General features: G+C 38.0%; 225 protein-coding genes, 1 pseudogene, 1 riboswitch and 2 other annotated features (2 of these 229 running past the window's edge). Of the genes and pseudogenes, 60 read left to right on the top strand and 166 right to left on the bottom strand.

Going from position 1 to position 230,686, the window contains the following annotated elements:
• The 3 genes in view from A5889_RS11635 to A5889_RS11625 are tightly spaced (at most 19 nt apart) and all read right to left on the bottom strand, a layout consistent with a single transcriptional unit that may run on beyond the window.
• Window positions 1-345, bottom strand: partial view of a transcription repressor NadR gene (locus tag A5889_RS11635; protein WP_087642033.1) — the 5' portion only. 174 nt of this gene lie to the left of the window's left edge; 345 of the gene's 519 nt are visible here — the first part of the coding sequence; its start codon is at window positions 343-345; its stop codon lies beyond the left edge, outside the window.
• A 19-nt stretch (window positions 346-364) separates the two neighbouring features.
• Window positions 365-1,204 carry a chorismate mutase gene (locus A5889_RS11630; protein WP_087642032.1) on the bottom strand — a complete coding sequence of 280 codons (840 nt, stop codon included), beginning with the start codon at window positions 1,202-1,204 and terminating at the stop codon, window positions 365-367.
• Window positions 1,205-1,221: 17 nt separating this feature from the next.
• Complete coding sequence (locus A5889_RS11625; protein WP_087642031.1) at window positions 1,222-1,923, bottom strand: NAD-dependent protein deacylase; 702 nt, start codon at window positions 1,921-1,923, stop codon at window positions 1,222-1,224.
• 207 nt (window positions 1,924-2,130) lie between these two features.
• Here A5889_RS11625 and A5889_RS11620 point away from each other — a divergent pair, with 207 nt between their 5' ends.
• The 4 genes from A5889_RS11620 (at window position 2,131) to A5889_RS11605 (ending at window position 8,575) form a co-directional block, all read left to right on the top strand.
• The gene (locus A5889_RS11620; protein WP_087642030.1) at window positions 2,131-2,430 is read left to right on the top strand and encodes a hypothetical protein; all 300 of its coding nucleotides are present in this window, start codon (window positions 2,131-2,133) and stop codon (window positions 2,428-2,430) included.
• A gap of 248 nt (window positions 2,431-2,678) precedes the next feature.
• A riboswitch (Lysine riboswitch) is annotated at window positions 2,679-2,850 on the top strand.
• Between the two features lie 170 nt (window positions 2,851-3,020).
• Complete coding sequence (locus A5889_RS11615; protein WP_087642029.1) at window positions 3,021-4,610, top strand: ABC transporter permease subunit; 1,590 nt, start codon at window positions 3,021-3,023, stop codon at window positions 4,608-4,610.
• A gap of 322 nt (window positions 4,611-4,932) precedes the next feature.
• Window positions 4,933-5,676 carry an amino acid ABC transporter ATP-binding protein gene (locus tag A5889_RS11610; RefSeq protein ID WP_087642028.1) on the top strand — a complete coding sequence of 248 codons (744 nt, stop codon included), beginning with the start codon at window positions 4,933-4,935 and terminating at the stop codon, window positions 5,674-5,676.
• 202 nt (window positions 5,677-5,878) lie between these two features.
• Window positions 5,879-8,575, top strand: a complete 2,697-nt coding sequence (locus tag A5889_RS11605; RefSeq protein ID WP_087642027.1) for a SpaA isopeptide-forming pilin-related protein — start codon at window positions 5,879-5,881, stop codon at window positions 8,573-8,575.
• 57 nt (window positions 8,576-8,632) lie between these two features.
• Here the strand turns inward: A5889_RS11605 and A5889_RS11600 are convergent, their stop codons facing one another.
• From A5889_RS11600 to A5889_RS11585, 4 genes are all read right to left on the bottom strand, one after another.
• Entirely contained in the window at window positions 8,633-9,199 is a 567-nt protein-coding gene (locus A5889_RS11600) for a TIGR00730 family Rossman fold protein (protein WP_087642026.1), read from the bottom strand.
• Window positions 9,200-9,256: 57 nt separating this feature from the next.
• On the bottom strand, window positions 9,257-9,886 hold the full coding sequence (locus tag A5889_RS11595) for a histidine phosphatase family protein (RefSeq protein ID WP_087642025.1): 630 nt from the start codon (window positions 9,884-9,886) through the stop codon (window positions 9,257-9,259).
• A gap of 84 nt (window positions 9,887-9,970) precedes the next feature.
• Entirely contained in the window at window positions 9,971-11,005 is a 1,035-nt protein-coding gene (locus A5889_RS11590; protein WP_087642024.1) for a HAMP domain-containing sensor histidine kinase, read from the bottom strand.
• On the bottom strand, window positions 10,992-11,672 hold the full coding sequence (locus A5889_RS11585; protein WP_087642023.1) for a response regulator transcription factor: 681 nt from the start codon (window positions 11,670-11,672) through the stop codon (window positions 10,992-10,994). The genes A5889_RS11590 and A5889_RS11585 overlap by 14 nt, the downstream gene beginning before the upstream one ends.
• A gap of 132 nt (window positions 11,673-11,804) precedes the next feature.
• On the opposite strand from A5889_RS11585, the gene A5889_RS11580 reads away from it, so the two are divergent.
• From A5889_RS11580 to A5889_RS11560, 5 genes are all read left to right on the top strand, one after another.
• On the top strand, window positions 11,805-14,168 hold the full coding sequence (locus A5889_RS11580) for an ATP-binding cassette domain-containing protein (RefSeq protein WP_087642022.1): 2,364 nt from the start codon (window positions 11,805-11,807) through the stop codon (window positions 14,166-14,168).
• Window positions 14,169-14,343: 175 nt separating this feature from the next.
• Entirely contained in the window at window positions 14,344-14,670 is a 327-nt protein-coding gene (locus A5889_RS11575; protein ID WP_087642021.1) for a MazG nucleotide pyrophosphohydrolase domain-containing protein, read from the top strand.
• A gap of 13 nt (window positions 14,671-14,683) precedes the next feature.
• Window positions 14,684-15,172, top strand: coding sequence for a GNAT family N-acetyltransferase (locus A5889_RS11570; RefSeq protein WP_087642020.1), 489 nt, complete (start codon window positions 14,684-14,686; stop codon window positions 15,170-15,172).
• Window positions 15,173-15,288: 116 nt separating this feature from the next.
• Window positions 15,289-16,641 (top strand): branched-chain amino acid transport system II carrier protein, encoded by a 1,353-nt coding sequence (brnQ, locus tag A5889_RS11565; protein ID WP_087642019.1) that lies wholly within the window; start codon window positions 15,289-15,291, stop codon window positions 16,639-16,641.
• 384 nt (window positions 16,642-17,025) lie between these two features.
• A complete protein-coding gene (locus tag A5889_RS11560) occupies window positions 17,026-18,534 on the top strand; it encodes a helix-turn-helix domain-containing protein (protein ID WP_087642018.1) in 1,509 nt (502 codons plus the stop codon).
• Between the two features lie 101 nt (window positions 18,535-18,635).
• On the opposite strand, the gene truA is transcribed toward A5889_RS11560, so the two are convergent.
• From truA to rpsL, 41 genes are all read right to left on the bottom strand, one after another.
• Window positions 18,636-19,382: a tRNA pseudouridine(38-40) synthase TruA gene (gene truA, locus A5889_RS11555; RefSeq protein WP_087642017.1), complete on the bottom strand. Its 747-nt coding sequence runs from the start codon at window positions 19,380-19,382 to the stop codon at window positions 18,636-18,638.
• Window positions 19,383-19,401: 19 nt separating this feature from the next.
• Window positions 19,402-20,199, bottom strand: coding sequence for an energy-coupling factor transporter transmembrane component T family protein (locus A5889_RS11550; protein WP_087642016.1), 798 nt, complete (start codon window positions 20,197-20,199; stop codon window positions 19,402-19,404).
• Entirely contained in the window at window positions 20,196-21,062 is an 867-nt protein-coding gene (locus A5889_RS11545) for an energy-coupling factor ABC transporter ATP-binding protein (protein WP_176372893.1), read from the bottom strand. Before A5889_RS11545 ends, A5889_RS11550 begins: the two co-directional genes overlap by 4 nt.
• The gene (locus tag A5889_RS11540; protein ID WP_087642014.1) at window positions 21,038-21,877 is read right to left on the bottom strand and encodes an energy-coupling factor ABC transporter ATP-binding protein; all 840 of its coding nucleotides are present in this window, start codon (window positions 21,875-21,877) and stop codon (window positions 21,038-21,040) included. Before A5889_RS11540 ends, A5889_RS11545 begins: the two co-directional genes overlap by 25 nt.
• Window positions 21,878-22,103: 226 nt before the next feature.
• Window positions 22,104-23,279, bottom strand: coding sequence for a M20 family metallopeptidase (locus A5889_RS11535; protein WP_176372892.1), 1,176 nt, complete (start codon window positions 23,277-23,279; stop codon window positions 22,104-22,106).
• Between the two features lie 14 nt (window positions 23,280-23,293).
• Window positions 23,294-24,505 (bottom strand): hypothetical protein, encoded by a 1,212-nt coding sequence (locus A5889_RS11530; RefSeq protein WP_087642013.1) that lies wholly within the window; start codon window positions 24,503-24,505, stop codon window positions 23,294-23,296.
• 284 nt (window positions 24,506-24,789) lie between these two features.
• The gene (gene rplQ / locus A5889_RS11525; protein ID WP_069662435.1) at window positions 24,790-25,173 is read right to left on the bottom strand and encodes a 50S ribosomal protein L17; all 384 of its coding nucleotides are present in this window, start codon (window positions 25,171-25,173) and stop codon (window positions 24,790-24,792) included.
• A gap of 27 nt (window positions 25,174-25,200) precedes the next feature.
• A complete protein-coding gene (locus A5889_RS11520) occupies window positions 25,201-26,139 on the bottom strand; it encodes a DNA-directed RNA polymerase subunit alpha (protein WP_069662434.1) in 939 nt (312 codons plus the stop codon).
• A gap of 80 nt (window positions 26,140-26,219) precedes the next feature.
• Window positions 26,220-26,609: a 30S ribosomal protein S11 gene (gene rpsK, locus A5889_RS11515; RefSeq protein ID WP_087642012.1), complete on the bottom strand. Its 390-nt coding sequence runs from the start codon at window positions 26,607-26,609 to the stop codon at window positions 26,220-26,222.
• Window positions 26,610-26,636: 27 nt separating this feature from the next.
• Window positions 26,637-27,002: a 30S ribosomal protein S13 gene (rpsM, locus tag A5889_RS11510; protein WP_069662432.1), complete on the bottom strand. Its 366-nt coding sequence runs from the start codon at window positions 27,000-27,002 to the stop codon at window positions 26,637-26,639.
• Between the two features lie 18 nt (window positions 27,003-27,020).
• On the bottom strand, window positions 27,021-27,137 hold the full coding sequence (rpmJ, locus tag A5889_RS11505; RefSeq protein WP_002288710.1) for a 50S ribosomal protein L36: 117 nt from the start codon (window positions 27,135-27,137) through the stop codon (window positions 27,021-27,023).
• Between the two features lie 32 nt (window positions 27,138-27,169).
• Window positions 27,170-27,388, bottom strand: a complete 219-nt coding sequence (gene infA / locus A5889_RS11500) for a translation initiation factor IF-1 (RefSeq protein WP_002356224.1) — start codon at window positions 27,386-27,388, stop codon at window positions 27,170-27,172.
• A gap of 193 nt (window positions 27,389-27,581) precedes the next feature.
• Window positions 27,582-28,232, bottom strand: coding sequence for an adenylate kinase (locus A5889_RS11495; protein WP_087642011.1), 651 nt, complete (start codon window positions 28,230-28,232; stop codon window positions 27,582-27,584).
• A 172-nt stretch (window positions 28,233-28,404) separates the two neighbouring features.
• Entirely contained in the window at window positions 28,405-29,703 is a 1,299-nt protein-coding gene (secY, locus tag A5889_RS11490; RefSeq protein WP_087642010.1) for a preprotein translocase subunit SecY, read from the bottom strand.
• Entirely contained in the window at window positions 29,703-30,143 is a 441-nt protein-coding gene (gene rplO / locus A5889_RS11485) for a 50S ribosomal protein L15 (RefSeq protein WP_069662429.1), read from the bottom strand. The genes secY and rplO overlap by 1 nt, the downstream gene beginning before the upstream one ends.
• A 37-nt stretch (window positions 30,144-30,180) precedes the next feature.
• Window positions 30,181-30,360, bottom strand: a complete 180-nt coding sequence (gene rpmD, locus A5889_RS11480; RefSeq protein WP_069635453.1) for a 50S ribosomal protein L30 — start codon at window positions 30,358-30,360, stop codon at window positions 30,181-30,183.
• A 13-nt stretch (window positions 30,361-30,373) separates the two neighbouring features.
• Window positions 30,374-30,874, bottom strand: a complete 501-nt coding sequence (gene rpsE, locus A5889_RS11475) for a 30S ribosomal protein S5 (RefSeq protein WP_069635454.1) — start codon at window positions 30,872-30,874, stop codon at window positions 30,374-30,376.
• Between the two features lie 20 nt (window positions 30,875-30,894).
• Window positions 30,895-31,251 (bottom strand): 50S ribosomal protein L18, encoded by a 357-nt coding sequence (gene rplR, locus A5889_RS11470; RefSeq protein ID WP_087642009.1) that lies wholly within the window; start codon window positions 31,249-31,251, stop codon window positions 30,895-30,897.
• A gap of 165 nt (window positions 31,252-31,416) precedes the next feature.
• The gene (gene rplF / locus A5889_RS11465) at window positions 31,417-31,953 is read right to left on the bottom strand and encodes a 50S ribosomal protein L6 (RefSeq protein WP_087642008.1); all 537 of its coding nucleotides are present in this window, start codon (window positions 31,951-31,953) and stop codon (window positions 31,417-31,419) included.
• 31 nt (window positions 31,954-31,984) lie between these two features.
• A complete protein-coding gene (rpsH, locus tag A5889_RS11460; RefSeq protein ID WP_010770626.1) occupies window positions 31,985-32,383 on the bottom strand; it encodes a 30S ribosomal protein S8 in 399 nt (132 codons plus the stop codon).
• Window positions 32,384-32,418: 35 nt separating this feature from the next.
• Window positions 32,419-32,604, bottom strand: a complete 186-nt coding sequence (locus A5889_RS11455; RefSeq protein WP_002356214.1) for a type Z 30S ribosomal protein S14 — start codon at window positions 32,602-32,604, stop codon at window positions 32,419-32,421.
• Between the two features lie 18 nt (window positions 32,605-32,622).
• Complete coding sequence (gene rplE / locus A5889_RS11450; protein WP_069635456.1) at window positions 32,623-33,162, bottom strand: 50S ribosomal protein L5; 540 nt, start codon at window positions 33,160-33,162, stop codon at window positions 32,623-32,625.
• Between the two features lie 26 nt (window positions 33,163-33,188).
• On the bottom strand, window positions 33,189-33,497 hold the full coding sequence (gene rplX / locus A5889_RS11445) for a 50S ribosomal protein L24 (protein WP_069635457.1): 309 nt from the start codon (window positions 33,495-33,497) through the stop codon (window positions 33,189-33,191).
• A 34-nt stretch (window positions 33,498-33,531) separates the two neighbouring features.
• Complete coding sequence (gene rplN / locus A5889_RS11440; protein WP_010766218.1) at window positions 33,532-33,900, bottom strand: 50S ribosomal protein L14; 369 nt, start codon at window positions 33,898-33,900, stop codon at window positions 33,532-33,534.
• 58 nt (window positions 33,901-33,958) lie between these two features.
• Complete coding sequence (gene rpsQ / locus A5889_RS11435; RefSeq protein ID WP_010761681.1) at window positions 33,959-34,225, bottom strand: 30S ribosomal protein S17; 267 nt, start codon at window positions 34,223-34,225, stop codon at window positions 33,959-33,961.
• A 23-nt stretch (window positions 34,226-34,248) separates the two neighbouring features.
• Window positions 34,249-34,437 (bottom strand): 50S ribosomal protein L29, encoded by a 189-nt coding sequence (rpmC, locus tag A5889_RS11430; RefSeq protein WP_010766220.1) that lies wholly within the window; start codon window positions 34,435-34,437, stop codon window positions 34,249-34,251.
• On the bottom strand, window positions 34,427-34,861 hold the full coding sequence (gene rplP / locus A5889_RS11425) for a 50S ribosomal protein L16 (RefSeq protein ID WP_002356208.1): 435 nt from the start codon (window positions 34,859-34,861) through the stop codon (window positions 34,427-34,429). The genes rpmC and rplP overlap by 11 nt, the downstream gene beginning before the upstream one ends.
• Window positions 34,862-34,863: 2 nt before the next feature.
• Window positions 34,864-35,520, bottom strand: a complete 657-nt coding sequence (gene rpsC, locus A5889_RS11420; RefSeq protein WP_087642007.1) for a 30S ribosomal protein S3 — start codon at window positions 35,518-35,520, stop codon at window positions 34,864-34,866.
• Window positions 35,521-35,729: 209 nt separating this feature from the next.
• Window positions 35,730-36,077: a 50S ribosomal protein L22 gene (gene rplV / locus A5889_RS11415; RefSeq protein WP_069662425.1), complete on the bottom strand. Its 348-nt coding sequence runs from the start codon at window positions 36,075-36,077 to the stop codon at window positions 35,730-35,732.
• Window positions 36,078-36,097: 20 nt separating this feature from the next.
• Window positions 36,098-36,376, bottom strand: a complete 279-nt coding sequence (gene rpsS, locus A5889_RS11410) for a 30S ribosomal protein S19 (protein WP_087642006.1) — start codon at window positions 36,374-36,376, stop codon at window positions 36,098-36,100.
• Window positions 36,377-36,418: 42 nt separating this feature from the next.
• A complete protein-coding gene (gene rplB / locus A5889_RS11405) occupies window positions 36,419-37,249 on the bottom strand; it encodes a 50S ribosomal protein L2 (RefSeq protein WP_087642005.1) in 831 nt (276 codons plus the stop codon).
• Window positions 37,250-37,288: 39 nt separating this feature from the next.
• On the bottom strand, window positions 37,289-37,582 hold the full coding sequence (locus A5889_RS11400; protein WP_087642004.1) for a 50S ribosomal protein L23: 294 nt from the start codon (window positions 37,580-37,582) through the stop codon (window positions 37,289-37,291).
• A complete protein-coding gene (gene rplD, locus A5889_RS11395; RefSeq protein ID WP_069662421.1) occupies window positions 37,582-38,205 on the bottom strand; it encodes a 50S ribosomal protein L4 in 624 nt (207 codons plus the stop codon). Before rplD ends, A5889_RS11400 begins: the two co-directional genes overlap by 1 nt.
• 25 nt (window positions 38,206-38,230) lie before the next feature.
• Window positions 38,231-38,860 carry a 50S ribosomal protein L3 gene (gene rplC / locus A5889_RS11390; RefSeq protein ID WP_069662420.1) on the bottom strand — a complete coding sequence of 210 codons (630 nt, stop codon included), beginning with the start codon at window positions 38,858-38,860 and terminating at the stop codon, window positions 38,231-38,233.
• Between the two features lie 24 nt (window positions 38,861-38,884).
• Window positions 38,885-39,193, bottom strand: a complete 309-nt coding sequence (gene rpsJ / locus A5889_RS11385; protein WP_002389727.1) for a 30S ribosomal protein S10 — start codon at window positions 39,191-39,193, stop codon at window positions 38,885-38,887.
• 316 nt (window positions 39,194-39,509) lie between these two features.
• Window positions 39,510-40,064: a DUF2812 domain-containing protein gene (locus A5889_RS11380; RefSeq protein ID WP_087642003.1), complete on the bottom strand. Its 555-nt coding sequence runs from the start codon at window positions 40,062-40,064 to the stop codon at window positions 39,510-39,512.
• On the bottom strand, window positions 40,054-40,380 hold the full coding sequence (locus A5889_RS11375) for a PadR family transcriptional regulator (protein WP_087642002.1): 327 nt from the start codon (window positions 40,378-40,380) through the stop codon (window positions 40,054-40,056). Before A5889_RS11375 ends, A5889_RS11380 begins: the two co-directional genes overlap by 11 nt.
• Before the next feature lie 172 nt (window positions 40,381-40,552).
• Window positions 40,553-41,740, bottom strand: a complete 1,188-nt coding sequence (gene tuf, locus A5889_RS11370; protein WP_087642001.1) for an elongation factor Tu — start codon at window positions 41,738-41,740, stop codon at window positions 40,553-40,555.
• A gap of 138 nt (window positions 41,741-41,878) precedes the next feature.
• Complete coding sequence (gene fusA, locus A5889_RS11365) at window positions 41,879-43,963, bottom strand: elongation factor G (protein WP_087642000.1); 2,085 nt, start codon at window positions 43,961-43,963, stop codon at window positions 41,879-41,881.
• Window positions 43,964-44,044: 81 nt separating this feature from the next.
• Window positions 44,045-44,515, bottom strand: coding sequence for a 30S ribosomal protein S7 (rpsG, locus tag A5889_RS11360; protein ID WP_069662405.1), 471 nt, complete (start codon window positions 44,513-44,515; stop codon window positions 44,045-44,047).
• Between the two features lie 59 nt (window positions 44,516-44,574).
• Window positions 44,575-44,994 (bottom strand): 30S ribosomal protein S12, encoded by a 420-nt coding sequence (rpsL, locus tag A5889_RS11355; RefSeq protein ID WP_010761696.1) that lies wholly within the window; start codon window positions 44,992-44,994, stop codon window positions 44,575-44,577.
• A gap of 343 nt (window positions 44,995-45,337) precedes the next feature.
• Here rpsL and rpiA point away from each other — a divergent pair, with 343 nt between their 5' ends.
• The 3 genes from rpiA to A5889_RS11340 all read left to right on the top strand — a co-directional run bounded on the left by rpiA (window position 45,338) and on the right by A5889_RS11340 (window position 47,611).
• Entirely contained in the window at window positions 45,338-46,015 is a 678-nt protein-coding gene (rpiA, locus tag A5889_RS11350; protein ID WP_087641999.1) for a ribose-5-phosphate isomerase RpiA, read from the top strand.
• A 133-nt stretch (window positions 46,016-46,148) separates the two neighbouring features.
• Window positions 46,149-46,733: a recombinase family protein gene (locus A5889_RS11345; RefSeq protein WP_087641998.1), complete on the top strand. Its 585-nt coding sequence runs from the start codon at window positions 46,149-46,151 to the stop codon at window positions 46,731-46,733.
• A gap of 191 nt (window positions 46,734-46,924) precedes the next feature.
• Window positions 46,925-47,611 carry a 2,3-diphosphoglycerate-dependent phosphoglycerate mutase gene (locus tag A5889_RS11340; RefSeq protein WP_069662399.1) on the top strand — a complete coding sequence of 229 codons (687 nt, stop codon included), beginning with the start codon at window positions 46,925-46,927 and terminating at the stop codon, window positions 47,609-47,611.
• Between the two features lie 135 nt (window positions 47,612-47,746).
• Here A5889_RS11340 and A5889_RS11335 read toward each other — a convergent pair whose 3' ends face one another.
• The 13 genes from A5889_RS11335 to A5889_RS11275 all read right to left on the bottom strand — a co-directional run bounded on the left by A5889_RS11335 (window position 47,747) and on the right by A5889_RS11275 (window position 61,105).
• Complete coding sequence (locus A5889_RS11335) at window positions 47,747-48,079, bottom strand: hypothetical protein (RefSeq protein WP_087641997.1); 333 nt, start codon at window positions 48,077-48,079, stop codon at window positions 47,747-47,749.
• Between the two features lie 25 nt (window positions 48,080-48,104).
• Window positions 48,105-49,295 carry an iron-containing alcohol dehydrogenase gene (locus A5889_RS11330; RefSeq protein WP_087641996.1) on the bottom strand — a complete coding sequence of 397 codons (1,191 nt, stop codon included), beginning with the start codon at window positions 49,293-49,295 and terminating at the stop codon, window positions 48,105-48,107.
• Between the two features lie 86 nt (window positions 49,296-49,381).
• Window positions 49,382-50,089 carry a purine-nucleoside phosphorylase gene (gene deoD / locus A5889_RS11325; RefSeq protein ID WP_087641995.1) on the bottom strand — a complete coding sequence of 236 codons (708 nt, stop codon included), beginning with the start codon at window positions 50,087-50,089 and terminating at the stop codon, window positions 49,382-49,384.
• A gap of 21 nt (window positions 50,090-50,110) precedes the next feature.
• Window positions 50,111-50,929 carry a purine-nucleoside phosphorylase gene (locus tag A5889_RS11320; RefSeq protein WP_087641994.1) on the bottom strand — a complete coding sequence of 273 codons (819 nt, stop codon included), beginning with the start codon at window positions 50,927-50,929 and terminating at the stop codon, window positions 50,111-50,113.
• 10 nt (window positions 50,930-50,939) lie between these two features.
• Complete coding sequence (deoB, locus tag A5889_RS11315; RefSeq protein ID WP_087641993.1) at window positions 50,940-52,106, bottom strand: phosphopentomutase; 1,167 nt, start codon at window positions 52,104-52,106, stop codon at window positions 50,940-50,942.
• A 133-nt stretch (window positions 52,107-52,239) separates the two neighbouring features.
• Complete coding sequence (locus A5889_RS11310; RefSeq protein WP_087641992.1) at window positions 52,240-53,202, bottom strand: ABC transporter permease; 963 nt, start codon at window positions 53,200-53,202, stop codon at window positions 52,240-52,242.
• Window positions 53,202-54,335 (bottom strand): ABC transporter permease, encoded by a 1,134-nt coding sequence (locus A5889_RS11305; protein ID WP_176372891.1) that lies wholly within the window; start codon window positions 54,333-54,335, stop codon window positions 53,202-53,204. The genes A5889_RS11310 and A5889_RS11305 overlap by 1 nt, the downstream gene beginning before the upstream one ends.
• A complete protein-coding gene (locus A5889_RS11300; RefSeq protein ID WP_087641990.1) occupies window positions 54,328-55,893 on the bottom strand; it encodes an ABC transporter ATP-binding protein in 1,566 nt (521 codons plus the stop codon). The genes A5889_RS11305 and A5889_RS11300 overlap by 8 nt, the downstream gene beginning before the upstream one ends.
• 185 nt (window positions 55,894-56,078) lie before the next feature.
• On the bottom strand, window positions 56,079-57,185 hold the full coding sequence (locus A5889_RS11295; RefSeq protein ID WP_087642076.1) for a BMP family lipoprotein: 1,107 nt from the start codon (window positions 57,183-57,185) through the stop codon (window positions 56,079-56,081).
• 364 nt (window positions 57,186-57,549) lie between these two features.
• Complete coding sequence (locus A5889_RS11290; RefSeq protein WP_087641989.1) at window positions 57,550-57,945, bottom strand: cytidine deaminase; 396 nt, start codon at window positions 57,943-57,945, stop codon at window positions 57,550-57,552.
• Between the two features lie 24 nt (window positions 57,946-57,969).
• The gene (deoC, locus tag A5889_RS11285) at window positions 57,970-58,632 is read right to left on the bottom strand and encodes a deoxyribose-phosphate aldolase (RefSeq protein WP_087641988.1); all 663 of its coding nucleotides are present in this window, start codon (window positions 58,630-58,632) and stop codon (window positions 57,970-57,972) included.
• An 18-nt stretch (window positions 58,633-58,650) separates the two neighbouring features.
• Window positions 58,651-59,952, bottom strand: coding sequence for a pyrimidine-nucleoside phosphorylase (locus tag A5889_RS11280; protein WP_087641987.1), 1,302 nt, complete (start codon window positions 59,950-59,952; stop codon window positions 58,651-58,653).
• A 124-nt stretch (window positions 59,953-60,076) separates the two neighbouring features.
• Window positions 60,077-61,105, bottom strand: coding sequence for a LacI family DNA-binding transcriptional regulator (locus A5889_RS11275; protein WP_087641986.1), 1,029 nt, complete (start codon window positions 61,103-61,105; stop codon window positions 60,077-60,079).
• Between the two features lie 330 nt (window positions 61,106-61,435).
• Here A5889_RS11275 and add point away from each other — a divergent pair, with 330 nt between their 5' ends.
• Window positions 61,436-62,458 carry an adenosine deaminase gene (add, locus tag A5889_RS11270; RefSeq protein ID WP_087641985.1) on the top strand — a complete coding sequence of 341 codons (1,023 nt, stop codon included), beginning with the start codon at window positions 61,436-61,438 and terminating at the stop codon, window positions 62,456-62,458.
• Window positions 62,459-62,502: 44 nt separating this feature from the next.
• On the opposite strand, the gene A5889_RS11265 is transcribed toward add, so the two are convergent.
• The 5 genes from A5889_RS11265 to A5889_RS11245 form a co-directional block, all read right to left on the bottom strand.
• Window positions 62,503-65,238, bottom strand: a complete 2,736-nt coding sequence (locus tag A5889_RS11265) for an endo-beta-N-acetylglucosaminidase (RefSeq protein WP_254909575.1) — start codon at window positions 65,236-65,238, stop codon at window positions 62,503-62,505.
• Window positions 65,239-65,558: 320 nt separating this feature from the next.
• Complete coding sequence (locus A5889_RS11260) at window positions 65,559-66,818, bottom strand: family 20 glycosylhydrolase (protein WP_087641983.1); 1,260 nt, start codon at window positions 66,816-66,818, stop codon at window positions 65,559-65,561.
• 2 nt (window positions 66,819-66,820) lie between these two features.
• A complete protein-coding gene (locus A5889_RS11255) occupies window positions 66,821-67,675 on the bottom strand; it encodes an ROK family protein (RefSeq protein ID WP_087641982.1) in 855 nt (284 codons plus the stop codon).
• A 17-nt stretch (window positions 67,676-67,692) separates the two neighbouring features.
• A complete protein-coding gene (locus A5889_RS11250; protein ID WP_087641981.1) occupies window positions 67,693-70,380 on the bottom strand; it encodes an alpha-mannosidase in 2,688 nt (895 codons plus the stop codon).
• Window positions 70,381-70,407: 27 nt separating this feature from the next.
• Entirely contained in the window at window positions 70,408-71,697 is a 1,290-nt protein-coding gene (locus tag A5889_RS11245) for a glycoside hydrolase family 125 protein (RefSeq protein ID WP_087642075.1), read from the bottom strand.
• 159 nt (window positions 71,698-71,856) lie between these two features.
• Here A5889_RS11245 and A5889_RS11240 point away from each other — a divergent pair, with 159 nt between their 5' ends.
• Together A5889_RS11240 and A5889_RS11235 are read left to right on the top strand one after the other, a co-directional pair.
• Entirely contained in the window at window positions 71,857-72,891 is a 1,035-nt protein-coding gene (locus A5889_RS11240; protein ID WP_087641980.1) for a GntR family transcriptional regulator, read from the top strand.
• A gap of 3 nt (window positions 72,892-72,894) precedes the next feature.
• Window positions 72,895-75,036: a GH92 family glycosyl hydrolase gene (locus tag A5889_RS11235; protein WP_087641979.1), complete on the top strand. Its 2,142-nt coding sequence runs from the start codon at window positions 72,895-72,897 to the stop codon at window positions 75,034-75,036.
• 49 nt (window positions 75,037-75,085) lie between these two features.
• On the opposite strand, the gene A5889_RS11230 is transcribed toward A5889_RS11235, so the two are convergent.
• The 6 genes from A5889_RS11230 to A5889_RS11205 all read right to left on the bottom strand — a co-directional run bounded on the left by A5889_RS11230 (window position 75,086) and on the right by A5889_RS11205 (window position 82,593).
• The gene (locus tag A5889_RS11230; RefSeq protein ID WP_087641978.1) at window positions 75,086-76,582 is read right to left on the bottom strand and encodes a response regulator transcription factor; all 1,497 of its coding nucleotides are present in this window, start codon (window positions 76,580-76,582) and stop codon (window positions 75,086-75,088) included.
• Window positions 76,572-78,305: a sensor histidine kinase gene (locus A5889_RS11225; RefSeq protein ID WP_087641977.1), complete on the bottom strand. Its 1,734-nt coding sequence runs from the start codon at window positions 78,303-78,305 to the stop codon at window positions 76,572-76,574. The genes A5889_RS11230 and A5889_RS11225 overlap by 11 nt, the downstream gene beginning before the upstream one ends.
• A complete protein-coding gene (locus A5889_RS11220) occupies window positions 78,298-78,912 on the bottom strand; it encodes a YesL family protein (RefSeq protein WP_087641976.1) in 615 nt (204 codons plus the stop codon). The genes A5889_RS11225 and A5889_RS11220 overlap by 8 nt, the downstream gene beginning before the upstream one ends.
• A 167-nt stretch (window positions 78,913-79,079) precedes the next feature.
• Window positions 79,080-80,546, bottom strand: coding sequence for an ABC transporter substrate-binding protein (locus tag A5889_RS11215; protein WP_087641975.1), 1,467 nt, complete (start codon window positions 80,544-80,546; stop codon window positions 79,080-79,082).
• Window positions 80,547-80,709: 163 nt separating this feature from the next.
• A complete protein-coding gene (locus A5889_RS11210) occupies window positions 80,710-81,630 on the bottom strand; it encodes a carbohydrate ABC transporter permease (RefSeq protein ID WP_087641974.1) in 921 nt (306 codons plus the stop codon).
• A 15-nt stretch (window positions 81,631-81,645) separates the two neighbouring features.
• Window positions 81,646-82,593, bottom strand: a complete 948-nt coding sequence (locus A5889_RS11205) for an ABC transporter permease (protein WP_087641973.1) — start codon at window positions 82,591-82,593, stop codon at window positions 81,646-81,648.
• Window positions 82,594-82,764: 171 nt separating this feature from the next.
• Between A5889_RS11205 and A5889_RS11200 the strand changes: the two genes are divergently transcribed.
• On the top strand, window positions 82,765-83,100 hold the full coding sequence (locus A5889_RS11200; protein ID WP_087641972.1) for a RidA family protein: 336 nt from the start codon (window positions 82,765-82,767) through the stop codon (window positions 83,098-83,100).
• 186 nt (window positions 83,101-83,286) lie between these two features.
• On the opposite strand, the gene A5889_RS11195 is transcribed toward A5889_RS11200, so the two are convergent.
• From A5889_RS11195 to A5889_RS11160, 8 genes are all read right to left on the bottom strand, one after another.
• The gene (locus A5889_RS11195) at window positions 83,287-84,219 is read right to left on the bottom strand and encodes a D-ribose ABC transporter substrate-binding protein (RefSeq protein ID WP_087641971.1); all 933 of its coding nucleotides are present in this window, start codon (window positions 84,217-84,219) and stop codon (window positions 83,287-83,289) included.
• A 22-nt stretch (window positions 84,220-84,241) separates the two neighbouring features.
• Window positions 84,242-85,186 carry an ABC transporter permease gene (locus A5889_RS11190; RefSeq protein ID WP_087641970.1) on the bottom strand — a complete coding sequence of 315 codons (945 nt, stop codon included), beginning with the start codon at window positions 85,184-85,186 and terminating at the stop codon, window positions 84,242-84,244.
• Window positions 85,187-85,188: 2 nt separating this feature from the next.
• Window positions 85,189-86,670 carry a sugar ABC transporter ATP-binding protein gene (locus tag A5889_RS11185; RefSeq protein ID WP_087641969.1) on the bottom strand — a complete coding sequence of 494 codons (1,482 nt, stop codon included), beginning with the start codon at window positions 86,668-86,670 and terminating at the stop codon, window positions 85,189-85,191.
• Window positions 86,671-86,690: 20 nt separating this feature from the next.
• Window positions 86,691-87,080, bottom strand: coding sequence for a D-ribose pyranase (gene rbsD / locus A5889_RS11180; RefSeq protein ID WP_087641968.1), 390 nt, complete (start codon window positions 87,078-87,080; stop codon window positions 86,691-86,693).
• Window positions 87,077-87,958 carry a ribokinase gene (gene rbsK, locus A5889_RS11175; RefSeq protein ID WP_207114604.1) on the bottom strand — a complete coding sequence of 294 codons (882 nt, stop codon included), beginning with the start codon at window positions 87,956-87,958 and terminating at the stop codon, window positions 87,077-87,079. The genes rbsD and rbsK overlap by 4 nt, the downstream gene beginning before the upstream one ends.
• 79 nt (window positions 87,959-88,037) lie before the next feature.
• The gene (locus A5889_RS11170; protein WP_087641966.1) at window positions 88,038-88,997 is read right to left on the bottom strand and encodes a LacI family DNA-binding transcriptional regulator; all 960 of its coding nucleotides are present in this window, start codon (window positions 88,995-88,997) and stop codon (window positions 88,038-88,040) included.
• Window positions 88,998-89,135: 138 nt separating this feature from the next.
• Window positions 89,136-89,738 carry a class I SAM-dependent methyltransferase gene (locus A5889_RS11165; RefSeq protein WP_087641965.1) on the bottom strand — a complete coding sequence of 201 codons (603 nt, stop codon included), beginning with the start codon at window positions 89,736-89,738 and terminating at the stop codon, window positions 89,136-89,138.
• Window positions 89,739-89,748: 10 nt separating this feature from the next.
• Window positions 89,749-90,339, bottom strand: a complete 591-nt coding sequence (locus tag A5889_RS11160; protein ID WP_087641964.1) for an SGNH/GDSL hydrolase family protein — start codon at window positions 90,337-90,339, stop codon at window positions 89,749-89,751.
• Window positions 90,340-90,537: 198 nt separating this feature from the next.
• Here A5889_RS11160 and coaA point away from each other — a divergent pair, with 198 nt between their 5' ends.
• On the top strand, window positions 90,538-91,461 hold the full coding sequence (gene coaA / locus A5889_RS11155) for a type I pantothenate kinase (protein ID WP_087641963.1): 924 nt from the start codon (window positions 90,538-90,540) through the stop codon (window positions 91,459-91,461).
• A 349-nt stretch (window positions 91,462-91,810) separates the two neighbouring features.
• The gene (gene guaA / locus A5889_RS11150; protein WP_087641962.1) at window positions 91,811-93,367 is read left to right on the top strand and encodes a glutamine-hydrolyzing GMP synthase; all 1,557 of its coding nucleotides are present in this window, start codon (window positions 91,811-91,813) and stop codon (window positions 93,365-93,367) included.
• Window positions 93,368-93,453: 86 nt separating this feature from the next.
• Here the strand turns inward: guaA and A5889_RS11145 are convergent, their stop codons facing one another.
• Window positions 93,454-94,710, bottom strand: coding sequence for a hypothetical protein (locus A5889_RS11145; protein WP_087641961.1), 1,257 nt, complete (start codon window positions 94,708-94,710; stop codon window positions 93,454-93,456).
• The gene (locus A5889_RS11140) at window positions 94,694-95,110 is read right to left on the bottom strand and encodes a hypothetical protein (protein WP_087641960.1); all 417 of its coding nucleotides are present in this window, start codon (window positions 95,108-95,110) and stop codon (window positions 94,694-94,696) included. The genes A5889_RS11145 and A5889_RS11140 overlap by 17 nt, the downstream gene beginning before the upstream one ends.
• A gap of 147 nt (window positions 95,111-95,257) precedes the next feature.
• Here A5889_RS11140 and A5889_RS11135 point away from each other — a divergent pair.
• Window positions 95,258-95,590, top strand: a pseudogene (locus A5889_RS11135) (GMP synthase (glutamine-hydrolyzing)); the annotation flags it as partial.
• 78 nt (window positions 95,591-95,668) lie between these two features.
• Here A5889_RS11135 and A5889_RS11130 read toward each other — a convergent pair.
• From A5889_RS11130 to A5889_RS11115, 4 genes are read right to left on the bottom strand one after another with little or no spacing between them, the layout of a single operon-like run.
• On the bottom strand, window positions 95,669-95,944 hold the full coding sequence (locus tag A5889_RS11130; protein ID WP_242585417.1) for a hypothetical protein: 276 nt from the start codon (window positions 95,942-95,944) through the stop codon (window positions 95,669-95,671).
• Window positions 95,937-96,302 carry a hypothetical protein gene (locus A5889_RS11125; protein WP_087641959.1) on the bottom strand — a complete coding sequence of 122 codons (366 nt, stop codon included), beginning with the start codon at window positions 96,300-96,302 and terminating at the stop codon, window positions 95,937-95,939. Before A5889_RS11125 ends, A5889_RS11130 begins: the two co-directional genes overlap by 8 nt.
• Window positions 96,295-97,563 (bottom strand): lipase family protein, encoded by a 1,269-nt coding sequence (locus A5889_RS11120; protein WP_087641958.1) that lies wholly within the window; start codon window positions 97,561-97,563, stop codon window positions 96,295-96,297. The genes A5889_RS11125 and A5889_RS11120 overlap by 8 nt, the downstream gene beginning before the upstream one ends.
• On the bottom strand, window positions 97,564-97,953 hold the full coding sequence (locus tag A5889_RS11115; RefSeq protein WP_087641957.1) for a DUF1310 family protein: 390 nt from the start codon (window positions 97,951-97,953) through the stop codon (window positions 97,564-97,566).
• A gap of 828 nt (window positions 97,954-98,781) precedes the next feature.
• Here A5889_RS11115 and A5889_RS11110 point away from each other — a divergent pair.
• Window positions 98,782-98,988 (top strand): hypothetical protein, encoded by a 207-nt coding sequence (locus tag A5889_RS11110; protein ID WP_176372890.1) that lies wholly within the window; start codon window positions 98,782-98,784, stop codon window positions 98,986-98,988.
• 1,206 nt (window positions 98,989-100,194) lie between these two features.
• On the opposite strand, the gene A5889_RS11105 is transcribed toward A5889_RS11110, so the two are convergent.
• Window positions 100,195-100,503, bottom strand: coding sequence for a hypothetical protein (locus A5889_RS11105; protein ID WP_087641955.1), 309 nt, complete (start codon window positions 100,501-100,503; stop codon window positions 100,195-100,197).
• 40 nt (window positions 100,504-100,543) lie between these two features.
• Entirely contained in the window at window positions 100,544-100,939 is a 396-nt protein-coding gene (locus tag A5889_RS11100) for a hypothetical protein (RefSeq protein WP_087641954.1), read from the bottom strand.
• Window positions 100,940-101,255: 316 nt separating this feature from the next.
• On the opposite strand from A5889_RS11100, the gene A5889_RS11095 reads away from it, so the two are divergent.
• The 6 genes from A5889_RS11095 to A5889_RS11070 all read left to right on the top strand — a co-directional run bounded on the left by A5889_RS11095 (window position 101,256) and on the right by A5889_RS11070 (window position 104,877).
• The gene (locus A5889_RS11095; protein ID WP_088270133.1) at window positions 101,256-101,558 is read left to right on the top strand and encodes a WXG100 family type VII secretion target; all 303 of its coding nucleotides are present in this window, start codon (window positions 101,256-101,258) and stop codon (window positions 101,556-101,558) included.
• 130 nt (window positions 101,559-101,688) lie between these two features.
• Entirely contained in the window at window positions 101,689-102,228 is a 540-nt protein-coding gene (locus tag A5889_RS11090; protein ID WP_207114603.1) for a hypothetical protein, read from the top strand.
• A 157-nt stretch (window positions 102,229-102,385) separates the two neighbouring features.
• Entirely contained in the window at window positions 102,386-102,955 is a 570-nt protein-coding gene (locus A5889_RS11085) for a hypothetical protein (protein WP_207114602.1), read from the top strand.
• A 13-nt stretch (window positions 102,956-102,968) separates the two neighbouring features.
• Window positions 102,969-104,264 (top strand): hypothetical protein, encoded by a 1,296-nt coding sequence (locus A5889_RS11080; RefSeq protein WP_242585415.1) that lies wholly within the window; start codon window positions 102,969-102,971, stop codon window positions 104,262-104,264.
• Window positions 104,265-104,278: 14 nt separating this feature from the next.
• Window positions 104,279-104,617 carry a hypothetical protein gene (locus tag A5889_RS11075; protein WP_087641953.1) on the top strand — a complete coding sequence of 113 codons (339 nt, stop codon included), beginning with the start codon at window positions 104,279-104,281 and terminating at the stop codon, window positions 104,615-104,617.
• Window positions 104,617-104,877 (top strand): hypothetical protein, encoded by a 261-nt coding sequence (locus A5889_RS11070; protein WP_087641952.1) that lies wholly within the window; start codon window positions 104,617-104,619, stop codon window positions 104,875-104,877. Before A5889_RS11075 ends, A5889_RS11070 begins: the two co-directional genes overlap by 1 nt.
• A 110-nt stretch (window positions 104,878-104,987) precedes the next feature.
• On the opposite strand, the gene nfsA is transcribed toward A5889_RS11070, so the two are convergent.
• The 17 genes from nfsA to A5889_RS10985 form a co-directional block, all read right to left on the bottom strand.
• The gene (gene nfsA, locus A5889_RS11065) at window positions 104,988-105,725 is read right to left on the bottom strand and encodes an oxygen-insensitive NADPH nitroreductase (RefSeq protein ID WP_087641951.1); all 738 of its coding nucleotides are present in this window, start codon (window positions 105,723-105,725) and stop codon (window positions 104,988-104,990) included.
• 141 nt (window positions 105,726-105,866) lie between these two features.
• Window positions 105,867-106,622, bottom strand: a complete 756-nt coding sequence (locus tag A5889_RS11060) for a tRNA(His) guanylyltransferase Thg1 family protein (protein ID WP_087641950.1) — start codon at window positions 106,620-106,622, stop codon at window positions 105,867-105,869.
• Entirely contained in the window at window positions 106,612-107,061 is a 450-nt protein-coding gene (locus A5889_RS11055; protein ID WP_087641949.1) for an ATP-binding protein, read from the bottom strand. The genes A5889_RS11060 and A5889_RS11055 overlap by 11 nt, the downstream gene beginning before the upstream one ends.
• 172 nt (window positions 107,062-107,233) lie before the next feature.
• On the bottom strand, window positions 107,234-108,676 hold the full coding sequence (gtfA, locus tag A5889_RS11050) for a sucrose phosphorylase (protein ID WP_087641948.1): 1,443 nt from the start codon (window positions 108,674-108,676) through the stop codon (window positions 107,234-107,236).
• Between the two features lie 22 nt (window positions 108,677-108,698).
• On the bottom strand, window positions 108,699-110,681 hold the full coding sequence (locus A5889_RS11045; RefSeq protein ID WP_087641947.1) for a glycoside hydrolase family 65 protein: 1,983 nt from the start codon (window positions 110,679-110,681) through the stop codon (window positions 108,699-108,701).
• A 16-nt stretch (window positions 110,682-110,697) separates the two neighbouring features.
• Entirely contained in the window at window positions 110,698-111,534 is an 837-nt protein-coding gene (locus tag A5889_RS11040; RefSeq protein WP_087641946.1) for a carbohydrate ABC transporter permease, read from the bottom strand.
• On the bottom strand, window positions 111,531-112,436 hold the full coding sequence (locus A5889_RS11035) for a carbohydrate ABC transporter permease (protein WP_087641945.1): 906 nt from the start codon (window positions 112,434-112,436) through the stop codon (window positions 111,531-111,533). Before A5889_RS11035 ends, A5889_RS11040 begins: the two co-directional genes overlap by 4 nt.
• Window positions 112,437-112,583: 147 nt before the next feature.
• Complete coding sequence (locus tag A5889_RS11030) at window positions 112,584-113,855, bottom strand: extracellular solute-binding protein (protein WP_087641944.1); 1,272 nt, start codon at window positions 113,853-113,855, stop codon at window positions 112,584-112,586.
• On the bottom strand, window positions 113,856-116,168 hold the full coding sequence (locus A5889_RS11025) for a glycoside hydrolase family 65 protein (protein ID WP_087642072.1): 2,313 nt from the start codon (window positions 116,166-116,168) through the stop codon (window positions 113,856-113,858).
• 24 nt (window positions 116,169-116,192) lie between these two features.
• Window positions 116,193-116,855, bottom strand: coding sequence for a beta-phosphoglucomutase (pgmB, locus tag A5889_RS11020; protein WP_087641943.1), 663 nt, complete (start codon window positions 116,853-116,855; stop codon window positions 116,193-116,195).
• A 53-nt stretch (window positions 116,856-116,908) separates the two neighbouring features.
• Window positions 116,909-117,157, bottom strand: coding sequence for a hypothetical protein (locus tag A5889_RS11015; protein WP_087641942.1), 249 nt, complete (start codon window positions 117,155-117,157; stop codon window positions 116,909-116,911).
• On the bottom strand, window positions 117,150-117,536 hold the full coding sequence (locus A5889_RS11010) for an RDD family protein (protein ID WP_176372889.1): 387 nt from the start codon (window positions 117,534-117,536) through the stop codon (window positions 117,150-117,152). Before A5889_RS11010 ends, A5889_RS11015 begins: the two co-directional genes overlap by 8 nt.
• A gap of 70 nt (window positions 117,537-117,606) precedes the next feature.
• Window positions 117,607-118,599 carry a LacI family DNA-binding transcriptional regulator gene (locus A5889_RS11005; RefSeq protein WP_087641940.1) on the bottom strand — a complete coding sequence of 331 codons (993 nt, stop codon included), beginning with the start codon at window positions 118,597-118,599 and terminating at the stop codon, window positions 117,607-117,609.
• A gap of 663 nt (window positions 118,600-119,262) precedes the next feature.
• Complete coding sequence (locus A5889_RS11000; RefSeq protein WP_087641939.1) at window positions 119,263-120,771, bottom strand: DUF1846 domain-containing protein; 1,509 nt, start codon at window positions 120,769-120,771, stop codon at window positions 119,263-119,265.
• A 206-nt stretch (window positions 120,772-120,977) separates the two neighbouring features.
• Complete coding sequence (locus A5889_RS10995; RefSeq protein ID WP_087641938.1) at window positions 120,978-121,607, bottom strand: helix-turn-helix domain-containing protein; 630 nt, start codon at window positions 121,605-121,607, stop codon at window positions 120,978-120,980.
• Window positions 121,608-121,865: 258 nt separating this feature from the next.
• The gene (locus A5889_RS10990; protein ID WP_087641937.1) at window positions 121,866-123,134 is read right to left on the bottom strand and encodes a RidA family protein; all 1,269 of its coding nucleotides are present in this window, start codon (window positions 123,132-123,134) and stop codon (window positions 121,866-121,868) included.
• 188 nt (window positions 123,135-123,322) lie between these two features.
• Window positions 123,323-123,619 (bottom strand): helix-turn-helix domain-containing protein, encoded by a 297-nt coding sequence (locus A5889_RS10985; protein WP_087641936.1) that lies wholly within the window; start codon window positions 123,617-123,619, stop codon window positions 123,323-123,325.
• A gap of 696 nt (window positions 123,620-124,315) precedes the next feature.
• Here A5889_RS10985 and licT point away from each other — a divergent pair.
• The 4 genes from licT to A5889_RS10965 all read left to right on the top strand — a co-directional run bounded on the left by licT (window position 124,316) and on the right by A5889_RS10965 (window position 129,891).
• The gene (gene licT, locus A5889_RS10980) at window positions 124,316-125,167 is read left to right on the top strand and encodes a BglG family transcription antiterminator LicT (protein WP_087641934.1); all 852 of its coding nucleotides are present in this window, start codon (window positions 124,316-124,318) and stop codon (window positions 125,165-125,167) included.
• Window positions 125,168-125,302: 135 nt separating this feature from the next.
• Window positions 125,303-127,201 carry a beta-glucoside-specific PTS transporter subunit IIABC gene (locus tag A5889_RS10975; protein ID WP_087641933.1) on the top strand — a complete coding sequence of 633 codons (1,899 nt, stop codon included), beginning with the start codon at window positions 125,303-125,305 and terminating at the stop codon, window positions 127,199-127,201.
• 99 nt (window positions 127,202-127,300) lie between these two features.
• Window positions 127,301-128,728: a glycoside hydrolase family 1 protein gene (locus tag A5889_RS10970; RefSeq protein WP_087641932.1), complete on the top strand. Its 1,428-nt coding sequence runs from the start codon at window positions 127,301-127,303 to the stop codon at window positions 128,726-128,728.
• A 170-nt stretch (window positions 128,729-128,898) separates the two neighbouring features.
• On the top strand, window positions 128,899-129,891 hold the full coding sequence (locus A5889_RS10965; protein WP_087641931.1) for a linear amide C-N hydrolase: 993 nt from the start codon (window positions 128,899-128,901) through the stop codon (window positions 129,889-129,891).
• Window positions 129,892-130,191: 300 nt separating this feature from the next.
• On the opposite strand, the gene A5889_RS10960 is transcribed toward A5889_RS10965, so the two are convergent.
• Entirely contained in the window at window positions 130,192-130,980 is a 789-nt protein-coding gene (locus A5889_RS10960) for a LysR family transcriptional regulator (RefSeq protein WP_176372888.1), read from the bottom strand.
• 117 nt (window positions 130,981-131,097) lie between these two features.
• Here A5889_RS10960 and A5889_RS10955 point away from each other — a divergent pair, with 117 nt between their 5' ends.
• Window positions 131,098-131,613 (top strand): DUF4865 family protein, encoded by a 516-nt coding sequence (locus A5889_RS10955; RefSeq protein ID WP_087641929.1) that lies wholly within the window; start codon window positions 131,098-131,100, stop codon window positions 131,611-131,613.
• Window positions 131,614-131,698: 85 nt separating this feature from the next.
• Here the strand turns inward: A5889_RS10955 and A5889_RS10950 are convergent, their stop codons facing one another.
• From A5889_RS10950 to A5889_RS10940, 3 genes are all read right to left on the bottom strand, one after another.
• Window positions 131,699-132,268, bottom strand: a complete 570-nt coding sequence (locus tag A5889_RS10950) for a YdeI/OmpD-associated family protein (protein WP_087641928.1) — start codon at window positions 132,266-132,268, stop codon at window positions 131,699-131,701.
• Window positions 132,269-132,288: 20 nt separating this feature from the next.
• A complete protein-coding gene (locus A5889_RS10945) occupies window positions 132,289-133,209 on the bottom strand; it encodes a helix-turn-helix transcriptional regulator (RefSeq protein WP_087641927.1) in 921 nt (306 codons plus the stop codon).
• A 79-nt stretch (window positions 133,210-133,288) separates the two neighbouring features.
• Window positions 133,289-133,786: a DUF1456 family protein gene (locus A5889_RS10940; protein WP_087641926.1), complete on the bottom strand. Its 498-nt coding sequence runs from the start codon at window positions 133,784-133,786 to the stop codon at window positions 133,289-133,291.
• 258 nt (window positions 133,787-134,044) lie between these two features.
• Between A5889_RS10940 and A5889_RS10935 the strand changes: the two genes are divergently transcribed.
• The 3 genes from A5889_RS10935 to A5889_RS10925 all read left to right on the top strand — a co-directional run bounded on the left by A5889_RS10935 (window position 134,045) and on the right by A5889_RS10925 (window position 138,259).
• Window positions 134,045-135,016 (top strand): hypothetical protein, encoded by a 972-nt coding sequence (locus tag A5889_RS10935; RefSeq protein WP_207114601.1) that lies wholly within the window; start codon window positions 134,045-134,047, stop codon window positions 135,014-135,016.
• Between the two features lie 588 nt (window positions 135,017-135,604).
• Window positions 135,605-136,753: an immunoglobulin-like domain-containing protein gene (locus A5889_RS10930; protein ID WP_176372887.1), complete on the top strand. Its 1,149-nt coding sequence runs from the start codon at window positions 135,605-135,607 to the stop codon at window positions 136,751-136,753.
• A 69-nt stretch (window positions 136,754-136,822) separates the two neighbouring features.
• A complete protein-coding gene (locus A5889_RS10925) occupies window positions 136,823-138,259 on the top strand; it encodes a helix-turn-helix domain-containing protein (protein ID WP_207114600.1) in 1,437 nt (478 codons plus the stop codon).
• A gap of 757 nt (window positions 138,260-139,016) precedes the next feature.
• Here the strand turns inward: A5889_RS10925 and A5889_RS10920 are convergent.
• The 5 genes from A5889_RS10920 to lacD all read right to left on the bottom strand — a co-directional run bounded on the left by A5889_RS10920 (window position 139,017) and on the right by lacD (window position 144,659).
• Complete coding sequence (locus tag A5889_RS10920; protein ID WP_176372885.1) at window positions 139,017-139,475, bottom strand: GNAT family N-acetyltransferase; 459 nt, start codon at window positions 139,473-139,475, stop codon at window positions 139,017-139,019.
• A gap of 127 nt (window positions 139,476-139,602) precedes the next feature.
• Window positions 139,603-141,234, bottom strand: coding sequence for an ABC transporter substrate-binding protein (locus A5889_RS10915; protein ID WP_087642070.1), 1,632 nt, complete (start codon window positions 141,232-141,234; stop codon window positions 139,603-139,605).
• Between the two features lie 30 nt (window positions 141,235-141,264).
• Window positions 141,265-142,341: a M42 family metallopeptidase gene (locus A5889_RS10910; protein ID WP_087641922.1), complete on the bottom strand. Its 1,077-nt coding sequence runs from the start codon at window positions 142,339-142,341 to the stop codon at window positions 141,265-141,267.
• Between the two features lie 33 nt (window positions 142,342-142,374).
• Complete coding sequence (gene ald, locus A5889_RS10905) at window positions 142,375-143,487, bottom strand: alanine dehydrogenase (RefSeq protein ID WP_087641921.1); 1,113 nt, start codon at window positions 143,485-143,487, stop codon at window positions 142,375-142,377.
• A gap of 182 nt (window positions 143,488-143,669) precedes the next feature.
• A complete protein-coding gene (lacD, locus tag A5889_RS10900) occupies window positions 143,670-144,659 on the bottom strand; it encodes a tagatose-bisphosphate aldolase (RefSeq protein ID WP_087641920.1) in 990 nt (329 codons plus the stop codon).
• A gap of 190 nt (window positions 144,660-144,849) precedes the next feature.
• Between lacD and A5889_RS10895 the strand changes: the two genes are divergently transcribed.
• Window positions 144,850-145,140 (top strand): hypothetical protein, encoded by a 291-nt coding sequence (locus tag A5889_RS10895; RefSeq protein ID WP_087641919.1) that lies wholly within the window; start codon window positions 144,850-144,852, stop codon window positions 145,138-145,140.
• Between the two features lie 18 nt (window positions 145,141-145,158).
• Complete coding sequence (locus A5889_RS10890; protein WP_087641918.1) at window positions 145,159-146,091, top strand: LacI family DNA-binding transcriptional regulator; 933 nt, start codon at window positions 145,159-145,161, stop codon at window positions 146,089-146,091.
• A gap of 269 nt (window positions 146,092-146,360) precedes the next feature.
• Here A5889_RS10890 and A5889_RS10885 read toward each other — a convergent pair whose 3' ends face one another.
• The 13 genes from A5889_RS10885 to A5889_RS10825 form a co-directional block, all read right to left on the bottom strand.
• On the bottom strand, window positions 146,361-147,095 hold the full coding sequence (locus A5889_RS10885; RefSeq protein WP_087641917.1) for a hypothetical protein: 735 nt from the start codon (window positions 147,093-147,095) through the stop codon (window positions 146,361-146,363).
• A 13-nt stretch (window positions 147,096-147,108) separates the two neighbouring features.
• On the bottom strand, window positions 147,109-148,053 hold the full coding sequence (locus A5889_RS10880; protein ID WP_087641916.1) for a DUF5067 domain-containing protein: 945 nt from the start codon (window positions 148,051-148,053) through the stop codon (window positions 147,109-147,111).
• Window positions 148,046-150,667: a YfhO family protein gene (locus A5889_RS10875; RefSeq protein WP_176372902.1), complete on the bottom strand. Its 2,622-nt coding sequence runs from the start codon at window positions 150,665-150,667 to the stop codon at window positions 148,046-148,048. The genes A5889_RS10880 and A5889_RS10875 overlap by 8 nt, the downstream gene beginning before the upstream one ends.
• A 30-nt stretch (window positions 150,668-150,697) precedes the next feature.
• Window positions 150,698-151,381 carry a signal peptidase I gene (gene lepB / locus A5889_RS10870; RefSeq protein WP_087641914.1) on the bottom strand — a complete coding sequence of 228 codons (684 nt, stop codon included), beginning with the start codon at window positions 151,379-151,381 and terminating at the stop codon, window positions 150,698-150,700.
• A gap of 19 nt (window positions 151,382-151,400) precedes the next feature.
• Window positions 151,401-152,087: a signal peptidase I gene (lepB, locus tag A5889_RS10865; RefSeq protein WP_087641913.1), complete on the bottom strand. Its 687-nt coding sequence runs from the start codon at window positions 152,085-152,087 to the stop codon at window positions 151,401-151,403.
• A gap of 19 nt (window positions 152,088-152,106) precedes the next feature.
• The gene (locus tag A5889_RS10860) at window positions 152,107-152,775 is read right to left on the bottom strand and encodes a hypothetical protein (RefSeq protein ID WP_087641912.1); all 669 of its coding nucleotides are present in this window, start codon (window positions 152,773-152,775) and stop codon (window positions 152,107-152,109) included.
• A gap of 21 nt (window positions 152,776-152,796) precedes the next feature.
• The gene (locus tag A5889_RS10855; protein ID WP_087641911.1) at window positions 152,797-153,840 is read right to left on the bottom strand and encodes a DUF916 and DUF3324 domain-containing protein; all 1,044 of its coding nucleotides are present in this window, start codon (window positions 153,838-153,840) and stop codon (window positions 152,797-152,799) included.
• A gap of 96 nt (window positions 153,841-153,936) precedes the next feature.
• Window positions 153,937-154,692, bottom strand: a complete 756-nt coding sequence (locus A5889_RS10850) for a WxL domain-containing protein (protein ID WP_087641910.1) — start codon at window positions 154,690-154,692, stop codon at window positions 153,937-153,939.
• 32 nt (window positions 154,693-154,724) lie between these two features.
• Window positions 154,725-155,534, bottom strand: a complete 810-nt coding sequence (locus A5889_RS10845; protein WP_087641909.1) for a WxL domain-containing protein — start codon at window positions 155,532-155,534, stop codon at window positions 154,725-154,727.
• A 3-nt stretch (window positions 155,535-155,537) separates the two neighbouring features.
• Window positions 155,538-155,903 carry an LPXTG cell wall anchor domain-containing protein gene (locus tag A5889_RS10840; RefSeq protein WP_087641908.1) on the bottom strand — a complete coding sequence of 122 codons (366 nt, stop codon included), beginning with the start codon at window positions 155,901-155,903 and terminating at the stop codon, window positions 155,538-155,540.
• A gap of 16 nt (window positions 155,904-155,919) precedes the next feature.
• A complete protein-coding gene (locus A5889_RS10835; RefSeq protein WP_087641907.1) occupies window positions 155,920-159,498 on the bottom strand; it encodes a MucBP domain-containing protein in 3,579 nt (1,192 codons plus the stop codon).
• A 53-nt stretch (window positions 159,499-159,551) separates the two neighbouring features.
• A complete protein-coding gene (locus tag A5889_RS10830; RefSeq protein WP_176372884.1) occupies window positions 159,552-160,202 on the bottom strand; it encodes a response regulator transcription factor in 651 nt (216 codons plus the stop codon).
• A 311-nt stretch (window positions 160,203-160,513) separates the two neighbouring features.
• Window positions 160,514-161,632 (bottom strand): tyrosine-type recombinase/integrase, encoded by a 1,119-nt coding sequence (locus tag A5889_RS10825; protein WP_087642069.1) that lies wholly within the window; start codon window positions 161,630-161,632, stop codon window positions 160,514-160,516.
• 464 nt (window positions 161,633-162,096) lie between these two features.
• On the opposite strand from A5889_RS10825, the gene A5889_RS10820 reads away from it, so the two are divergent.
• Complete coding sequence (locus A5889_RS10820; RefSeq protein WP_087641905.1) at window positions 162,097-163,611, top strand: helix-turn-helix domain-containing protein; 1,515 nt, start codon at window positions 162,097-162,099, stop codon at window positions 163,609-163,611.
• A gap of 155 nt (window positions 163,612-163,766) precedes the next feature.
• Here A5889_RS10820 and A5889_RS10815 read toward each other — a convergent pair whose 3' ends face one another.
• Entirely contained in the window at window positions 163,767-164,492 is a 726-nt protein-coding gene (locus A5889_RS10815; protein WP_087641904.1) for a YebC/PmpR family DNA-binding transcriptional regulator, read from the bottom strand.
• 151 nt (window positions 164,493-164,643) lie between these two features.
• Between A5889_RS10815 and A5889_RS10810 the strand changes: the two genes are divergently transcribed.
• The 3 genes from A5889_RS10810 to A5889_RS10800 all read left to right on the top strand — a co-directional run bounded on the left by A5889_RS10810 (window position 164,644) and on the right by A5889_RS10800 (window position 168,299).
• Complete coding sequence (locus tag A5889_RS10810; protein ID WP_087641903.1) at window positions 164,644-165,414, top strand: MurR/RpiR family transcriptional regulator; 771 nt, start codon at window positions 164,644-164,646, stop codon at window positions 165,412-165,414.
• 129 nt (window positions 165,415-165,543) lie between these two features.
• Window positions 165,544-167,097 (top strand): maltose/glucose-specific PTS transporter subunit IIBC, encoded by a 1,554-nt coding sequence (malX, locus tag A5889_RS10805; protein ID WP_087641902.1) that lies wholly within the window; start codon window positions 165,544-165,546, stop codon window positions 167,095-167,097.
• Between the two features lie 11 nt (window positions 167,098-167,108).
• Window positions 167,109-168,299: a MalY/PatB family protein gene (locus A5889_RS10800; RefSeq protein WP_087641901.1), complete on the top strand. Its 1,191-nt coding sequence runs from the start codon at window positions 167,109-167,111 to the stop codon at window positions 168,297-168,299.
• A gap of 198 nt (window positions 168,300-168,497) precedes the next feature.
• On the opposite strand, the gene A5889_RS10795 is transcribed toward A5889_RS10800, so the two are convergent.
• The 6 genes from A5889_RS10795 to A5889_RS10770 all read right to left on the bottom strand — a co-directional run bounded on the left by A5889_RS10795 (window position 168,498) and on the right by A5889_RS10770 (window position 177,782).
• The gene (locus A5889_RS10795; RefSeq protein ID WP_087641900.1) at window positions 168,498-168,704 is read right to left on the bottom strand and encodes a hypothetical protein; all 207 of its coding nucleotides are present in this window, start codon (window positions 168,702-168,704) and stop codon (window positions 168,498-168,500) included.
• A 32-nt stretch (window positions 168,705-168,736) separates the two neighbouring features.
• Window positions 168,737-169,132 (bottom strand): YxeA family protein, encoded by a 396-nt coding sequence (locus A5889_RS10790; protein ID WP_087641899.1) that lies wholly within the window; start codon window positions 169,130-169,132, stop codon window positions 168,737-168,739.
• Window positions 169,133-169,341: 209 nt separating this feature from the next.
• The gene (locus tag A5889_RS10785) at window positions 169,342-173,481 is read right to left on the bottom strand and encodes a SpaA isopeptide-forming pilin-related protein (RefSeq protein WP_087641898.1); all 4,140 of its coding nucleotides are present in this window, start codon (window positions 173,479-173,481) and stop codon (window positions 169,342-169,344) included.
• 3 nt (window positions 173,482-173,484) lie between these two features.
• On the bottom strand, window positions 173,485-175,455 hold the full coding sequence (locus tag A5889_RS10780; protein ID WP_087641897.1) for a collagen binding domain-containing protein: 1,971 nt from the start codon (window positions 175,453-175,455) through the stop codon (window positions 173,485-173,487).
• A 162-nt stretch (window positions 175,456-175,617) separates the two neighbouring features.
• Window positions 175,618-177,021, bottom strand: a complete 1,404-nt coding sequence (locus A5889_RS10775; RefSeq protein WP_087641896.1) for a helix-turn-helix domain-containing protein — start codon at window positions 177,019-177,021, stop codon at window positions 175,618-175,620.
• Window positions 177,022-177,275: 254 nt separating this feature from the next.
• Window positions 177,276-177,782 (bottom strand): VanZ family protein, encoded by a 507-nt coding sequence (locus A5889_RS10770; RefSeq protein ID WP_087641895.1) that lies wholly within the window; start codon window positions 177,780-177,782, stop codon window positions 177,276-177,278.
• A 112-nt stretch (window positions 177,783-177,894) separates the two neighbouring features.
• On the opposite strand from A5889_RS10770, the gene A5889_RS10765 reads away from it, so the two are divergent.
• Window positions 177,895-179,691, top strand: coding sequence for a M3 family oligoendopeptidase (locus tag A5889_RS10765; protein WP_087641894.1), 1,797 nt, complete (start codon window positions 177,895-177,897; stop codon window positions 179,689-179,691).
• Window positions 179,692-179,951: 260 nt separating this feature from the next.
• Here A5889_RS10765 and A5889_RS10760 read toward each other — a convergent pair whose 3' ends face one another.
• The 6 genes from A5889_RS10760 to rpsO form a co-directional block, all read right to left on the bottom strand.
• Window positions 179,952-181,253 (bottom strand): coiled-coil domain-containing protein, encoded by a 1,302-nt coding sequence (locus A5889_RS10760; RefSeq protein ID WP_087641893.1) that lies wholly within the window; start codon window positions 181,251-181,253, stop codon window positions 179,952-179,954.
• A 398-nt stretch (window positions 181,254-181,651) separates the two neighbouring features.
• The gene (locus A5889_RS10755; protein ID WP_087641892.1) at window positions 181,652-182,962 is read right to left on the bottom strand and encodes a coiled-coil domain-containing protein; all 1,311 of its coding nucleotides are present in this window, start codon (window positions 182,960-182,962) and stop codon (window positions 181,652-181,654) included.
• A gap of 178 nt (window positions 182,963-183,140) precedes the next feature.
• Window positions 183,141-183,650 carry a rod shape-determining protein MreD gene (gene mreD / locus A5889_RS10750; protein WP_087642068.1) on the bottom strand — a complete coding sequence of 170 codons (510 nt, stop codon included), beginning with the start codon at window positions 183,648-183,650 and terminating at the stop codon, window positions 183,141-183,143.
• A gap of 7 nt (window positions 183,651-183,657) precedes the next feature.
• On the bottom strand, window positions 183,658-184,518 hold the full coding sequence (gene mreC / locus A5889_RS10745; RefSeq protein ID WP_176372883.1) for a rod shape-determining protein MreC: 861 nt from the start codon (window positions 184,516-184,518) through the stop codon (window positions 183,658-183,660).
• A gap of 182 nt (window positions 184,519-184,700) precedes the next feature.
• Window positions 184,701-186,815 (bottom strand): polyribonucleotide nucleotidyltransferase, encoded by a 2,115-nt coding sequence (gene pnp / locus A5889_RS10740; RefSeq protein ID WP_087641890.1) that lies wholly within the window; start codon window positions 186,813-186,815, stop codon window positions 184,701-184,703.
• Window positions 186,816-187,111: 296 nt separating this feature from the next.
• Window positions 187,112-187,381 (bottom strand): 30S ribosomal protein S15, encoded by a 270-nt coding sequence (gene rpsO / locus A5889_RS10735; RefSeq protein ID WP_069663025.1) that lies wholly within the window; start codon window positions 187,379-187,381, stop codon window positions 187,112-187,114.
• A gap of 296 nt (window positions 187,382-187,677) precedes the next feature.
• On the opposite strand from rpsO, the gene def reads away from it, so the two are divergent.
• Window positions 187,678-188,241, top strand: coding sequence for a peptide deformylase (def, locus tag A5889_RS10730; protein WP_087641889.1), 564 nt, complete (start codon window positions 187,678-187,680; stop codon window positions 188,239-188,241).
• Window positions 188,242-188,383: 142 nt separating this feature from the next.
• Here the strand turns inward: def and A5889_RS16495 are convergent, their stop codons facing one another.
• Window positions 188,384-188,989, bottom strand: a complete 606-nt coding sequence (locus A5889_RS16495) for a VanZ family protein (RefSeq protein WP_422389717.1) — start codon at window positions 188,987-188,989, stop codon at window positions 188,384-188,386.
• A gap of 100 nt (window positions 188,990-189,089) precedes the next feature.
• On the bottom strand, window positions 189,090-189,515 hold the full coding sequence (locus A5889_RS10725) for a hypothetical protein (protein ID WP_087641885.1): 426 nt from the start codon (window positions 189,513-189,515) through the stop codon (window positions 189,090-189,092).
• A gap of 105 nt (window positions 189,516-189,620) precedes the next feature.
• Here A5889_RS10725 and A5889_RS10720 point away from each other — a divergent pair, with 105 nt between their 5' ends.
• Entirely contained in the window at window positions 189,621-191,051 is a 1,431-nt protein-coding gene (locus tag A5889_RS10720; RefSeq protein WP_087641887.1) for an ABC transporter permease, read from the top strand.
• A 212-nt stretch (window positions 191,052-191,263) separates the two neighbouring features.
• Here the strand turns inward: A5889_RS10720 and A5889_RS10715 are convergent, their stop codons facing one another.
• From A5889_RS10715 to A5889_RS10705, 3 genes are all read right to left on the bottom strand, one after another.
• The gene (locus tag A5889_RS10715) at window positions 191,264-192,040 is read right to left on the bottom strand and encodes a Cof-type HAD-IIB family hydrolase (protein WP_087641884.1); all 777 of its coding nucleotides are present in this window, start codon (window positions 192,038-192,040) and stop codon (window positions 191,264-191,266) included.
• Between the two features lie 23 nt (window positions 192,041-192,063).
• Window positions 192,064-192,711, bottom strand: a complete 648-nt coding sequence (locus A5889_RS10710) for a DNA alkylation repair protein (RefSeq protein ID WP_087641883.1) — start codon at window positions 192,709-192,711, stop codon at window positions 192,064-192,066.
• An 89-nt stretch (window positions 192,712-192,800) separates the two neighbouring features.
• Window positions 192,801-193,598 (bottom strand): formate/nitrite transporter family protein, encoded by a 798-nt coding sequence (locus tag A5889_RS10705; protein WP_087641882.1) that lies wholly within the window; start codon window positions 193,596-193,598, stop codon window positions 192,801-192,803.
• A 364-nt stretch (window positions 193,599-193,962) separates the two neighbouring features.
• Here A5889_RS10705 and A5889_RS10700 point away from each other — a divergent pair, with 364 nt between their 5' ends.
• The 9 genes from A5889_RS10700 (at window position 193,963) to A5889_RS10660 (ending at window position 201,119) form a co-directional block, all read left to right on the top strand.
• Entirely contained in the window at window positions 193,963-195,288 is a 1,326-nt protein-coding gene (locus A5889_RS10700; RefSeq protein ID WP_254909576.1) for a TPM domain-containing protein, read from the top strand.
• A gap of 273 nt (window positions 195,289-195,561) precedes the next feature.
• Window positions 195,562-196,173 carry a 30S ribosomal protein S4 gene (rpsD, locus tag A5889_RS10695; protein ID WP_087641881.1) on the top strand — a complete coding sequence of 204 codons (612 nt, stop codon included), beginning with the start codon at window positions 195,562-195,564 and terminating at the stop codon, window positions 196,171-196,173.
• 950 nt (window positions 196,174-197,123) lie between these two features.
• Entirely contained in the window at window positions 197,124-197,396 is a 273-nt protein-coding gene (locus A5889_RS10690) for a TIGR04197 family type VII secretion effector (protein ID WP_087641880.1), read from the top strand.
• A 15-nt stretch (window positions 197,397-197,411) separates the two neighbouring features.
• A complete protein-coding gene (locus tag A5889_RS10685; RefSeq protein ID WP_087641879.1) occupies window positions 197,412-197,777 on the top strand; it encodes a DUF3958 family protein in 366 nt (121 codons plus the stop codon).
• Window positions 197,755-199,188 carry a DUF6883 domain-containing protein gene (locus tag A5889_RS10680; RefSeq protein WP_087641878.1) on the top strand — a complete coding sequence of 478 codons (1,434 nt, stop codon included), beginning with the start codon at window positions 197,755-197,757 and terminating at the stop codon, window positions 199,186-199,188. Before A5889_RS10685 ends, A5889_RS10680 begins: the two co-directional genes overlap by 23 nt.
• A 10-nt stretch (window positions 199,189-199,198) precedes the next feature.
• The gene (locus tag A5889_RS10675; RefSeq protein WP_087641877.1) at window positions 199,199-199,405 is read left to right on the top strand and encodes a DUF4926 domain-containing protein; all 207 of its coding nucleotides are present in this window, start codon (window positions 199,199-199,201) and stop codon (window positions 199,403-199,405) included.
• Between the two features lie 233 nt (window positions 199,406-199,638).
• Window positions 199,639-200,298, top strand: a complete 660-nt coding sequence (locus tag A5889_RS10670; protein ID WP_087641876.1) for a hypothetical protein — start codon at window positions 199,639-199,641, stop codon at window positions 200,296-200,298.
• 12 nt (window positions 200,299-200,310) lie between these two features.
• Window positions 200,311-200,796, top strand: coding sequence for a DUF2247 family protein (locus tag A5889_RS10665; protein WP_087641875.1), 486 nt, complete (start codon window positions 200,311-200,313; stop codon window positions 200,794-200,796).
• An 86-nt stretch (window positions 200,797-200,882) separates the two neighbouring features.
• The gene (locus A5889_RS10660) at window positions 200,883-201,119 is read left to right on the top strand and encodes a hypothetical protein (RefSeq protein WP_087641874.1); all 237 of its coding nucleotides are present in this window, start codon (window positions 200,883-200,885) and stop codon (window positions 201,117-201,119) included.
• Window positions 201,120-201,578: 459 nt separating this feature from the next.
• Here the strand turns inward: A5889_RS10660 and A5889_RS10655 are convergent, their stop codons facing one another.
• Together A5889_RS10655 and A5889_RS10650 are read right to left on the bottom strand one after the other, a co-directional pair.
• On the bottom strand, window positions 201,579-202,247 hold the full coding sequence (locus A5889_RS10655; protein ID WP_087641873.1) for an ABC transporter ATP-binding protein: 669 nt from the start codon (window positions 202,245-202,247) through the stop codon (window positions 201,579-201,581).
• 26 nt (window positions 202,248-202,273) lie between these two features.
• Window positions 202,274-203,359 carry an ABC transporter permease gene (locus A5889_RS10650; RefSeq protein WP_087641872.1) on the bottom strand — a complete coding sequence of 362 codons (1,086 nt, stop codon included), beginning with the start codon at window positions 203,357-203,359 and terminating at the stop codon, window positions 202,274-202,276.
• A 192-nt stretch (window positions 203,360-203,551) separates the two neighbouring features.
• On the opposite strand from A5889_RS10650, the gene lepB (A5889_RS10645) reads away from it, so the two are divergent.
• Window positions 203,552-204,097, top strand: coding sequence for a signal peptidase I (gene lepB / locus A5889_RS10645; RefSeq protein ID WP_087641871.1), 546 nt, complete (start codon window positions 203,552-203,554; stop codon window positions 204,095-204,097).
• Window positions 204,098-204,151: 54 nt separating this feature from the next.
• Here lepB (A5889_RS10645) and A5889_RS10640 read toward each other — a convergent pair whose 3' ends face one another.
• From A5889_RS10640 to A5889_RS10585, 12 genes are all read right to left on the bottom strand, one after another.
• Window positions 204,152-204,766 carry a YktB family protein gene (locus tag A5889_RS10640; RefSeq protein ID WP_087641870.1) on the bottom strand — a complete coding sequence of 205 codons (615 nt, stop codon included), beginning with the start codon at window positions 204,764-204,766 and terminating at the stop codon, window positions 204,152-204,154.
• A gap of 20 nt (window positions 204,767-204,786) precedes the next feature.
• Window positions 204,787-205,368: a GNAT family N-acetyltransferase gene (locus A5889_RS10635; RefSeq protein WP_087641869.1), complete on the bottom strand. Its 582-nt coding sequence runs from the start codon at window positions 205,366-205,368 to the stop codon at window positions 204,787-204,789.
• 91 nt (window positions 205,369-205,459) lie between these two features.
• Complete coding sequence (locus A5889_RS10630) at window positions 205,460-205,972, bottom strand: isoprenylcysteine carboxylmethyltransferase family protein (RefSeq protein ID WP_087641868.1); 513 nt, start codon at window positions 205,970-205,972, stop codon at window positions 205,460-205,462.
• Between the two features lie 90 nt (window positions 205,973-206,062).
• Window positions 206,063-206,824 (bottom strand): tryptophan synthase subunit alpha, encoded by a 762-nt coding sequence (gene trpA, locus A5889_RS10625; RefSeq protein WP_087641867.1) that lies wholly within the window; start codon window positions 206,822-206,824, stop codon window positions 206,063-206,065.
• Window positions 206,821-208,014 carry a tryptophan synthase subunit beta gene (gene trpB, locus A5889_RS10620; RefSeq protein ID WP_087641866.1) on the bottom strand — a complete coding sequence of 398 codons (1,194 nt, stop codon included), beginning with the start codon at window positions 208,012-208,014 and terminating at the stop codon, window positions 206,821-206,823. Before trpB ends, trpA begins: the two co-directional genes overlap by 4 nt.
• Window positions 208,007-208,612: a phosphoribosylanthranilate isomerase gene (locus tag A5889_RS10615; RefSeq protein ID WP_087641865.1), complete on the bottom strand. Its 606-nt coding sequence runs from the start codon at window positions 208,610-208,612 to the stop codon at window positions 208,007-208,009. The genes trpB and A5889_RS10615 overlap by 8 nt, the downstream gene beginning before the upstream one ends.
• Window positions 208,609-209,367, bottom strand: coding sequence for an indole-3-glycerol phosphate synthase TrpC (gene trpC / locus A5889_RS10610; RefSeq protein ID WP_087641864.1), 759 nt, complete (start codon window positions 209,365-209,367; stop codon window positions 208,609-208,611). Before trpC ends, A5889_RS10615 begins: the two co-directional genes overlap by 4 nt.
• Window positions 209,368-210,381 carry an anthranilate phosphoribosyltransferase gene (gene trpD / locus A5889_RS10605; RefSeq protein WP_087641863.1) on the bottom strand — a complete coding sequence of 338 codons (1,014 nt, stop codon included), beginning with the start codon at window positions 210,379-210,381 and terminating at the stop codon, window positions 209,368-209,370.
• Complete coding sequence (locus tag A5889_RS10600; RefSeq protein ID WP_087641862.1) at window positions 210,378-210,959, bottom strand: anthranilate synthase component II; 582 nt, start codon at window positions 210,957-210,959, stop codon at window positions 210,378-210,380. The genes trpD and A5889_RS10600 overlap by 4 nt, the downstream gene beginning before the upstream one ends.
• Window positions 210,956-212,320, bottom strand: a complete 1,365-nt coding sequence (gene trpE, locus A5889_RS10595; RefSeq protein WP_087641861.1) for an anthranilate synthase component I — start codon at window positions 212,318-212,320, stop codon at window positions 210,956-210,958. The genes A5889_RS10600 and trpE overlap by 4 nt, the downstream gene beginning before the upstream one ends.
• A 396-nt stretch (window positions 212,321-212,716) precedes the next feature.
• Window positions 212,717-212,944: a binding site (T-box leader), on the bottom strand.
• 51 nt (window positions 212,945-212,995) lie between these two features.
• A complete protein-coding gene (gene pepT / locus A5889_RS10590) occupies window positions 212,996-214,237 on the bottom strand; it encodes a peptidase T (RefSeq protein ID WP_087641859.1) in 1,242 nt (413 codons plus the stop codon).
• A gap of 10 nt (window positions 214,238-214,247) precedes the next feature.
• The gene (locus A5889_RS10585) at window positions 214,248-215,894 is read right to left on the bottom strand and encodes a peptide ABC transporter substrate-binding protein (protein ID WP_242585405.1); all 1,647 of its coding nucleotides are present in this window, start codon (window positions 215,892-215,894) and stop codon (window positions 214,248-214,250) included.
• Between the two features lie 648 nt (window positions 215,895-216,542).
• Window positions 216,543-216,777 (bottom strand) — a binding site (T-box leader).
• Between the two features lie 246 nt (window positions 216,778-217,023).
• Between A5889_RS10585 and A5889_RS10580 the strand changes: the two genes are divergently transcribed.
• A complete protein-coding gene (locus A5889_RS10580) occupies window positions 217,024-218,325 on the top strand; it encodes a MucBP domain-containing protein (protein ID WP_087641857.1) in 1,302 nt (433 codons plus the stop codon).
• Window positions 218,326-218,372: 47 nt separating this feature from the next.
• Here the strand turns inward: A5889_RS10580 and A5889_RS10575 are convergent, their stop codons facing one another.
• The 4 genes from A5889_RS10575 to A5889_RS10560 form a co-directional block, all read right to left on the bottom strand.
• Window positions 218,373-219,335 (bottom strand): siderophore ABC transporter substrate-binding protein, encoded by a 963-nt coding sequence (locus tag A5889_RS10575; RefSeq protein WP_087641856.1) that lies wholly within the window; start codon window positions 219,333-219,335, stop codon window positions 218,373-218,375.
• Window positions 219,336-219,655: 320 nt separating this feature from the next.
• Window positions 219,656-220,414, bottom strand: coding sequence for an ABC transporter ATP-binding protein (locus A5889_RS10570; protein ID WP_087641855.1), 759 nt, complete (start codon window positions 220,412-220,414; stop codon window positions 219,656-219,658).
• Window positions 220,411-221,379 (bottom strand): iron chelate uptake ABC transporter family permease subunit, encoded by a 969-nt coding sequence (locus A5889_RS10565; protein ID WP_087641854.1) that lies wholly within the window; start codon window positions 221,377-221,379, stop codon window positions 220,411-220,413. Before A5889_RS10565 ends, A5889_RS10570 begins: the two co-directional genes overlap by 4 nt.
• Complete coding sequence (locus tag A5889_RS10560; protein WP_087641853.1) at window positions 221,376-222,323, bottom strand: ABC transporter permease; 948 nt, start codon at window positions 222,321-222,323, stop codon at window positions 221,376-221,378. Before A5889_RS10560 ends, A5889_RS10565 begins: the two co-directional genes overlap by 4 nt.
• Window positions 222,324-222,671: 348 nt before the next feature.
• Here A5889_RS10560 and A5889_RS10555 point away from each other — a divergent pair, with 348 nt between their 5' ends.
• On the top strand, window positions 222,672-223,118 hold the full coding sequence (locus A5889_RS10555) for a YueI family protein (RefSeq protein WP_087641852.1): 447 nt from the start codon (window positions 222,672-222,674) through the stop codon (window positions 223,116-223,118).
• Between the two features lie 18 nt (window positions 223,119-223,136).
• The gene (locus A5889_RS10550; protein ID WP_087641851.1) at window positions 223,137-223,544 is read left to right on the top strand and encodes a hypothetical protein; all 408 of its coding nucleotides are present in this window, start codon (window positions 223,137-223,139) and stop codon (window positions 223,542-223,544) included.
• Window positions 223,545-223,752: 208 nt separating this feature from the next.
• Here the strand turns inward: A5889_RS10550 and gshAB are convergent, their stop codons facing one another.
• Window positions 223,753-226,020, bottom strand: a complete 2,268-nt coding sequence (gene gshAB / locus A5889_RS10545) for a bifunctional glutamate--cysteine ligase GshA/glutathione synthetase GshB (protein WP_087641850.1) — start codon at window positions 226,018-226,020, stop codon at window positions 223,753-223,755.
• Between the two features lie 190 nt (window positions 226,021-226,210).
• On the opposite strand from gshAB, the gene A5889_RS10540 reads away from it, so the two are divergent.
• Together A5889_RS10540 and A5889_RS10535 are read left to right on the top strand one after the other, a co-directional pair.
• Window positions 226,211-226,705 (top strand): cysteine hydrolase family protein, encoded by a 495-nt coding sequence (locus A5889_RS10540; protein ID WP_087641849.1) that lies wholly within the window; start codon window positions 226,211-226,213, stop codon window positions 226,703-226,705.
• A 187-nt stretch (window positions 226,706-226,892) separates the two neighbouring features.
• Entirely contained in the window at window positions 226,893-227,771 is an 879-nt protein-coding gene (locus A5889_RS10535) for a YitT family protein (RefSeq protein WP_087641848.1), read from the top strand.
• 43 nt (window positions 227,772-227,814) lie between these two features.
• Here the strand turns inward: A5889_RS10535 and A5889_RS10530 are convergent, their stop codons facing one another.
• On the bottom strand, window positions 227,815-228,195 hold the full coding sequence (locus A5889_RS10530) for a winged helix-turn-helix transcriptional regulator (RefSeq protein WP_087641847.1): 381 nt from the start codon (window positions 228,193-228,195) through the stop codon (window positions 227,815-227,817).
• A gap of 155 nt (window positions 228,196-228,350) precedes the next feature.
• Here A5889_RS10530 and A5889_RS10525 point away from each other — a divergent pair, with 155 nt between their 5' ends.
• Together A5889_RS10525 and A5889_RS10520 are read left to right on the top strand one after the other, a co-directional pair.
• Entirely contained in the window at window positions 228,351-229,193 is an 843-nt protein-coding gene (locus A5889_RS10525; RefSeq protein WP_087641846.1) for an aldo/keto reductase, read from the top strand.
• A gap of 29 nt (window positions 229,194-229,222) precedes the next feature.
• A complete protein-coding gene (locus tag A5889_RS10520) occupies window positions 229,223-230,017 on the top strand; it encodes an SDR family NAD(P)-dependent oxidoreductase (protein ID WP_087641845.1) in 795 nt (264 codons plus the stop codon).
• A gap of 56 nt (window positions 230,018-230,073) precedes the next feature.
• On the opposite strand, the gene ftsY is transcribed toward A5889_RS10520, so the two are convergent.
• Window positions 230,074-230,686 carry the final stretch of a signal recognition particle-docking protein FtsY gene (gene ftsY / locus A5889_RS10515; RefSeq protein WP_087641844.1) on the bottom strand. The gene runs 632 nt beyond the window's last position, so only the last 613 of its 1,245 coding nucleotides appear in the window; its start codon lies beyond the right edge, outside the window — the gene reads right to left on this strand; its stop codon occupies window positions 230,074-230,076.

The following is a 230,686-nucleotide window of genomic DNA, read 5'->3' as shown; positions in this document are numbered from 1 at the left end:
AATATGCAATCCGCCAGTCAGCTCACCATAAATAGGATGCTCAACCACTACATCAACGATTTCTCCACCGCATGCGACAATGATCGATAATTCTTCTGCCGTTTTTTCCGGGGCATGCTGGCAAGCGATTTTACGCCATATTCCTTTTTTATCTTGGGTCGTTTCCAGTAAATAGCCGCGCGCAGTTGCAATGATCTCTTGTCCTGCAGCTCTCAAAAGGGCAACATCTCCAACAATGATTTGACGACTGACATTAAAATCTTTTGCAAAACGGCTGGCGCTTACTGGTTTTTCAGCTGTCGTTAGCGTCTGTAAAATCAGTTCCCGCCTTTTGATCCCATCCATTTATTTTCCTCCTGCCACATTAGTCCAACTGTTGTTGTTGAAAATGCTTCGATGCATCCATGATTCCCTGATAAGTTTCTATCAACACTTCTTTATAGCTGTCGTTTGTCACATAACCGGCTATTTTTTCTAGTACTTCTTTTTCTCTAGAAGGATCAAGAATTTCTTTGTCCGTAGTCTTTTTGATTTCAGCGATCGATGTCACAGCATCCATTCGCTCTTCCAGCAGCGCAACGATCTTTTTATCAAGCGCGTCGATCTTATTTCGTTGACTAGCTAACGATGTATTCTTTTCTTCTAAATCGATTTCTTTGATGATTTTTGCCGGATTGCCGCCAATCACACAATTTGCCGGGAATGATTTTGTCACGACCGAACCAGCAGCAACAACCACATTATCCCCTAAGGTTACGCCCGGTGTGATTACAACACCTCCACCCAACCAAACATTATTACCCAAAGTAATCGGTTTGCCAAATTCCAATCCGCTATTTCTCTTTACTGGATGCAGTGGATGAGTCGCAGTATATAGTTGTGCATTTGGTCCAAACATGCAATTATCACCAATCGTGATCGGGCAAACATCTAAGAAAATACTATTGAAATTGGCATAGAAATTTTTCCCTACGTGAATATTGAAACCATAATCAAAATTGATCGTAGGCTCAATATAACTGCCTGTGCCCGTTGATCCAAATGTTTCCTCCACTAACTGGCGACGAATCAAACGATCTTCTTCATTATTGATCAGTTTCATTTGTTCTCTAGCGAATTTTCTGGCCGTGATCAATTCTGGATCTGCAGAAAAATAAAGCTCACCATCAATCATTTTTTGACGTTCTGTTTTGATTTCTTCCATTTTAAAACTCCTTTATTTTATATATTTTCAAAAATAATTTCTGCTTTTTCCTTTAAAAAATAAGCATGTCTATTCAACTGAATCGTTGTTTGATTAATAACTAAAATAACTGCTTCTTCTGATGCATAATGAATCAAATCGCAAAAGGGATGCACTTGAAAACTTGTTCCGACGATCACAACTAAATCTGCCTGCTCAACAGCTTTGATCGCTGCTGTGATCGCTTGTTGATCTAAGCCCTCTTCATATAAAACGATTCCTGGCCGAAGCTGCCCGCCGCACGCTAAATGCTTATCAGAAGTTAAATATTCTCCAGATGAAACTTTTTGTCCGCACGTTTGACAATAGCAGTCGTATAAGCTGCCATGAAAATCGACAAGATTATGACTACCTGCCGCTTTATGCAAGCCGTCTATATTTTGAGAAATGACCCAAGTCTCTTTTGTCTTTTCTAAAGCTGCGATTTTTGAATGGATCATGTTCGGTCGTGCATTTGGATGATACAAGGTTTGGATAAAGTCATAAAATTTTTGTGGTTCTTCTTCTAAGCAAGTAACACTCAATAAATATTCAGGCTGTTCAATTCCTTGATAAACGCCTGCCAAAGAACGATAATCCGGTATGCCCGATGGTGTAGAAATACCTGCTCCTGTCAAAAAAGTAATCTTTTTCCCTTCTTTGATCAAATGCAATGCTTGCTTTTGGTCGATCGTTTCCATTCCCTCATCTCCTAATGAGTTTATTATAACGTAAACGAACGGAAAATAGAAAATAATCAAAAAAACAATTGCTTTTCATTTTCTACCACATATTCATTCATACCTTGAAAATAAGCAATGAAAATGTTTGGTTTTTCACCATCTTTTCATGACAAACAAAATAGAACGTGATAGAATACTCTATGTATAAAAGTGAGGTGAAACTTCGTGGTAGCATTTATTATTTATTGGGCAGCTATTTTAGTTTGCATCGCCTGGGGCGTTTTAAGTTTATGGTTCTCTATCTTCTATCTTTCTCGTAAAGAAAATGGAAACCTATGGGCTTTCGCATTCTTTAATGTTCTTGCTGGTATTGTTTTAGCTATTGTTTTAGTCATTTACAAAACGTGGGATTTCGATATTACAACTTATTCAAGCTTGATTTACACAATTTTAGCTTCATATGGTGTCTTAACAGTCCTACAAGCTATTTTAGGCCGCGAACCGAAAGAAGCAGTAAAAGCTTAATTTTATTCATGGAATAACAAAAAGATGTGGGAATGTTTTCGATTCTAGCATCTTTTTTTGTTGTTTTCATTTGAGTGTTTCCTTTTTATTCTCGCTTTCTATAGAATCCAAAGTGCGGGAATCTTCTGATTCTTTCATCATTCGCTTATGATATGGACTACTTTATTAATCCTTTCGGTTAAACATTGACTTTTTTGAGTAAATAACATACACTATATACTCGAATCTAATAATTAAATAGTACCTCAGTTTGAGGTAGAGGTTGCGGTTTTTATTAAGCTTTCTGAGTGAGAGGACACGTTGAAGGAAGTCTAGGAAAAATCGCCGAAATGTATAACAGCCTCCCTGTTATATGTTGGGACGTAAGTCAATAACTTGCGGACTGTCTTAGTAGTGATGCTAAGTTGCGCTATGTTTTTGTTGAGAGTACCTGACGATACTAGGCAGCCGTGCATTTGCGCGGCTGTCTTTTTTGTTTTGAGCAGGAGCATTTTTTACTTGACCAAAGTGGAATTACTGTTCTTCTGTCACTTTTCAACTTAAAATGAAGACAAAAGAAATACAACGAGATACAAGAAAGGAAGACACACATGAACAAAAAATCATTTTCACTGGGGCTGTTATTCGCACTTATCTTAAGTTTTTTCTTTGCACCAGTAATTACTCAAGCACAAGGAGAAGCTAACGGAGAATTCCGCGTTGGGATGGAAGCAGGCTACGCTCCTTTTAACTGGTCGCAAAAAACAGATGCCAATGGCGCCGTTCCGATTCAAGGAAATTCTTCTTATGCTGGCGGTTATGATGTCCAGATCGCCAAAAAAATCGCTGATGGACTTGGCAAAAAATTAGTCATTGTTCAAACAAAATGGGACGGCTTAGCTCCTGCTCTGCAATCTGGAAAAATCGATGCGATCGTTGCCGGAATGAGTCCGACTGCTGAACGCCGAAAAGAAATCGACTTTACGGATCCCTATTATGAATCTCAATTAGTTGTCGTTGTTCAGAAAAAAGGCAATTACGCTGATGCCAAAAACTTAAAAGATTTAACGGGTGCTAAGATCACTGCCCAATTGAACACTTTCCACTATAGTGTCATCGATCAAATTCCTGGTGTAAATAAACAGCAGGCGATGGATAACTTCTCTGCTATGAGAACGGCACTAGCTTCCGGCATGATCGACGGTTATGTCAGCGAACGGCCTGAAGGTGTGACTGCTACAAGTGTCAACAAAGACTTGAAAATGCTGGAATTCTCAAAAGAGAACGGCTTCCAAACAAATCCTGAGGATGTTCAAATCGCTGTTGGTATGCGTAAACAAGATCCTGAAATCGCAAAAGTCAATCAAATTTTATCAGATATTTCATCAGACGAACGGACAAAAATCATGGATCAAGCTGTTAAGGATCAACCTGCTGCGGCATCAAGTGATAGTGAAAAAGCAGGCATTTTAACAGATTTCAAAACGATTTGGAGCCAATATGGCGGAATGTTTTTACGTGGTGCCGGCTTGACGTTGTTTATCGCTTTGATCGGTACAGTCATCGGTACAGCTTTAGGTTTATTGATCGGTGTTGTGCGGACGATTCCAGAATCAGAAAATAAAGTTGCCCGCCTTTTCCAAAAGATCGGCAACGCACTGCTTTCGATCTATATTGAAGTATTCCGTGGTACACCTATGATGGTACAAGCAATGGTCATTTTCTATGGTTTAGCTTTAGCCTTTGGTATTTCTTTAGATCGAACAATCGCAGCATTGTTCATCGTTTCGATCAATACAGGTGCTTATATGTCAGAAATCGTTCGTGGCGGTATTTTCGCTGTCGATCAAGGACAGTTCGAAGCTGCTCAAGCTATCGGTATGACACATGGGCAAACCATGCGTAAAGTAGTTGTTCCTCAAGTATTACGAAATATCTTACCTGCTACAGGGAATGAATTTGTGATCAACATCAAAGATACAGCTGTGTTAAGTGTCATTGGAGTAGCTGACTTATTCTTCCAAGGAAATTCGGCTTCAGGCGCAAACTTCCAATTTTTCCAAACATTTACGATCGTCGGGATCATGTATTTGATCATGACTTATGCGATCACGCGTGTACTACGCTTTGTTGAGAAAAAAATGGATGGACCGTCTGCTTATGTCAAACTTGAAGATGTAGAAAATGTAAAAGAAAGCTAGATAGCTGCTCAAGCCAGCTTTTCGGAAAAAGATAAAAATAGTGTGAGGCAAAAGTGCCTCAACCCATTTTTCCTACTTTCTGGCAAGACTAAACAGCTTGTTCCGCTCTTGCTGTGAAACACAGAGAATGAAATGATCTGATGTAGAACAGTACAAGACTTTCGTAAGAAAGTGTTGAGCATTCGTATTATCCAGCTATACAAGCCAGCCTTTCGGAAAAAAGATAAAAAGAAAACGTGGTAAAGGGCACCACATTTTCTTTTTCCTATTTTTCTGTCAAGGCTAAACGGCTTGTTCCGCTCTTATTTTAAGGAGGAATATCATGAGTACAATTATTGAAGTTGAACATTTACGAAAAAGCTTCGGCGAAAATGAAGTGTTAAAAGATATCAATGTAACAGTCAACAAAGGAGAAGTCGTAACGATCATCGGGTCTTCTGGTTCGGGAAAATCAACCTTATTGCGTTGCATCAATCTATTAGAAAAGCCTACTGGCGGAAAAATCATTTATAACAATGAAAACGTGCTTGAACGTGGGTATAATTTACCAAAATATCGAACACATTTAGGTATGGTTTTTCAATCATTCAATTTATTCAACAACATGAATGTATTAGAAAACTGTACATCTGGGCAGATCACTGTCTTAAAACGGGAGAAAGAAGAGGCTCGCAAAATTGCGATGGAAAACCTTGAAAAAGTTGGTATGGGTCGTTTCATCGATGCCAAACCATCACAGCTTTCCGGTGGTCAAAAGCAGCGTGTTGCAATTGCCCGTGCCTTATCGATGAATCCTGATGTGATGCTATTCGATGAGCCGACCTCTGCATTGGATCCTGAAATGGTCGGAGAAGTTTTAAAAACAATGAAGGATCTTGCTCATACTGGTTTGACAATGATCATCGTGACGCACGAAATGGCCTTTGCCAAAGAAGTTTCTGACCGTGTTATTTTTATGGATAAAGGTGTCATCGCAGAAGAAGGAACTGCTGAAGATATTTTTGTCCATCCAAAAGAGGAACGAACAAAAGAATTTTTACACCGTATCTTATCACAAAATCAATGATCTACTATTTGTGAATAATCAAGACATTGCCTCAGCTGAAGAACGATAGCTGAGGCAATGTTTTTTTATTTTTTAGATAATTATGCATTTTTGTCTAATAAAATTAGATTTACGACCCTTATTTTTTTACAACTTTTGTAATTGCCTATACTATGGATGTGAGATGAAACAATCTACAGATCAGTGAAATGAGGCATCTATTATGAAAAAGACACAGTTAAGATCCGCAACTATTTTTAGTATGTTTTTACTTATGATCATGCAGCTAATCCTTCCAATTCAAGGGATTGCTCAAGAAATCGACAATCAAGAAACAAAGATCGAGCTAAATGATGTCCAGATCGATCCAGATAACGAAACAAATCAAGTATCTGCACATATCTATTTAGCGAAACAAGTTGGGGATGTCTCCGATCAAGTCATCTCATTTTCAAACGATTTAGTATTTCCAGATAATGAGGCGATCCCTCTAACAGACAAACAGAATCAAATGATCGGTTCTGCCGTTCTTAAAAGCAATGTGCTTCAATTGACTATTGCCTCTACCTATCAAGGAGAATTTCAACTTACAGTAAATGCCCCTGCTGAAAATATCTTACCAGACACGTATCTATCTATAAGTAGTCCTGATTTTTCAAAAAAAGTGCTCTTACCGACAACGACCGCACTTGAAAATGAACAATTGCCAGTAGAACCGCAAGCTGATCTACCACTTCCCTATGCACTCTTTCCACAGCCAGAAACGATTGATTTCAGTTATAATACAGACGCTTCCGGCAACTATCTAACCAATAACGACCAGGGACATAGTGGTACTAATACATTAAATTATGCCTATGGGCAGACCAGTGAAGCTGTTTTTGATGACGAAAACTATGTAAATTACAATAATGAAGCCTACGTGAAAAAAACAGTGAAAGAGGTAGCTGGAAAACAAGGATTATTTGATGTCACATTGGATGTCAAAGGAAATGAATATCCAAACCCGATCGATTTAGTCTTAGCGATCGACTATTCCTCAACCATGAAAGGACAGAAACTAGAAAATACGATCGATGGAGTAGAAGAATTTTTAGAGCAAATCGATCATGCATTAGTAGCCGATAAAGTTCACGTGGGCATCGTTGCTTACAACAGAGATGCTTATGTCCAGCCTTTAACAAATAATACAGAAGAACTGATCGATTTTTTAGAAGATACAAGCAAAAGCCATTCTGGTACATTTATTCAAAAAGGGCTGATTGCTGCTAAAGATCTACTTGATAACTCGACAACACCTAATGTGCAGAAAAAAATTATTGTCCACATCGGTGACGGCAGTTCAAATCGAGCCTATTTCCCTGCTGAAAATGCGACTGAGTATACAAATGATGGACAGATCACTCCTTACAATGGATTTAAAGCTGAAACTTATTATCGTGATTTCGCTACTGATTCACCTTTGTATTATACAAGCAACACCTCTACCGTTGAAGCTGATCCCGATAATGCCACTTTAACCTCAGCGAAAGAAATTGCTAATTTAACGTTAGGTACTGCTGTCGACTTGAAACTAAATAATTATGATCTTTACTCCATTGGTGTAGCACCTAGTGAACGTGGAGAATATATCGATAAAAATATTGCCAGCAGTGAAGCCAAATATGTCCCCATAGATGAAGATCTAGCTGAGTTAGGTGATGCCTTAGGAACGGTTGCTACCAAAGTAGACCGAACCATCATGAACGGAACGATCCAGGACCCGATGGGTGAACAAATCATTCTACAAAAGAGTGGACCTGAATTTTCCTCTGCTGATTATTCATTGAAGAGCTATAGAAAAGTTAGTACTGGCGTTTGGGTGGATGCACCAAATTTATTGGATAAGGTGGCTGTCAGTGAAAACAATGGTCAGCTGACGCTTTCAGGGCTCTACCTGGGTACAGATGAACGCTTGACGTTCGCTTATCAAATCAGGATCGATACAGAATCCTCTGCCTTTATTCCAGAACATTGGTATTTAGCAAATGGGCGAACTACATTAGATCCGATCAGTACAAATAACTTATTGGACTTCCCTATCCCTTCTGTTAAAGCACCAGGAACAAAAGTGCTGATCGAAAAAAACTGGCTAGACAATAATGATTCTTTAGGGCTACGGCCAAATGCTATTTCATTTGTTTTAAAACGAACGACCGTAACAGGTAACGCCTGGCAGGAAAGTCAGCCTATTCTATTGAGCCCTTCTAAACAAGATGTTGATCAATGGCAAACTGAGCTTGACTCGATCATACCTAAAAATGAGACGAGCGCTGTCGCTTTAGCTGCATTCAATAATCGTGGTGAAGACTTCAACTATTCTGCAACTGAAGTTGCTGTCGATCCAAACTATACAGGAACATCTGAAATAAAAGACGGTAAAATCGTCTTGACCAATACGCTAAACAACACTATGGATCTCACTTTTAAAAAGGTCGATGAGCAAGATCAGCCATTAGAAGGCGTCCGATTCAAACTTCTAGATAATCAAGGGCAACAAATCGGTGATATTCAAACATCTGATGAAAATGGTCAAGTGTCATTTACTCAACTAAGAGAAGGTAACTATCAATTAGTAGAAATCGAACCGTTAGCAGGATATCAGCCGATCGAGCCTATCCAGTTGACGATCGAGCCAAATTCACATGGTGAACTTATTGTGACAAGTCCTGAGAATTGGATCTATAAAGTAGTCAATAAAAAAATAACCGATACGACGAGTTCAAGTGAGAATAAACCAACAACTGAAAATAAACCAACATCAACTGGACAAATTCCTAAAGCCGGTGAACACGTACAGTCTTGGCTGTTGATTATTGGAGTTATTCTTATCAGCATTACGGGCATCTTATATTATAAAAATAAACGTAGACAACTATAATAACTAAAAGGCTTCTCACACCAATACGGACAGTATTTGGAATGAGAAGCCTTTTAATTACTTGTATGAGCGAACAACGGGCGGCGTATAATTCTCAATAAACTGCCCAATCTCCGCTAAATCATCTGAAAAGAAGATTTTTTCTCGATCTGCTTTTGTTAAAAAATCTTCCTCGACCATCTTATCAAAGAAAGCAGCCAGTAGATCATAATAGCCATTTACATTGAAAAAAATGCAGGGATTCTGATGTTCCCCAACTCTTCCCCATGAAACAACTTCAGATATTTCTTCTAATGTCCCTGGTCCTCCTGGCAATGCTAGATAGCAATCAGCTAAATCGATCATCTGTCGTTTTCTCTCATGCATATCTTGCACAATATGCATTTCACTAAGCTGTTGATGGGCCAGCTCACGATCCAATAAAAATGTTGGCATAACACCCACGGCTTCCCCACCAACAGAAAGTACTTCATCTGCCAATATTCCCATCAAACCGACATTTCCGCCTCCGTACACAAGACCATACCCTTGCTGGCCCATCCATTGACCCAATTCTTTTGTTTGTTCTTCATAAATCGATTTGTTCCCTACACTAGCTCCACAATACACAGCCATCTTTTTCATAAAATCTTCACCTGCTCCAATTGACTTTTTATTTCATCTTTTTTACACGCATTCTATCTATGCTTCTTCGATTTTCGTTTGATAGGAAATATCATTGAATGTCCTTAAACGGTATTGATCTGTTTTTTCAACAATTGTAATGCTTGTGTTTGCTAACGGACCGCCTTCGCGCCAATTCGCTTTCGGTTTACCAATCAATGAATTGATCAATGTGATCAGTAAAACGCCATGAGCCACGATCAAAATCGTTCCATCAGGAAATTCTTCACTTAATTTTTCAATCGTCTCAGTCGATCGTGACACTAATGAGTCGATCGTTTCACCGCCAAAGTTTGATGGATCATATAAATCAGGACGTTGACGTAAATATGACGTCTGCTCATCTGTATGATCGATCTCTGCTCCTTCACGTTTGCCAAATTTGATTTCTCTTAATTTATCATGATAGCGGAGGGTCAAACCATCCAAATACTTATTTTCCTTTAAGATATAATTTGCTGTATCCATCGCTCGTTTTTGTGTACTGACTGCTGCCAAATCAAAACGAACATCACTCAAATAACGTCCTGCTTGAATTGCCTGCTCGATGCCGATCGGTAATAACGGTGAATCAATTTCTCCACCTTGAAACCGTAAACTCAAATTAAGTTCTGTTTTTCCATGTCTGACAAAATAAAAGGTTGTCATTATTCTTCCCTCCATTTATTTTTCACTGCTCATTTATCATACTACAAAAAGTAGCTAGTGCGCTTATGTTTATAAATGATTATTCTACTTAGTTGGTAAAATCGTTATAAATGTAGCACCTTCATATTCTTTAGATTTTACATTGATTTTCCCGCTATGCAATTGAACGATTCGAGCTGCGATGGTTAGACCTAAGCCATTTCCCATCGTATGATGAGAGGCATCACCTTGATAAAACTTATCAAATACATGCCTGCGCTCATAATCACTCATACCCACTCCGTTATCCTTTACGATTACCTTGATATCACTGCCAAAGGCATAACAGCTAATAGAGATCACTCCATTTTGTTTGGAATACTTGATTGCATTTTTGATCAAGTTCAGCCAAAGTTGTGTCAGTAGTTCCTCATCAGCAACAATAGACATATGAGTCAATTCTAAAGACCAGTCGATATTTTTTTCTTCCCAAAGCTCTTGCAAGAGTAATATACACATGCGCAGCTGCTCATCCAGATAAAACGCTGTTTTTTTCAGTGTCAACTGTTGCTGATTTTCTATTTTTGACAGCAATAGGATATTCATCGATAGATTACTTAAACGTTCAGTTTCTTCTAAAATAACAGCGACACTTTCTTGTCTTTCTATCTCTGATAAATCAGGGTTATTCAGCTGTTTAGCAAATCCGCGGATCGAAACCATTGGTGTCTTGAACTCATGAGAAAAATTAGTGATGAAATCATTATGAACCGTATCAACATTTTTCAATTCTGAAGCCATCGAATTAAAACTATCGATCAAGGCACTCAACTCGTTATTTACCGTTGTATTTTCCACATAGATATCAAAATTTCCCTTAGCAATTTCCTCTGTCCCTTTTACTAAATCATTGATCGGCTTTAAAATGCGTTTACTAACGATCATCGAAATAATCGTCCCGATAATGACACAGGAAAACAAAGTGATCCCTAAACGCAGCATTGGATAGCCCGAAAATGACTTGATTATGCCGATTTTCATGAATAGTAAAAAAATCAACCCAGAGATCAAGCTTGTCGAAACCAAAATCAGAAAGATCGTCCAAACAAACTGAATATTTAGCGATTTACGTCTCCTCATGTTTCACCGCCTTATAGCCTAATCCTCGAATAGTCACAAGAGTAAAATCAGGATTATCGGCTGTTTTTTCCCGCAACCGCTTGATATGAACATCGATCGTCCTCTCATCAGCCATGCTATCGATTCCCCAAATATCGTCTAATAATTGTTGTCGTGTAAAAATTTTGTTTGGATAAGACAATAACTTATATAGCAACTGAAATTCTTTTTTCGGTAATTCTTGATAGTGCTGACCTGATCGGATCGATAAGCTATTTTTATCGATCGTCGTATTACCTAAATGAATTTTTGCTTCTACTTCGCCATTACTCCTTCTCAACAAAGCTTTGATCCGCAGCAAAAATTCCTCTTCATCGATCGGCTTTACCAAATAATCATCTGTGCCAGAAATAAACCCTTGACGACGATCGATCGGCAGCCCTTTAGCAGTGACCATCATGATTGGCAATTGCGTATCTATTGTTCTAATTTTTTCCGCCGTTTGATATCCATCGAGCTGAGGCATCATTATATCTAAAACTAATAAATCGATTGGCTGTTTCTTTAAAAGCGCTAATGCTTCAACCCCATTTTGAGCTTGAAGTGTCTGATAACCACTTTGATTTAAGATCGTCACCAATAATTTACGAATATTCTTATCATCTTCTACAACTAAAATCGTAATCATACTTTAGCTTCCTTCATCTCTTTTGTCACTAACTATAGCATAGATTGGAAAGGTATTGGAAATTTTTCATTTGTTCATACTGAGTACATAATTCTTTGATAAACTGAATAAGAATAGGAAGGAGCAGACACGATGTTACAAGTAAAAAATGTGAAAAAAAGCTATACGACCGGCGAATTTACCCAAGTCGCTTTAAATGGGGTAGATATCAATTTTAGAGAAAATGAATTTGTCGCAATCCTTGGACAAAGCGGATCAGGAAAAACCACGCTATTGAATATCATTGGCGGGTTGGATCAATACGACAGCGGTGATTTGATCATCAATGGTAAGTCTACTAAAAATTTTAAAGACGGAGATTGGGATGCTTACCGTAATAATAGCGTTGGCTTTGTTTTTCAAAGCTATAATCTAATCACTCATCTAAGTATTTTAGATAATGTCGAGATGGGGATGACTCTTAGCGGTGTGTCAGCAGATGAGAAAAAGAAACGTGCTGTAGAAGTATTAGAACGTGTTGGATTGAAAGACCACCTGCATAAAAAGCCCAATCAATTATCCGGTGGTCAAATGCAGCGTGTGGCGATCGCTCGTGCGTTAGCCAACGATCCGGATATCATCTTAGCAGATGAGCCTACAGGAGCCTTAGATACAACGACCAGCGAACAGATCATGGATTTGATCAAAGAGATCGCAGATGACAAATTGGTGATCATGGTTACCCATAATCCTGAGTTAGCTGAACAATATGCAGATAGGATCGTCAATTTCAGAGATGGGCATGTACTGCATGACTCAAATCCTTATTTGGAAGCAGAAGACAGTAGTCATTATGAATTGAAAAAAACAAGCATGAGCTTTTTGACTGCCTTAAAGCTTTCAGGAAAAAATATCGCTACTAAAAAATGGCGAACAGGACTGACTGCTTTTGCAGCAAGTATCGGAATCATTGGTATTGCCTTGATCTTAAGCCTGTCCAACGGTTTTCAAAAGCAAATCGATGCTTTTCAAAGCGATGCTCTAGCAGAATTTCCAATCATTGTTTCTCAGCAAGCCGTCAATATGGATGAAGAATCTTTAAGCGAGATGCGGGCAGAAGGTCCTCTGACTAAAAAAGATTTTGTCAAATCGAATGAAGTTTATCTGTATAACCCAGAAGAGAATAGTGTGACACATAAAAATAATATCAATCAAGAATACTTGGATTATTTGAATAAAATCGATGCTGATTCAGTCCGTAGTATCGGCTATACTCGGGTCGTAGGGATGAACTTGCTTCGAAAAGTCGATGATACTGTCTCACCTGTTTCTTTTTCGACTAGCTCATCAGGAACTAGCGGAAGTCAAAGTAGCAGCAGTACTGGTGCAGGAATGACCAGTATGAATGGCGTTGGGCTTTCATCTTATCCAGCACCATTCAAAAAAGGAGAAGAGTCCTATCTTGAAAAAAACTATGATGTTTTAGCAGGTGCTTATCCTAAATCAGATACTGAAATGGTTCTTGTTGTCGATAATAAAAACCGAATCGATGAAAACTCAATGAAAAATCTTGGCTTTGATATAGAAAATATCGACTCGATCAAATTCGATGATATTGTAGGAACTGAACTAAAACTAATCGATAATGATCAATACTATGAAAAAACCAACTTAGGAAATTTCGTTCCTAAAAATAATTATGCAGAAATGTATGATAACGCTGGAATGACACTGAAAATTTCAGCAGTCGTCCGTCAAAAAGAAGATGTGCAAGTAGCAATGTTAGGTCAAGGAATCGCCTACAGTGACACACTTGTTGAAGAGATCATCAATAGAGAAAAAGATTCTGACATCGTCAAAGCACAAAAAGAGACAGATATGAATGTCATGACGATGGAAAAATTTGATTCAGATGGCAAGCAAAACTTCATTGCCTATCTTGGCGGAGATGCTTCACCAATGATGGTTTATATTTATCCAAAAGACTTTGACACAAAAGACCAAATAGTTGATTACTTGGATAAATACAATGATGGCAAAGACAATAAAGATAAAGTTGTTTATACCGACTTAGCCAGCACGGTAACTGAAATGACTGGCGGGATCATGAATGGAATCACTCTTGTCTTAGTTGCTTTTGCTTCTATCTCACTGATCGTTTCGTTGATCATGGTAGGGATCATCACTTACATTTCGGTTCTAGAACGTACAAAAGAAATTGGGGTATTAAGAGCTTTAGGTGCTAGAAAGAAAGACATCACTCGTGTCTTCAACGCTGAAACCTTGATCATCGGTGCATGCTCTGGTTTATTAGGTATCTTCATCGCTTATGCGTTGACATTCCCTGTAAATCAAGTTATTGAAAATATGACCAGTCTAACTAATGTGGCACAATTAAATCCGATCCATGCCTTATTATTAGTCGCAATCAGTATTATCTTGACCTTGATCGGCGGAGCTATCCCTGCTAGAATGGCAGCGAAAAAAGATCCTGTAGAAGCATTAAGATCAGAATAAAAGAGAACGAGGTCGGGACAGGAGCATTCAGCTTATTTCCGCAGGAATTACTTCTGTTCTCTCCGTTTATTCGTTTTTAAAGAGACTTGGTTATAATTCGTAGAATTATGGCCTAGCCTCTTTTTATTTTTTATGTATGATATGCTACTATGGTAAAAAAGAATGGAGGTTGAAAATGGAACTTAAAGAGTATCAACAATGGATCAGTGATTTTTACAAGCAACGCGGCTGGTATGATCTTGAGCCATTTATTCGCGTCGGCTTTTTAGCAGAGGAAACAGGAGAAGTTGCTCGTGCTGTCCGCGTATTAGAGATCGGACGGGATCGTCCTGACGAACCAGATAAAGCAACGGAAGAATGTATTCAAGAATTGACTGAAGAATTAGGGGATGTGCTTGATAACATTTTTATTTTAGCGGATAAATATGATATTCGCTTAGAAAACATTTTAACGTCACACAGAAAAAAATTAGAGGCACGTTTCAATACTATCAATCAATGAAAGAAGGTCGCTTATGTCAGAAGAAATCATTGTTCGCCCAGTTGAAGAAGCTGACTTTCCTCTGCTGCTTGAAATAGAAAATAGAATTTGGACAAATGAAAATTCGCCCGTACTTCATTATTATGCAACTGTAGAAGAATACAAAGAAAAGGTCTCTGATCGTAGGATTTTTGTTGCAGCTGATGCTCAGAAGGTTCATGGCTTCATTGATGTTCATCATCCTACGCCATTACTTGCACATAAAAAACAGTGGATGCTGGGAATCGGCGTTCATCCTCAAAGTCAATCTTTAGGCATCGGCAAAAAATTATTAGATCATGTAAAAGAAGCTGGAAAAAAAGAGCACATCCATAAACTTTCGCTGCGCGTCATGGGTGCCAATTCTAGAGCGATTCAATTCTATCGAAAAAATGGCTTTATTCAGGAAGGTCTATTCAAAGATGAATTTTTCATTGATGGTCAATTTTGTGATGACTATCAATTTGCCTTCTTTATCGACTAATCTCATTATTCCCTAATTTTAAAACCGCTATCTTAGCGGTTTTCTTTATATTAGCTTGCTGTACTTCAGGTATTCTGTTATTTTTATTAAGGACAAAATATTAGGAGTGTGAAAGTGTGACAAAGAAATTATCGTGGCGTGAATACCTTTATGTAGGGTCTATGCTATTTGGTTTGTTTTTCGGAGCAGGAAATCTGATTTTCCCTGTTCATATGGGGCAAGAAGCAGGGGCAAATATTTTTCTTGCCAATCTTGGCTTTTTGATCACAGGTATTGGTTTGCCTTTTCTAGGTGTCATTGCAATAGGTATTTCTAAAAGCAATGGTGTTTTTGATTTGGCCACTCGAGTAAATAGACGATATGCCGTGGGATTTACTGTACTGCTCTATCTGACGATCGGACCTTTTTTTGCTTTACCTCGTTTAGCAACAACTTCATTTGAAATTGGACTGGCTCCTTTTGTTTCTACCAACCAACAAAAAATATTTTTAGCGATTTTTTCAGCGATTTTCTTTTTGATTGCTTGGGCTTTCTCGCGTAAACCATCAAAACTATTAGATTATGTAGGCAAATTTTTAAATCCCTTATTTCTATTTTTATTAGCTATTTTACTTTTATTTGCCTTTTTGAATCCTTTAGGTAGTATTTCATCTGCTGAAATCGGCAGTGCCTATACAGAAAATCCTTTTTTTAAAGGCTTCACTGAGGGCTACAATACACTGGATGCACTCGCTTCTTTAGCCTTTGGGATCATTATTGTTTCAACGATCAAAGGAATGGGTGTTGAAAAGCCGAATGATATAGCAAAAGACACGATCAAATCTGGTGCTGTCAGTATTATTTTGATGGGGGTTATCTATACTCTATTATCTTACATGGGAACGATGAGCTTAGGTGGATTTCCGCTTAGTGAAAATGGCGGCATCGCATTAGCTCAAATCGCCAACCATTATTTGGGGAACTTAGGAAGTATTCTACTTGCCTTTATCGTTATATTAGCTTGCTTAAAGACAGCGATCGGCCTGATCACTGCCTTCTCTGAAACGTTTGCTGAGCTTTTTCCAAAAAGATCGTATGCATTCTATATTGCAGCTGCTAGTATTTTACCTTGCTTATTCGCAAATGTCGGCTTAACAAATATCATTCAGTTTTCAATTCCTGTCTTGATGTTTATCTATCCTTTAGCTATGACCTTGATGCTTTTGGTCATTCTCAGCCCTTTGTTCCGCCATCGTCAAGAGGTGTATCAGACAACGACTTACGTTACTTTATTGGCTGCTTTATTAGATGCTTTAAATAGTGCTCCTGATTCCTTTAAAAACCTTGGTTTCGTGACTGCGATTTTAGATGCAGCAAATGCTTATCTTCCATTATTTACGATCGGAATGGGCTGGGTAGTTCCCGCAATCCTTGGGTTTATTATCGGTATTTTCTGGACGATGATCAAGAAAACACCGTTAGCTGAATAAAAACATAAGTCTAAAGTATAGCTCTTTGAGTTATATTTTAGACTTTTTCATTTTGGATAAAAATAGGACAAAACCATACTTGTACTCTCATTCCTTATTTAAAGAGCGACAATATCTACTTGGATTAAGGTTAGTAGAATACTGAAATCGTTTCACAACAAAAAATGCTTTTCCGGTTTTTTTCCATTTTTTGATAAGTTAGCTTTTTGACTTCTTAATGCTTTATTTTCCAGAAATATCGTTCATTTGTTTTTATCTTTTGTTCATATTTCCGCTAAAGCTCAGCTTTTTGTTAAGGATGCATCACTAAGTGTTTCAGCTCCATCGTCTTAGCTGACAAGTCTACCCTAAATACAGTAGAATAAGGGCAAGGAAGTGATAAACATGCTTTATGAAGAATTGATGATGGATTCAGGTGTATTGACAAAGTTTGAGCTTTTCAAACGAATCACACAAATCAATCAGCCTGATATCTCAATTACTCAATTATCGGAAGAAAAATCATTGAATTATCAACAAACTTTTATCATCTTAAATGAAATCAATAATGATTTATTGAAAATAATGAAAACACACCCTTCTATTTTAAAAAAAGCTGGTAAAATCGATAGTACAAAATTGCTCGTCACGATTGACGAATATCGCTACTTTTTATTAAAAAAGTCCGTACCATTTCAATTCATCCTGTATTTTTTAAATCATGAAGAACCTAGTATAGATGACTTTTGTCAACGTTATTTCGTCAGCCGTTCTACCGTTTCCAGAAAGATGCTGCCGTTAAAGAAGCATGTAAAACAATTCAACTTACGCTTTGGTTATACTGAAGCAAATTTGATTGGCGATGAACGTGCTGTTCGAGTGGCTCTTTTTAATGCGCTTTGGTTAGGAACGAGAGGTACAGCCTGGCCCTTTGAGAGTGTGGCTTTTGAGGATGCTGAGCGTTTAGCTGGCGCTTACGCTGAATACTTTCCTTTGTCTAGAACATATCTCGGTGCCAAAGAACTGACCTATTTTGCCGCAATTTTTCTGTGCCGGACACGGAAAAAGTTTTTTGTTCCTTATGATAGTCGCTATGACTTTTTGATGATGGACAATCCTTATTATGATTTTGAGCGTTTAAATAAAGAACTTGGTGCAGAGCAAACTCTTTCACCTGAACAAAGTAAAGGGGAGAGCAGTTTCATTTTCTTTCTGGCCCACTATGCTCCTTTTTATACGCTAGATGATGATCCTTCATTATTTCAAACACTCCATGATTTTTCAACTCGACCGAATCTCGTGTACGATATCGTCTCTGAATTTCTAGACTACGCGAAACGCAACATCTTTAAAAATGAACCTGAAGCACTGGATAATTCCATCATCATTGGTAATTTATTGAATGTGATGTTTGCCTTTTATGCCCTACGTCAACCTTTCCCTAATCTGGAAAAACTTGTTGAAGCTCCTAAAACACGTAGTAAAGCGGATCAATTCCTGGAAACAAATATTCACTTATTTTTTGAAGAAAAGTCTCAGGAAAAAGGGAGCAAATTCATTTACACGATCAAAAAACCGCTTGTTAATGCCTTTAAAAACATTTTACTGCCGATCTATGATAAACCAAAACACGCTGAACATTTAAAAGTGGGTGTGGCATTTGAGCATAATTTTCTTTTGGTCAGTAAGATCTATCAGTTCCTGAATGATCTAGGTTTTGTTGATGCAGCTCCTTACAAAGAAGAATTGAACGACGAGTATGATCTAGTTATCAGCTCTTCTCTATTACCTAGAAAAAAGACACCTGATTTACCTCTTTATTTCTGGGATCTTTCATATAAGGAAGAAGAGTTAGCTGATTTGTATCGTGTTTTACAGCAGTTGTTTGAGCAAAAAAATATTGTAGAAGATTGATCTTTCTTTTATTCTGAAGAAAAGAGCCTGATTTTTGGCCATCCTTTATAACAATAAAAGTCCCGAACAAAACTAGAAAACTGTTTTGTTCGGGACTTTTATTATTCATATTTTACTTCCATTAAATATAAGCCTTCCGGATTTGCTGTTGGTCCAGCAAAATTTCGATCCTTTGCAGCCAATATTTGCGGAATCGTTGTTTCATCAATGCGTCCTGATCCCATCTTAAGCAGTGTACCAACTAAAATACGGATCATTTTATATAAGAAACCATCTCCGCGAAATGTAAAAATCAATTCTTTTTCTGCTTCATTTACTTCAAGCTTCGCCTCATAAATCGTTCGAACTTTATCTTCGATTGCCGTACCTGAGGCACAAAATGAGGTAAAATCATGAGTTCCTAATAAATCAGGTAACGCTCGACGTATTTTATTTACATCGACCGGATACATAAAATGAGTTGCATAAAATCGCTTAAACGGACTTCTTGGTTTGCCAATATCTACACGGAAGCAATAGGTTTTTTCTACGACATGATAACGTGCATGAAAATCCTCCGGCACGATTTCTACGCTTTTCACCGCAATATCTTTCGGTGTTTGTGTATCCAATGCATAACGCATTTTTTCTAAATCACGTGTTTGGTCAAAATCAAAATGAATGACTTGACCTTCAGCATGGACTCCAGCGTCTGTCCGACCTGAACCAAAAATCGTGATCGTTTTGCCATTGTTTATTCTTCGCAATGTGTTTTCAAATTCCCCTTGGACGGTTCGTTTATCCGGTTGAATCTGAAATCCATTAAAATTTGTTCCATCATAAGCAATCACTGCTTTGTAACGCGGCATTTCTTTTCCACCTTTACTTCTAACTTCTGATAAAAATCAAGACTGCTGTTAAGACCCCAAAAGCCAGCATTACAATGGTATCATTCAAATGCCAATGTAAAATCCGATATTTTGTCCGTCCTTCTCCACCTTGATAGCCTCTTGCTTCCATTGCCGTAGCTAGATCTTCTGCTCGATTAAAGCTGCTGACAAATAATGGAATCAATAAAGGTACGATTGCCTTCATCTTTTGAATCAAGCTTCCTTCACCGAAGTCGACTCCTCTGGCACGTTGGGCGTTCATGATTTTTTCTGTTTCATCCATCAATGTCGGTACAAATCGCAAAGCAATCGACAACATCAATGATACTTCATGAACAGGAAAACGAACTACTTTTAACGGACGCAGTAGATATTCGATCGCGTCTGATAAATCAAGCGGCGGTGTCGTCAATGTCAATAAGGTCGACATGAAAATGATCAGCACAAAGCGGCAAAAAATGAATAAGCCATTGATCACACCAAACTCAGTGACGGTGAAAATTCCCCATTTGAAGTAAACTTCTCCTCCCTGGGTAAACAACATCTGCAATGCTACAGTAAAGAGAATCAGCCAAATCAGTGGTTTGATACCACGAATAAAGAAGCGAATATTGACTTTCGATAAAAAGATCGCAAACAGCGTAAATACAGCTAATACTGCGTACGTCTGCCAATTATTCGCCAAAAAGATGATGCCAATAAAATAAAAGCTGGCAATCAGTTTCGCCCTTGGGTCCATTGTGTGTATAAATGAATCCCCAGGAATGTAGCGTCCAAAAATCAATTTATTCATCACAGGTCAACACCTGCCTTCAACTCTTTTAACAAATCATCTGCTAGTGCCTCTGCTGTTAAAGGTAACGTGTCAAATGACATTCCTTTAGCTATCAGCTTTTCTGCGAAACTAGCAGCTGTAGGTACACCTAATTGTTTTTCCTTCAGCCAATCGATATCTTCAAATACACTTTGCGGAGTCCCATCTTTAACGACTTTCCCCTTTTCAAGAACGAGCACATGGTCTGCATAATTAGCTACATCATCCATTAAATGAGTGACTAAAACGATCGTCATCCCACGTTCTTCATGTAGCTTTTTGAACATTCCCATCATTTCTTTACGCCCTTGAGGATCTAAACCAGCTGTGGGTTCATCTAGAACCAGAATTTCAGGCTCCATCGCTAAAACCCCGGCAATTGCGACACGACGCATTTGACCGCCAGAAAGCTCAAATGGTGAACGCTCTAAATAGCTTTCGTCCAGACCAACAAGCGTCAGCATTTCTTTTGCTAATCGTTTTCCTTCTTCGTCACTCACACCAAAATTTTTAGGGCCAAAAGCGATATCCCTTTCAACAGTTTCTTCAAACAATTGTGCTTCTGGAAATTGAAAAACAATGCCGACTTTTTTACGGATAGGTTTTAAATTTTTATTATTCGTTTCAGGTAATATCGTCCGATCACCGATCATCACTTTCCCTTTTGTCGGCTTAACAAGTGCATTTAAATGCTGAAGCAATGTCGATTTTCCACTACCTGTATGCCCAACGATCGCTGTATATGAGCCTTCTTTTATCGTAAGATTCAAATCAAATAAAGCACGTTGTTCAAATGGTGTATTTGGCTGGTACGTAAAATCTACTTGTTCAAAACGGATGTCCATAGCCAGTCCACCATCCTTTCTTCAGTCAAATATTCATCAGGTACAGCAACGCCGCGATCTTTTAAAGCAATTTTCAATTTTTCCGGAAATGGTAAGTCAAGACCCATTTGGACTAACTCCGTTCCTGCAGAAAAAATATCAGCAGGAGTTCCTTCTTTGACTAGCTTCCCTTGCTTCATGACCAAGATTCTATTCGCATTAGCGGCTTCATCAATATCATGAGTAATCGAAATAACAGTTAGATTGCTTGCTTCTTTGATTTTTTTGATCGTCGAGATCACTTCTTCCCGACCTTCCGGATCAAGCATACTAGTTGCCTCATCCAAGATAATAATATCTGGACGCAAAGCAACAACGCCCGCAATTGCTACACGTTGTTTTTGACCGCCAGATAAACGAGCTGGCTCACGAGTGGCGAAGGAGTCCATCCGCACCTTCTCAAGAGCATCCTTCACTCTGATCACCATTTCATCACGTGGAATCCCTTGATTTTCCAAACCAAAGGCTACATCATCTTCTACTGTCGAGCCAACAAACTGGTTGTCAGGATTTTGGAAAACCATGCCCACCATTCGTCTGATTTCCCATACATTGTCCTCGTTCAATTCTTTACCACCAACCGAAATACTGCCCGCTTCCGGCAATAACAGTCCATTGATCGTTTTGGCCAACGTAGATTTTCCTGAACCATTATGCCCAATAATTGCTATCCACTCACCTTGTTGGATGGAAAAAGATACATCATTCAAAGCGGGAGAAGCCTCTTCTGGTTGATAGCTAAATTCAATATTTTTTAATTCAATTATCGGTTGCATCGCGTACTCCCTCAATTATTTAGTCTTACTAACACTAACAAAAAATCAGTGCTTTTTCAATCAAATCTTCTTTTATTTACGCTATTTTCTATTATAACAAAAGAAGCTGCAATATGGGAATTCTAATCTGTCAAGACAGGAATATTTATGTATTTTTTTGTCTCGTAAGCAAAAAAGATTGAAACATCTAGCAAAATGGTTTCAATCTTTTTGATTCATTATATTCTCAAGAATTCTGCTGCAAATATTCAAATGCATATTGCGCATAAAGCTCAGCACCGATCGCCATTGCATCCTCATCTACATTGAAACGCCCATGATGATGTGCCCATTGCGTATCCTTTTCGGGATTTCCACAGCCTACCAGAGCAAAACAACCGGGTGTATGCTCCGTGAAATAACTAAAGTCTTCACCACCAGTAGTTGGCGGCTCTTGGATCAGTGCTTGCTCGCCAAAGTTTTCTTTGATCACGGATTGAGCAAAAAGAGCGTCTTTTTCATCATTGATCACCGGCAGTGTGCCATGATCATAAACGAGGTCGGCAGTACCGCCATACATCGCTGCTGTCTGCTCTGCAAAGCGTTTTAACGCATTCTCTACACGATCACGAGTCTCAATGCTAAAACAGCGTACAGTTCCTTCTAAGCGTGCATTTTCAGCAATCACATTAAAGCGAGTTCCGACATCCATTTTTCCTACCGTCACAACAACAGGATCTAGCGGATTTGTCTCTCTTGAAACGACTGACTGCACATTCATCACAAAGGAAGACGCAATCAACGCTGCATCTACACATGCATCCGGCATAGCACCATGACCACCCCGACCTTTAAAATCGACAGAAAAAATATCAGCCGAAGCAAACGACGAACCCACCACACAAGAGGCTGTTCCTGAACGCATCTGTGACCAGATATGGATACCGAATACATTATCTACATTATCAACAGCCCTTTGTTCAACCATTGCTTTCGCTCCCTGAGCATTTTCCTCTGATGGTTGAAAAATAAAGCGAACAGTCCCCTTTATCTCTGACTGAACTTCTTTCAATGCTTTTGCTGCTGTTAAGAGCATTGCAGTATGCGCATCATGTCCACAGGCATGCATTTTTCCATCTTCTAATGATTTATACGGCAATTCATCATTCAGCTCCTGAACTGGTAATGCATCCATATCAGCTCTTAAGGCAACCGTTTTACCAGCTTTCCTACCAACAAGCTCTGCAATGATCCCTGTTGGTTCGGTTTTACGATAAGGAATACCAAGTTGATCGAGTACTTCAGCAACCTTATCAGTCGTTCTAAATTCTTCAAATTGCAATTCTGGATGTTGATGGAGATCTCTTCTAAACTCAATCATTGTAGGTGTATATTTTTCAATCAACGCTTTTAACTGTTCCATATTATCATTCACTCCTATAAGCTTAATAAAATACTTGAAAAAATTCCTGCTAAAATTACAGAAACAATCGTCACTGTGATGAAACCTGCTACTAACATCGGCGGCATCATATGATGCGTCAACGCTTCTATTTCCTTTTCATCTTCTGTTAGCGACTGGATGACTTCGTTAGTAATGATATAGTCTGCCGGAAATCCGTAAAGTGCTGTTAAAGACACTGCAAAGGCCATTTCTTTACTAACACCTAATATCCTACCCACAATTGCAGAAAAAAGATACATACCCGCTACACCAATAATGATGATTCCTACCATCGGTAAAAGCAGCTCTTCCAACATTTCAGGTGTTGCCTTTTTTAAGCCATCAAAAATAAAGAGCATCAATCCTAAAATAGCAAAACCAAAGCTATTTGCTTGTTTCAAAGGCTGCTTTTCTAAAAAGCCTAAAGTAGAAGCGATAACACCAAAAAATAGACAGAGAACAAAAGGGCTGATCGAAACAAAGGAACTGCACCAAACAGATACATAGTATGCTGCCAAAGCCACACAAGCCAAGCGGAAAATACGTGAAAAATCTGTATGATATTTTTTAGGGACTTTTTTGAATAATTTAGGAATCGTTTCATCCTCTATAATAGAGTCTTCTAAAGAACTTTTCTTTTGCTCATTTACCGGCTGCCATTGTCCATTACGATATTTTTCGAGCATTCGCTTTCCTTCCTTCTTTAACATGATGGAGGTTAAAGGATAGCCAGCGAAGCCCTGCATCACATAAATCAGAATAGCTAATACTGATAATGAGGTCAATCCAGCGGTCTGCGCTGCCTCAGACATAATCAAAGATGAAACTACTCCTCCTACTAATGGCGGAACTGCTACTAAAACTGTTTCTAAATCAAATATAAAAGAACCGACAGTCAATAACAAGACAACGATTCCCGTGATTCCTGATAAGGTGATCACGATCGTTTTCCATTGATTGCCCAGTTCCTTGATCGATAATAGTGTGCCCATATTCGTAATCAATAAATACATCAACAATGTTGCTACTACAGGTGGGATCCCAGCAATTTCAACAATATTTTTTGGAAAAAATGTCCAATACCCTACAACAAATAGCACAGCACACACGAAAACTGATGAAACCCAAGCTTTTGTTTTACTTGAAATGATATCACCAATATATAAAATACCCATTACTAATGTAAAAGCCGTCATTTGCGCCATATTATTCCCCTTTCTCACATTATTTTTCAGAAAATTCTAATTAAATAAAGTATACTAAAAATAACACTTATGCGCAATAAGATGACAAAAAATACTATTTAGTTTTATAAACACAAAAAAAACCCCAAGAAAGTTCCTAGGGCAAAAAAATACACCTTATACTATGATGAGTGCTTCTCTGCTGAATATGCATTCAGCAGAGAAAGCGTTGAGCTAGACTAGGAGTCGCCTCCAACATCATAACACTCTAAAAGAATCATCTATAAAGTGACGGTATAGTTTGATTATTTAACAAATTCAATAATTACCATTGGCGCTGCATCTCCGCGTCTTGGTTCTGTCTTCAAGATACGAGTGTAACCACCTTGACGTTCAGCATAACGAGGTGCTAAATCATTGAATAGTTTTTGTAAAGCTGATTCAACAACAATAGCTTCGTTTTCTTCACGTACGCTGGCAACTTCATTGCGTACAAATGTCGCTGCTTGACGACGAGCATGAAGATCTCCACGTTTGCCTAATGTAATCATTTTTTCTGTAGTTGAACGAATTTCTTTCGCACGAGCTTCAGTTGTAACGATACGTTCGTTGATAATTAAATCAGTAGTTAAGTCACGCAACATTGCCTTACGTTGGCTTGATGTGCGTCCTAATTTACGATAACCCACGTTGGTTTTCCTCCTTCGTAAAAAGTATTAATCGTCTTTACGTAAGCCTAAACCTAAATCATGCAATTTCAGTTTAACCTCTTCAAGAGATTTACGACCTAAATTACGTACTTTGATCATTTCTGGTTCAGATTTATTTGTAAGTTCTTGTACAGTGTTGATACCTGCACGTTTTAGACAGTTGTATGAACGAACAGACAAGTCTAGTTCTTCGATGGTCATTTCCAACATTTTTTCTTTTTGTGTTTCTTCTTTTTCAACCATGATTTCAGCATTTTTCGCTTCATCAGTAAGGTTTACAAAGATGTCTAAATGCTCAGTCATGATCTTAGCAGCTAAGCTAAGAGCTTCTTGAGGAATGATTGAACCATCAGTCCATATTTCCATTGTTAATTTGTCGAAGTCATCACGACGACCAACACGAGTGTTTTCTACTTGGTAGTTCACACGGCGAACTGGCGTATAGATGGAATCAACAGGGAGAACACCGATCGGCATATCTTCCTTTTTGTTTTCGTCTGCTTGAACATAGCCACGACCAGGTTTCACTGTTAAGCGAGCGTGGAAAGTAGCTCCTTCAGAGACACTACAGATAACTAAATCTTTATTCAAGATCTCAACATCGCTGTCAACGATAATATCGCCAGCAGTTACTGTAGCAGGTCCTGTAATATCGATCTCAAGGGTTTTTTCTTCTTCTGCATAAAGCTTCAAAGCTAGACCTTTGATATTCAAAATGATTTGCGTTACGTCTTCTCTAACACCTTTAATTGTAGAAAATTCATGCAGCACTCCATCGATTTGAATATTGGTAATAGCAGCTCCTGGTAAAGAAGATAATAAAATACGACGTAGAGAATTACCTAAAGTAGTCCCGTAACCTCTTTCCAGCGGTTCAACGACGAACTTGCCATAATCTCTATTTTCATCAATTTTTTCGATTCTTGGTTTTTCAAATTCAATCATTCTTATCTATACCCCTTTCAAAACGAAAAGTGTCTTGTTCAATGACGTTCTTGATTCAAACTCAGAATGAGTGGCACTCATTAAACACGACGGCGTTTTGGAGGGCGGCATCCATTATGAGGAACTGGAGTCACGTCACGAATTGCAGTCACTTCTAAACCTGTTGCTTGCAATGAACGAATCGCTGCTTCACGTCCAGAACCTGGTCCTTTAACTGTTACATCAACAGTTTTAAGTCCGTGTTCTTGTGCTGCTTTAGTTGCAGCTTCTGCGGCCATTTGAGCTGCAAACGGTGTTGATTTTTTGCTTCCTTTAAAACCTAATGATCCTGCTGATGACCATGCTAACGCATTTCCATGAGTATCAGTAATCATTACAATTGTATTATTGAATGTAGAGTGGATATGTGCAATCCCAGATTCTATATTCTTTTTCACACGGCGTTTACGACTAACTTTTTTTGCTGCCATGAAGATCTAACCTCCTTCACTTAGGAATTATTTTTTCTTGCCTGCTACAGTACGAGCTGGGCCTTTACGAGTACGTGCATTATTTTTCGTGTTTTGTCCACGAGTTGGTAATCCACGACGATGACGAATTCCACGGTAAGAACCGATTTCCATCAAACGTTTGATGTTCAAGTTCACTTCACGACGAAGATCCCCTTCAACTTTTAACTTATCAATTTCCGCACGGATCGCATCTGTTTGTTCGTTTGTTAAGTCACGAACGCGAATATCTTCAGATACGCCAACGTTTGCTAATACTTGTTTAGCTGTAGTGTTTCCAATACCATAAATATAAGTAAGAGAAATTACTACACGTTTATCACGAGGGATGTCTACTCCTGCAATACGAGCCATTCTACGTTACACCTCCTATTATCCTTGACGTTGTTTATGTTTTGGATTTGCTGGGCAAATGACCATAACACGTCCTTTACGGCGAATTACTTTACAATGTTCACACATTGGTTTTACTGATGGTCTTACTTTCATGATAATACCTCCCTGAATTTTACGGAGTACAATTATTTAAAGCGATAAGTGATTCGACCACGAGTTAAATCATAAGGAGATAACTCTACAGTCACTTTATCTCCAGGTAAAATTCGAATATAGTGCATACGGATTTTACCGGAAACAGTAGCAAGAACTTGGTGTCCATTTTCTAGTTCAACTTTAAACATTGCATTCGGCAAAGTTTCGACGACTGTACCTTCGACTTCAATCATATCTTCTTTAGCCACGCACAGTACCTCCTTGTACTTGTTTCGCATTTTCACACGATAAAATGGCGGAAACTTCAGCTCCCACCTAGAATTTTCAATTAAACTTCCACAAAAAGGTAGAAGTCGGACTGATACATTCTATCATAATTTATTCTATTTGGCAAGAGAATCTGAATCATACACAAATGGTAAGCTTGTGGCAATTCAAGTACTATCTTTTTTCAATGATTTCTTTCACTTCAGAAAAAACAGTATCGATCTCGCGATTCCCATCTATTGTGTGCAGTACGTTTTTAGCTTTATAAAAATCTAAAATCGGTGCACTGCTTTTGATGTTGACAGCCAGACGGTTTTTGACCGTTTCAGGCTTATCATCTTCTCTTTGATAAAAATCATGTCCGCCGCAACGATCACATGTTCCTTCCACTGCTGGAGGATTGAAAATTTTATGATAAGTTGCTCCGCATGTACGGCAGATAAAACGGCCGGCCAAGCGATCAACCAACACATCTTCTTCTACATGGATGTCGATGACTGCATCGATTTTTTTATTTAATTCTTGTAACATTTTATCTAATGCTTCTGCCTGATCCAGCGTCCGTGGAAAACCATCTAATAAAAAGCCTTTATCAGTATCTGGTTCAGCCAAACGTTCTTTGACGATACCGTTTGTAACATCGTCTGGAACCAAAGCACCTTTATCGATATAAGATTTCGCTTCTAAGCCAAGAGCAGTTTCGTTTTTCATTGCGGCACGGAACATATCTCCAGTAGAAATATGCGGAATACCGTAAGTATCGACGATTTTCTCTGCTTGAGTTCCTTTGCCTGCTCCAGGCAATCCCATTAAAATGAGGTTCATTTCTTTTCCTCCTAATTTTAAAGGCTGGCTTATGAAGCTAGCCTATGGTGAGAATCAAGGTCGAGACGGAAGTGCTTCATTTCAAGAAACAACGTTACTTCCAAGAAAGCTACTTCTGTCACGCCACTTAAGGTAGAGAGAAAAACTTGCGTCTTGTCTCAGTACATGATTCTTACTTATTGATAAAGCCAACATATTGACGTTTCAACATTAAACCTTCTAATTGTTTCGCTGTCTCTAATGCAACACCTATCACAATCAGTAAGCTAGTTCCCCCAAGACCGATAGATTGCGGTAATTGCCAGACCATTTGAGCAATGATCGGTAATAGTGCAACTAATCCTAGGAAAATAGAACCGACAACACTTAGTCTCATTAACATTCCAGAGATATATTCTTCTGTCCCTTTACCTGGTCGTACGCTTGGAATATAACTTCCCTGCTTTTGTAAGTTCTCCGCTAATTTCTCAGGGTTTACTTGAACAAAGGCATAGAAGAAAGTGAAAGCAACGATCAGTACAGTATAAATAATCGCACCTGGAACGGTATTGTAACTAAAAATTTGTGTCATAATATCATACCAGCCTTCGCCGGAATAATTTTTAGAAAACGCCTGTAAGACAGCGTTTGGTGTCGCAATCAATGAACTTGCAAAGATAACTGGAATAACACCGGCAGCATTTACTTTTAACGGTAAATAACTACTTGTTGGTGCACCAGAGACACGTTTTGTATACTGGATCGGAATTTTGCGTTCTGCTTGTTGGAAGAAGGTTACTAATGTAACCACGATTAAAATCGCAATAATTAAAATCACAATAAAAATCACAGACTGCCAAATTCTAGAAGACTCGATATTGATAAAGTAATCTTCAATGATTTCTTTGATCCCTGCTGGGACTCTTGAAATGATCCCTGCAAAAATGATCATCGAAACGCCATTGCCGATTCCTTTTTCAGTAATTTGTTCTCCTAACCAAGTAACAAACATCGTACCACCAGTTAAAATCACAGCGATCGTTACAAAAGTTCCGATGCTAGGATTTTTTACGATCCCAACTGAACTTAATTGGTTGAAACCAGCAGTGATCCCCATTGACTGAGCGATCCCCAAGACGATCGTTAAATATCTTGTTGCCTGATTCAACTTCTTACGTCCAACTTCACCTTGTTTTGACCATTCTACAAATTTCGGTATGATATCCATTTGTAAGAGTTGAATAATGATAGATGCTGTAATGTACGGTGAAACCCCCATCGAAAAGATCGAGAAGTTTTGCATCGCACTACCGCTGACCATATTCAGCATGTTTAAAAATGGTAAATTGCTTAAGTCTTGCAATCCTTTTGCATTTACGCCAGGTACTGTAATATGAGCACCTAAACGAAATACAAAAAGAATGAATACAGTAAACAAAATTTTTGATCTAATGTCTTTGACTTTAAAAGCATCTTTTAACAGTTTAAACATTAGATCACCTCGATTGATCCACCAGCTGCAACAATTGCTTCCTCTGCTGCTTTAGAGAATTTAGCTGCTTTCACAGTTAATTTTTTAGTTAATTCACCGTTAGCAAGAACTTTGATCCCAGCTTTTTCGTTTTTAACGATTCCAGCTTCGATCAGTCCTGCAGGTGTAACTTCAGTTCCATCTTCGAAACGATTTAAGACATCTAAGTTGATGACTGCGTAATCTTTACGGTTGATGTTCGTGAAGCCGCGTTTTGGTAAACGACGGAATAATGGAGTTTGACCCCCTTCAAATCCTAAACGTACACCGCCGCCTGAACGAGCTTTTTGCCCTTTTTGTCCGCGACCGGCTGTTTTACCATTACCAGATGAAGTACCACGTCCAACACGGTTACGTACTTGGCGTGAACCTTCAGCAGGTTTCAATTCATGAAGTTTCATTGGTTTGGCACCTCCTTAAACAATGTACTATTGTAAATTAAACTTCTTCAACGTCCACTAAGTGTGAAACAGTGTTGATCATACCTTTGATTGCTTCATTCGCAGGTTTCACAACAGAGCTGTTTACTTTTCCTAAACCTAATGCTTTAACTGTATCTTTTTGGTTTTGAGGACGTCCGATCACGCTGCGTTTTAATGTAACTTTTAATTCAGCCATTCTTATGTCCTCCTTATCCTAAAATTTCTTCTACAGATTTACCGCGAAGTGCTGCCACTTCTTCGGCACGTTTTAATTGTTTCAACCCTTCAACTGTTGCGCGAACAACGTTGATCGGCGTGTTTGAACCTAATGATTTTGATGTAATATCTGCTACACCAGCTAATTCCAATACGGCACGAACTGGTCCACCAGCGGCTACCCCAGAACCTTCTACTGCAGGTTTCATAAGGATACGGCCACCACCAAATACCCCAATCACTTCGTGAGGGATAGTCGAACCAACCATAGGCACTTCAACTAAGTTTTTCTTCGCGTCTTCAATTGCTTTACGGATCGCTTCTGGTACTTCTTGTGCTTTACCAGTACCAAAACCAACGTGTCCGTTTTTATCTCCCACAACAACTAAAGCAGCAAAACGTAGACGACGTCCACCTTTAACAACTTTTGTTACACGGTTGATCGCAACTACGCGGTCTTCTAATTCCAAGTGTTTTGGATCAATATAAACCATGAATGGTGTTCCTCCTTCTCCTAAAATTCTAGTCCATTTTCACGTGCTGCTTCAGCTAAAGCTTGCACACGGCCATGGTAAAGGTATCCACCACGGTCAAAGACTACTACTTTGATGTCTTTTGCAGCGGCACGTTCAGCAATTAATTTACCAACAGCTGCAGCTGTTTCTGTTTTGTTTCCACCTGAAATTTCTTTATCTAAGGCAGAGGCACTTGCTAGCGTTACACCCGCTACGTCATCAATGATTTGCGCGTAGATGTTTTTGTTAGAACGAAAAACGTTCAAGCGTGGGCACTCAGCAGTACCAGAGATTTTGTTACGTACACGGCGATGTCTCTTTTGACGTGTTTTGTTTTTATCTGGTTTTGTAATCACAATTGTCACCTCTTTAATTTTATTGGACCACCATTTCAGGCAATCAACGAGTTGCGGAAAATAGAAGCTGTGACACAAGTAAAATCTCTTTTAATGAAGGCAAGCTTCATCAAAACAGCTTTTTCTTGTTGCTCGCTTCTAAGCGATTTCCCTACACATCTCTTATTATTTACCAGTTTTACCTTCTTTACGGCGTACGAATTCACCAACATAGCGGATTCCTTTGCCTTTATAAGGTTCTGGAGGACGAACGCCACGGATGTTCGCTGCTAATTCACCAACGTGTTCTTTGTTAGCGCCTTTAACAACTACTTGTGTGTTCGAAGGTACTTCTACAGTTACACCAGCTGGTGGTGTGATTTCTACTGGATGAGAGTACCCAACGTTAAGAACTAATTTAGTCCCTTGCATTTGAGCACGGTACCCAACCCCGATAAGTTCAAGTCCTTTTTCAAAACCTGTACTTACACCAACGACCATGTTATTGAAGTTGGCACGAGTTGTTCCGTGGATTGTTTTCATTTCTTTGCTATCGTTTGGACGAGTGAAAGTTACTACGTTTCCATCGATATTCATTGTGATATCAGCAGAAAATTCACGAGTCAATTCACCTTTAGGTCCTTTTACAGTAATGTTGTTTCCTTCTTGTTTGACTTCTACGCCAGCAGGAAGTTCAACGATTTTATTACCAATACGGCTCACTTAGAGACACCTCCTTGTGTGTTTTTTTAAATTACCATACGTAGGCGATTACTTCGCCGCCGATGTTTTTAGCTCTCGCTTCTTTATCAGTGATAACACCTTCAGAAGTTGAGATGATCGCGATTCCTAGACCGTTTAATACTTTAGGCACTTCGTCAGATTTGACATAAGCACGTAAACCTGGTTTAGAAATACGTTTTAAGTTAGTGATAACACGCTCTTCGTTTTTACCATATTTAAGGAAAACACGGATCACGCCTTGTTTGTCATCTTCGATATATTCTACATCGCGTACGAAACCTTCACGTTTCAGGATCTCAGCGATATCACGTTTGATTTTTGATGCAGGCACTTCTAAGCTTTCATGTTTAACCATGTTAGCGTTACGAATGCGAGTTAGAAAATCTGCAATTGGATCTGTCATGACCATTGAACTATTTACCTCCTTTATGCGAGTTTACTTGTTTACCAGCTAGCTTTCTTCACGCCGGGAATTTGACCTTTATAGGCAAGTTCGCGGAAGCAAATACGGCAAAGATGAAATTTACGATAAACTGAATGTGGACGTCCGCAACGTTCACAACGAGTATAAGCTTGTGTTGAATGTTTAGCCGGGCGTTTGTTTTTAGCAATCATTGATTTTTTAGCCACGTAGTTCGCCTCCTTATTTTATTTTTGGAATGGCATACCTAATTGTGCTAACAACTCACGAGATTCTTCATCTGTGTTTGCTGTTGTTACAATAACGATGTCCATGCCGCGTACTTTATCTACTAAATCATAATCAACTTCTGGGAAGATCAATTGTTCTTTAATACCTAAAGTGTAGTTACCACGTCCATCAAAGGCTTTTTTGCTTACACCGTGGAAGTCACGTACACGAGGTAGAGAAACAGATACTAATTTATCTAAAAATTCGTACATTCTTTCACCACGTAAAGTAACTTTCGCACCGATCGGCATACCTTCACGAAGACGGAAACCAGCGATTGATTTCTTAGCTTTTGTGATCAATGGTTTTTGACCTGTGATCAACGCTAATTCTTCAACAGCTTTATCTAAGTTTTTTGCGTTTGATACAGCATCGCCCACACCCATGTTGATAACGATTTTATCAACTTTTGGTGTTTGCATAACTGAACTATAATTAAATTTTTCCACTAATGCTGGAGTAATTTCTTTAATATATTTTTCTTTCAGGCGGTTCATTTAGTAAGCCCCTCCTTCCTTTTAATCTATTTATCTAAGACTTCACCGGTTTTTTTAGAAACACGGACTTTTTTACCATCAACTTCTTTATAACCTACACGACCAGCTACTCCTGTACCGTCAATTACCATCACGTTAGATACATGAATCGGCGCTTCGACTTCCAAGATGCCGCCTTGCGGTGCTGCTTGGTTAGGTTTTTGGTGTTTTTTCATGATGTTGACACCTTCAACGATGACTTTGTCTTTTTTAGGAAACGCTGCTAATACAACGCCTTCTTTATTTTTGTCTTTACCAGTGATAACTTTTACTTTATCGCCTTTTTTAACAAACATTATAGTTTCGCACCTCCTTTGATACGCGTCCTGATTATAATACTTCTGGTGCTAGAGAAACGATCTTCATGAAGTTGTTTTCACGTAATTCACGTGCAACAGGACCGAAGATACGAGTTCCACGCGGGCTCTTATCGTCACGGATAATCACCGCAGCATTTTCATCAAATTTAATGTAAGAACCGTCTGTACGACGAGCTCCTGATTTTGTACGAACGATAACGGCTTTTACTACTTCACCTTTTTTAACAACTCCACCTGGCGTTGCTTGTTTGACCGTAGCAACAATCACGTCACCAATATTAGCAGTTTTACGTCCAGAACCACCTAGTACTTTAATCGTTAAGATTTCACGAGCACCTGAGTTGTCTGCAACTTTTAATCGGCTTTCTTGTTGGATCACGATGTGTATCCCCCTTTCAGATTTTATGTTTCAATCTATATAGGAAAATCTCGTTTTATTAGATAATAACTGCTTCTTCGACTACCTCTAGTAAACGGAAACGTTTTGTAGCTGATAATGGACGAGTTTCCATGATTCTTACGATGTCTCCAACTTTTGCAGTGTTGTTTTCATCATGAGCTTTGTATTTTTTAGAATATTTCATGCGTTTACCGTAAATAGGGTGGTTTTTCTTCGTTTCTACGACAACAGTGATAGTTTTATCCATTTTGTCTGAAACAACACGACCTTGGTAAACTTTGCGTTGATTTCTTTCTTCAGTCATACGCGTTTGGCCTCCTTCCACTATTAGTTAGCTTGTTCACGCAATACTGTTTTGATGCGTGCAATCGATTGACGTACTTCTTTAATACGTGCAGTGTTTTCTAATTGACCTGTTGCTAGTTGGAATCTAAGATTAAACAATTCTTCTTTGAATTGCTTTTCTTTTTCAAGCATTTCGGCAGTGGTTAATTCTCTGATTTCTTTAACCTTCATTCGATTCACCACCCATTTCCTCACGTTTTACAATCTTAGTTTTGACCGGTAATTTGTGGGATGCAAGACGAAGTGCTTCACGAGCTACTTCTTCAGGTACGCCTGCGATTTCAAACATGATCTTGCCACGTTTTACTGGAGAAACCCAGCCTTCAGGAGCCCCTTTACCTTTACCCATACGAACACCGATAGCTTTACTTGTGTATGATTTGTGAGGGAAAATTTTAATCCATACTTTCCCGCCACGTTTCATATAACGAGTCATAGCGATACGGGCAGCTTCGATTTGACGGTTAGTAATCCAGTGAGATTCAGTTGCTTGTAAACCCCATTCTCCAAATGCTACTTCTTTTCCGCCTTTGGCTTCACCGCGCATTTTACCTCTAAATTCACGACGGTGTTTTACACGTTTAGGTACTAACATGATTATTTCCCTCCTTTCTCAGTGTTTTTTTTCGTTGGAAGAATTTCTCCACGGTAAATCCACACTTTAACTCCTAATTTTCCGTAAGTTGTGTCTGCTTCTTCCCATGCGTAATCAATATCTGCACGCAAAGTATGAAGTGGAACTGTACCTTCAGAGTAACCTTCTGAACGAGCGATATCAGCACCGTTTAAACGACCTGATACTTGTGTTTTGATCCCTTGAGCGCCTGAACGCATTGTACGTTGGATCGCTTGTTTTTGTGCACGACGGAATGCTACACGGTTTTCTAATTGACGTGCAATTCCCTCGCCGACTAATTTTGCATCTAAATCTGGTTTTTTGATTTCAACGATGTTGATGTGAACTCGTTTACCAGTTAATTTGTTCAATTCTTTTCTTAGGTTTTCGACTTCAGATCCGCCTTTACCGATAACCATACCTGGCTTAGCTGTGTGGATTGAAATGTTTACGCGATTTGCAGCACGCTCGATCTCAATTGTAGACACAGCAGCATCAGCAAGTTTTGATGCGATAAATTTACGGATTCTTAAATCTTCGTGTAAGAATTCAGCATACTCTTTTTCAGCATACCATTTTGCATCCCAGTCGCGGATGATGCCTACACGCATTCCAATTGGATGTACTTTTTGACCCACTGATTGTCCCTCCTCTTAATTGGTGACACTTGCTTCTTTCAAACAAGTTTCTTTTTGAGGTTCGGTAGCCATTGCTGCAACACACAGTGACTGCTTCGCAGAACTGATGTGGTACAGTACAAGGTGACTGTAAGGAACGTTGCTCCTAAAAAGTCACTTCACTTTAGGCTCCTCCTCTTATCTAGTGATATCTGTTTTTCTGAAACAGATTATTTTTCTGATACAACTACAGTGATATGACTTGTACGTTTGTTGATTGGTGATGCTGAACCTTTAGCACGTGGACGGAAACGTTTCATTGTTGGTCCTTCGTTAACGAAAGCTTCAGATACTACTAAGTTCTCAACATCTAAGTCAAAGTTGTTTTCAGCGTTAGCAACTGCTGACATTAAAACTTTTTCAATAACTCCAGCCGCTTTGTTCGGTGTGAACTTCAAAATTGAAATTGCGTCTGCAACGCTTTTCCCTCTAACAAGATCAATTACTAAACGTGATTTACGAGGAGAAACGCGAACTGTTTTAGCAGTCGCTTTAGCTGATGTGATTTGTTCTGCCATTTGGATATCCTCCCCTCAAATTAGCGTCTTGTTTTTTTATCGTCGGCTCCGTGGCCACGATAAGTTCTAGTCGGTGCAAATTCACCTAATTTATGTCCTACCATATCTTCTTGGATGTATACTGGAACGTGTTTACGTCCATCATATACAGCAATTGTAAATCCAACAAATTGTGGAAAAATTGTAGAGCGGCGAGACCAAGTTTTGATTACTTTTTTCTTTTCAGCGCCTTGTTGAGCTTCGACTTTCTTCATTAGATGATCATCAGCGAAAGGCCCTTTTTTCAAACTACGACCCATGGTGAACCTCCTCTCAAAATGTACGACACATGGTCAAAAAAATTATTTAGTACGACGACGAACGATAAGTTTGTCTGATTTAGCTTTTTTATTACGAGTTTTCAAGCCGATAGCTGGTTGACCCCAAGGTGATACTGGAGCTTTACGTCCGATCGGTTGTTTACCTTCACCACCACCGTGTGGGTGATCGTTCGGGTTCATTACGCTACCACGAACTGTTGGGCGTTTACGCATCCAACGAGAACGGCCGGCTTTACCAATGTTGATTAATTCGTGTTGTTCGTTACCTACAGAACCGACAGTTGCACGGCATGTAGCTAAGATCATACGAACTTCACCAGAGTTCAAACGGATCAATACGTATTTGCCTTCTTTACCAAGTACTTGAGCACTTGTTCCAGCAGAACGGATCAATTGACCGCCTTTACCAGGTTTCATTTCAATGTTGTGGACAACAGTACCTACTGGAATGTTTTCCAATGGCAATGCGTTCCCTACTTTAATATCTGCTTCTGGACCTGAAACTAGGCGCATGCCTACTTCTAATCCTTTTGGTGCTAAGATGTATGCTTTTACTCCATCTTCGTAATGTACTAACGCGATGTTAGCAGAACGGTTTGGATCATACTCGATTGTTTTAACAACCGCTACGACGTTGTCTTTATTACGTTTGAAATCGATCAAACGGTATTGACGTTTGTGACCGCCACCTTGGTGACGAACCGTGATACGACCATTGTTGTTACGGCCGGCATGGTTTTTTAATGGCGCCAACAAAGATTTCTCTGGTGTTGAAGTCGTGATTTCAGCGAAATCAGACGTTGTCATATTACGACGGCCATTTGTGGTAGGTTTGTACTTTTTAATCGCCACGTCTTTTTCCCTCCCATTTAATAATTAAACATGGACTGCTTATTCAGCAGCATCGAAAATTTGAATTTCTTTTGAATCGTCTGTTAATGTCACAACTGCTTTGCGACGTTTTTTCGTATATCCTGCATATTTACCCATGCGTTTGAATTTAGGACGCACGTTGATGATGTTTACGTTTTTCACTTTAACACCGTCAAAAGCTGCTTCTACAGCTTGTTTTACTAATGTTTTGTTTGCGCGAGTGTCCACTTCGAAAGTGTATTTCTTTTCGTCCATAGCAAGCATGGATTTTTCAGTGATCACTGGGCGTTTGATTACGTCTAGTAAGTTCATTATGCAAGCACCTCCTCAATTTGAGTAAGAGCAGTTTGTGTTGCCAATACTTTAGTATTAGAAACGATATCTAAAACACTTACGTTATCAGAAGTTACTACAGAAACGTTTGGAAGATTACGAGCAGATAATGCTGCAAAATCGTTTCCTGCTTCTAGAACAACTAATACTTTCGCATCAATAGATAAGTTTGTAAGAACTTGTTTGAATTCTTTTGTTTTTGGTGCGTCAAAGCTTAATGCATCAACAGCAACCAAGTTGTTTTCAGCAACTTTATCTGATAATACAGATTTCATTGCTAAACGACGAACTTTTTTAGGAAGTTTGTAGCTGTAAGAACGTGGTGTTGGTCCGAAAACTACGCCACCTCCACGCCATTGTGGTGAACGGATTGAACCTTGACGAGCACGACCAGTTCCTTTTTGACGCCATGGTTTACGGCCGCCACCACGAACTTCTCCGCGGTGTTTAACTGAGTGTGTTCCTTGTCTTAATGAAGCACGTTGCATGATGATTGCATCGTAGACAACTGATTCATTAGGTTCGATTCCGAAAATTTCTTCGTTTAAAGTGATTTCACCATTTTGAGTTCCATCTTGTTTGAATAATGCTACATTCGGCATTCCTTAGTTCCTCCTTTCCCTACGCTTATTTAGCTTTCACAGCTGATTTGATTGTGATTAATGATTTTTTCGCTCCAGGAATGTTTCCTTTGATCAAGATTACATTTCTTTCAGCGTCCACTTTAACAATTTCAAGATTTTGAATTGTTACGCGGTTACCACCCATACGGCCGGCAAGTTTTTTATTTTTAAATACACGGTTAGGTGCTACTGGACCCATTGACCCAGGACGACGGTGGTAACGAGATCCGTGACTCATAGGGCCGCGGCTTTGTCCGTGACGTTTGATAACGCCTTGGAATCCTTTACCTTTTGTTGTTCCTGTAACATCAATAATGTCTCCTGCTTGGAAAACATCTACCTTAATTTCTGTTCCTACTTCGTATTCTCCCAGCTCAACATTTTTGAATTCCTTAATGAAGCGCTTAGGAGCCGTGTTTGCTTTTGCAACATGACCTTTCGCAGGTTTGTTTGATAAAACTTCACGTTTGTCTTGGTAACCAACTTGGATAGCTTCGTATCCGTCAGTCTCAACAGTTTTTACTTGTAAAACTACGTTTGGCGTAGCTTCTACTACTGTTACTGGAATTAATTCACCAGACTCAGTAAAGATTTGTGTCATTCCCACTTTTTTCCCTAAGATTCCTTTGGTCATGAGTACACCTCCATCATCTTAATTTTATAGTTTGATTTCAATATTTACACCAGACGGTAAGTCAAGCTTCATTAAAGCATCAACTGTTTTTGGTGTTGGGTTCACAATGTCGATTAGACGTTTGTGAGTACGCATTTCGAATTGTTCGCGAGAATCTTTGTATTTATGAGTCGCACGAATAACTGTGTAAAGTGAGCGTTCTGTTGGTAATGGAATCGGACCTGATACGTCAGCTCCAGTTCTTTTTGCTGTTTCCACAATTTTATCCGCTGATTGATCTAAAATACGGTGTTCATACGCTTTTAAACGGATACGAATCTTTTGTTTTGCCATCTTGTTCCCTCCTTCGCCTATTTTGAAAGTAGACATAGCTCCACGAAAATTTTTCCGTCACGCTCGTTCGTGGCAAAGCGTCCGGGCGTGTCGCAACCTCTCGTTTCTTAGCCGGTAGATCAAAACCTTGATTTACCAGTGCTTTTCACACTTCTGTAAACAGCACCTTTGTAATTATATTACAGAAACGCAGCAATAGCAAGGCTTTTTTTCATTATTTTCATATTATTTTCTTGGTTTTCATAACAGAAAAAATCTATGATATTTTAACAGCCAACAAGCTTTTTTCTTCCCTGTCAAAATATCATAGATTCTCTTATAGTTGTTCTTCTTTTTCAATGATCTTATTAAGTTTCCACATATTTTTTAATTGAATCCCTGCGCTTATAACCATAACAATAGCTATTAAAGCTACCATGATCGTCAAAACAAGAGAACTGTCTATCGCTTTAGCCGAAACTACTGTTAGAAGATAAATCAAAGGAAAGATCAAAAACACTGATAAGCCAGCTTGGAATTTAGCGACTTTCTTTGCCATTTCCGCACGTGAAGGCCCGTCATTAAATATGACATTTTCACTTTCCACCTCGGATCTCAATTTTCTAAAGTAATACCAATTCCCAAATTTGTAAAAGTATTCCCAGCCACAATCTTCGAATAGCTGTACATATGATCCTGTCCCACTTTTCTCTGAATTAAAATCTAACTGATAAACATAGTCTTCTGATTCACAACGTTCAAATATATAGGTAGATAAAGGTAATTTTAGCTCAACCATCTTCCAACCGTTTCTATGCTGTTCTTCTAAAAATCGTTCTTCTTCTAAATAATCTGCCAACTCAAAACGTCTTCTTACTTTTTTAGTTTCCATCTAATTTCTCCTCAATACTATTTTTATATAATCGTTCGATCCGCTTGATTTCATGCTGTAAAACTTTTTCACCGAGCGCTGTGATCAAATAGCTTTTCCGCCGTTCCTCTTCCTTAGTTACTTTTATCAATCCATCTTTTTCCATTTTACTCAAACTACCATACATCGTTCCTGCACTGATGATGATTTCTTGTTCCGTCAATTGTTTTACATGCTGAATGATGCTATAACCATGTCTTTCTTCTCTGAGTGAAAACAAAATATAAAACCCTGTTTCAGTCATCGGTATGTATATCCTTCTCAGCTTCTCATCCATCTTAAAATCTCTCCTTATATCGCACCTCGTTATATCGTAACACAATATTATATCGAAGCTCGATATATGTCAAGCATTTTTTATACACAAAAAAAGCCGAAGGGAAATCCCTTCGGCTTACGTCCGAGTACCCCAGCTTCTCACACTGGTTATTACTATATTTAAGTCTTAATTATTTAACGATTTCAGAAACAACGCCTGAACCAACAGTACGTCCGCCTTCACGAATAGAGAAACGAGTTCCGTCTTCGATAGCGATTGGGTGGATTAATTCAACGTCCATTGCAACGTTATCACCAGGCATTACCATTTCAGTACCTTCTGGTAATTCAACTACACCAGTTACGTCAGTTGTACGGAAGTAGAACTGAGGACGGTAGTTAGTGAAGAATGGAGTGTGACGTCCACCTTCTTCTTTTGATAAAACATAAACTTCAGCTTTAAATTTTGTATGTGGAGTGATTGAAGCAGGTTTTGCCAATACTTGTCCACGTTCGATATCTTCACGTGCAACACCACGTAATAAAGCACCGATGTTATCGCCAGCTTCAGCGTAGTCTAATAATTTACGGAACATTTCAACACCTGTAACAGTTGTTTTAGATGTTTCTTCTTTGATACCTACGATTTCAACTTCGTCACCAACGCGAACTTCTCCACGTTCAACACGACCAGTTGCAACAGTACCACGACCAGTGATTGAGAATACATCCTCAACTGGCATCATGAATGGTTTGTCAGTATCACGAGTTGGAGTTGGGATATACTCATCAACCGCAGCCATTAATTCCATGATTTTTTCTTCGTATGAAGCGTCGCCTTCTAAAGCTTTCAAAGCAGAACCTGCGATAACTGGAGTGTCATCACCTGGGAAGTCGTATTCAGATAATAGATCACGAACTTCCATTTCTACTAATTCTAATAATTCTTCGTCATCGACCATATCCATTTTGTTTAAGAAAACAACGATGTATGGTACACCAACGTTACGTGATAACAAGATGTGCTCACGAGTTTGAGGCATAGGACCATCAGCAGCAGATACTACTAAGATAGCTCCGTCCATTTGTGCAGCACCAGTGATCATGTTTTTAACGTAGTCCGCGTGTCCTGGGCAGTCCACGTGAGCATAGTGACGAGCATCAGTTTCATACTCGATGTGAGAAGTGTTGATTGTGATACCACGTTCTTTTTCTTCAGGAGCGTTATCGATATCAGCATAGTTTTGAGCTTCACCGCCACCGTGTTTAGCTAACACAGTTGCAATTGCAGCAGTTAATGTAGTTTTACCATGGTCAACGTGTCCAATAGTACCAATGTTTACATGGGGTTTAGAACGGTCAAATTTTTCTTTAGCCATTTTAAATGTTCCTCCTAAAATATATGAATTTTATTTTATTTGATAGATAGTTCAACTACCTGATCATCTTTACTTATTTTACCCGAAATCTTCAGAAAATCCTAGTCATAAATAAATCTACGACCTATTTCTTAACTATTAAGCGTTGCCGCCATTTTTCTTGATGATTTCTTCTTGCACAGATTTTGGTACATCTTCATAGTGGTCAAAGACCATCATGAATGTTCCACGACCTTGAGTTGCTGAACGTAATGTTGTGGCATAACCAAACATTTCAGCCAACGGTACCATCGCGTTAACGATTTGTGAGTTACCGTGTGCTTCCATTCCTTCAACACGTCCGCGACGGCTTGTAACGTGTCCCATGATATCACCTAAGTAATCTTCTGGTACAGTGATCGTTACTTTCATCATCGGTTCTAAGATAACTGGGTTTGCTTTTTTAGCTGCCGCACGTAGAGCCATAGATGCTGCTACACGGAAGGCAGTTTCATTCGAATCGACATCATGGTAAGAACCATCATAAAGTTTCGCTTTGATATCCACTAATGGATAGCCAGCAAGAACCCCGTTGTTCATCGCTTCTGACAAGCCTTTTTCAACTGCTGGGATGTATTCACGAGGAACCACACCACCGACAATCGCGTTTTCAAATTCAAAGCCTTTACCTTCTTCGTTTGGAGTAAATTCAACCCATACGTGACCGTATTGTCCTTTACCACCAGACTGACGTACAAACTTACCTTCTGCTTGAGTTAACGGAGCACGGAAAGTTTCACGATAAGATACTTGCGGTGCACCAACGTTAGCTTCAACCTTGAACTCACGTCTCATACGGTCAACTAATACGTCTAAGTGCAACTCACCCATACCAGAGATAACTGTTTCACCAGTTTCAACGTTTGTTTCAACGCGGAATGATGGATCTTCTTCTGCAAGTTTTTGCAAAGCAACACCCATTTTATCTTGGTCGGCTTTTGATTTAGGTTCAACAGCTACTTGGATAACCGGTTCTGGGAACTCGATCGATTCAAGGATAACTGGTGAATCTACCGCACATAAAGTATCACCAGTTGTTGTATCTTTCAATCCAACAGCAGCAGCGATATCTCCTGAATACACTGTATCGATTTCTTTACGTGTATTCGCGTGCATTTGTAAAATACGTCCGATACGTTCTTTTTTGTCTTTAGAAGCGTTCAATACGTATGAACCACTTTCAAGGACACCAGAATATACACGGAAGAATGTTAGACGACCTACGAATGGGTCAGTCATAACTTTAAATGCTAATGATGCAAATGGAGCTTCGTCATCAGCTGGACGAGTTGTTTCTTCGTCTGTTTTCACATCGATACCTTTGATTGCTTCGATATCAAGTGGTGAAGGTAAGTAGTCAAGAACTGCATCAAGCATTAATTGAACACCTTTGTTCTTAAAGGCAGATCCAGCCATAACTGGGAAAAATTCAACATTGATCGTTGCTTTACGGATACCCGCTTTAAGTTCATCGATCGTGATCTCTTCACCTTCAAGATATTTCATCATTAGGTCTTCGTCAGTTTCAGCAACTGCTTCAACTAATTTTTCACGCCATTCAACTGCTTGATCCATATATTCTTCTGGAATTTCAGTTTCTTGAATGTCAGTACCTAAGTCATTTGTATAAATTTCAGCTTTCATCGTGATCAAATCAATGATCCCAGTGAAGCTGTCTTCTGAACCGATTGGTAATTGGATCGGATGTGCATTTGCTTGTAAACGATCATGTAATGAGTTTACAGAGTATAAGAAATCCGCACCGATTTTATCCATTTTGTTACAGAAAACAACACGCGGAACTCTATATTCAGTTGCTTGACGCCAAACTGTTTCAGTTTGAGGTTCCACACCTGATTGTGAATCAAGAACGGTTACCGCACCATCTAATACACGTAGTGAACGTTGCACTTCAATAGTGAAATCCACGTGTCCTGGTGTGTCGATGATGTTTACTCGGTATCCTTTCCACTCTGCAGTCGTTGCAGCAGATGTGATCGTGATACCACGTTCTTGTTCTTGTTCCATCCAGTCCATCTGTGAAGCACCTTCGTGTGTTTCACCGATTTTATGGATTTTACCAGTGTAATAAAGAATACGCTCAGTTGTTGTTGTTTTACCAGCATCAACGTGGGCCATGATTCCGATATTACGAGTTTTTTCTAACGAAAATTCTCTTGCCATTCTAGGGTGTTCTCCTCTCTTTATTTAAATCAATTATACATAACTTCATGCTGCGGTCCTAAGCCGCAGGCACAGAGGATCTTACCAACGATAGTGTGCGAACGCACGGTTAGCATCAGCCATTTTATGTGTGTCTTCACGTTTTTTAACAGAAGCACCAGTGTTATTGGCTGCATCCATGATTTCTTTCGCTAGACGTTGTTCCATTGTGTGTTCTCCACGCAAACGAGCGTAGTTAACAACCCAACGAAGACCTAAAGTTGTACGACGTTCTGGACGAACTTCAACCGGCACTTGATAGTTAGAACCACCGACACGGCGAGCTTTAACTTCTAGGACAGGCATAACGTTTTTCATTGCTTGTTCGAAAACTTCCAATGGATCGTTACCTGTAGATTCTTTGATGATATCAAATGAATTATAGATGATATTAGCAGCAATCCCGCGTTTACCGTCAACCATTACACGGTTGATCAAGCGAGTTACTAATTTTGAGTTATAAATTGGATCTGGTAAAACATCACGTTTTGCAACAGGACCTTTACGAGGCATCCGTAACTCCTCCTTCCGAAAATTCTTTATTTTATATAATACCTTTAGTGATTGTCGAATTATTTAGCTGCTTTAGGCATTTTAGTACCATATTTAGAGCGGCTTTGTTTACGATCAGTAACGCCGGCTGTATCAAGCGCACCACGTACGATATGATAACGTACCCCTGGTAAGTCTTTTACACGTCCACCACGTAGTAAAACCACGCTATGTTCTTGTAAGTTGTGACCGATCCCTGGGATATAAGCTGTTACTTCGATTAAGTTAGACAAACGAACACGGGCATATTTACGTAAAGCTGAGTTCGGTTTTTTAGGTGTCATCGTTCCCACACGAGTACAAACCCCACGCTTTTGTGGTGAGTTTACGTTCGTTTGAGATTTCTTGAAGCTATTATATCCTTTGTTCAACGCTGGTGAATTAGATTTTTCCACCTTTGATTTACGAGGTTTACGTACTAATTGATTAATTGTAGGCATTCCTTGTTTCCTCCTTCCTCATTTCGCATCTAGTCCCACACATCCAGGTGGTTCTTTTTTAGCGATAAAAAATAATGCAATCTATGCACTCTTTATCAAATATGCTTTGATAGACAGTCAGCACGTCTCTGTTGAGAGACCTGTAGATAAAGCACCTTCGCTAGGATATCACGATATACTTGCTCTGTCAACCTTTTGTATCACTTTTTTCGTTAAAGTAATCACGTTTTCTTTTCTTCACTTTTATAATAGAAGAAAAGAAAGATTTTTACTAATCTTTCTATCTTTTTTCGGGGTTTAACGGTACAATGTTTTTGATTATCCGAAAGGGGCGAAATAGCTGATGAATCTTAAGCAAATGGCAGGAATCGAAGCAGCAAAATATGTAGAAGACGGTATGATCGTAGGATTAGGTACGGGATCTACTGCAAAGTTTATGGTTGACGAAGTCGGACGGCGAATCAAAGAAGAAGGGTTGTCGATCACAGGTGTAACGACTTCTAAAGAGACAGAACGTCAAGCTCAGAGTTTAGGGATCCCTTTAAAGAGTATCGATGATGTCCCTTATGTCGATTTGACCATCGACGGAGCAGATGAGATCAGTGCTGATTTCCAAGGAACTAAAGGCGGCGGAGCTGCACTTTTATTTGAAAAGATCGTTGCGACCTATTCAAAAAAATGCATTTGGATCGTTGACGAATCAAAAATGGTGGAGAAATTAGGAAAATTCCCATTACCAGTAGAAGTTGTTCCCTATGGCAGTCAACAATTGCTTCACTTATTTGAGAAGAAAGGCTATTCACCTGTTTTACGTACAGCAGCTGATGATAGCACTGTTATTACAGATGGCGGACATTACATCATCGATCTTCATCTACAGAAAATCGAAGATCCGATTGCTCTAGGTACTTACTTGGATCAACTTGTTGGAGTTGTTGAACACGGATTGTTCCTTGATGTTGTGACAACAGTCATTGTTGGCGGTGAAAACGGTCCAAAAACAATTGAGGTATCACGCTAAAAATTCTTTGAAACCGATTTGAAAACAACACGAAAAGATTAAAAAAAGATAAAAAAACAACTATCATTTCATTCGTTTATATGCTACATTTTTAATAGATTATATTTACTATTTAAATGAGAAAGGACGAACGATGAAATTAATTGGTTATGCACGAACAACGATTATTGACAATGATTTAGATGCCCAGATCAACACCTTGACTAACTTTGGTTGTGACGAGATCCATCATGAATCTTTTGATGTTATTGATGAAAAGCAATTGACCTCTGAATTAGAAACGGTCTTGAGCAAACTACAGCCAGACGACACTCTTGTCATTTGCTCTTTAAACCGTTTAGGTCGCTCTACTCGTCAATTAACTGAGCTTACACAAGAATTCAAAGGTTCTGGTATCCACTTAGTCAGCTTGGATGACGAAATCGATACACGTGAACCTATGGGTGAAATCTATTTCAAGATGATGAACAGCTTGGCACACATGGAATGCAACCTGATCAAAGAACGGACACTTGTTGGCCTAAACAACGCGCGTAAAAAAGGCAAGATCGGCGGTCGCCCTAAAATAGATGACCGAACAGTTAAACGTATTCGGCATTTGTATCATGAAAAGCGCGAAACGATTCAATTCATTGCCTCAAAATGCAATGTTTCGATCGGCACTTGCTATAAATACATTAATTTATCGGAGAATGAAGCAGCAAAGCTCTCTCAATAAACAAACTAGACGGAAATAGGAAGTTTTTTCTTATCTCCGTCTAGTTTTTTCTTTATATCCAGTAATAGATAACCGATCCTGCTCATTTCCATTCACTTTTGGCAATTTACAATGGAAATCTATTTTAAAACGGTGTACAATAGAAAAGGAAATGAAAGTTTCAGAAACTACAACTCAAAGGAGAGCTATACATGCCAAAATTAGTTTTTTCTCGTCATGGACTTAGTGAATGGAATGCATTGAACCAATTTACAGGTTGGGTAGATGTGGACTTAGCACCTGAAGGAATCGAAGAAGCCAAAGAAGGCGGACGCAAAATCAAAGAAGCTGGAATCGAATTCGATATTGCTTTCACTTCAGTTTTAACTCGCGCAATCAAAACATGTAACTTGATCTTGGAAAACTCAGATCAATTATGGGTACCACAAGTAAAATCTTGGCGCTTAAACGAACGTCATTATGGTAAATTACAAGGTTTGAATAAAAAAGAAACTGCTGAAAAATATGGAGACGACCAAGTACACATTTGGCGTCGTTCTTACGACACTCTTCCTCCATTATTGGAAACAACAGATCCAGGTTCTGCAGCAAACGATCGTCGTTATGCTATGTTAGACAAACGCGATGTACCAGGCGGAGAAAACTTAAAAGTAACCTTGGAACGTGCGTTACCTTTCTGGCAAGATGAAATCGCTCCTGCTTTATTAGATAACAAAACTGTTTTAGTTGCAGCACACGGTAACTCACTACGTGCCTTGGCTAAACATATCGAAGGTATTTCAGATGAAGATATCATGGATCTTGAAATCCCAACAGGTCAACCACTTGTTTATGAATTAAACGATGACCTAACAGTCGCTAAAAAATACTACTTGTAAAAAGTAGAGGCTGAGACAAAAGCAGCTCCTTCTTATTTTCGAAGGAGCTGTTTTTTCCTGCCGTTTAATCACGTGTAGAGAGCGAAACAAAACTGATTTTTAGTTTTGTCCCGCTCTCTTTTTTTATTGTCTCATTCAGCTCAATTGATTCTTCAACTTTGTTAACCACTCTTGAATTTGTTCCCTCTGGGTAACAAATTCAAAGTCAGACATGTTGTAATGCACATAATATTGCCCTTCAACATAACGCACCATAATAGATGATCTAACATCCTCTTCTAACGCATCGGTTTGCTTCACTTCACTATAAAATATCCAACTGGTTGCGTGAACTTTTTGAGAAGATTCCAAATCCAGATGAATAATTTTGGTGAGTTTATCAATCAAGTCTACTTGCTCAAGTGTTGAAAAATAACCATACCACAATGTGCGGTTTTCCGAATAGGTTTCATCAAATAGTTGTTTCACACTCTCTCCTCCTATATCGTAAACATTAGATAAAAGTAGACTCTGTTAAGCAGGCTTGATAAATCGCTTCAACATCCTTTTCAGCCAAAGGAACAAAGGCGTCTGTTTTGATCGTACTATGCTCCACTGCCTGTTTGGCCATTTCAGAAAACTTCTCAGATTCGATCCCTACTTCCGGCAAGGTCATCGGAATACCACAGGCTTTAAAATAGTCATATGTCGCTTGAACCCCTTGCTTGGCCGCTGTCATTTTATCTGCTTCCGTGATATCCCAGACATTCTTCGCAAACTGCGCGAACTTGTCTACTGTTTGTTCAGACAATACATAGGCCATCCAGCGCGGTGTCAAAATAGCCAAACCAATGCCATGCGTAATGTCGTAAAACGCACTTAATTCATGTTCCATCGCATGGCAAGACCAAACGCCGTGTTTTCCGCCACGTGTCAATCCATTCAAAGCTAAACTACTCGCCCACATTAAATTAGCACGGGAATCATAATTATTCGGTTCCTTTAAAGCGATCGGACAATGCTTGATTACTGAACGCATCAAGCCTTCCGAAATAAAATCTTGAACATCCGTTCCTTCTGTCACATTGAAATAGCTTTCAAACAAATGACTTAAAATATCTGCAGAGCCCGCTGCCGTTTGATAAGCAGGAACCGTAAACGTATTTGCAGGGTCAAGGAAGGAAACTTTCGGCATCATCGCCGGACCACCAACACCGAGTTTTTGATTCGTCGCCATGTTAGAAATCACCGCACCAGCATTCATTTCACTTCCTGTAGCTGCAAGTGTTAAAATCGTCACGATCGGCAATGCTTCTCCTTGATAACCTCTTCTACCTAAAACGATCTCCCACGGATCTTCTTCACTGAAGAAACCTGCGGCAATCACTTTGGAGCAATCGATCGTCGAACCGCCGCCCACAGCCAAAATCACATCTACGTGATGTTCGAGGCACAAAGCAACACCCTTACGAACCGTTTCGATTCGGGGATTCGGCTCTACACCGCTTAACTCAACGATTGTATTTCCATTTGCATTTAGTAAGTCCGTCACTTGATCATATAATCCATTTTTCTTGATACTGCCGCCGCCATAAACTAATAGCACATTTTTTCCATACGTATCTAAAACACCAGTCAGTTCAGTTTCAAGACGATCTTGACCAAAACGAATATCTGTTGGTACATAAAAACGAAAATTATCCATTTTTCTTCCTCCATTCATTTCTATATCTATATAATAGAATAGCAAAAAAGAGATTGAAAGTAACTCATTTCAACCTCTTATCCGTTTTAGCTATAAAGTGCTGTCTCCAATCCTACTTCAATCATATCATTGAATGTCGTTTGACGTTCTTCAGCGGTTGTCTCTTCTCCAGTTACTAAACTATCACTAACAGTCATGATCGCTAAAGCCTGCACATCAAATTTAGCCGCTAAATAATACAACGCCGCCGCTTCCATTTCAATAGCAAGAACTCCTAATTTTCCAAGTTTAAAGACTTCGTCCATACTTTCTTTGTAAAACACATCATCAGACAATACATTACCCACATGAGTTGTAAAGCCTTTGTCTTTTGCCACTGTATATGATTTTAACAGCATATCAAAACTTGCGATTTGCGGAAAATCATATTTAGGAAAATCATTGCGGATCATTGATGAGGGTGTTGCCGCTGCTTGAGCAATCACTAAATCTCTAATTTTGACTTTCTCAGAAATCGAACCGCATGTTCCTACACGAATCAATTTTTTCACACCGTAAGAATTGATCAATTCATGGGCGTAAATCGTAGCAGAAGGCATCCCCATTCCCGTCCCCTGAACAGAAACGCGTTCACCTTTGTAAGTTCCTGTATAGCCCAGCATTCCTCTTACTTGGTTATAACAAACTGGATTTTCTAAAAAGGTTTCCGCAATGTATTTTGCACGCAACGGATCTCCTGGTAATAAAATTTTATCTGCGATCTCACCTGTTTTTGCCTCGATATGAACACTCATTTTTTCACTCCTCTTATTTTTTTATAGAGCTGCTAAGCTCGCTTTGACCAACTCTTTGAACTGCCCTTTAACACGTTCTGTCGTCTCTACAACCTCTGCATGGTTCAATGTGCTTTGCATCCCAGCCGCTAAGTTTGTGATACAAGAAATTCCTAACACGTTCAATCCGCTATGAGCTGCTACGATAACCTCTGATACTGTAGACATCCCAACTGCGTCTGCTCCCATTGTACGAGCCATCCGAATTTCAGCAGGAGTTTCATAAGTTGGACCAGAAAAGCCCATATAAACACCTTCTTGCAGCGGAACATTTTGTTCTTTTGCTACTTTCCTTACTGTTTCAGCGTAGCTCGGCGTATAAGCATGACTCATGTCTGGGAAACGCGGTCCCATATCATCATCATTTTCACCGATCAATGGATTATCACCAGTAAAATTGATGTGGTCTGTGATCAACATCAAATTACCAGGTGTGAAGCTTTCATTTACACCGCCAGCAGCGTTTGTCACGATTATTGAATGCGCGCCGATTGCCGCCATCATTCTTACAGGATAAGTAACCGTCTGCATCGAATGTCCTTCATAATAATGAAAACGACCTTGTAATGCCAAAACCTTTTTACCAGAAAGAGTCCCATAAACTAGCTTCCCAGCATGTCCTACAACTGCAGATACAGCAAAGTGAGGAACTTCTGAAAATGGAATTGCAATTGCGTTTTCAATTTCATCTGCTAACTCACCTAATCCAGAACCAAGAATCAAGCCAAAGTCTACTTGGCCGATCCCTTTTTCTTTTAAAAAACCAGTTGTTTCTGTCAACATTTCACTTAGTTTCGTCATCGTCTCTCTCCTATACTAATTTATCTAAGAAGCTTGCGCCGTTTTCAGTTTTCGGAACACCAAAGTTTTCAGCGATCGTCGCTGAGATATCGGCATAATGTCCTTGCGTTAGACTGCCTTGACCGTTCATTTTTTTGCTGTAAACCAATAGCGGAACGTATTCTCTTGTATGATCGGTTCCTGGGAAAGTCGGATCATTGCCGTGGTCAGCGGTAATCATCAATAAGTCATCATCTGTCATTGCATCAATGATTTCAGGCAAACGTAAATCAAATGCTTCGATTGCATGAGCGTACCCTACAACATCACGACGATGACCATACAACGCATCAAAGTCAACTAAATTTGTAAAGCTCAGACCATCAAAATCTTTTTTCATTACATTCAATAATTGATCCACACCGTCCATATTGCTTTTCGTACGAACAGAATCAGTGATTCCTTGCCCATTGAAGATATCATTGATTTTTCCTACTGCAATCACATCTTTACCATTATCTTTCAATGAGTCTAACACTGTATGACCAAATGGATCTAAAGCATAATCATGACGATTACTTGTTCTTGTAAAGTTGCCAGGCTCGCCAATATATGGACGAGCGATGATCCGGCCGATCATATATGGTTCGTCCTTGGTGATTTCACGGACATATTCGCAAATACGATATAGTTCTTCCAACGTGATGATTTCTTCGTGCGCAGCAATTTGCAGCACTGGATCCGCTGAAGTGTAGACGATCAGATCACCGGTTTCCATTTGATGTTTACCATAATCATCGATAACAGCTGTACCACTATAAGGTTTGTTACAGACGATTTTGCGTCCTGAAAATTCTTCAATTTGTTTTAACAGTTCCTCTGGAAATCCGTCCGGGAAAACGCGGAAAGGCTTTTGAATGTTCAACCCCATGATTTCCCAATGTCCTGTCATTGTATCTTTACCGACAGAAACTTCTTCTAATTTTGTTGCGTATCCTTTATGATCAGCGACTGCTTCTACATTATGAAGAGGGGCAATCGTTCCTAACCCTAGATTTTCTAAATTAGGAATCGTCAAGCCTGCTTCTTTTGCAATATGCCCTAACGTATCACTGCCGACATCTCCAAATTTCTCAGCATCCGGCGCTTCTCCGATCCCTACTGAATCCATTACGATTAAATGTACACGTTTAAACATAACCATCCTTCTTTCTTTTATTTGGTTTGAAAACTTTACCTACTTATTTTGTAAAATGAGCATAATAATTATTTATAAAAAGGGCATGACTTAAGATAACTTCCCATAGCCCGCCCTTTTATACTTAATTTATCTATTTTGATTTGATGTAGTTTTTCCCAATTGCTTTTGGTCCAGATGCTTTTCCTAAGAAAACAACGAGTACGATGATCGTCAATACATACGGCGCAGCTTGTAAATAAACCGCCGGGATCGAAGAAATCACTGGTAAGTTTGAACCAGCAATACTGATGTTTTGCGCAAAACCGAAGAATAAGGCTGCACCCATCGCACCTAATGGATTCCATTTACCAAAAATCATCGCCGCCATTGAAATAAATCCTTGTCCAGCAATCGTTGTGACTGCAAAACGTCCAGCGATCGTTTGAGCAAAAACTGCTCCGCCGATACCACCTAAAAAACCAGAAATCAGTACACCTGAATAACGCATCATGTAAACATTGATCCCAAGTGTATCTGCTGCTTGAGGATTTTCACCTACTGCACGCAGACGCAACCCAAAACGCGTTTTGAACAGCACAAACCAAGATAAGATCGCCACTAAAATGGCCACAAATGCAGGCAACGTGGTTTGTTTAAAGAATAAATCACCTAAAATCGGAATATCTTTCAAAATCGGAAACGAAAAATAACCAAATGACTCTGTAATCGTATCTGTTTGACCTTTTCCGTAAATCACTTTGATCAAGAAAATACCTAAAGCAGGCGCCATTAAATTGACTACTGTTCCGCTGATGATATGATCTGCTCTTAAATTGATCGTCGCAACTGCATGAAGCAACGAGAACAACATCCCAACTACTCCACCGACTAAACAAGCTAGCCAAGGCGTTGCCGCACCAAAGGTTTCAGCGAACGTCAAGTTGAAGACGACTGAACTGAAGGCCCCCATGACCATGATCCCTTCAAGACCTACATTTACAATACCACTACGCTCAGAGAACGTTCCGCCCAAAGCCGTAAAGACCAGAGGAGTGGAATAAACCAACGTTTGTGTAATAATCGGCGCTAGTACAGCGATTAATGCAATATTCATTAGATTTTTCCTCCTTCTTGACTTGTTTGGTCTGATTTTCCGTCTAATTCTTCAACGATCGCTACTTCTTTTTTACTACCTGAAGCTTTCGCTAAGACAAAACGGATAAGGTAGCTGATTGCGACAAAGAAGATGATCGCAGCGATCACTACATCGACTAATTCGATCGGAACACCGGCACGTAACGGCATACCTTGACCGCCAAGCTTCAGTACACTGAAAAGGAGCGCGGACAGGAATATTCCGACTGAGCTGCCTGCTCCTAATAGAGAGATCGCCATTCCGTCAAATCCAATACTCAATGAAGACCCTTGAACAAAGAAGTTACCAAATGTTCCTAATCCAAGAACCACACCGCCAAGACCGGCTAATGTCCCTGAGATCACCATCGACATCACGATCGTTCGTTTGCTGCTCATCCCTGCATACTCTGAAGCAAAAGGATTCAACCCTACCGAACGGATCTCATACCCCAAAGTCGTCTTCTTCATTAAAAACCAAATCAAGACTAAGAAAATAAGTGCCATAAAAATCCCTATATTCAAACGTGAACCACTACTTATCTCTTTCAAAAACTCTGTACGTAAGCTTGCATTTTCTCCAATTACTTTCGTTACACCTTTGTTGCTCATGTAATCTTTTGACATCACGTTATTCACGATATGTGTACTTGTATAAAGGAAAACATAGTTTAACATGATCGTAACGATTACTTCACTTGTACCGAAGAAAGCTCGTAATAAGCCAGGAATCGCTGCTGCTAAAGCACCCGCTAAGGCACCTGCTAATACAGCAACAGGCAATACCATAAAACGTGGTGCATCCGGCATCGCCAACGCTACCCAGATACTTGTTACCCAGCCGCACAGCGCTTGCCCTGAAAGACCGATATTAAAGAAGCCAGCAGAATTCGCCACCGCGAATCCTAAAGCTGTAAAAATCAATGGTGCTGCTGTCACAAAAATTTCACCGATACTTTTCGGACTTTGGAAAGCAGTTTTAAGCATCGCTTGATATCCAGCAATTGGATCTTGACCAGAAATAAGCATAATAATTGCACCAAGTATAAAGCCCATCAGTACCGATAATATAGGCACTAAAATATTCCGTATTTTTTCTGATCGATTATTCAACTGCCTCACCTGCCTTTTGATTCAATTCGGCTCTAGCTTCTTCTAATGAATAACCTGCCATCAAGAGCCCTAATTCATTTTCACTTGTTTCTTTTGGATCGACGATCCCAACGATCTTCCCTGAATGAATAACAGCGATCCGATCAGAAACATTTAAAATTTCATCCAGCTCAAAACTCACAACTAATACTGCTTTATCTTTATCCCGTTGTTCGATCAAACGTTTATGGATGTATTCGATAGCGCCCACATCCAAACCACGAGTTGGCTGTGAAACAATCAGTAAATCTGGATCACGATCGATCTCACGAGCAATGATCGCTTTTTGCTGATTCCCACCTGATAATGCTTTAGCCGGTACCAATTCATTTACAGTCCGTACATCATATTCTTCTATCAGGCGACGTGCATAGGAATTGATTTGATTATAATTCAAAACACCATTGTTGCTTAATGGTTTTTTATAGTAGGTTTGCAATGCGATATTTTCAGCCAGTGTCATATCTAAAATCAAGCCATATTTATGGCGATCTTCCGGCACATGGCCCACTCCTGCTTCGGTGATTGTACGAGGATTTTTATTCGTGATCGTTTCACCTTTAAGTTCGACTGAACCACTTTCTGCCTTGCGTAAGCCAGTCAGCGCTTGGATCAATTCCGTTTGACCATTACCATCGATTCCCGCAATCCCAACGACTTCGCCAGCACGTACATCTAAGCTAAGACCTTTAACAGCATCCAATCCGCGACTTTCTTTTACTACCAAATCTTTGATCGAAAGAACGACTTCTTTTGGTTCTGCCGGTTTCTTTTCTGTTTTAAACGAAACAGAACGTCCCACCATCATATCTGCCAGCTGTTGGGAAGAAACATCCTTCACATTGACTGTATCGATACTTTGTCCACGGCGAATAACCGTACAACGATCTGCTACTTTTTTGATTTCATCTAACTTATGCGTGATCAAGATAATTGATTTACCTTCTTGAACTAATCCCTGCATGATCTCGATCAGTTCGTCGATTTCTTGAGGCGTCAAAACAGCGGTCGGTTCATCAAAAATCAATACATCTGCTCCACGATACAACGTTTTCAAAATTTCTACACGCTGCTGCGCACCAACAGAGATGTCTCGAATATATGCTCCTGGATCTACGGACAAACCATACTGTTCAGAAACACGTTTGATTTCTGCTGTTGCTTTTTTACGGTCTAATATCCCCGCATTTGTCGGCTCACTTCCGAGCACAATATTTTCAGTTACTGTAAAAGCATCTACCAACATAAAGTGTTGATGAACCATTCCGATTCCCAAGCGATTTGCTGCCGTCGGTCCATTGATCGTTACTTTTGAACCATTCATAAATATTTCACCTGAGGTTGGTTCTAACAAACCTGATAAAATATTCATCAAGGTCGATTTGCCTGCACCATTTTCTCCAAGCAATGCGTGAATTTCTCCTGGCCGAACAGTTAAGTTGATATTATCATTGGCCTTAAACGTTCCGAATTGCTTAGTGATATTGCGCATCTCAATTACATAGTTTTCCTGAGCCACATTTTTCACTTCCTAACGATTTAATCACTTACACTTACATCATCTATTGATACGGTACTTCCAAAATTAAAGTAGCTTTTAGGCTCTTAAAGAAAGAAAATGAGTTGTCTGATCATTCGTTTTCTTTCTTTAAAGGCTTAATAAAACCTTAGCGCTGCTACGAACGCAGCGCTAAGCAAAAAATTCTATTCTTTTACATCTTTTGGTACTTCTGGAACAGTGATTTTTTCATCGATGATTTCTTCTTTTGCTTTATCGACCGCTTTTTGTGCTTCATCTGATAAGTAACCTTTTGTCAAATCAACACCGCCGTCTTTCAAACCGTAAACTAAGTGTTCGCCACCAGGGAATTTATCTTCTAACGCACGGTTAGAAATATCTTGAACTGCAGCACCTACACCTTTAAGTGTTGATGTCAAAGTGAAGTTATCTTCTTTACCGTCTTTTGTTTTGTATTTACCTTCTTTGTCTTGGTCACTATCTACACCGATAACCCAAACTTTATCTTTTGAACCAGTTTCATTTAAATCTTTTGCTTCTTGGAAGACACCTTGGCCTGTACCGCCTGAAGCATGGAAGATGATGTCAGCGCCTTTTTGGTACATAGAAGCTGCTAATGCTTTTCCTTTAGCAGGATCACCAAATGAAGCAGCATATTCGATCTCAACCTTGATATCTTTGTTTAATTCTTTCGCTGTATCGATAACACCTTGATGGAAACCAGCTTCAAAACGGTCGATAACCGCGCCTTCTTCACCACCGATGAAACCTACAGTGTTTGTTTTGGTTGTATGAGCAGCTGCTACACCAGCTAAATAAGAAGCCTCTTGGTCTTTAAATGTTGCAGAAACGACATTGTCTTTGCCTTCAATGACACTATCAATGATACCGAATTGTGTATCTGGGTTTGCATCTGCTGCTGTACTGATAGAATCAGCTAATAAGTAACCGATCCCAAAGACTGTTTTAAATCCATTAGAAACAGCTGTATCGATATTTGTTACGTATTCAGAAGCGTCGTTTGACTGGATGTAATCAAAACCGTCTGCTCCTTTTTTAAGGTCATGTTCTTTCCCCCAAGCTTGTAATCCTTCCCAAGCTGATTGGTTGAATGAACGGTCATCTACACCACCGATATCTGTTACGATCACTACGCTGTGATCTGCGTCGCCGCCTGCAGAATTTCCGCCTGTTGAATCTGTTCCATCTTTTTTACCGCCGCCACAAGCTGCTAATGCCACTGTTAATGCTAGTGCAGTCAAGCCAAAACCAAATAATTTCGCTTTTTTCATTTCTGTAAAGCCCCCTAATAATAGTTTTATATTTTCAACAGCCGAATGACTGAATGAAACAAGATAATAATGTAACAACTCTCTCTTTGTTCGTCTTGTACTTTTCAACTTCAAATCACTACGTTCTTTGTGTTGCATGATCCGCTTAGACCTCAAACAAATTAGGAAAATGTTAGAAAGATATTTTTTATCTTGCTAGCATTTTGTCTATTTGTTGAGAGGTTTGGTTCATGTAGCTAGATCTCACGAAAAGCGAAATGATCCGCTTAGACCTCGAACAAATTAGGAAAATGATAGAAAGATGTTTTTTATCTTGCTAGCATTTTATCTATTTGTTGAGAGGTTTGGTTCATGTAGCTAGATCTTATAGATCTTTTTCAGTAAATGCATAAGGCAACAGCTCAGAAACTGTTGTTTCTTTTGTTACCCCGTGTTCACCAACTAGCGTCACTGGCATATCAGGCGCACAAAATTCAGCCATGACTTGACGACACGCTCCGCATGGAGAAATTGGTTCCGGAGTATTTCCAGCAATCACTAAATGTTGGAAATCACGCTCGCCTTCTGAAACGGCTTTAAAGATTGCTGTTCGTTCTGCACAGTTAGTCAAGCCATACGACGCATTTTCGATATTAACGCCTTGATAGGTTTGACCTGCTTCAGTTACTAAGCACGCACCTACCGGAAAGTGTGAATAGGGTACATATGCTTTTGTCAGCGCCTCATCAGCGATCGCCAACCACTCTTTTTTTGCTGTCATTTGTCCGCCACTTTCTTCTTTAGATTAATAGCCTGCTCCAGTTGCACCTTCCATGATCGCTACACCGGCACTTGTCCCAATGCGTGTTGCACCAGCTTCGATCATTGCAGTAGCTTCTGCTTCATTATGGATACCGCCGGAAGCTTTGACCCCCATGTCTGGTCCAACTGTTTCACGCATCAATTTAACATCCGCTACAGTCGCTCCACCTGTTGAAAAGCCTGTCGATGTTTTAACGAAATCAGCGCCCGCTTCTTTTGCTAATTCACATGCTTTGACTTTTTCTTCATCTGTTAGTAATGCTGTCTCGATGATCACTTTCACTAAAGCCTTATCTTTGGCTGCATCTACGACTGCTTGGATATCTTTCAATACTTTTTTGTATTGTTTTGATTTCAAGGCACCGATATTGATCACCATGTCGACTTCTGTTGCGCCGTTATTGATGGCATCTGCCGCTTCATACGCTTTTACTTCTGAAGTGTTCGCTCCTAAAGGAAAGCCGATCACTGTACAAACATCTACAGAGGTTCCAGCTAAACGTTCCTTAGCAAAAGCGACCCAGCTTGGGTTGATACATACAGAGAAAAATTCATACTTTTTCGCTTCTTCAATGATTTGCAGAACTGCCTCCTCTGTCGCATCTGCTTTTAAAATAGTGTGGTCAATCATTTGATTTAATTCCATTATTTTTATACACATCCTTTATGCTGTTATTATATCATGGATCAGCTCAGGTTCAGTACCAGAACTGCCAATTTCGATATTTTTATATAAAAGTTCTTTCACATGATCGATCGATTCAGTATTGGCGTAAATCGTAAGCAGCGCTTCGCCTTCTGTAACAGGCATCCCAACTTTTTTATGGAGTTTGATCCCTACTGCATGATCGATCGAATCTTCTTTTGTTGCCCGACCTGCACCTAAGAGCATTGCAGCAATTCCAATTTCATTAGCTACGATTTTTTGAACTGTTCCGCTTGCTTTTGCCGGCAGTTCGATTTCATACTGAGCAGTCAACAGACTTTCAGGATGATCGATCACACTAGCGTCGCCGCCTTGATTTTTGATCATTTCACAGAATTTAGCCAGTGCCTTTCCTGATTCCAATGCTTCTTTCAGCATTGCGCGCGCTTCGTCCAAAGTCTCTGCTTTTTTCGCCAGCACAACCATTTGACTTCCTAAGATGTAGCACATTTCCAGCAAGTCTTCCGGGCCATTTCCTTGCAATGTTTCGATTGCTTCGACTACTTCAAGGCTATTGCCGATGGCTTCACCTAAAGGCTGAGACATATCTGAGATGACCGCCATCGTTTGACGATTCGCAAGATGACCGATACGTACCATTGTTTTCGCTAAACGGCGGGCTTGATCGATATTTTTCATGAAGGCACCTTCACCAGTTGTTACATCTAAAACAATCGCATCTGCTCCCGCTGCGATTTTCTTACTCATGATCGAGCTCGCGATCAATGGGATCGAATCAACAGTCGCTGTCACATCACGCAACGCATATAATTTTTTATCTGCGGGTGCCAGATCTCCTGATTGTCCTATGACTGCTACATGGCTTTCATTGACTAAGCGAATAAAATCTTCATCTGGTAACTCCACATGAAAACCTGGAATTGCTTCTAATTTATCGATCGTTCCTCCAGTATAACCAAGTCCTCGTCCAGACATTTTTGCTACACTGACACCTACACTTGCTACCAAAGGTGCTAAGATCAACGTTGTCGTATCGCCTACGCCGCCAGTAGAGTGCTTGTCCACTTTGATTCCTTGGATAGATGATAAATCGATCATTTCACCTGAATTTGCCATCGCAAGTGTCAAAGTCGTGATCTCTTCATCCGTCATATCTTTGTAAAAAATAGCCATCAAAAGTGCACTCATTTGATAATCCGGAATATCACCACTTGTATATCCAGAAACAATAAATTGGATTTCTTCTTCTGTCAGTACGTGTCCATCACGTTTTTTTTCGATCAAATCGACCATTCTCATGATTTTTTTCCTCCGAACTAATCCCCAAGGATGTATTATACACTAAATTTATTCAGGTTAAAACCTTTTAGTAAAACAGTTTACTAACGCTTCCATTCTTTTGAAAACGCTTATAACACGAACATTAAATCAAATCAACCGACTTGTCAATCGATTTCGTACTATTTCTTAAAATAAATGTTGTTTCAAAAGTTTTGTTCGGAATTTTTTTCTCGGGATGGTCGATCGACTCCACCAAAAACTGAGCGGCATAAAAACCAATATCAAAGCTTGGTTGATAAACCGTCGTCAATCCAGGAACTAAATATTCAGAAATTTCCAAGCCATCAAAACCAATTACTGAGATATCTTCCGGGATTTTTTTTCCGCATTCTTCAATCGCTTGATATGCGCCCATCGCCATCTCGTCATTCCCGCAAAAAATCGCTGTGATTTTTTCATTTTTCAACACTTTTTTCGCCGCTTCATAACCTCCACCTAAATTCAGGTCTCCATTCGCCATGTATTCATCTCTCAGCGGAATTCCATGGTCTTTTAGTGCATGCTGATACGCCGTGATCCTCTCTGTCAACTGATAATACCCGTCATTTTCCTTCAACATCCCGATATGTCTATGACCTTGTTTGATCAAAGAAGAAACCGCTTGGTAAGCGCCCTCATATTCTTTCACGATCAAACGTCCGCTTTCTCTAGGATTGATTCCACGGTCGACTAATATTACGGGAACCTTGCGTTTGCTTTTGTTTCGTAAAATATGGTTTGCCGGCAATAAATTAGGTGTTGCAAAAATGATGCCATCAACAGAACGATGGACAAGTTCTGTCACATATTGCGTTGCCTTATCTTCATCATGTTTGGAATTGCATAATAAAATCATGTATCCCAGAGAATTAAGATAGGTCTCCACACCTTCGATCACTTTTGCAAAGAAAAAATCAGTGACATCCGGCACTACCATACCGATCGTCTTTGAGTGGCGAGTAATGATATTCGAAGCAAAATAATCCGGCTTATAATCATACTCTTCCACAACTTCTAATACTTTCTTTCTCGTTTGTTCACTGAATCGGCTACCTTTATTATTGATGATCTGAGAAACAGTGGTCACTGAAACGCCTGCCATATCCGCAATTTCCTTAATGGTCAACTTCATTATTCATTCTCCCTTTAGTCACATGCCTACCAACCATGTCAACGTTCTCAAAAAAACTTACTGAATGAGTTCAGTGTATCAGAAATTTCAGCAATAGAATAGTTCAAACAATAAAATTAACTCTTGAGCTCATCGCTCCTCTTCTTTTCTTTTATTCAAATCATGGTATTTCAAATGGCTGTATGTGCGGATTTCTTTTATTTTCTCTTAGATATAAGTTCTCTTTTATTTCTTAGTAAAAATCTTTTTTTCTTATCTTGACATAGCTCATTGAGCATGTTAAAGTCTTCAAAATACTTATTGGAGCAATAGTTATGAAAGGATGATCATGTGAAGCGCGCACTTGTCAAAAATTTACCTAAAATAGAATTGCATTGCCATTTAGACGGTTCGATCAGACCAGCTACCTTACAAAAAATCGCAGCACAGCAAGGAATTTCACTACCAGCATCTGAAAACGAGCTCAAAGAACTTCTAGTTGCACCAGAAGATTGCCAGGATTTAAATGAGTACTTGCAGCGCTTTGACCTTGTATTAAGTTGTCTTCAGACAGAAAATGCCTTACAGCAAGCAGCTTTTGATTTAATCAACCAAGCGTCTGAGGAGAATATTCAGTATATCGAAGTGCGTTTCGCCCCCTCTTTGCATACAGAAAAAGGCCTTTCTTTAGCCCAAATCGTAACCGCTGTGTTAGCAGGTTTGAATCAAGGACAAGAACAATTCGGCGTGAAAAGCAATGCGTTGTTGTGCGGCATGCGGCATGAAGAGCTGGATGAAATCGAACAGATCGTTCTTTTAGCAGAAGAGTATAAACGTTCTGGTGTTGCAGGTTTCGACCTTGCCGGCAATGAAATCGATTTTCCACCCTATGTTTTTGAAGAAACGCTAAGACTTGTTGAACGATCAAACATCCCTCTGACTCTCCACGCAGGTGAATGCGGCTGCGGAAAAAATGTAGCAGATGCTGTCTATCTGGGTGCCAAACGAATTGGTCATGGCATCGCAGTAAAAGATACACCCGAATACTTTGCACTGCTTCAAGAACAAGGAACATTGATCGAAATGTGCCCAACGAGTAATTTTCAAACGAAAACAGTGACTTCTTTAGACGATTATCCATTTCAGCAGTTTTTAGATGCTGGTATCAATGTTTGCATCAATACCGATAATCGCACCGTTTCTGCCACCACATTAACTGACGAATTTATGAAACTGCATGAATGGTATGGCATTACTTACAATGATATGGAACAGCTGAACCATAACGCTGTCACTGGTGCTTTTCTTCCAGAAGCAGAAAAACAACTGCTTCATGAGCGATTATCAACTGACTACTTTGAACTGATCAACTGAAAAACACGGTGGAGTCAAGGATTCCGCCGTGTTTTTTAGTTGATTTAATTCGTTTGTACGATCCCTGTTTGGTTCACTCCGATGATTTGCCAATCATAGATTCTGGCAGTTTTACCATTTTGTTCAGCTTTTTCAAGACTCAGTTTGACATAGCGGGCCTCGACTAGACGAATCGCATCTTTACTTACGTCAGCTCGGTTTCCACGCATTTGAACAACTGATGTCCATGTTTGTTTATCATTACTGATCAGGATATCATAGTCTTTTGTATTCCATTCCGAACTTTCTCCACCAGCTCCCGCATGAGACAACTCAAATCCGGCAATTGTTTTGACTGCGCCTAAATCAGCGATCATCCATGGTTCGTCACTGCTATTATCACACCATTTCGTGCTTAGGTCGCCATCTAAAGCATAGCGGTAACTTTCACGTTCATTGGTGTAACCAGATCCTTCTGTTGCACTTGTCGTTGGTAAGATCGAAAGATTTTCACTTGTGATGCCGCTTCCTTTGTCATAAACATAAATATAATCTTCAATAACGACTTCCGTCTCACCTGCTGAATTGAATGCTGTCGCTTTGACTGTATAGCTTCCTGCTTTCGCAAATGCTACCGTCGCTTCTTGCCCAGAGATCATCTCAAGATCACTGCCAGATATTTCCCAATTTACTGTTTCTGTCGATTTAGAGACTGCAGCTGATAATGTTACTGGTTCACCGACAGCAACTAACGTTTTACTTGCGTTGATCGCGATTTCAGGTTTTTTCAGTGCTTCAAATGTGTAGACCGCTGAAGCTGATCTCTTACGGTCTTCCCGACCATAAAAATCAACTGGAACGACCTGATAAACAGATATTTCTGATATACGTTCCTGATTTAACAGCGTATAAGACGTATTCGCTGTCTCTCCTTCAAATTGTAGCTGGCCTTCAACTTCACGATATATTCGATAGGACGCAGTATTCTTTCCTTTCGTTTGCCAGCTGATATTGACGTTTTCAGTTAGGTCATCAACGATACTTTTTCCTGGAAAAACTACCTTCTCTATTTTGCTGACAGGTGTTGTTTTTTCTTTTCCTAATCTGAGTTGACCTAAATAAATTTCTGCTGATGCCGTATTGGTATTTTTCAAGTCCAAGCCGATCGATGTGATCGTCTTACCTGCAACTGATTTTAGTGAATATGTCGTTTGAAGCCAGCCGTTTTCTAGATTTTTCTGCTCACCATTCAGTACAGTTGGGGTTTCTTTTCCTTTTATTTCCAATACGAGTCCTGTTTCGTCTGCACCTTTCGTCACAACACTCACCGTATCAGAAGCTGAAGGTTTGACTTGTGCTGCGTATAAATTGATACGAGTTGCTTGATTCTCAGTCATTTGACCGGATAATTTGATCGAAGAACCGCCATTATAGGCATCTTCATAACTAATATCCGCACTCAAGTGATTACCTGCTTCATTATCGATGACCCAGCGGTAGGTCGGCATGACATCTTGAATACTGCGGTTATTAAAGGTTCCTTCTTTGACCTTTGTACCGTTTAAATAAAATGCATCCCCATTTCCTACATTAAAATTCGTCAAGAATGGAAATTGTGTAACTGGCGATTTCTCGACATAATACCGAGAAACTCCTTGCCATTCATTTTTACCACTAGTAACGGCTCTGGGATCACCTTGGGGATTGATCCAAAGCAGCTGTTCGTTTTTCCAGTAGCGTTCGATATCGTATTGTCCACCATCTCTCAGTGTCCAGTCAGGACAGTAAAGGCCTAAAGAAACAATTGGTTTTCCATCGGTATCTAAAATACTGCTTGGTTTTCTGCCTGTGTTTACGCCATTTGCCTGCACATCGATTCCAGCAAACAAATCGTAGGGATCACGTTTCAGCTGAAGTGCTTTTTCCTTAGAAGAAGCTAGTTCACGCCAGCGAAAATCAATAAACATATTATCAGAAACACGTTTTTTCCCTTCTTGGAAATAGCCTTGATTCGTTTCATTCAACGCGCCTTGCCACACGACATTGCCGCTTGGAATCATCGAATCGTACCAAATAACCTGTTGATTTTTAGGTTTTTTAGCCTGTAAATAGCTTAAACATTCTTTCATCTGACTAGCCGTTTGTGCATCGACATTTGTTTCCTGATTGATAAACCAACCATCAAAGCCGTACGCTGCTGACATTTCTAACAGCTTATCTGCCATTGGAAAGCGGCCTTTAGAATCTTTTTGCACGAATTGCTCTACCCATTCACTTTTTCCACCGTAAGCTTCCGGCGGGAAAAAGACTGTCCCGATCACCGGCACGCCATTTCGATGAGCTGAATCTGTCACATCACCACTTGGCGGTACAATGATCCCTTCACCAGAAGAACCAGCCCAAGCAACCAAAGTATCTACATATTGCCAGTTCGTAAAGTTATAAACAGCTTTATCCGCATCCCCTTGCGCCGGCGTTCCCTTTGTGTGTCGATTGACGATCGCAATCGATAAAACTTTCGCGTCTGTACTTTGATCCTCATTCATTTTCTTTCCTTTTACGCGGGATGCTAAAGGAACTTTCGATACATTGAAAGGCGCATCGGGGTCTGTTTTAGCGCTCCACTTTAGTAATGTTTCCGGAAATAAGGCTGTTGCTTGGGGAGAATGCTCGTTGATTGGTATCCCACTATTTCCAACTGACTCTGCATGAGCCGGCAAGTTGAATCCGATAGATCCGACTGCTGCCCCCAATGTAAGTATCGAGCAATAAAACAACTGTTTCCATTTTTTTCTTTTCACTGAATGAACCTCCTTCATTATTCGCCTAAATGCAGCACCATTCATTCTTCTACAAAATGTTAGCGCTTTCTATTTGATTTATAAATAGAAAAATTATAGGTTTTCGTTTAAAAACTATAGGTCATACTTTTGCTAATGAGCATTCTGTATAACAACAATAAAGAGAGGTTACTTTCTTTTCCAACGCTTATTTATCCTTAAAGGAGGCCGAAACAATAGTATTCTGATCCAAGATCTGCTTTCCTCTCGTCGTTTATTCTCGTTTAAAGAGCGGAACAAAACTGGTTTTAGTTTTGTCCCGCTCTCCTTTCATATTCCCCTTATTGATAAAAATGTTCTGAAAAGGCAGCCATCAATTGGACTACCTCTAAAAAAATCGTTTCTTCCTCTTTCGCTTCCGGCTTATCACACCAGATCGCTAATGCAGCTCCTTTGATCTGTTCTTGATGTTCCGTCTTGACTTTTTGTTCAGATGCAAATAGATCAGGCTGCCATTCCTCCTTGATTTTTTGTGCTGTTGGATAAGAATAACCAGCATTTTCTCCTAGCACATAATAGAGATAATTGTCATTAAAGTTGATGACGGAGTAGCCTTCATCTAGAAACGTCTGAACGGGTGCCATTTCCTTTTGCCATCTTGTCCAATACGTAATTTCCAGCTCTTTGCTTAATGTACTTGTCCTATTTTTTCTAAAGAAAGCATCATTCCAAACTCTCGGAATAAAACCGGCTTGTCTGACAAGCGCTGCAACCGAATTGACATACCCTTCGAATTCCTCTTGTCCCCGATCAGCCAAAGCTGGATAACATTCGAAATGATCAAAATCAGCAAATTCATCTGCCCCAATATGAAAGTAGCGACAGCCAGTAAAAAGCGCTATATATTCCTGATAAAGCGAAAAGGTAAAAGCTATGGCTGCCTCATTCGTCACATCCATCACTGACGAAACAGAAGATATCCCCTGTGACGTCAGCTCTTTTAATTGCCATCCTGGATGCTCCTTGAGTATATGTGTCATATGTCCCGGTGTATCTAAGTCTGGAATAATTTCGATCGATAATTCAGCGGCATCCTCTATCAACTTGCGCACTTCTTTTTGCGACAAAGTCTTTTTTGAATTGAGTTCAGGATATTTTTTTGATTCGATCCCCAAACCTGTATCCTCAGAAAAATGCAGCTGCAGATAATTAAAGCCAAACAATGCCATTTCTTCCAACAGCCGCCTTAAAAAGTTCGGGGTAAAATACTTCCTGCCGATATCCAGCATAATGATGCGCTCGGATATCTTTGGTATTTTTGACCCGCATTCACATTCTTTTCCCAATCTAAGCGATCTTGCTACGTACATCAGACCTTGAAATGCTCCGTTCTCATTATCAGCACTAAGCAATAGTGGTGCAACAGACTCAATTGAAAACAACGCTGATGATCCAGAAGAACGTTTCATTACAACCTTAGCCTCTTCGCTATCAGAAACAAACCGAACCTTTTTCCCCAACAATCGCTCATACAGCTCACTTATTTGTTTTCTCGATAGACAAAATGCTGCATCCAGAAAAATAGACAACTCTAAGTCCATCTTTACGCACCCTCTTTAGCTAAAAGCAGACAACCGATCGTTCCGCTATTATCTCCTAATCCACAGCCGACAATATAATCATCGGGCAATGAGACATAATCACCTAGCTGCTCTTCCAATGATTGGCGGATTTTCTCTAAAAGATGTGTTTGCTTCATGACCCCACCACCTAAAATAATTTTTTCTGGCGATAAGATCAATGTATAGTTCATCAATGCTTGGGCAAGATAAAAAGCTTCAAGTTCCCAAACCGCATGATCCGCTGCTACTAACTGGCCTTTGACTCCTGTTCTTTTTTCGACTGCTGGACCTGCTGCCAAGCCTTCAAGGCAATGGTCATGATAAGGACAAGTACTTTCAAAAGAATCCTCTGGATGCCTTGTTACTGAGATATGTCCCATCTCAGGATGACTGAACCCATGTAAAATAGATCCTTGAACTACAGCACCGCCGCCAACACCGGTTCCCACAGTCAAATAAAGACAGTTTTGAGTATTTCGCCCAGCCCCTAAATGCATCTCCCCATAAGCCGCGGCATTGACATCTGTCGTCCAAGCAATCGGCAGAGCATATCGCGCCTTCAATAAACCTAAAAGATCGATGTTTCTCCAGCCATTTTTAGGCGTTGACGTGATATACCCATAGGTTTCAGATTGTTCATTGACATCGATCGGACCGAATGAGCCAACACCTAATCCCTTAAGTTCATATCGATCAAAAAAATCAAAGACTTGAGCCAACGTTTCTTCCGGTAACGTTGTTGGTATACTGATCCGTTCAATAATCAATAACTCCTCATCCGCTACAGCGCAAACAAATTTTGTTCCACCTGCTTCGATCGATCCATAATAGCTCATGTTTTCCTCTCCTTTTCTCATCTACGAAACCCGATCGTTCGAATTTCATATGGACTTAACTCTTCACCTAACGATTCTGATTGCTTTTCTTCAAGTAAATTCAGCTTCTCTACTGTATTCGTCTGTTTTTTTACTTGCACTTCTGCCGCTTGATCACTCATATTGAAGCCGCGAACTACTAAGTACTGATCGTCTTCACTATTTTTGACCGCTGTAACAGCAAATGTCGAGCCTGCTACCGTTACATACTGATCTTCAGCGTTTAATTGACCTGAATGACGAGTCGTCTGCTTCAAACTAAATGGAATTTGTGCACTATACGCCCGCTGATAGGTTTCGTAGCGATCAGAAGCTGCACCGTGAAAATCCAATCCATATTGGAACGCAAACTCTCCGTGACATTGCGCCTCTGGTGTTGGGAAATAGCCCCAATCCCCCATTTCGCCGACAGCTCTTACTAACGTCAATGCGATCGTATTTTTTTCCGTCAAAACTTCATATTCATTTAATCCATAATTTGAGACAGTCATTCCCCGCATTTCATCATGAATATTGACGAATGCATGTTGATGCTGTGGATTGGTCGGATTTTCCCAGCTCTTACTTACTTGGTTCGGTCTTGTAACCACCTCATAAATACTATCGGCTTCATGCGTCTCAGCTTCGATCTCTGTTGGAAATAGTACACGTAAACGATGATCATCCATTTGATTATCGATCGTTGTTTCAAAGGCTAAACGAGAAGAATCTTTCGTCATCGTTACAAGTGTTGTGATCATGAGTGATTTCAGCTTCGTTGAGCGCTTCGCTTTTCGATAACGGAAATCGACTACTGCTCTTTGTTCTTGTAAGAGCAATTCTTCTGCCGCTTCTGGGATCATCATCTGCTGAACGATTTTCACTTGTGCGATAAATGATTCGTCTTTTACGACTGCAATTTCTGCTGAGAGTTCATTCGATAGAATCGGTGTTGTTCCTTCCGGCTGTTTAAAGATATACTCATTACCGATATCTCCAGTATCTTCAAAAGTAAGCAACTCATGATAGGTTTTTCCAGTCGCTCGATCCTGAACGTTTATTGTACCATTCTCATTGAATTTCACCTCTAAAAGATCATTTTCCAAAACTACAGGCGTTTCGCTTTTGACCATCGAAGCAGCCAGTTGAGGCTGTTCCTGTATTTCTTGCAACGCAAATGTTTCCCATGAAAATGCTGGCAAATCAGAGAGCAGCATTTTTACTTCAACATATTTTGCCATGTATGGAACTCTAAAACGATCTTTCGGCAAGTCATATCCAAAGCAAACTTCTGGCGCAGAAATGCTTGCGGGGATTTTTTTACCTTGTCCATCGATCACCTCAAAATTTGGTGTCTCGCTTTCATTTAATTCCTGCCATAGTTCATGAGGAACGCCTTCTTTAAATGGCTTTCTTTCAAGCTCGATTCTTACATTGACGATATCTGATTTTACATAACCAGATGTATTAAAAACAACAAAAGGGTAACTGTTTTCCGGAAATCCATCTGTTTGCACTTCACTTACAAGCTGTTCTAACAATTCATTCGCCAAGTAGTTGCCGACTTCATCCGCTTTTTCAAACCTTGTGATCATTTCTCGGTGAACCTCATCTGCTGAACACCCGCAAATACTATCGTGAGGATGATTTTGCAATAATAATTTCCAGGCATAATCCAGCTGGTCATGTGGGTAGCTGCCTGTTAGATCATACGCCATAGCCGCCAAGGGCTCAGTAACATTCTCTAACTGTCTCTCTACTTTTGTATTCCATTGTTTCAAGTACACTCTGGCAGATGCGGTATTGGCTAAGGTAAACCAGCCATCAGTTTCTTGACTTGTCAATTCCCCATGAACGGTTCCAACATGTTCTGGAAGATCCTGACGAACAGCTTGTAGATATTCATCAAAATTAGAATGAACAAATTCATATTCCGGGAATAATTCATTCGCCAACGCAATCGCTTTAGTCACATCTTTTTGAACAGGTTGATGATCCACACCATTCATCATCAATAAATGGTTTGTTGAAGCAAATTTTTCAGCTTCCGCTAATTTTTGTGTCCAAAAAGTTACTGCTTCTTCTTTAGTTGCTGGAATTTCATTGCCGTTGCTGTACCAGTTTGCAAACAGGAGTCCTAAAATATTCGTTCCGTCTGGTCCTTGCCACCACATTTCAGAATACTGAGAGGTGTAATTTTCATCATCCAGCACCTCATTATTGAAGCCCACCGGTTTGACACCTCGACCAAAAGCGGCTGTTTCTAACCCAGCCTGTTTCATCATTTGCGGGGTCTGTCCCATATTACCGAATGTGTCAGGGAAATAGCCTAGATTCACTGGAGCTCCCCATTTTTCACTTTCCTTTTTACCGATCAGCATATTCCGGACATTTGATTCAGAGCTGATCAAGAAATCATCTTGTAAAATGTAAAATGGTCCTATTTTTAGTTTTCCAGCAGTAATCGCTCGTTGAACATCCTCTTTGCGTTCTGGACGAACTTGTAAATAATCGTCCAATATAATGGTCTGTCCATCAAGATGAAAACTATTGAATGCTGGATCTGTTTCGATTAGCTCTAAGACATCATCCATCAATTCGACTAAGCGCATATGATGCTGCTCATACGGCATGTACCATTCACGATCCCAGTGGGAATGGGAAACGATGTAAACTTTTTTCTTCATGTTATTGCTCCTTCTCTCGTCCATTTTTTAACGTGCTACACGAATCTCAAAATAATCCATCACTAATTCACAGAACATCATGTTCGCCCAGGAGAACCATTCCCGCGTATAGTTTTTAGGATCGTCTACATCAAAGCCTTCATGCATCAAATGAGTTCCTGCATCATTTGCAACCAGCGAATCAAGAATTCGTTTTTTCTCAGCTTTATCGCTTGTTGTCATTCCTTCCATCGCTAAAGCAATCGGCCATACATAATTTTCCGGTGTATGAGAGCTGCCGATCCCTTTCGCGTATTTGCCCTCATAAAAATAGGGATTCTCTTGGCTTAAAAGAGTAGCTCTTGTCTCTTGGTATATCAAATCTGTTTCATCTACATACCCTAAATATGGTGCTGCCAGTAAGTTAGGAATATTACTGTCATCCATGATCGTACTATTGCCCAAACCGTCAACCTCATAGGCAAAAACTTGCTTTCCTTGCTGATTCTTGGTTAGCCCGTAGGCTTTGATCCCTGTATCGATTTCTTTTTTTAATTTTGCCGCTTGATCAACTATTTCCTGATCCGATAACACCGTAGAAAAAATCTCTTCTATATAGCCTAAAATCACAACTGCAAACATATTCGATGGTACTAAATAACCGTAACGGCAAGCATCATCACTTGGCCGAAACCCAGACCACGTCATCCCAGTTGGTCCAACGTCTGATCCACGACCAGCGTTCGGCAATGTATCTTCCGATCGTGTCGTGTCTCTTTCAAAGGTATAGGATGAATCTTGATGATTTTGTTCTGTTTTAAACACAGTCAAAATCTTTTTCACGCCGTCGATAAATGATCGATCAAACTGCTTTGTATAACCTGTATTTTTATATAATAAATAGGCCAGCTGAACAGGATAACACAGAGAATCGATTTCATATTTACGTTCCCAAATCCAAGGGTTCATCGTTGTTTTGTCTGTTTGATGCCCTGCACTATTTGCCGTTTCGTTAAAAGCATTTGCATATGGATCGATGTTGATATATCTAAATTGTCGCTGAACAAGTCCACAAATCATGTCGGCAAGTTCTGGATCTTCTTTCGCGATCACTAAATACGGACGAACTTGCGCCGTTGAGTCACGTAGCCACATTGCTGGAATATCACCAGTCAATAGAAAAGTTGTTCCATCCTCTTGCTTTTTGACAGTTGTCGTCAACGTATTCGCAAATGCAGCATTAAAATTCTCCGCCCAATCGGCGTGCTCTTCACCGCATAATTTAGTAATCGTTTCCATAAATGTCCGTACGGACTCGGGAATTTTTTTATCCACTATCAATAACCTCCAATATTTGATATATCATTTCACAACGAAAGTATATGACATCGATAGTCTTTTGTCTACTCTTTTTTCATTTTTCTTTGAATTGACGTTCTTTTCCCACTATGATAAACTACTCTTAATGATATATCATTTTACATTAGGAGAGCTATTATGACTAAACCTTTATATAAAAAAATCATCGATGATCTGTTACAGGCAATCGCTTCTGGAAAATTGCCCGAACATGCACAGCTTCCGACAGAAAAAGAGCTTTCTCAAACGTACCAAGTTAGCCGGATCACATCCAAGCGGGCATTGACTGAATTAGAAAACCAAGGATTGATATACCGTATTCAAGGAAAAGGCAGCTATGTTCAAACACAACGACCAAAGAAAAAGAAGGCCGCACGTATTTTATTTTTGATTCCTTTCTTAAATGACTTATCTTTAGGAAATTTCAATGAAGGACTAGCGCCAGTTACGAGTGAGCATCAATACGAAGTGATCATGTCATCCGCAGAATTTTTGATCAACAAACAGCCGGAAGATATTATGGCTGATTTTGACGGTATGATTTATTATGCCCATAATACAGAAGATTTCTTAGATACCTTATTTGAGTTATCGATCCAGCAGTTCCCTGTCATTATTTTAGACAAAAAAATCCATGATTTGCCTTATCCAACGATTCAGTCAGACAACTTTTCTGGAGGAGAAATGGCAACAAATTATTTAGCAACACATGGCCACCAGCGAATTGCGTATATTTTCGGTGAATCAACATTGCCTCAATCTGTGCGCCAGCGGTATTTAGGTTATATCCATGCAACAAAAGAACATCATTTATCATTTCATACAGCACTATCGGATAAAGCTGCGATTTCAAGTGAAAAAACTTTAGAGTATTTAATAGAAAATGAGATCACAGGTGTTGTGTGCGAAAATGATTTAGTCGCGATTTCATTGATGAATCAGGCGAAACGAGCAAATATCAGCATCCCTGCCCAACTTTCTGTCGTTGGCTTCGATAATATCCAAGCAGCCGCTTTGGTCGATCCTTCACTGACGACGATCGCTCAAGATTTCAAAGGCATGGGACAATTAGCTGGAACGATGTTGATAGAATGGATCGAGCAACAAGTAATACCGACAGACCAACAGATTCCTGTAAAACAAATCATCAGACATTCGACAAAGGAGATTTAATGCATGAACCCATACTCGATCGATACAAGACATGGTACCGATAATCAACATTCATTTTCAAACGGCAACTGTCTGCCTTATACAGGCGTTCCTTTTGGGATGAATTATTTTGCTCCTCAAACCAACGGCGATAACGGTAGTTGGTGGTTTAATCCGCGAGACCACATCTTTCAAGGCTTTCGCTTGACGCACCAGCCAAGCCCTTGGATGGGCGATTTTAGCTACTTTGTTCTTTTGCCATATAACGGTTCGTTGAAGGAAGAAACGCTTTTTCATGCGCAGTCTTCTTACCGACCGGATGAAAGCGTTTTTAACCCTTGTTACCTAGAAATCACTGAACAGCGTTATCAACTGACGACACGTTTGATTCCTAGTATGTACGGCGGTGTTTTAACTGCTCGCTACACGCAACCAGAAGCAAAATTACTTCTCTCACTACCTGGTAAGTACCACCTTCGAATCGAAGACGCTCACACTGTTTCAGGCTCGATCATCGATTATGCTGGTTGTGAAGATGCTGATTTTACCTTTTACTTTACGCTACACTTTAAAGAACCCTTGTTAAAGGAAACTTGGTTAGAAAAGTCAGGTGACAACAATGTCGTTTCCTTTTCTTTTGGTAATATTGAGGAACAGATCGTACAATTCGGAACCTCTTTTATCAGCGGCGCACAAGCTAAACTGAATTTATCTAGAGAAGTACATTGGCAGCCTGAAGATTATCTTGCTCATTCTAACGCTCAATGGAAAGATTACCTTAGTAGAATCGAGATTCAAGATCAAAATGCTGAACGGTATTCAACGTTTTATCATAACCTGTATCGAGCATTTCTATTTCCCCAAACCTTCTACGAAAAAGATGAAAATGATCGAGCTATTCACTACGATACGTTAGCAAAACAAGTGAAACAAGGTGTTCTCTATACCAACAATGGTTTTTGGGATACGTATAAAACTGTTTATCCACTGTACTCACTGATTGCACAGGACAAATATGAAGAAATGCTGGAAGGATTTTTAACAAGCTATCGCGAGAGTGGTTATTTGCCTAAATGGTTATCACCAGACGAAAGAGGGTTGATGCCTGGTACATTGATCGATGCAGTGATTGCTGATGCAGCTGTAAAAAATATTCGCCCTGATTTAATGCCTGAATTTTTAGAAGCCATGCTCAAAGGGGCAACCATTCAAAGTAAACATTCGAACTACGGTCGACAAGGAACCGATGATTATTTAAAGTATGGTTATGTGCCGGCAAATTATCATGAATCAGTCAATCATACGCTTGATTACTGTTACAGCGACTTCTGTATTTCTCAAGTAGCGAAACAGCTGAACGACACTGCTACTGCTGAACATTATCAAAAACAAGCAAAGAATTTCTTGACTATCTTTGATCCAAAAAAGGGATTCATGAGGGCCAAGCTAACAGATGGACAGTTTAAAGAACCATTTAATTGTTATAGCTGGGGAGAAGATTATGCTGAAGGTAGTTCATGGCAAAGCAGCTTCGCTGTTTACCATGACTTCAAAGGGCTGATCGAGGCTTTCGGCGGGCCAGAAAAGTTCCAACAAAAATTGATCGACCTTTGCAATCAAAAGCCTACTTTTGATGTCTCTGGTTACGGCTTTGAGATCCATGAAATGAGCGAGATGGCTGCCATCGATTTTGGGCAGCTGGCTATCTCAAATCAGCCAAGTTTCCATTTCCCTTATTTATTCAGTTACCTAGGTAAACCTGAGTTTGCTCAACCACTGATAAAACAACTGATGACCCAAACTTTTAACGACAGTTTCACAGGATATCCAGGCGACGAAGATAACGGTAGTATGGCTAGCTGGTACATTTTCAGTTCTTTAGGGATGTATCCCGTATGTCCCGGCTCTGCGGAATATGTGATCGGAATGCCTCTATTTGATAAAGCAACTCTTCATTTATCTAATGGCAAATCCGTCATGATCACTGCAGACCCAAATCAAGAGCAGCATCAATTTGTCGATCATATCCATTTCAACGACACACCATATGATGCTCTATTCTTCAAACACGAAGATCTATTAAGTGGAGCAAAGATCGATTTTTCACTTGGAACTGTTCCTAGACCTAAATCTTATACAGATGAACAACTGCCATTTAGCATATAAAATAAAAACAGGAACAACCTTATCGTACATCGACAGGTTGTTCCTGTTTTTATTCATCACCGACAGAATGATAATGGTGCTTGTATTTTTCTCTAAATTCTTTAGGTGTCAAATCGTTCATCTTTTTAAACATTTGAGAGAAATACGTACTATTATTAAAACCGATTTGATCTGCGATTTCATTGACATTGTCATCTGTATATAATAATAGATTTTGAGCTTTTTTCATTCGGTACTGGTTCAAATATTGGGAGAAACTTTTTTTCGTTTCTTTTTTGAACAATTGCCCTAGATACATAACGTTCAGATGAAGAGATTGAGCAACTGATTTCAAGCTTAAATCACTGGCGTAATCCATACGAATTTTATCGATCACGTTTTGGACATTTTCAGAATAATCATAAGCAGTTTTTTCTTTTGTGATTTCCTTGATCGTAGATGTCAAAATGCCACATAGTTTATCTACATTCGAGGATCGGTTGATATCATCTAATATTTGTCGGTATTCTTCTTCATCTAGGTGATTGAACCGCCGATAGATATCCATGAACAGCATAAAGGTAATATGTCTAACATCTTCAGGCCGAGCACCTATCTTTTGTGTTTTTGCAAAGATGTCTGTGATCGTCTCCTCGATCGTCGGAAAGTCTCCAACCATCAATGTTTTGTTAAAATTGATGATATCTGCCGACAAATCAAAATCATCTGAAAACACAGCATATAAAATATTGCTCCCGCTTCTTTCATAGAACTTATAACGCTGCAAGGTTTGATTTGCCTTTTCAAAACTATCTGGAACATCTTCCCAATCTGAAACCGTCTCACCCACACTTAATACCCAATCTTTTTCATCTTGTTCCTGCAATGGATTCGTTAAAAGAAGTTGATTCAACAGGTATTTATTTCCTTTGAAAATATGTATCACTAAGCTTTTATCCCCCAAGTTCCGTGAGAAAAACAGCGTTTGCTGTTGTTGTTTCAGCCATTCACTCAGTACGTTCTTTTTTTCTCTAGAAACTTCAAAAATCAGAACAGTCCAGTCTGATTTATCCGATAGATCAACGAGCTGGCTGAATGCCTCATAATTTCCTGTTTCTAATTCATCATTGACCCATTGAGACAACAAAACTTCACTGTACATTCCTTCTCTTGTTTCTTGTCTATTACGGGTATCCAAACGATCTTTTGCCTTTCTAACACTTTTTAACAACTCAGATTTATCTACAGGTTTCATCAGATAATTGATAGCCCCCAATTGTAACCCGCCTTTTAGAAAGTCAAACTTCTGATAACCAGACAAAATCATGAATTCAAATTGTCGCGCTTCTTTTTGGGCCGCATCAATGAACTCTAACCCAGTCATCTCCGGCATAGTGATGTCTGTGATCACTAGATCGATCTCCTCAGATTCCATCAAAGTCAATGCTTCTTTTGCATTTCTTGCGGTCGCTCTGATCGCGAATCCTTCTTCTTCCCAAGAGATGATCTTTTTTAAGCCATTGACGATCATATATTCATCATCGACCAATAAAACATTATAGCTCATTTTTTTGCTCCTTTTCGAACGATAATATAATAGTCAGTCCGCTGGGTTCATTTGATACCACTTGCATTAGGAATGTCGGGCTAAAATAAGCACGAAGCCGCTCATTGACATTTTGCAGACCGATCGAATCATGCAGCTCAATCGTTTGTTGCTTTAGTTTTTCTTGGATAATAGACAGCTTCTGATCAGAAATCCCCTTGCCATTATCACGAATCATGATCTCTACACGTTTTCCAACTACCCTTGCTTTCACACTGATTGCATTATCATTGCGAGAAAAATCAATGCCGTGGACAAAATAATTCTCGATCAGAGGCTGAATTGAAAACTTAGGCAACACTAATCCTCTAAGCGCATCATCGATTTCAAAGTGATAGGCGATACGGTCAGGATATCTCATTTGATAAAGATAAACATATTTTTCGCAGAAGCTTAGCTCCTTTTCTAACGTTGTTGTTTTGGCTTGGTCTGTATTATTTCTTAATAATGTTGAAAACGCGTAAACAACATCTGCTAACTCTTCACTACCTTCACTTAACGCATACATTCGGATATATTCCAGTGTGTTATATAAAAAATGAGGACTAATTTGAGATTGTAACGCTCTCATATGAGCATCCTGCTGCTTGATTTCTAATTTATATATATCTGCAATATATTGCTCGATATTATCCAGCATCGTATTGATTCCATTAGAGAGTTCTTTTAATTCAAACTGCGTCATTTTCTCGTCGATCCGTGTATTCAAGTCCCCTTGTGTGACTAGTGCCATCGAATCCATGATTATATCCACTTGTTGAGAATACTTCGTAAAGGTTCGATAAAGTAAATATAATAAAATCAGAATCAGGACGCCGCCGCCAACCATTAAAATACGCAAATCGCTCAGCACAGCTTTCATGATTTTCTCCTTGGAAATAGTCACTAGGATATTAAATCCTCCGACCGTTTCTAAGTGCTCTAGTAGATTTTTTTCCATTAACGATTGAATCGGGAGCTCTGAGGTTTCTTTCATACGCTTTTGGATCAGTTCTTGATCCATTTGTTTAGTCACTTCAGTATATGTCAACAATTGGTACCCTGTTTCTGAAAAAATATAGGCGGATAGTCCATCATAGGTTGTTAAATGCATCAAACTACTCAACATATCTTGTTTGGAAAATTCCACATAAAAGCTTCCAAATACCTCTAATGTCACAGGATGGATCATTGGATACGACAAGTAGAATTTGTCTTCAAGATCAGGCGTCCCTTTCGCCTTCATCCCTCCTTTGTTTTCATTAGTAGATAAGTAGTACCCTTCATAGTTATTCAAAACCATGATGATCGATTCAATATTTTCATATGTCGTATAAAAATTTTTGACCTGACTAGGCAAAAATAAATAGTTCCCTGTTTTTAGCTGTTCATCGTAAGTATAATTTAAATACTCAGAAATATCAGAGCCCATATAACGGTTTAGACTATTGATCTTGTCTTGATTATCTGTCAATCCATTCAGCATAGTCTTGCCTTGTAAATTTTTGTCATTGATCGACCGACTGAGCAGATCGACTGCCTCTTGTGTCGTTGTTTTTCCTCTTCCCATCGCCTGCCAATAAGTATTCATCCCTATACTGACCATACCGACTAAAATCAACGAGGCAAGAATCAATGCATAGTTTTTTAGCAGCCGGTTCAATAACGTCTTTTTATAGATGGACAGAGGAAATTTTTTACGCATAGCCCTCTAAACGCTGATCGATCGTTTGACGCCATGATCTAGTCGCTGTAAAACTCCAAATTTGAATCATGGAAAATGTAGCAAAGAGGAATAACCCTTTATACTTCCATGTGATCAAAAAAATCAAGCCGACGCCAATAGCTATCTTTAAAAGATTCATAAAGCTAGAGAGCGTTGAAATAACAGCCAGCTTTATCAAATTGATCAAATCGATTTCGTAATAGCTATCTAATAATAACGTATATTGAAAAGCAACCAAGCTATAGATCATTCCGAAAACCAAAATAAAATCGATCACCAAGAAAAGGAGTCCTTGGATTTGTACCGATAAAAATAGATTGTATCCCAAAATAAGCAAGAGTATGCCTACCCCATAAAAAAGTAGATTCCCTCTAATCATATTTTCTTTAAAGCTTTGCCAGCCTTCTTTCAGCGTAATGTCTTTATAATTAAATTCATGACGGATGAATAGTTCATTCACCGTCTTAAGTGCTGGGCCTACTCCTGCAATCAGTAATCCGCAGCAGCTGAATAACCAAAAAAACAGATTCAATTTCACAATCACCCAAATTTTGATGAATAACGTTTCCAATGCTTTACCGACCATTTCCTCCGTCCTTTCTAGTTCTCTTCTCTTATAATAAATAACTCATGCAGATATGCCAACTAAAACACTACTTCATAAATAAGATACGCATTATTTATCCTATTCATTTCTAAAAGAACCAAGTAAAAACGACAAATCATCGAAATCACTTGGCTCTCCAGCTCGCTCTATTTTTTCAAGAACTCATCATATTGTTTTTGCATTTCTGTTTGTACTTTTTCATATCCTGCATTGTCCAAAGCTTCTTTCAATTTAGGGATCGTCACTTCTGGATCAACGGTTCCTGTGTTTAAGCCATCCAGATATTGACTCATGACATTAGCGATATTACTTAATTCTGTTTTTACACTTGACGTTACAAAATTAAAGCCTAAAATTGGGGAAGTTTCTGCTTTTGCGATCGATTCATCACGTTCTTTGATCATGTCATCTGTGATCGTATCTTGCGTATAAAGGATCTTATTGTTTCCTGTATTCCAAGCAGCTAGATGCGTATTTGGTTTGTATCCATCCAGCAATTTGATTTTGTCTTCTTTCCCTGAGATTTTCTCCCAAGCTTCGCCTTCGATCCCCCAGACCAATCCATTTAATAATTCCGGATCGCTATTCAGTTGTCCCAAGACTTCAACTGCTTTTTCTTTATTTTTAGATGTATTTGAAACAACGAAATTAGCCATTTGTGCTTGAGCAGTAGATTTCAATGGTGTCGTGAAAGCTTTAGAAACTAACTCTTGGCCGGCAGCATTCGTCAAAATCGTATCACCATAATCGTAAGGGCCTTGCGTTTCTTGACGAACAAACCAAGTATTGCCTTCTAATGGAAACTCTGTGTTACTTGTAGCTGCATCTGATGGGATGTAGCCAGCTTGGTACCATTTATGCATCGTTTTCAATGACTCTACAAACTCTTTATTGTCATATTGGTTGATGATTTTATCAGAATCGCCATTTAGGTCTACAGCAAACGGATATTCGTTTCCGATCGGAAAGTCGAAGTCACCTTGTACTTTGAATCCTTGACCGATCGCAAAAGCTGCAACATTCGGCTCTTTTTCATGGAAAGCTTTCAAGACATCCTCCGTATCCTGATAGGTTTTGATATCGTCGATCGACAGATCGTATTTATCTAAATACTGCTTATTGAACGTCAATACTTGCTGAGAATAGACATTTCCATTTACCGGAAACGCATACAATTTACCATCAACTAAATTCCCTTGGATATAAGCTTCATCCAGTTGATCATACGCATCTTTCGCAAATTTAGGGGCAAGTTCAGTTAAATCTGCAAATGCTCCTTTTTGTGCATTCGGCACATAGTTATCAGCAAAAGCAATATCATAATTTTCGCCTGATGATACAATTACGCTCATCTTCTTCTTGTAATCACCCCAGCCGATATACTGAATATTTAGCTTCACGCCTGTTTTTTCTTCTAAGCGCTTATTCGCCACTTCCATCAATTCATCGTAATTATCAGGCTTGTCACCGATCTGATACATCAAAAGCGTATTTTCATCTGACTTATTACTACTGCCAGCTGTTTTTTCTTTACTTCCGCCACCACATGCTGTCAAAGCTCCTAAAAGAACCACTGCTATTCCTGCACTTGCGACTTTTTTCCAGTTCTTCATTTCTATTCCTCCTAAATTTATGATCGACACTTATTAAAAACAGAGACGTTTCACTATCTGCGTGAAGCTCTTTTTCTCTCTACTGATTCAACTCAAAAACAGTCTATATTTACACCATTTATAAGTCTACTGAATCTCTTTTTCTTTCAGTAGACTTATTGGATTACTCTTTCACTCCACCAATCGTCAGTCCTTTTACAAAATACTTTTGGAAAAATGGATAACTAATCGCGATCGGCAGTGTAGAAATCACGACGATCGCCATTCGAGCAGATTCACCTGGGATCGCCGCCATCCCGCCAGATAATTGGCTGCTAGCGCCAGCATTTTGAGTCAGATACTGAATGTTATTTTGAATCTTCATCAATAAATACTGCAATGGAACTAAACTATCTTTTTGAATATACAATAGTGCGTTGAACCAATCATTCCAATACCCTAAAGCTGCAAACAAACTAATCGTCGCAATGCCAGGAACGGCTAATGGTAGCACGATCTGCACAAAAATCCGCAACTCAGATGCGCCATCGATCCGCGCTGATTCAATGATCGAATCTGACACAGACCGTTTGAAAAATGTCCGCATCACGATAATGTTAAACGGACTAACGGCCATTGGCAAGATCAATGCCCAAATCGTATCTTTCAACTGCAATAAATTCGTCATAACCAAGTAATTAGCTACCATCCCCGGAGAAAACAACATCGTAATCAAACAAAATACGGTAAAAAAACGACGGAAGGGAAAGTTCGATCTAGAGATCACATACGCATATAATGACGTTGCTGTACTATTGATCAGTGTTCCTAAAACAGTGACTAACAATGTTACCATCAATGCTTGAATAATTTTATCATTCATCTGACCGAATAAATACGTATAACCAAACACGCTGAAATCTTGCGGCCAAAAACTATACCCATTGGCTGCCAAGGCTGTTTCACTACTGAATGAGATCGCCACCACAAACAAAAACGGCAAGATACACGAGAGAGCAAAAACAGCGATCAATAGATTAAAGAATAGATTGACCGGTTTATTAAATGAACGAATTTCTACTTTTGACACGGGCTTTTTCTTCAATGTTTTCACTCCTTCTTAGAATAATGCCGATTCGTTGTCAAAACGACGAACGATTCCGTTGGTGATCATCAATAAAGCAAATCCAACTGTGGATTGATATAAACCAGCAGCTGCTGTCATCCCGATATCACCCGTGGCAGTCAATCCATTGAAGATATACGTATCTAAAACAGAAGTTACTTCATATAAAGCACCTGAATTTCTAGGAACATTATAGAACAGCCCAAAATCGGCTCTAAAAATATTCCCTACAGCTAAAATCGTCATGATCGTCATCAGCGGTAATAATTGGGGAATCGTTACATTTTTGATCTGCTGCCATTTGCTGGCTCCATCGACCATCGCAGCTTCATAATAGGTTGGATCGATGCCCATAACAGAAGCAAAATAAATAATACTGTTATAACCGATCCCTTTCCATGTACCAATAAAGACTAAAATAAACGGCCAGTATTTTGCTTCACTATACCAGTTGATCGGTGTTCCTCCCTGGCTTGAAATCCACTGATTGAAAATCCCTTTATCCGGGCTCAAAAAGGCATAAACAAAATACCCGATAATGACCCACGATAAGAAATACGGCAACAGTGACATGGTTTGATACACTTTCACCAAGCGCTTATTCCGAAGCTCGCTCATCACGATTGCAAAAAATACAGAAATGACAAGGTTCAAAGTAATAAAGGTCACGTTGTACAACACTGTATTTTTCGTAATCAAAAAGGCATCATTGGAAGAAAATAAAAACTTGAAGTTCTCCCAGCCAACCCATGGACTTTCTTTCAAACTTGCAATAAAACCATCTGGGGAAATATGAAAATCCTTAAAGGCTACGACATTGGTCAAAACTGGAATATAAAAAAAGAAGATCATCCAGACCATCGCCGGAACAGCCATTAGGATCAATGCCTTATACCGCCAAATATTTGAAAAGAAAAGCGCACGCTTTGACTTTCTTTTCATCTGCTCAACTCCTTTCTTCAACTTATTCACAACGAAATTATAGCGCTTTCAACTAAAAATAAGAATAAACAAAATATAGTTATTCCTATAAAAAATATAGATACCTCTTTTCCGCAAAAATCCTTTCCGATTGTGTTATACTCAAAAAAACTTGAAAAGAGGGATTCACTGATGGCTATCTATCAAAACACAAAAATTGCAGGAAGCAAAAGCTTGTATATTTCTGGTCAAACGCCAAGTAAAGACGGCTTCACTCCTGAAACGATCTCAGAACAAATGGACATAGTTTTAGAAAAGATCCATGCTGCATTGGGAGAAAATGGATTGACTGTAGAAGAATTAGTAAAAATCACGATTTACCTTACTCATGTTGATTATCTATCAGGAGCTAGAGAAAAACTTGCTGCTTTTGTCGGCAGTTCAAAGCCAACAGCGACGCTCGTCATTGTTGCCGGCCTGATCGACCCAGCTTTTAAAGTCGAAATCGATGGAATTGCAGCCTTCTAATTATTTCACAAAAAAGATTGGGGCGTAACTCTGCGAGTTACGCCCCAATCCCTTTAAAAATGAATAGATACTGGAAACGAAAGCAACTACTAGATCACATTAATTTTTAGTATCAAAGATGCTAAAAATCGATGCACTTAGTCCCCAAAGTTGAACATTTCATCTCAACCTTTGTTTCAGTTTTGTTTATTTTGCTTTCATCAATTCTAATGGTGAGTCAATTTTACTTTCAACTTCTTTCCCTTCAAAATGATCATACGCTGCCTGTAAGGCCAATTTACCCATTTCGACTGGTTGTTGTGCAACTGTTGCCCCCATCGTTCCAGCTTCGACTGCTTTGATTCCATCCTCATTTCCATCAAATCCTACAACTAAGACATCTTTTTTCCCTGCTGCCTTGAGCGCTTCGACTGCCCCAAGAGCCATTTCATCGTTTTGTGCAAAAACAGCTTTGATATTCGAATTAGATTGTAGAATGTTCTCCATCACACTCAAGCCTTTCGCACGGTCAAAGTCTGCTGACTGACTTTGTACGACATCCAGATCATTCTTTGCGATATTCTCAAATCCTTTTCCACGCTCACGTGTTGCAGAAGCACCGGGAGTTCCTTCAAGTTGAACTACTTTTGCGCCTTTACCCACTTTTTCGATGATGAAATCAGCGGCCATTTCCCCGCCTTTCACATTATCAGAAGCAACTAATGTCAAAATTTCTCCGCCATCAGAACTTCTGTCTAATGCGATCACTGGAATATTCGCCTCATTTGCTGCCTCAACAGCTGGCTGAATCGCAGAAGAATCTACTGGATTGACTAAAATCACATCTACCTTTTGCTGGATCAGGTCATCGATATCATTACTTTGTTTAGAGGCATCATTTTGTGCATCAGAGATGATCGTTTTCGTTTTGTTTTCATCTGCCAATGTGGTGATCCCATCTTTGACTGAAACAAAAAACGGATTATTCAATGTGGAAATACTTACACCGACTTTTAGATCCGCCGCTTTTTTCTCCTCTGTTTTCGTATCTCCTTTTGACTCATTGTCTCCTAAAGTTGCTGCTCCACACCCTGATAAAAGTAATCCTGCGGCCATCATCGAAATAAACAGTTTTTTCATGTTGTTTCTCTCCCTTATTTGATTATTTATTTTGTTTTCTATCCAGTAATACTGCAATAATAATGACTAATCCTTTGACGATTTGTTGATAGAAACTAGAAACACCTAATAAATTCAATCCATTATTGATCGTTCCGATGATCAGCGCCCCAATCAGTGTGCCAAACAAACGACCTTTCCCGCCAGACAAACTCGTTCCGCCTAACACAACTGCTGCGATCGCATCCATCTCATACGCCTGTCCTGCCGTTGGCTGAGCTGAATTTAAGCGGGACGTTAAAATGATCCCTGAAATAGAGGCCATCAAACCAGAGATCGTATAGATGATCATTTGGACACGATCCGTTTTGACTCCTGCGATTTCTGCCGCTTTCAAGTTCCCTCCGACAGCATACGTCTTTTTACCAAATGCGGTTTTGTGCAGAAGAACATATAATAATAGAAAGAAAATCAGCATAACGAAAATTGGAAATGGAACGCCGAATAGATAGCCTTTTCCCATAAACTGAAAAATGAAGCTATCGCCGATCCCTGTAATTGGGTTACCATCTGTATAAACAAGGGTTGCCCCACGATAAATCGTCATCGTTGCCAAGGTTGCAATAAAAGGTGCCATTTTTCCCTTTGTGATCAAAAGACCATTGATCAGTCCCAAAAATGCGCCTAAAACCATTCCAACCAGCATCGCCAATATAGGAGAAATGCCATTTGCGATCAGCCCGGCTGTCAGTGCCCCAGATAAAGCAAGTGTTGAGCCAACAGACAGATCAATACCGCCAGTCAAAATAACAAAGCTCATTCCAAAGGCAATCAACGCATTGATGGACACCTGACGCAGTAGATTCAGTAGATTATTCGGTGTAATAAAGCTTGGATTCAATACGGTCACAACGATCACTAAAGCAATCAAAGCTAACAACGGACCTAAAGAACCGAGAGCAAATTTTTTCTTTTTCGTATTTTCCATGATCAGTTTCCTCCTGTAGCTAAGTTCATAATTTTTTCTTGTGAGGCATCAGCTTTCACTACTTCGCCTGCAATCTGTCCTTCTCTGACTACAACGATTCGATCACTTACACTCATCACTTCCGGTAAATCACTTGAGATCATGATGATCGCAACACCGCGCTCTGCCAGCTCATTCATCAAAAGATAAATTTCCCTTTTGGCGCCCACATCTACACCTCTCGTTGGTTCATCCAAAATCAAGACTTGCGGACCAATACCGATCCACTTCGCTAGAACGACTTTCTGTTGATTTCCACCAGATAAACTGCTGGCTGGGACCTCCTTATTTTCAGCTTTGACTGTTAACCGTTTCAATAATAGCTCTACAAAATCGTCGATCGTTTTTTGCTCCAGTAACCCGCGTTTACTAAATTCATCCACCGATGGCAATAAAATATTGTCTTCTAAACTAAAATCAAGGATCAGCCCTTCATCTTTTCGGTTTTCAGTGAGGAAACCAATTCCCTTTTTTATCGCCTCTGAAGGCTTATGGATAGTGATTTTCTCCCCATTTAGCAGAATTTCTCCTGAGTCATACGTATCGATCCCGAAAATCCCCCGCATGATCTCTGTTCTGCCGGAGCCCATCAGCCCTGAAAAGCCAAGAATCTCTCCTTCTTTCACGGAGAAAGATATATCTTGAAACACTCCTTTTGAACTTAAATTTCTAACTTCAAATTTGACTTCGCCGATCGGATTATTTTTTTCGGGATAAAAATCACCGATATCACGACCAACCATATCATGGACGATTTGATTCACGTCGACTTCTGAAATTTGATATAAGCTGACAGATATTCCATCACGCATCACAGTGATCCGATCGCACAAAGCAAAAATTTCTTCCATTCGATGTGAAATGTAAACAATTGCAACACCTTTGTCTTTCAACCCACGAATGATCTTGAATAAGTTATCGATCTCTGTTTCTGAAAGTGCCGCGGTCGGTTCATCCATGATCAGAACTTTTCCATTTGTCATCAATGATTTGGCGATTTCCAGCATCTGCTGCTGACCAACAGACAGCGTATCGACCTGAGCATCCAGTGCTAAAGAAATATGCAATTCGTCAAATATTTTCAGCGCTTCTGCCGCCATTTTTTTCGTATCCAACAAACCAAATTTCGTCTTTAACTCTCTATTCAGATACATATTTTCCAAAACTGTCATGTTAGAAAACGTATTCATTTCTTGGTGAATAAATGTGATCCCAAATTCCTCTGCTTCTTTTGCGTTTTTAAAGTATCGTTCCGTACCATCGATATAAATTTTCCCCGCATCACGCTTATGCAATCCCGTCAGAATATTCATCAACGTGGATTTTCCTGCACCATTTTCGCCCATCAAGGCGTGGATTTCACCTGATCTCAGTTCAAAATCCACCCCTTCCAGCACCTTATTTGTTCCAAAACTTTTGCTGATCGCTACCATTTTCACTTCCATGAGACTGCTCCTCTCACTTTCTAAAAGATTACAGCGGACTGTAAAATCACATTTGCATACGGTGTATCTTCTCCCGTACGGATGATCACCTTCACATCATTGCTCAATTGTTTAAACTCTTCATGAGAAACATACGCAATAGAAGGAAGAGCGCCTTTTATTTTTTCATGAAGTTCAGTATTATTTTCCTTAATTTCACTCGCTACTATTGCCTTTTCTACCGCAACTTCTGCTAAAATCAGCTCTAAAACGGAGTAAAAAGAGGGGGTACCTTGTTTCAAGGAAATATCGATTTCTTTGATATGATCCGGTACAGGCAAGCCGCAATCACCAATGATGATTCGGTCTGTATGTCTTAGATCGTCAACGACTTTTGCGATCTCTGAATTTAAAATCCCACGTTTTTTCATACAGTTGCCGCCACCTTCTCATATGCTGGAATCCCGCTCTGCGCGCCTTTTGTTTGAATCGCGATCGCTGATGCGGCATTTCCAAGTGCTAAACTTTTTTCGATCGATAAGCCTTCTAAAATTCCTTTAACGAAATAGCCATTAAATGTATCTCCAGCTCCGGTCGTGTCCACAACAGTGTCTACCTTTTTAGCTGGAACAGTGATTTGTTTTTCTCCATCAAAGAAGACAGCACCTTGATCCCCAAGGGTGATGACCAGCTTGTTCGGATAATTGCGGAGCATTTCTTCTTGACTTTGATTTGGAAATAATAACAATGCCTCATGTTCATTCGGAGTTAAATATGTGACTTTATCCAAGTATCTTTCAGAAATTTCTTTTGCCGGCGCTGGATTGTACAACACAGCGATCTGACGCTCAGAGCAAAACTCGATCAAATATTCGATCGTTTCCATCGGCATTTCATTTTGCAAGACGACCATATCCATTTGTTCTAGTTTTTCACGATAAGATTGAACGACCTCGACTGAAATCAAATCATTTGCACTTGGTACGATAATGATTCGATTATCACCATCCTTGATTTGAATATGCGCTGAGCCGCTCTCAACATTATCATGGGTTTGGATCATCTCTGTGTTGATACCGTTGTTTTTCAAATTATCGATCAGCGACCGTCCAAAAGAATCGTTACCAACAGCTCCTAGCATAAATACATCTAGTTCTGATCGACTTAATGCGATCGCCTGATTCGCTCCTTTACCGCCAAAAAATGTCTGAAATGCCTCACCAACAACTGTTTCGCCTTGGTTCGGGATTATATTGGTTGTTACGACAAAATCCATTGATATACTACCTATTACTGCTACTTTCTTCATTTTCTCATCTCCATCCAGAATGTGTAACCGGTTACCTATAACCATACATTAACATCTTTCGACGAAAATGTAAACCCTTTCATCGTAAACTTTCTCCTTTTTGTAGTGAGACTGGTAAAATTGTTTCACTCTTTCGCTGCTCTTCACTTGTTAAAAGATCGACCATCAACATCGCTGCCGTCTCCCCAATATCATAAACCGGCTGCTTGATCGTCGTTAATTTTGGGTAGGTCATATCAGCAAAAGGAATCCCGTCATACCCCATGATTTGTAGATCTTCTGGGATGTTCAATCCTCTTTGCTGTGCTTTTTGCATGATCTTCAGTGCAAGATAATCATTTGAAGCGATCACCGTATCAACGCCTTGATACTTTTCAAAAAACGTCTCTGAAATTTTATCGACCTCATCCACATTGAACGAACTCGTTTCAAACACTTCATAGAAAAGCTTTTCTGCTTCCAAGGTATCCGTCAAGCCCTTTAATCGTTTTCTAGCACTTTCAAAAGATAAACTACCAGTAATGATCAATAGCTTTTTGAATGCTGTCTTTAAAATCTCTGTCCCAATAATTTGTCCGCCCAAGTAGTCATCCGGCAGTACTTTTGTAAAGTTCCCTTCATAGACACGGTCGATCCCAACTACAGAGATCCCTTCGATCGGATCAATCGGCAATGCCGTAATGATCCCACTTACGTTATTTTGAATGAATGTCGTAATATACTGCTGCAGCTGTTCTTCTGAATCTGAGGTATTTGCCAAGAGCATCATATAGCCATTTTTGATCAAAGTCTCCTCGATTCCTTTAGCTAAAAGCGGAAAATAAGGATTGGCAATATCCGGTAAAAGTACACCGATGATTTTTGATTTTTTCTGAAATAAGGAGCGAGCTACTTCATTTGGGACATAATTCAATTCTTCGATCGCTTCAGCGATTTTTTCTCCTGTTTCACTTCTTACATAACCATTTTTATTGATATATCTGGAAACGCTCGCGACAGATACGCCAGCTCTTTTTGCTACATCTTTGATCGTCACCATTGAAACGCACTCCTGTCTTTTGATCTTATAGGTTTATTTTAGAGGAATGGGGCATAAAAAGATAGTCGCAGCAGACGTCTTTTTTGATTGCAAAAAAAAGACAGACCATTGATCGCCTGCCTTTACATGTCGATTAGATTATTCTTTGACACTTTTCAAAATATAATACCCTTTATCCTTTGTCACGATTTCTACGTTCCCGAATACATCCAGCATTTTCTTTTCAGCACTGGGTGCACCTTGTTTTTTCTGGACCACGACAGTCAGCGTACCGCCTGTGACAAGGAGCGGATGCGCTTCGCTCAAAATCTCATGAACGACTTTTTTTCCTGCTCGGATCGGTGGATTGCTAATGATCGCAGCGTACTGTTTTTCGTGCAGATCCGCATAAATGTTCGATGGGTGAATATCTACATTTTCCACCTGATTTTTCTTAGCATTTTCTTGTGCCAATGCAACGGCTCGTTGATTGACATCGATCATTTCGACCATTCTTCCGCTCAACGAAGCAAGGGTCAACCCGATCGGTCCATAGCCGCAGCCAACATCCAGCAAACGACCTTCTGGCAATTCTTCCCAATCAAACGCATCGATCAATACCCGAGAACCAAAGTCAACGGTATTGCGGGAAAAAACGCCGCTGTCTGTCAAAAACTGAAATTTCTTTCCTCTTAATTCAAAAGACCACTGCTCTAGATCATGAGCAAGATCCGGGTTTTCTGTATAATAATGATTCGCCATTTTCTTCTTCCTAACTATTTTCTTTTGTCATCAGTCTACCTTTTATTTCCCGAACAATCAAGGCAGCTAAAAAGTCGTAGCCTGTTCTAGAAAAATGCAGCCCATCTGCTTGTAAAAACTCATCTGTACCAGGGTAAACGACCATTGCTTGATACATGTCGATCACAGGAAGCTGATATTTTTCTCCAATGACTTTTACTCGTTCCACATATGTCCGAATCCGGTCATCATCTCTCGTTGGTTTGCGGCCGCAATCCACATAAGGCGGTGTTAATAAAATTACTTTTTCTGCACCAATTTTTTGGACCATCGTTTCAATATTTTCCGCATACTTTTCTAACGGTACCAAATTATCACTATTCGTATCATTAGCGCCAAAGAAAATAGTGACTATATCAGGCTGCTCAGCCAGTACGTCTTTTTCTAAACGTTTCATCGCATCCTCAGTTGTATTTCCTGGAAATCCTGCGTTGACGATCTGGATATCTTCTAACTGCTGTGCCGCTAGATCCTCCGTGATCAAATTTTGTAAAATCGGCGTGATCGCCTCTTCTCCGTAGCCTGCTGTGATACTATCACCAAATAGAACTAATTTTTTCATTTCTCAGTCTCCTTCCAAGACTTTTTTCTCTATTTATCATACCACTGAACAGTTACTTTTGGCGAAGTAAAGATTTCTCTCATTAATGGTGTTAGGTCTAGATAAATTGTGTTAAAATAAGACGGAAAGAGCCCTTTTCTGCTAGAAAAGCGAATAAATCGGTTCTTGCGTTAAAATGTTGGCTTTGGTGGAGGAATTATGGACGATAAAATGAATTACTACCCCATTTCCAGAGAGGAATGGCAAGGCTTCTATCATAATGGTAAAGCACCATTGACAGAAGAAGAACTAGAAAACATCAAAGGCTTCAATGACCAGATCTCACTGCAGGACGTGCAGGATATTTATGTCCCATTGACGCATTTGATTCATTTATATATGAAGGAATTCGAGTCTTTGACTGTCAGCAAAGGGTTGTTTTTGCATGAGTATGTCCCTGTTCCGCCATTTATCATCGGCATTGCAGGAAGCGTAGCTGTCGGGAAAAGTACCACGGCACGTCTCTTACAGACGATTTTAGCTAGAACCTTCAAACGCCGCAATGTCCAGCTGATCACAACGGATGGCTTTTTGTATCCGAATAAAGTCCTTGAGGAAAAAGGCATCATGGACCGTAAAGGTTTTCCTGAAAGCTACGATATGGAAAAGCTGATCGATTTTTTGAACCAAGTCAAAAACGGACAGGATGAAATCAAAGCACCGCTCTACTCTCATAGTGTCTATGATATTATAGAAGGCGAGTATGAAGTGATCCAGCAGCCGGATATTTTGATCGTTGAAGGAATCAACACGCTTCAACTGCCAGCCAATCAACAAATCTATGTCAGCGACTTCTTTGACTTTTCAGTCTTTATCGATGCTGATCCGAAACTGATCGAAAAGTGGTACTTAGAACGCTTCGGCGCTTTACTAGATACAGCCTTTCTTGAACCGGATAATTACTATTATCAATATGCGATCGGTGACCGTGACGAAGCCTTTGCGATGGCGAAGGAAGTCTGGAAAAATGTCAATTTGAAAAACTTGGAGGAATATATCTTGCCAACACGAGGCAGAGCGGATATTATACTTCATAAGACTGAAAATCATATCATTGATAAGATCTTTATGCGGAAGTACTAAGAAAAGTGGAATGAAGCGTTTAATCCTCATGAAAATTAGGAATCTGAAAGTGGAATGCTTTTTGTTCCAGTTGAAGATTATCTATTTTCCTTGCGGATTGCTTCATGGAGCTAGATCACAAAGCAATACTTAACTTGATTCTAAAGGGGTCAGAATTTTCCTAGTGGAAAATTCTCCATAAATGGTGTAAAAAGAGCAGGTTTCTTGCTTTGAAACACAAAGAGCCTAGCGATTTGATGTTGAAAAGTACAAGACGCAGCATTTGCGTGTTGTTCCTTTTTTGCTCGAACCTAAACGCTTTTTTTACAACCTCTTTTTAGATAAATCTAAATGGATAGGGGTAATAAATGTGACCAATGTTGCCGATTTGACAACTGTCGAAAAAATTATTGTTTTAGACTTTGGTAGTCAGTATAACCAATTGATTACTCGACGTATTCGTGAGTTTGGCGTGTTCTCAGAACTTTTGAGCCACCGAATCACAGCGGATGAAATTCGCGAAATGGCTCCTAAAGGAATTATTTTCTCTGGCGGACCTAATAGTGTGTATGACGAAAATGCCTTCCAGATTGATCCTGAAATTTATGAGCTGGGGATTCCAATTTTAGGGATTTGCTACGGTATGCAATTGATGATGCATAATCTAGGTGGAAAAGTTGAACCTGCCGGCAACCGTGAATACGGTAAGTCAGAGCTATCACTTTTGATTCCTGATTCACCGATCTTCAAAGAAACACCTGAAAAACAAATCGCTTGGATGAGTCATGGCGACTTAGTTGCCGCTATTCCTGATAGCTTTGAAACAGTTGCAACTAGTTCAGATTGTCCGTTTGCAGCAGTGCAAGATACAGCTCGTAATCTTTACGGTGTGCAGTTCCACCCAGAAGTTCGTCATTCTGAATATGGGAACGATTTATTGCGTCACTTTACCTTTGATATTTGTCATTGTGAAGGCGACTGGACAATGGGCAACTTTATCGAAATGGAAATCAACAAAATCCGCGAACAAGTCGGCGATAAAAAAGTCCTTCTTGGCCTTTCAGGTGGCGTGGATTCAAGCGTTGTTGGTGTACTTTTACAAAAAGCCATCGGCGATCAATTGACATGTATCTTTGTGGATCATGGTTTATTACGTAAAGGCGAAGCAGAACAAGTAATGGATAGTTTAGCTGGTAAATTTGGCTTGAACATTATTAAAGTAGATGCGAAAAAACGTTTCTTAGATAAATTAACTGGCGTATCTGACCCAGAAGAAAAACGTAAAATCATTGGAAATGAATTTGTTTATGTCTTCGATGATGAAGCAACAAAACTTGACGGTATTGACTTCTTAGCACAAGGTACCCTTTATACAGATATCGTAGAAAGCGGCACTGAAACAGCGCAAACGATCAAATCTCACCATAACGTGGGCGGATTGCCGGAAGATATGCAATTTGAATTGATCGAACCGTTGAATACGTTATTTAAAGATGAAGTTCGTGCATTAGGAATCGAATTAGGCATGCCGGAAGCACTTGTTTGGCGCCAACCATTCCCTGGTCCTGGTTTAGGGATTCGTGTGCTTGGTGAAATTACCGAAGAAAAATTAGAAATCGTGCGTGATTCTGATGCAATTTTACGTGAAGAGATCGCCAATGCTGGTTTAGATCGTGATATTTGGCAGTACTTTACTGTGTTACCTGGCATCCGTAGTGTGGGTGTGATGGGTGATGGCCGTACGTATGATTATACTGTGGGCATTCGTGCAGTGACTTCGATTGATGGGATGACAGCTGATTTTGCGAGAATTCCTTGGGATGTCTTGCAGAAGATTTCTGTGCGAATCGTGAATGAAGTGGCTCATGTGAATCGCATTGTTTATGATATTACGAGTAAGCCACCGGCTACTGTTGAGTGGGAATAAATAAAAAAAGCAGAATTCTGATTAATACAGAATTCTGTTTTTTTATTCATAACAATATAGATTAAACAAATAATTTATTTTTCATCCTACCAAAATGCTGTCATGCAAGTATTACTCATATTCCCTCCATGGGCTGTAAAGTTAATATATCTTGCCCCCATAGTCCAACCATCTGCAATTATTAGGAAGTTTGAATTAACTGTGGTCTTCTTACCAATATGATACCCTTGTACGACAACTGAATGACCTGACCCTTTTACAACACTATACCCAAAAATAAAATTTCTATTATTTCGCAAATAAGATTTCATTTGAGAAAAGACAGGTTTCTGAATTTGAGCAGAATTTACAGTTTTACCTTTTGATCTAGCTAAACTATTCATTGCCGGAATAAGTTTATTATCATATGTCGATCCATAGGAAATCGTTTTACCGTATTTAGTTGCAGTCTTATAAGTTGTTGTCCCTGAATCTTTCCAAAGTTTGTTGTAAGTTGCATTAATCGTTTTAGGATCGTATGTTGCTCCTCTTGAGATACCCAGCTTCTCTGCGATAATACTCATCGCTGTGACTGAACATGCAAACTTACCTGAGTGGGCTTCAGCATCACCTTGTAACATAGGGATAAATGCTCCAACTCCAAATGATTCAACATAAGAATATCCCGAATTAGAAGGATAACTTGTCATAGCATCTTCTGAATGTCCATAAGAAGCTTGATTACTATAGCTAGCATCTTGATTTTCCAACTCTTCAATAAAACTCTCTGGATCTTCTATACCCGTAGCTGTACTAGCAACAACATTTTCAATATTTACACTGTACACGGTAGCTTCATTTGAAATGATAACTTTCTCTTCAACTGAAACATTATTCGTATTGACATCCGTTTCCTCATCTATTACTTCAACCAGATTATTAAATAAACTAGTAGCATTTTCGTTTAAATTAAATTCCGATATATAATCTTCTTTCAATCGATTATCTACTATTACATATCCATGGTCTTTATTATCTATCTGCATCCGACAATCATACCCAATAAAATTTTTGTCGCCATCATAAATAGGAATCATCTCTGAAATCTTAAAATTTTTCCCTACATCCGTACTATTAGAAAATTCGAGTGCAATTTTTGCATAGGCTTCTTTATTTTCAAAATTAAGTAATGTAGAATTTTTAACATCTTGCTCTGAAATTACTTCATCAGAATATTTCTCAGTTGTATCTTCATTTAAAAACTCTTGAAATTCACTTGCTTCGGCGTATCCAGTTCCCATGAGCGAACAAATACCCATTAACCCAGCTACCAACAACGTTAATCCCTTATTTTTCATTTTCATCTTTAACACTCCCTCTGATTATATTTGAAATTCTGCCAATTTCTATTTGCTTTTTATTGCTGATTCTATCCATCGGATAAAAAATCGTAACATGTTCTCCTATTCTAAGACTATCAATATAAAAACGAATCTCCGAATCATTTAGCACTGCATTTGATTCATCAAAAACGTCATCAGAAAATTTAACTATAACAGATGTACCTTTCTTTAAATTTTCTACGTCTTCCAACAGCTTAATGGAGAACTCATTATTTCCTTTTTCTTGAACTACTCCTTGAATTTGTAATGGAGGTAATTCATTTCGCGCAACTTCTTTTTGTCGATTTGCATTCCAAATAAAATAAACAACAGTAATTATGATAACAGTAATTAATACTATGCAAATTTTTTTTATATTCAACTAACCTCCCTCCTTGAAGTTCGTTCTAAATGTAATCTTAAACTAATAACTAATTTTTCATTTTGTTAATCATAACTTACATAATATAAATTCAGAATATTCTAAAAACAAGAAAGTGTCAAGTCTTTTTTATGTATACTTTATTAAATTACGGAAGATAATTTAGAAATCGTCCGTAGCTCTGATGCAATTTTACGTGAAGAGATTGCCAATACTGGTTTAGATCGTGATATTTGGTAGTACTTTACTGTGTTACCTGGCATCCGTAGTGTGGGTGTGATGGGTGATGGCCGTACGTATGATTATACTGTGGGCATTCGTGCAGTGACTTCGATCGATGGGATGACGGCTGATTTTGCGAGAATTCCTTGGGATGTCTTGCAGAAGATTTCTGTGCGAATCGTGAATGAAGTGGCTCATGTGAATCGCATTGTTTATGATATTACGAGTAAGCCACCGGCTACTGTTGAGTGGGAATAGAATATAGACACGCTACAAACCTTCGTAACATTAGGTTTGTAGCGTGTCTTTTATTTATTGATAGCAGTTCTGATTGTCTTAGCAATTATCAAATTTACTAGTAGTCTGTTTAAATGTTTGTTTTGCTTGAGTTACCCATTTTCCTTTTGCAGTGGTAGAAAGTCCATCAACATAGCTTGTGCAATTACTTTTTATGCCATCTATCTTTTCTTGTTTCATCATTTTCAACATTTGCTTACGATTTTCTGAAGTTGCATGACTTTGACTAGCAACAAAGGTTTGAATCAAACTTTTTTCTAAGTTTTTACGTGCCTCTAATAAATCGTCTTTAAGCGCATCTAACATTTCATGCATCACTTTCCTTTTTCAATTGATATAATGTTTCTTCATAAGACAAAACTTGTTTTTTATATGCAGATTGTTGTTCTTCCTGCTCATCTTCTAGCTTTTTCAATACATTTTTCACAGTCCATTCTCCCTCTTCTTGGGTAGAACGAATTAAATGATAAACCTGTTGCAATCCTTGTGTATCATTGTATTCTCTACTTTGAAATATGTACCTCATTTGTTCAGAAAGTTCTTCCAGTTCTCGATTAAACATCCATTTTTCCTGCCCTACTACTTCCATCGTTTCATTTAATTGTTTATTTTTTCTGCGATAATCATCCTCTAAATTTTCCATTTTTAACAATACTTGTTTCTGTTTATCCATACATACTCCCTATTTGTTTTGCCAATTGTTGATCCGTTTCTACTTGACTTTTTATTGCTTCATTGATTTGCTGTAATAACTGGTCGTATTCTTGTTCTATCTTTGTTGCTTCTGCTAATGATTCTTCACATTCTTGTACAGTCTCTACTACGATTTTTGCCTCTGTTGCTCCACCGTTAGATAATGCTGTAAGTATTTCCGCCTCAGACAGCTTTGATCCCACCCCTCTTGCATCAGAAAGCGTATTCTTCCAAAGTTCTTTTGCGTTCTCAATTGCTGTATCAAACATTGCTTTTAAATCTCTGATTTCTCCTTGTATCGTTTGTTTCATTCCTTGAGTGATTGCTAAGCCTTCTGCTGCATCTAAGAAAATTTCTTCTGATGAAGATAGACCACCGCCACTCTTCATAAAATTCTTACGTAAATTATTGATAGCTGACAATTGCTGATTTGTTGCATATTTAGCTAATTGCAGACTGCCTTCTTTGTCTGTGAGAATGTTACCATCCTTGTCAAACTGGTATCCTCCCCACATATGTTGATCTACAAACCCAACTTTTTTAGAATCTACTCTTATTAAATGCCCAACTGTTGGTTTGCCTAAACCATAGCCAATTGGTACGATATCTTTTGAATCAACATAGTTAAATAATTTATCTAAACTATTTAATGCATTGATTGTATCTTGCTGTTTTGGCGTCAAATTAGAATAAACATTCGGCCCTTGGTAAAAGAACCCACCATTAATACGGCTGATATCATTTTTGTTTACATTGGCAATAGCATACTGTGCATCCATAGAACCCAAAGAATGACCATAAACATAGACTTGAGCATTAGGATATAAGTTCATGGCTTCTTGCAACGTTTTCGCAGAGGATTGCAATTGAGGTGTCACTACTGGTGCGCCACCATTTAAAATTTGAACAGCGGTAGGAACATCATTGTGTATCCAGTCCTTCACTACATCACTATGCTCCTTATGGAATGGGTTCAATACATTACCAACCGAAGGGGCTGTAGAGCCTCTATAAAGAACCGTAATTTCTTGAACCTGATTTCTTTCTGCAAGAGAAGCAGTTGGAGGAACATATTTATCTGTAATTACAAATGATTGTTCCCCAGTTGACTTATTATTTACTTGAGATACAACCCCAATGACTTTGTTGTTTTCAAGAGTCACATCATAATTAGGTTTCCAATCATCATATTGTTTCTTAGCAATCTCAAGCCTTTCTTCATCACTATATGTGTCAAACATTTATTTTTCTCCCTTTAGAAGCAATTTCAAATTATTAGAATATCCAGAAACCACATTTTTCTTAAATTCATTTTCATTTTTCTTATCCAGATTGAAAAGAATCTCAAGGCTTTTGTCACGGTTAACATAAATACTCCCATTTATCCCTCCCATGGGATTACGTCTAACACTTTCCTTATCAATTTCATATGTTTTAATTATACCTTCATCAGTTAAAGCATTCTGGTCTAAATCCTTTAATCCATCCTCAAATACTTTTTTTGCCTCATCACTATAAACGATTTCAATCATCTCTTCATCTAATTTTTTTGAATTCATATACATTTTTCCTCCTATAAATAAAATAATCAGAATAATAATTCCTGTTACTACAATCAAATTTCTTTTCAAATTTTCACCACCTAAAATTAAACTATTTCTTATTTAAGAATATCAATAAATAAGGCACAAAGCAATATTATTCATACGCATAAATAATTAAAAAATCCTTACTAAGAATTTCTTTCTAAGTAAGGTATTTTAATTTAGTAGTTTTCCATCATTTTTTGATTAGATTAAAATTAATTACACGCATCAATACTTTATCTCTTAAAAATCATATGTATAATCCTATATATCATCTAGCTCTAAATCTTTGTTTGCCACTTTCTTAGTTGTATCTATAACCAATAATTATGTATGTACGTTGATAGCAAAATGATAGTATCCCAAAGAAATTCATAAAATTCTACTTTATTGGGACATACTCAAAACACTTTAAAATCAGTACTTATACTTCAAAACATACTGTTCTTTTTTTGAGTGGGAGTAAAGAGCCAACATAATGAGGATGGGGAATACGATAAATCAATGTTTTTCAACTTATGAAATGTTTGATTTTCATTGAAAATGATATGTTTCCCTGCCAACAACCCGTGTCAGGATAACACTTGACAAGGGTTGTTTTTTGATAGTTCTGCTTTTTATTGCATAATCAAATTATTTTCTTAATCTTTTAGTGCCAAATGTATAGAAAAGACTAAATAAATATACACTCCAACACCTAATTAGTATTCTAGCGAAATTATAATTTAAATACATTTTTAATGATTTAGAACAAAATATATCCAAAAACAAAATCTAATCATATTTAACAAAAAGTTAGTTATATATCATCGTTGAATAATATGATACAATAATCAATATCAATGATAACGATATCAAGAACGAGGTGATTATATGGAACGTGATTTTACCTATCTTATTGATAAATATGATGAAGCTGGTGCTAGAGATATTTTCGAAAAAATATGTGTTAGTCTATTTCAAGCAATGTACGGACCAAAAGGAAAATCAGTTAAGCCTTCTCAGGGTGACGGCGGTTTAGATGTATTGATAGGGGACCTTCCTTCTCCTGAGCAGGTATATCAGTGTAAATTTTTTTAAAAAAAGATTGAGGACTCTCAAAAACAACAAATTAGAGAATCCTTTAAAACAGTAACTACAAAATATAACATATCTGAATGGTATCTTTGTCTTACAAAAATTTTGACTGAAAACGAACTAGTTTGGTGGTCTAAATGGAAAAACGAAAAAGAATCTGAAAGTGATATAAAAATTGAATTATGTGGAGGAAAAAATTATTCATATGGGATAAATACAAATATATGGTCAAAGAATCCAACTTATTGTTCTAAAATAGTTTGGCAAGCTTATTGGTATTCTTCTGCTGCCGCTCAAGTAGGAGGTATGAAACAACCGTTAATTGTAAGTCCTTATGATTTACCAGCATACTTTAATTCAAGACCTGCTCATGTTGGAACCTGGTCTGCATAGTTCATAATCGATATAGTTAAAAATAAGAATGGAAAAGGATAGTTACACTATGAATATATTGAGAGCTTTTTTTATTATAGTTTGGGGAGTTCTTGCTTTTTTAATTTCTTTTAGCGTATTACGCATAATAACTAAGGCTAGTTATCATGATTTTTCTGGTAACGGTACAATTATTTATGTTACCATTGGTATAATTTATGTGATTACAACGATCATTTTATCTATACTCTATTCAAAAAAATATTTATACTTTTTAGCTTTGTTATCCATACTTTGCATTGTTTCTCCTTTTCTATTAATTTATTTACTTAACAATTTTAAAATGTAATATAACATCAAGTATCTGAAATCAACTATAATTTCAGATACTTTTTTTTTCATTTCATTTATCAAAAAAATGGTACATCTTCAAATTTTTTTACCAATGCTTACATAATCGCATCATTTTCAGCTAGTCCAACTTCTGAGATAAATGAGCTTGTCATTGCAGCAAATTCAAACGATGTAGGGAAAGCAGAGATCGTCTCCATAGAAAAAAAAGAAAATCATTACATTGTGAATTGAGTCAATGAAGATAATCTAAGTTAAGGCATCGACAAAGTAGATTTTGATGGGAATATAACGATCATTGAAGCGGAAGTTCAATAGCTCTTCCTCCACGTGATCGGAAATATATCCACTAAAAATAAAAAAACAGATCCCTTTAGTTAATAGGGTCTGTTTTAAAATTAAAGGTGATCCATAGTGAACAATTACCCGATCAGATTTACACTTCTATTCAATACTGATCAATAAACGATCCTATCGAAATAAAAGCTATCTACGTTCTAATTCAGTTTCAACCTCTTTCGTTTTACTTTCTATAAGCGTATCTAGATATTCAACAAAAACCGACTTATTATCAGAAGTAATCTTTCCATCCATAAAGTTTTTTAGACTCGTCACTTCATTCCATGAATTAGAATTATTCAATGTTCTTAAACAATTTTTTAGATATCTTGTTGGCATGTCACTAATAGAAATATTTTTCCCCTCAGAGTTGATCCAAAAACCATCCTCTGCAGCAACAAATGGTACACTGCTATTTTCAATAATATTATTTCTAAACACTTCTTCGTAAATCATACTTTTCTTCCTTCCTATTATATAATTATCTAGTTCACTATTACTTCATTTTTGAGTATATTGTACTTGTCTCATATTTCTTATTTTTATATTCATAATGAATCGTTACCTTTATTTCTTTTTCCTTAATCTGTGAGAGTCGATTCGTTAAGTCCAATTCATTCTCTTCACCACTCAAAATATTTGTTGTAAAGGCCGTAAGACCATGAGTCTCATCAGCTAATACCCATTTTTTGTTTTTCTTTATTGAAAATTCAGTTTCTGAGTCAAAAACCGTGATATTACCATCAGTATTATTTTTGATCAATAGTTTCATCTCCTTGAATCCCAACGCAATGAATGCCTTTTCATTTTTGATATTTTTATCTACACTGCTAGCTTTTGAACAACCTGCCATCAATACTAATAGTACCCCTATCAAACAAAATTTTTTCATCGGTATTCCTTTCTTTTAATAAAAATTATATCACAATAAAAATATTTTATACACCACTTAAAAAATATTTATAACTTTAAGACGAAAAATTCAGTATAACAACATCTCAGAAAGCTGACCGATAGTAGTTGTAATGAATACTAATTAACAACGTGTAGAAATATTCCTTGTCATATAATGATAAGCAAAACGAACAAAAAGACTTGTTTTATCATAAATATCATTATCCACCTAATTTTTTGATAAAAACAATTTACTTATTGTGATAAACTAATAGAGAAATAACCATAAACAAAAAGTAAAGGAGAGAACACACATGGCGGGAGATCGTATTAAATTATCACCACAAGAACTACGTACATCTGCTACAAAATATACAGACGGTTCTAACCAAGTAAATGACATTTTACAAAAATTACAAACGGAGCAAGACACGATTCAAGGAAACTGGGAAGGGTCAGGATTTGATAGCTTTAATGATCAATTCACAGCCTTAAAACCAAAAGTGAGTGAGTTTGCGGAACTGTTAGAACAGATCAACAAGCAATTAAATGAAGTAGCCCAGATCATGGAAGAAACAGATCAAAACATTTCTTCTGCGATCGGTCGTGGACTATAAACAATTTTGAGAGATCAGGAGCGTTTGTCTTCTGGTCTTTTTCTAATAAACCGTTGTCAGTGCCTGTATAGTAGTGGATAAATCTGGCAAATCCTAATCAAAAAATATCCTTAAGTTCGGTGGTGAAGAATTGAAAAAGAAACTGGGATTTATTTTGGGAATCATTTTACTTGTCGCTTTTTTTGTAGCAGGAAAAAAATATATGGATAGGAAAGCGGTAGAGAAAAGTTATCAAGACGGTATCGAACTGGTACAAAATCATGTAACCAATTATTTAGTTACAAACTATGAAGGAATTGAAAAAATCGAGTGGCAAGGGGTTGGTGTTGAATGGCGTAGTTCAGATGTTTTTGGATCGTCTATACTTGGAAACTACGTGGATAGCGATGTTAAAGTATTTGTTTCAGCAGATAAATTTTTTACTGTAGATTTTACTCTAGCTGAGAAAACTGAATATAATAATGAGTTGAAGAAGTACGTTTTAGAAGACTCCATGAATCCTACTAATATAGATTCTACTATCAAAACAGGTCTAGAAAATGCTGTTGGAAAATTTAAAAGAGGAGATCAACTTGATAAAACAGACTCTGAAAAAATGAAAAAAGGTAGTAAAGGTAGTCCAAATGCCCAAGTTATTTATAACCTAGACATTCATGAGCTAACTTATTAAAGATAGTCGTTTATGTAAGAATAAACGCACATAAATAGGATAGAAGAAAATAAGTTACATAGGCAGCCAATAAGAAAACGTACGAAAAAAATTGCTATATGTTGTCCATATTGTTATTCTTACATAAGAATAGAGCATTAATTTAGGTGGTGAAGTAGTGAAAAAGAAATGGATTTTAGCAACAATACTAGGTCTGATCGTACTCATTGTTTTATGTATAGGAGGAAAAAAATATATGGATAAGAAAGCGGTAGAGAAAAGTTATCAAGACGGGGTTGAACTGATACAAAACTACTTAACGGATTATTTAATCAAAAACTATGAAGGAATTGAAAAAATCGAATGGCAAGGTGTTGGCGTTGAATGGCGTAATTCAGATATTTTTGGATCGTCCATACTTGGAAATTATGTGAATAGCAATGTTCATGTATACATTTCAAAAGATAATTATTTTACAATGAGACTTCGGTTAAATGATAGGGCAGAATATGATGATAATCAGAAAAAATATGTTTTATCAGAGTCTATGAATCCAAGTAATATGGATACCATGGTTAAAACTGGGATTCATAATGCTATCTATTCATATAGTGATGATCCAGATAATAAAAAGATAAATGTGAACCAAAAGGAAAAGCAAGAGCTTGATAATATCAAAAAATCTTCAATTGGTAGCCCTAATGCTCAGGTTATTTATAATCTAGAAATCCATGAATTAAATTATTAGGAGGAGGTTTTCTATGAGTAGAGAAATTACAACAGAGATTTTAGCTAAAGCAATTGACACAACAAAAGATGTTGTTCAGACAAAGGATGATAAAGTAACATTAGTCATTCAAAATCAAGACATTGAATACCAAATCCTAAACAAAGCCGCCAGCGACAAAGACAACCAGCTAAACGCAATGGCTATCGCACCAATCGTCAATGGGCAACCTGATTATAATAATGTAGCCGTTGTTTATGCTGGTACCAATATGCATAATGAAACAGGAGCAAATGGCTTTGGTACGGCAGGAGGTGCATTTACAGGCGGGCTTTCTGGAGAATACAACGATGCACAAGCGTTCTTAAAAGAAACCTACGACAAAGTAGCCAAACACAACGGAACGATTACCGATGTTGCAGGCTTTAGCCAATCTGGTGGCTACATGATGAAAATGGCTGGCGAGCATGGGAAAGAAATGGGCTTTCAGACAACAAGTTTTGATGATTGGGGACGTGATCAGTTCGGAACGCTCACAGATGATCAACTGAAATGGCTGAAAAATAATCCTGACCTGTTGACGCGTTACCAAAATGATTCTTGGGCTGATTGGTCAGGCCGTGATCACAAGTATGGAAATGTTTCATCTATTTCAGGAATTGGTGAACATAACACCCTAGCTAAATACTTTGATGGAGATACATTGAATCTAGATCGTTTAGCGAAAGATGGTATTTTTGCACCTGGTATGACCAAAGCACAAGTAGAACTAGCCGCTAAAAACTGGGCAAAGAAAAATGGTGATGGAAAATTTTGGACAGGTGATGATGCCGAAGCGAAAGCCCGTGTAAAAGAGTACTTAAAGTTATATGGTACTTATCGGATCCCTGATCTTGAGGAATTGAAAAACCTAAGAAAAAAACTAAAGAAAAGCGGCGGCGGTTTATCGAAAAATGAAGAAATTTATTTAGATAACAGTGAAGCTTTATTCGCTGTAACAACTGCTTCACAAACCATGAAGGATGGTTTGTCTGAAGTCATAACGATCTATCAAGAGGCTATGATCGAGGCGATGCAGGTTTGGTCTGAAGGACTTCAACATGCACGTTCGATCGGAACAGAATTGAATGAATCAGAAATCACAGAAGCACTGGCTTCGGTTGGAGCAACTGAGTCCAGTATCGTAACTGAACCTACGACTTTCTATAAAGAACAGATAGCGAAAGCTAAACAATTAGGTGAAAGTTTTGATAGCCTTGTTTCTGAAATCAAGGCGGGGATCGATAAACTTGTTCAAAGTGACAAAGAGTTATCTAGTCAACTTTTCTAGAAAGGAGTATTCAGTTGGATCAGCAAGAGCGATTAAAAATAGAGTATCTAAAGAAAAAACGTCAATTTGAAGAAAAAGAAGATGATATTCTTTTTCAAAGAGACCAGGGAATACGTGATTTAGAAGAAGTTGCAGACATGACACACTATTATTTAAAAGACTACGTTCCAGATCAAGCATTTATTATACAAGCTGTACATAAGTTAGATAGGCTAAAAGATGAGGTTTATGAAGCCGCACAATATGACCGTAAGCAAATCGAACGGGAGATAGAAGACTTAGATGAGACCTATTATCGTGAGATTCGTATATTATCTGATCAGGAATTAGCAAAGAAAGAGAGTGATTCTTGATGTTAGATGATGTAAAAAAAGATCTTAAAAAGAAGGCACAGAAAGCCGCGATCGCTTCAGCAGTTGGTCAATCCATGACCCAGAAAAAACAAACGAACCAACAAAAAGCAAAACAAGATGGAGAAACCAAGTTGACTTCGCTGAAAACAAATATGGCGAGTGTCTCTGAAAGTATGGGAAATTCTGTCAAAGGAGAATTCGGTAAAAAAGTAAAAGAGACCTTCAAAAAACAAAGTGAAAATTTAGATAAGTTTTCCTAGCAATCTTTAGATATGAACCAAAAAAATGCCAAAAACAGCACCCTCGATAAATCAAGGTTGCTGTTTTTAGTTTATAAGCTGAATAATTGATTTTGGCTTTTTTCTTATAATCAGTTTAGTTGAAAACCCTGTTCTTTCAAAAAGGCCGCAATTTCTGGTCGTCTAATTTCTTCAAAAAAGGCAACATTGCTTTCTGACCAAGAGGTTTGTTTTTGATTACTTTCTCTAGAACTATAATATTCCTTCGATACTTTTTCATATTCTTTTAAATCAGCGAATTGTTCATGAGGATAGTAATTTTCGCTAATTTGATTTTTTTCTAATAATCTTGGTTTAACTTTATTTTTACTAGCAGGAACGCCGACTGTTAGTCCAAATAATGGAAAAGTATACTTAGGCAACTTCAACAATTCGGACACTTTTCGGACATCATTACGAATTCCTCCGATGTAACAAATACCTAGATCCATTGACTCCGCAGCCAAAGCCATATTTTGTGCTGCAATCGATGTATCGACAATGCTTACAATCAAAGACTCCATATTGGTCAATCCGTCTAATTTTTTATTGTTTTCAATGAGTAGTCTTGATTGTCTATATAAATCAGCGACAAATACATAAAAAGTTCCTGTATTTTTTACATACGGAGCACTTCCAGTAATGTCAGCTAGCTCTTCCCTTAGCGTTTTATCGGTAATTTCTATAATTGAAAATGCTTGGACAAAATGAGAAGAAGATGCACTGCGCGCTGCAGTCAATAAAGCTTTTCTGGTTTCTGGTGACAACGGAATATCTTTGAAATCTCTGACAGAAACATGTGTCGTCATTTTTTTTATATAATCATTCATTGATCTTACCTCCTTGATATGACCTTAGTATACAACTCATTTATACTGGGCACAATACTGTCTAAAAAGGAGCCTTCTGTAGAAAAAAGCAGTTTCAATGAAGCTATTCTTCCTGTTTTAAGATACACTATGCTTTAGCTATTATTCTAAAAGTGTCTCAATAAATGTACTATACGCATCCTTCATCTGTAATTCATAATCAACTACCAGTTTGCGTCGTGTCGTCTTACTAGATTGCTTTATGATTGGATTGAATCCGATTTTTTCTTCTTCTTTCCAGTAAACTCCGATTCCTCGTTTTTGCCATTTCGGCAGTTCATTGAAATTGATCCCATGCTGAAAAAGAAATTCATTTTTTTCACTGACCGATAACCCTTCCAAATAGCTTGTCGCTTTTGCAACACTCACTCCTTGCTTTCTTTGAAGCCAATAGCAGTGAGCGTTTAAAGCATTACGGCTAGCATCTTCATTACGCCAACGAAAATAATCAATTACCGCAGCTTTTGTTGGCAATTCTGAGATTCGACAGTCAAACGATCCAATTGAACCTAAAAGTAGTGAGAATTTCGCACTAGCTTCTCCTGCTAAAATCGAATTATATTTTCTTGTTTTCCGGCCGAAAGCTGCTTCATTCAAGTTAAATAATAAAGAAATCTCATCGCTTTCCGTGTAGCCATAAATAACATGAAAACCACAATTCATCAAGTGCTTCACGGTTTCTACCATGTAATCACGGAATCGTTCATCGAAAGGTGCTTCAAATTTTTCCCGATCCTTTGTTAACGTTGTAAAGTTACGGCCATCGATCCGAGCAACCATGTACATTTCCGGTAAAACCGTATGGTCTTGATTTGTTTCGTAGATTCGCATTTTAGCGTCTAGTTCACTAAATTTCATTCTCCCACTCCTTTATATCAAATCCTTGATCAGCTGTCTGAGTAACATAATAAAGTTGTGAAAAACCTTCATCAAAATCAGGTAATTCAAGCTTGGCCGCAGTGGCTTTCAAAGCTATTTCAGGTAAATGTGCCTGACCAGTTCTCTGCTGGTTTCGTTTTAAACACTCCGCTAGCTTTGATTGGAAATAGTAGCCAATAAACGTGACATCCGCTCGACCAGCAAGTTGGAAATAACGCTGACGATCAAGTTTCGTTGGATTGGTATTATCGATAACTACAGACTGGCTAATTTCTAGACAGGTCGAAAGTAGTTGCTTTTCCTTATAACGTGTATTTAGCATATCTAAGTTTAATCGTAAATGACTATCTGAAAAATACCTCTTGTAAAAAGTACTTTTTCCACTAGCTTGAAGCCCCATTAACAAGATGACTTCCATTGGGCTTCTCCTCCTTTTTATTTATAAAATAGTATAACGTAGGCATTTAAGCAAAACAACCTCAGCAATTTTTCAGTTAAACAATTTCTCTAGATGAAAAAGTAACATAAATAAGCTATTCACCTCTAGAAAGCGTGAATAGCCTACAGCCCTGAATTTAAAATTCTTTTTCTTAAAATAAAACTTTTTTACTATTATGATAAATCATAAATTCTTTCGTTTTTAGATCAGCAACTAGCTTCACACGTTCATTTTGTGCTTGATTCTTGCGTTCAATTTCGATCGTATGCTCTGACGGTGTCGTCACTTCGATCGATCCATCTAGATCAAATGCCGGCTGCTCATTCCGAAAAGTTAATATGCTCAGCAGCTTTTTTACCACTGGTCGTTGCACTTCTTCTGCAATTTCTTCCATCGTATAATAATGACGATTGATATTTCGCCCTTCTTTGGTTGCTTCTAGGAGTTGAATATCATTTTGCCCTGCAAGTAACCCAACATAATACACCTGAGGAATGCCTGGTGCAAATATCTGCAGGACACGTGCTAGTAAATAGCTATCATCCTGTTCTCCTAATGCGCTGTAATAGGTGCTGTTGATTTGATAAATGTCCAAATTATTATAGCTGGCTGACGAGTAGATTTTTTTTACATTTGCCCCTACTTCATAGAGCTTTTCAGATGTGTACGCTAATTCTTGATCGCTCAATAAATCTTTGGCATCCACTACTCCAATGCCGTCATGGGTATCTAATGTGGTGAACTGCTTCATCGGACTTTGCTTCAACCAAGCAGCTAAACGGTGCGTTTTCCCACTATAGATCGCATGCAGCATGAGCATCGGTAATGCAAAATCATAGATGAAATAGTCATGCTCAGCGATTTTGAATTGGATCGAATAATGTTCATGGATCTCTGGTAGAAGCTCGATCCCGTATTGCTCTGCTTCTATACGAACTTCATCAAGCAGCGCCCAAATATCAGGTTCAACAAAAAAATCATTCGTCTCTAGTTTCTTGATAGCATATGCAAAGGCATCTAGACGAATCAAAGAACAGCCATGTGTTGCCATATCTTTGATCGTCGCTCGAATAAATTCTTTCGTGACTTCTTTTGTGACATCTAGATCGATCTGTTCTTCTCCAAATGTATTCCAAACCTCTTCACTGCTGCCGTCAGCGAAATGTACTTCCTGAAAAGGTGCTTTGTCCTTTCGCTTGTATATCAAGTCGATATCTTCAGCAGTCGGACGATTTTCCGGAAAGAATTCTTTGATTCGAATAAACATCTCTTTATATTTTGATGCTTCATGCTTTTGTTTGAAATCTTGGAAAAAAATAGACTCACGAGAAATATGATTGATCATAAAATCAAACATCAAATAGTACTTTTCTCCTAAAGCTTCGATTTCACTCCACGTTCCAAACGCAGAATAAACAACTGTATAATCTTTTGGCGCAAAGCCTCGATCGCCTGTTGAAGGAAAGAACGGCAATAAATGGATCCCTCCGATTGCGTTTTTGAAATAGTTCTCCATCACAAGTGTTAGTTCGTTTAAATCATTTCCTAAACTATCCGCATAAGTGATCAGCATGGTTTTATTTTCAATAGTCACTCTCCAACCCCCTTTGTTTCTATTATTTTTTATACGAATCGATCACAAGTTGCTGCTTTACTCCTCGAATCGTGACCGTAAATTTCAGTGATTTTATTTCTTTAGGTAAATGATTTTTAGTTGTAACTTCTCCATTTTCAACTGATAGACCCGCAAAACCATAAATCAATCCTAACCAAGAACCACCCATATTCGCTGCATGGATCCCATGGCTAGCATTCCCTTGAAAATCCTCTAGATCCATAATCGCTGCTTCTTTGAAAAATCGATACGCCAATTCGCTACGTCCAAGCTTACTTGCAACAACACCATAAATCGCCTTTGATAATGAACTATCATGCGTCGTCAATGGCTCATAAAAATCAAAATCTCGCGCAATTTGCTCAATAGGTGTATCAAATAACATATGCGCTAAAATCGTATCCGCCTGTTTCAAGACTTGATGTTTGTAGATTTTCATAGGATGAAAATGCAGCAGTAGTGGATATCGATCTTTAGGTGTATGCTCAAAGTCCCAAGGTTCTTTCATTAAAAAGCTATCGTCCTGTTGAGTGATTTGCAGTGCTTGATCAAAACCAATATACATTTTCTCGGCTGAATCAAACCACTCTACTGCTTCTTTTTCATACTTCTTTAATTTTTTTGCAAGCCTAGCAGCGTAATATAGATGATTTTGCGCCATTTTGTTCGTATAATAATTATTATTCACCAAAGCCGTATATTCATCCGGACCTGTTACCTCATGGATTTCAAAGCCGCGTTTAGACATGAAGCCATAGTCCAGCCAAAATCTAGCTGTTTCAAAGATCAGCTCACAATTTTCGTCAATAAACGCTGTATCTCCCGTCACTTTTTCATAGAGTTCAAAGGCAAAAGCGATGTCTGCATTAATATGGACTTGTGCTGTTCCTGCTGGATAATAAGCGGATGTTTCCTCACCATTGATCGTACGCCAAGCAAACAATGCTCCTTTAAATCCCAGCTCTTTTGCTCGTGCCTGCGCTTTTGGTAAAATATTCACGCGATAACTCAGTAAACTTTTGGCGATCTCTGGTTGTGTGTAGATAAAAAAAGGCAGTAAGTACATCTCTGTATCCCAAAAATAGTGTCCCTCATACCCTTCTCCTGTTAATCCCTTCGCACAAAAATTACTATGTCCATCTCGTCCGGCAGAATTGAAAAGATGATACAAATTAAAACGAATCCCTTTTTGTAAGTGACGATCTCCATCGATCTCGATATCAGAGATTGCCCAAAAGTCGGCGAAAATTGCAATTTGTTTTGCTTCTAGCTCTTCATAGCTAGGAGAAGTAAACTCAGCCTCACGAGAAATCTGGTACAGTTGAGTAAACGAAAGTGTTTGACCTTCCTCTACGTATTGCTTTTTATCATATGAATCAAAATGTGTATAGAAACTCAGCCCACTATTCGGAGCAGTATATTTATTTCCTGTTTGAATCAGTTCCACACTAGCATCTTTGATCCTTGGATCAAAGTCCTCGCCCTGTTTAGTAGAAATCTTTTGTGCTTTTTTGGACACTTCGACTTCTCCTGAAAAATTTAGTGCTTTCAGATCGATTTTTTGAGCATAGACCGTTCGATCAAAGTGACTGGTGAAGCTTTCAAGACGATACTCGATCGTTTTCCCTTCTTTTGTCTGATAGAGATATGTTTCTTTAAGGATCCCTTTTTTCATATCTAATGCTACAGACTGATCGACCAACAAAAACTCACTTACATCATCGATCGACAACTCAATGCTTCGTAGATCAAATAAATTGACCATTGTTTGATGCTGCTTCGCATAACCATAAGCATTCTCACCATAAACAATGTCGTGACTTTCATAGAAAGCATTTAAAAAGATGCCTGGTGTACTTTCTTTTGCTTTTATCGGAAGACTTGCACGTACACCTAAAGCTCCGTTGGCCTGCGCAAAAAGTGTTTCGATATTTTGAACCGATCTATTTCCAATATCCTCTAACGTTAAAATAAAATCATTCATAGTCTATCAACTTCTCCTATTTTTCTCCATCCATTCGAACGCCCTGCAGGAAGTATTTATTAAAAATAATATACAAGATAATGATCGGAACAATGGAAATAATACTTGCCGGCATGATTTGATCCCAACGCTGTCCTGCATTTTGTGATTTGAACGTTTGCAGCCCTAAAGTCAGCGTATATTTAGATGGTGTTGTCATGTATAGCATCGGCTTTAAAAACTCATTCCAAAAACTCATGAATACAAACACAGCTTGTGTGGAAATGCTAGGTTTAGCCAACGGCATCACGATCCTAAAAAAGGTGCCCGTCCGAGATAGTCCATCAATGGTTGCCGCTTCTTCCACATCTTTAGGAAAGCTCAAAAAGAATTGCCGCATCATAAAAATATTCCCGATATTGATCGCCGCAGGTAAAATCAATGCAGCAAAAGTATCCTTCATTCCTAAACTAGAAATAATCAAATAATTAGGAATCAGCAATACTTGAGCCGGTACCATCAACATAGCCAACATCCCCCAATAGATCCGTTCTCGACCTGGGAAATTGATCCGTGCTAATGCATAGCCCGCCATCGTATTTAAAAACAAATTGATCGCTGTTCCGATGATCGAAACGATCAGTGAGTTCATGAACCAGCGAGGAAAATTATCGCTTCGCCCTAAAATATACTCATAATTAGCCAGTGTGAAGTTCCCGCCGAAAATGCTCATCCCGCCTGAAACGATTTCCTTCAATGGTTTGAAACTTGCGGCGACTGCCCAGACAAATGGATAAAAAGTGATGATTGCATACGTGATCATGATCACATAAAGTAACATCTTCAATATTTTTTGATTCTTTGTCTTTCTCATTCGTTTCCTCCATTCAGTTTTTCAGCAATCCGACTAACGATGAATATGATGATCGATAAAACCACAGCTAACGCTGCTGCAAAGCCCATCGTAGGCATTTGACCAAAGGCATTTTGATAAATCAACAGACTAAGTGTCAGTGTAGAGTTATTCGGACCGCCACTACCATTACTGAAAATATAGGCTTGATCAAACATCTGAAATGTTCCAATGATCCCTGTCAATAATACATAAGTCGTGATAGGACGTAAATACGGAATAGTGATATAGCGTAGCTTGTCAAAAGCATTCGCTCCATCGATTTCTGCTGCTTCGTAGAGCGAGTATGGAAGATCCACTAATGAAGCTAAATAGATCGTCATAAAATAAGGCACTGTTGACCAGATATTCATTGCCATGATCACTTTCAAAGCATATGCAGGCTCTTGTAAGAAGTTTATCGGTGATTGATAGAGACCTAAATTCATCAAAAAATGATTGATCGGTCCGTTGATATTGAAAAGAAACATAAAGATGATCGTCAATGCACTTGAACTGGTCAAAGTAGGTAGAAAATATACCATTCGAAATACTTTTTTTCCTTTAATATCACGACTGGCCAGAATATAAGCCATCACAAGCGCCACAATGGTCTGAGTCGGTACAACAAATAGCGCAAAAATCGCCGTATTTTTCAAGGCAATGATACTTCGCGGGTCTTTAAAAATATTTTTATAGTTTTCAAAATTATTCCACGTGTATTGGCCAGTAAATAAATCGACTTTATTAAACGATAAATAGACCGCAAAAACAATCGAAATGACAAAAAACACCATTAATACTAAAATAGCTGGTGTAATAAAAGCGTACCCTTGCAGCATCTCATTGATTTCTCTTTTAGACTTTTTTACTCTTTTCGGCATGTTATCCTCCTTTGGGCCACTCGTTTGATCCCCTCATTCATCGTGGGGATCATCGTAGCTGTAAGACCTAACTGAATAAACGGCGGGAGCAGAAGTAGCTCCTTCTTACTTTTCAGAGTAAAATACTTCTGTCCCAACCTCATTCAATTATTCCGCTTTTTCTATATCATCGATCGCTTGTTTGTCCGCCTTTTTCATTGCATCTTCTAAACTTGTTTTACCAGAAGCCACTTCAGGCCAGTAGTTCTGATAGGCTTTATTGATTGTTGCAAGACTTGTTCCTTTTTGCCAAACGGTTGAGTAGTCGACCGCATTTAAATGTATTTTTAGATCTTCATTTTTACTGATTTCAGCTGTAGTCGCTACATCTTCCCGTGTCGGCAGCGTTCCTGTTCCATTGACCCATTTGGTCATCGCTTCTTTGCCGGTAGCAAACTTGATCCACTCATCTGCTAAAGCTGAACTTTTTGTCCCTGCATATTTTCCCCAACCAACAGTAAACATCATACTTCCTTCTTTGTCTTTATATGTCGGCATTGGCGAAACTGAAAATGGAATGTCACTAAATTCCTCTTTCAAGGTTTGATACACCCAGTTTCCTTCATCCATCATCGCGATTTTTCCAGTTCCGAAAGCTTCTCCATTCCAGCCTGCACCTAATTCTTGAGGTGTTGCAACCGCTTTGGTATCGATCAATTTTTTCAGGATCGAAAGGTTATCTACGACCTTGGCATTTTCTAAATCTGGTTTACCATCTTCTTTTATGGGTTTTGCTCCATCACGTGCAGCCAAGTGATATGAGCGTGACAGCTCATCTGTGTAACTCATCGCTTTGACTTTTCCTTTTCCATATTTGGCATCTAATTTTTCTTGAAATTCCGGCAGCCATGTCACTAATTCTTCATAGGACTGCGGCACAGACTCAGGGTCAACACCAACTTCTTCAAACATCTTGGTATTCTTGTACAACGCTAAAGTAGAGAAGTCTTTAGGAATAGCGTATAGCTTTCCATCCTCTGTAAAGGCCTTTGTCAAATTAGCATAATAATCATCCGAAGAAAATGCTTTTTCATCTAAAGGAGCAAGCGCACCTTTACTCGCTAAAAATGGGAAGTAAGAGGAATCTACATAAAAAACATCCGGTGCTGTCTTACCGATCAAGTCTGTTTGTATTTGTGTATTGTAGTCTGTATATGTTTTTAACTCGATCGTTGCACCTGTTTCTTTTTCAAAATCAGCTACGATAGATTTTAATGTCTTTTCTTCCGACTCATTTCCACCCCAAACACCTACTTTTAAGGTTTTCCCTTTAAAGTCTGTCTCATCTGCGCCGTTATCTGACTTATTTCCACAAGCGACCATCGTAATCGATGCTAAGGCTAACACTCCGACTGTTAAAGCTTTTTTCCAATTTTTCATTTAAACTTCCTCCAATGTAATTAGCAGCTTATTTTTTAATGAGTATGTTTCTCCATTCGAAACAAACATCACATTGTTTCCGTTATCCTCTTTAGTCAATTCCACACTTTCTTTTGTCACAACCACATCGATCGATTCTCCATGATAATCAAATCCATAAGTCAATCGTTTCCATGCTTTTGGCAAATGCGGCTCGATCCGTAACTGACCGTCGATCATACGTACGCCCCCATAACCAAATACGATCATTTGCCAAATTCCACCAAGGCTAGCTGCATGAATACCATCATCAGAGGATTTCATGTATTCCCCCATATCGATATTTCTGGCTTTTTTAAAGAATTCATAGGATTCATCAAGTTTTCCAAGATCTGCCGAAAGAATGGCATGGGTCGATAAGCTCAAGGAACTATCATGCGTGGTTCTTGGTTCATAATATTCAAAGTTTTTCAATTTCATTTCATGTGGAAACAATCCTTCAAATAGATATAAAAGCAATAGCACATCCGCTTGTTTGGTGATCTGCATTTGATTCACTTGTTCCAAGTTGTAATCATGGAATAGCCCATCTACGCTATCAGCAGATTTATATTTTGTCAGATCGATCGTCTTTTTCTCTAAATATGAATCGTCTTGTGGGATGATTCCTTCTTCTGTAGGCTGCGGTAAGAATATTTTATCGACTTTTTCCGCCAAAGAGTCCAATACAGCATCCAGTCCTAATTTTTCATTCAAATGATTGAATAGCTCAGGTTGTGAGCGCTTAAGTTCTTTCGCTAGCGCCAAGGCATATGTGACATTCCAATGTGCAGTATAATTCGTATAAGCATTATTGTTTATATGCTCTTTGTATTCATCTGGTCCGATGACATCTTTGATTTCATAATAATCGTTTTCTGCATTATATTCTAGGCGGCTTCCCCAAAATTTTGCTGTGTCAAATAAAATTTCATACGCTTTTTGCTCAGCAAATTCTTTATCCCCAGTTACATCGATATATTGTTTTACACCAAACGCTACATCACTGGTGATATGCTGTTCAATGAAGCCCGACCAGATTTTTGTTGATTGTCCGGTGACGATATCTGCCGCTCCCCAAACAGGTGTTACTTCTCCATCTGAAGGGTTCGCTGCTTCCCAAGGATACTGAGCACCTTCATACCCATTCGATGTTGCTTTTTTGTGCGCACCATCTAGTCCTAGATAACGATATGTCACTAAGCTTTTGGCGATATCCGGATGAGTAAAATTGAAGTACGGCAACATAAACACCTCTGTATCCCAGAACGTATGCCCTTTATATCCTTCTCCACTCAACCCTTTTGCGCCAATATTCATACGTTCATCATGCGCCGGTGTCATGATGTGTAGGTGATATTTTGCAAAATGGATAGCTAGTTGATCTTCAAAATTCTCTGTGTCGATCTCTATTGGATGCTTTTGCCACATCTCGTTCCATTTTTCAGCCGATTCTTGTAATAACTCATCGAAAGAAATATCCTCAAGCGCTTCCATTTCAGTAATGGCTCTTTGCCGGATTGCAGTGACCTCACGATCGGAATGGTCATTATCGATCGATGTATAGATACTCATTCTTTTTTCGATCGCTGCTGTTCCTTTGGCGGGAAGATCAAAGAAGTAATTCATAAAAATTTGTCGGCGTCCCATCTCGATACGCTCTCTAACATTTTCTGCTTTGATTCTATGTCCCGCTGTAAAAACAAAATCGATTTGGCTTTCGTTTGTTTGAGGCATCATCTGGATATATTTTCCATCAACTAATCCTTTTTCTCCTTCATAAAAATGCTGGCTACCATTGTTCGTTACTTGCCCATCGATACCCGAGCGGATTTGTATATTTACAGCTGCTTCTGTTAAATTTTCTATTGTTACGAAACTCGATAAGTAATGCCGACGTTTTTTAGAAACAAATCTGCGAAATATAAAGTGCAGCTCTATTGTACCAAATGCCCAATCAAACTCGCGAATCAGCTCACCGTTTTTCAAATTCAACCGTTTACTAAAGTGACTAACTATCCCTTTTTCTAATGAAAAATGTTCTCCGTTAATGATGAAATCCATCCACCACAAATCAGGGACATTTGGTAATTCACTCACTTCATTTTCCGCAAACTTATTGAATGTCCCAGCCACAAAAGTATCTCTTTGCTCCGTTGGATAACGTTCCTCGGTTGCACTTCGGCTGCCAAGGTAGCCATTTCCTAATGCCATGATACTTTCTGTCTTCCCTAAATAACGGCTGTCAAAGCCGACCTCTTCGATTTGCCAAAGATTATCTCGAGTATAATTCATTTTCGTCAAATTCTGTCCCTCTTCCTATCGTTTATTCCATACTTTTTTTAAATAATCTAGCGTTAGTTCGCTAGTATCTTTGACCACTGATATATCATTTCCTAATACATCCGACTCTCCTACACCAATTGGCAAGGCGCCTGCAGCTTTTATCGCTTGAATTCCTGCCTGAGCGTCTTCTATGCCGATCGCCTCATCAGCGTTTACTCCTACTCCGGCTGCAGCTGCTAGAAAAATATCTGGCGCTGGTTTTCCCTCAGCAACTTTCGCCGGATCAGCAATCACATCAAAATAGTCCGTCAATGTCATTTTGTCTAAAAGAAGTGGCCCGTTTTTTGATGCTGAAGCCAATGCAATCTTTAGCCCATGCTCTTTTAATTCTTCAAGCAGCTCCAAGATGCCAGGATAAACATCGTTTGAGGAGACGTCTTGAATCATTTCGACATAATTATCGTTTTTCCGTTTTGCTAAATCATCGAATTCTTCTGCAGAAAAGTCATGTTCTCTACCGCCTGATGCTAAGATCCGCTGCAAAGACTCCGTTCTAGAAACGCCTTTCAGCTGCTCATTGAATTCTCTATCGATCGAAATTCCTAATTCATCCCCCAATTTTTTCCAAGCTAAGAAATGATATTCTGCTGTGTCCGTAATGACACCATCTAAATCAAACAAGACTGCTTTAAACATTTTTAAACTCCTTTTCTTTTATCTAAAACGTTTTAGTGAATGTGTAAAAAAAATTATTGATTAAAATATGTGCTATTTCGAAAAATGGTAATTATGCCTCCAAATACATAAATAGCAAGACTCAATATCAATCCCAACTGTAAAAAATATCCTAAAATAACTAAAGGGAAAAGATACACTAGATAGGCGATCAACATTTTTTTAGGATCATAATCATTTCGGTAAAACCAGGCAATAAGATAGGCGCTAATGATCGTGACAATAAATGGTATAAGCAGTGAAAATGTAGCTACATCAGCCATGGACAACCACCTCACTTTTCCCAATGACATCATGTAAGAAGCGTCCGCTTATCAAATAACAGCCAAGACTGAGAAGTCCTGTGACAAATCCCACGAATGGTAAAAAATACAGGATCTTTACAGCCTCACGGATGCTATCATCCATGATACTTCTTCCGACATCCTTCACCTCGATTTTGGCAAAATACTTTCCAATCGTTTGTCCCTGAAAGGAATGGATCGCTAAAACATTATAAATCACAAAAAGTGCAGCACTTAAAATCCCAGGGGTAAAGAAGCCTTTCACCATGACCGCAACCATAAAATAGACGGGTATATAGACCACGATCAAATCGATCAAAGCAGCCAAAATCCTTTGAATAAAAATCAATAACTTCATCATCCACTCTCCTAAAACGTTTTAGGTATATTCGGATTATATTTTGAAACGCTTCCAATGTCAACCCTTTTTAAAAAATTTTGGCACTTTCTCTTTCGATCAGTTCAAACTCTACAAATGAATGCTTTGCTTTGCCTGTTTCAATATGTTCAATCACATTTTCAGCAGCAACTTGTGCGATTTTTAAGATGTCTTGACGAACAGTAGTCAATGTTGGTGTTGTATAAGAGGCTAAGGTAATATCATCAAAGCCTACCAACGCAAACTGATCGATCAGCTTCAACTCTTTCAAGGCTTTCAAGCAGCCAATTGCCATTAAATCACTTGCCGCAAAAATAGTTTGGTAGTCTAGTAATTTGTTTGAATCAAATAAATCAATGACTAGATCAAAAGCTTTTTTTTCACTATAATCAGCATACACAACAGAAGGATTTGCCATCGCTTCTCTGTAGCCTGCTTCACGTTCATGAGAGACAGATGCTTTGGGATCACCGTTCATAAACAAGATATTCTGATATCCTTTTTCAAGAAGAACGTTAGTCATTTCATACGTTGCCAATTTATTATCTACACTAACGATCCCGATCGACTCGTTATCGATATGTAAATCGATCGCCACCACTGGAAGGTCAAAATTTTTGAGCTCTTCATAATAAGGATCTGTCGTCCGTAATCCCTGTATGATCACTCCTGAAATATTATGCTCATTGCAAAACTGTCTTAGCGTTTTTTCCTTTTGCTTCTTCAAATTTGTTGAGTAAAAAACAAACTCATACTCAGTATCGTCAAGATAATCACTGACACCTGAGATGATTTCTAAAGGCATCGCTACTCCTCTTGCAATCACATTGATATCATTCAAAATCAATGCAACAGTTTTTAACTGCTTACTTGATAAACTACGAGCTGCTGAATTGGGAACATACCCTAATTTTTTCGCTGCATCATATACTTTTCTTTTCGTCTCTTCGCTAATATCATCGTAATGATTGAATACGTGAGAGACACTGCTTACCGAGACATTCGCTAATTTTGCAACATCTCGAATCGTTATTTTTTTCAAGATTGCTTTTACTCCTTACTTATTTTTGAATTTAACTTTAACACTTAGAGAGAGTATTCGTCCAATTTTTATCAAGAAAAAGTGGGAAGAAAACAAAAATAGCGTTATTTGCTCCTAGGACTATTTTTCCTGCTATTTCGATACACCAAATTGGCTATGACCAAGATGATTCCTAAAATTTTAACTATTATAATACTGTAAAAAAGTAAAAACAATGGTACAAGTAGAAAAACCATTTGATAGGTCCATTTCACAAATAACATTCCAGCTTTTCTTTCACCTTCATTTTCTGGTGTCGGTTCTTAGCTTTTCCTATCAAAAGGACTTCTAGCCAAAAATAAACCATTTGATTTATCTATCAAAAGTGCTAAAAGAAGTAGAACTAGACTAAATAATAGTAAAAATGATAATAGCTGATCCTTTGAAGAAAAAATAGTAGTCATCTTACCTCCCCTTACTAAATGTGTTTAATTACTCACATTTTAACAAAGCGATTCCTAAATATCAAAGAGTATTGGATCGCATGCACTTGTTTTATACATTGGTAATCTTAGTCAAACGATTAAAGCAAGCAGCTGATTTTCCAGCTACTTGCTTCTTTATCAACTATCTAGTTTAACTCAGGATAACACTTTTAATCGTGCATGTATCATCTACTCCAGCTTAAATATAATACAAATTCTCTGACGGATAAACCGCATCGCTCGTGATATCCAGGCCTAACTCTCGCAGGGTTTGCTCATCTGTTTTACTCAACATTACTGTCGAATGAGCCTGTACGCCGTTCAACTCTGATAATTTATCATAAGCTAATTGTGCTGTTGGGTTAGTCACGGCACTGATTGCTAAGGCAATCAAGATTTCATTCGCTTTTAAAGCAGTAATCTTGCTGTGTAGGTCTTTACGTTTCATTGTTTGGATCGTTTCCAGAATGACAGGCGATAGTAATAAAATTTCATCCGAAATATTCGCTAGCATCTTGATTGAATTTAAAATAGCTGACGAACAGGAATCCATCAAATTGCTTGTTCTTCCGGTAACGATACGACCATCCGCAAGTTCAAAAGCAATGACTGCCGGTGTATCATTACTTTGGGTTTGTTCTCTTAATTGTTCTGAGTACTCTCTAGCAGGAAGGACTGCCTTGCGGTCCTCTTTTTTCAACTCGACTTCTTCCATGATCAATTTGATACGATTGACTGTTTCTTCATCGATCAAGCCTTTTTTAAAATCACATTCTGTGGCAAAGCAGCGACGAATGATCTCTTGTTTAGAGGCTTCTTTCACGACTTCATCATCAATGATACCAAAGCCGACACGATTCACGCCCATATCTGTTGGCGATTGATAGATCGATTCTTCCCCAGTGATTTTCTCAATGATTCGTTTGATCACAGGGAACGTTTCGATATCGCGATTATAGTTGACTGCCACTTGCTGGTATTTATCGAAATGGAAAGAATCGATCATATTGACATCTTTTAAATCGACGGTCGCAGCTTCATAAGCAATATTTAAAGGATGCTTCAACGGGACATTCCAAACAGGGAAGGTTTCAAATTTTGAGTAACCAGCCGTTTTGCCATTACGGCTTTCATGATACAGTTGATTCAGACAAGTGGCTAATTTCCCACTGCCAGGTCCTGGGGCTGTGACGACCACGATTGGTTTAGTTGTCGGAATGTACTCATTTTTCCCAAAACCTTCTTCGCTGACGATTTTTTCAAGATTTGATGGATAATCTTCAATTGCTGAATGTTTATAAACCTTGATGTCTCTTCTTTCCAGCTTGTTGATAAACATTTTTGTGGAAGGTTGTCCACTGTAGCGTGTGATCACAACACTATTGACAGCTAAACCATATTCTTTCAATTCATCGATTTGGCGTAAAATATCCATATCGTATGTGATCCCATAATCCCCACGAATCTTATTCCGCTCGATATCACCTGCATAAACACAAATCAAAATCTCCGCCTGATCTTTTAATTTTTGCAGCAGCTTGATTTTCGCATCCGCATCAAATCCTGGTAACACACGTTTCGCATGCATATCACCAATCAACTTACCACCGAATTCCAAGTATAACTTGTCATAGTGATCGACTCTTTCAAGAATATACTTTGACTGCTCTTCAATATACTTTTGTGGATCAAACCCCAATTTCTTCACGTAAGAACCCTCCGATATTTTTATACTGCCATCTATTATAAACTTATTTACGAATGATTACGATATAAAACATTATTTTTTTAGGAGGAAGCTTTTATCTTAATCAATCTTCTAAGCAGGTAAAAAATACAAAAGCGAGTCTAACGTAAATTACTACCTCCTTTCGTTTCTCTCACACATTTTTATACCCCTTCTTTTAACACGAATCATATCTTTAAAGCCTTGATGATTTTCTCATATAGCTTTTCTACATCCAATAGTCCATACTCTTTTTTAGAAATTCCGATCACAGATATCTTTGGAAATTTCTTTGCTATTTCTTCTTTTGCATATCCAAATGTCGGCGTCAAAAGAATTACATCTGCCTGAGAACCATATTGATCAACTTGATTTGAATTATACGTCTCGATTACGATCGCCTTTCCTTTTTGTTTCATAAGCATATTTAGTTTTCTATTCAATGCTTGTGTCTGTATCAATCCTTTATCTGCAATGAAACTAAATACCATATCAAAAATAATGACTGTTTTAACATCTACGTTCACTGCTAATTTACTTTCTGACGTTTTCTGCACTGTTTTCCCCATCTGCTTACTTCCTTTCATTTTAGAAAAAATAGAATCAAGGAAATGTTTGTTTTTATTTCCGATGATCTCGTCAACAGAAACATGAAAAAATTGGCTCAAATGAATAAGTATTTGAATATCTGGATTACTTTCCCCTCTCTCCCATTTAGATACCGCTTGAGGAGTGACATTCAAAATCTTAGCTAAATCTTTTTGTGTCATTTTTTTTGCTTGTCTCAATTCTCTAATTTTCTTTCCTATCACTAACATCACTATACCCCCTTGTCTATTTATTTTTCAATGAATGATTTGTTGAGTAAGACATTTTTTGACTCAACGAATGGTTGAATCCCTTTGTATACAAAGCACATACTAAATTGAAGTTGCTTCACTAGCTCTTTTATATGTTCACTTTGACAATCAGTTTTTATTATAAATAGTATAAACCCGTGAGCTTACTGCATAAAAGCCTTCACGGGTTTATCTATATAAATCATCGTCACTATAATGATCATCTTACTCTAAAGTTCAAACGATCGGCGGTGTTCCTTCCGCATTTCCAGCAATAGCATCGATCTGAATCAAGGCACCTTTTGGCAACTCAGTTACACCGATCACTTTTCTTGCTGGAGTACCTTCTGGGAAGAAAGTTTTATACACTTCATCTACGGCATTCATATATTCTAAATCTTTAACGAAAATATTCACTTTGACCATGTCTCCCAGTGTATGATCTACGCTTTCAATAATTGCTTTGATGTTCTCTAAGCATTGTTTCGTTTGTTCTTTTATTCCACCTACCACAAGAGCATTTGTTTGCGGGTCGATCGGCAACTGTGCAGACAAATGATTGTAATGTGAAAATGCAACGGTTTGTGTTGAAAATGGACATTTCGGTGCTTTCTCTGTATTATTCGCTTCTATGATAAGTCCATGTCGATCTTCAATCGCTTGAGGCGGTGTCCCATCACCATGTGAAACAACAGCTTCGATTTGAACTTCGGCTCCCATTGGTAAATCAGCTGCTGCAATCACTGTTCGTGCAGGAAGATAAGCTACGGAGCGCGCAATAGCCGAATCTGGGAAAAAGGTAGCATAAACTTTATTTACAGCTTCCATTTTCGATAAATCTTTCAAGTAAATATTGATTTTAACGATGTCATCAAATGGAACATCGATGCTTTCCAGGATAGCTTTGATATTTTTCAAGCATTGACCTGTTTGTTTTTTCACACAACCAGCAACGACTCTCCCAGTTTTCGGATCGATCGGCAGTTGAGCGGATAGATTATTATAATGAGAAAATGAAACTGTTTGACTTGCTAACGGATCGACCGGTGCATTGGCTGTCTCATTTGTAAGCTTAATTAAATCACCGGCTTGCGGTGCATTCGGGATCGTTCCTTCTCCATTTGAAACTAGTGCTTCGATTTGTACCAATGCGTTTTGTGGTAAGTCGGCAATTGCAACGACTGTTTTTGACGGATGATAGCTTTTAAAAAATGAGGCATAGACTTCATCTACTGCATCACAGTCTTGTATGTTTTTGACAAAAATAGTGACCCTGACGATATCACTCATTCTATGATCGATACTCTCAACGATCGTCTGGATATTTTTAAAACACTGCTCAGCTTGTTTGCTGATTCCGCCAGCTACTAGCTTACCGGATTCGGGATCGATTGGTAACTGCGCAGATAGATTGTTGTAGTGAGAAAAAGCAACTGACTGTGCTGCAAGGGCATTTTGCGGTGCATTCTCTGTATTTCTTGCTAGTACTACATTTTCATTGCTCATTGTTTCATTCCTCTTTTCTTTTAGATACATTTAAATGAAAATAGTCTGTCTCCAAATATTATTGTTAACGCTTTCAAAATAAGCATTAACAATAAATCAGAGCTTGATCACTTTCATTTTCCTGCTTTTATAAAATCATGACAAATTGATAAAAATCATATCACTCATTTTAGTCTACAATAATAGCGCTAACATTTCAATAAGGGATTCCTAAATTTATTTTTCTTTGTGTAGAAAAGATATGCATTTGTCTTTATCGTCCCAACTATTTTCTCAAATTTACTTCCCGTTTTTATAACTAATTGATCCAGCGTAACGTTAAGTTTTTGACTAAGCTGAACGAGGTACTCGATACTTGGCGTACTTTTATCCAACTCCCATTTAGAAATCGTTTGTCTTGATACGTGTAATTGCTCCGCTAACTCTGCTTGAGTCATATGCTTTATTTTTCGATAGGCTTGAATGTTGGCTTCAATAGTTATCATCTCGTCCCCTCCTGTTCTAACCATAGTGTTTTTTGATCCATAAGAAAAGAAGAGCTCTTATTTTCTTGTCACCTTTTCGTTGCTAAAAGCGATTTTTGAAAAGAGGCTGAGACAAAAGTGTTTAGCTCCGAGAACCAAGTAGGTACTGTGCAACACTGTTTATCTGCGACGAGTCTTTGACGAGAAAGCATCAACTCATTCTTCGTTGTGTTTTACAGCAATAAGAAAGAATTCATGAAAATTGCTTTTCAAATTTTTGTGAATATCGGCTTATTTCCGAAGCCTTCAACTCTTAGTGCTTTAGCACTTAGAATTTTGCTAGCTTCACTTTGTTCTTTGAACAATAGTGAAACTGTATGCGTTAGCTGATGTGATCGAAGCGTAGCGTAATAGATGCTTTTTTCTCGCTGTTTAGTCGGGTTTAGAGAGCGAAACAAAACTGATTTTTAGTTTTGTCCCGCTCTCCTGATATTCCTCCAGCTTTTTAGACAAAATAAAGCTGTTCATGTTCAGAATGTATGAAACTTATTTTCTTCTAATCATTTCCTTAAACAAACCATTGACAGCGCTTTCTCTATATTGTATATTTGCATTGTAAGTAGGATAGTGATTATTAAGTTAAGCTAAACCTAAACAATGCCTGAAAAGGGCTTGTTTAGGTTTTTTCTATTTCATAGGAGTAAGGGGGATACTGCTTTGGAAATTCTAAAAATTCTGAATAATAATGTTGTCATCGTCACAAACGAAGAACATGAAGAAGTTATTTTGATGGGTAATGGACTGGGTTTTCAGATGAAGGCCGGTGCACAAGTAAATGAAGAAAAAGTTGAAAAAGTATTCAAATTAGAAAATCAAGTGGAACCAGAGCAGATCGAAAAAGTTTTCTCTGAAATTCCAGAAGAAATCATCAGTATCTCCTACGAAATTGTTTCCTATGCGACTCGAACATTAGATAAAAAACTAAATGAGATTGCTTTTATCGCTATTGCTGATCATCTTCATTCCGCAATCCAACGTGAAAAAAATAATATTCAGGTAAAAAATTTCTTGTTATGGGACATTAAACGCTTTTTCCCGAACGAGCTAAAAATCGCCCGAAAAGCGATCCAGATCGTCAATCAAAAACTAGCAGTCAACTTGACTGATGATGAAGCTGGCTTTTTAGCACTTCATATCACCAATGCCGGCATCGACAACAGTCATGAAGATGCAGTCAGTTTAACACAGTTGATCGAAGAAATTTTAACAGTGATCAAATACACACTAAAAATCAACTTTGTTGAAAATGATATTTACTTCCAACGATTTATCACCCATCTCAAATTTTTCTCTGAGCGGGTCTTAAAAAATAATGCATTGGAAAAAGAAGAAAATCAAGTCGAAAATGAGCTGTTTCTACTCGTGACTAACCAATATCCTGAAGCTTTTGAGGTAACAAAAAAAGTCGCAGAACTTCTTAAAACAAGACGCAATTATACTATTTCAAAAGATGAACAAGTTTACATTACGATTCACCTTGCGCGAATTATTGAAAAAACCAGAGATTAAGAGATATTTCTCTTAAGATAAATACTTTAAAGAAAAGGAGCATCGGAAATCCCCCGTCTTTGGAAAGGACATGGATCGTGACATTCAGTTGGCGAGACCTCTAAATTAAACAAAAAAACATTTGGAGGAAAGAAAATGGGCAAATATGAAGAATTAGCAAAAAACATTGTAAAAGAAGTTGGTGGAAAAGAAAACGTCAATTCACTAACAAACTGTATCACACGTCTACGCTTCAAATTAAAAGATGAAAGTAAAGCAAACACCGAAGTTCTAAAAAATATGGATGGTGTCGTAACGGTCATGCAGGCTGGCGGACAATATCAAGTCGTTATCGGGAATCATGTACCTGATGTACGTAAAGATGTTGATGCAGTCTTGGGCATTTTAGAACCTGTTGCAGATGAAGGACCTAAAGGCAATTTATTTGATCGATTCGTCGATATGATTTCTGGTATTTTTCAACCTATTCTTGCGCCTTTATCCGCTGCCGGTATGCTAAAAGGGGTCAATGCGATCCTTGCCTTTGCTTTAGGCTCTAGTTTCTCTGGAAGCTCGACATATGCTGTATTCAACGCGATGGGCGATGGGTTATTCTTATTCCTACCGATCTTTATTGGCTACACAGCAATGAAAAAATTTGGCGGCTCACCATTCTTAGGAATGATGATCGCATCCAGTTTGGTTTATACAGGATTTATTGACGGTTCCGCAACTGCAACGTTTGCAGAAGCGGGCGGACTGAATTTCTTTGGGATCCCGTTTTCGATCCCCGCTGCAGGATACGGCTCAACAGTAATGCCGATCATCGCTGCCACAGCGTTCAGTGCTTTTCTTGAAAAACAATTGCGGAAAATCATTCCGGATGTTGTTAAATTATTCTTGGTACCGTTTTTCACTGCATTGATCGCGATTCCTTTGACTTTCTTAGTGATCGGTCCAGTTATGAATGTCGTAGCAGATGGCTTAGGAAATGGGTTATTAGCTGTTCAAGATTTCAACCCAATCATTTTCGGCGCGATCGTCGGGTTTACTTGGCAGATTTTGGTTATGTTCGGTATGCACTGGGCATTGATTCCGTTTGTGATCATTTCATTATCTCAAGGAACACCAACTTCACTATTGACAGGATCAGGAAGTGTATCCTTTGCGCAAACAGGTGCAGTGCTTGCTGTTATGTTGAAAACGAAAAACCTACGACTGAAAGAACTATCTATCCCAGCCTTCATTTCAGGAATCTTCGGTGTAACTGAGCCTGCGATCTACGGGATCACTTTACCGAAAAAGAAACCTTTCTGGGCATCTTGTATCGTTGGTGGTGTGATCGGAGCGATCGCAATGGGCTTAGGAATTGAAGCGTATCAAATGGGTGGTCTTGGTATCTTTAGATATACTGGTACGATCGCACCTGATGGAAATATGAAATATGCGATCTACAGCATGATCTTAGATGCTGTTGCGTTGGCAGCTGGTTTTGGCTTAGCTTGGATCTTAGGATTCAAAGACGACGAACCAACTGTTCAATTATCAAAAGAAGAAGCAAAATTAGCTGCAACTGGTCAAAAAAAGAAATTAGGTAAAGATGAAGTATTTTCACCACTTGAAGGAAAAGTATTGCCATTAAGCGAAGCAAGAGATGCTGCCTTTTCTGAAGGTATCATGGGTAAAGGAGTAGTTATCGAACCTGCCCGCGGTGAAATCGTTGCCCCATTTGATGGAACGATCATGACTCTATTCCCAACAAAACATGCCATTGGTTTGATATCCGATAATGGAACTGAGGTTTTGATCCATATTGGGATCGACACGGTTCAGCTTGAAGGCGAAGGCTTTGAATCTTTCGTAGAACAAAATGCAACTGTTAAAAAAGGAGACAAATTAGTCACATTTGATATTGAAGCAATCGAAGCTGCTGGTTACAGCACACAGGTACCGATCATCATAACCAACACACCTGATTACGCAGATGTGATCCCGACTTCCGAAACAGCTGTGAAACAAGGAGATATTCTCATTACAGCAGTCATTTCGAACTAGCAGTGCTTTAAATGAAATTGCGGGAAATGAATAAACTCATCCTCCCGCAATTTTTCTTTTCAACTAAAATACATTTAACCAACGAAGGAGCAGACATTCATGACATTTCCAAAAAATTTTCTATGGGGCGGCGCAACGGCTGCTAATCAATGTGAAGGAGCCTGGAATGTAGATGGAAAAGGTGACTCCATCAACGACCACAATCGGGCTGGAAGCAGAACCGCAGGAACCCGCAGAACGTTTGATCTGACGATCGATACAGAAAAATATTATTATCCGAGTCATACTGGGATCGATTTTTATCACCATTATAAAGAAGACATTGCTTTATTCGCTGAAATGGGCTTCAAAGTATACCGTTTATCGATTGCCTGGACACGGATTTTCCCGAATGGTGATGAGGAAACACCCAATGAAGCTGGATTACAGTTTTATGATGATGTTTTCGATGAACTTGCAAAATATGGCATTGAGCCGCTGGTAACGATTTCCCACTTTGAGCTGCCGTTTCATTTGGGTAAAGAATATGATGGCTTTTTAGATAAACGCACGATCGGTTTTTATGAACGCTATGCAACGACTTTGTTCAATCGCTATAAAGACAAAGTGAAATATTGGCTGACCTTCAATGAAATCAATTTTGGTACAATGGAACATGGGTTACGGATCAGCGGTCTATTCAATCGGGAATATACAGAAACAGAACAGTATCAAGCGCTGCATAATGTCTTTCTAGCATCTGCTAAAGCAGTAAGCGCTGGACATAAAATCAATCCAGACTTTAAAATCGGCTGTATGCTGGCTTACATCACTATGTATCCCAAAACCTGCCGCCCTGAAGATGTACTGAAAACACAACAAATCAATGACAAATTCAATTATTTCTGTGGTGATGTGCAAGTAAAAGGAAAATATCCTTACTTTATGAAACGCTACTTTGAAAAAAACAATATCCAAGTAGAGATCACTGAAGAAGATCAGCAGATCCTTCAAGCTGGAACTGTCGATTACTATACATTTAGTTACTACATGACAACTTGTATCGCTGACGACTTAGATCAGCGTGATGACAAATCCGGCGGGAATCTTTTCGGAGGTGTCTCAAACGAATATTTACCAAGCAGCGACTGGGGTTGGCAGATCGATCCCATCGGATTACGCTATACACTAAATCAAATTTATTCTCGCTATGAGATTCCTTTGATGGTAGTGGAAAATGGTCTTGGCGCTTTCGATGAAGTAGAAGCAGATGGTTCGATCAATGATGATTATCGAATCGATTATTTTAAACAGCATATCATCGAAATGGATAAAGCAATTGAAGATGGTGTAGACTTGATCGGCTATACGCCGTGGGGCTGTATCGATTTGATCAGTGCGGGAACTGGTGAAATGAGCAAGCGTTATGGATTTATTTACGTTGATCGTGACGATGAAGGAAACGGCACTTTAGCGAGAAGTCGTAAAAACTCTTTCTATTGGTACAAACAAGTAATTGAATCAAACGGCGAAAACCTTTCTAATTAATGAAAAAATTGAATAACTAAAAAAAACTGTAAAATCATTTAGCTTTTCTAATAGATTTTACAGTTTTTAGTTTAATAAATGCTTAATACTATAGTCTTTTGTTTGTCTCTGTCATAAAAGTACGTTAAAATTTTAAAAAGAGAACATTTATAAAAGAGGGAGAGATTTCCATGTGTACAAGTATCACGATGACGACTGATGAGCAAGATGTTTTATTGGCTCGAACAATGGATTTTGGCGTAGTTTTAGAAGCAGAGCCAACATTTATTCCTAGAAAAAAGTTTGTTTTTAATAATGATGACAGTGATAATCATAAAAATGACTATGCCTTCGTAGGAATGGCGCGACAAGAAAATGACGCCTTCATCTTCGCGGATGGCTTAAATGAAAAAGGCTTGTCTTGTGCAACTCTTTATTTTTCAGGTTATGCCGACTATAATGATCAAGCACATGATAAAACATATCCCTTAGCCCCACATGATGTTGTTCCATTTTTACTCTCTTCTTGCGCAACAGTTCGAGAAGCTGCAGAAGTGATGGAAAATGCCCAAATTGAAAACATTCCATTAGACTTTCTTGAGACTGTTTTACCTCTTCATTGGGTCGTTACTGATGCCTCAGGTCAAAGCATCGTGATCGAATATATTGATGAAATCCTGCAAATCCATGATAATACAGTCGGTGTGATGACCAACAGCCCGGACTATCTATGGCATGTGACAAATCTTAGAAACTATATCGGTCTTTCAACGACTCAAAAAACAGAATTTCAATTGCAAAATATCATCATGAGACCTTTCGGTGAAGGTGCTGGTTCTTTCGGCCTTCCAGGTGATTTTACATCACCCTCACGTTTTATTCGGGCAGCCTTTCTGAAATCTTGTTTACAAGAGGTCGAATCAGAAGTAGACGCAGTAACTGCTGCATTCCATGTTCTTTCCAACGTGAGTGTTCCAAAAGGGCTCGTACAAACAACAGATTCTTATGATTATACCCAATATACATCGATCATGATGAATAGTTCATTGAAATATTACTATAAAACATACAATAACCAACGTATTCGCTGTATTGATCTAACCGCTGAAGACTTCGATGCGCCAAACGGAAAAATCTGGTCAAGTTCAGATACTGAAGATATTTTATATCGCAATAAAAAATAAACGCAGGACAAAAAGTGATTGGGATAACACTCTGCGAGTCAAATCCGGACACCTGTACTCCGGATAAACGATGAGAGCAGAAGCAATCCCACTACGTTGCACTCCGATCTCATCAAATGCTAAGGGCTAAAGCCCTAAGCTTTGAAGGTCGGAAATAAGAAAGAATCCACAAAAATTTGCAAAACAATTTTCGTGGATTCTTTCTTATTGCTGTAAAACACAACGAAGAATGAGTTGATGTTGCACAGTACCTTCTTGGTTCTCGGGATTAAACACTTCTGTCTCAACCTTTTTTTCTGTCTATAAAAGTTTAAACCCTTTATTTAACGGCATTTCTTGCGTAGTATAAACGTAAATTATGCCTTGTTTCTGCACTTGATTCGGTAATACCTGGAGCTTTTCATTCGAATCCACTAGTTTTTTCGGTAAAATCGCAGATGCATTATTCGTTTCAAGCATCGTTACCATAATATCCAAGGTATCGATTTCAATAACAGATGCTTCTATTTGGTTCTGTTTTTTCAGGATCTCCAAGGTCGCGTTTCTATATGGGCAATCTTTTTCTCTGCTAATAAGAATTTTATTTTCAAGCAGTTCCGTATTATTCCTCTTCGCTTGCGTCCATACTAACTTTTCTTTGATTCTCTGAACTTCCTTTAGTTTCTGATCGTTTATCTTTTTATTTACGAGTATGAAATCGATCATACCTGCTTTTAATTTTTGAACTAAATCAGCCGTTGGTTTCGTAAAAATCGAGAGGCTCTCATCAAAAATATAGCCCTGTAAATAATTCTGAGTGATCGCCTGTGTGCCGCCGACTCGTACCTGTCTTTTATCCAAGCAAAAGGCTTCTTCCATTTCTGAAACCGTTGCTAAAATTCGTGTCGTATAGTCCAGAAATCGTTCACCATCTTCAGTCAACGCCATCCCACGATTTGTCCTATGAAACAATTTTCTCCCAAGCTGATTCTCCAAGCGAACCATTCTTTTGCTCACTGTTGATTGCACATAATTCAGCTTTTCTGCTGCTTTGATCGTTGATTTTAATTGCGCAACTTCGTTAAAGATTTTAAGGTCATTTGTCTCCATGATATCCCCCATCCATATGTCTATTCCAATATGGAATAACCACGATGCTATTTTACCATTATACACTTAGGGTTTCCCTTTGTATAATGAACTCACACAGAAAGGACGTGCAGATCTATGAATGCTATGCAATATAAAATCACCTTACCAAACGATTATGATATGAGAATCATCAGACAAAGAATCACCGATAATGGTCACAAAACAGATCACTTTCCTGGCTTATTATTTAAAGCCTACCTGATCATCGATACACCAACCAAAAAGGAATACGCTCCTTTTTATATTTGGAATGACGCTAAAGGAATGAATCAGTTCATTTTTGAAGGATTCTACGATAATATTTTAGCTTCATTTGGCTGGCAGCACATCGCTGTTGCTGTTCCACTTCATATCGAACGATCAGCAATGTTTGCTCAAGCCGCGTATGTACTTGAAATTGAGCATCCGATTCAACCAGCAGAACACATGACAGCGCCAGATTTTTCTCTCGAAGCTGAGGATTGCTTAGGAAAAGTTCTGGTGTATAACCCAGATAAATGGAGGTATGTTGAATTTTATTTCTTTGCACAGGCTCCAGAAGACTTCACAGATAGCGGGACAGTTTATGAACTGCTTCATCTATCGGAGTAACATGTCCATAGAAAAAGCAGTTCTTCTATTCGACAATTAGACGCTTTTTTGCATACCTGTTGAATGGCAGTTTAAATCAAACACTTTATTCCAACAAACGGCCCTCATCATGCCAGGCACCATACATCTTGTTCGCTCGAGTATTTTCGATCAATTTAGTTAAACGCTTCTCGAATATTTCCGGCTGTACTTCTTTGTACCCTTGAAGAGTGTCGACCCGAATACGGCGATACAATTCAGGGAAAGCCAAAAAATTCTGATAGACGACCGCTTCTTCTTTTAAACGCATTTCAACTTCTTCATCGATTTTAAACGAAGCAGGATCCATGTCCGGCAAAACTTTTCGTCCTTGTTCCGTCATCTGGCCCAAACGTTCCAGACGGCGGACTCTTTCTTTATTTAATTCGGTCCACGAACTTTTAGGTCCTCTAGGTGACAAACGCTGAGCTGTTTGAGTCTCAGATGCTTTCTTTTTGATCCCATCGATCCAGCCGAAGCATAATGCTTCCTCTACCGCATCTAAATACTGGATTTTATTGGGTTCAGGTTTGACACTTACGATCACCCAGCAATATTTTTGAGTAGTGCTGTTTTCTTGCAGCCACGCCCTTAATTCTTGTCTCGTTGTCACTGGTAATAGATTATCGATCTCCATTGGTATCACTTCCTCCTAACTCAATCATCGTAAGTTTGCGCCAACTTAGCGATTTCCTGTTGATGTAGTAATCGTAATTCTTCGGGTGCAATCACCTTCACACCATGACCAAACATCAATAAAAATGGCAGAATCGTTTTTTGTTGATTGGCATATATGCTCACTTCTATATGTGTATCTACTATTTGGATTTCAGCTTCTGTATAATAATCATATAACTTTCCTAGATCTTCTTTTGGAAACTGTAATCGAATAGCGCTGCCTGGATGTTCTTTTTGCTTTGCTCTTGAAGAATCAACTAAAGTAAATAGCTCTTTTTGAAGAACTAACTGTCGAATTCGAGTGATTTTAAAATACCTGAACGCCCCTCGTTTTTCACAAAAAGAATAGACATACCAGCTGCCATTATTCAATATCACTTCATAAGGATGGATAAGCCGCTTCGTGTGTTCTCCTTTATTGTCTATATAATCGACCAATAACTTCTGTTTGTTTTTCAGAGCCAAATTGATTTGATTGATTTTTTGTTTCGTCTCAAGCTCGATTTCCGGGCGGTGCATAGTTGGAGATTCAAAGGAAAAATGCGGTATTACTTTATCCGTATTTGCTGTTTTTTGAACGAGTTCGATTTTTTCTTTGATCGTCGTTTGCTGATCAAAAATCCCAAATAGACCTTCTTTGACATCCAAGGCTTCTAAGATCGCTTGCTTTTCTTCACCGCTGTAGGTATATGTCCGCAGCTTAAATGACTCCATCAATGAAAAACCGCCGTTGCGGCCTGAATGAGAAATAATAGGAAAACCAGCTAGCTCGATCGTTTCAATATCTCTGAAAATCGTTCGCTTTGTTACGCTAAAACGCTCTGCCAGTTGAGCCGTTGAAATACGTTCATTTTCTAACAGCAATACGATGATCGCTAAGATTCGTTCGATCTTTTTCATAGTGTCCTCCTCACATTAACTATTGTAGAAAAAAAGATAAAACCAGCTGTTGATGACCAGTTCTATCCTTAATACCTTATTATAAATCACGATACTTGATCGCCAAACCTTTTAGGAAATTTCTAGCATAACGGTCTTTACATTCTTTATAGTTTCGGTGCCCTTCTTTTCTGAGGATCGCACTCAATTCACTATCAGAAGCGTAAACTCCAGCCAAACGCAAAACATCCAGCATATCATCACTGGTCAATGCCAAAGCGATTTTGACTTTTTTCAGCATCACATTATTTACATTACGCTGGCTTGTGATCAAAAATGTCGGTTTAGGTGCAACGCCATTTTTAACAGGCGTTGTTCCTCTTTTGTATGTGATCAATCCATTCAAGAAAATTTCCAATGTTCGATCATTACAAACAGCATCCCGCGGCAGGTCATCCGCTTCCTCTTGCTTCGTTAGCAGCACACGTAGTTCCTCTTTTGTAACATCAAGACCGCCTAATTTAAAAATCTTGATCATATCTGTATCTTTGATATCTAATGCATAACGCAGTCGAATCAGTATATCATTATTATTCATGCTTTCCCTCCAGAAACTGTTTCTTCGTCTCTTTAGTATAAAGGTTTCTTTTGGAGAATGCATTAATTTGTTTTATCTTAAAAAAATTCCTATTATTTCACCTACCCTTGTTAAACAGCTTCTATTTCTAGTCGCCTGTTCTAGTGACTGTAAAAACAATTAGAAAATAGATGGCGGACAATGCTACAAGAATAATCACTGAATAAAGTTCCAGAATTATAAATTCTCCCATATGACACTGAACGGCCGAAAGAATTTTTGTCTGTACAACTTCCTGATTCTTCACTAAAAGCTATTTTTGGAAGCTCATTTATCTCTATGTCTTCTATACAAAAAAGACGATTCCAGTATATTTTCGCAATAACTGACAATCGACTTCGTAAGGGAAAACATATAAGCGATTTGAATTCCGATGCGCGAGAACTATTTGACATTCTAAAGGATTTTAATGACCTATCATTATGTATTAAGTATTTTCAATATGATTATCCAATTAGTGATGACACCTTTGATTTAGAACGTCTTTTTTTTAACTTCTTTAGCAGAGCTTTTACCCAGTTCGATCCAGCATATACGCGTGAAACCCGATTTCCAATTTTGAAAATTATGCATACAATTAATAACAACATTTTTTTAGATATATCATCTAAACTTAGTCGAATTTATTTAGATAAGTTCCATTTTGTAGATTCAAAAGATGATTTATTTTATTTTTCTGCATTTCTATTGTTATTTAGAAATCAGTTCTCCATCGAAAATTTAGTGATCACAAAAATCAATCGAGGCTATTCATCCAATTACATCTTTCAAAATAACAAAAAATACCATTTTTCTAAAGAAATAATTTCTAAAGAACTTAATAAACATTCTCACACTTTAGAAAAACTACAAATTTCGAATTTAGACATTTTAGAAGAAGAACTTTCATTGATTTTTTATTCTATTTATAAGAAAAATTCTATTGAAAAGTTCACTATATTTATAGAGTATTCTCGGAATATTTTGGGAGATTCTTTTAATGAAAATTTTATTCAAACTATTTTTAATCCAGAATTGTTTCAGCTAGTAGATAGTGTCTCTAAAGCAAAAATTATTATAACTGATTCTATTGGCCCAAGATTAGATAACAAAAAGTATTTTTTTCTCGAAGATATTTATGACATACACTCTTTAAAAAGACTGACTTCTTTTCTTCTTGACGAATATCTTAAAACTAATTTCGATATCTAACTAAAATGAAAAATTCTTGTATTACAGTACATAGCAGTATAAAATTGATATGTATATAAAATAAACTAGTCAAAAAGGAAAAATTATGGACAAAAAAATGATATTTAGATTGTCAATTAATAGTGTTTGCTTATTATTATTAGCTTTTCTACTTTGGAAAGGCTTTTCTGTGTTACTAGTATCCATTATCTTAACTAGTATTATTATTACAAATAGCATTTCTATTATTAAATCGTTATTTCCCTCTGAATAGATCTACTGATAGTTTTTTTGTCAAACTAATAATACATCTTATGCTATTTTTCAATATTTGTACCAATTTTAAGTTTCTCTATTTAATTAGAATAGAACTATTTAGTGTAAATGCATAAGTTATTTCAAAAATATATTAAATTTATAAAATAAAAATAAATTATAAAAATATACTAATTCACAAAATTTAAAAAAGTGAAAAAATTGAAATATACTGATACATTGGCACTTCGCCATCATTTAGAATGAAAGATGGAACAAATTAATAGAATATAAAAACTATACGTATTATTATTACTTTCAAATTAGATGACGTTCCTTGAAAGGATGATATGTATGAAAAGCAAGATTTTGAAAGGTTCTATTTTGGTGTATACCATTTTTGTTTTGATTGCTACTTTAGTTTTCTTTACCTTGTCGGATCAAAGAGAAAACTTTGCTGATACTGAGAAGGATCAAGTGACGGAGTTAGAAAAGTTGGATTTACCATCTGGGACACGATACAAAACGATTGAATATGGGAGCGATATTTCAATAGCAGATATATTTGATATCACAGCGATGCAAATGCAAGGACTAGAAATAAAGATAATCAACTTTGATTCCACAAGAATCGGTACAACAGATGTTACAGTCCTTTTTAAGAAAAAAGAGATATTTTCACAAGGTTCTTTAGTTTTAACAGTTGTAGATAATGAACATCCTATTATTACCGCACATGATATCACTATTTATATGGGACAAGATTTTGATCCATTATCTGAAGTTAGCGCGAGGGACAATGTAGATGGCGATCTCAGCACCAAAATAAGTGTATCTGGATCAGTAGATACATCATATGAGGGTATATATGAATTGGAATATACCGTACTTGACTCTAGTAATAACACAGCACTAAAAACAATAGAAGTTAATGTTATAGCTAATCCCGCCAATGCTAAGGAAGAATCAGTTTCTGAGTCTGAAGAAAGTATAAAATCCAATGAACAATTAATCGATTCTGAACCAGTAGTTCAAACTAATGATACAAACGAAAGTAACCCTTTGACAAATCAAAATTCTTTTGATAATCAACCTAATATAATGATTATCAACGGCACAACAATTTCTTACCAAAATGGTGGACAAGGGGCAGGACAATCAATTATCGACAACGATCCTAATGGTAGTGCTTCAACTTGGGGAGGCGTACAAATACAATCAGGTGATGATAATGCCAACACACATTTTATCGGTCACAATCCTGGTGTATTTTCTATTCTATTTAACATATCTGGAGGTCAATCAATTATTGTAAATGATAATAATGGAAAAGCAACTACCTATATCATTACAAATATTCTACACCTAGATGATTTTGGGAAAGAAGTTACTACAGGTATCGATTATTGGAACGAAACGATTGGAACAGCCGGCGGTGAACGAATAACTTTACAGACATGCATCTCAGACACTGAAAATCTTATGGTTTTTGCATCAAAATGAATATTTTAAAATCTATAAGCATACTTAAAGCATATTTAATTACTCTCAATTAAAAAAGGAGGAATTGAGATGGAACGTTTAATACAAAATATGATAATTAGACGGATTAGATTGTTAGATATTTTGATTCATACAAATCAATGGGTACCGATGAAAGAGTTGACCGTCCGCTTAAGTTGCTCACAACAAACAGTTCTATCAGATTGTGACTACTTCGAAAATGTTTGGTCCGACTATGTTATTATCGAGAGATCAAAAAAAAGGGGTATTCGAATACTCATGAACAAAAATCACTCTATCGGTGAACTTTATAAAAAAATGATGAAAAATTCTAATGATCTAACATTACTTGAATCGTTCTTTTTTTATCCAAATAAAGATACTTCGTTTCACGCCAAACGACTATATATTAGTGAATCAAGTTTATATAGAAGTTATAAACGATTACAACTTGTATTAATGGATCGGAATATTACTATCGCTCATGCGCAAGATACATATGTTTTGTGTGGAGAAAATGAATTACAAATCCGTTTATTTTTTATACTATATTTTTGTGAAGTCTATGAAGAAAGCGAGTGGCCTTTTGCTATCGATAAAGATTTTATTTGTGAACTCGTCAATAGCATATTAAAAATTTTACCTTTTAGAGTTACTCCTCTCTCTCTAAAATTTTTGATGTATTCCATGGCAATTGCAATTGTTCGTGAAGATCAAGGATTTATGTTTTCTGTTGGACATGACGTTGGAAGAAATATCGATACAAATGAAACTATTTTTCAGAAAATTAAAGAAATTTTGCTCTCTAAATATCCGAAGATAAACTACAAAAATTTTTGTCAAGCCATATTGTGGTGGGATTTTTCTTGGATAGAGTATAAAGAAAAGAGTGTTATTAACAATTGGAGTAAAAAATATATGGAGCAAATCTGTTCTTCTTTAAATGTAGAAATTTCTGAAAAAAATGAAACCGAACTTACAAATTGGATTCAATTTATTCATATCAGACATAGAGTTTATCCATTTCAAGAGTATATTATACATAATCGTTTTGCTCAATCTAGCATATCTATAAAAAGAAACTATCCTACATATGCTAAGAACGTCAGGGATATATTAATATCATTTGAAAGGCAAACTCAATTTCCTTGGTACTCTAAGTACTACGAAGAATTACTGCATGAAACATTTTTTCAATGGAATGAGCTCTATAAACAATTAGATAAAAAGTATTCTAGATTAGTAGTGATAGTATTTAGTGATTTGGGAACAGAGCACGAAGCATTTTTAGCTTATCTAATAAAAAATAAGTTTTCAAAAAGAGTGGAAGTTCATTGTGCAACTGAAGAAAAATACTTAAATGATATTGAAAAGAAAGGCAACTATGATTTGTGTATTTCTAATTACCCACTCAAAAATGTTGCTCTGGAAAACCTTGTTGTAGTAGAGGATATTCCTTCAGCAAAAAATTGGATGGATATTTATTATTGCATGAATCAAAAATAGGATTAATTTTTCTCGGATATTGTATTATTTTTTACGTTAATACCATTATAGTCTGCTAGCTTAATCTGATAACGTTTTTTGTGAATCTAAAAAAAGTAAGCCGGATCAATGTATAGCTTTTTGATTTTGCTATTTGAAACGTGATTCAATAAACTCTATCCTTCATTTAGCTAACAATCAAAACAAGATAGAAAAAAACTCTATCCCATTTTTGATAGCCTTCTCATTATTTTATTTAAGAATCCTTGTTTTTTAATATAGACGCAAAATAAGTGAAAAGTTCTGCGACAGAGGGTGGGCATCCATATTTGTTTCTAAATTTATGAAACACGCTCTATAAAAATGTTCTTTTATTATCGGATTATACACTTGCTGAAACTCTGTATGACTACTTCTGTATATATTTATGTATTCAGCAATATAGATTTTATTTAACTTCTTAAAAAGTATTTAAATCCCTTGACTTAGGGTCAAATTAAAGAAAAAGAAACAAATTCAAAAGAAGAGTGCCTTCTTTTGAATCTGTTAAATTAAACAACATTTTTATAGTTGAAAAAATTTGTTTTTTTCGACTCGTAAATTTTTGATATGCGACCAATAATGTTCTGAAAACGGTGTCTATGAATTCAGCTTCACTAGATCAAATTTATTGATTCAGCACGACATAGTTCACAGGGGCTGTTCTGCTTTAAACTAATCTTGATCAATTATTTCACTATCGCCTTTCAATACTGTTTGCCAAATAGTATAAGCATCGTTAATTTATCTTTCTTACCATCGTAATATCTGTTTCCAAATACCCCATCTTTTTATACAGCTGATACGCCGACTGATTATGAGCAAAAACATGTAAGCCAATTTCTTCTAACCCATGTTCTTGTCCCCATTCTTCGATCAAAAGCAGTGTTTGTTTGCCATATCCTTGACCTCGATACTCAGCATTGATCAGAAAATCATAAATAAATCCTTTTCCTCCGGAGACATTTACCCAGATGACACCGATTTCTTCTGTTGATTCAGGAATGAATATCGAAAAGAGATAATTGTCTTTTGTGTCTGGTCCATCTGGAAGTAAATCCGCAAAACTTTTTTCTGCTAAACTGATTGCTTCTGATTCAGCCCAAGTTCCCGCCTTGATTTTATCTTTTGCATATTCTGAAACAGCGATATCGAGGTACTCTTTGAATTTATCTTGATGCATTTTTTCTAATTTCATGTTGTACTCCTCTTCTTAAAATCTGTTATTCTTTCTGATAAGCTATTTAAAAATCATTTCTTATTCAAAAACAGACCAAAAAACGCCAGCTGTCACGTTTTTCGGTCTGTTTTCTTTTCATAAATACTTATTTCACTGAAACGTTTTTGTAGTACGGTGCACCAATTGCACGATAGACTAAACCTTCTACTCGATCATTCACTAAGAAAGCCTCTGACGCTTGGTATAATGGTGTTACTGGTGAACTTTCCATCAATACTTTTTGCGCATCTAATAAAGTATCCCAGCGTTTTTCATTCTCTGTTGCGTAAGTTGTTGCTGATTCTTGCAGTAATTTGTCAAATTCTTCGTTGCTGAATTTACCGTAGTTTTGCTCGCCGCCAGTTCTGAATAATTGTAAGAAGTCATACGGATCCGCATAAGTTGCTGCCCATCCTGCTAAGACAACATCAAAATCACCACTGCTCATTTGGTCTAAACGGTTTTTGAACGGTACACTTGAGATCGTTACTTTCAAACCACTTAAGTTTTCAGTCAACAATCCTTGGATATATTCAGATAATTTTTTCGCTGAATCTGTATCTGATGTCAATAATGTAATAGAGGCAGAATCGATGCCCAACTCTTTCTTGGCATCTTCCCAAAGCTTCTTACCACCTTCGACATCTGTCTTCATCAAGGTACCCGCTTCTTCAGCAAAGTCTTTCCCTGTTTCTTGGTTTGCGATTCCTTTAGGAACAAATGCTTCAATCGCCATTGAGCCATCTTTTAGGATATTTTTCGCGATTTGGTCGGAATCGATCAGTTCCGTAATAGCATTTCTAGCATTCTTATTCGCAAATACTTTATTTTCAGTGTTGTACTGTAAGTATGAAGTCGATGGGTAAATACGAGTGACTAATTCTGGATTGTCTTTTTCTTGATCTACATATTCACCTTTGATCGGTGCAATATCTGTTTCACCTGCTTTGAATAAGTTCACGTTTGTACCGATTTCTTTACTTACTTGAACGTTGACTTCATCTAATTTGACTTTGTCTGCTTCACGGTATTTATCATTTTTGATGTAGTTCCATGTGATGCTAGTGCCATCCCAATCTGCTAATGTGAATGGGCCATTATAGATCATATTGTCACTATTGGTTCCATAATCTTTTCCTTTTTCTTCAACAAACTTTTCATTCAGTGGATAGAATGTTGGTTTGGCTAAAAGAGAAGATAAATATGGAATCGGATATTCTAAGTTGATTTCCAGTGTATAATCATCTAGGGCTTTTACACCTAAATCAGACGCTGGTTTTTCTCCTTTAGAAATTGCTGTGTAGTTTTCAAATCCGTCAAACAGATACGCATACTCTGAACCTGTTTTTGGATCGACTGTACGTTTCCATGAGTAAACAAAATCATTCGCTGTTACAGGCTCACCGTTACTCCATTTTGCATCTTCGCGTAACTTGATCGTATATGTCTTTCCGTCATTTGTTGGTTCTACCACTTCTTCAGCGATTGCAGGAGCTGAAGTACTATCGTCTGCAAACTCATATAAGCCTTCCATCACTTGGCTGATAGCAGAAAAACTGACCACATCTGTTGCTTGAGAGATGTCCATTGTTGGTAACTCAGCGCTTTCCAACACTTTTAAGACTTGTTTTTTATCATCTGCTGCATCTTCTTTTTTACTTCCTGAACCGCAAGCAGCTAATGCTAAAACCAATGCGCTAGCAGCTACTGTTGTCAGTGCCCACTTTTTCATGTTCATCATTGTTTTCCCCCTATTTTCTATTTATGATCAAAAGCTGTCGATCATGGCTTGATCTAAATCATTGACGATCGCGACTGCTAATTGATAAGCTGCTTGGTAATCCTGATAGGCCACATATCCGTAATGTGTATGTGCATAACGGACAGGTACACCGATCACGATTGCCGGCACGCCTTTATTTGTCAGATTGATGATCGCACCGTTTGTACCGCCGCCTTTTCGAACAGAGCTTTGCATCGGCAGTCCATATTTTTCAGCAGTTTCTTTGGCAAATCGTTGGAAGCGCGGATTCGTTATCATCGATACGTCAAAATTTCTAAGCATTGGACCGCGCTTCAGCCCGGATTGAATCATATATTCTTCTGAAAAAGTATCATCTGCCGGACATCCTTCAAAAACGATCGCCAAATCCGGCTGAACATTATTCATCGCAACTGTTGCTCCGCGTTCGCCGACTTCCTCTTGAGCAGTCATTGTTCCAATCAAGTTGAAAGGTGACTCCTTTTTAGAAAGCTCCTGCAATGTTTCCAACAAACAAGCACAGCCGATACGGCAATCAAATGCCTTTCCAATCATTACATCGGTGCTCTCTAAATACTCAAAAGTAACGTCCGGGATCACAGGATCGCCGATTGCGATATTTAATTTTTCTGTTACTTCTTCCGCGCTGACACAGCCGACATCGATCACCATATCATCGATCGTTTGTGTCTCTTTACGCTCTGCATCGGTCATAAAATGCGGTGGTTTACTAGCAATGATTCCTGGAACCTCGCTGCCATCTGCTGTCTTGATCCGTACTCGATGTGCAGGGATCGTGTTTGATACCCAACCGCCTAGCGGTAAAAAGCGTAGCGTGCCATTCGGTTTGATCGCTTGCACGATAAAGCCGACTTCATCACTATGAGCATCAAACAAAATAGTTGGTCGATCCGCTTTTTGTTCGCCGACCTTCATATACACATTACGAATATGATCTTCTTCTACTTGTGCAAAAGACGCTGAAAATTCTTTAGCAATCGCTACAACATCATCTTCAAAGCCTGACACACCTGAAGCATTGGATAATTTTTCTATTAAATCTAACGATTCTTTCTTTGTCACTTACACGATTCTCCTTTCAACTTCTTCGATGTATTATAAAACAGATTCCACTGATGTATACGTTAAATCTAAATCTGCGGCAACCGCGGGATTTGTCAATGCACCATTCAATGTATTGACGCCAACTAAAAGTGCTGGATTTTGCTCGATCGCTTGTGCAAATCCTTTATTCGCTAACTCTAAAACATATTGCAGAGTAGCGTTCGCTAAAGCAAATGTCGCAGTTTGCGGAACAGCTCCCGGCATATTTGCTACGGCATAATGGATCACGCCGTGTTTTGTATATGTTGGATGTCCATGTGTTGTGACTGTATCGATCGTTTCGAAAATTCCGCCTTGATCGATCGCAATATCGATGATCACAGAATGTTCCGGCATTGATGCCACCATTTCTTCTGTGACTAATACAGGCGCTTTATGTCCTGGAAGTAATACGGCACCGATCACAAGATCTGCTTGCTTTACTTCTTCTTGAATATTGAAGTGGTTTGATACGAGTGTCTTTACGGCACCAGCAAACTGATTATCGATTTCCTGTAGTCTCTTGATATTTACATCAAGGATCGTAACATCTGCACCTAAGCCTAATGCAATCTTTGCTGCGTTACAGCCTGAAATACCGCCACCGATGATCGTTACCTTGCCTTTTTTTACACCTGGTACGCCGCCAAGTAAAATACCTTTTCCTTCTGGCACCTTTTCTAAAAATTGAGCACCGATTTGTGTCGCTAAGCGGCCAGCGATTTCACTCATTGGAGCCAATAATGGCAATTCTCCGTTCGCCAACTGAACACTTTCATAGGCAATCGTTTTCACTTTACGTTTCATCAATTCTTCAGCTAATGGTTTATTCGCTGCTAAATGAAGGTACGTAAATAACGTTAGATCTTCTCTTAAATATGGATATTCTTCTTCTAATGGTTCTTTTACTTTCAACACTAATTCTTGAGCCCAAGCTTCTTCTGCCGTCTTAACAATGGTCGCTCCTACTGCTGCATACTCTTCATCATGAATCGACGCTCCAAGTCCAGCGTCAGTTTCAACGTAAACAGTATGCCCATGTTTGATCAAGTCTAAAACGCCGGCTGCCGGCAATGCCACCCGATTTTCACCATTTTTTATTTCTTTCGGTATCCCAATATTCATCACTCAAGCTCCTCTCTTGTTCTTCCTATTACTTTTTAGTCCACTTAATGATTATAATTTAATGAAAGTTTATCTGCAATACGTAGAAAAAAAGATTTATTTTCTCTTTAAACTTTCATCTGATCGCTAATAAAAAAAGTGACAAAAAGCTAGATAAGCTCTTTGCCACTTTTTATCGATTATTAGCCCACTTCCACTTTAGAACGCCATGAGGTTCCGCAATCGTCTACGATTTCATTGAGCGTCTCGATATTAGCTTTACCTTGAGTGGCAAACCAATCTCGACCTGCGTCTTCTCCTTTTGACGCAAATGGTTTCACCCCTTCACGCCAAGTAGCTCTGCCGCATAAGACACCACTAAATTTTGAGCCAGCTTCTTTCGCAAATTTTAATGTTTCCTGAAATAATTCTGTCGAAACCCCAGCACTCAAAAAGATAAACGGCAACTCTGTCAATTCACTTTGTTTCTTAAAATATGCCAGTGCTTCTTTACGGCTATAGACAACTTCATTTTCAGTGAATCCTTCAACATATTTCATATTTACAGGCACTTCCATTTTTAGTACATCGATATGGTATTGCGGTTTAGAAAATTCGACCATCGACTCCAATACTTTATGTGGTTTTATTCGGGCAAAAGCTGCTGATCCGGCATCTAAGACTTCTGTATCATACGTAACGATCTCCACAAAAAACGGAATATCTTCTCCCAAGCATTCACTACCAAGTCGTTCCACAAAGACATGCTTTAAATGATTGATCGCTCTAGGTTCATCAGGATCATAATAGAGTAAAAACTTGATCGCATCTGCGCCAGCTTCTTTCAAACGTGAAACAGACCAATCTTCCAATAGATCCGGCATCCTTCCTGGAGTGGACGCATCATAACCAGTTTTTTCATACGCTAAAAGTAAACCGCAAGATTTATCACGTACCTTTGTTGCTGGCAATCCATAATCTGGGTCTAACAGTATCGCAGATGAATAAGGAGTCAATTCTTCTGAAGCAACTTTTTTGAAATCAATGATTTCTTCTCCTGTTGCTGTTGTAGCAGCGTCTGAAATCATTTTTTTTAGCGATCCGCGCTGATCGATCGCCAACGCTTCAATTAAACCTTTTTCATTTGACAGACGGTTCAGAGCATCCATTTTTGCCTGGCTGATTTTGATCATACTAGCAGCTCCTTTAAGTATTTTTGAGGAAATTCCTCTCTTACTTTGAGTATACTCTCTCGTATTTATTAAGACAAAAAGAAACACTTTTCCTATGAAAATGCTATCCATTTATTTTTTCAATGATTCGCCTTGACCTGATACGCGTTTCATACTTTATAGTTAAAAAAAAGACAGGAGGCGTTTATTTATGATCAATGCAATGCTTGAATTAACGGATCAGTTAGGGATGGATTATTACTTTGTTTCTCTCGAATTCAAAGAAGGGAAGCTTTTCGTTCGCAGTTTGAATAATTATTGCAAACCGATCAGTAAAACAGTAGAATTAACGGAAATAGAAGGGCTATCTATAGAAGAATCAGATGGATTGGGATACATTTGCTTTGATTTTGATGATGAGCATTACCATTTTGTCGACTATGGGAATCGGGTTCTAGCATTCTTTAAGACCCTTTTGTTCTCTACCTCACTTCATCTATAGCCTTGAAAGGAGCCGCTCATGACGACTATTCGTGATATCGCTAAATTATCCGGCTATTCTGTTTCTACCGTTTCCAGAGTATTGAATAACCATCCTTACGTGACAGAAGAAAAGCGTAAAAAAATTTTAAGCATCATGGAAGAGCTAGACTATATTCCGAATATAAAGGCCAGAAATTTAAGTAGTGGGCATTCAAAGCATATTGCCGTAATGATTCCATTTTCTGATCATCCTTATACAGATAAAATCGTCAGCGGCATTTTAAAAGCTGCCTTCAAATCTGGATATAAGGTCACGTTATTGCCGACAAATTATGATTTAACGATTGAAAAGCGTTATTTAGATGAGTTGGCTGCCAAAGCCTGGGATGGGATGATCATTACTTCAAAAAAAAGTTCATTTGATATCATTTCTAAGTATTTAAAATATGCACCGATCGTTTGTTGTGAAGATACAGGAGACTATCCGATTTCTTGTGTTTCGATCGATCGGGGAAAGTCTTACCATGATTTGTTTACACTGTTGATAAAACAAGGGTATAAAAAAATAGGATTGACTGTCGGCCGTCCAGAAAAAGACAGTGCTAGTACAGCGATCGTATTGGAAGCCTATCGAAAAATAATTGGATCAGCAGATTCTTCATTGATTTTTAGGGATTGTCGGACTTATGAAGATGGGATCAAAGCTGGTGAATACTTTTCGAAAGTTGAAAATCTTGAAGTAATCGTTACAAATGGCGATGATGTTGCTGCGGGGATCTTGCAGAAGCTATCGTTGAAAGAAATTATTGTCATCGGTGAAGAAAATTTGTTATCTAGTAAGTTATTGCAGTTTCCAACTGTAGATCATCATTTGGACTTATGTGGAGAAAAAGCCTTTGGGTTGTTATTTACAGATACTGTCAAAAGAGCAACTATTTCTTCTACATTTATCCAGCGTCATAGAATCTAGCGATTAGCTACATATTTTTTTGAAAATAAACCACTGGATCTGAATACACTTTTTATAAGTTACAATCCAGTCGCTTAAAACTTATACTGTTGGAAAAAACAAACGCACCTACATGAAAATCAAGGGTTGAATTTTCGTGCAGGTGCCCTTATCTTGTAAACTCAATCACTTCTACTATTTATGATTTATCTACAATAATTAGAGCATTTGCCCAACGCGATTTCTTCCCGCTGACGCTCTGATATACTTGATATTTCTATTGATATCTTTTAATAACGATAGTCACTTGTACCTAAGAAAATGTTCATTGGTATGCCTTCACTATCAAATTGGACTAATAAATACTTCCCAAATGTTCCTTCTTGCTTTCCTTCATCTCTATTGTCATACAGTTTAATTGTCTGACCAGCGATTGCTTTTTTCTCTCCCTCCACTTTCTTTTCAAACAGTTTAGATGCTTTATTCGAGTCTGGGAGTTTCATCATCTCTATGATTGGTTTAATAAACGCATTGAAATCTTTGCCAGGATACTTCTTATCTTTTATGACTGTACGAATCTCGATATCCTGATTCGATAATTTTGCTTTCTTTACACTTGGCATATAAATGTATTCAGTACTCATTTTGACACGTGCGATGATATTATTTTGCTGATTTTCAAAAAGTTTATTTCCTGAAAAAAGGAGTTTCTCTTCACTTGCTGCAATTTCAAAAGAGTCATTGATAGCTATATTGTTTCCACTAAACTCTTTATTTACTAACTCATTGCTATCATTGATCAATGATGAGAATTTTATTTGGTATTTATCATCCATGACTTTATCGATCTCACTCAGCTCTACAGGATAGTTAGATGAACCAAAATTTTTAGTGCGTTCTCCTAACCAAGTAAAAGCTACATCTTCTTTTGGTAGTTTCGCATTGATCGTTGACTTTTCTTTTGAACACCCTGCTATTATCAAAAGTATGCCTAAAAACAAGATAATTTTTACGTATTTTTTCATCTAGTTCCTCCAATTAGTTTAGTGTTAACGTTAAAGGTTCTTTGTTCTTAAATTCAGTATCATCGAATTGAATGGTGACATCTTCCTCATTATTTTTATCAAGAGAATATATTACAGCAGCTTCCACTGCTTCTTCTTTCTCAATATTTTTGAAGCTGTTTTGAGACAGATAATCTAAGGTATTATCTGATAATTCCTTGTTTTCTTGTCTTGTTAATTCTTTTTCTCCCTGATAAACTTTCATATACCGCTTCCATTGATCAATGGGCTTCAATACTTCCTGATCTTTATTTGTAGTTAGATATCGAATAACCAGTAACTTCTCATCCTCTACTTGTTTCACCTCATAAGTACTGACCTGCAGCGAAAAATTTTTATTTTGAATTCGATTATCCAATTCATTGGACGATTCTTCTGTCACTTCATTTGTTACTTTCTCGTTAAGACTCTCTACTGAACGATCAAAATTTTGTTTCCTTTTGTCATATGCTCTATCATTATCTATAGGACTAAAAAAGAATAGACTGATAACAGAATTTTCCGTAGCTACATAATAAACATCTAACAATGAGTTCTTTTCTTCATATTTAGCTGAAATTGTATAATTGATCACTGAATGTCCATTTGCTACAAATCGATTCGCCTTCACACCTTTAAGAACATAATAATCTTCCAAGTAACCCTTTGCGTGTTTTTCTAATTCTTTTTCGCTAAGTTTTCCCATTTTTTCTGTAAGGATATACATCCCGGAGTTGCTTTTTGTATCCTTTGAACTGACCACCGCTGACTTATTGATCGCTGTTTCCTTTTTATCTTTTTGCCAGTGAGAAGGCAATTGAATGGAGTAATCACTTCCATTTGCAGAAAATTTAGTCGTTTTCTTTTGCAACGTATTGGTTTGACAACCTACCATAAAAAAGAGACTAAGTATGCTCAGTAAAATAATTTTTTTATGCATTCATCATCTTCTCCTTATCAATCGACTGCGCTCTTTTTTTGTAAAACCAGTAAGCATAGATAGAAAATAGAAGAATACAGCCAGCAAATAATATTGCACCTAACATGAATCCCTGAGGAATAAACACAAATTCCAATGTATGTTTTCCTTTTGGAATAGTAACAGATAAAAAGGCATCTTTAAATGTATCGATCTCAATCTTCTTCCCGTCTATATATGCAGACCATCCTTTATCATAAGGAATAGTTGTTAAAAGAACATGTTTTTCTTCTGAATCAATTTCAGCATTTGCTCGTCTACCATCAATGTTGAAATCTACGGCTTTTTCTTTGATCTTTTCAACATCTGCTGCAAATTTTTCTGTATCTAGAAAAACGGCGTCTGGTCGGAAAATTTCAATCGTTTGATTCCCACCAACAAACGTACATTCGACTTCTACAGTTGTTGTAGTTTTATGGTAACCTAAATCATGGTATTGACCTGTATTGGCAAATGAGCTGCCGCTGCCACTTTCTTTCCCATTGATTTTTACAGAAACATTGGTCTGCCCTTCTCTATAAAGATTAGTAGGAACAATACTAAGATATCCTTGCTTTCCAGCTGGCACTGTAATCAAAAACTTTAATGTTCTTGCATGGCCCAATTCTGTTTCTCCTAATTCAATAGTATCTCCAGTTTCAGAAATAGTTACATCCTTTGAAGAGATGATCGGTGCATCACCAAATGTATAGATTTCTCCATTTGTTCCTGAAAAATGATTGAACAGTTCTGTCTGATTTTTCACAGCTTCTTTTTCATAAATCTCATCATCCGTCAAAATCCCTAAGGGCAATGCATATTTATTCTCATAAAGTGTAAATTTGCCACTTTTTTTAACTTTTTCATATCCAAACTTGCTAAAATAGTCACTGCTTGAAATGTTATATTTCATACCAACAAGTGAATCTGCCAACAATGTATTATTTCTATAATCTACTAGTAAATTGGTTCCAAATGAACGATAGCCTAATAAATTGATATATTGAGAAGAATGACGATTTCGAATAGATGAAAACATAGACACGCCGTGATAGCCATATCTAAAGCTATCATTTGCAGAAGAACTATTTAGATTTTCCATTCTAAAGAAAGAGTCATTTTTTTCTGTTAGGTCTACCAACTTTGTAATATCGTCATAGTTATCGTTATATGCAGCTTGGCTAATATATGACCAATCGTTTTTTATCCCAATAACCATTTGTTGTGCATTAAATGCTGCTTCTCCCATCATAAATAATACCAAGATTGCTGTCGCAGCCCGAGACCATTTGGGTTTGTATGCATAGATCAGCCAAATAAGTAAATATATAGCTAACAATACAATACTGATAACCAATGCCTCTGTCGTAATAAGACCATACCTTTTCTTATTTGAAAAAAATATAAATACAAGAAAGACAAATGCTAGGGACAAAATTACGTTGGTAATACCATTGATATCTTCTTTTGAAAAACGTTCTAAGCTATAGCCTGCTACTAAAATAATCAAAAACGACAGCAGAAAACTAAATCTGAACAAAAACATATACGGTCCATGCATCCCATGCCAAAATAGATTCATTGGATTAATATAGAAGCTTAAACATAGGATCAAAAATAAACTTCCGTAGAGTAACTTATTTTTTAGAGCAAATTTCTTACTTACAAAATAGTAGATACAAAAAATCAATGGCATCAATCCAATATAGATGAATGGCATACTCTTATATTTGCTCGTATCATAGACACCGACTAAACTTTTTGCGATTAAATCCCATGAACCAATATCCTTCGTAAAAAAGCTGCCAATACTACTTAAGCTTTCACCATTCGTTGCTAAGTCAATCACTGTCGGTAAAATAACGATCATAGATGCACCGCCAGCCAAAAACGATGTTACTAAATAGTGCCCAATCGTTTTCTTATATCGTCCCCAATTGGTGCATGCTCTAGCAAAGAAATATAAAAATGAAAATACGCCAACCATAAATGCCATGTAGAAATTAGATAAAAATAAGAATAGGTAACTTATGAACAGAACAATCGGTTTGCTTTGATCCATCAGTCGATGAATACCTAAAATGATCAACGGCAAATAGACAAATGTGTCTAACCACATAATTACTTCTGAATAAGCAACAGCATAAGACATCAGTGCATAGCTGGCACTTAAAGAGACGACAAGCCACCGATTCAACTTGAATGTATTATGTGCAAAAATCCAAAAAGATACGCCCATTGCACCAAACTTGATCAATGTTAAATAATACAAAGTATCTGTCATATTGCTATTATCAAAAAATGCGACTAAAGGTGTGAATATTCCATTTAAATAGTACGCTGATAACGCCCAATAATTCAGTCCTAATGAACCAGACCATGTATAAAATATACTTTGTTTCCCATCTAGCATATTTTTGAAACTTGAATGAAAATTGGCATATTGAGAAAAACCATCCGAAGCTAAAATTGACATCTCACTTCCCGGATAGATTCCTATATTATAGTAAGCAATACACATAATCCCAACAGGAATCAAAAAGCTTAAAAATATAAATAGCGAATTCTGCTTTAAAAAATTTTTTATCGTATTCATCATTATTTGAACGTTCTCTCTTTCTTTCGGTTATTTTGGAACTCCAAATTTATTGATTGGAAAATATCTCAAGAACAATGTACCTTCTATTTGTTCATCTTTCACCAAACCAAAGTTCCTACTATCATTTGAGTTATTCCGATTATCTCCTTGAACGAAGTAACATCCTTTTGGAATTTGATCATACTGCGCCAATTCTTTAGCCGCTTCATCAGATACATTGATTTTTATCATGCCGTCTGACATATTTTCTATTCTTTTTGGTGTTTCTACGAACTGTTGAGTATTATCTTTATATGCTAAAAACAAAGTATTCCCGTCTACCCATATGTAATCTCCCGGAACACCAATCACTCTTTTAATATAAGAAGAGGATCTGTCTTCTTCGGGTCGAAACGTCACGATTTCATATCTTTGTATTTTTCTTGTCTTTCTCAAAAGGACAAGATCATTATTAAGAAATGTAGGTTGCATAGATACACCATCTACTCTATGTGCAAAAAAATTAGTTTGGAAAACAATCACAGTCAACAAAAACAGCAGTAAATAGATCGTATTCTTGTCATGTAAAAAACTCCATAAACGTCTTTTTTTACTCTTCACGTTTGAAGGCCTCTTTTTACTTTTCTTGCGCTTATCTACCGCCTTTGACATCGTGACATTCTTTTTATATTTCCTTTTTGATCGTATTGCTTGTTCATTTATCTTCTTCATGGTCAAACTTCCTCTATCGTTAAAACTGTCTCATATCGTAAAAAGGAAACACTTTAGCTTTGACAATACCGATTATTGCCTTTTCATCAACAAACCCATATTCTCTACTATCTGTAGCATATTCTCGATTATCACCTAAAACAAAGTACTTATTCGGAGGAACCATGTCCTTTTGAAATAAATCGTATAGGTCAAAATTCTCTGTGATCGGCTCCTCCGACTCCTCTCTGATTCGTTTTGATAAAAAACGCTCAGCTTTCAATTCGTTGTTTATATACAGTTCATCATCTCGATAAGCAACCTGCTCGTTTGGCAAACCGATGATTCGCCGAACACTTACTTCATTATTCCCATCCTTTATATAAACAAGATCAAATCTTTTTATTTTTGATAATTTGGAGACAAACAAACGATCTTGGTCACTCAGAGTCGGAACCATTGAATAGCCCTCAAATTTAGAAATGCTAAATACAAAAAGATTCATGAGAATAAGTAGTAAAATGCAGATCGCTAAAGTAAGGCCCAGTTCAACTAGTTTATTTACTAATCTTTTTTTCAATTTTTTAGTCTGTTTTTTCTTTCTTCGTTTATCAGAAAGTTTTGCTTTTCTCTGCTGTGGATTTCGTTTTGCTTTTGGCTTTATGCTACTAGACTTCGAATATTTCTTTGAAGTGTCTGTCTTCTTCTTTACATCTTTTTTTGTCATAAGATTACCTCAGCATTTTCTACTGTTTTTTCTTTAACGCAGCTTCATTAATCTTAAATTCTTTAAATACTTCTGTTTGATTTGCTTTTATCTTTTCAATGTCGTTCATATATCCTTGATAGGCTTCTTTTTCTTGTAAAGTTTCAACAGATTGTTCACTAAGATTTTTACCAAGCTCTTTTACACCGATGAAATATCTATTTAACAAATGTTGTTTTTCTTCTTTCAACGAAACAGAAGCTGTAATAAATCCATAACTGACTAGTTTATTCGATAGTCCTCTAACATTTTTTATTGATTTTTGCGGATTTTCATTTTTGTTGACATTTTCAAGTTGGGTTGTCAACTCAGTGAGTATATAGTAGCTTTGAACAATTGATTCTGATTCTTTGCCATTCAACTTATTTTGTTGGTAATAACGAGAATAAACTGCACCAGCTGATGTCCCCCCCGCCATGAATATAAGAATGATCGTCCACATAATTTGCTTTTTAAGTGTAACTTGCAATTTTCTTTTGGCTACAAAAAATCGTTTCCGCCTTTTTTTGTTTTTAGGTGGTCGCTTTCTTTTAATAGCTTTTAGACGTTTCTTGCTTTTAAAAACGTTTAGCAACAACACTAGACTAAACAAAGTAAAGAGAAATGCACTAGATAAAAGGACAACAAATGACCAATCTAACGTCCCCATTATTCCTCATTCCCTTCATCTTTATTTTTTCTTCTTGTTCTTCCGCTTCTTTTTCTTGTTTTTATTTAAACTAGCTCGAACGATGATGTAAATAACAACGATTACGGCAATAACACTTCCGACGATCATGGCGATCATTTTCCAATTGATACCTTGTTCTTTTACTAAACTGATATCTTCATCATTATATTTATCCGCTTCCTCATCTGTAATTGTGAAATCTTCGTCCCATTCCCACTTTTTATCCTTTGTACTTGCTACGACATGCGCACTATAGTCACCTGGTACCATTCGTTCACCATTCATCGATACTGGAAAGTCGACCATACTATTTGGTGCCACACGCATGTTTGCCTTTTTGGTATCATATAGTACAGCTTCAGAACCTTTTTTCATGATTTGGACATCCATTGTTAGATTTTCTAAGTATGCTGGTTTAATGTTGGAAAAATTCACAAACACACTATTACGGTAATTGTTTGACCCAGCGCTTACTTTATTCAACGCTAATTCTGGAGTAACAACGGTGTCTGTTTCGGAAAGCAGCATCCCGACAACATATGCATATTCGTTGATAACGCCTTTTTGTTTTTCACGATTCTTTTTATCTACCTCGCCTTTTAGCTGGATTCCTCCAGAAATCACTCCATCAAAAGTCGCTTCCGGCATGGTGATATCCAATTTCACTGGTACAGTACTCTTTGCTGGTATCGTTACTTTTTCTGGTGCTTTCACGACATTTTTAAAGTCATACTTTAGAGATTTGTCATTATCAATTTCATTAGGTCCATATTCAATGACTCCGTTACTACTTGTTTTCGCACTATTTAAGGAAACTACAGCAACAACTTCTTTATCAGACTCGTTTGTCAAATCGATTGTTACTGACTGCTTTTGACCTGGGTTCATTTTAAGATCAAAATAGCCGACGTCCATATTTCTTTGATTTTCTGGTCGGTTCACCTTATATGTAAAGCCCACGCTTGCTTCCGCAGATAAACTAAATGAAAAAATTCCTACTATGTATAATAAAGCTATTGCTAATGTTCCTATTGTTTTTCTCATGCTGTCATTCCCTCATTTCCTATTTTCAGAAGACAGGTTCACTGACTATATCTGCCAGTGAACCTCTCTCACAATCTACATATTAAAATTGAAATCTTAAAGAGTTTCTGATAAAGTCCACTCAACAACGCCGTTATAATCTCCAGCGATCACAGATGGATTTTGTGCTTTTGGAATATCCAATGTTACTGATTTGTCTGCATTAGCAGATCCAGCAGTTTCCCCAAATTTCACATCATGTTGTCCGTATCCTGCATTAGTTGTTCCTTTTGTATTGTTGATAAATACTGAAGGTTGGTTTAATTCTACAGTTACGTTGTTCAAGATAGAGCTTGGTTGAACAGCATTTGCGTAATCATTTACCCATACGTTGTTGTAAGTGATTTTTGCTCCGTTTAATTGTGTACCGCTAGTTGTTTGGAATTGTTGGATCAATTTAGCACTTAATTTGTGTGTAGCACGGACATTTTCTGCACGTTTATCAGTGTAAGTGACAAAGTTTGCCATTTTATTGCCGCCATTGTCATATAAATCTGCTGTAAATGTTTCTTGAGATGCTGATAATACTGAGTGTGTTTTGAATTCTAGTGGTGATACAGAGATAATTCCGAATTCACCTGGATCAGTAATTGTCAATGTTGAGTTTGAAGTAATTTCAGAACCTGTACCTGTGTCACCACTTGAATCTTTTGAAGTACTGTTATCTGTCATTGTTTGGATGCCAGTTGATTCTGTGAAACCGATATGACCTTTTCCGTTCATCGTATCCGCTTTTGTTGTGTTTGGTGCTGCTAAAGCAACCCCAGCTACTGCTACTAATGCTGCTCCGCATAATTTGTGTGTTAATTTCATTTGTATTTCCTCCTAATATTGTGTGTAATAATTTATGGTAGCTCGGATAAAATCCAAGTTATCACCGTTGTGTACTCTACAGCATCAATTTTTGTTGCTGCAGGGATGTTTAATGTTATTGCATTATTTTGATAGTTTTGCTTATTAGCAAAATCCGAGTTAAGGACAGCTTCGCCTTTTTGATCGATTCTTGGTGTCAAGGTATTCTCTAATTGAAGCGGATTATTTTCTGACGCACCAAACGAGACCGACCAAGTTCCAGACCCATTACCTGATTTTGCAGTTGCAAGAGTATAAGTTTCTCCTATAGTGTTGACTTCAATTACTTCTTTAGAAACCATTGGCGCGCTAGCTAAATCAGAAGTTGAATTCGTCCATGACTTATCAAAAGAAAGAAAAGCTCCCTTTAATTCATTATTAGCCGTGTTCATATTCTGAAATTGTGTTTCTTGGCGCATCTGTAATGACCAACCCAAAGCTTTTGGTCGCTCATCCGTTATTTGGATGAAGTTACCGCGAACTGGGGTTTCATCAAGAAATAATTGCGCATTAACAGGCAAGCTCATCCCTTTATCAGAAACTTTATTAGCTGAAAAGTCTAACTGCGGAACGAAATCTATCCGTAAATCACCAGATAAGCTTGGACTTGGTCCTGGATCAACGATATTTTCTGGATGCTCGGGATCTTGGATCCCATTCTTGCCTCCATCAGTATCGTCTGTAAATCTGATATGACCTGGACTATTCTCACTTGATTCAGCCAATACCTGTTGATTATTGATTAACAGACAAAGTATGTTCGCCATAGCTACAAAAGCGATACAAATAGTATTTTTTTTCATTGACTACTTTGCCCCCTTTTTCTTTTTCAACAGAATAAAGAATGTGCTTAAAACAAGTAATATTCCACCGCTTATCGTTAAACTTTTTAGAACTAGTTCACCAGTTGATGGTAGTTTGCCAACAGGTTTTGCTATAGCATCACCTGAAGTTTCAGGGTAAGTTGTTGGCTCATTTACTCCGCCAGATTCTTTGCTAGAATCTGATGGTTCAGTTGAATTACTTGGTTCAGTACCTGTTTCGTCGTAAAATGATACCTTACCATTGGTTTGAACTGAACCACCCTCAGCAAAAACTATTTGATTACTACTTACACCTACAATCGATATAACGAGGGTAGATAATAGTAGATAATTAATTTTATGTCTCATTACTATTACCTCCTTGTTATTTCGCTTCTGTTAATGTAAATTGAAGAGTGCCATCGTAATCATCAATTTCTCGATATTGATTTTGACCTAGTTTAAAAATAAATCCATTAGATTTATTTTCCCACTCAGCTTTACTTACATCATAATCTCCTCTTTCGCTATGTTTACTTATAACAATGTCAAGAGGATTATCTGTAGTAACAGCTGTCAATTTATCTCCATCTTTGTAGTAAAGTACATCTTTTAAAATAAATGTTGGCTTTTTCCTAGAATGCATGTCTTCTGTCAATTTTACTGAAATTTTCCAATTAGAAAGATCTGCGCGTGTATCCGTCACCGTTAAAGGTTTATCATACGATGGTCGTTCGGATTTAAATTCTCCTAGCTGCATAATCTCATGGTTACTACCAAATTCTAATAAACTAGGTGCTGATGATAAGGACAAGGTACCATCAAATTGATAAATCAGTGTCGCATCATCACTTGTAACTTTGTAAGCATCATAATTGTCTGGTCTTTTGTATACACTATATGACTTTTCCAATTCAGCCAACTTCGCCGCAATAGTACTGAAATCATTTTCTAAATGAACTGTATCACCAATTTTAGCCTGTACTACAACTTTCCCTAATTCTTCTTTAGGACTGATCTTTTCAAAAATAACTGTCAAATTGACATACTGCGTGTAATAAAGCCGAATTATATTTGATCCAGTTTTGTATGTCACATTATCAAGAGGATCTGATCTTACAGCATCAAATTTATAACCTGAGATCACTTTAGGTGTAATTGTTGCTTTTGTATCAAGAATACCTTTTAAAACATCCTCTTGTTGTCCAGGTATCTTTTGATTAGTATCAGAACTCCAATATTCAATCGTTACCAAACCTGCCTTATTATAGTACGCTCGATAAGTTGCATCTCCTGTAATAGATGAAGGAATTTTATCAGATCGTGCTGGATCATAAATATAACCATCTATATCTTTTGGAGAATAGGTTAATGAAGCATCCTTTTTACCAGTAATCATGGTATTTGTTTCGGAAGCGATTTTAGCATTTGTACCAGCATCCCAATATTCAATGGTCACTGTATAAACCCTTGCATAATACTGGCGAACAGTTACATTCCCTTCAGTAAAGGTTGTTGGCATAATATCAGACTTAGCTTTGTCGAATTCGTATTTTGGAATATCTTTTTGTGTATAGTTGACAGTTGAACCAGCTTCACCTTCTAGTATGTCATCAGAAACACCAGAGATTTTTGTGTTCGTATCGCTATCCCAATATTCCACAGTGACTTTTCCAATAACCTTATCTTTGGTATAGTACAGAATCACTTCTGTATTTGTTCCAAAAATAGCTGGTGTTGGTGTTTGTTTGACAAATGTATAGCCCGTACCTACTGCACCTTTATTTAATTGGGCTTCTGTAATCGCTTCACCAATAGTTCCTTCTACCGATTTCGAAGAGATGATTTCAGTTGACGTACCATCCATGTACTTCACAGTCATCGCAGCCGTTTTAGGGTTTTCCGTATAATACAGTTTTACTGTTTTATCCTTAGTGCCATATGTCACACTAGCTAGTGGCTCTGAATCAGAATCAACATACGTGTACCCAGAGATAGCTGTAGGTGTGATATTAGCAAGAGCGCCAATTTCTCCCTTTTGTGATAGATCTAGTTGAATGGTTGTTGAGATTTTTGCGCCGCCTTTGATCCAGTGCTCAACAGTAATCGTACTTTCAGTTGCTTTCGATTCTGCATAAACTTTATACACGTTTTTGCTGGAATCGAATTGAACAGTTAGTGAATCGGCATTTAATGAACCTGCTTGAGTAAAGTCAAGTTTGTTAAATTCAGTCTCACCAAGACCTTGCTTTAATGCATCAAACGCATTTTGCTTCGTTAGAGTCTTTTTCGTACTATCAAGGTAATCTATTGAAGTAAGAATGCTGCTTTGTTTTGCATAATTTGTTCCACCGTAAGCATTGTAATTACTGCTGACTACTGTATCTGCCAATGCGTAATTAGATGCTGATGTTTGAATTCCCGAACCGTTGTATTTATACAATTCGACAGCCGCATCAGTGATCGGCAAGAATAGCTTAGAGGTAGGGCTAAAGTTTACTGACTCCTCATTTGTACTAGCAGTTGCCGTTGTCGTTGCCTGAGCCATGTCACCTTTTTTAGGATTACTGTATTGAGCGGTATTTACATTCATAGTGAATGTCCCTACACCATCTCCAAGCCCTTTAAATGCCAAATTTTTAGCATCTAATGAAACAAACTCATCATCAGTAGAATTGTACTCAGTAAAATTGAACGCATTTGTTTTTAGATTCGCATTCCATGGAAGATACCCTACACTGGTATCAATCGCATCTTTTAACCTTGCTTCGGCAGTGGTATAGTTGCTTTCATTAATATGAACCGCTGACCAATCAGAATTCGTAGCCTTAATAGCAGCTTCTTGTACATCTGTTACTCCAGGGAGCACACCAGAACCACCCATTCCAGGCACATGATACGCATTATAGTACGCAGCTGCGATAAACGTGGGTGCCCTTCCTAAGAATGCCGAATTATAAGCTGTTAAACTGTTTTTATATTTTGTTATGACTGTATTTTGGTTTGTTCCACCAATATTCAGCTGAAAATCACTTAGTACGATCATCACAGGTTTTGCTCCTGAACGAACGCCTCCTTGTGCTTCTGTCTTTTTAAGCAGATTGGTCGCAGTTTCGATCATCCAAGGAATCGAGTCATTGTCATATTGCGGTTGCATTGTGTACATATTTTGAATGGTTTGTAGATACTGTTTGCTATCATCGATTTGAAAGAATCCTGAATCTTTTTGAATACCATTTCTGGACACTACTCCTGGAAGCAATTCTGAGTCGAAAGTGTTATTATCCTTCTGATTGTGTGCAATCAGACGAATACGGGCATCTGCGTTGGATTCTATCAACTTTTGACTAAAGGCTTCAACCATTTTGCGACCATTAATCAGTGAACTCTCAGCAGTTGGTGCAACACTTTGTCTTTTCATAGAACCAGACCAGTCTAAGATAAACATTACATCTAGCTTTTCTCCAGCCTCTAAGCCCATATTAGAAATCGCATATTCCAAACTATATTTCCCAGAATCATCTGGATAATTATTTAGTGAAACATAGCTAGCCTTGTTCTTCGTACCAGCTGGCTCTAATCCACGAGCCGTTTGAATCAATTGCTCTCTTGACAAATTCGCACTGGCATCGTCCGTGGCAGCTACTGTACTACTCACTTTGTACACTTTATCAAGTGCTGCAAGCGATCCTTCTGACCAAGTTGCATTATCTTTATATGGTCGTGAACTGTCGGAACCTTTTGAAGCAGCCAAGAGTCTGCTGACTGATTGATTGGCTTCAGATAAGGTTGCAGCTGTCCAGATTGAGTAATTTGAGGTAGTAATATCAGCTGCTGCCTTTACGGGTTGCTCTTTTGCAAAGAAACTATACGTAAAGAAGCTGACAACTAACGTGAGACACATAAGAAGTGAAACCCCTATTTTAAAACGCTTCATCTTTTCATCCCTTTTCTTGTTTTTCATTTTTAATTTCACCTCCTTTCAGATGTTGCCTTTGTGTCTTTGGTCAAGAGGCATTATTCAGAAATCATATACCCGACGGAACGGACTGTTTTAATGTGATTTGGACTTAATGAGTATTCCTCAAGCTTTTCCCGAATATGAAATACAACATTTGACACTCGATACTTTTCATTTTTATATGGTTTGTTCCAAACTTTTCTGTAAAGTTCTTCATATGAAAAAGCAATTCCCGGATTACTCAGCAGCAACTTAAAGAGACGATACTCTGTTCTAGTCAGTGGAACTTCTTCACCTTCTGCAACAAAACTCAAATTTTTCTCATTCAACTCAGGTAACGATTCATTTGACTTTGTTCCATCCTTTTGGGAAACCGATTGGTTTTCATACGTACTTTTTCTATCCAGTGCATTCTTTACAATCAGTTGTAATTCTCTTGGCGAACATTCAGTACTGATGTTGCCATCCACTCCTAGCTGCAGATAAACTACACGCTTCTTTTCATCATAAATCTTGGAAACGACCCAAATAAATGATTCAGAGTTCATTTTTATTTCCATAATAAGTTGACAAATTTCTGCGACTTCAGAATCAACATTATTTGGAAAAATCAATATAGCATCTTTGTTTTCCAGTTCAGCAGACAAATTGTTCTTATCAATAGTAACTGTATTGAAGCAATTTAGATTCCCCTCTTCTATGTACATTCCTATTTCTTCCTCTGAGACTCTACCGTGGATTATTCCTATGTTATACATTTCTACCTCCTGATTTTTTTATTATTTATATGTGTAAAATGTAGGATTCGATTATTTGGTTTTCTTCATCAAAGGACTTATAATAAGGTTCATACTATATTTCCTACATTCAAAGTTTATATACTTCTTTATAGTCTCTTTTCATTTCTTATTTCTATTACAAATAAGAAACAGATCCTCTTCTGGCGGATATAACAACATCTTTAACATGCTGTGACCATTTGGGTGACGGCTTATTTGCAGAAAATAAAATGCTCAGGTTACTGAGCATTTAAAAATAGATTATCTATTGTAGCAATTGCAGCTTGGCGATTTTCTAATAAGGAATCTGCATATGTATCTAATGTTAGTTTTGTTGAATGATGTCCTAAAATTTGACTTAAACTTGCGACATCAACTCCTTGCTCTAAACAACGCGTTGCAAATGTGTGGCGCAAAGAATGAAAACGAATTTCTGGCAATCCTATAGTATTTACTATCTTTTTAAATCGATAGTTGATTGTTCTTGGCTCTGTCAGTCCCCCATTACATGAGATAACATAAACACTAGATGTTTTTTGTTTTTTATCCATCAAATAATTAGATAAGTTCTTTGCTAACGGAATAACCCTCTCGGAGTTATTTGACTTAGGTGTCCCCTCAACAACCTCTGTTTTTGTCGTAGTAGTATGTTCATTCGTAATTCGTGTGATTGTTCGTTTGACGTGAATAACTTGTTTTTCAAAGTCGATATCTTCCCACTTAAGTCCACTGATTTCACCAATTCTCATACCAGAATATAAAGCCAAAATGATTGGAGAACATTCTTTCTCTTGTAAAGCTAGCAGTTCGACTTTTCTTTGGTCATTCAAGGAGAGAGCTGAAACTTTTTTTGTTGTTGTTTTAGGCAAAATAATATTTTTACATGGGTTTTCGCGTAAATATTTTTGTTCAACAGCTAAGTTCAATGCTTTTTTCAAAATGTTGAACACATTTCTGATTGTGCCAGAAGCAAACTGCTGCTGTGCCAATTGATACACAAGCGTTTGAACATCTTCTTGAGTGATTTTTTGTAATTCTATCGAACCTACACTCGGGATGATGTGTCGTTTGATCAATCGAACATAATTAGAGTATGTAGTTGGTTTAACGATATATTTCATTGTAGACATCATCCAGTTACTGATAAACGTCTCAATAGTCCCGTTGTAACGAGTCATAGAATAATCACTGAGAAGGTATTTTGCTTTTATCACTGTCAACCTTTCTTTCACCTCAGCGTATTGTCGCCCATATATATATCCGTATACGATTTTATTTTTTAATGTTCGTTCCTTTATATATCTTCCTTCCCAACGCCCATCTTTGCGTTTATAAATATTTTCTCCCTTTTTCACCATTTCTGATTTGTTCCCTTCTACTTTATATTTTGACGATTTTTTTGACGGCGTATCTTCTATTCTCTCTACATTTCTTTGTTTTTTTAATATAAGATAATATATATATGTCATTTATCTCATTTTTTTTGAACATTTTAGAAAAAAATGAGATAAAACTCTATTGACTTTAAAACTTTGCTCAGTTAACATGAACCTAAGATAAATTCACAAACAAAAAAAATGTTTTTTCTCTAATTAATTCCTTTTTATTTTAATCTTATTTGTAATAGAAATAAGAAATGAAATATATCTACAAAATTAAATTTACCATGACTATTTGATCGATAATATTCGATATGCGTGTTTTAACAATCCTTTTCATGACAAACAGCACTTATCTCTTTGATAAGTGCTATTTTAATTCACTTTTATTGAGTTAAATCTCGTTTTATTTTATGATAAAGCCATGAATGAGGTGAAAAAACATGTTAGCATTTGACATATTTGATACAGGTACAGGAAATAAGCTACAGCTTCTTTATCTGCTATATAAAAAAGAGGATTGGTATTCTATTGATGAACTGGTTTTTGATAGTCATCTGGAAAGAAAATCTGTTCTTAAATATACAAAAGAATTGGCTCGTGACTTGCTGGAAATAAACTCTAGTCAAACTACTATTCAAATAGAATTCTCAAAAGGGAAAGGATTTCGTTTTGAAGGAGGAACATTGGGTTATCTGAAATCAATCCCAATTATCTCAGAACAATCAATTTCATTATCTTTAATGAAAGAACTCTTTTTCCAAACTAAACTATCCTTAGATTATTTTCAGCAAAAATATTTTGTTAGCGAAAGTACATTGCGTAGAAAAGTAAAGCACTTCAATAACATCCTTCAAAAATATAATCTGAAAATAAAATCCCTCAATCGCGAACTTAGTATCGAGGGAAGTGAACCGCAGTTTCGATATCTTAGTTATATTGCGTTTTGGAATGTTTATCGTGGAATTTCCTGGCCATTTCCTGCAATCGACCAACAAAAAATCCTAGATTTTATTGAAAATGAAATGCGCCGCTATTCTCCTTTTAAAGATATCTCAGCTGTCAACTGGAGCTATGTGATCGCGATCAACCTGTATAGATATAACCAAAAAAAAGAACTATCTTCTGAAGATTTACCAGAATTTACCCATCAACTCAATCATGATGCACTTTCTACTCTTGGTATTCATGATTCAATTCTTACAACAATACAACATTATTTTCATGTATCTATTCCAGAAGCAGATTTTCTTTGCTTACTCTTTCAAACAAGATCTAGTTTTCTATTAGTTCCTTCTATTTCAAAAAGACTTTTAGATGTCCATAAAGCACTGAATACTCCTGTCTACCAGATGTATCAAATTTATTTAGATGTGATAAAACCAGATCTATCTTCTACTGATGAACAAACTAAGATTACTTACCGAAGCGTCATTTTAGTCGGTTTTCTTACAGATATTTTATTTCCTAATTTCTCCACCACGTTTTCGGGATATGATTATACGAAGTATTTAAAACAGTATTATCCTTTTTTACGTGAAGAAATGGTTAAAAAATTTTATGAAATGCAAAAAAAATCAGAGAATATAACTTTTATCAACGAAGAGATGTTAGTTGCCCGTTTCTGTGAAGCACATGCGCTTATCCAAAGTCCTACAGTCTTTTCCCCACCAGTCTATATACAACTAGAAACAGATTTACCTGTGATCATGGAAAAAATCACAGCAAAACAAATACTATATTTTTTAAAACCTTTTTACAATGTTTCATTTGTTTCACCAACTGACCCTACCGAAATATCGAAACCTGATTTGATCATTGCTTCAACAACCTATCCTCTTTTAAATAAGAGAGCGAAAACGATTCCTGTTGTATATATCAATCCAGGATTTAGCTCAACAGATATATTTAATATTATAGAAGTAATTGAAAATAAAATAGAATTCAGAAATCCTTGATTTGTTAATAAAAAAAGAAAAGTTGGGACAGAAGTGTTCAGCTTATTTCCGAAGCGCAGCAAAGTAGTTAATTCTGTTTCCACCATTTATTTGTTTTTAAAGGGACTGTGGCATAACTCTAAGAGTTATGCCACAGTCCCTTCTATTTTCCTTATCTACATGTCAGCAGAAGTAAACACTTCTGAAACATCGTCATCTTCTTCTAGCTTATCAACAAGCACTTGGAGTTGCTCCTGCTGCTCTTTAGTTAAACTAGTCTCCGTTTGCGGAATCATCGTCAACTCTGCTTGTGCTAATGTAAATCCATTTGTTTCCAGCGCATCACGAACAGAAACAAAATCTTCTGGTGCTGTATATATTTCAAATACTTCATCTAACGTTTCCAAATCGTCAGCGCCAGCTTCAAGGACTTGTTCAAACATTCCCTCTTCATCGATCGACAATCCCTCACGCTCGATTGCAATATAGCCTTTACGGTCGAACATATAACTAACAGAGCCTGTCTCCCCTAAAGAACCGCCATTTCTTGTGAATGCGACACGCACATTCGTCGCTGTCCGATTTCGATTATCGGTCAATGCATAAACTAAAATCGCCGTTCCGCCAGGACCATATCCTTCATAAGTAATTTCATCATAATGCTCATTATCTCCAGAACTACTAGCCTTTTTCAAGGCTCGATCGATATTGTCATTCGGCATATTGGCCGCCTTTGCCTTGTCCATCACCAAGCGTAATGCTGCATTCGTTGCAGGATCTGGTCCGCCAGCTTTAGCTGCAACATAGATTTCCCTTGAAAGCTTTTGAAAAATCTTTCCTCTCTTTGCATCCTGCGCATTTTTTCTACCTTGAATATTTTTCCATTTACTATGACCCGCCATGAAAATTCCTCCTTGTCATTCTTTCCTTCTATTGTACTATTGTTCCTAATTGTTGCAACCTTTCTATCATTTCACTCACCATAGCAGTAGGACGCTTCCTTTGTTATACTAAAAGCAAATAAACTAGCCTTTAATGAAAAGAGGAACGTCAATGAACATCCTACTAAAAAAATTTCAAAAGAAGCAAGCACTGCTAAGTCCTTTGGAACAACAAGTTTTGGCATATATCATTGAACATCCAGATGAGATCACACAAAGTCGGATCAATGATATTGCGGAAAAAATCTATGTTTCAACAGCTACGATCAGTCGTACTAGCCAAGCTTTAGGTTACTCAGGTTTTCAGGAGATGAAATATGCTCTGATTCGTCATATGGAAGATGAGCAGCGTCAAATCTATCATCCCTCAAAAGACCTGACACAATTAACAGCTCGTGTCCAATTTGAACTTGACCAAACCCTAAAAGCTATAGAAGAAGATTCCTTGGAAACGGGTGCTAAATTATTAGCAGAAGGACAGCGTGTGGAATTTTTTGGTGTAGGCAGCTCGTTTTCTTGCTGTTTTGAGGCTGCTAGAAAGCTGACTTTTGCTGGTAGAATCGCGGATGCGCGAGAAGATTGGGATGAGCTGAGGATCGTCGCAAATCATTTAACAGCTAAGGATACCGCCGTTCTTGTCAGTTACAGTGGTGAAACGATGCTGGCACTTGAATATGCAGCACTTCTCAAAGAAAACAATGTGCCGATCATTGCTGTCATTGGAACTAAAAATAGCCCTTTAGAGCAGCTTGCGTCTATCGTCTTTCATGTAGAAGTGACTAATGGCTACTACGGAGAGATAGATATGAGTTCCCGGATTCCTATGCATGTAATATTGGAGCTTTTGATTCTCCGCTATATCGAATCCTATGCCGAAAAATGAATCCTCTTACTTTATATGTAAGCTCTTACAACGTCTGTGTAAGCGCTTGTTTCTATAATCCCTTCCACGTAAACTGAGTGCAAGAAAAACAAAATTTATCCATCTTTTTACTACGAAAGGAGAAACAGAATGAAAAAGAAATTTAGTTTTTGGGAATTCTTCCAGGGGATCGGTAAAACATTTATGCTGCCCGTTGCATTATTGGCTTTTATGGGATTGATCTTAGGGATTGGCAGTTCGTTTTCCAGTCCTTCAACTCTTGAATTACTGCCATTTTTAGATCAGCCGTGGCTGCAGGTTGCCTTCCGTTTTATGTCAACGGTCGGTGGTTTTGCTTTTACGTATTTGCCCTTATTATTTGCGATGGCGATCCCTTTAGGACTAGCCCGCAGTGAAAAAGGAGTTGCTGCCTTTTCTGGACTAGTCGGCTATGTAGTCATGAACTTATCCATCAATTTTTACCTGACTGAAACAGGAAAACTAGCAGATGCAGATCATTTGCGTGAAGCAGGTCAGGGAATGGTTTTAGGGATGCAGTCCGTCGAAATGGGGGTATTAGGCGGAATTATTGTTGGGATCATCGTTTATTTACTTCATAATAAGTTTTATACGATTCAATTACCAGATGCTTTCGCCTTTTTCGGCGGTGCACGATTTATTCCGATCATTACTTCGCTTGTGATGTCTATCGTTGGGGTACTGATCCCAATTATTTGGCCGATTTTTGCTCTTGGTATCAATAGTGTGGGGTTTGCGATTCAAAAAGCAGGTATTTTTGGTCCATTTTTATTCGGTGCTGGCGAGCGTTTGCTTTTACCGTTTGGCTTACATCACATCTTAGTTTCAATGATTCGTTTTACCGAAGCCGGTGGGACTCAAATCGTCGATGGACAAAGTGTTTCCGGTGCGCTGAATATTTTCTACGCTCAGCTTCAAAGCGGTTCACCGATCAGTCCAGCAGCTACAGCCTTCTTATCTCAAGGAAAAATGCCGACCTTCATGTTCGGCTTACCAGCAGCAGCCTTGGCAATGTATCGAACTGCGCTGCCTGAAAATCGTCATAAAATCAAAGGTTTATTGATTTCCGGTGTGATTGCAACCTTCGTTACAGGGATCACTGAACCGATCGAGTTTCTTTTCTTATTTATTGCACCTGTTTTATATGGTTTCCACGTCATCATGACGGGTTTAGGTTTTATGCTCATGGCTTTACTTCAAGTTGTGATCGGTAATACTGACGGCGGCGTTTTAGACTTTTTGATTTTCGGTGTTTTACAAGGAACGTATACAAAATGGTATCTCGTTTTGATTGTCGGTGCCTTATGGTTTGCCGTTTACTACTTTGTTTTCAAATTTGCGATTCAAAAATTCAATTTGAAAACACCCGGACGTGAACTGTCGACAGAAGATGTGACTGAAAAAGAACGAAGCTATACGAAAAGCGGAAAATACGACGGTCCTCTGATTCTTGATGCTCTAGGCGGAAGTGCCAATATCGTCTCCTTGGATAATTGTATCACCCGTTTACGTTTAGTTGTGGATGATATGACTGCGGTCGATGAGCAAGAACTGAAAGATCTAGGTGCGTTAGGAGTTATCAAATTAGATAGTAATAATCTTCAGGTCATCATTGGTACACAGGTCGCTACTGTCAAAAATGAACTGGAAAACTTAATGGAGTAGGAAGGTCACATATGATAGATACAATAGATTTTGATACGATAATAGATAGAAAAGGAACCTTTTGCACACAATGGGATTATGTCGCTGACCGTTTTGGTGAAGCCGATTTACTGCCGTTCACTGTATCAGACACTGATTTTGCAGTACCGAAGGAAATCATCACTTCCCTGCAAAAGCGCATCAGCCATCCTATATTCGGCTATACGCGCTGGAATCACAAAGTATTCAAGGATAGTATTCAAAACTGGTACCGCTCACGCTTTGACTATACATTCGATGAGGATTGGCTCGTATACAGTCCATCTGTCATCTATTCGATCTCTAAGCTGATCGAATTAAAGTCAGCACCAGGTGAGCAAGTGTTGATCCAGACACCCGCTTATGACGCTTTTTTCAAAGTGATCGAAGCTCAAGATCGAATTGTCCTTGAAACAAAGCTTCACTATGAAAACCAGCAATACACGATTGATTTTCTTGATTTAGAAAATAAATTGAGGCAGCCTGACTGTACTATTTTCCTTTTGTGCAGTCCTCACAACCCTACTGGACGAGTTTGGACAAAGGAAGAGCTTAGCCAAATGATTCAGTTATGTCAAAAGTATGGGGTCTTCCTGATTTCTGACGAAATCCATATGGACATTTTACGTAAAGGAGAACAGCATTCTCCCATATTCAAGTGGGCAGCTGACTCACAACAGATCGCCCTTTGCACATCAGCAAGCAAAACTTTTAACACACCAGGGTTGATTGCTTCATATTTGATGATTCCAGATATGGACCTACGAGAACAATTTATACACATCTTAAAAAATCGAGATGGACTTTCTTCTACAAGTATTTTAGGTTTGGACAGCACTATAACAGCCTACGATCACTGCCATGATTGGCTTGACCAGTTAAATCAGTATCTTGATAAAAATATTCTACTGGTCAAAAAATTTATTCAAGAGCAACTACCGGAATTAACAGTTGTAGATGCTCAGGCAACTTACTTACTTTGGATCGATTGTTCTAAGCTTCCCTTTACAATGAAACAGCTGCAATCCGCTCTGATCCATCAAGGAAAAGTAGCGATCATGGATGGATCGACTTATGGCGAATCAGAAAAAAAATTCTTACGCTTGAATATTGGCTGCTCCAAAGAAAAACTACTTGATGGTCTTAAACGGCTTAAAGTAAGTATTGACTATTTAAAACAATAAAATAGAGACCGAAACAAAAGTAAAAATCACTTTTGTTTCGGTCTCTAAAACGTGAGAATCAATAGAAGCAGAAGCAACTACTACGCTATGCTTCGCTCTCCTCAGCTAACAAAGACAGTTTCACTATTATTCAAAGAACAAAGTAAAACTAACATAATTCTAAGTGCTAAGAATTGAACACTTCTGTCTCAGCCTCGATTATTTGACGACCAAACGAATAACTTCTCCACGCAGAGAAAATTCCTCTCCATCTTTAAAAACGATCGTACATTCTTCTTGTTCACCTGAAAGAAGTTGAATATTGATTCGGCCAGTTTCTGGAAAAATACGGTAGGCCAACATTCCTAAGCCTGTAATTGTCGCTGTATCTCTCAGCTTATTTTTATTAATGATCAATTGTTCCATCATCCATCACCCCTTGCTGCTGATAATCATCATTATAGCAGTGAAATGATTTTCTGAGGGATTTCTTGCTCGTCGATTTCTTCCCAAGTCTGAATACTCTGTCCTTTTGTCGTCACTCTCAAAAATCTCTTGGGTGTAAGCGGTCGTCCAAAGGAAGTATAGGACAACTTACGTGCATGACCATTTTTATCAAAACAATTCTGGATATATGTGAAATTATCTATTTTGCTCACTGCATCCGGAAATTTATACGCATATTTATCTGTTGTTTTTACATATAAAGTCTCAGTCTGAACTAAAGGATTGAGCTGATCTATAAGAGCGGCTGCATCTGATGTATTATTGTATGTATATAAACGAAAACCAAAAGCACTGACAAGCAGTAATACAGCGAGGCTCATTATTTTCTTGATAGTCTTTTTTATCATCTTGATCAAAATCCTTCTTAGTTCATTTTCTGTCTACTTTATAATACCCTTTCTATCCTTATTTTCCATCAAACCTAAGACTGATATCTAAAAAAGTGCGAAACAAAACCAAAATCAGTTTTGCTTCGCACTCTAAAATTTAACGAATAACGGCCAAAAATCAGTTTCTCCAACTTTTTCTCAACCTCTAAATTCACTATTTACACACATTACTTATTTTTCTTTTTACGATAAGCAATATATCCGCCCAATCCAACTAAGACTACTACTCCTATAATGATCAAACTTGTTCCTGACTGCTCGCCTAGGTTCGCAAGTTTTCCGCTTATATTTACTTGAGAAGTTGGTGTTGCTGTTTTTTTATCATGATCTTTTACTGGTTGTTTTGAATTCGTCACAGTCAAATGGATTTGTGTTGGCTTACCATTCGCCTTGTCTTCAATCGTAAATGGTTGCTTATCCTTGGATAATTGATACCCAGTCGGCGCTTTTTGTTCAACAAAATAGTAAGAACCCGGTGCTAGATCGCCAACTGATAATTGTCCATTTTGATCGGTGATCAGTTGTTTTTTAACTAATTTTCCTTCACTTGTATATAAATTGAATTCAGCACCTGTCAACACTTTTTTACTGTCGTTATCGATTTTGTTTAACTCGACTGATCCTTGATAGTTTGTTAGTGTACCTTTGAATGACACCTTCTGATGTCCATTTTCAGATCTAGCAATCTCAAAGGGCATGATTTTTTGATTTGTTTCTAAAATATAGCCATCTGGCGCTTTCGTTTCAATTAGAGAATACTTTCCTGGAACCAACCCTATTGCTTCGATTTTACCATCAAGCGCAGTCAATGTCTTTGTCTTCAATCCTAATGCATTCGTGACAGTAACGACTTGTCCGTCTTCGTCTCTAATTTCAAAGCTTCCGCCATTTAAAAGATCGCCATGTTCATTTTTCTTTTCAATCTCGATACTGCCGTGATGATTTTCAATATCGCCTAAGTTGATCGGTGTTGTTGCCCCGGACTGATCTATAATCGTGAACGGCACACCTTCTTTTTCTAAAATATAACCATCTGGTGCTTTCGTTTCAACTAATGTATACCTTCCTGCATGAAGTCCGCTAGCTGAAATTATCCCCTCTTGATTAGCGATCAATGTCTTCGTTTCGTTTCCTTTACTGTCAAAAACAGTCACAGCCTCGCCCTTGTCATCAAGGATTTGGAATTCAACACCGCTTAGTCCAGTTCTTAAGAGAGGTGGTGTTTCTAATGATTCATCATCAGAAACTTTCCGGGCTGTGATCGATGCTTCATAGTTGACGATCGACACTTCTTCCACTGGCGGATCTGTTTCTTCTCCTTCACGAACAGTAAAGTAGATCGGCTGTGTATTGATCACATAACCTGCCGGTGCTTCAATTTCGATCAGCTTGTAATAACCCGGACCTAAGCTATCAATATTGATGTGTCCATCTTCACCAACTTCAATGTACTCTTTTCCGTCGATTTTAACCAGTTTTTCTTCTGTTCCATTTTCACCGCTAGCTTTATATAAGGCAAACTTTGCACCAGCAATAGATAAATGCCCTGCACCTGTTTTAGTCAAACCGATTTTCCCTTTGAAGTTTTGGAACTCCCCTAGATCGATCGTTGCAGGTTTCCCTTTGGCTTCATCTTCAATAGTCAGCCAGATTGGATATTCGTCCTTGACGTATTCCTGTCCATCTTCATCTAATGGCGCTTTTGTTTCTGTTAAATAGTAGCGACCAGGCGCTAGACCTTCGTAACTAACAATGCCATTTGAATCAGATGTCAGGCCGCTAGCAACTAGCTCTCTGTTGATTTTAAATAAGCTAAACTCTGCTCCAGCCAATGGATTGCCTTTACTGTCGACTTTTTTTATCTTGAACGAACCTTGATAATCAGTTAAGGTTACTTGAACTGTTTCAGGCTTTCCTACTGTATTTGGTTCAATGACCACTTTGACCTTTTCAGTATTGATCAAAAATTCCTCATTAGGCCCCGTACTTACTTCTCTGAAGTAATAGGTACCTGGTGCTAATCCATCTACAAAATAACGTCCATTTTGATCAGTCGTCCCTTGGGCAACCGTCTTGCCATTCGCATCTTCCAAAACAAATCCAACACCTGCTAAAAGTTTTGTTTCTGTTGGTGTTTCGCCATATTTTGTGATTTCTGCGCTCCCTTTGTAGTTAATGAAGTCATCAGCCAAAACAATTGGATCTAACGGCTTATTAGAGCTTTCCGGAACTACGATATTGTCAAGAACCTGCGTATTTAAGACATAATCATTGGGATTGCTGATTTCTTTGATCTCATATGTGCCTGGTCCAACATTTGTGAACACAACACGTCCATCAGGTTTAGAGGTTGTAGTGGCGACAGGTGTTGTACTTCCTTTTTTATATAAGCCGAAGACTGCACCTGCCAGAGGATTGCCTGCTTCATCAAGCTTCATGAAACGGATAGCTGCTTGATAATTGATAAAGGCATCTGTCATCCCCACCTGTATCAGTTGATGATCACTATTTTCAGCGACTTCAAACGGTACTGGATTTGTATTTAGAATATAGCCTGTTGGTGCTTTTGTTTCGATCAGTCGGTATTTTCCTGGAACTAAGCCTTGAATCGTCAATACACCCTTATTGTCAGTGATCAAGTTCTGATTCACAGACTTAGGCAGCCAAATTCCTGTTTCATCGTTATAGACTTCTAACCTAAATTCCGCACCAGACAATAATTGTCCTTGTTCCCCTTTTTTCACTAGCTGAACCGTTCCAAGCTGATTTTTGATCACGATCGGTTCACCATCTGTTGTTTCCTGAGTGATCTCTACTTTTTTTCCATCCACTAAACTTTGATCGATCGTATAGCCTTGATCTGTCAAAGTCCCTGTTTCTTTTAAGATGTATGTGCCAAACGGTAAGCTGCCAAATGTGAGCAACCCATTTTCATCAACTGTCCCTGAACGTAGAATTTGTGTTTTATTTTTATCCCATAATTCAAAAGTTGCTCCTTTAGGCAAGATGTTGCCATTGTTGTCTTCTTTTTTTAGAATCATCTGACCCCGTTTTCCTGAGCTGGAGCCGCCGCCTTCACTTACCGTAACATCTGTTTTACCGTCAGACGTATCATCTACTTCGGTTTTTCCTTCACTGGTAATATGAACTTGATTAGAAACAGTTCCTTTATTGCCTTCAAGAAAGACCATGCTCTTGTATTCCATGATCAGCGGAGTATCAAACTCTAGATAGTCATTTATGAAGTGAAGCGTCATTTTTTGTTGTCCTGTTTGATTATCTGTCGTTAATTCAACCGTATAGTCCTGATCTTTGACTAACTCGTTCGTCCGATCGATCGTGATCGTCCCGTCCACCGCAACAGTGGTACCGAAAATATGCAAGCTGTCTAAATCGATCGACTGGTTGGCTGACGGGATATCTTCTACAGTTACATCATATAATTTTGACTGACTGCCATTCAGCGTGACAGACCAGTTCACAAAGCCATCTTCATCCTGTTTTCCACTTTTAGAACCAAATTCATCCCCATGATTGACAGTGACTTTCCCATGTAAGGTATGATCCTCATATTTATCATTACTGAAAACCGCGTCATTTGTGTACTCAGCATGGATCTGTTCGTTGGTTACATCCGTCTTAAATTCAATCAGATATTGTCCCGCCTCATTATCCGGGAATTCCACGATCAACGTTTGGTTATTTGCAGCAGAGGGCTGTTCGATCCCTAACTCACGGTATTCTTCCTGTGTCAATTCATTTCCTTTGATCACATTACCATCACTTGTAACAGTATAATGGTAGATAGTCAATGAATTTAAGATGTATTTTTGATTGGCTGGAATCGGGTCAGATAATTGAGCATTCACTAAGTCTTTATCACCGTAGTTTACTGTTACCGTCCAAGTAATTGCTTTTTCTTGTGCATTATAGGAACCAGATTTTGCCCCATTATATTTTGTTGGTTCATTCGGTTTAAACGTAGCAACATCTTCATTAGTGATCGTTTCTCCACCATCAGTGGTCCAAGTTACTTGAGCTGTGTTTGTAAATTTTTTATCTGGATCATTCTCCGGCACTTCCTCCGGATCATATGCAGTTGTGTAGCTGATTTTAAAAGCATGATCTGTTTTCACATAATTGCCTATAAAGATGATTTCGAACTGATTTGTCGCTTCATCGTAATCTAACGTATAATCGGTTCCGAGAACCAAGTTTTTCTTTGCATCCTTATCATAGATCACCAGTGTGTCTTCTAATAATGTCAGCCCTTTACTCAACGTATCGGTCATTTTCCAGTTGTTCATACTCTAATGATTCAAATTGACGTCCACGTTCCAGCCGACTGTATGATTTGTGTAGTCCACTTGGCCTAGTTTTTTGATCACGTTTTGTGGATTCAAAATACCTGAGCTGGTATCGTCTTCCCCCGTCTCTGTTTTAACTGCATTTGTGATGGTTGTATTGTCATCAACAATACCATCGTATCCTGTTTGATATAATACATCGACCGCTGTATCTACCGTGCCGATAAAATGAATTTCAAATCCATGGCCTGAAGAAGTGTCTAAGGTATAATCCTGCCCTTCGACTAATTGTCTTCCGCGCACCGGACGTCCATTTTGATCGAAACTAACTTCGTACAGCTTGATCGTCCCATCTACCAAATACATGTGTTCATCTTGAAATGTATCTATTATAGAACCATTGTTGATATCTTTTTCGCCATAATTATAGTGAATTTTCCAATTGATGGTTTGATTATCTGAATCATAATCCCCTCTAGCTTTATCGATTTTTTCCCCATAACTCGTTGAAACAGTTGCTTCTGCTGTTGCATCTTTGATTCCTTTAGAAGACAGTATTGCTTGATTTTGAAACGATGCAAGCCCGCCTTCATTCGGTTTGGCATCTTCATTGATTTTGGTCGTATATTCTAAACGGTAAGCACCATCGATCGTCTCGTTGAAATGAACAGTCCCATCAGCATCTACTGTATACGTACTAGGATCCGCTAATGTTTCTGAACCTTCTACAACATTTCCTTCAAAATCTACTTTTACTTGATATACTTTGACACTCTCATAGGTTGTGCCAGCTGGAAAATTCTCTTTCACAGTTGCATTTTCCAATGTATCCAAAGCTTTATTGACATCAACATTCCAAATGATTTTATCTGGATTATGCTCTTTATCGAAATGCCCATTTTTATCTATATTATCGCCTGTATAATTCGGCTTGATCGTCACTGTTTCGCCAATATCCTCGTGACCAGGAGGAACGATCACGATTTCCCCCGGACCACCAATATTGTCTTTGTCAAACTCCCCTGTAAAATGAAAATTCCCTTCAATATCAGAAGCATGTTCGATTTCATCCGTGAAAACAATCGTGATTTTTCCATCGGTGCCTATTGTGACATCTGCATAATGATTACCCTCAGCATCATTTAGGGGATATGTTTGATTTTGTGTGACTTTTACAGAATCAGGAAGGTCAAATTCATAATAGTCCCCTGCCTGCATTTTTTCCCGAACAGCTTCATCTAATTTGAAATCAAAATGAAAATTTATCAAATCATCGATCGTTGGTTTCTCAACTGAATTACCATCTTGATCTGTATAAGTCAGCTTCATATTTGTCAAAAAATCCTCTGTCAATCCAAGCTCATCATAAAAATCTTGGATATTTACTGGATCTCTTCTTGTACTGACATCTTTTACCGCTTCATTTTCTGATGAAGGGATCGTTTCTGTTATAGAAGAGGAGGTCGTTTCAGTTGGATCACTCGATTCTTTTGTCGTTGATTCAAGCGATGTGTCCTCCGTAACAAACCATTGTTCAGGTAAAGAAACGACTTGACTAGTATTTTCTAATGAAAATTGCACTTGCTGTTCACTACTAGCTTCAGGCACTTGACCTTCTGCCACCAATGATAACTCTTCATTCACTCCACCATTTATCGTTAATTGAACTGTATTATCAGTGATTTGATACGTTCCTTTAACATCCCCGGCTGCATCTACTAGTTCCTTGGTAGAAGAAGGTGTTAGAGTTAGTCCAGAGGATACTTGAATCACTGCTTTTTGTTCATCATCTGTTTTTGCCCCTACTTTTAAAGACACGATAGCTCTTTCCTTTTTACTAGCGGAGTCTAGAGTTGCACTTTTAAGGCTAAGTAGCTCTTCTCCATTGATCAACGTTTCAGCAATGACAATTTGCGGCATTACGAATTGTAATAGTAGTACAATCGTTAATAAACCATGAACAAATTTTTTCATCTTTATCCTCTCCTAAACTATAATCGATTTTAGAAAACTAGTTCACTTCTAAAATTGCTCCCTTATAGTAGCAGTAGAAAGCGTTTAACATCCGTCAGTTTTTGTCTATTTTTTTGTTAAAATTTGAAGTTTCATTTCTTTTTTATTTCTTTTTTAAAAAAATCACCTTTCTTTAACGATCTGCCATAATACTTTATCAAGTTCTGCATAGTCGATTTTTGTCAGTTCAGTATTGAAGATAAGATTAGGCACATCTCCGATTTTTTCTTTTGGTACTTTACTTGTCGATAGCACCAGTTGGTACTCTGTATCGTTGAGAGCTGATTCCTGTATGACTTCTAAGTTGTAGTCATTTTTATACGTCTCATCTAAGCGAACAATCACACGCTCTTCTTCCAATACAGGCAAGTTCGTGATCAACACAACCCTTATTTGCTTTTCAAATTGTGATAATCTACCAATAAACGCATACATCAAGAGGTAGCGTGGAATCAAAAAATTTTTTTGAAAAAATACAGTATCACCCGTTTGCTCTGCAAGTAAATCGATCAAACTCGCTAATTTACTGATCAGTACAGGATATTTAAGTTGTATACGATTCCAATAATTGTATCTGGTATTACTGAACTCAAATCCTTTAAATATCTGGCAAAATATATGAGAGCTAAACGCATATGGAGTTAAATGGTTCACTTCGATTTCTGATAGTTCGATATTATCCAAATGCTCTTCCGCCACTTTTCTTAGACTGACGATAGATTGATACAATGCAGTATTATTTATTTCATGAAAATCATAAATTCTTTTTTTGATTTCTGGATCACGGTAGCAATCATCTACTGTCAAAACGGCTGAAAACATAAAGGCTGCTTCCGCAGTTGACCACATGCTTTCTTCAAAATGTTCTTTAAGGCATTCAGAAAATTCCTGAAACAATTCATTATTCTCCGTATTTTCCTTAACCTCAACAGACCATTTTACTGAATGTCCATTTTGATTTCTGGTAAGGCAAGTTGCGATAAAATAAGCCATACTCTGACGTTTTAAGGTAGACAATTCAACTTTAAAAAAAGCTTCAACACTAGTGAGAATTTGATCTACTCGCTGAATGGCTACTTGTGAAAATGGCCATTGCTTGCCTTTAAATAGATTCCAAATCACTGAATGAGCAAACTTTCTGATTTGGTATTCATCACCGATCAATTGAAAGCTTCCTTTTTGAATATCTAGATCATATTGCTGTAGAATTTCTCTGAAATCTCGGATCATTCGCCAAATCGTAGATTCACTTGTATAATTTTCCTGCGCAAATTGAACAGCTGAACTAATATTTTCAAAAAATATCGCATATGTTAATTGGTAACACACGGTGTTTTGCATGATAAACAACAAGAATGACTCTATCTCACCAGAGTCCTTAAAATACAATGAACAACCAAAATGCTTATCATAGATCAATCGCGACTCACCTGTTGGATCATACACTATTAATTCCTCTTGTATAAGTAGTAAATATTTTTCAATCGTCCGTTTGCTCATACCTGTTTCTTCCACAAGTTCTTCCATCGTCCACCATTGCTTAGACCGATCAAAGTGACTGATCAGTTGGACTTTCGTTCTTGCTTATTTATCAAAAAGTATCAGTCCTAAATTATTTCTAATCATGCTCTCCACCCTCTTATGGCATCTATCATACATGAAATTGAAATAAGATAATAATAATAAGTATCAAAAAAAGAAAAGCATATTTATAAAAAAAATACACTTTTCTTCAATAAAACAATTATATTTTGGATCTAACTCGTTCAGCATTATGATGATCACCGCTTTTTAGATAAACGCTTGATTCCAAGAACGATCAAACATAAAAATACCGCACTTAATGCACCAAAGGAATCCAGCATGACATCCTGAAACAACGGGCTACGCCCTCCTGTCAGCATCTGGTGATATTCATCTAGCCCAGCATAGCCTGTTGCAGCCAACCAAGAAACCACTCCCACTAGAAGCGGCTGTTTTAACTTCATATTCAACCCAATAAACCAGCTTCCACCCAACAAAAAGTATGTCCCAAAATGTGCACCTTTGCGAATAAAGAATTCAATAAATTTAGCATAGCCCATCGCTTTGATACTAACTTCACTGCCCGCATAGCTAAATGAAATTCCTTTTAATTGTGCTGCAAACGGCTTGCTGCTCAATACATTATCTAATAGCCCAACCTGAGATTGCTGTTCATAAGTCTGTGATGAGCTAAAAAACAAGATAGCCATGATCAGAAATGCAAAAGCTATGTATAAATTGCTATTTTTTAATTGTTTTTTCAAAATATCTCCTCTTTTCTTCTATTATATAGCTCTATTTCCCTAACATAACGAATCATCAACTCTTTTTCTTGTGCTATACTATAGAAGTAATTTAAAGAAAGAAGGGACGTTTATGACATATTCACTAATTTGGGATTTAGATAGTATTTTCCCAGGAGGTAGCCAATCGACTCAATTAGAGCAACGGATGCTTGAGCTGCAGAATCAAAGCAAAGACTACCATCAATTGATTGACCGTTGGGAACCGGAAAAAGATACTAACTATCAAGAATTGAAACAAATTTTATCATTACAAAGCATTATCTCAGATGGTTTTGGACAATGCAATAGTTTTATCAATGCACTTTTATCCGCTGATACTTCAGATAAAAAAGCAAAAACACTTTCAGGTGACCTTTATGCTTTATTGCCAGCTATCCAATTAGCTGAAACGATCTTCACAAAAAAATTAACAGAAATTTCAGAGGATGTTTGGACGACACTTCTTTCTTCTTCTGAATTTGAAGCAATTGCTTTTCGCTTGAATGAGATTCGCCGAGATGGAAAAAAACTACTTTCTGAACAAGAAGAACACATCATCAATACCTTATCACTCGATGGTCTTAACGCTTGGAGCAGCCATTACGATACGATCGTCGCAAGCATTGCTATCCCGTTCAAAGAAACAGTTCTTTCAGCTGGACAAGCATTTAATCGTATGATGAGTGATCCTGACAAAGCAGTTCGAGAAGAGCTATTCACTGCATGGGAAAAAGCTTGGAAAGAAAAAGCTCCTTTGCTAGCCGATACATTGAATCATTTAGATGGTTTTCGCTTGAGTCAGTACAATTTGCATGGTGTAACTGATTTTCTTGAAGAACCTCTAAATTATAATCGTATGCAAAAAGAAACCTTGGATGTTATGTGGGCAACGATCCAGAAAAATAAACAGCCTTTCATTGACTATTTAACACGTAAAGCTCAACTATTTGGCAAAGAAAAAATGGACTGGCAAGATCAGGATGCACCGATCATTCTAGGCGACTCTATAGAAAAATCATTCAGCTTTGACGAAGCCGCTGAATTTATTTTGAAAAACTTTGAAACATTTAGTCCTAAAATGGCTCAATTCTCTAAGACCGCGTTTGAGAAAAGCTGGATCGAAGCAGAAGACCGACCCGGCAAACGTCCAGGCGGCTATTGTACCGAGCTACCTGAAACAAAAGAATCCAGAATATTTATGACCTTTGGCAATTCGATCAATGAAGTTGCTACTTTAGCTCATGAATTAGGCCATGCTTTTCATAGCAGTGTCATGTGGGATCTTCCTACACTTGATCGAGAATACGCAATGAATGTAGCTGAAACGGCAAGTACCTTTGCTGAATTGATCGTAGCAGATGCAACACTAAAAGAAGCTGAAACACCGGAAGAAAAAATTAATTTGCTAGATACAAAAATGCAAAATGCCATTGCAATGTTCATGAATATCCATGCCCGTTTTATTTTTGAAACAAACTTCTACGAAGCACGAAAAGGAGGATTGCTAAGTGAAGATGACATCACAGAACTAATGCTTGAAGCACAAAAACAAAGCTATCAAAATAGTCTTGGTACTTACCATCCACATTTTTGGGCAAGTAAACTGCACTTCTTTATCGATGATGTACCATTTTATAATTTTCCTTATACTTTCGGCTACCTATTCAGCATGGGTATTTATGCTTATGCGAATCAGCAAGGTAGTGACTTTGAAGATCAATATATTGCATTACTGCGTGATACTGCATCGATGACATCAGAAGACTTAGCTAAGAAACATCTTGGCGTTGATTTGACTAAACCTGATTTCTGGCAAGCAGGAATCGACCAAGTCATCAAAGATGTAAATGAGTTTATGGAATTAACTGAGCCATACGTCAATAAATAAAAAAATACCCTCTTTTAATTAACGATTAGAGGAGGTTGAGACAGAAGTGTTCACCCCCGAGAAATAAGAAGGAATTCATGGAAATTGATCTTCAAATTTTTGTGAATTTCAGCTTATTTCCGAAGGGGTTACTTCTGTTCTCACCGTTTATTCGTTTTTTAAAGGGACTGGGTTGTAACTCATAGAGTTATGTCCCAGTCCCTTTTTATAAAAAAAGAATCAGACAACTGTCTGATTCTTAAATAGTTAAGTTTATGTGATTACATACGTACTGCAAAGCTTGGTGTGAATGAACCAACGTTACTGTATTCAACGCCTGTACTTTCGTTACCAGCATGGATATAACCGCCGCCACCTGTAGCGATCGCTACGTGGTAAGAAGCACCTGGGCTACCCCAGAAATATAAATCTCCTGCTTGAGCTTCACCTACAGAAATGCGTGTACCAGCACTTTCTTGTGCTACAGTATATCCACCGACATTACGGCCAGTTGATTGCATAAATGCATAGTAGACAAGTCCTGAACAGTCAAAGCTGTTTGGTCCTTTAGCACCCCATACATATGGTTTACCAACTTGTGCTGCTGCAACTGAAATTGCAGAACCGCCAGTTGATGGTGGTAACACAGGATCTGGCTCAACTGGTTCCGGTGTTGGCGTCGGATCCGGCGTTGGCGTTGGATCTGGAGTTGGTGTTACATTCCCGCCATTACCATTATCTGTACTTGGTGTTGTTTGATTTTCTGTTGAACCTGTTGTAGATTGTTCAGTTGATGATGCTGTTGTAGTGGTTGGCGCTGTTTCTTTTGCTGCAGCTGCTTCTTCAGCTGCTTTCTTCGCATTCGCTGCTACTACTTTTTCTTGTTCAGCAATACGTGCACGTTCTGCGATCGCATCTGCTTTTTCTTTTTCTAAGCCAGCTTTTTGGTCTTCAGCTGTTGCTCTTTCTGCAGCTAAAGTTGTTTGTAATACATTCAACTCAGCTTCAGCTTTTACTAAATCACCTTTTTGAGCTTCAAGAGCTACTTGGTTATCTTGTAAATCTTGTAATTTTTGTTCATTTTCAGTTTTCTTTGTTTCAACGGCTTTTTTATCTTCTTGTTGTTGTTTCACTAAGTCGTTGTTTGCATTAACGATCGTAGACATCGCTGTTACACGAGTGATCGCATCTGAAACTGATTTGGCATTCAAGATCGCATCCATATAGCTTGTGCTATTTCCGTTAACTTGTACGTCACGAGCTTGGTTTTGGATCGCTTTTTCACGTTTGTCGATACGTTTTGTCAATTGAGTGATTTCTTTTTCTAATTTTGTAGATGTACTTCTTAATTTGCCTTGTTCAGCAATCAAAGTTTGTGCTTTTTCATTAATAGAAGCCACTTCGTTTTGTACAGATGCTAATTGATTTTGAGCATCAGCTTCTTGAGATTTTAGTCCGCTAATTGTTTGGTCTTTTTGTTGAATCTTTAAATCCACTTCATCTGCATTAGAAATTGCTGGTAATGCTACAGCTGAAAGGGTTAATGAGCAAATCATTAGTAATGGTAATAAGCTTTTCTTCACTATTCATTCCTCCGAAATTTTACTTATAATATAATCTTCATCGTATGAGTATTTTACATTCTTTTATTAACAACGAAATCATTGTATCATAGTCACATGTCATACATATAATAATAATGTTACAGGAGTATTTCATTTTTGAAAGCTACATATAACAAATAAGAACACGCTATTTTAACACCTGAAATGCCTATAGAATAGCATTTTCAACCATTTCCTAATGGTATCTTTTTTATTTAGAGAATGATTCGAAATGCCAACGACTATTTTAGGGTACTCTATTAAAGAAAAGAATACAATCATCATGATTTAGAATATACAGTTTTGATTCCTTTATAATGTCCTTTCTTCAAAAAAATCCCAGAGAAGATTTTCTCTGGGATTCAACATTTACTTATTTAGCCTGGAAAGCGCCATACGACAGCTCTAAAGTTTGCAGCATACGGACTTGGTGTCCAGCCTGTCGTTGTTGAAACATATCCAGAACCTGCCGGATTGTTTGACTCAACGATTTGAACTTGGTCTCCTTTAACTCCTACTACTAGGACTGTATGGACACCATCTAGCCATGAATCAGGACTAAGCGCGTTTTCATATTGGACAACGTCACCTACCTGAACATCAGACCAAGAAACTTGAACCGCACCGGATTGTGTATATCCGCTGTGAGGACCACCTGGTGTAAATCTGATTCCAGCAGCATTCAGCCAATTTTGAACAGCAACGATACATTCACCGCTTTGTCCCCAACCAGTAGGATTTGTTTGACCCACTGAACTCAAAGCAATTTGTGCTGCTTTTTTCTTCGCTTCTGATACTTTACCGCTACCGATACTATTTGTATTACCTGTTGGCGTTTCAGAAACTGGAGTGGATGGTGCAGTGGTTGTTCCATTACTCTCTACAACATTGGTTTTAACAAGACCGGGGTTCGCTGCTTGTGCTTCCGCTAACTTAACAGCTGCTTCTGCCTCTGCTTTTCTTTGTGCTTCTTGTTCTTTGGCTATTCTTGCTTGTTCTTGCTCTAATTTTTTCTGAGCGGCTGCTTTTTGTTCAACGTATTCTGATTTTTTATTTTCTTCTGTCGTACGTTGCGCTTCCAACTCATTTTTAGCGATTTCTTGTTCTAATTTTAGCGTATCTAAAGATGCCTGTTTTGCATTCAACTCTTTAGTCGATGTTTCTAAAACAGAAATTTGAGTTTCAACTTTTTTAGATTTCTTCTCAACATCTTCTTTATCATTTGTTTGTTGTTCTAATAAATCGTTATTTGCATTGACCAATGTCGTGATACCTTGAACACGGCTGATCGCATCTCCGATAGATTCTGAGTTTAGGATCACATCAAAATAACTAGTGCTAGTTCCGCTGACCTGAACATCACGTGCTTGATTACGCATTTGAACTTCTCTTTTTTGGATACGAACATTCAAATCAGAGATTTCGTTATATAATTTTGTGATTTCGTTTTTAAGGGTCTTTTTCTTAGCTGTCAGTTCATCGATCTTTGTCGCCGTTTCTAACATATCTGACTCGATCTCTGCTAACTTAGCTGCTGCCTGTGATTCTTTTGTTTTTAGGTCATTGATGATGTTATCTTGTTGTTCAATCTTTGTATCATAATCGTCGGCAACTGCTGCAAGTGGTAAAGCAACTGTTGTAAGAGTGACTGAACAAACCATCAATGCTGATAATAGACTTTTTTTCACGTTTTAATTCCTCCGGTATGTGCTGGACTCGTTTATATAAATCAAAATTATTTTTATTTAGTCAATGGCATTATTGTATCATAGCTGTATGACATGCAGATAAAAGAGATATTACAAAATTGTTTCATGACCGTAAGACTATCTTGCTTTATTATCTAACAGTGCCAATAAAAAGCGACTATTCATTAGCAAATAGTCGTTTTAATGGATATGAAAGTAAAACAAATAGCAGCATATTAAAAATCAATGTTGGCCCTAACACTTTTGTGACAAATAAAATCGGTGCTACTTTTGATATTGAAAAAATAACCTGCAGACCAACTGCTATTAATTCATACGCTGTCACAAAAATGATCATCCCAAAAAATGCAGTCAATAAGTTTGTATGTACCACACGTTGAAAACGGAACATCATCATGACTGTTGCAGCTAAGGCCACTGTATAAATTCCGATGATACCCAAATAATAGCTATCACAAACTAAACCCAAAACCAACGAAGCGATCAATAAATAACGTTTAGATAAATTTGGTACGGCCATTAGAAAAGCCAACAATAAAATATGAGCACTAGGAAAATAAATGTTGTCCATTAAATTTTCAACACCATGCGTCAACTGTCCATCGATCAGCATCAGTAAAAAGAAAACTACAGGCGCGTAGTATTTCACATTTTCTTTTTTGATCATCTGCATGTTACTCCCCCGCTCCTGCTAATCTCTTAATGATCGTAACCACAGGCATATTATACATTTCAGCATAAGGTTTTACATATACTTCCCGATCCAATCCATAGCTGTCCGGTTTCACTTTTTCGACTACACCGACTGGCAGATTAGCTGGAGAATTTTGACCTAAACCTGATGTTTGGACAACATCTCCTTCTTTAATATCCAAGTCTCCTACGATCTGGCTAACGATCAAGGTGTTTTCTTTATCATCGTACGTTTTCAAAAGACCATATGAGTCGCCGTTTGATGAATTGATCTGAACAGGAAAATGATTTGAATTTTGATTTTTTGAAGTCAATAATTCCACCTTCGAAGTAGCTGCACTAACTTCGATGACGCGGCCGATCAATCCTTTTTGAGATAATACAGCCATATTAGGTTCAATTCCATCTTTTGATCCCCGATCAACGATCAAAATATCCTGCCACATATCAGGTGTCCGTGTGACAACTGTAGCTGTTACTCTTTCATAGTTGCCTAACGTTTCATTTAGCCCTAGCTCTTTTTTCAGTGCTTCATTTTCTTTCTTCAAGTTATCATTTTGAATCGACAATTCACCGTAACTATCGATTCTTTCTTTCAAGCGTTCGTTCTCATCATACGTGTTGAAAAGAGTGCTGATTGATGAAATTCCGCCACCAATTGCTTTCGCGGGAAAAGAGATTACTTTATCAATAAATCCTACACTATCATTCACAGCAGATTGACCTAAATTTGTTTTCCCTTTATTTGCTCGGTTGGCAGCGGTCAAACTGATGATCGTTACTACGATGATCACAACGATCAACGTAATGATTATATTTTTATTTGGATTAAACTTTTTCACATCGACACCTCGAATAATCTTTAGACTGATAGCAATAATTTTACCACTAAATTCAGACAAACAAAAGAGCTGTGGTACGACTTTACACTTTTTTACTAAATATCTCTTGCTTTAGACAAAAAAACAGAGCAGGCATAAGCCTCACTCTGCTTTGATCATTGTTTTATTGTTTATCGATTTGTTTATTTTTCTTTTTTCTCTTCGTTTAATAATGCTTTACGTGACACGTTCACACGGCCTTGTTTGTCGATCTCAGTTACTTTAACAAGTACTTCATCACCAAGTTTAACAACGTCTTCAACATTGTTCACACGTTCATTCGCTAATTGAGAAATATGGATCAGGCCGTCTTTTCCTTTGATCAGGTTAACAAAAGCACCGAATTTTTCAACACGAACTACTTTACCTAAGTAAACTTGTCCAACTTCAACTTCTTTTGTTAATTCTTCGATGATCTTGATTGCTTTTTTGATCATATCCGCATCAGCAGAAGCAATGCTTACATTACCATCTTGATCGATATCGATTTTAACACCCGTTTCATCGATGATACCATTGATCGTTTCTCCGCCTTTACCGATCACGTCTTTGATTTTAGCAGGAGCGATTTGGATCATTTCGATCTTAGGCGCATATTGGCTTAATTCTGGACGTGGTGCAGCTAAAGTAGAAGTCAACTCTGCTAAGATTTCCATACGAGCTTTTTTCGCTTGCGTCAAAGCTTCTGTTAAGATTTGTTCAGTGATTCCTTGGATCTTGATATCCATTTGTAGAGCTGTGATTCCTTTTTCGGTACCGGCTACTTTAAAGTCCATATCACCAAGGTGATCTTCTAATCCTTGAATATCGGTTAAAATCGTATAGTTTTCGCCATCGCTGACAAGTCCCATCGCAATACCGGCAACAGGCGCTTTGATCGGCACACCTGCATCCATCAATGCTAAGATTCCTGCACAGATACTTGCTTGAGAAGAGGAACCATTTGATTCTAATACTTCTGAAACGACACGGATCATGTATGGGAAATCTACTTCATCAGGAATAACTTGCGCCATCGCACGTTCGCCTAAAGCTCCATGACCGATTTCACGACGACCAGGTGAACCTGCACGTCCTGTTGAACCAACAGAGAATTGCGGGAAGTTATAATGATGGATGAAACGTTTACTGTCCTCTACACCTAATCCATCAATGATTTGGTGTTCACCAAGCGGCGCCAAGGTTACAACAGACAATGCTTGTGTTTGTCCACGAGTGAATAAGCCTGAACCATGAACGCGCGGTAAAATACCGACTTCTGAAGCCAGTGGACGAATTTCGTCTAATTTACGACCGTCAGGACGGATTTTATCGATCGTGATCAATTCACGTACAACATCTTTTTCAAGATCTTCTGCGATTTGCTTCACTTCTTTAGCGATTTGATCTTCATCGTCATGACCTGCAAATTTCTCTGCATACGCTTCTTTGACTTGATCTTTGATCGCATCGATATTGACTTCACGCGCTAATTTTTCTTCTGTCATTACGGCTTCTTTCATCGTACCGTAATACGCATCGAAGATTTCTTTTTTTAATTCTGGATTTACTTGTAATAGCTTGATTTCCATTTTTTCTTTGCCGACAGCAGCAACGATTTCTTCTTGGAAAGCCACTAATTCTTTGATTGCGTCAAAACCGAACAGCAAAGCGCCTAACATATCTTCTTCTGATACTTCTTTTGCACCGCTTTCAACCATGTTGATCGCTTTTTTCGTACCGGCAACTGTTAATTCGATATCTGTTTTTTCCGCTTGTTCCACTGTTGGATTCAAGATATATTCGCCATCTACACGACCCACATCAACACCTGCGATCGGTCCGTCAAATGGAATATCCGAAATCGCTAAAGCAAGAGACGAACCAAACATTGCCGCCATTTCAGGGGTGCAATCTTGATCTACGCTCATTACTGTATTCGTGATTTGTACTTCATTACGGAATCCTTCTGCAAACATTGGACGAATTGGACGGTCGATCAAACGAGCAGTTAACGTTGCACGTTCACTTGGACGTCCTTCACGTTTGATAAAGCCGCCAGGGATTTTACCTACGGCATACATTTTCTCTTCATAGTTGACTGTTAATGGGAAAAAGTCAAAGTCTCTTGCGTCTTTCGAAGCAACTGCTGCAGTTAAGACAACAGTGTCGCCATAGCGAACTAAAACAGCACCATTTGCTTGTTTAGCTAATTGACCGATCTCGACTTGTAGCGGTCGTCCGCCCCATGTTGTTTTGAATACTTGTTTTTCTGACATGTATCGATTCTCCTTTATTCTTTGGAAAAGTCAGACAGCTACTAAACAAATGAAAAGATTCAAAAATTTGAGTCCTTTTATTTGGTTAGTAGATTTATGTAACCTTTCCAAAGATCCGATTATTTTAGTATTTTCAAGGATACTGAACCTTTTTAAATAGACTAAAAAGCCAAAAATGGCGAGTCAGAAGCAACTCTTTTGAAAATAAAATGAACTACACAAGAATTTGTAAAAATTTTCGTGAATTCCTTCCTAATTTCTCAGAGTTAGGCGCTTCTGGCTCAGCCTCTCAATGATTAACGACGTAATCCTAAGCGTTGGATCAATTCGCGGTAACGTTGGATGTCAGTTTTACGTAAGTAAGCTAACAAGTTACGACGGTGTCCAATTTTTTTCATTAGTCCACGGTAAGAATGATGATCTTTTTTGTGAACACGTGCATGTTCGTTAAGGTGGTTGATATCAGCAGTCAATACAGCGATTTGTACTTCTGGTGAACCAGTATCTCCTTCATGACGAGCATACTCTTTAATGATTTCGTTTTTCTTTTCTTTAGACATTGCCATGTTTTTCACCTCTTCTTTAAGTAGTCATCTCACTACTGAGTAATGCGTTGGTGATTCGCACAACCAAGTAAAAGACGGTATGTTTCCATACAGTGATACTTTACAGGATATAAGGTCAAAATGCAAGACTAAGCTGATGTCCACTAGTGTTTTTTCAGCAATTTATCCCATTTATCAGCATTTTGTGATAAACTAGATAAGCAAATAAATAGATGAAGCTAATCAAACAGCAGGATAAACCAAATAGGTCTGTCTTTGCTTTTAGACTTTTAAATAATCGAAGGAGGAATTATCCCATGATCACCATGGAGGATATTATCCGTGAAGGAAACCCCACACTTAGAGAAGTGGCAAAAGAAGTGTCTGTGCCGCTAACTGACGAGGATATCAAACTCGGCGAAGATATGATGGAATTTTTAAAAAACAGCCAAGATCCTGTGAAAGCAGAAGAACTGGCTTTACGCGGCGGCGTAGGTCTTGCTGCACCTCAATTAGATATTTCAAAACGAATCATCGCAGTCCATGTACCAAGCAATGATCTAGAAAATCCTGAACCAACCTTGAGTGCTGTAATGTACAACCCTAAAATTTTGAGCCATTCTGTTCAGGATGCTTGCTTAGGTGAAGGTGAAGGCTGTTTATCTGTAGATCGTGAAGTCCCAGGTTATGTGGTACGTCATAACAAAATCACGCTTTCATATACAGACATCACAGGAGAAAAACAAAAAATACGTTTGAAGAATTATGAAGCGATCGTCGTTCAACACGAGATCGATCATTTAAACGGTGTGATGTTTTATGATCATATCAACCAACAAAACCCATTTGCTTTGAAAGATGGCGTGTTGGTGATTGAGTAAGAGCTTGAAAAAAACGTTCAAGAAATAATCATTATCTAAAATCCCAGCAATCAATTTGCCTGATTGCTGGGATTTTTTTGTATAAATCAGAATTTTTTTAGTAAGGCCTTCACCTCAATATGAAACACTTATTAAGTGATCATTAGACGTTTTCACTGGATTGTTCCCTAGTACTGATGCTTTTTTTTAGTTGAAGTGAAAATAGTTTATACAAGAATGTTTTTTGTAAAATCAAGCCTATATAAAAGCCTATAAAATTTAGAAGAATATCGCTAAGATCGAAAATTCCTAAAGAAAACGTATATTGAACAATTTCAACTAGAACAATAAAGATAAGAAAAGAAATTATTTTCTTGCCCACTAAAAAACCTAATGGAATAAAATAAATTATATTGAACAAGGTTTCGATTGTCCCTTCCCCATTTCCTATTCCCCATAGAAAATCTAATGGATTAAGCGAAATTCCTCTAATTCCAATACTTTTAAAAAAGAGAAAATAAATCAAAGTAATGAAATAAAAAAAATAGAATGAGAGAAGAACAGGACGAGAATTTATATGTGTTATTAATACAAAGATGAAATAAGCTAAATAAAAACTCAAGAGAAAAATAATCGTGAATGAGACCCAAAAATCTCCCTCCTCAGGTGAATATATATTTGTAATATAAGTAAAAAGTCTAGATGATAGAAATTCTTGATATATATATGTCACCACAAAAAAGCACCCAATAAAAATACCTAATGCCATCGATATGTATTTATGTCTATTTATCACAAAAACAACTCCTTTTAATAATATTAATAAAAGAGAGTTACTAATAGCATATTTATATTAGTAACTCTAAATATTAATTTGTTGATAAAACTCCTTTAATATTTGCTGTAGGATTTGCAGTTGCCCCAGCAGGCTTCGTTGAATCAAATCGTAAATAATGAGTCCCTGCTGTTCCTAGTTTACTATTTAATACTTTTGATGAGTTTGTGACATTACCAGAATAACTAACATTTCCAACATTTGTATACCCAACTGTATTTTTTCGACGAAGCGTGATTTTCATTGTTTTAGCTTGTTGCGTATTTGAATTCGACCACTTACTTTGAGTATGCTTAACCGATACTTTTTTCCCTTTGGCAATGTTATTACGACCTTTAGAATCCCAATTTCTGATTCCTGTTCCATCATAACTAAATACAGTGGCTGCATCAGCAGAGTCGAAAAACAATACTATTCCCCCAACCAACATGAGTAAACTTACAATAACTTTTTTCTTCATTTTTGTATCCCCCTTAAAAAATAGTTGAACTTTATTACAATAAATATTATATACTATATTAAAGCAATATAATACATTTTTTTTAAAAGGAGTTACTATTAGATTATGAATACATTCAAAAGATCATTTTTAAGCATCATAAGGAACAAAAAAAGCAGTTTGAGTCTACTGCTTATATTAATAATATTAAGTTTTATCTATTCTGGGGCACTATCGTTGAAGCAAGCCTATACAAAAAATGAATCAAATATTAAAAATAAACTTCCTTTGACAGCAACAATTATAAATAACTACACAGAGCAAGAAGACTATCTAAGTAACAACCCAGACAACTTAGTCGCGCCAATCAAATTAGAAAAATATAAAAAGATAGGTGATTTAGAGTATGTTAAAGAATATGATTATTCTGAATATGATGTTATTCAAAGTAACAAATTGAAAAGCCAGAGATCAATAGCTGACATAGAAATTGAAGAAAGAGATTGGACGAATACATTTTTATTAAAGGGAGTTAACAATAATAAGATTTTTGATATAATTTCAAGTAAAATTACCATGGAAGAAGGTAGGTCTTTTTCTAAAAAAGAAATCGAATCTTCAGACAATGTAACAATTGTTTCTAAAAAATTTGCTGAAGAAAATAATTTGGCACTTAATGAAGTCTTTTCATTAGATCGAGTTTTTAGTATAGATGATACTCAGAAAGAACATCACATAGGAAAGTATCAAATCATAGGTATATTTGATACAAAAAAGAAAGTAAATGAGCCTAAAAATGATTTTCAGTTTGAAGAGTTAGTAAACAATACTCGATCCTCAAACACGTTGTATATACCCAATAAAAATTTAGTATCTAGAAGAACTGTCTTTTATGAAGAGCAGGGGTTAGAGATTCCTTCTGAAGAGTATGATGCTTATTATGAGTTGAAAGATGTAAAATATACAGAAAGTTTTCGCCAAGAGGCGGAAAACATACTTGGGACAAAACTCTATAATGTGATTATATCTACAGATCAATACAACAGTATAAATCCAACTTTTGTAAAATTAAAAAAAATAGTAGATAACACCATGATACTAATGTTTATAACATCTATTTGCATAATCAGCCTAAGTGTTATTTTACTGTTGAGAGATAGAAAATATGAATTTGGCGTATATTTATCTTTAGGAGAAAAAAAATTAAAAATAATTTCCTTAATTATGATTGAAATACTTACAATTGCAACAGTAGCCGTATCCATTTCAGTGTTTCCTAGTCATTTAGCAGCTAAAGAACTATCCTACATCTTCTTTAATAATGCTGAAGAAGAAGAATGGACTATAGAAAAAGAGACAGAAGTTCAACAATATAATAGTTTAGGTAATTCCGTTATAGACGTAGAGCAAACTGAAGAAAATTTCGAAGTATCAATTTCAAAGCCCAAAATTTTAACTGCATATTTTTTCATAATATTCGTAATAATTATATCTATGATTATTCCTATGATATACATATTTATGATAAATCCAAAAAAACTGTTACTAGATAGGTAAAAAACAAAGAAAAAATTCAGCCTTTGTCTATATAAAAACAGGTATTAAAAAAATTAAGTAGATTACAACTGAAACCATCTTCAAGCATATATTATTATCAGCAATCTTTACACCATCAATCTTGCATCCTATCTTATTTTAACACGTACAAAAAAGACTGCAGCTAAACGTCTAAAAAGACTTTATCTGCAGTCTGTACTACTAATCTCTATCTAAATCGCCTTTAACTCTTTCAACGCTTTCCAAATCCCATCATTATCGTTGGTATCTGTCACAAACTTCGCTTCTTTTTGGATATGCGGCAGTGCATTGCCCATTGCTACACCGATCCCTGCTTCTCTTAGCATTTCCCGGTCGTTTTCGCCATCACCAAAGGTAATGATATTTTCCCGCTCAATTCCTACACGATCAGCTAAATTCAATAATGTGGCAGACTTCGAGCCATTTTTCGGAACGATATCTACACTTTGAGGATGCCAACGGACAAAGCGAAACTTAGAGAATTCATTGTCAAATACGCCTTCATACGATTCATCATAAAAAGCCAAGCCTTGGTATACATCGTTTTCCTTATGGAAATCTCCATCATATTCAGGAGCTGCAAAATCAATAGAGCCCATTGCTTCCGCCATTTGTAGCTGACGGTGATGATTATTTTTTTTCACATCGTCTAAGCCGACATACGCCAAACCGATCTCTCTTTTTTCCAATTCAGATGAAAAACGCTGCAGCTCTTCTTCATCCAATAAATTTTGATAATACTGCTCATGATCTAAAAATGCAGCAGCACCATTACAAAGAACATAGTTTGAAAAACCTAAGTCTAAAATAATATCCTGCGCCATAAAACGACTACGCCCTGTAGCAACAGTCACCAGATGACCTTGCTGTCTAAGTAGTGCTAATGCTTCTCTTGTACTTTCCAGTGGTTGTTTGTCGCTTCCCAGTAATGTTCCGTCGATATCAAATGCAAAAAGTTTTCTTTTCATGGCGTATTATTTTCGCTCGCTTTCTATGATTTTGGCAAATATTTGCTGCCTTCTCTAACTGCTAATGGACTTAGTTCCATCGTCGTGATCAGTTCTTGAACCCATTGAGGATCTGTTTTACTATGCTGGCGTAATGACCAGCCGATCGCTTTTTGAATAAAGAACTCATCTGTAGTTTTATCATAAATAATCGCTTTTTTCAACAGCTCGGTGTCCGTTCTGTCTTTATACAATAACTGTAAATTGATTGCTATCCGTCGATGCCAGAAGTCTTTTTCTCCGAAAAAAGCGTCAAATAATCGAGGCATTTCTTCAAAATGACTCGCACCCCATAAGGCAAAAAATTTACGCCAAGCATCCACGCTGTCCCACCAAGCTTTTTCAATGACTAGTGGTTTGAACTGTAATACTTCTTCAAAGCTCAAACGCTTCACATTTACCGTTGCTAGATCGATCGCAACATACTGATATTCCCGTTCAGGTTTCTCATAATAAACATTCACCAGCTCAAAAAGGTCTGCAAACGGCAGTTTTTTACTGGCTTTTAAAAGCTCTTTTTCCATTGCCGCACGTGTTGGTGCAGGGACACCTGCAAAGGGGAATAAATTTTTCATGTAAGCAGCCATTTGTTGCGACTTCTCTTCATTTTTAGTAAAAATAATTTCGTCCACACGTTTACTCCTTTGTCTTTTCTTCCATCTTAAAACAATTTACGTCTAACAGCAAAAAAGAGTGGGGAAAAAATCCCGCACTCTACTTTTTAATCTACATATGTTGTGTCCGCATTGTTCAACCATGCATAGCCCAAGCCCATCACTAAGCCGCCGCCGATAAAGTTACCGATCAAAGCAAAGAACAGATTGTGCGCAACACTGCCGACAGTCATCGCGGCCATTGTTCCGTGTGAAGCAAAATAAGCTAAGCTAAACGCAGGGAAATTGGCGATAACGTGCTCATAGCCTAAGAAAGCGAAAATGAAGATGATGAAAATGATCGCAGCGACTTTACCCGCGTCGTCCTTCATACGCATACTTACTAAAACAGCTGTATTTACAACGATATTGGCAAAAATGGCTTCAACCAAAATCTGGACCGTCGTCTTGTTCAATTTACCAGCGATCGATGTAAAGAAGAAGCTATCTGGTGCTAGGTCTTGATAAGGTACCGTCAACGAAATCAAGTAACCGAATAATACCCCACCGACTAAATTAAAGAAAATACAGGTAAACAAAATTTTTGCAGCAAAGGAGAAATTGATTTTTTTTCGATAAACGCCGACAGTCATATACAACATATTTGACGTACCTAACTCAGCATTCATATAAAGAATCATCACAAGTGACCAACTGAACATAAAGGCATACAACATTTTGCCAAGTCCATGTGCGATATCCTCACCTTTCATCGCAATAGCGAATGCCACAGCTGTTCCTAGCGTTAAAAACATACAAGCAAGCATGGCACGAAAAGCATAGCGTAAGAAACTACTTTGGAATAAGTTCATTTTTTTATTGATTGATTTATCGATCTGCTCAAATAACGGCGATACAGGTTTCATCTTGTTTCTCCTTTTCATATTGTTTTCATTTTATATTTTCAAAAACATCCTTTACTATTTTAAAGACCTCTACGCATTTTGTCTAGTGCTTTTTCATACAAAGTAACACTTTTTTCTATTATGAGCAAAACAAGTGATAAAGTACGTCGATCCTCTACTCCTTTTCATTCTTTCTCGCTACTTTCCTTTCTTTTTATGAAAAAACAATGAGAAAATCCTTCCGAAGACCGATGAGAATTTGCATTTTACTGGTAAAATAGAACTAAGTTATCTATTGAACAAGAGACATCGGGTTGTTTTATAAAAAATAGATAGCCTTTGGAGGAAGATTTTGCCAAACTATGGGGAAAGTAAGGTGAACGAAATGATAAAACAAGGACAGGACACTAACGTAAAGAAATTAAATCAACGAATCGAAAACCAGTATAAATCCATGCGAGCAACAAACAACGTATTCTCAGTCATTCTCTTGGTTGTCTTAATGATTTTTATAGGTCTTTTCAGCCTATTTTTCTCAGCGAGCGCTAGCTATAACGAAAAAATGACTGCTTTTGACCAAGAGCTCAATACTCTTCAAGAAGAAAAAGCTGCGATCGAATCTGGAAAAATCATCACAGCTGAGAAATCCTTTGACACGATTTTACAAGAAAATTTGGCGAACTTAAAAGAGTACCCTCAATCAGAAAATAATTATACGATTTCTATTGAAGGAACGAACAGTCAAATCACACTCAACAAAAACAATATTTTTATTTCAGACAATGCAAATATGCTAAATAAAGAAACGAAACAGAAGATCTATGAGCTAAACAAACAATTAGCTGCCAGTACCAACGGAGCACAATTAGAAGTCATCACTATCCCTGAATTACCACGCGGGGAAGATATCGAATCTTACGCCAATAAATTATTCAATCAACTGGGGATCGGCGATAAAAATGAAAATAACGGTATTTTATATCTGATTGCCTTGGATGACCGCGAATTTCGTTTAGAAGTTGGTTACGGATTAGAAGGATTGATCCCTGATGGAACGGCTGATTCGATCATCAATGATGACGATGTCGTTGATGCATTTAAAGATGAAAAATATGACCAAGCAGTAAACCAAGTGCTCGATCAAGTATTTCCTCTAATGAATACCAAAACTGCTTTAGTCGATTCTAAAATCAATCAAGTCGAGAGTCAAAAAAGTGCTGCTAAATGGGGTCGTTGGTCATTAGGGATCTTTCTATTTTTTGTTTTATTGACGAATTTGATCCTAGTGATCCGGAGTCTTTCTGCAGGAAAAGCTTTAAAACAAACCTATGGCGACTATCAAAACCGAATTTCAGACTTCACAAATGAAGATGCAGCAACACAACTCGCTGAAATGAAACAAACAAACTTCTACCACCTGATGTTAAGCGGCAGTTCGTTGATCGCTTCAAAAAGAAAATTACGCCGTTCGATCGCTCAAGGTCGCTTATTGAAGCATCCTTCAGCACAAAGAAAAGCGTTTGGACGGGTCTTGATCGGCGATACCCTTTATTCAGGAGACGGGTATGTATTAACCACAACTTACCTTACGTCTAACTATAATTCTGCCAACTGGTCTGACAGCAGTAATGGGTCTGACGGCGGCGGTTCGTCTTGGGGCTCATTCGGTGGCGGTTCATCTGGTGGAGGCGGTGCCTCAGGCGGGTGGTAATTACTTGGACTTATGCAAGAAAAAGCTTGAGTTATCCACTATTCTGAGGTATACTAACCTTTGTGTAAAATAAGCAGCAGAAAAATAATAGACTCGTCAACAGTTCATTGCCTTATTGTTGAGCTTTCCAGACTAAAACGTCTGATCAGCTTTTCAGGTTCGACTGCGTAACCGCGGCTGCAAAGGTGAAGGTTGAAGAATGAACTGCACGATTATGAATTTTTCAGAAGATTATTTTACTCCAAAAAACTTATTTTATTGGAGGAATTTTGAATGTCACGTTATACAGGACCATCATGGAAAATCTCTCGTCGTCTAGGTATCTCTCTATCAGGAACTGGTAAAGAACTAGCACGCCGCCCATACAAACCAGGACAACACGGACCAAACAGCCGTGGTAAAGTTTCTGAATATGGTATGCAATTAACTGAAAAACAAAAATTACGTCATATGTACGGTATGAACGAACGTCAATTCGTTAACTTGTTCGTTAAAGCAAGCAAAATCAAAGAAGGTAAACACGGGGTTAACTTCATGATCTTACTAGAACAACGTTTAGATAATGTTGTTTACCGTTTAGGTCTTGCAACTACTCGTCGTCAAGCACGTCAATTAGTAAACCACGGCCACATCACTGTAGATGGCAAACGTGTAGATATCCCTTCTTACCACGTTGAAGTTGGTCAAGTGATCTCTGTTCGCGAAAAATCTCAAAACGTTGTAACAATCAAAGACGCTGTTGAATCAACTGTTGGACGTCCAGCATTTGTAAGCTTTGACGCTGAAAAATTAGAAGGTAGCTTCACTCGTTTACCAGAACGTGATGAATTATATCCTGAAATCGACGAAGCACTTGTCGTTGAATACTACAACCAAAAACTTTAAGATTCACTTCTTGGGAATCTTTGGACGCAAGTCAAAAAGAAACGACCGAAAATCTTTTACGATTTTCAGTCGTTTTTTCTTTGTATAACAAAAATATAAAACCTACTTTAAGTGATAATTATGTTGAAAAAGCATTGACTTTGGTTTGTCATTAAGGGTAGAATTGAGGCAGATAGAACGAAGGAAATCTAGCATTGCTAGACAAAATAAAAAGGCACTCTGCAGGAAGATTGGCGTCGACCTACAGAGCCTTATACAATCAGATAACGCTGATCGTACAAGTTGCCCAAGTCAATTTTCATTGACTGTATTTATTTTACTCAATTTTCGTGTGAATTACTAGCTTTTTTTGCACCTCAATTGCGTTTTTAAATAACAGATCGATGCTTATTTATTGAACTTTTGCACGGTATCAGCGGGTAGCTGATACCGTGTTTTTTTCGTTCTATCGGTCAAGCAAGGAAGCAGTCGCACCGAAAGAGTGAACAGCAAATAGCTCTTTGGGTGTACAGAGGTTGAGAAAAAAGCGTTCAGCTCTGAGAGCTAAGAAGAAGATCATGAAAATTGCTTTAAAAATTTTTGTGATGTTCGGTTTAGTTCCGAAGCCTTCAACTCTTAGTGCTTTAGCACTTAGAATTTGATGAGATCGAAGCGTAGCGTAGTAGATGCTTTATTCTCACCGTTTATTAAAAGCAGTGAAAGCTGCTCTGACACCGACGAGTTGCCCTAGTCGATGCGCACAAATGAAACAAATGCTCATTACCCAATTTTCCAAAAATCGACGGTTCCTTGCTTGAACTATAATGAAATCAATTTTGATGCCAATTGCTCCATAAGTAAGAAAAGTAATGTTTATTTTTAAATAGAATTATAATACATTTTGTAGGCATTGTAATGCGAAGTGTGTTATTCTAAAAAGATAATATTAAATAACGAAATGAGGTGATTTTATGATCGAGTTAAATGAAGCAGAAACCCAGAAACAAGCCACTCAAATCGTGCTGGCGAACGATCGCTTGTCGCTTTCAAAAACAGTGACGTTTTCTTCGGGGACGACGGTTCTCGGCAATGCCACGGCTGAAAGTACCTTTCAACAGCTGAAGAAAAACCCGGCAACGATCCAGCAACTACTCAACAGAGATGTAGCTTCTATCCAAACTGCAGTCGCAGCATTTAAACGAGCAGATCAACAAGCGAAGCAGCTATTTACACGACTTCCGTAACAAAGGAGAGAAGGAATGACCCAAAAGGAGTTACAAGAAAAACGCAGAGAAAATGAAGAAAAACAAGAGGAAAATCGTACGCTCAACACGTTGTTGGAACGAAACATGAGCGAGACAGAGCACTTATTTACCAGAGAACGTCACCATAACGACCAAGTTCTCACTTACTTTCATCGGCAGGAAGAAGGCCACCTTTTTGAAGAACTCACAGAAGAATCACGTGTAGCCGAACGCCGTTTCTTTGATGCAATGACGGACGGACAAGAAACATTACACAAAGAAAACCGTCGCCTAGAAGATGAAAGCGACCTTCTTTACGAAGCAGAGCTGCAACAGCTGAGAAAGGAGGATGAGGTTGATGGTCAAAATGATCATTGGTGAAGTCCAAACGCAAACAACAGAAATCAAAGCATTTGGGCAAGCATATAGCCAAGCGTTAGAGTCAGTGACTAGTGCCACGCAAGGCATACAATTAGCAGTCGGCTTGAATGGTGCAGGTATGGAGTCGATCAAAGACTACCTTTCCACTGTCTATCCAGCGCTTTGCAAAGCGGAGATCATGCACAGTGAAGCAGTTGTGCAGGCGAATGAACGGTATGTGCAAGGCTATCTTTCAACATGCGGTAGTGAAGATTTAGATTCCGAAGAATTACAAGCGCAAATCGATGAAGCCAACGCGCTGATTCAAGGATTCCAAAGCTCGAGAGAAAACTACGCCCAACAAAAAAGAAGCTTATCAGACGAAAAAGAGCAACTGCTAGGAGCAGTCTTTCAAGCGGCAATCGCCAGTATGTATGCGGGAATTACACGAAATCAAGCGAAAAAAGCAAAGATACAAGAAAAATTAGAGAAGTTCCTTGATTTCTGCAGACAGTCTACTAGTTATTTTACTGGGATAAAGGATACTGGATCGCTAGTGGCTAAAGGTATGCAGGCATTGGGTGTCAGTGAAAAAGGACATGTTGGTCCATGTGCTTGGAATGGAAAAGGCTTTTCCTTAACCGATCGAACTTGGATTAATAATGTCAATCAAAATTGGACCAAGCGTGAAAAAGCCATCGAAGTCAAGGATAGGAAAATACTTGATGGCTGCACGATCATCCACATCATCGATGCCGACCGCGGTGTGGATATGTATATGTTTGAAAAAAATGGTCGACGGTATCCAGTAAGTGAACAGGATTTGTCCGATAACCTAAGAAAGCTCATAAAAAAATACGACTTAGATGTGGTAGAATTAAGTCCGACAGAAATGGACCGCCGAGTGACCGAATTTCAAAAAAGCGGAAAAGATTATTTCAGTGGTGCGACAGTCAATATGTTTGGTTTTAACGGCTTAAACTATATACAAAGTACCGTAAATGATTTGAAAGAATCTGGATTTTGGGATGCTGCATGGGGTGTTGGACTGACAGTGGCTGCGGTGAGGAATGCGCAGGCAGCTGGTAAGAAAGCTGGTGGACTTAAAAATCCTAATTTGACTCAAGAAAGTATCAATTCTAAATTGGATGGTTATCTGTTAAATAAGGAACATCCAGTTGGAGGCTCAAAAGCTAATTGGTTTGATAAGGCACTTGGCTTTAATAGAAATAATAGTCAGCAATTAAGTAAGCAAATTACCTTTGATAAATCGACAGCCGTTCAAACATCTGTAACTGATTACGGAACAAAGTATAGTCAAATCATTCCGATTAAAGGAGTCAACGGAAAAATTATTGATGTTGAATTTGTTTGGATAAAAAATAATGATGGAGTTGTTCGTTTAGTGACCTCGATTCCAACGAAAAAGTAGGTGAGTCAATATGTTTAAAGAATACGATGTTGTATATAGCACAGTAGAAATAGACAAAAGAGTTCCGATGGGAACTAAAGGTGTAATTATGATGATATTAGATTCAGAAAATGAAGTGTATGAAGTAGAATTTGTAGATTTAGATAATGAAACAATTGAAGTTATCGAGGTTAAAGGAACTCAGATAAATAGAAAAGACGCTTTATCACAAGACTAGCAAGAAATAAACTAACCAATTAAGTTACTAAAGGCTAGCCATATTTATTGGGCAAAACTCCCAAGAATTTTTTGAGCATTCTTTTAAATTTTAGTCCGATAAGTTGTATATTATTAAATAAGATATCAGAAGAATCTACTGATATCTTTTTTATATACTATAAAAGTATTTATACATGATAAAAACCATGGTGCGGATATGTTGGTCGTCGTTATCCAGTAAGTGAGCAGGAGTTGTCCGATAATCTAAGAAAGCTCATAAAAAAATACAACTTAGATGTGGTAGAATTAAGTCCGACAGAAATGGACCGCCGAGTGACCGAATTTCAAAAAAGCGGAAAAGATTATTTCAGTGGCGATACAGTCAATATGTTTGGTTTTAACGGCTTAAACTACATACAAAGTACCGTAAATGATCTGAAAGAATCTGGATTTTGGGATGCTGCATGGGGTGTTGGACTGACAGTGGCTGCGGTGAGGAATGCGCAGACAGCTGTTAAAAAGTCTGGTGGGACTAATCAGAAGGTTATTTCTGACCTTGAAAGTCCTGTTTTAAATGGACGGCGAGTTGAAAGTGGTGCAAAAGTTGATGACATAAAACCTGTGTGGGGGAAAGATCCAAAAGGAAAACCTGTTATAGAAAAAGAATTTCCACAAGTTGCTAAAGAACATGGATTTCCTGATATAATTGATAATTATCCAACGGCTACAAATGAATATCCTTTAGTTGGAGGAGATGGTATTGATAGAAAATTCTTTCAACTTGAAGGTCGTAACAATGGTAACAGTGGTGTTTTCGAATGGATTGTTGAGCCCAATGGAGACATAAGCCACAGAAGATTTATTGATGGTGGTGTTTTAACAGGAAAACCAAATCAAATACCTAAAAAATAAAAGGAGAAAAAAATGGAACTAATAGATTTAAAAAACAATCAAGTAAGTTATACTTGGGAAACAATCTATATCGGAGTTAATCAAAAGTTCTTTGAATCAAAAATAATTTCCGATTATGCAATAGAATTGCTGGAAAGTGGTGATGAAGATGACTTTATTATCGAGCTAGCTTGGGGTATTGATTCTAATAATTTACAACAAGTATTATTTGAATTAAAAAATCGATACTTTCCTGATTTAGAAGAAGGCAGTGAGAAATATAAAATAGAAGAACGAAAACTTAGATTCGTTTATCTTTCTAAACTAAACGAAGCAGTTAATGATACTGATGATTTATTAAAAAAAATAGCAGAATTTTATGGAAATAATGGCTACCCAGAAGATATGGTTGAATTTATAAATTATATGCCTCAAGAAAAACCTACTTCAAAAGAAGATTTAGTCAATAGATTTCACCAATTTTTAAGTTTGGAAAAAAATAAAATAAAACAAAAATGAAAATCACTTTACCATATGATTTGCAACTTGGCTAGCAAGCTATAACTCATCAATCAAATGGTCAGTCCCTTGAAAGGAGACACAACATGTTTATTTTCCCAAAATTTCTACTACAACATCTAGGAATACTCTTTGGTTATATTTTTAACATAGGATTGTCACTAATTTTCTTAAATATGGCAATCACAAGTATCTTTGAAAAAGACTACGAGTCATTTATTTTTTCTTTAATCGTCGGTATCCCACTTTCTGCATGGACCATTTATTTGATTCGATCAGGATATTCAGAGCATAAAGAACAAGAAGAACAAAAAAAGAGCTAGTGTGAAAAGTGAATCCGCGTGCTGTCTGAAACCAAACTAGCAAGTACCTACTTACTAACATAACTATTTTCTAAAAGGGACTGGGACATAACTCTACGAGTTACGCCCCAGTCCTTTTTAAAACGAATAAACGGTGGAAGCAGAAGTAACTACTACATTACACTTCGTTTCGATCTCATTAACTTCTACGCATGAAACATGCTAGATTTAAAGGGCTTCGCTTCGTTCACATCAACTAACGCATACAGTTTCACTATTGTTCAAAGAACAAAGTGAAGCTAGCAACATTCTACGTGCTAAAGCACTAAGAATTGAAGGCTTCGGAAATAAGCTGAAATTGCTGTAAAACACAACGAGGAACGATTTGATGCTTTCTCGTCAAAGACTCGTCGCAGATAAACAGTGTTGCACAGTCCCTACTTGGTTCTTGGAGTTGAACACTTCTTTCCCATCCTCTTTCTATTGCTTCGTAAGCACGCCATCTTTCATCACGAAGACGTCGTCACAATACTCGATCAACCGCTGGTCATGAGTTACCATGATCGTGGCTTTGTTTTTTTCTTTGGTTTCTCTAGCCAAGATCTTGACTACTTCAAACGCCCGCTCGGAGTCTAAACTAGCTGTTGGCTCATCTGCTAAAATGATCGAAGGATCATTGTACAGCGCTCTAGCAATTGCTACACGCTGACGTTCTCCTCCAGAAATTTCATCAGGATACTTGCGTTTTAATTTCTCTATCCCCAGCTGTGTTAATAACTCATTCACTTTAGCGGTATCTGTTTTTACCTTTTTTACTTTATCCACTAAACGAAGTTGCTTTTCCACAGTTAAAAACGGTACTAAATTTGATGCCTGTAGAATAAAACCGATTTCGTCAAAACGAATCTTGGCTCTCTTCTTTTCGTTTTCCTGACTGAAAGCGGCATTATTGATTTTAACTTCACCACTTGTTGGCGTTTGAAGCCCGCCTGCAAGGGTCAAAAATGTACTTTTTCCGGAGCCACTCGGACCGATCACTGCTACAAATTTCCCTTTTTCCACAGAAAAGTTGGTTTCTTTTAATGCTTCGATCATTGTATCTCCATCAAGAAATTTTTTATCCACAGCTGAAAACTCAATTGCGTTCATCTTCGTCACCTACTTCTTTTTTATTATCAACCAATTGCTTTTAATGGATCGATCTTCACGATCGTCCGTACAGAAAATAATGCCCCTAAAACAGCAATCACCAGCATTGCTCCGCCGATCGCTAAGAAAAACAGCCAATTACTTTGAAACGGTACTGCTGTCGGTAAAACAAACGAAGTTCCTACTGTTCCTAATAAGCCCAAACTTATTCCTAATACAGCTAATACAAAGGTTTGAACGATGACCGAAATTGAAATGTATTTTCCAGAGATCCCTTGTGCTTTCATGATGCCGAAAATCGTTGCTTTTTGCATCGTCAGTACATAAATAAATATCCCTATGACGATCGCCGCGATCACGATCAAAAAACCGATCATAAATCCAAAAGTCAAAACCTGAGCATTATAACCTGGAAGCTTATTGATAAATGTTTGAATGCCATAGCTTTTCAAATCATTACCAGCTAAATCAACATTCTTCATCGCACCTTCTTTTGCACGAACGACGACTGCATTGATTCGAGCATTCTCTGTCGTATCAACTTTCTCAAAACGGATTTCTTGAAACGTATTGATCGAAACGTACAAAACTGGTGCCACATTGAATTTTGCATTCTCTGTAAACCCGACAATTTTAAGCTTCTTCTCATTACCGGCAAGTTTGATCGTATCTCCCAATTTGAACCCATTCTCTTCCTTCAGGCTATTATTTACGACGGTTTCATCATCAGTATCGAAGGCTCTTCCTTCGACAATATCAGGCATCAGAAATTCATCTTTATTGATGCCAAAGAAACTAGCATTGACTTTTTCAGCTCCTTTTTTATCCAGCTGGATGACTGCCGCTGTTTGCCCCAAAGCTGCCTTTTCTTTGGCAGTCACATCATCCAATGACTTCAACGGAATCATCGACATATTGATATTTGTATTGGATTCATCAGACAAAACGATCCCATCTGCCTGCCACTTATCCACAGCTGTACGATTGTCTTGTGCCAAACCATAGGCAAGCCCTGTTAAGAAAAAAACTAAATAAGAAATTAAAAACATAACGCTGATGATCAAGGCATACCGTAATTTTGATCGTGTAATTTCATTCCATGCTAAAAACATTTTATCCTCCTCCTTATCGATCGATAAGTTTTGTAAAAATTATAGCAAATTTTGACTTACACAACAAAAAATCTGCTTGAATAAAAATACCTCCCCTTGTATTTGATTATTTTTACTCCTTAAGTCTTGTTTTCTTCCCCTATTTTCTTTGATATACTAAATCCATAACTATACGTAAAGAGAGGCGTTATAATGAAGAAAAAGCATCCTCATTTATACACAGTGATTCATCTAGCTGTTGCCGTGGCATTCGTTGTGTTTCTTAGAAATTTCGTTTTGACACCGGTAGAGGTCATAGGTATATCTATGGAGCCTACTTATCATGAATCTGATCGTTTATGGCAAAGTTCGCTGATCAAGCCCCAGCGCTTTGACAATGCGACTTTCCCTAGTCCTCGAAACGGAAAAAGGATCGTCAAACGAATTATTGGACTTCCAGGAGATACGGTACGCGTCGAAAATGACCAGCTTTACATTAATGACAAGGCTTATGATGAGCCTTACTTAGATGAAGCAAAAGCGAAATTGACGGATGGGGAGCCTTATACAGAAGATTTCTCTCTAAGCACGATTGACGTTGGTGCTGAAAAAGTGGTTCCTGACGGACATTTTTTTGTTCTTGGGGATAACCGAAGACGCGCAGATGATAGCCGTTATTTTGGCTTTGTCGATCAAAAGGATATTTATGGAGTCGTTTATTTCCGTTACTATCCTTTAAATAAGATCGGCTTACAATAATCGACAAAAAACATTGAAGCAAGAGGAATGATTCCTCTTGCTTCAATGTTTTTTTTACTGATGTTTTTTAGCTAATCGATATAGCGGCAGTAATGCTTCATAGGTTTGCAGCATATATTCACGTGCCTTGTCTGGGTCATTCAGTAAAGAATCTGTTTTTTCAATGATTCGCCCAATTTGAAATTCCCCTTTTTTCACATCTCTAAAACGAATCAGGATTTTTTCTAAATCTGCTTCTTTTAGCAACTCTATTTTGGGCTGAGTATGATCGATCGATATATAGAAATCATCCGGTAATTGCTTAAACAATTTTTGGTTGTCTAAAAAGGCCTGCGCAATTTCTTTTTCGTTCTTAGGATTGTCGATCAAAGATAGCCACATGAATAGATAGTCCGGCCAAATGCCTAATTGGAAATGAGCGTCCATTTTATAGCCGCGTTTTTTTTGGCTCAATGCAGACCATGTATTTTCTGGCGGGTAAACTGTTCTACGTCGATGCTGGGCGATATGGACAAAAAATTCTGTTTCCAGCTGGTCTCCTAATTTTGCTGCAAAATAGTCATCCAGTTCTTGAAATTTTGGTTGGATCGAAGCCCGAATGCCCTCCATTCTTGCATCTAATCCTTCTATTGTGAACACATCAAAATCTTTTTCAGTAAACATCAACATTGCCGTCATTTCTCCTCTTACTAGTTCTTTATTTTCTCTTGCAGCTGCTGCCATTCTTCGACCGTAATTCCGCGCAAAACATCGGTCACGACCTTGCCCTTCCACATCCGGGCGTTAGGAACCGTACCTTCAATTTTCATCCCGATCTTTTCCATCACACGTCCTGATTTTGGGTTATCGATATCATGGACCGCACAAATTCGAATCAGCTTGAGCTCTTCAAAACCAAGACGCAGCAATTCATTGGCCGCTTCTGGCACGTAGCCCTTGCCCCAGAATTTTTTATTCAGCGTATAACCAATTTCACCATTATTGTGCTTCTCTTCTACCCGCAGATCGATCGTCCCGATAAACCGACCCGTTTCTTTTAAGGCTATGCCATATTTTCCTAAAGGAGCACAGACAAAATAGTTCGCAATACTTTCTTTGGTGTCTTTGAGCGATTGATGGATCGGAAAAACATAAGTGACAGTCTCCTCATCAGAGGCATACTCATACATCTCTATAGCGTCATCCAATGTCACTGGTCGTAAAATCAAGCGCTCTGTTTCCAATCGTTGGTTCTGGGCAAAAATCAAATTACGATTGATCACTAATTCCATATCGTCACCTGCTTTTTATACTACTTTACAGAAAGACGAAACGCCATGCAAGTTAATTTTGAACAAAGTAAAAAATAGTCGTTGATGATACTCAGATTTCCTCTTTAAATTGCTTATTCACTTCATTTTCTTCTCTGATTCTCAACATAAGGATAACCATGTAAATAGGTAAGCCGATGATCCCTGTCAGCCAAGCATGAAAAAATAGTATTATCCCTATCAATTCAGGAATGATATTAAGAAAATAATTTGGGTGTTCGATCTTTTTGAACAACCAATGATCAACATACACGTGATCACTCGCAACCATCAGTTTCACCGTCCAAAGCTTACCCAACAAGTGAATGATATAAACTAAAACACTATATGAAAACCCGATCAATAACAGTCCTATCATACTAACTGTGTCTAAGCTGACCTTTCTCACGATTCCCTCAAAAAAGGCAGAAAAGTAAATGATCGTATGAACGATCGCCAATAGAAAAGAAACTTTTGCTCCGTACTCTCTTCCGCCATTCGCTAAAATTGCTTTTTCATTTTTGATTGAATATCTCAAAAAAAGTAACCTAATGCTTGAAAATATTAAAAAAAACAAATAAATCATAGTATACCGCTCCTCTGTGTCTAAATATCACCATTCCTATTTTAGAACAAATCAGAACGATTAACAATACTTTTAAAACATAAAAACAATCTAAATGACAGATTTAACAAACAATTCTATTTCTTTCGTTTTTCCTTCACTCAATAACTGTACGATTTTACTGCCTACGATCACGCCAGCACAATTTTGTCTAAATCGCTCAACGTGCTCTTTGGTAGAAATACCGAATCCAGCGAGAACCGGTTTATCACTGATACTTTGAATATAAGCTAAATGCTCATCTAAAGAAGTTTGATACTCTCGTCCTATACCAGTTACGCCGTTAACCGCCACGGCATAAATAAATCCTTCTCCCGCTTCCACTAATTCGACGATTCGTTCTTTAGGCGTCGTCAATGCTACTAACGGAATCAATGCAACATCGCTGTATTTTAAAAGCGGGGTCAATAATCCTTGATGCTCAAATGGCAAATCTGGAATAATCACTCCTTTGACATTCGTTTCCTGTAATTCTTGAATGAATTTTTCCAGTCCAAAATAAAAAATGGGGTTGAAATAAGTCATCAAAATCAAAGGAGTAGTGGTCTTGATTTTTTTTAATTGTGCAATGATTTTTTCTAGAGAGACATCTTTTTGAAGTGCCTGTAAACCAGCAGCTTGAATAACTGGCCCATCTGCCACTGGGTCTGAAAATGGAATCCCTAATTCAATTGCGCTAGCACCCGCATCAGAAAGCAAAGAAATTTCACTCTCCAATTGATCCAAACCTTGTGCGCCCGCCATGATATACGGAACAAAAATCGTTTCACCGTTTTGTTGTTTTGTTTTTAAATGCTTGGTCAATGTTTTCATTTGTTATCCTCCTGTTCGAATAATGCTTTGATCTGCTGCACATCTTTGTCCCCACGCCCTGAAAGACATACGATGATTTGCTTCTCTTTCCCAAGCTCTTTTGCTACCTTCACCGCATGACTGATTGCATGAGCGCTTTCTAAAGCGGGAATGATTCCTTCTGTTTGGCATAATAGCTCAAAAGCTTCCAGTGCTTCCTGATCGGTGGCAGAGGCATAGGTCGCTCGCTCGATTTCATTCAAATGGCAATGCTCCGGGCCTAAACCAGGATAATCTAACCCAGCAGAAATCGAAAAAGCTTCTAAAATTTGTCCATTTCCGTCCTGAAGCAGTTTCATCATCGCGCCATGCAATACACCCGTTTTTCCTTTATTGATCGAAGCCGCATGTGATTCCGTCTCCAAGCCTAAACCCGCAGCCTCTACTCCGATCAATGCAACATCATCATTGATAAATGGATAGAAAATCCCCATCGCATTACTTCCGCCGCCTACACAAGCAATAACTGCATCAGGTAATTTTTGTTCCGCTTCTAAAATCTGACGTCTAGCTTCGATCCCGATAATACTTTGATAATCACGAACGATCTCAGGGAATGGGTGCGGTCCTAAGACCGAGCCCATCACATAATGAGTGTCCTCGACATTCGCAACCCAGAATCGCAAGGCTTCATTCACGGCATCTTTTAATGTCTCACTACCAGAGGTCACACTTACCACTTTGGCACCTAATAACTCCATCCGAAAAACATTCAATGATTGACGAGCAACATCCACTGCCCCCATAAAAACGGTACATTCCATCCCAAATAATGCAGCAACTGTTGCAGTCGCTACACCATGCTGACCAGCACCAGTCTCTGCAACGACTTTGTTTTTACCCATTTTTTTAGCTAATAAAATTTGTCCGATCGTATTATTGATTTTATGCGCTCCTGTATGGTTCAAGTCTTCTCTTTTTAAATAAATCTTCGCTCCGCCGATTTTGTCAGTTAATCGCTCAGCAAAATAAAGCGGGTTTTCTCTTCCAACGTACTGTTTTAGATAGTAATTTAATTCTTTTTGAAATTCTTCATCTTTTTTTGATGCTTCATAGACTTCTTCTAATTCCTTCACTGCATACATTAAGGTTTCGGGGACAAACTGTCCGCCAAATTCTCCATAAAATCCTTTATTTGGTTGATTATACATCGTATTCCTCCTTGGCCTTTTTCAAAAAGGCTCTTATTTTTTTTAGATCTTTGACCCCATTTGTTTCAACTCCGCTGGAAACATCCACCGCATAAGGGGAAAAACGTTCTTTTGCTTCCTGTAGGTTTTCAATCGTCAATCCGCCAGCAATAATTATTTTTTTATCTGTTAGTTGATCTAGATCAAGCTTTTTCCAGTCGAATACTTGTCCATTTCCACCAACAAATTTTTGCGGAGGGGCATCGAAAAGTAAATAATTGGTCGTTGCCGCTTGAATCATCTTGATGTGTTCCTCACTATTGACCGTGATCGCCTGAATCACTGGTACAGAATAATGCTCTGTTGCCGCCATGCCGTGAATTTGAATCATATCCAGCTTCGCCTGCTGGATGATCTCTTCTGCTTCCTGATAATTTGGTGCAACCATCACACCTACCTTTTTGACTGTTTTCGGGACGTCTTTCGTGATTTCTCTGACGAGATCTGGACTGATTTTTCGTTTGCTTTCAGCAAAAACGAAGCCAAGATAATCTGCGCCATTTTTGACTGCTGTATCTACCTGTTCTTTTGTCTGCAATCCGCAAATTTTTACTTTCATCGCTTCACTTGCAACTCCTTAACTTTTGACTTAGGATCATTTTGACGCATCAATCCTTCACCAACAAGAACTGCTTGATAATGATCTTTTACTAAAGCAACCTCTTTATCACTTGAAAATCCTGATTCACTGATATAAACGGCGTCTGTCTGTTGTTTTTTGCCCAATTTTTGACTGACTTCAATAGAAACCTCGAACGTTTTTAGATTACGATTATTGACCCCGATCAAAACTGCATCTAAAGCTTCAGCAATCGCCTGTTCCTGCTCATCGTGCACTTCAACCAATACTTCTAGACCCAATGCTAATGCCTGATTATATAGAAACTCGAGCTTAGTCTGAGATAATGCGGAAACGATCAGTAAAACAATCGTTGCTCCTGCATTTCGTGCGCGAATCAGCTGTTTTTCATCGATGATAAAATCTTTACACAACACCGGAACATCAACCTCAGCTGCAACATTTCGTAAATCTTCGATCGAGCCTTTAAAAAACGATTCATCCGTCAGCACCGAAATCGCTGTGACACCAGCCTGTTCATACGCTTTAGCTTGTTCAAGAATATCGACGGTTAGATTGATTGCCCCTTTAGAAGGAGACGCACGTTTGACTTCGCCGATAATATGCATTTTTTCCGGCTGCTTTTTTACTCGTTCATAGAATGAAACAGTTTGACGAAGCGGTTGAAGTTTTTCCTTAGACATTTGCGCCACTTCTTGATTTTTCTCAGTAAGAATCTTATCTAAAAAGTCCATCTATGCTACCTCCTGCTGTGCGCGGATCAATTGCTGTAATTTATCAAATGCTGCACCGCTGGCAACGCAGTCTTTCGCCAAAGAAATACCCTCTTTTACTGTCCCAACTTTTCCATTACTAAAAAATCCTAATCCTGCATTCAATAAAACTGTATCTAAGTAAGGACTGGCTTGATTTTTTAAGATAGATAGCAGAATCTCCGTATTTTTTTCTGCATTGCCTCCGCGAACAGCTTCCAGCGGCAAACGAGTATAGCCAAATTCTTCAGGGCTGATTTCATGCATAGAAATTCTATCATTTTCCAGTAAAGCAAAATGCGTTGTTCCTGCTAATGAGGCCTCATCCATCCCTCCTGATCCATTGACCACGACCGCCCGCTTGCGCCCCAAACCGCCCAATGTTTTAGCTGTCTCTTCCAATAAATCTCGGCGATAAGTTCCCATCAATTGAGAATCTAAATGAACAGGGTTTGTCAACGGGCCAATCAAATTCAAAATGGTCGGAGTCCCTAATTCCTTTCGAACATTCATCACATATTTCATGTTAGGATGCATGTGGGGCGCAAAAAGAAATGCCAGACCAACCTCGTTGAGTAGTATGCTTAGTTTAGTGGGAGAAAGCGTCAGATCCAGTCCCAAGCATTCAAAAATGTCTGCACTGCCTGACTTGCTAGAAATACTTCGATTCCCGTGTTTTGCTACTGTTACCCCACCTGCAGCTAGTACAAATGCAGCTGTCGTACTAATATTGAAACTCCCAGACTGATCTCCACCTGTACCACAGTTATCCATGACATTTTCTTGTTGACATGGGATCATCACAGCTTTGCTTTGAATGGTTTCAGCAATTCCCGCCATTTCCTCTGCTGTTTCACCTTTGATCTTCAATGCGGTTAAAAAAGCAGCGATCTGGCTATCCGTCATTTCTCCTTCAAACATTTTTTCAGCGACTTGTTGCGCTTCTTGACGTGTTAAATGTTCCCTTCTGAATACTTTCTCAAATAATTGCTTCATATTTTTTGTTCCTCCATTAGTTGAATAAAATTTTGAATCATTTCTTTACCAGCAGGTGTTCCGATTGATTCTGGATGAAACTGCAAACCAAAAACTGGATAGTTCCGATGCTCGATCGCCATAATTTCCTGATCATCTAAAGCCGTTGCAGAAATATCAAACTCCTGCGGTAATGTACTTGGATCGATCACTAAAGAGTGATAACGCATTACTGGCAGTTCAGATGGCATGCCTTTAAAAAGACGGCTGTTTGGTGCAGTTTGGATCATCGATTGCTTGCCATGACGAATTTCTTCAGCTAAAACTACTCGAGCACCAAATACTTCCCCAATCGTTTGATTCCCTAAACAGATCCCTAACATCGGTTTTTCTTGATGAAAGTCTTGGATCACTTGTTTTACTTGGCCTGTTTCAGCAGGTGTTCCTGGTCCAGGAGAAATGACGATACTCGAAGCCTCTTTTGCCAAATCAACTAATTGCTTGTCGTCATTTCTCATAACCATAACTTCTCTAGATTCTCCTAATAAATGAGCTAAATTGTATGTAAATGAATCATAATTGTCGATCAATAAAATCATTGGCTCACCTCCAATAGTGCCTTAGCCTTTTGCAACGTCTCCTCATATTCTTTTGCCGGATCTGAGTCATGAACGATCCCCGCTCCTGCCTGTACATATGCAATTCCTTTATGAATGACCATCGTACGGATCGCGATCGCAAAATCTGCTTGATCATTTTTAGATAAATAACCAACTGCACCAGCATAAATATTTCTTTTGACCGGCTCTAATTCATAAATGCGCTGCATTGCTCTGATCTTGGGTGCTCCGCTGACTGTCCCTGCCGGTAAGGTCACTTTTAAGGCGTCCATAGCAGATAATTCTGCTTTTAACCTGCCTGTAACGACAGAAACGATATGCATCACAAAACGATATTTTTCCACCGTCATATATACCGGCACTTCTACTGACCCAATTTCACTGACTCTTCCAACATCGTTCCTCCCTAGATCGATCAGCATCAAATGCTCTGCCCGCTCTTTTTCATCATTGATAAGTTCCTTCTCTAAAACCGCATCCTGTTCAATCGTCTTTCCTCTTTTTCGGGTGCCCGCAATCGGATTCGTCGTGACGATCCCATCTTTCACACTAACTAAACTTTCTGGAGATGAACCAACGACGTACGTCGCTCCAAAATCTAAGAAATACAAGTACATAGACGGATTCGTCACACGTAAGCGACGGTAATAATCAAATGGCTCTCCCTTGAACTCAGCTTTTAAGCGCTGTGAAGGAACCATCTGAAATAAATCCCCCTGTCCGATGTACTCTTTTACCTTACTGACTACCTGTTCAAAACTTTCTTTTGTAAAATTACTTTGATAATTCAGCGGTGTTAACTGGATATCTTTTTGTTCTGCTTCACTTGGTATTTGAAGCTCATCCTTTTTTTGTTGGAGCGCCTGTTCTAGTTCCTTTACAGAGCGATTCGAGTAGGTATTCGCTTCAACAAGAGAAATCTTTTCACCCACATGATCAAAAATCAAATAAGAATCAAATAGGTAAAAATGGATATCAGGAATAGCCATTTCATCCAAAGGCAGCTCTCCTAGGTCTTCATAGCAAGCAACTACATCATAGCCAACATAGCCGATCGCTCCACCCTGAAATGGTAGATCTGCTGCAATTTCTTCATTTTTTAAAACATACTTCTCAATTTCTTTTAGCGGCTCATGTGTAGTGATTGTTTTGCCAGCGATAGTCAATTGCTTTTCTGTGTACGTGATCTCAGTTACTGCATCCCAAGCGATGATCGAATAGCGACCTTTGCTCTTGTCTCTTGGAATGCTTTCCAAAAGGCATTTGTTTTTTCCTTTGATTCGTAGAAATGCTGATACTGCTGTTAAATAATCTGCCTGAATTTCTTTGATCAATTGCATCTATTTCCCTCTTTTCTATTTTTGATAAAACAAAAAGCCCTCACAAAACAGACGTAACTCTGTCTTGTGAGGGCGAATAATAGTATCCACGGTACCACCTCATTGGAAATCGATTCTTTTTTAAACTTGAGAGATTTAGCACTTACACCGATGGCTGTGATTGGTTGCTAACTTCATTGCTTTTAGTTCCCAAGTATTGTTCAACATCTGCTCTGGCTTAAATCCAACGCTCTTTTTAGTTTTACGTTAGTTGTTTTCTATGCCTCTTGCGTTTGGTGTTTCATACTTTGGGTACTTCGCTCACTTCGTTCGCCAAGTATTGTTCATCATCTACTCTGGCTTAGCCAATCGTAGTGATTCACAACAAAAAGCCCCCAAACCACAATATATCTGTGGTTTGAGGGCGAATGATCACGGTGCCACCTCAAGTTTGAAAGAAATTCTTTCCTCTTATCAGTCGTCTATCAACGACCTTACTCTATAACGGGAGTTCCCGAAAATGCCTACTACTTGTTCAACATTTTGCTCGAAAGTCCATTCGCAACACATCCCCTGCTGATTCTCACCGCCACCAGCTCTCTGAAAAGTTTCTGTGTTGTTACTCCTCTTTCTCAAAGCTTTGCTATTGAGGATAATCATATTAGAAAACTCTAATATTGTCAACTATTTTTTATATTATTTTTCATTTTGTCTGCGAATCGTGTTTTCTTTAATGATTTCGACGATCGTTTTGGCTGCTTTTTCCATGGCTTCTAATGTGATGAATTCATATTGTCCATGAAAATTTTCGCCGCCTGTGAAGAGATTAGGTGTAGGAATGCCCATAAATGAGATTTTTGATCCGTCTGTACCGCCTCGGAAAGGTTGAATGTCTGGTTCGATCCCTAAATTTTCCATTGCAGTTACAGCTAATCCTACCGAAGTCATATCTTTTTCGATGACTTCTTTCATATTGTAATATTGATCGACGAATTCAATATTCAATCTTTTTTTATCAAATGACTCATTTAGTTTAGTCACATGATCCAATAAAACTTCCTTACGCTGATTGAATAAGTTTTTGTCATGGTCACGAATAATGTAAGTCAATTCAGCATAATCTATACTACCGTTGAATTTCGTCAATAAATAAAATCCTTCATGTCCGCGTGTTTTTTCTGGAACTTCTTCTTTTGGTAACAACGCATCCAATTGTTCACCTATTTTAATTGCATTGACCATCGTACCATAGGCTGTCCCTGGATGAACACTTGTCCCTTCGATCGTGATCACCGCTTGCGCAGCGTTGAAGGTTTCATATTCAAAACATCCTACTCGACCGCTGTCCACTGTATAGGCAAAAGCTGCTGGAAAATTCGCCGCATCAAAACGGTCCGCACCTCGACCGATTTCTTCATCCGGTCCAAATGCAAGCAGTACTTTTCCGTGAGGAATTTCTGGGTGAGCTAATAAATACTCAACTGCATCTAAAATTTCAACGATCCCCGCCTTGTCATCAGCTCCTAATAAAGTCGTTCCATCTGTTGTGATCAACGTCTGACCAGTATATTCTTTTAAATTAGGAAATTCTTCAACTTCCATAGTGATCGACTGCTGTTCATTCAAGATAACCGATTTTCCATCATACTCTTTAAAAATCTTTGGCTGGATGTTCTCTGCATTGTAATCTGCCGTATCTAAATGCGCAATAAAACCGATCGTTGGAACATCTTCGGTGATCGTAGCTGGCAGTACTGCTGTCAGAAAACCATTTTTATCATTATAATGAATATCAGAAAGACCGATCTCGATCAATTCTTTTTCGATGACTCTAGCTAGTTCCACTTGTCCCAAAGTCGTTGGTACTCTTTGACTTGCTGCATCAGAACGTGTATTGACTTTTACATAACGGATAAAACGATCTAATAAGTTCTCCATTTCGCTCTCCTTACTCTTCTAAAAAGGCTGTTCTAAGATTGAAATAATCCCCGTATAAATGATAACTGATTCCTTTGATTTTAGGATTGATCAAATAGTTTGATGCACTTTGATACAGCGGCACTTGTGCTGCATCTTGATCTAAGAGAATATCTTCTGCGTTTTTATAGTCGTCGAATTGTTTTTCCGGATCATTCGCATGTGTTGTTTTTGCTTCGGTTACCAGTTTGTCGTAGTCTTTATTTTCATAGCCGCCGTAATTATATGAAGATGTTCCATCATATAGATTAAAATATGAATCTAAATCACTGCTGCCAGCGATCCAACCAGATAAAGATAATTCATATTTTTTATTTTTTCTAGATTCAAGTACATTGTTCTTAGGCTGTGCGTTGATCGTGATTTCCAAGCCTTTCAAATTTTCCTGTAATTGACTTTGGACATACTCAGAGAGTTTTTTCCCGTTGTCATCATCTGATACTAAAATCGATAATTTCACTTTATCGCCTAGATCTGCTTGTGCTTTTTTCCATTCTTCTTGTGCTTTTTCAACATCATACACTAAGTGATCCCCACTAAATTCCCGGAAGTCTTTTGAAGTATCCGGATTCTTGTAAAGATTTCTTGGAATCAAGCCATTTAGCGGTTTTGAGCCATCATTTAATACGCTTTTTGCTAAAGCTTCTTTATCGATTGCCTGAGCAATTGCTTTACGCAAATGAACATTTGCCGGCGCAGTACCTTCTTGTTTATTGAAATCTAAGAAATAATTTGCTACATCAGAATGAGTCACATACCCTGCATCATCTTGATATTGAGCAACATATTGTCCGCTGATACGAGTTAAATCCAACTCACCTGATTGATATAAATTGATGCCTGTATTTTCTTCTTTGATCGTATTGACTTTGATTTCTTCCAAGCTCACTTTGTCTGCTTCATAATATTCTGGATTTTTTTTCAGAGTCCATGTATCAGATGAGGCATCCCAATCGGTCAAAATAAATGGTCCACTGTAGATCAAATGATCGCTGTCTTGTGCGTACTCTTTTCCTTGTTTTTCAACATATTCTTTATTTTGAGGTGCTAGCCAGCCGATTGAAACAACGGTCAAAAATGAAGGCTGCGCTTGTTCCAGTTCAACCACAAATTCTTTATCATTAGGTGCAGAAATCCCCATCTCTTCGACTGATTTTTCACCATTGCGGATTGCTTTACTGTTTTTTACGTTATCTAATAAGTATGCATTTGGTCCGATCGTTTCAGGTGTGACTAGCTTTTTCCATGAGTAAAGAAAATCTTGTGCAGTGATCGGTTCACCATTGCTCCATTTGATATTGTCTTTCAGTGTAAATTTATATGTTAAGCCATCTTCACTGATATCGACTTTTTCAGCTAAGCCCGGAATCGGTGTACTGTCATCTTCAAAGCGATACAAGCCTTCAAATAAGTGTTGGACGATCGTAAAGGTATTTTTATCCATTGTTTGCGTCGTATCTAATGTAGATAACGGCGCCGGTGAACTGATTTCGATTTTTTGAGTTGTTGCCAAGCCTTCCGTTTCTGTTTTAGTCGTCTCTTTTTTATCATTTCCTCCGCAGGCTGTTAGTAATAAGCTTGCAAATACCGCACTTGCGATAAGTAATTTCTTTTTCATTCTAGTTCCCCCTTCAATAATTTCATACATTAGCTACTCCTACCATTCATTGTGAATATTGAGTGTTGTGAGCAAAAGTTACTTCTTTATCTTTGGTGCATTCATCTGATGGACTTTGATCCTTGAGCTTTAACGCTCACTTGTTGATAGCTACTCTAACTGCTCAATATTACATCCTTACTTGCTGAATACTGTTCATCAACTGCTCTATTTGAGCTAGAAACAATGATTCAATTCTTAGAGCTTTAGCTTTCCACTTTTGTGGATCGATCGTGTTTTGTGGGTGATTCACTACGAAGGTTATTACGTGTTCATCATCTGCTCTGGCAAAGCCAGTCGCAGGCCTTCAATTCTTAGAGCTAAAGTTCTTAGAATTTGATGCGATCGAAACGTAGTGTAGTGATTCACTAGTTTGGTCACTTCGCTCGGCTACACTCGCCAAGTACTGTTCATCATCTGCTCTGGCGTAGCCAGTTACACTCCTTCAATCTTTAGGGCTTTAGCTCTTAGAATTTGATGCGATCAAAGCGCAGTGTAGTGATTCACTGGTTTGGTCACTTCGCTCGGCTACGCTCGCCAAGTACTGTTCATCATCTGCTCTGGCGTAGCCAGTCGCAGTGATTCACAGCAAAAAGCCCTCATCCTCTAAAAAAGGACGAGAGCTGTAAACTTTCGCGGTACCACCTTCAATTGGTTTAATGATAAACCCACTCATTCAGTACAATCATACTGAGGCGCTATAACAGGCGCACCTGAATTGGTTTTAACGTGTTCAACCAATTTGCTCAAAGGCCATTTTCTTCTCCATCGTCACTATCTCTTTCCACCAGCCGAGACTCTCTTTAAGTTATCTAGAAAATACTTTCCTCATCTTCACATTTAATTTTAATAGATAATGTATTATAAGGATTGTAGCATAAAAAAAGAGAGCGAGTCAATAGTCATTTCGATTCATTCTAAATTATGTACACATTCTAAAACAATGTACTCAAAACAGGAAAAAGGCACTATTTAAAGCTATTTCAACTAGGTTTATCTTCTCATTTTATGAAGACAGACGTTAAAGGAACTGGTACACTATAAGTTAAAGAGTTGTTAATGTTTTGTTGGATTAAAAGGAGGAAAAAATTTGAAAAAGAAGAACTGTATTACTAAATTACTTTTAGCATTGTTGCTAACACCTGTTTTGCTGAATGCACATTTTGTTTTTGCTGAAGAAGGAACAGACACACAGCAAGACCAATCAGCCATTGACGAAACTCTTATGGCTGATGAAGAAAAAATACCAGAAACGCCTGTGAATACTACTGAAGAAAACATTTTAGAGACAACACCAAGCGGATCGGCCGAACAATTGCTTGAACCGGAAGCTATCCTTTCTGATTCAGAAAATACTTTTACAGAAAATTCGGCTGCAGATGAAACGAATACTGAAGTGACTGTAATTATTTCTTTAGAAGATCAACGATCCGGCACTACACAAAACATTTCTTTCAGCGGCTCAGTCAATACTACTCAAGTTTTCTCATTGCCCGTGACTGTGGCAGCAGATGATATTGTGACTAGCTCATCTGATATGGCAGTTCCTATCATCGATGCTTCTGGTCAGTTCAGTGTTCAAGTGACGTTTCCGGCTTCTGCGACAGGGATCCATTCATTGTCCATTGTGATCAGCAAACCTGTCACGATAACTTTTGGGAGTGTCAACATCAAACATCTTGATGATTTTGGCAATTTGCTCACTCAATTTGATCTTTTTGTTGCTGGATTTGTTGGCGATAGCTACAACACGATGCCGATCACAGTTCCAGGTTATTTTTTAACTGCTACACCAGAAAATGCAACGGGTACGATCACGGCGGCTCCACAAACTGTTATCTATCAATATGATCGTGTTCAGACGACTGTAAATATCGTTTGTGTAGATGAAAACGGTACGACCTTAGGAACGCCTGTTTCACAACCTGGGAAATTTAACGATTCTTTTACTATTGATGCACCGGCAATTGCTGGCTATGAATTTCTAGGCTTCTCTTTGTCTGCTACACAAACAACAGCAACTTCTATCGAAGGGATCTATGGTTTAGAAGATCAATATTTCACAGCAACTTATAGAAAGATCACCAGCACTACAGATCCTTCAGAAGGTATAACTACTACCGTACCTGGCACTCTTCCTGAAGTGAAAACTACGCAAACAAGTAGTCGGAAAAAGGACAATGCATCTTCGCCAAGCGTTATCCAAGTAACAACAAATAAACAAATGAATACACTCTTACCACCTCTAATTCAGAAAAAGAGCTACACACAGGCACAGCTACCTAAAACAGGTGAAAGGAAGATGTCAAACTCATTGACTGTAATTGGTTTTGGTTTACTTGGTGTTTTTTATTTTACAAAGAAAAAGAGAGAAAATGAATTTACTATTTAATAAAAAAGCAGATGATCCTTCATTACAAAGGTTCACCTGCTTTATTTTTATTTCAATGCTTTTGCAACATCTTCAATCATCAAACGAGTAGATTCAAGTCCGCCGCCGCTTAAATACCAAACATCCGGCTGCAATGAAACGACTTTATCATTTTTCCTAGCATTTGTTTGTTTTACTAGTTCATTATCCGCTACATTATCATTTGTATCATCTCCGCCAATTGCTTTCGTACGATCAACTACAAATAAAATATCCGGATTTTTTTCTAAGACATATTCATAAGAGACACTTTGACCATGAGTAGAGGCTTCGATCGTATCATCTGCTTGCTTGAAACCAAATGTATCATGCACGATGCCAAAACGAGAACCTGTACCATAGGCAGATAGTTGCCCTTCATTTACTAAAACAACTAATGCTTTTTTATCACTTGCTTCGGCTTCTTCTTTTACATCAGCGATTTCTTTTTCTAAATCAGCGATTTTTGTTTTCGCTTCCTCTTTCTTATCAAAAATCTCAGCAAGTGTTTCAATATTTTTCTTAGTAGAATTCCATGTGTCTTTCGCATCTACTGCTAAATAGATAGTTGGCGCAATTTTTTCAAGCTTATCTTGGAAATCTTGTTGACGACCAGAAATGATGATCAAATCTGGTTTTAATTGATTGATCTTTTCTAAATCTGGTTCTTTGATCCCGCCAGCTGATTCGACTTTTTTATAGTCAGCTAAATATTCTGGTAAGTTTTTGGTCGGTGCTCCGACAACTGTATCGCCAACACCTAAAGCATCAAGTGTGTCTAATGAACCATTATCAAAAACAACGACCTTTTTAGGATTTTTCGGTACTTCAACAGAACCATTTGAATCTTCTACCGTAATCGTCGTTTCTTCTGTATTTGATTCTTTTGCTGCTGAACCATCTGTCGCATTGTTATTACTATTTCCGCAAGCACCTAACGTTAGTAAGGCGATCATTGATACGGCTACAACTGCTAAAAATTTCTTCTTCATTCTATTTCCCCCAATTATATTTATATTGATTTTTTAATTAAATTATTTGATCAAGAGCTGAACAACGTATTCAGCTTTTCTTTATTCCAGCTTCCTACGTTAGCTCTTTCGACAAATAGATAAAATCGTTTCAAAGGCATAGAGCACCTTTGAACGTTTTTCCTTATTTGCTTGAGAGCTGGCAACGTATTCAGCTTTTCTTTATTCCAGCTTCCTACGTTAGCTCTTTCGACAAATAGATAAAATCGTTTCAAAGGCATAGAGCACCTTTGAACGTTTTTCCTTATTTGCTTGAGAGCTGGGCAACGTATTCAGCTTTTCTAGCTAAAATACATGCAAAAGCGTTTGCCTTCGATTTCGCATATTCGGATATTCATATCATAAAGTTTGTTCAACGTTTCAGACTGGATCACTTCATCCGTCGTGCCGTGAGTGAATAAGCGACCGTCTTTCATGGCTACGATTTCATCTGCATAGCTAGCGGCAAAATTGATATCATGAAGTACGATGACCACTGTTTTACCAAATTCATCTACTAGGCGACGTAATGTCTGCATCATTTGAACCGCAAAATTCATGTCCAAATTGTTCAATGGCTCATCCAGCAAAATATAATCTGTGTCTTGTGCTAAAACCATGGCAATATAGACACGCTGTAATTGGCCGCCGGACAACGTATCGATCAACTCATCTGCCAAATCAAGCAACCCCAGATTTTTCATGGCTTCTTCGACTTTTTCATGATCTTCTTTCTTCAGACGCCCCTTACTATATGGAAAACGACCAAAATTAACTAATTCTCTGACTGTGATCTTCAAATTGATGCCATTCGTTTGTTTCAGGATCGATAATTTTTTAGATAATTCACTTTGCTTCCACGTTTTCACTTCATTATGATCTAAATAAATTTCACCAGTATCTTTAGGAATCAAGCGGCTCATCATTGAAAGTAAAGTACTTTTTCCAGCTCCATTTGGTCCAATAAAAGCGGTCAGTTTTTGTTCTGTGATCGGCAACTGAACCTCTGAGACAACAATCTTTTCACCATATCTTTTTGACACATTTTTGATTTCGATCATCCGCGCTGCTTCCTTTCACTAATTATTTTCCCGACAAAATACAACCCGCCGCCAAACTCGATCACAATACTTAACGTCGTGTTCAGCTGAAAAACCTGTTCTACTAGAAATTGACCAAAAACAAGTAATAAGATCGACAATAAGCTGCCGCCTAAAAACAAATCACGATGACGATAAGTGCCCATCAATTGATAACTCATATTTGCTACAATAAAACCTAAAAATGTCACAGGTCCAACCAATGCTGTTGACAAACCGATCAATCCGCTGATCACTGTCAATAAGATAAATTGAAACCTTGGCACATCCACACCTAAACTGGTTGCCTGGTCATTTCCCAGATGTAACACGTCTAAAGTAGCACTTTTCATCCAAAGAAATCCGACCAACAATGTAATCAAGACCCCTGCGATCATTAAATGCTGACTATTCACATTGCCAAAACTGGCAAACAGTTTTCCTTGAAGTAGATCATATTCATTTGGATCCATCACTACCTGTAAAAAAGTACTGATACTATTGAAAAACGTGCCTAAGATAATCCCGATCATCAATAGTAAAAATAGATCATTGCTGCCTTTTCGTAACAAGAAGCGCGACAATACTATACTAGCTGCGACCATCAACAAGACATTGATCAAAAAAGTCCCAATCGTTTCTTTCCCTAAAAGCTGCTGTCCACCTAAAATAAAAAACAATAAGGTTTGAATGAATACATATAACGAATCCAATCCTAAAATATTTGGTGTTAAGAAATGATTTTGGGTCATGGTTTGAAAACTGATGGTTGAAAAAGCTGCGGCTACGCCGACAAAAATAAATGCTAGTAGTTTTTTCCCTCTAAGCTCTAACGCAAACGCCCAATTTCCATACGTTTTATAGGATAAATAAAGCGTACAAACGAGCAAAACAGCCAAAAGCAAAACTATGATTTTTGCCGCTGATGAATGGAAGAATTTTTTCATGCTGTTTTCCTCCTCATCAATAAAGCAATAAATATAAAGCTGCCTAACACGCCGACAACAACACTAACAGGCACTTCATAAGGCGCAATCACCACACGTGCTAACACATCACAGGCTAATAGGAAAATACTGCCACCCACCGCCGTGATCGCCAGCGTATTTTTCATATGGTCCCCATATCTCATTGAAACAAGATTTGGGACGATAACGCCTAGAAAGGGAATATTTCCGACCATGATCAGCACAACTGCACTGGATAAAGCGACGATTCCTAAACCAAACAGCTGAATGCGCTGATAATTTATCCCTAAGTTGGTTGCCATGTCTTCACCCATTCCAACTACTGTAAATCGATAGGCAAATAAATAAGTGACGACCAGTAAAGGTATCGTCAGATACAATAGTTCATAATTTCCTTTCATCACTGTGGAGAAATTCCCCTGCAGCCAAGAAGACATATTTTGAACCAGTTGAAACTGATACGCAAAAAAAGTAGCGATCGAACCAATGATATTTCCAAACATTACGCCGATCAAAGGAATCATCACTTGATTTTTTGCCGGTAAAAAACGCGTTAAATAGATAAACGTCAGTGTCCCGCCAAAAGCAAAGAGAAACGCAATAAACGAGCGAAATAACAATGGTGCACTTGGGAAAAAGACCATAACGACCAGAATACCTAAACGCGCGCTGTCCATCGTACCTGCCGTACTTGGAGAAACAAATTTATTTTGTGTCAAATGCTGCATGATCAAACCAGAAATACTGATCGTACTGCCAGCGATCACTAAGCTGATCGTTCGTGGTATCCTTGTTGTCAACAATACCAACTGTTGCTGTGCATCCCATTGAAAGAATTGAGCCAGAGAAATATCTTTGACCCCAACAAAAATAGACGACACGATCAAAATAAGCAGGAGAACAAATAACCCCAATTTTTTCATAAACTCTCTCCATTTTTTCTAAATAAAAAACCGCGATGGTATTTTACAATTTTTCTATCGAGCTAGCTTTGCACACTAACTTCTCGAAAAAAAGATGGCTCCTATCTGTGCCAAAAGCATGCACATTCACGATCCCCTATTTTTCTGTCGAAGTTGAACGAGTATGCTCAGCTTTTCTAATTGAGAATGATTTTCATTCTTATTTACTAGTCTATGCGAAATTCGTGAGAAAAGCAACACTTTTTTTACTCTTCAAACTTCTTTAAACAACGAATAAAATCAGTGCTTTCAAGTGTTCTGTGCTATAATTTGTTTAAGACTACTGAATGAAAGCAGGTTCGATAATCTATGGCTCAAGATGACTTACAAAAACATTTAGACAATGCAATGTATGGCACCCCGCAGCTAAAACCAGAGGAACAGCGAAAGTACATGGGTACTTTTCGAGAACGCTGTTACCTAACAATGACCATCACTCAAATGAAAGATCCAATCAACAAAGAGCACTTTTTGAATGAAGCTGAGCAACATCCGGATACTTCTGTTCTTTTAAATGGCGCTATGGATATTGCTTTACAATCAAGTTATATCAAATCGATCAATGAAAGAAATATTCCCTTCACGGTGGTCAATGATTCTGTTACGAATACACCCGATTCACTAGGATTGATTTTGGCTGCAAAAGAAGCAGTCAATGTAGAAACGATCGATATCACAAAAAAATACCCTAAAGAAACAGCTTCTGACGAAAAGTCATCTGCGAAAAAAGGGTTTTGGCATAATTTATTCAATTAATGAAAGGAGTTCTTCGAAATGATCGAACAACAATTACTAAAACAAGATTTAGCAAATGCTCTGACTGCTCATATTACCTTACTTAGAGAAGTGGAACAAATCGAAGAGGATCATATGGATGCATTTACTTTTATGATGAGAAGTTTTGGTTTTATGTTGGAACATGCCCCCAAAGTCATGCTTGAAGACGATGAGGAGGAACTGCACTATATGATGTTTCAATATTACAGTTTGCTGACTGAACTTAAATATAACCTGATTCTGAATTATCCTTATGCCCGATTGCTGGGAAAAAATTTAATTGATGTCATCGCCGTTTTTCCGACAACCTATGAACGTGAAATGAAGCAATGGTGGGAAAACAAGACTGGATTGGCAGTCGAAGAAACCAAACAAACCATCGCGATCAAGGAATTGGAATACTAAATAGTGCTAACTAAAACCGAAAAAAGAGAGGATGGGACAGAAGTGTCAAGCTCCGAGAAATAAGCTGAAATTCATGAAAATTGCTCTTCATATTTTTGTGAATTTCAGCTTATTTCCGAAGGAGTTTCTTCTGTTTCCACCGTTTATTAAGATTTAGAGTGCGAAACAAAACTGATTTTTAGTTTTGTCCCGCACTCCCTTTTTCTTTTTAAAACACTTCTGGATACAATAATTTCAAAACGTCCATCGTCAAATGACGTCCTTGCCCTGCATGAGGATAGGTATGCATATGCATCGCCGGATTAAAATTAGCTTCAATGATCCCGTAAGTCTGATTATCTTTGCTGCCTTTGATCGTTTTGTCTGGAATGATCAAATCGATCCCGCAGATTTTTGCTCCCAAGGCTTTCACTGCTTCAATCGCAATTTGTTTATAACTCTCGTCAAAATCATCCGTTACATCGATCGAATCGCCGCCTGTACTGATATTTGAATTCTCACGTAAATAGACGACTTGATCTTTTTCAGGCACCGATGTCACTAACAAGTTCTGTTCCTTCAACATCAATCGCTCAACATCTCCCAGCTGAATGATCTCCAATGGCGAACGGTGATGCGTCCCTCTTAAAGGATTCAAATTTTTCTCAGCTACTAACGCTTCGACCGACCGAACGCCATCACCTACCACATTAGCTGGAACACGTAATAAGATCGCCCGCACTTGGTCATCGATCACAAAGAAACGATATTCTGTTCCCGGTAGAAACTCTTCGATCAAAACAGCAGAATCCTCTTTAAAAGCCAATTTCAGTGCTTCGCTGTAATCAGCTAAAGAAGCACCTTCTTTGAAAATCGTGATCCCTAAACCATAATTGGTCGTTTTAGGCTTGATGACGAATGCTTTTTCAGAGTATTTCATGTACGCCTGTTCTGCTTGCTCTAAATTATCAAATTCATCTCCAGCAGGAACATTGAAGCCAGCCTCTGCTAAGACTTTTTTCGTTACCGTCTTATTCTCCATGATCAGCGGCACGATATAGCTATCTTTACTAGTCATATTGGCATTTTTGACATATTCCACGTGACCTTCATGGGTCAACTTCAAAAATTGTTCCTGTTCATCTAGAATCTGAACCTCTATCCCTTTTTGAATAACATCAAATAAGAAGAGTTGCGTAGATAATTCCATATTCCTAAATCCCGCTAACTGATACGGTCTTTCATAAACCATTCCCTGATACTCTTTCCCAAAAACGATTCCTAATTCATGATTCGAATTACTCTCGATGATCGTCCACATTTTTCCTGCGATCGTCAAATCAGGAGTCCTCAACTGCCCTCTGTGGATCTCAAGGACTTTTTTGAATTTGAACAACCCTAAGGTTTCGATCATTTCATCCATCTCTGCAAAGATCCGATCGCCTTCTGCTACCAAGTTTACTTGGGCAAATGGATGACCTAAAGCAACCTGTTCATTCAACAAATCACCGGTTGCTACCCAGTCATTTGGTGTCTCTTTTTCATCCGTCCAAAGCAGATACAGCATAAACAAATGAATGAACTCCAAAGATTCTTCTTCGATCCCTAAAGGAGCAAACGGGTTCAAGTCTAAATTTCTTAATTCGATATAACGAATACCGGTTTTAGGTAAATCAGACATTTGCTTGCCGCCACGTAATCGAACCGCCGAATAGAACTCTTTTTCCTCTGATAAAATGCCATTTTCCACCATTCGATGAATGTCGTCGATATAGCTTTGAAGCGATTCATAGGAAACTTTGACATTTTCCTTATTTTTATAGCCAAATGCACTATTGCGGATACTTCTGACTGGTTCTTTTGGACGATCTTCCTTCTCTGTAAAATAGCCCTCTTCACTAACTGGCGACGCGCCAAATAAGTAAGTGATCAACCAACGATAACGTAAATAATTACGTGAAACCTTCATATATAAAATATTTTTGAAATCTTCGATCGTCTCATATTCTGTTTGCACAGCAAATAATTGTTGAACTAATTCAATCGCATATTCGAAATTAAAGTGAATTCCGCTGACCATCTGTTTCCGTTTGCCATATTCTCGTGCTAAATAGCGTCGATAAAGGATTCCTTCAAATTGCTCTAACTTGGCAATTTTGATCTCCTCATCTTTTTCAGGTAATTTTGGCGGCATACTTAACGGCCATAGCATTTCTGATTTATTCATAGACCGCAGTGCAACATCATGGATCGCTGCTAAATAACGCAGCATTTCATTGATCGAATTTGCTACTGGCGTAATCAACTCTACCTGTGTTTCACTAAAATCTGTCTGAATATATGGATGATAGGAACGATTTCCTAAAATTGCTGGATGATCAGTCTTTGCTAACGCACCATCAAATGTCGTACGTTGACTTTCTTTTTCTAAACCAAAGCGTGCCTCTGCCGTATATGGACGGACACTTTTTTGTTGTAATAACTCTTTAAATTTCATTTTGTCGCCTTTCTTCCCCGTTATTATTCATCACTACTCATTATATAAAAAAAGAGCGGTAAAAAGAATATTTACGCTTAATTTTGTCAAAAAGAATATAATTGCCTTATCTATCGGCGAAATTTACTACTTTCACCATCAAAAAAATCATTGTATACTAGAAAAAATAAATTGAAATGAGGAACTATCAATGACTAATCGAGCCTTGATCGTAATTGACTTGCAAAATGGTCTTGAACAAACTGGTAATGGTTTGTTTCAGTTAAATGATGTATTGACTGGTGTCAATCAACGAATTTACGCATACCGCAAGCAGCAACTGCCAATCATCTTTATCCAACACGAGGATGAGGAACTGATTCCACAAAGTCACAATTGGCAATTATTTGAACAGTTAGATGCTCGCCCTGAAGATTATTATATTGGAAAAACACATGCTAATTCCTTTTTTAAAACCGTTCTTAAACAGCAGCTTGATGAGCTTGCTGTGACTGAGCTTGAGTTTTGCAGTGCTCAGACAGAGTATTGTGTAGATACGACTATTCGAATGGCTCATGGGTTAGGCTACACAAATTTCATGAAAAAAGGGCTTAGCACCACCTTAAATAATGAGTTGCTTGGAGCCAAAACGATCATCCAGCACCATGAGCAATTATGGAATAAACGCTTTTTGACTTTTATTTAATGCATTTCGTTCATTTTCTACTTGGTTCCATTTTACCATAACTATAGGCTGAAAAATTAAAATTATCTCATGATATCTCTTAGTCATTCATGATAGTATAGCTAAGGGATATTTATTGAGCGATTGAACAGCTTCATCCTTTCACTCTCTCAGTTTCAAGATTTTTAACTATGGAGGAATGTATAAAATGAAATTTACGAAAAGACAGATTCAAGATGCACTGTATGTGACGATCGGTTCTTTTGTTTTGGCAGTTTCAATCAATTCCGTACTGCTGCCAAACAAAATCGTTGCAGGAGGCGCAAATGGAATCAGCGTTGTGATCAACCACCTTTTCGGTATCAGCCCGGCACTTGTCTTATATGCGATCAATCTGCCGCTGTTAGTGCTTTGTTTTTTATTATTAGGTAAAGATGTGGGGATCAAAACGATTTATGGGAGTTTGATTTATCCGTTTTTCGTTGGAATCACCGCTAATTTTCCTGTGCTGACGCATAATATTTTTCTAGCAACGCTATTCGGCGGGATTTTGACTGGTGTTGGTTTAGGATTGGAATTTAGAGGCAATGCGTCAACTGGCGGAACTGCAATTATTTCTCAAATCGTGAATAAATATTTTAAAATTTCTTTAGGCGTGTCGATTTTATTTGTTGATGGTTTGGTGATTTTATCTGCTTTATATGTCTTTAGTACAGATACTGTTTTATTCTCATTGATCTGTCTTTATATTATCGGGCGTGTTGTCGATATGGTCCAAGTTGGATTTGTTCGTTCGAAAAATGTGCTGATCATCTCACCAAAATATGCAGAGATCAAAGAAAAAATCCTGATCGGTATGGATAAAGGGATGACGCTCATTCCAATCGAAGGCGGCTACCAACAAACCAAAAGCATGCTGATGATGACTGTGATCAGTGAAAAAGACTTTAACCGTATCAAAGAAGGTGTACTTGAAATCGATGAAGAAGCCTTTATTGTTTCCATGAATGCAAGTGAAGTGTTTGGACGCGGTTTTAGTTTGAAGAAAATTGCTGAAGAATATGGAATTGAAACAAATAATTTATAGCAAAAAAACAGATGTGTGTCCGCGTTGACACACATCTGTTTTTTTATTTAAATTTATCACAATTCAGGCTGATCGCTTCACCATTATCGATCAAATGCTCTGCATGCTTTTCGCCCCATGAACAAAGTAAATCAAGAATTTCACCTAATGATTCGCCGTACTCACTCAAACTATATTCTACTTTAGGCGGAATTTGGTTATAGACCTTGCGATCGATGATATTGTCTTGCTCTAATTCACGTAATTGCTGTGTCAACATTTTTTGTGAGATCTTAGGGATCGCCCGAAGCAATTCGCTTGTCCTCATGACTTGATGTCTTAAATTACAAAGAATGATCGGTTTCCATTTTCCTCCAATCACATCTACAGTAACTTCTACACCAATGTTATATTCTTTTTCGACGATAGTTTGTACGTTTTCCATCAGCAACGCTTCCTTTCACTCTTTATTAAAACAGAAAAACATTGCTAAATCAATTAGTTACTTTTAGGTGTGTATAAAACTTTAAAGTACGTACTATTCAAACAGAACGATTGCTGATACGATAGTTTTATTCTAAAAGCGAGAGGAAGAATTAAATGATTCATTCACTGACAGACACAATTTTATTAAATAATGGCGTAAAAATACCCGGCTTTGGCTTAGGTGTGTTTCAAGTAAGCAATGAAGACACGATTTTTTCTGTTCAAAAAGCGATCGAAGCAGGTTATATCAGCATTGATACGGCGCAAATCTATGGCAACGAAGAAGGTGTTGGCGAAGGGATTCGCCGCGGCTTAGCTGCTACTGGAAAAAAACGCGAAGACTTATTCATCACGACTAAAATTTGGAATCACCAATTAGACTACGATCAAACGATTACCGCATTCAACGAAAGCCTGCTAAAATTAGGGTTAGATTATGTAGACTTGTATTTGACCCACTGGCCTGGAAATAATGAGTATCTAACTTCTTGGAAAGCGATGGAAGAGCTATATATCGCTGGAAAGATCAAAGCAATCGGCGTTAGTAATTTTGAGATCCATCATTTGGAAACCTTGCTTGAAACAGCTAAAGTTACTCCTGTATTAAACCAAGTTGAGCTTCATCCAAGAATGGCTCAAAAAGAAATGCGCAGCTTTTTACAAGAAAAAGGGATCGCAATCGAAGCATGGTCTCCATTGATGCAAGGACAACTATTACAAGAGCCAACGATTTTGACTCTTGCAGAAAAATATCATAAATCAGCTGCTCAAATCATTTTAAGATGGCATGTGCAAAATGAGATCATCGTCATTCCTAAATCGATCAAAGAAGAGCGTATCGCCAGTAATGCAGATCTGTTTGATTTTGAATTATCGACAGAGGATTTAGCATTGATCGACCAGCTAGATAACGGTACTCGAGTAGGACCGCATCCGGATACTTTCTTTTTTGAATAGTATGTAATAAAGACAAAGGAGGAAATCATATGGAAATGGGCATCGCAGGTAAAAAAGCCTTGATCACCGGATCTACGAAAGGGATCGGTAAAGCGATCGCTTTAGAATTGGCAAAAGAAGGCGCGGATGTACTGATCAACGGCCGTAAGGAGCAAGAAGTACAGCAACTAGTAAAGGAAATAAAAGAAAACTACCCGGAAACGTCACCGCAGGCAGCAACTGGGGATATTGTCGATCCGAAACAACGTGAAACATTATTTTCACAATTTCCTAAAGTCGATATTCTTATCAATAATATGGGGATTTTTCAACCAATGGCTTATGAAGATATCGATGATGCGACATGGGAACGTTTCTTTCGAACCAATGTGCTAGCTGCAAATGATCTAGTTAAATTCTACTTACCAACTATGCTTGAAGAAAACTTCGGCAGAGTGATTTTTATTGCTAGTGAAGAAGCTATCATGCCTTCAGGCGAAATGCCGCAATACAGTATGACTAAAACAATGCAACTTTCTTTAGCTAAAAGTTTGTCCAAACTCACTAAAGGTACTTTGGTCACCGTTAACACGATCATGCCTGGTTCAACAATGACTGAAGGTGTTCGTGATATGATCGAAGAAATGTATCCTGATCCTGAATTATCTTTAGAAGAAAAAGAGCGATTATTTATGAGCAATAATCGGCCGCTCTCACAAATCCAACGCTTGATCGATCCAACTGAAATCGGTCGTTTAGCAGCTTTTTTAAGCAGTCCCTACGCCTCTGCTTTTAGCGGAGCAGCGATTCGAATGGATGGCGGTATGGTACCAACCATCTTTTAAAAAAATAACCGTTACATCGACTCTTGTTTCAGCCGGTGTAACGGTTATTTTTATTACTAGTCTTCTTCTTTCAATAAACCTTTAAATAGCCCTACAGCAAAGTCATTCGCATCAAATGGTTCTAAATCATTGATTCCTTCTCCTAAACCAACTAATTTAACTGGCAAATGCAGTTCATTTCTGATTGCTAAAACGATCCCGCCTTTGGCCGTACCATCTAACTTAGTAAGAACCAAGCCGGTCACATCCGTCGTCTCTTTGAATTGCTTCGCTTGAGACATGGCATTTTGTCCCGTTGTCGCATCGACAACAAGTAATACTTCATGCGGTGCATCAGGAATTTCACGCTGGATCACCCGTTTGATTTTTTCTAATTCATTCATTAAATTGACTTTGTTTTGCAGACGGCCGGCCGTATCAACCAATAAGATGTCTGCATTTTCTGCTTTCGCTCGCTCTACTGCATCAAAGACGACCGCTGCCGGGTCACCGCCAGCATTGCCGCGAACAACCTCTACACCAGCACGTTCGCCCCAAACAACTAATTGATCGATCGCACCTGCTCTAAACGTATCCGCTGCTGCCATCAACACTTTCTTCCCGTCTTGCTTGAATTCGTGGGCCAATTTACCAATGCTGGTTGTTTTTCCAACTCCATTTACACCCACA

It is taken from the genome of Enterococcus sp. 9D6_DIV0238 (assembly GCF_002174455.2).
GTDB classification, from domain to species: Bacteria; Bacillota; Bacilli; order Lactobacillales; family Enterococcaceae; genus Enterococcus_L; species Enterococcus_L dunnyi.
Note: the sequence above shows the minus strand (reverse complement) of the source record. Positions and strands in the feature narration are given on the sequence as shown.

Coding starts and splice junctions, on each gene's coding strand:
- A5889_RS11630 (WP_087642032.1), bottom strand. CDS start 1,204: ATGGAAGAAATCAAAACAGAACGTCAAAAAATGATTGATGGTGAGCTT.
- A5889_RS11625 (WP_087642031.1), bottom strand. CDS start 1,923: ATGGAAACGATCGACCAAAAGCAAGCATTGCATTTGATCAAAGAAGGG.
- A5889_RS11615 (WP_087642029.1), top strand. CDS start 3,021: ATGAACAAAAAATCATTTTCACTGGGGCTGTTATTCGCACTTATCTTA.
- A5889_RS11610 (WP_087642028.1), top strand. CDS start 4,933: ATGAGTACAATTATTGAAGTTGAACATTTACGAAAAAGCTTCGGCGAA.
- A5889_RS11605 (WP_087642027.1), top strand. CDS start 5,879: ATGAAAAAGACACAGTTAAGATCCGCAACTATTTTTAGTATGTTTTTA.
- A5889_RS11600 (WP_087642026.1), bottom strand. CDS start 9,199: ATGAAAAAGATGGCTGTGTATTGTGGAGCTAGTGTAGGGAACAAATCG.
- A5889_RS11595 (WP_087642025.1), bottom strand. CDS start 9,886: ATGACAACCTTTTATTTTGTCAGACATGGAAAAACAGAACTTAATTTG.
- A5889_RS11590 (WP_087642024.1), bottom strand. CDS start 11,005: ATGAGGAGACGTAAATCGCTAAATATTCAGTTTGTTTGGACGATCTTT.
- A5889_RS11585 (WP_087642023.1), bottom strand. CDS start 11,672: ATGATTACGATTTTAGTTGTAGAAGATGATAAGAATATTCGTAAATTA.
- A5889_RS11580 (WP_087642022.1), top strand. CDS start 11,805: ATGTTACAAGTAAAAAATGTGAAAAAAAGCTATACGACCGGCGAATTT.
- A5889_RS11575 (WP_087642021.1), top strand. CDS start 14,344: ATGGAACTTAAAGAGTATCAACAATGGATCAGTGATTTTTACAAGCAA.
- A5889_RS11570 (WP_087642020.1), top strand. CDS start 14,684: ATGTCAGAAGAAATCATTGTTCGCCCAGTTGAAGAAGCTGACTTTCCT.
- A5889_RS11560 (WP_087642018.1), top strand. CDS start 17,026: ATGCTTTATGAAGAATTGATGATGGATTCAGGTGTATTGACAAAGTTT.
- truA (WP_087642017.1), bottom strand. CDS start 19,382: ATGCCGCGTTACAAAGCAGTGATTGCTTATGATGGAACAAATTTTAAT.
- A5889_RS11545 (WP_176372893.1), bottom strand. CDS start 21,062: ATGGACATCCGTTTTGAACAAGTAGATTTTACGTACCAGCCAAATACA.
- A5889_RS11540 (WP_087642014.1), bottom strand. CDS start 21,877: ATGCAACCGATAATTGAATTAAAAAATATTGAATTTAGCTATCAACCA.
- A5889_RS11535 (WP_176372892.1), bottom strand. CDS start 23,279: ATGGAACAGTTAAAAGCGTTGATTGAAAAATATACACCTACAATGATT.
- A5889_RS11530 (WP_087642013.1), bottom strand. CDS start 24,505: ATGGCGCAAATGACGGCTTTTACATTAGTAATGGGTATTTTATATATT.
- A5889_RS11520 (WP_069662434.1), bottom strand. CDS start 26,139: ATGATTGAATTTGAAAAACCAAGAATCGAAAAAATTGATGAAAATAGA.
- rpsK (WP_087642012.1), bottom strand. CDS start 26,609: ATGGCAGCAAAAAAAGTTAGTCGTAAACGCCGTGTGAAAAAGAATATA.
- rpsM (WP_069662432.1), bottom strand. CDS start 27,002: ATGGCTCGTATTGCAGGAGTAGACATCCCTCGTGATAAACGTGTAGTA.
- rpmJ (WP_002288710.1), bottom strand. CDS start 27,137: ATGAAAGTAAGACCATCAGTAAAACCAATGTGTGAACATTGTAAAGTA.
- A5889_RS11495 (WP_087642011.1), bottom strand. CDS start 28,232: ATGAACCTCATTTTAATGGGATTGCCTGGAGCAGGCAAAGGAACTCAA.
- secY (WP_087642010.1), bottom strand. CDS start 29,703: ATGTTTAAACTGTTAAAAGATGCTTTTAAAGTCAAAGACATTAGATCA.
- rplO (WP_069662429.1), bottom strand. CDS start 30,143: ATGAAACTTCATGAATTGAAACCTGCTGAAGGTTCACGCCAAGTACGT.
- rpmD (WP_069635453.1), bottom strand. CDS start 30,360: ATGGCTGAATTAAAAGTTACATTAAAACGCAGCGTGATCGGACGTCCT.
- rpsE (WP_069635454.1), bottom strand. CDS start 30,874: ATGGTTTATATTGATCCAAAACACTTGGAATTAGAAGACCGCGTAGTT.
- rpsH (WP_010770626.1), bottom strand. CDS start 32,383: ATGGTCATGACAGATCCAATTGCAGATTTTCTAACTCGCATTCGTAAC.
- rplE (WP_069635456.1), bottom strand. CDS start 33,162: ATGAACCGCCTGAAAGAAAAATATATTAAAGAAATTACTCCAGCATTA.
- rplX (WP_069635457.1), bottom strand. CDS start 33,497: ATGTTTGTTAAAAAAGGCGATAAAGTAAAAGTTATCACTGGTAAAGAC.
- rpsQ (WP_010761681.1), bottom strand. CDS start 34,225: ATGACTGAAGAAAGAAATCAACGCAAAGTTTACCAAGGTCGTGTTGTT.
- rpmC (WP_010766220.1), bottom strand. CDS start 34,437: ATGAAGGTTAAAGAAATCAGAGAATTAACCACTGCCGAAATGCTTGAA.
- rplP (WP_002356208.1), bottom strand. CDS start 34,861: ATGTTAGTACCTAAACGTGTAAAACACCGTCGTGAATTTAGAGGTAAA.
- rplV (WP_069662425.1), bottom strand. CDS start 36,077: ATGGCAGAACAAATCACATCAGCTAAAGCGACTGCTAAAACAGTTCGC.
- rpsS (WP_087642006.1), bottom strand. CDS start 36,376: ATGGGTCGTAGTTTGAAAAAAGGGCCTTTCGCTGATGATCATCTAATG.
- A5889_RS11400 (WP_087642004.1), bottom strand. CDS start 37,582: ATGAACTTACTAGACGTAATCAAACGCCCAGTGATCACTGAAAAATCC.
- rplD (WP_069662421.1), bottom strand. CDS start 38,205: ATGCCGAATGTAGCATTATTCAAACAAGATGGAACTCAAAATGGTGAA.
- rplC (WP_069662420.1), bottom strand. CDS start 38,860: ATGACCAAAGGAATCTTAGGGAAAAAAGTGGGAATGACACAAATCTTT.
- rpsJ (WP_002389727.1), bottom strand. CDS start 39,193: ATGGCAAAACAAAAGATTCGTATCCGTTTAAAAGCGTATGAACACCGT.
- A5889_RS11380 (WP_087642003.1), bottom strand. CDS start 40,064: ATGGAAACTAAAAAAGTAAGAAGACGTTTTGAGTTGGCAGATTATTTA.
- A5889_RS11375 (WP_087642002.1), bottom strand. CDS start 40,380: ATGGATGAGAAGCTGAGAAGGATATACATACCGATGACTGAAACAGGG.
- tuf (WP_087642001.1), bottom strand. CDS start 41,740: ATGGCTAAAGAAAAATTTGACCGTTCTAAACCCCATGTAAACATTGGT.
- fusA (WP_087642000.1), bottom strand. CDS start 43,963: ATGGCAAGAGAATTTTCGTTAGAAAAAACTCGTAATATCGGAATCATG.
- rpsG (WP_069662405.1), bottom strand. CDS start 44,515: ATGCCTCGTAAAGGTCCTGTTGCAAAACGTGATGTTTTACCAGATCCA.
- rpsL (WP_010761696.1), bottom strand. CDS start 44,994: ATGCCTACAATTAATCAATTAGTACGTAAACCTCGTAAATCAAAGGTG.
- rpiA (WP_087641999.1), top strand. CDS start 45,338: ATGAATCTTAAGCAAATGGCAGGAATCGAAGCAGCAAAATATGTAGAA.
- A5889_RS11345 (WP_087641998.1), top strand. CDS start 46,149: ATGAAATTAATTGGTTATGCACGAACAACGATTATTGACAATGATTTA.
- A5889_RS11340 (WP_069662399.1), top strand. CDS start 46,925: ATGCCAAAATTAGTTTTTTCTCGTCATGGACTTAGTGAATGGAATGCA.
- A5889_RS11330 (WP_087641996.1), bottom strand. CDS start 49,295: ATGGATAATTTTCGTTTTTATGTACCAACAGATATTCGTTTTGGTCAA.
- deoD (WP_087641995.1), bottom strand. CDS start 50,089: ATGAGTGTTCATATCGAGGCAAAAACAGGTGAGATCGCAGATAAAATT.
- A5889_RS11320 (WP_087641994.1), bottom strand. CDS start 50,929: ATGACGAAACTAAGTGAAATGTTGACAGAAACAACTGGTTTTTTAAAA.
- deoB (WP_087641993.1), bottom strand. CDS start 52,106: ATGTTTAAACGTGTACATTTAATCGTAATGGATTCAGTAGGGATCGGA.
- A5889_RS11310 (WP_087641992.1), bottom strand. CDS start 53,202: ATGAATATTGCATTAATCGCTGTACTAGCGCCGATTATTACACAAACG.
- A5889_RS11295 (WP_087642076.1), bottom strand. CDS start 57,185: ATGAAAAAAGCGAAATTATTTGGTTTTGGCTTGACTGCACTAGCATTA.
- A5889_RS11290 (WP_087641989.1), bottom strand. CDS start 57,945: ATGACAGCAAAAAAAGAGTGGTTGGCGATCGCTGATGAGGCGCTGACA.
- deoC (WP_087641988.1), bottom strand. CDS start 58,632: ATGGAATTAAATCAAATGATTGACCACACTATTTTAAAAGCAGATGCG.
- A5889_RS11280 (WP_087641987.1), bottom strand. CDS start 59,952: ATGAGAATGGTCGATTTGATCGAAAAAAAACGTGATGGACACGTACTG.
- A5889_RS11275 (WP_087641986.1), bottom strand. CDS start 61,105: ATGAAGTTGACCATTAAGGAAATTGCGGATATGGCAGGCGTTTCAGTG.
- A5889_RS11260 (WP_087641983.1), bottom strand. CDS start 66,818: ATGGACTTAGAGTTGTCTATTTTTCTGGATGCAGCATTTTGTCTATCG.
- A5889_RS11255 (WP_087641982.1), bottom strand. CDS start 67,675: ATGAGCTATTATGGATCGATCGAAGCAGGTGGAACAAAATTTGTTTGC.
- A5889_RS11250 (WP_087641981.1), bottom strand. CDS start 70,380: ATGAAGAAAAAAGTTTACATCGTTTCCCATTCCCACTGGGATCGTGAA.
- A5889_RS11240 (WP_087641980.1), top strand. CDS start 71,857: ATGACTAAACCTTTATATAAAAAAATCATCGATGATCTGTTACAGGCA.
- A5889_RS11235 (WP_087641979.1), top strand. CDS start 72,895: ATGAACCCATACTCGATCGATACAAGACATGGTACCGATAATCAACAT.
- A5889_RS11230 (WP_087641978.1), bottom strand. CDS start 76,582: ATGAGCTATAATGTTTTATTGGTCGATGATGAATATATGATCGTCAAT.
- A5889_RS11225 (WP_087641977.1), bottom strand. CDS start 78,305: ATGCGTAAAAAATTTCCTCTGTCCATCTATAAAAAGACGTTATTGAAC.
- A5889_RS11220 (WP_087641976.1), bottom strand. CDS start 78,912: ATGGTCGGTAAAGCATTGGAAACGTTATTCATCAAAATTTGGGTGATT.
- A5889_RS11215 (WP_087641975.1), bottom strand. CDS start 80,546: ATGAAGAACTGGAAAAAAGTCGCAAGTGCAGGAATAGCAGTGGTTCTT.
- A5889_RS11205 (WP_087641973.1), bottom strand. CDS start 82,593: ATGAAAAGAAAGTCAAAGCGTGCGCTTTTCTTTTCAAATATTTGGCGG.
- A5889_RS11200 (WP_087641972.1), top strand. CDS start 82,765: ATGGCTATCTATCAAAACACAAAAATTGCAGGAAGCAAAAGCTTGTAT.
- A5889_RS11195 (WP_087641971.1), bottom strand. CDS start 84,219: ATGAAAAAACTGTTTATTTCGATGATGGCCGCAGGATTACTTTTATCA.
- A5889_RS11190 (WP_087641970.1), bottom strand. CDS start 85,186: ATGGAAAATACGAAAAAGAAAAAATTTGCTCTCGGTTCTTTAGGTCCG.
- A5889_RS11185 (WP_087641969.1), bottom strand. CDS start 86,670: ATGGAAGTGAAAATGGTAGCGATCAGCAAAAGTTTTGGAACAAATAAG.
- rbsD (WP_087641968.1), bottom strand. CDS start 87,080: ATGAAAAAACGTGGGATTTTAAATTCAGAGATCGCAAAAGTCGTTGAC.
- rbsK (WP_207114604.1), bottom strand. CDS start 87,958: ATGAAGAAAGTAGCAGTAATAGGTAGTATATCAATGGATTTTGTCGTA.
- A5889_RS11170 (WP_087641966.1), bottom strand. CDS start 88,997: ATGGTGACGATCAAAGATGTAGCAAAAAGAGCTGGCGTATCTGTCGCG.
- A5889_RS11165 (WP_087641965.1), bottom strand. CDS start 89,738: ATGGCGAATCATTATTATACAGAAAACCCGGATCTTGCTCATGATCTA.
- A5889_RS11160 (WP_087641964.1), bottom strand. CDS start 90,339: ATGAAAAAATTAGTTCTATTTGGTGATAGTATCACAGCAGGCTACGGA.
- coaA (WP_087641963.1), top strand. CDS start 90,538: ATGGACGATAAAATGAATTACTACCCCATTTCCAGAGAGGAATGGCAA.
- A5889_RS11145 (WP_087641961.1), bottom strand. CDS start 94,710: ATGAAAATGAAAAATAAGGGATTAACGTTGTTGGTAGCTGGGTTAATG.
- A5889_RS11130 (WP_242585417.1), bottom strand. CDS start 95,944: ATGCATGAAATGTTAGATGCGCTTAAAGACGATTTATTAGAGGCACGT.
- A5889_RS11125 (WP_087641959.1), bottom strand. CDS start 96,302: ATGGATAAACAGAAACAAGTATTGTTAAAAATGGAAAATTTAGAGGAT.
- A5889_RS11120 (WP_087641958.1), bottom strand. CDS start 97,563: ATGTTTGACACATATAGTGATGAAGAAAGGCTTGAGATTGCTAAGAAA.
- A5889_RS11110 (WP_176372890.1), top strand. CDS start 98,782: ATGGAACGTGATTTTACCTATCTTATTGATAAATATGATGAAGCTGGT.
- A5889_RS11105 (WP_087641955.1), bottom strand. CDS start 100,503: ATGATTTACGAAGAAGTGTTTAGAAATAATATTATTGAAAATAGCAGT.
- A5889_RS11100 (WP_087641954.1), bottom strand. CDS start 100,939: ATGAAAAAATTTTGTTTGATAGGGGTACTATTAGTATTGATGGCAGGT.
- A5889_RS11095 (WP_088270133.1), top strand. CDS start 101,256: ATGGCGGGAGATCGTATTAAATTATCACCACAAGAACTACGTACATCT.
- A5889_RS11080 (WP_242585415.1), top strand. CDS start 102,969: ATGAGTAGAGAAATTACAACAGAGATTTTAGCTAAAGCAATTGACACA.
- A5889_RS11070 (WP_087641952.1), top strand. CDS start 104,617: ATGTTAGATGATGTAAAAAAAGATCTTAAAAAGAAGGCACAGAAAGCC.
- nfsA (WP_087641951.1), bottom strand. CDS start 105,725: ATGAATGATTATATAAAAAAAATGACGACACATGTTTCTGTCAGAGAT.
- A5889_RS11060 (WP_087641950.1), bottom strand. CDS start 106,622: ATGAAATTTAGTGAACTAGACGCTAAAATGCGAATCTACGAAACAAAT.
- A5889_RS11055 (WP_087641949.1), bottom strand. CDS start 107,061: ATGGAAGTCATCTTGTTAATGGGGCTTCAAGCTAGTGGAAAAAGTACT.
- A5889_RS11045 (WP_087641947.1), bottom strand. CDS start 110,681: ATGAATGATTTTATTTTAACGTTAGAGGATATTGGAAATAGATCGGTT.
- A5889_RS11040 (WP_087641946.1), bottom strand. CDS start 111,534: ATGAGAAAGACAAAGAATCAAAAAATATTGAAGATGTTACTTTATGTG.
- A5889_RS11035 (WP_087641945.1), bottom strand. CDS start 112,436: ATGCCGAAAAGAGTAAAAAAGTCTAAAAGAGAAATCAATGAGATGCTG.
- A5889_RS11030 (WP_087641944.1), bottom strand. CDS start 113,855: ATGAAAAATTGGAAAAAAGCTTTAACAGTCGGAGTGTTAGCCTTAGCA.
- A5889_RS11025 (WP_087642072.1), bottom strand. CDS start 116,168: ATGAATTATACTCGAGATAATCTTTGGCAAATCGAAGAGGTCGGCTTT.
- pgmB (WP_087641943.1), bottom strand. CDS start 116,855: ATGTTTAAAGCAGTCTTGTTTGATTTAGATGGTGTCATTACGGACACA.
- A5889_RS11015 (WP_087641942.1), bottom strand. CDS start 117,157: ATGGCTGATGTAGCTACATTTTCACTGCTTATACCATTTATTGTCACG.
- A5889_RS11010 (WP_176372889.1), bottom strand. CDS start 117,536: ATGAAGTTATTGATTTTTATTCAAAGGATTTTGGCTGCTTTGATCGAT.
- A5889_RS10995 (WP_087641938.1), bottom strand. CDS start 121,607: ATGTTAGTGATAGGAAAGAAAATTAGAGAATTGAGACAAGCAAAAAAA.
- A5889_RS10990 (WP_087641937.1), bottom strand. CDS start 123,134: ATGAGCAATGAAAATGTAGTACTAGCAAGAAATACAGAGAATGCACCG.
- A5889_RS10985 (WP_087641936.1), bottom strand. CDS start 123,619: ATGATAACTATTGAAGCCAACATTCAAGCCTATCGAAAAATAAAGCAT.
- A5889_RS10975 (WP_087641933.1), top strand. CDS start 125,303: ATGGGCAAATATGAAGAATTAGCAAAAAACATTGTAAAAGAAGTTGGT.
- A5889_RS10970 (WP_087641932.1), top strand. CDS start 127,301: ATGACATTTCCAAAAAATTTTCTATGGGGCGGCGCAACGGCTGCTAAT.
- A5889_RS10965 (WP_087641931.1), top strand. CDS start 128,899: ATGTGTACAAGTATCACGATGACGACTGATGAGCAAGATGTTTTATTG.
- A5889_RS10960 (WP_176372888.1), bottom strand. CDS start 130,980: ATGGAGACAAATGACCTTAAAATCTTTAACGAAGTTGCGCAATTAAAA.
- A5889_RS10955 (WP_087641929.1), top strand. CDS start 131,098: ATGAATGCTATGCAATATAAAATCACCTTACCAAACGATTATGATATG.
- A5889_RS10950 (WP_087641928.1), bottom strand. CDS start 132,268: ATGGAGATCGATAATCTATTACCAGTGACAACGAGACAAGAATTAAGG.
- A5889_RS10945 (WP_087641927.1), bottom strand. CDS start 133,209: ATGAAAAAGATCGAACGAATCTTAGCGATCATCGTATTGCTGTTAGAA.
- A5889_RS10940 (WP_087641926.1), bottom strand. CDS start 133,786: ATGAATAATAATGATATACTGATTCGACTGCGTTATGCATTAGATATC.
- A5889_RS10930 (WP_176372887.1), top strand. CDS start 135,605: ATGAAAAGCAAGATTTTGAAAGGTTCTATTTTGGTGTATACCATTTTT.
- A5889_RS10925 (WP_207114600.1), top strand. CDS start 136,823: ATGGAACGTTTAATACAAAATATGATAATTAGACGGATTAGATTGTTA.
- A5889_RS10920 (WP_176372885.1), bottom strand. CDS start 139,475: ATGAAATTAGAAAAAATGCATCAAGATAAATTCAAAGAGTACCTCGAT.
- A5889_RS10915 (WP_087642070.1), bottom strand. CDS start 141,234: ATGAACATGAAAAAGTGGGCACTGACAACAGTAGCTGCTAGCGCATTG.
- ald (WP_087641921.1), bottom strand. CDS start 143,487: ATGAATATTGGGATACCGAAAGAAATAAAAAATGGTGAAAATCGGGTG.
- lacD (WP_087641920.1), bottom strand. CDS start 144,659: ATGATCAAAATCAGCCAGGCAAAAATGGATGCTCTGAACCGTCTGTCA.
- A5889_RS10895 (WP_087641919.1), top strand. CDS start 144,850: ATGATCAATGCAATGCTTGAATTAACGGATCAGTTAGGGATGGATTAT.
- A5889_RS10890 (WP_087641918.1), top strand. CDS start 145,159: ATGACGACTATTCGTGATATCGCTAAATTATCCGGCTATTCTGTTTCT.
- A5889_RS10885 (WP_087641917.1), bottom strand. CDS start 147,095: ATGAAAAAATACGTAAAAATTATCTTGTTTTTAGGCATACTTTTGATA.
- A5889_RS10880 (WP_087641916.1), bottom strand. CDS start 148,053: ATGCATAAAAAAATTATTTTACTGAGCATACTTAGTCTCTTTTTTATG.
- A5889_RS10875 (WP_176372902.1), bottom strand. CDS start 150,667: ATGAATACGATAAAAAATTTTTTAAAGCAGAATTCGCTATTTATATTT.
- lepB (WP_087641914.1), bottom strand. CDS start 151,381: ATGAAGAAGATAAATGAACAAGCAATACGATCAAAAAGGAAATATAAA.
- lepB (WP_087641913.1), bottom strand. CDS start 152,087: ATGACAAAAAAAGATGTAAAGAAGAAGACAGACACTTCAAAGAAATAT.
- A5889_RS10860 (WP_087641912.1), bottom strand. CDS start 152,775: ATGGGGACGTTAGATTGGTCATTTGTTGTCCTTTTATCTAGTGCATTT.
- A5889_RS10855 (WP_087641911.1), bottom strand. CDS start 153,840: ATGAGAAAAACAATAGGAACATTAGCAATAGCTTTATTATACATAGTA.
- A5889_RS10850 (WP_087641910.1), bottom strand. CDS start 154,692: ATGAAATTAACACACAAATTATGCGGAGCAGCATTAGTAGCAGTAGCT.
- A5889_RS10845 (WP_087641909.1), bottom strand. CDS start 155,534: ATGAAAAAAAATACTATTTGTATCGCTTTTGTAGCTATGGCGAACATA.
- A5889_RS10840 (WP_087641908.1), bottom strand. CDS start 155,903: ATGAGACATAAAATTAATTATCTACTATTATCTACCCTCGTTATATCG.
- A5889_RS10835 (WP_087641907.1), bottom strand. CDS start 159,498: ATGAAAAACAAGAAAAGGGATGAAAAGATGAAGCGTTTTAAAATAGGG.
- A5889_RS10830 (WP_176372884.1), bottom strand. CDS start 160,202: ATGTACATAGAAGAGGGGAATCTAAATTGCTTCAATACAGTTACTATT.
- A5889_RS10825 (WP_087642069.1), bottom strand. CDS start 161,632: ATGGTGAAAAAGGGAGAAAATATTTATAAACGCAAAGATGGGCGTTGG.
- A5889_RS10820 (WP_087641905.1), top strand. CDS start 162,097: ATGTTAGCATTTGACATATTTGATACAGGTACAGGAAATAAGCTACAG.
- A5889_RS10815 (WP_087641904.1), bottom strand. CDS start 164,492: ATGGCGGGTCATAGTAAATGGAAAAATATTCAAGGTAGAAAAAATGCG.
- A5889_RS10810 (WP_087641903.1), top strand. CDS start 164,644: ATGAACATCCTACTAAAAAAATTTCAAAAGAAGCAAGCACTGCTAAGT.
- malX (WP_087641902.1), top strand. CDS start 165,544: ATGAAAAAGAAATTTAGTTTTTGGGAATTCTTCCAGGGGATCGGTAAA.
- A5889_RS10800 (WP_087641901.1), top strand. CDS start 167,109: ATGATAGATACAATAGATTTTGATACGATAATAGATAGAAAAGGAACC.
- A5889_RS10795 (WP_087641900.1), bottom strand. CDS start 168,704: ATGGAACAATTGATCATTAATAAAAATAAGCTGAGAGATACAGCGACA.
- A5889_RS10790 (WP_087641899.1), bottom strand. CDS start 169,132: ATGATAAAAAAGACTATCAAGAAAATAATGAGCCTCGCTGTATTACTG.
- A5889_RS10785 (WP_087641898.1), bottom strand. CDS start 173,481: ATGAACAACTGGAAAATGACCGATACGTTGAGTAAAGGGCTGACATTA.
- A5889_RS10780 (WP_087641897.1), bottom strand. CDS start 175,455: ATGAAAAAATTTGTTCATGGTTTATTAACGATTGTACTACTATTACAA.
- A5889_RS10775 (WP_087641896.1), bottom strand. CDS start 177,021: ATGGAAGAACTTGTGGAAGAAACAGGTATGAGCAAACGGACGATTGAA.
- A5889_RS10765 (WP_087641894.1), top strand. CDS start 177,895: ATGACATATTCACTAATTTGGGATTTAGATAGTATTTTCCCAGGAGGT.
- mreD (WP_087642068.1), bottom strand. CDS start 183,650: ATGATCAAAAAAGAAAATGTGAAATACTACGCGCCTGTAGTTTTCTTT.
- pnp (WP_087641890.1), bottom strand. CDS start 186,815: ATGTCAGAAAAACAAGTATTCAAAACAACATGGGGCGGACGACCGCTA.
- rpsO (WP_069663025.1), bottom strand. CDS start 187,381: ATGGCAATGTCTAAAGAAAAGAAAAACGAAATCATTAAAGAGTATGCT.
- def (WP_087641889.1), top strand. CDS start 187,678: ATGATCACCATGGAGGATATTATCCGTGAAGGAAACCCCACACTTAGA.
- A5889_RS16495 (WP_422389717.1), bottom strand. CDS start 188,989: ATGGCATTAGGTATTTTTATTGGGTGCTTTTTTGTGGTGACATATATA.
- A5889_RS10725 (WP_087641885.1), bottom strand. CDS start 189,515: ATGAAGAAAAAAGTTATTGTAAGTTTACTCATGTTGGTTGGGGGAATA.
- A5889_RS10720 (WP_087641887.1), top strand. CDS start 189,621: ATGAATACATTCAAAAGATCATTTTTAAGCATCATAAGGAACAAAAAA.
- A5889_RS10715 (WP_087641884.1), bottom strand. CDS start 192,040: ATGAAAAGAAAACTTTTTGCATTTGATATCGACGGAACATTACTGGGA.
- A5889_RS10705 (WP_087641882.1), bottom strand. CDS start 193,598: ATGAAACCTGTATCGCCGTTATTTGAGCAGATCGATAAATCAATCAAT.
- A5889_RS10700 (WP_254909576.1), top strand. CDS start 193,963: ATGATAAAACAAGGACAGGACACTAACGTAAAGAAATTAAATCAACGA.
- rpsD (WP_087641881.1), top strand. CDS start 195,562: ATGTCACGTTATACAGGACCATCATGGAAAATCTCTCGTCGTCTAGGT.
- A5889_RS10690 (WP_087641880.1), top strand. CDS start 197,124: ATGATCGAGTTAAATGAAGCAGAAACCCAGAAACAAGCCACTCAAATC.
- A5889_RS10685 (WP_087641879.1), top strand. CDS start 197,412: ATGACCCAAAAGGAGTTACAAGAAAAACGCAGAGAAAATGAAGAAAAA.
- A5889_RS10680 (WP_087641878.1), top strand. CDS start 197,755: ATGGTCAAAATGATCATTGGTGAAGTCCAAACGCAAACAACAGAAATC.
- A5889_RS10675 (WP_087641877.1), top strand. CDS start 199,199: ATGTTTAAAGAATACGATGTTGTATATAGCACAGTAGAAATAGACAAA.
- A5889_RS10665 (WP_087641875.1), top strand. CDS start 200,311: ATGGAACTAATAGATTTAAAAAACAATCAAGTAAGTTATACTTGGGAA.
- A5889_RS10660 (WP_087641874.1), top strand. CDS start 200,883: ATGTTTATTTTCCCAAAATTTCTACTACAACATCTAGGAATACTCTTT.
- A5889_RS10655 (WP_087641873.1), bottom strand. CDS start 202,247: ATGAACGCAATTGAGTTTTCAGCTGTGGATAAAAAATTTCTTGATGGA.
- A5889_RS10650 (WP_087641872.1), bottom strand. CDS start 203,359: ATGTTTTTAGCATGGAATGAAATTACACGATCAAAATTACGGTATGCC.
- lepB (WP_087641871.1), top strand. CDS start 203,552: ATGAAGAAAAAGCATCCTCATTTATACACAGTGATTCATCTAGCTGTT.
- A5889_RS10640 (WP_087641870.1), bottom strand. CDS start 204,766: ATGTTGATGTTTACTGAAAAAGATTTTGATGTGTTCACAATAGAAGGA.
- A5889_RS10635 (WP_087641869.1), bottom strand. CDS start 205,368: ATGGAATTAGTGATCAATCGTAATTTGATTTTTGCCCAGAACCAACGA.
- A5889_RS10630 (WP_087641868.1), bottom strand. CDS start 205,972: ATGATTTATTTGTTTTTTTTAATATTTTCAAGCATTAGGTTACTTTTT.
- trpA (WP_087641867.1), bottom strand. CDS start 206,824: ATGAAAACATTGACCAAGCATTTAAAAACAAAACAACAAAACGGTGAA.
- trpB (WP_087641866.1), bottom strand. CDS start 208,014: ATGTATAATCAACCAAATAAAGGATTTTATGGAGAATTTGGCGGACAG.
- A5889_RS10615 (WP_087641865.1), bottom strand. CDS start 208,612: ATGAAAGTAAAAATTTGCGGATTGCAGACAAAAGAACAGGTAGATACA.
- trpC (WP_087641864.1), bottom strand. CDS start 209,367: ATGGACTTTTTAGATAAGATTCTTACTGAGAAAAATCAAGAAGTGGCG.
- trpD (WP_087641863.1), bottom strand. CDS start 210,381: ATGAAGCAATTATTTGAGAAAGTATTCAGAAGGGAACATTTAACACGT.
- A5889_RS10600 (WP_087641862.1), bottom strand. CDS start 210,959: ATGATTTTATTGATCGACAATTATGATTCATTTACATACAATTTAGCT.
- trpE (WP_087641861.1), bottom strand. CDS start 212,320: ATGCAATTGATCAAAGAAATTCAGGCAGATTATTTAACAGCAGTATCA.
- pepT (WP_087641859.1), bottom strand. CDS start 214,237: ATGGAGAACTTATTAGATCGTTTTATCCGTTATGTAAAAGTCAATACA.
- A5889_RS10585 (WP_242585405.1), bottom strand. CDS start 215,894: ATGAAAAAGAAATTACTTATCGCAAGTGCGGTATTTGCAAGCTTATTA.
- A5889_RS10575 (WP_087641856.1), bottom strand. CDS start 219,335: ATGAAGAAGAAATTTTTAGCAGTTGTAGCCGTATCAATGATCGCCTTA.
- A5889_RS10570 (WP_087641855.1), bottom strand. CDS start 220,414: ATGATCGAAATCAAAAATGTGTCAAAAAGATATGGTGAAAAGATTGTT.
- A5889_RS10565 (WP_087641854.1), bottom strand. CDS start 221,379: ATGAAAAAATTCTTCCATTCATCAGCGGCAAAAATCATAGTTTTGCTT.
- A5889_RS10560 (WP_087641853.1), bottom strand. CDS start 222,323: ATGAAAAAATTGGGGTTATTTGTTCTCCTGCTTATTTTGATCGTGTCG.
- A5889_RS10555 (WP_087641852.1), top strand. CDS start 222,672: ATGGCTCAAGATGACTTACAAAAACATTTAGACAATGCAATGTATGGC.
- A5889_RS10550 (WP_087641851.1), top strand. CDS start 223,137: ATGATCGAACAACAATTACTAAAACAAGATTTAGCAAATGCTCTGACT.
- gshAB (WP_087641850.1), bottom strand. CDS start 226,020: ATGAAATTTAAAGAGTTATTACAACAAAAAAGTGTCCGTCCATATACG.
- A5889_RS10540 (WP_087641849.1), top strand. CDS start 226,211: ATGACTAATCGAGCCTTGATCGTAATTGACTTGCAAAATGGTCTTGAA.
- A5889_RS10535 (WP_087641848.1), top strand. CDS start 226,893: ATGAAATTTACGAAAAGACAGATTCAAGATGCACTGTATGTGACGATC.
- A5889_RS10530 (WP_087641847.1), bottom strand. CDS start 228,195: ATGGAAAACGTACAAACTATCGTCGAAAAAGAATATAACATTGGTGTA.
- A5889_RS10525 (WP_087641846.1), top strand. CDS start 228,351: ATGATTCATTCACTGACAGACACAATTTTATTAAATAATGGCGTAAAA.
- A5889_RS10520 (WP_087641845.1), top strand. CDS start 229,223: ATGGAAATGGGCATCGCAGGTAAAAAAGCCTTGATCACCGGATCTACG.